This window comes from Mycobacterium montefiorense (genome assembly GCF_025823255.1).
GTDB lineage: Bacteria > Actinomycetota > Actinomycetes > Mycobacteriales > Mycobacteriaceae > Mycobacterium > Mycobacterium montefiorense.
The window spans coordinates 282,926-513,611 of the sequence record NZ_JACKVL010000017.1 but is presented as its reverse complement, the minus strand read 5'-3'; the positions used below and the strand labels follow the sequence as shown (position 1 = coordinate 513,611).

200 protein-coding genes, 1 tRNA gene, 11 pseudogenes and 1 riboswitch (2 of these 213 cut by a window edge) are annotated in these 230,686 nt (G+C 65.9%); of the genes and pseudogenes, 122 read left to right on the top strand and 90 right to left on the bottom strand.

What is annotated here, in order from left to right; translation table 11 throughout:
• On the top strand, window positions 1-868 hold the 3' portion of the coding sequence (locus tag H7K34_RS22370) for a LysR family transcriptional regulator (RefSeq protein ID WP_264064193.1). It extends 41 nt beyond the left edge of the window; 868 of the gene's 909 nt are visible here — the last part of the coding sequence; the start codon falls outside the window, past its left edge; its stop codon occupies window positions 866-868.
• Window positions 869-980: 112 nt separating this feature from the next.
• On the top strand, window positions 981-2,135 hold the full coding sequence (locus tag H7K34_RS22365) for an NAD-dependent formate dehydrogenase (RefSeq protein ID WP_264064839.1): 1,155 nt from the start codon (window positions 981-983) through the stop codon (window positions 2,133-2,135).
• A 10-nt stretch (window positions 2,136-2,145) separates the two neighbouring features.
• Here the strand turns inward: H7K34_RS22365 and H7K34_RS22360 are convergent, their stop codons facing one another.
• Window positions 2,146-3,087, bottom strand: coding sequence for a R2-like ligand-binding oxidase (locus H7K34_RS22360; RefSeq protein WP_264064192.1), 942 nt, complete (start codon window positions 3,085-3,087; stop codon window positions 2,146-2,148).
• Between the two features lie 251 nt (window positions 3,088-3,338).
• Between H7K34_RS22360 and H7K34_RS22355 the strand changes: the two genes are divergently transcribed.
• From H7K34_RS22355 to H7K34_RS22345, 3 genes are all read left to right on the top strand, one after another.
• Entirely contained in the window at window positions 3,339-6,650 is a 3,312-nt protein-coding gene (locus H7K34_RS22355; protein WP_276059909.1) for a LuxR family transcriptional regulator, read from the top strand.
• 85 nt (window positions 6,651-6,735) lie between these two features.
• Window positions 6,736-7,953 carry a cytochrome P450 gene (locus H7K34_RS22350; protein ID WP_264064190.1) on the top strand — a complete coding sequence of 406 codons (1,218 nt, stop codon included), beginning with the start codon at window positions 6,736-6,738 and terminating at the stop codon, window positions 7,951-7,953.
• On the top strand, window positions 7,950-8,426 hold the full coding sequence (locus H7K34_RS22345) for a PaaI family thioesterase (RefSeq protein WP_264064189.1): 477 nt from the start codon (window positions 7,950-7,952) through the stop codon (window positions 8,424-8,426). Before H7K34_RS22350 ends, H7K34_RS22345 begins: the two co-directional genes overlap by 4 nt.
• Here the strand turns inward: H7K34_RS22345 and H7K34_RS22340 are convergent.
• From H7K34_RS22340 to H7K34_RS22320, 5 genes are all read right to left on the bottom strand, one after another.
• Window positions 8,419-9,843 carry a lipase maturation factor family protein gene (locus H7K34_RS22340; protein WP_264064188.1) on the bottom strand — a complete coding sequence of 475 codons (1,425 nt, stop codon included), beginning with the start codon at window positions 9,841-9,843 and terminating at the stop codon, window positions 8,419-8,421. The two genes, H7K34_RS22345 and H7K34_RS22340, sit on opposite strands and share 8 nt — an antisense overlap.
• A gap of 85 nt (window positions 9,844-9,928) precedes the next feature.
• On the bottom strand, window positions 9,929-14,137 hold the full coding sequence (locus H7K34_RS22335; RefSeq protein WP_264064838.1) for an alpha-(1->3)-arabinofuranosyltransferase: 4,209 nt from the start codon (window positions 14,135-14,137) through the stop codon (window positions 9,929-9,931).
• A gap of 79 nt (window positions 14,138-14,216) precedes the next feature.
• Window positions 14,217-14,390, bottom strand: coding sequence for a DUF2613 domain-containing protein (locus tag H7K34_RS22330; protein ID WP_007769006.1), 174 nt, complete (start codon window positions 14,388-14,390; stop codon window positions 14,217-14,219).
• 88 nt (window positions 14,391-14,478) lie between these two features.
• Window positions 14,479-14,685 carry a DUF2613 family protein gene (locus H7K34_RS22325; RefSeq protein WP_108922140.1) on the bottom strand — a complete coding sequence of 69 codons (207 nt, stop codon included), beginning with the start codon at window positions 14,683-14,685 and terminating at the stop codon, window positions 14,479-14,481.
• Window positions 14,686-14,775: 90 nt separating this feature from the next.
• Complete coding sequence (locus tag H7K34_RS22320) at window positions 14,776-15,036, bottom strand: DUF2613 family protein (protein ID WP_264064186.1); 261 nt, start codon at window positions 15,034-15,036, stop codon at window positions 14,776-14,778.
• Window positions 15,037-15,193: 157 nt separating this feature from the next.
• Between H7K34_RS22320 and H7K34_RS22315 the strand changes: the two genes are divergently transcribed.
• From H7K34_RS22315 to H7K34_RS22305, 3 genes are read left to right on the top strand one after another with little or no spacing between them, the layout of a single operon-like run.
• On the top strand, window positions 15,194-16,348 hold the full coding sequence (locus H7K34_RS22315) for a glycoside hydrolase family 3 N-terminal domain-containing protein (protein ID WP_264064185.1): 1,155 nt from the start codon (window positions 15,194-15,196) through the stop codon (window positions 16,346-16,348).
• Between the two features lie 51 nt (window positions 16,349-16,399).
• On the top strand, window positions 16,400-17,029 hold the full coding sequence (locus tag H7K34_RS22310) for a TetR/AcrR family transcriptional regulator (RefSeq protein WP_108922143.1): 630 nt from the start codon (window positions 16,400-16,402) through the stop codon (window positions 17,027-17,029).
• Between the two features lie 44 nt (window positions 17,030-17,073).
• Window positions 17,074-18,333, top strand: coding sequence for a chloride channel protein (locus tag H7K34_RS22305; protein WP_264064837.1), 1,260 nt, complete (start codon window positions 17,074-17,076; stop codon window positions 18,331-18,333).
• Between the two features lie 8 nt (window positions 18,334-18,341).
• Here H7K34_RS22305 and H7K34_RS22300 read toward each other — a convergent pair whose 3' ends face one another.
• Together H7K34_RS22300 and H7K34_RS22295 are read right to left on the bottom strand one after the other, a co-directional pair.
• Window positions 18,342-19,187: a MaoC/PaaZ C-terminal domain-containing protein gene (locus H7K34_RS22300; RefSeq protein WP_264064184.1), complete on the bottom strand. Its 846-nt coding sequence runs from the start codon at window positions 19,185-19,187 to the stop codon at window positions 18,342-18,344.
• Window positions 19,188-19,203: 16 nt separating this feature from the next.
• Complete coding sequence (locus H7K34_RS22295) at window positions 19,204-20,568, bottom strand: 3-oxoacyl-ACP reductase (protein WP_264064183.1); 1,365 nt, start codon at window positions 20,566-20,568, stop codon at window positions 19,204-19,206.
• Window positions 20,569-20,691: 123 nt separating this feature from the next.
• Here H7K34_RS22295 and H7K34_RS22290 point away from each other — a divergent pair, with 123 nt between their 5' ends.
• Window positions 20,692-22,044 (top strand): acetyl-CoA C-acetyltransferase, encoded by a 1,353-nt coding sequence (locus H7K34_RS22290; protein ID WP_276059907.1) that lies wholly within the window; start codon window positions 20,692-20,694, stop codon window positions 22,042-22,044.
• Window positions 22,045-22,345: 301 nt separating this feature from the next.
• Here the strand turns inward: H7K34_RS22290 and H7K34_RS22285 are convergent, their stop codons facing one another.
• Entirely contained in the window at window positions 22,346-24,181 is a 1,836-nt protein-coding gene (locus H7K34_RS22285) for an acyl-CoA dehydrogenase (protein WP_264064182.1), read from the bottom strand.
• Window positions 24,182-24,392: 211 nt separating this feature from the next.
• Between H7K34_RS22285 and H7K34_RS22280 the strand changes: the two genes are divergently transcribed.
• Complete coding sequence (locus H7K34_RS22280; RefSeq protein ID WP_264064835.1) at window positions 24,393-25,448, top strand: isopenicillin N synthase family dioxygenase; 1,056 nt, start codon at window positions 24,393-24,395, stop codon at window positions 25,446-25,448.
• Window positions 25,445-25,933, top strand: coding sequence for a flavin reductase family protein (locus H7K34_RS22275; RefSeq protein ID WP_264064181.1), 489 nt, complete (start codon window positions 25,445-25,447; stop codon window positions 25,931-25,933). The genes H7K34_RS22280 and H7K34_RS22275 overlap by 4 nt, the downstream gene beginning before the upstream one ends.
• Window positions 25,934-25,956: 23 nt before the next feature.
• Here the strand turns inward: H7K34_RS22275 and H7K34_RS22270 are convergent, their stop codons facing one another.
• From H7K34_RS22270 to H7K34_RS22255, 4 genes are all read right to left on the bottom strand, one after another.
• The gene (locus H7K34_RS22270) at window positions 25,957-26,703 is read right to left on the bottom strand and encodes a succinate dehydrogenase/fumarate reductase iron-sulfur subunit (RefSeq protein ID WP_108922150.1); all 747 of its coding nucleotides are present in this window, start codon (window positions 26,701-26,703) and stop codon (window positions 25,957-25,959) included.
• Complete coding sequence (locus tag H7K34_RS22265; protein WP_264064180.1) at window positions 26,703-28,619, bottom strand: fumarate reductase/succinate dehydrogenase flavoprotein subunit; 1,917 nt, start codon at window positions 28,617-28,619, stop codon at window positions 26,703-26,705. Before H7K34_RS22265 ends, H7K34_RS22270 begins: the two co-directional genes overlap by 1 nt.
• A gap of 43 nt (window positions 28,620-28,662) precedes the next feature.
• Window positions 28,663-29,490, bottom strand: a complete 828-nt coding sequence (locus H7K34_RS22260; RefSeq protein ID WP_108922152.1) for a hypothetical protein — start codon at window positions 29,488-29,490, stop codon at window positions 28,663-28,665.
• Between the two features lie 89 nt (window positions 29,491-29,579).
• Entirely contained in the window at window positions 29,580-29,876 is a 297-nt protein-coding gene (locus H7K34_RS22255; protein ID WP_264064179.1) for a hypothetical protein, read from the bottom strand.
• A 113-nt stretch (window positions 29,877-29,989) separates the two neighbouring features.
• On the opposite strand from H7K34_RS22255, the gene H7K34_RS22250 reads away from it, so the two are divergent.
• Complete coding sequence (locus H7K34_RS22250) at window positions 29,990-30,751, top strand: isocitrate lyase/PEP mutase family protein (protein WP_264064178.1); 762 nt, start codon at window positions 29,990-29,992, stop codon at window positions 30,749-30,751.
• A gap of 4 nt (window positions 30,752-30,755) precedes the next feature.
• Here H7K34_RS22250 and H7K34_RS22245 read toward each other — a convergent pair whose 3' ends face one another.
• Window positions 30,756-31,253, bottom strand: a complete 498-nt coding sequence (locus tag H7K34_RS22245) for a winged helix-turn-helix transcriptional regulator (protein WP_264064177.1) — start codon at window positions 31,251-31,253, stop codon at window positions 30,756-30,758.
• A gap of 119 nt (window positions 31,254-31,372) precedes the next feature.
• Between H7K34_RS22245 and H7K34_RS22240 the strand changes: the two genes are divergently transcribed.
• Entirely contained in the window at window positions 31,373-31,909 is a 537-nt protein-coding gene (locus H7K34_RS22240) for a DUF302 domain-containing protein (RefSeq protein ID WP_264064176.1), read from the top strand.
• 58 nt (window positions 31,910-31,967) lie between these two features.
• Here H7K34_RS22240 and H7K34_RS22235 read toward each other — a convergent pair whose 3' ends face one another.
• Entirely contained in the window at window positions 31,968-32,408 is a 441-nt protein-coding gene (locus tag H7K34_RS22235) for an Hsp20/alpha crystallin family protein (protein ID WP_264064175.1), read from the bottom strand.
• A gap of 225 nt (window positions 32,409-32,633) precedes the next feature.
• On the opposite strand from H7K34_RS22235, the gene nirB reads away from it, so the two are divergent.
• Window positions 32,634-35,201, top strand: a complete 2,568-nt coding sequence (nirB, locus tag H7K34_RS22230; protein WP_264064174.1) for a nitrite reductase large subunit NirB — start codon at window positions 32,634-32,636, stop codon at window positions 35,199-35,201.
• A gap of 14 nt (window positions 35,202-35,215) precedes the next feature.
• Window positions 35,216-35,572, top strand: coding sequence for a nitrite reductase small subunit NirD (nirD, locus tag H7K34_RS22225; protein ID WP_108922288.1), 357 nt, complete (start codon window positions 35,216-35,218; stop codon window positions 35,570-35,572).
• Here nirD and H7K34_RS22220 read toward each other — a convergent pair.
• The 10 genes and pseudogenes from H7K34_RS22220 to H7K34_RS22175 form a co-directional block, all read right to left on the bottom strand.
• Window positions 35,569-36,018: a TetR/AcrR family transcriptional regulator gene (locus tag H7K34_RS22220; RefSeq protein WP_264064173.1), complete on the bottom strand. Its 450-nt coding sequence runs from the start codon at window positions 36,016-36,018 to the stop codon at window positions 35,569-35,571. The genes nirD and H7K34_RS22220 overlap by 4 nt on opposite strands.
• 24 nt (window positions 36,019-36,042) lie before the next feature.
• Window positions 36,043-36,775: pseudogene (locus H7K34_RS22215) on the bottom strand (sirohydrochlorin chelatase).
• Window positions 36,772-37,917: a uroporphyrinogen-III synthase gene (locus H7K34_RS22210; RefSeq protein ID WP_264064172.1), complete on the bottom strand. Its 1,146-nt coding sequence runs from the start codon at window positions 37,915-37,917 to the stop codon at window positions 36,772-36,774. Before H7K34_RS22210 ends, H7K34_RS22215 begins: the two are co-directional and overlap by 4 nt.
• A 77-nt stretch (window positions 37,918-37,994) precedes the next feature.
• Window positions 37,995-39,398: a nitrate/nitrite transporter gene (locus tag H7K34_RS22205; RefSeq protein ID WP_264064171.1), complete on the bottom strand. Its 1,404-nt coding sequence runs from the start codon at window positions 39,396-39,398 to the stop codon at window positions 37,995-37,997.
• A 439-nt stretch (window positions 39,399-39,837) separates the two neighbouring features.
• Complete coding sequence (locus tag H7K34_RS22200; RefSeq protein WP_264064834.1) at window positions 39,838-41,247, bottom strand: nitrate/nitrite transporter; 1,410 nt, start codon at window positions 41,245-41,247, stop codon at window positions 39,838-39,840.
• Between the two features lie 248 nt (window positions 41,248-41,495).
• Window positions 41,496-42,059, bottom strand: a complete 564-nt coding sequence (locus tag H7K34_RS22195; protein WP_264064170.1) for a GNAT family N-acetyltransferase — start codon at window positions 42,057-42,059, stop codon at window positions 41,496-41,498.
• Window positions 42,060-42,120: 61 nt separating this feature from the next.
• Window positions 42,121-43,002: a 5-oxoprolinase/urea amidolyase family protein gene (locus tag H7K34_RS22190; protein WP_264064169.1), complete on the bottom strand. Its 882-nt coding sequence runs from the start codon at window positions 43,000-43,002 to the stop codon at window positions 42,121-42,123.
• A gap of 14 nt (window positions 43,003-43,016) precedes the next feature.
• The gene (locus H7K34_RS22185; protein WP_264064168.1) at window positions 43,017-43,679 is read right to left on the bottom strand and encodes a 5-oxoprolinase subunit B family protein; all 663 of its coding nucleotides are present in this window, start codon (window positions 43,677-43,679) and stop codon (window positions 43,017-43,019) included.
• 102 nt (window positions 43,680-43,781) lie between these two features.
• Entirely contained in the window at window positions 43,782-44,771 is a 990-nt protein-coding gene (locus tag H7K34_RS22180) for an ABC transporter substrate-binding protein (RefSeq protein WP_264064167.1), read from the bottom strand.
• A gap of 270 nt (window positions 44,772-45,041) precedes the next feature.
• Window positions 45,042-46,323: pseudogene (locus tag H7K34_RS22175) on the bottom strand (DNA polymerase domain-containing protein).
• A 59-nt stretch (window positions 46,324-46,382) separates the two neighbouring features.
• Between H7K34_RS22175 and fadD2 the strand changes: the two are divergent.
• Entirely contained in the window at window positions 46,383-48,062 is a 1,680-nt protein-coding gene (gene fadD2, locus H7K34_RS22170; RefSeq protein ID WP_264064166.1) for a long-chain-fatty-acid--CoA ligase FadD2, read from the top strand.
• A gap of 23 nt (window positions 48,063-48,085) precedes the next feature.
• Here the strand turns inward: fadD2 and H7K34_RS22165 are convergent, their stop codons facing one another.
• Both H7K34_RS22165 and H7K34_RS22160 read right to left on the bottom strand, forming a co-directional pair.
• Complete coding sequence (locus tag H7K34_RS22165; protein ID WP_264064165.1) at window positions 48,086-49,426, bottom strand: FAD-dependent oxidoreductase; 1,341 nt, start codon at window positions 49,424-49,426, stop codon at window positions 48,086-48,088.
• Between the two features lie 363 nt (window positions 49,427-49,789).
• A complete protein-coding gene (locus H7K34_RS22160; RefSeq protein ID WP_264064164.1) occupies window positions 49,790-50,176 on the bottom strand; it encodes an ATPase in 387 nt (128 codons plus the stop codon).
• 611 nt (window positions 50,177-50,787) lie between these two features.
• On the opposite strand from H7K34_RS22160, the gene H7K34_RS22155 reads away from it, so the two are divergent.
• Window positions 50,788-51,147: a hypothetical protein gene (locus H7K34_RS22155; RefSeq protein WP_264064163.1), complete on the top strand. Its 360-nt coding sequence runs from the start codon at window positions 50,788-50,790 to the stop codon at window positions 51,145-51,147.
• 171 nt (window positions 51,148-51,318) lie between these two features.
• On the opposite strand, the gene H7K34_RS22150 is transcribed toward H7K34_RS22155, so the two are convergent.
• Genes H7K34_RS22150 through H7K34_RS22135 form a run of 4 tightly spaced genes read right to left on the bottom strand, consistent with a single transcriptional unit; the run spans window position 51,319 to window position 56,265 of the window.
• Window positions 51,319-53,493 (bottom strand): acyl-CoA dehydrogenase, encoded by a 2,175-nt coding sequence (locus H7K34_RS22150; RefSeq protein ID WP_264064162.1) that lies wholly within the window; start codon window positions 53,491-53,493, stop codon window positions 51,319-51,321.
• A gap of 51 nt (window positions 53,494-53,544) precedes the next feature.
• Complete coding sequence (locus H7K34_RS22145; RefSeq protein WP_264064161.1) at window positions 53,545-54,516, bottom strand: 2-hydroxyacid dehydrogenase; 972 nt, start codon at window positions 54,514-54,516, stop codon at window positions 53,545-53,547.
• Window positions 54,492-55,625: an alpha/beta hydrolase gene (locus tag H7K34_RS22140; RefSeq protein WP_264064160.1), complete on the bottom strand. Its 1,134-nt coding sequence runs from the start codon at window positions 55,623-55,625 to the stop codon at window positions 54,492-54,494. Before H7K34_RS22140 ends, H7K34_RS22145 begins: the two co-directional genes overlap by 25 nt.
• Before the next feature lies 1 nt (window position 55,626).
• A complete protein-coding gene (locus H7K34_RS22135) occupies window positions 55,627-56,265 on the bottom strand; it encodes a TetR/AcrR family transcriptional regulator (RefSeq protein WP_264064159.1) in 639 nt (212 codons plus the stop codon).
• A gap of 93 nt (window positions 56,266-56,358) precedes the next feature.
• On the opposite strand from H7K34_RS22135, the gene H7K34_RS22130 reads away from it, so the two are divergent.
• Window positions 56,359-56,940, top strand: coding sequence for a VOC family protein (locus H7K34_RS22130; protein ID WP_264064833.1), 582 nt, complete (start codon window positions 56,359-56,361; stop codon window positions 56,938-56,940).
• Between the two features lie 35 nt (window positions 56,941-56,975).
• A complete protein-coding gene (locus H7K34_RS22125; RefSeq protein WP_264064158.1) occupies window positions 56,976-57,524 on the top strand; it encodes a hypothetical protein in 549 nt (182 codons plus the stop codon).
• On the opposite strand, the gene H7K34_RS22120 is transcribed toward H7K34_RS22125, so the two are convergent.
• Window positions 57,457-58,161, bottom strand: a complete 705-nt coding sequence (locus tag H7K34_RS22120; RefSeq protein WP_264064157.1) for a TetR/AcrR family transcriptional regulator — start codon at window positions 58,159-58,161, stop codon at window positions 57,457-57,459. The two genes, H7K34_RS22125 and H7K34_RS22120, sit on opposite strands and share 68 nt — an antisense overlap.
• Window positions 58,162-58,243: 82 nt before the next feature.
• Here H7K34_RS22120 and H7K34_RS22115 point away from each other — a divergent pair, with 82 nt between their 5' ends.
• From H7K34_RS22115 to eccE, 14 genes are all read left to right on the top strand, one after another.
• On the top strand, window positions 58,244-59,152 hold the full coding sequence (locus H7K34_RS22115) for an oxygenase MpaB family protein (protein WP_264064156.1): 909 nt from the start codon (window positions 58,244-58,246) through the stop codon (window positions 59,150-59,152).
• A gap of 98 nt (window positions 59,153-59,250) precedes the next feature.
• On the top strand, window positions 59,251-61,083 hold the full coding sequence (locus H7K34_RS22110) for a PPE family protein (RefSeq protein ID WP_264064155.1): 1,833 nt from the start codon (window positions 59,251-59,253) through the stop codon (window positions 61,081-61,083).
• A 24-nt stretch (window positions 61,084-61,107) separates the two neighbouring features.
• Window positions 61,108-62,013, top strand: coding sequence for a class I SAM-dependent methyltransferase (locus H7K34_RS22105; protein WP_264064154.1), 906 nt, complete (start codon window positions 61,108-61,110; stop codon window positions 62,011-62,013).
• Between the two features lie 675 nt (window positions 62,014-62,688).
• Window positions 62,689-64,542 carry a type VII secretion AAA-ATPase EccA gene (gene eccA / locus H7K34_RS22100; protein WP_264064153.1) on the top strand — a complete coding sequence of 618 codons (1,854 nt, stop codon included), beginning with the start codon at window positions 62,689-62,691 and terminating at the stop codon, window positions 64,540-64,542.
• The gene (gene eccB, locus H7K34_RS22095) at window positions 64,539-66,146 is read left to right on the top strand and encodes a type VII secretion protein EccB (RefSeq protein ID WP_264064152.1); all 1,608 of its coding nucleotides are present in this window, start codon (window positions 64,539-64,541) and stop codon (window positions 66,144-66,146) included. The genes eccA and eccB overlap by 4 nt, the downstream gene beginning before the upstream one ends.
• Window positions 66,143-70,135, top strand: a complete 3,993-nt coding sequence (eccCa, locus tag H7K34_RS22090) for a type VII secretion protein EccCa (RefSeq protein ID WP_264064151.1) — start codon at window positions 66,143-66,145, stop codon at window positions 70,133-70,135. Before eccB ends, eccCa begins: the two co-directional genes overlap by 4 nt.
• Window positions 70,136-70,181: 46 nt before the next feature.
• Entirely contained in the window at window positions 70,182-70,490 is a 309-nt protein-coding gene (locus tag H7K34_RS22085) for a PE family protein (protein WP_108922180.1), read from the top strand.
• A 2-nt stretch (window positions 70,491-70,492) separates the two neighbouring features.
• A complete protein-coding gene (locus H7K34_RS22080) occupies window positions 70,493-71,986 on the top strand; it encodes a PPE family protein (RefSeq protein WP_264064150.1) in 1,494 nt (497 codons plus the stop codon).
• A gap of 66 nt (window positions 71,987-72,052) precedes the next feature.
• Window positions 72,053-72,346: a WXG100 family type VII secretion target gene (locus tag H7K34_RS22075; RefSeq protein WP_108922181.1), complete on the top strand. Its 294-nt coding sequence runs from the start codon at window positions 72,053-72,055 to the stop codon at window positions 72,344-72,346.
• Between the two features lie 32 nt (window positions 72,347-72,378).
• Entirely contained in the window at window positions 72,379-72,669 is a 291-nt protein-coding gene (locus H7K34_RS22070; protein WP_264064149.1) for a WXG100 family type VII secretion target, read from the top strand.
• A gap of 10 nt (window positions 72,670-72,679) precedes the next feature.
• Window positions 72,680-73,558 carry an ESX secretion-associated protein EspG gene (locus H7K34_RS22065; protein WP_264064148.1) on the top strand — a complete coding sequence of 293 codons (879 nt, stop codon included), beginning with the start codon at window positions 72,680-72,682 and terminating at the stop codon, window positions 73,556-73,558.
• 82 nt (window positions 73,559-73,640) lie between these two features.
• Window positions 73,641-75,056: a type VII secretion integral membrane protein EccD gene (gene eccD / locus H7K34_RS22060; protein WP_264064147.1), complete on the top strand. Its 1,416-nt coding sequence runs from the start codon at window positions 73,641-73,643 to the stop codon at window positions 75,054-75,056.
• Window positions 75,053-76,462 (top strand): type VII secretion-associated serine protease mycosin, encoded by a 1,410-nt coding sequence (gene mycP / locus H7K34_RS22055; RefSeq protein WP_264064146.1) that lies wholly within the window; start codon window positions 75,053-75,055, stop codon window positions 76,460-76,462. Before eccD ends, mycP begins: the two co-directional genes overlap by 4 nt.
• The gene (eccE, locus tag H7K34_RS22050; protein ID WP_264064145.1) at window positions 76,459-77,469 is read left to right on the top strand and encodes a type VII secretion protein EccE; all 1,011 of its coding nucleotides are present in this window, start codon (window positions 76,459-76,461) and stop codon (window positions 77,467-77,469) included. The genes mycP and eccE overlap by 4 nt, the downstream gene beginning before the upstream one ends.
• Here eccE and H7K34_RS22045 read toward each other — a convergent pair.
• On the bottom strand, window positions 77,456-78,658 hold the full coding sequence (locus H7K34_RS22045) for an alpha/beta hydrolase family protein (protein ID WP_264064144.1): 1,203 nt from the start codon (window positions 78,656-78,658) through the stop codon (window positions 77,456-77,458). The two genes, eccE and H7K34_RS22045, sit on opposite strands and share 14 nt — an antisense overlap.
• A 157-nt stretch (window positions 78,659-78,815) precedes the next feature.
• Here H7K34_RS22045 and H7K34_RS22040 point away from each other — a divergent pair, with 157 nt between their 5' ends.
• On the top strand, window positions 78,816-79,601 hold the full coding sequence (locus H7K34_RS22040) for a trans-aconitate 2-methyltransferase (RefSeq protein WP_264064143.1): 786 nt from the start codon (window positions 78,816-78,818) through the stop codon (window positions 79,599-79,601).
• Between the two features lie 5 nt (window positions 79,602-79,606).
• Here the strand turns inward: H7K34_RS22040 and H7K34_RS22035 are convergent, their stop codons facing one another.
• Together H7K34_RS22035 and bluB are read right to left on the bottom strand one after the other, a co-directional pair.
• Window positions 79,607-80,968, bottom strand: coding sequence for a sulfatase family protein (locus H7K34_RS22035; protein ID WP_264064142.1), 1,362 nt, complete (start codon window positions 80,966-80,968; stop codon window positions 79,607-79,609).
• 150 nt (window positions 80,969-81,118) lie between these two features.
• Window positions 81,119-81,823, bottom strand: a complete 705-nt coding sequence (gene bluB / locus H7K34_RS22030; RefSeq protein ID WP_276059904.1) for a 5,6-dimethylbenzimidazole synthase — start codon at window positions 81,821-81,823, stop codon at window positions 81,119-81,121.
• A 40-nt stretch (window positions 81,824-81,863) separates the two neighbouring features.
• Here bluB and H7K34_RS22025 point away from each other — a divergent pair, with 40 nt between their 5' ends.
• The gene (locus tag H7K34_RS22025; protein WP_108922189.1) at window positions 81,864-82,148 is read left to right on the top strand and encodes a hypothetical protein; all 285 of its coding nucleotides are present in this window, start codon (window positions 81,864-81,866) and stop codon (window positions 82,146-82,148) included.
• Here the strand turns inward: H7K34_RS22025 and H7K34_RS22020 are convergent.
• Window positions 82,132-82,614, bottom strand: coding sequence for a hypothetical protein (locus H7K34_RS22020; protein ID WP_264064140.1), 483 nt, complete (start codon window positions 82,612-82,614; stop codon window positions 82,132-82,134). The two genes, H7K34_RS22025 and H7K34_RS22020, sit on opposite strands and share 17 nt — an antisense overlap.
• Before the next feature lie 68 nt (window positions 82,615-82,682).
• On the opposite strand from H7K34_RS22020, the gene H7K34_RS22015 reads away from it, so the two are divergent.
• Both H7K34_RS22015 and H7K34_RS22010 read left to right on the top strand, forming a co-directional pair.
• Window positions 82,683-83,366, top strand: coding sequence for a phosphatase PAP2 family protein (locus H7K34_RS22015; protein ID WP_264064139.1), 684 nt, complete (start codon window positions 82,683-82,685; stop codon window positions 83,364-83,366).
• 38 nt (window positions 83,367-83,404) lie between these two features.
• Window positions 83,405-84,085 carry a L,D-transpeptidase family protein gene (locus H7K34_RS22010; protein ID WP_264064137.1) on the top strand — a complete coding sequence of 227 codons (681 nt, stop codon included), beginning with the start codon at window positions 83,405-83,407 and terminating at the stop codon, window positions 84,083-84,085.
• 3 nt (window positions 84,086-84,088) lie between these two features.
• Here H7K34_RS22010 and H7K34_RS22005 read toward each other — a convergent pair whose 3' ends face one another.
• Window positions 84,089-84,568 carry a nuclear transport factor 2 family protein gene (locus H7K34_RS22005; RefSeq protein ID WP_264064136.1) on the bottom strand — a complete coding sequence of 160 codons (480 nt, stop codon included), beginning with the start codon at window positions 84,566-84,568 and terminating at the stop codon, window positions 84,089-84,091.
• Between the two features lie 4 nt (window positions 84,569-84,572).
• Window positions 84,573-85,193: a TetR/AcrR family transcriptional regulator gene (locus H7K34_RS22000; RefSeq protein WP_264064135.1), complete on the bottom strand. Its 621-nt coding sequence runs from the start codon at window positions 85,191-85,193 to the stop codon at window positions 84,573-84,575.
• A gap of 38 nt (window positions 85,194-85,231) precedes the next feature.
• Between H7K34_RS22000 and H7K34_RS21995 the strand changes: the two genes are divergently transcribed.
• From H7K34_RS21995 to H7K34_RS21975, 5 genes and pseudogenes are all read left to right on the top strand, one after another.
• Window positions 85,232-86,461: a hypothetical protein gene (locus H7K34_RS21995; protein ID WP_264064134.1), complete on the top strand. Its 1,230-nt coding sequence runs from the start codon at window positions 85,232-85,234 to the stop codon at window positions 86,459-86,461.
• 154 nt (window positions 86,462-86,615) lie between these two features.
• A complete protein-coding gene (locus tag H7K34_RS21990) occupies window positions 86,616-88,559 on the top strand; it encodes an Hsp70 family protein (RefSeq protein ID WP_264064133.1) in 1,944 nt (647 codons plus the stop codon).
• Between the two features lie 91 nt (window positions 88,560-88,650).
• Window positions 88,651-89,037: a hypothetical protein gene (locus tag H7K34_RS21985; protein WP_264064132.1), complete on the top strand. Its 387-nt coding sequence runs from the start codon at window positions 88,651-88,653 to the stop codon at window positions 89,035-89,037.
• 51 nt (window positions 89,038-89,088) lie between these two features.
• Complete coding sequence (locus H7K34_RS21980; RefSeq protein ID WP_308203145.1) at window positions 89,089-91,542, top strand: ATP-binding protein; 2,454 nt, start codon at window positions 89,089-89,091, stop codon at window positions 91,540-91,542.
• Window positions 91,512-91,802: pseudogene (locus H7K34_RS21975) on the top strand (NADP-dependent oxidoreductase); the annotation flags it as partial. The gene H7K34_RS21980 and the pseudogene H7K34_RS21975, both read left to right, overlap by 31 nt.
• Before the next feature lie 19 nt (window positions 91,803-91,821).
• Here the strand turns inward: H7K34_RS21975 and H7K34_RS21970 are convergent.
• Window positions 91,822-92,457 carry a hypothetical protein gene (locus H7K34_RS21970; protein ID WP_264064131.1) on the bottom strand — a complete coding sequence of 212 codons (636 nt, stop codon included), beginning with the start codon at window positions 92,455-92,457 and terminating at the stop codon, window positions 91,822-91,824.
• Between the two features lie 117 nt (window positions 92,458-92,574).
• Between H7K34_RS21970 and H7K34_RS21965 the strand changes: the two genes are divergently transcribed.
• From H7K34_RS21965 to H7K34_RS21955, 3 genes are all read left to right on the top strand, one after another.
• The gene (locus H7K34_RS21965) at window positions 92,575-92,994 is read left to right on the top strand and encodes a MarR family winged helix-turn-helix transcriptional regulator (protein ID WP_264064130.1); all 420 of its coding nucleotides are present in this window, start codon (window positions 92,575-92,577) and stop codon (window positions 92,992-92,994) included.
• Between the two features lie 12 nt (window positions 92,995-93,006).
• Window positions 93,007-93,834, top strand: a complete 828-nt coding sequence (locus tag H7K34_RS21960) for a glycoside hydrolase family 16 protein (RefSeq protein WP_264064129.1) — start codon at window positions 93,007-93,009, stop codon at window positions 93,832-93,834.
• 124 nt (window positions 93,835-93,958) lie between these two features.
• Window positions 93,959-94,789: a glycoside hydrolase family 16 protein gene (locus tag H7K34_RS21955; protein ID WP_264064128.1), complete on the top strand. Its 831-nt coding sequence runs from the start codon at window positions 93,959-93,961 to the stop codon at window positions 94,787-94,789.
• On the opposite strand, the gene H7K34_RS21950 is transcribed toward H7K34_RS21955, so the two are convergent.
• The gene (locus H7K34_RS21950) at window positions 94,790-96,292 is read right to left on the bottom strand and encodes a glycosyltransferase family 39 protein (RefSeq protein WP_264064127.1); all 1,503 of its coding nucleotides are present in this window, start codon (window positions 96,290-96,292) and stop codon (window positions 94,790-94,792) included. It abuts the gene before it with no gap.
• Window positions 96,293-96,339: 47 nt separating this feature from the next.
• On the bottom strand, window positions 96,340-96,567 hold the full coding sequence (locus tag H7K34_RS21945) for a hypothetical protein (protein WP_264064126.1): 228 nt from the start codon (window positions 96,565-96,567) through the stop codon (window positions 96,340-96,342).
• A gap of 119 nt (window positions 96,568-96,686) precedes the next feature.
• On the opposite strand from H7K34_RS21945, the gene H7K34_RS21940 reads away from it, so the two are divergent.
• A complete protein-coding gene (locus H7K34_RS21940) occupies window positions 96,687-96,992 on the top strand; it encodes a hypothetical protein (protein ID WP_264064125.1) in 306 nt (101 codons plus the stop codon).
• 4 nt (window positions 96,993-96,996) lie between these two features.
• On the opposite strand, the gene H7K34_RS21935 is transcribed toward H7K34_RS21940, so the two are convergent.
• On the bottom strand, window positions 96,997-98,568 hold the full coding sequence (locus tag H7K34_RS21935; protein ID WP_264064124.1) for an amidohydrolase family protein: 1,572 nt from the start codon (window positions 98,566-98,568) through the stop codon (window positions 96,997-96,999).
• On the opposite strand from H7K34_RS21935, the gene H7K34_RS21930 reads away from it, so the two are divergent.
• A complete protein-coding gene (locus H7K34_RS21930) occupies window positions 98,513-99,202 on the top strand; it encodes a GAP family protein (protein WP_264064123.1) in 690 nt (229 codons plus the stop codon). The genes H7K34_RS21935 and H7K34_RS21930 overlap by 56 nt on opposite strands.
• Here H7K34_RS21930 and H7K34_RS21925 read toward each other — a convergent pair.
• Window positions 99,197-99,979, bottom strand: coding sequence for a hypothetical protein (locus tag H7K34_RS21925; protein WP_264064122.1), 783 nt, complete (start codon window positions 99,977-99,979; stop codon window positions 99,197-99,199). The two genes, H7K34_RS21930 and H7K34_RS21925, sit on opposite strands and share 6 nt — an antisense overlap.
• A gap of 60 nt (window positions 99,980-100,039) precedes the next feature.
• Here H7K34_RS21925 and H7K34_RS21920 point away from each other — a divergent pair, with 60 nt between their 5' ends.
• The gene (locus H7K34_RS21920; RefSeq protein WP_264064121.1) at window positions 100,040-101,530 is read left to right on the top strand and encodes a bifunctional phosphatase PAP2/diacylglycerol kinase family protein; all 1,491 of its coding nucleotides are present in this window, start codon (window positions 100,040-100,042) and stop codon (window positions 101,528-101,530) included.
• A gap of 3 nt (window positions 101,531-101,533) precedes the next feature.
• Here H7K34_RS21920 and H7K34_RS21915 read toward each other — a convergent pair whose 3' ends face one another.
• Window positions 101,534-102,259, bottom strand: coding sequence for a TetR/AcrR family transcriptional regulator (locus H7K34_RS21915; protein ID WP_264064120.1), 726 nt, complete (start codon window positions 102,257-102,259; stop codon window positions 101,534-101,536).
• A gap of 99 nt (window positions 102,260-102,358) precedes the next feature.
• On the opposite strand from H7K34_RS21915, the gene H7K34_RS21910 reads away from it, so the two are divergent.
• Window positions 102,359-103,882, top strand: a complete 1,524-nt coding sequence (locus H7K34_RS21910; protein ID WP_264064119.1) for a GMC family oxidoreductase — start codon at window positions 102,359-102,361, stop codon at window positions 103,880-103,882.
• Between the two features lie 15 nt (window positions 103,883-103,897).
• Here H7K34_RS21910 and H7K34_RS21905 read toward each other — a convergent pair whose 3' ends face one another.
• Complete coding sequence (locus H7K34_RS21905; RefSeq protein WP_264064118.1) at window positions 103,898-104,662, bottom strand: alpha/beta hydrolase family protein; 765 nt, start codon at window positions 104,660-104,662, stop codon at window positions 103,898-103,900.
• A 95-nt stretch (window positions 104,663-104,757) separates the two neighbouring features.
• Here H7K34_RS21905 and H7K34_RS21900 point away from each other — a divergent pair.
• The 3 genes and pseudogenes from H7K34_RS21900 to H7K34_RS21890 all read left to right on the top strand — a co-directional run.
• Window positions 104,758-104,949 (top strand): annotated as a pseudogene (locus tag H7K34_RS21900) (serine/threonine protein kinase); the annotation flags it as partial.
• Between the two features lie 30 nt (window positions 104,950-104,979).
• On the top strand, window positions 104,980-105,810 hold the full coding sequence (locus H7K34_RS21895; RefSeq protein ID WP_264064117.1) for a carotenoid biosynthesis protein: 831 nt from the start codon (window positions 104,980-104,982) through the stop codon (window positions 105,808-105,810).
• A gap of 189 nt (window positions 105,811-105,999) precedes the next feature.
• The gene (locus H7K34_RS21890; protein ID WP_264064116.1) at window positions 106,000-106,509 is read left to right on the top strand and encodes a hypothetical protein; all 510 of its coding nucleotides are present in this window, start codon (window positions 106,000-106,002) and stop codon (window positions 106,507-106,509) included.
• A gap of 193 nt (window positions 106,510-106,702) precedes the next feature.
• Here the strand turns inward: H7K34_RS21890 and H7K34_RS21885 are convergent, their stop codons facing one another.
• Complete coding sequence (locus H7K34_RS21885; RefSeq protein WP_264064115.1) at window positions 106,703-107,557, bottom strand: L,D-transpeptidase; 855 nt, start codon at window positions 107,555-107,557, stop codon at window positions 106,703-106,705.
• Between the two features lie 165 nt (window positions 107,558-107,722).
• On the opposite strand from H7K34_RS21885, the gene H7K34_RS21880 reads away from it, so the two are divergent.
• Window positions 107,723-108,364, top strand: coding sequence for a S1 family peptidase (locus H7K34_RS21880; protein ID WP_264064114.1), 642 nt, complete (start codon window positions 107,723-107,725; stop codon window positions 108,362-108,364).
• A 111-nt stretch (window positions 108,365-108,475) separates the two neighbouring features.
• On the opposite strand, the pseudogene H7K34_RS21875 reads toward H7K34_RS21880, so the two are convergent.
• Window positions 108,476-109,243, bottom strand: a pseudogene (locus H7K34_RS21875) (class I SAM-dependent methyltransferase); the annotation flags it as partial.
• Window positions 109,244-109,350: 107 nt separating this feature from the next.
• Entirely contained in the window at window positions 109,351-109,950 is a 600-nt protein-coding gene (gene lysE, locus H7K34_RS21870; protein ID WP_264064113.1) for an L-lysine exporter, read from the bottom strand.
• 71 nt (window positions 109,951-110,021) lie between these two features.
• Here lysE and H7K34_RS21865 point away from each other — a divergent pair, with 71 nt between their 5' ends.
• Complete coding sequence (locus H7K34_RS21865) at window positions 110,022-110,972, top strand: LysR family transcriptional regulator ArgP (RefSeq protein WP_264064112.1); 951 nt, start codon at window positions 110,022-110,024, stop codon at window positions 110,970-110,972.
• On the opposite strand, the gene H7K34_RS21860 is transcribed toward H7K34_RS21865, so the two are convergent.
• The 3 genes from H7K34_RS21860 to H7K34_RS21850 form a co-directional block, all read right to left on the bottom strand.
• Window positions 110,934-111,737, bottom strand: a complete 804-nt coding sequence (locus H7K34_RS21860; RefSeq protein WP_264064111.1) for a mycofactocin-coupled SDR family oxidoreductase — start codon at window positions 111,735-111,737, stop codon at window positions 110,934-110,936. The genes H7K34_RS21865 and H7K34_RS21860 overlap by 39 nt on opposite strands.
• Before the next feature lie 90 nt (window positions 111,738-111,827).
• Entirely contained in the window at window positions 111,828-113,801 is a 1,974-nt protein-coding gene (locus H7K34_RS21855) for a DUF7159 family protein (protein ID WP_264064110.1), read from the bottom strand.
• Between the two features lie 107 nt (window positions 113,802-113,908).
• Window positions 113,909-113,982: transfer RNA gene (locus H7K34_RS21850), tRNA-Gly, on the bottom strand.
• Between the two features lie 137 nt (window positions 113,983-114,119).
• Here H7K34_RS21850 and H7K34_RS21845 point away from each other — a divergent pair.
• From H7K34_RS21845 to rfbA, 8 genes are all read left to right on the top strand, one after another.
• On the top strand, window positions 114,120-114,767 hold the full coding sequence (locus H7K34_RS21845; RefSeq protein ID WP_264064109.1) for a hypothetical protein: 648 nt from the start codon (window positions 114,120-114,122) through the stop codon (window positions 114,765-114,767).
• Window positions 114,768-114,808: 41 nt separating this feature from the next.
• Entirely contained in the window at window positions 114,809-115,381 is a 573-nt protein-coding gene (gene dcd, locus H7K34_RS21840) for a dCTP deaminase (RefSeq protein ID WP_264064108.1), read from the top strand.
• A 152-nt stretch (window positions 115,382-115,533) separates the two neighbouring features.
• On the top strand, window positions 115,534-117,453 hold the full coding sequence (locus H7K34_RS21835; RefSeq protein ID WP_264064830.1) for a DUF7159 family protein: 1,920 nt from the start codon (window positions 115,534-115,536) through the stop codon (window positions 117,451-117,453).
• A gap of 151 nt (window positions 117,454-117,604) precedes the next feature.
• Window positions 117,605-119,071, top strand: a complete 1,467-nt coding sequence (locus H7K34_RS21830) for a DUF7159 family protein (protein ID WP_443677719.1) — start codon at window positions 117,605-117,607, stop codon at window positions 119,069-119,071.
• A gap of 89 nt (window positions 119,072-119,160) precedes the next feature.
• Window positions 119,161-120,486, top strand: coding sequence for a UDP-glucose dehydrogenase family protein (locus H7K34_RS21825; protein WP_264064107.1), 1,326 nt, complete (start codon window positions 119,161-119,163; stop codon window positions 120,484-120,486).
• 29 nt (window positions 120,487-120,515) lie between these two features.
• The gene (locus H7K34_RS21820) at window positions 120,516-121,271 is read left to right on the top strand and encodes a maleylpyruvate isomerase family mycothiol-dependent enzyme (protein ID WP_264064106.1); all 756 of its coding nucleotides are present in this window, start codon (window positions 120,516-120,518) and stop codon (window positions 121,269-121,271) included.
• 52 nt (window positions 121,272-121,323) lie between these two features.
• The gene (locus H7K34_RS21815; RefSeq protein WP_264064105.1) at window positions 121,324-121,674 is read left to right on the top strand and encodes a nuclear transport factor 2 family protein; all 351 of its coding nucleotides are present in this window, start codon (window positions 121,324-121,326) and stop codon (window positions 121,672-121,674) included.
• 17 nt (window positions 121,675-121,691) lie between these two features.
• The gene (gene rfbA, locus H7K34_RS21810; protein ID WP_264064104.1) at window positions 121,692-122,558 is read left to right on the top strand and encodes a glucose-1-phosphate thymidylyltransferase RfbA; all 867 of its coding nucleotides are present in this window, start codon (window positions 121,692-121,694) and stop codon (window positions 122,556-122,558) included.
• Here the strand turns inward: rfbA and H7K34_RS21805 are convergent.
• The 4 genes and pseudogenes from H7K34_RS21805 to iniR form a co-directional block, all read right to left on the bottom strand.
• Window positions 122,509-123,795, bottom strand: a complete 1,287-nt coding sequence (locus tag H7K34_RS21805) for a YibE/F family protein (protein WP_264064103.1) — start codon at window positions 123,793-123,795, stop codon at window positions 122,509-122,511. The two genes, rfbA and H7K34_RS21805, sit on opposite strands and share 50 nt — an antisense overlap.
• Window positions 123,796-123,817: 22 nt before the next feature.
• Window positions 123,818-125,107 (bottom strand): pyridoxal phosphate-dependent aminotransferase, encoded by a 1,290-nt coding sequence (locus tag H7K34_RS21800; RefSeq protein WP_108925929.1) that lies wholly within the window; start codon window positions 125,105-125,107, stop codon window positions 123,818-123,820.
• A gap of 30 nt (window positions 125,108-125,137) precedes the next feature.
• Window positions 125,138-128,101, bottom strand: coding sequence for a (Fe-S)-binding protein (locus H7K34_RS21795; RefSeq protein ID WP_264064102.1), 2,964 nt, complete (start codon window positions 128,099-128,101; stop codon window positions 125,138-125,140).
• A gap of 136 nt (window positions 128,102-128,237) precedes the next feature.
• Window positions 128,238-130,640 (bottom strand): annotated as a pseudogene (gene iniR / locus H7K34_RS21790) (isoniazid response ATPase/transcriptional regulator IniR).
• Between the two features lie 262 nt (window positions 130,641-130,902).
• Between iniR and H7K34_RS21785 the strand changes: the two are divergent.
• The 4 genes from H7K34_RS21785 (at window position 130,903) to iniC (ending at window position 137,385) form a co-directional block, all read left to right on the top strand.
• Window positions 130,903-131,442, top strand: a complete 540-nt coding sequence (locus H7K34_RS21785) for an Rv0340 family IniB-related protein (protein WP_264064101.1) — start codon at window positions 130,903-130,905, stop codon at window positions 131,440-131,442.
• Between the two features lie 247 nt (window positions 131,443-131,689).
• Window positions 131,690-133,948 carry an IniB N-terminal domain-containing protein gene (locus H7K34_RS21780; protein ID WP_264064100.1) on the top strand — a complete coding sequence of 753 codons (2,259 nt, stop codon included), beginning with the start codon at window positions 131,690-131,692 and terminating at the stop codon, window positions 133,946-133,948.
• A 93-nt stretch (window positions 133,949-134,041) separates the two neighbouring features.
• On the top strand, window positions 134,042-135,883 hold the full coding sequence (locus H7K34_RS21775) for a dynamin-like GTPase family protein (protein WP_264064099.1): 1,842 nt from the start codon (window positions 134,042-134,044) through the stop codon (window positions 135,881-135,883).
• Entirely contained in the window at window positions 135,880-137,385 is a 1,506-nt protein-coding gene (gene iniC / locus H7K34_RS21770) for an isoniazid-induced dynamin-like GTPase IniC (RefSeq protein ID WP_264064098.1), read from the top strand. The genes H7K34_RS21775 and iniC overlap by 4 nt, the downstream gene beginning before the upstream one ends.
• Here iniC and H7K34_RS21765 read toward each other — a convergent pair.
• From H7K34_RS21765 to H7K34_RS21750, 4 genes are all read right to left on the bottom strand, one after another.
• Window positions 137,379-138,989 carry an Hsp70 family protein gene (locus H7K34_RS21765; RefSeq protein ID WP_264064097.1) on the bottom strand — a complete coding sequence of 537 codons (1,611 nt, stop codon included), beginning with the start codon at window positions 138,987-138,989 and terminating at the stop codon, window positions 137,379-137,381. The two genes, iniC and H7K34_RS21765, sit on opposite strands and share 7 nt — an antisense overlap.
• Before the next feature lie 68 nt (window positions 138,990-139,057).
• Window positions 139,058-139,546: an oligopeptide transporter substrate-binding protein gene (locus tag H7K34_RS21760; protein ID WP_264064096.1), complete on the bottom strand. Its 489-nt coding sequence runs from the start codon at window positions 139,544-139,546 to the stop codon at window positions 139,058-139,060.
• 97 nt (window positions 139,547-139,643) lie between these two features.
• Complete coding sequence (locus H7K34_RS21755) at window positions 139,644-140,147, bottom strand: hypothetical protein (protein ID WP_372510867.1); 504 nt, start codon at window positions 140,145-140,147, stop codon at window positions 139,644-139,646.
• A gap of 15 nt (window positions 140,148-140,162) precedes the next feature.
• A complete protein-coding gene (locus tag H7K34_RS21750; protein ID WP_108925939.1) occupies window positions 140,163-140,750 on the bottom strand; it encodes a hypothetical protein in 588 nt (195 codons plus the stop codon).
• 246 nt (window positions 140,751-140,996) lie between these two features.
• On the opposite strand from H7K34_RS21750, the gene H7K34_RS21745 reads away from it, so the two are divergent.
• Complete coding sequence (locus H7K34_RS21745) at window positions 140,997-141,560, top strand: nucleotidyltransferase family protein (protein WP_264064094.1); 564 nt, start codon at window positions 140,997-140,999, stop codon at window positions 141,558-141,560.
• Between the two features lies 1 nt (window position 141,561).
• On the opposite strand, the gene H7K34_RS21740 is transcribed toward H7K34_RS21745, so the two are convergent.
• Both H7K34_RS21740 and H7K34_RS21735 read right to left on the bottom strand, forming a co-directional pair.
• A complete protein-coding gene (locus H7K34_RS21740) occupies window positions 141,562-142,512 on the bottom strand; it encodes an amidohydrolase family protein (RefSeq protein WP_264064093.1) in 951 nt (316 codons plus the stop codon).
• Window positions 142,513-142,522: 10 nt separating this feature from the next.
• A complete protein-coding gene (locus tag H7K34_RS21735) occupies window positions 142,523-144,013 on the bottom strand; it encodes an aldehyde dehydrogenase family protein (RefSeq protein ID WP_264064092.1) in 1,491 nt (496 codons plus the stop codon).
• A 141-nt stretch (window positions 144,014-144,154) separates the two neighbouring features.
• Between H7K34_RS21735 and H7K34_RS21730 the strand changes: the two genes are divergently transcribed.
• Entirely contained in the window at window positions 144,155-145,048 is an 894-nt protein-coding gene (locus H7K34_RS21730) for a LysR family transcriptional regulator (RefSeq protein ID WP_108925943.1), read from the top strand.
• A 1-nt stretch (window position 145,049) separates the two neighbouring features.
• Here H7K34_RS21730 and H7K34_RS21725 read toward each other — a convergent pair whose 3' ends face one another.
• Entirely contained in the window at window positions 145,050-146,222 is a 1,173-nt protein-coding gene (locus tag H7K34_RS21725; RefSeq protein WP_264064090.1) for a sulfotransferase family protein, read from the bottom strand.
• Window positions 146,223-146,631: 409 nt separating this feature from the next.
• Between H7K34_RS21725 and dnaK the strand changes: the two genes are divergently transcribed.
• From dnaK to H7K34_RS21680, 8 genes are all read left to right on the top strand, one after another.
• Window positions 146,632-148,494, top strand: coding sequence for a molecular chaperone DnaK (dnaK, locus tag H7K34_RS21720; protein ID WP_264064089.1), 1,863 nt, complete (start codon window positions 146,632-146,634; stop codon window positions 148,492-148,494).
• Window positions 148,491-149,126 (top strand): nucleotide exchange factor GrpE, encoded by a 636-nt coding sequence (gene grpE / locus H7K34_RS21715; protein ID WP_264064088.1) that lies wholly within the window; start codon window positions 148,491-148,493, stop codon window positions 149,124-149,126. The genes dnaK and grpE overlap by 4 nt, the downstream gene beginning before the upstream one ends.
• A 53-nt stretch (window positions 149,127-149,179) precedes the next feature.
• Window positions 149,180-150,358, top strand: a complete 1,179-nt coding sequence (gene dnaJ / locus H7K34_RS21710; protein WP_264064087.1) for a molecular chaperone DnaJ — start codon at window positions 149,180-149,182, stop codon at window positions 150,356-150,358.
• A complete protein-coding gene (locus H7K34_RS21705) occupies window positions 150,358-150,744 on the top strand; it encodes a heat shock protein transcriptional repressor HspR (protein WP_264064086.1) in 387 nt (128 codons plus the stop codon). The genes dnaJ and H7K34_RS21705 overlap by 1 nt, the downstream gene beginning before the upstream one ends.
• Window positions 150,745-151,162: 418 nt before the next feature.
• Complete coding sequence (locus tag H7K34_RS21700) at window positions 151,163-154,438, top strand: LuxR C-terminal-related transcriptional regulator (RefSeq protein WP_264064085.1); 3,276 nt, start codon at window positions 151,163-151,165, stop codon at window positions 154,436-154,438.
• Between the two features lie 427 nt (window positions 154,439-154,865).
• Window positions 154,866-156,065: a PPE family protein gene (locus H7K34_RS26685; RefSeq protein WP_308203143.1), complete on the top strand. Its 1,200-nt coding sequence runs from the start codon at window positions 154,866-154,868 to the stop codon at window positions 156,063-156,065.
• 119 nt (window positions 156,066-156,184) lie between these two features.
• Window positions 156,185-156,484, top strand: a complete 300-nt coding sequence (locus H7K34_RS21685) for a PE family protein (RefSeq protein WP_264064084.1) — start codon at window positions 156,185-156,187, stop codon at window positions 156,482-156,484.
• A gap of 20 nt (window positions 156,485-156,504) precedes the next feature.
• Window positions 156,505-157,680, top strand: coding sequence for a PPE family protein (locus H7K34_RS21680; RefSeq protein ID WP_264064827.1), 1,176 nt, complete (start codon window positions 156,505-156,507; stop codon window positions 157,678-157,680).
• 67 nt (window positions 157,681-157,747) lie between these two features.
• Here the strand turns inward: H7K34_RS21680 and H7K34_RS21675 are convergent, their stop codons facing one another.
• The 3 genes from H7K34_RS21675 to H7K34_RS26820 are packed head-to-tail and all read right to left on the bottom strand — an operon-like array spanning window position 157,748 to window position 160,804.
• Window positions 157,748-158,638 (bottom strand): aldose 1-epimerase, encoded by an 891-nt coding sequence (locus H7K34_RS21675; RefSeq protein ID WP_264064083.1) that lies wholly within the window; start codon window positions 158,636-158,638, stop codon window positions 157,748-157,750.
• Window positions 158,639-158,654: 16 nt separating this feature from the next.
• A complete protein-coding gene (locus tag H7K34_RS21670; protein ID WP_264064082.1) occupies window positions 158,655-159,827 on the bottom strand; it encodes an FAD-binding oxidoreductase in 1,173 nt (390 codons plus the stop codon).
• 41 nt (window positions 159,828-159,868) lie between these two features.
• Window positions 159,869-160,804, bottom strand: coding sequence for a DUF3060 domain-containing protein (locus H7K34_RS26820; protein ID WP_264064081.1), 936 nt, complete (start codon window positions 160,802-160,804; stop codon window positions 159,869-159,871).
• Window positions 160,805-160,908: 104 nt separating this feature from the next.
• Between H7K34_RS26820 and clpB the strand changes: the two genes are divergently transcribed.
• Entirely contained in the window at window positions 160,909-163,455 is a 2,547-nt protein-coding gene (gene clpB / locus H7K34_RS21660) for an ATP-dependent chaperone ClpB (protein ID WP_264064080.1), read from the top strand.
• 3 nt (window positions 163,456-163,458) lie between these two features.
• Here clpB and H7K34_RS21655 read toward each other — a convergent pair whose 3' ends face one another.
• Window positions 163,459-164,274: an enoyl-CoA hydratase/isomerase family protein gene (locus H7K34_RS21655; RefSeq protein ID WP_264064079.1), complete on the bottom strand. Its 816-nt coding sequence runs from the start codon at window positions 164,272-164,274 to the stop codon at window positions 163,459-163,461.
• A 92-nt stretch (window positions 164,275-164,366) separates the two neighbouring features.
• Between H7K34_RS21655 and ttfA the strand changes: the two genes are divergently transcribed.
• The 4 genes and pseudogenes from ttfA (at window position 164,367) to H7K34_RS21635 (ending at window position 167,363) form a co-directional block, all read left to right on the top strand.
• Window positions 164,367-165,224 carry a trehalose monomycolate transport factor TtfA gene (gene ttfA, locus H7K34_RS21650; protein ID WP_264064078.1) on the top strand — a complete coding sequence of 286 codons (858 nt, stop codon included), beginning with the start codon at window positions 164,367-164,369 and terminating at the stop codon, window positions 165,222-165,224.
• Window positions 165,225-165,270: 46 nt separating this feature from the next.
• A complete protein-coding gene (gene pyrE, locus H7K34_RS21645) occupies window positions 165,271-165,810 on the top strand; it encodes an orotate phosphoribosyltransferase (protein ID WP_108926269.1) in 540 nt (179 codons plus the stop codon).
• Window positions 165,811-165,823: 13 nt separating this feature from the next.
• Window positions 165,824-166,722 (top strand): annotated as a pseudogene (locus tag H7K34_RS21640) (hypothetical protein).
• Window positions 166,719-167,363, top strand: a complete 645-nt coding sequence (locus tag H7K34_RS21635; RefSeq protein WP_264064077.1) for a TrmH family RNA methyltransferase — start codon at window positions 166,719-166,721, stop codon at window positions 167,361-167,363. Before H7K34_RS21640 ends, H7K34_RS21635 begins: the two are co-directional and overlap by 4 nt.
• Window positions 167,364-167,459: 96 nt before the next feature.
• Here H7K34_RS21635 and H7K34_RS21630 read toward each other — a convergent pair whose 3' ends face one another.
• The gene (locus H7K34_RS21630) at window positions 167,460-168,425 is read right to left on the bottom strand and encodes a LysR family transcriptional regulator (protein WP_264064076.1); all 966 of its coding nucleotides are present in this window, start codon (window positions 168,423-168,425) and stop codon (window positions 167,460-167,462) included.
• 23 nt (window positions 168,426-168,448) lie between these two features.
• Here H7K34_RS21630 and H7K34_RS21625 point away from each other — a divergent pair, with 23 nt between their 5' ends.
• The 8 genes and pseudogenes from H7K34_RS21625 to H7K34_RS21590 all read left to right on the top strand — a co-directional run bounded on the left by H7K34_RS21625 (window position 168,449) and on the right by H7K34_RS21590 (window position 177,097).
• The gene (locus H7K34_RS21625) at window positions 168,449-169,618 is read left to right on the top strand and encodes an XdhC family protein (protein WP_264064075.1); all 1,170 of its coding nucleotides are present in this window, start codon (window positions 168,449-168,451) and stop codon (window positions 169,616-169,618) included.
• A 66-nt stretch (window positions 169,619-169,684) separates the two neighbouring features.
• Window positions 169,685-170,563, top strand: a complete 879-nt coding sequence (locus H7K34_RS21620; RefSeq protein WP_264064074.1) for an FAD binding domain-containing protein — start codon at window positions 169,685-169,687, stop codon at window positions 170,561-170,563.
• Between the two features lie 2 nt (window positions 170,564-170,565).
• Window positions 170,566-171,045, top strand: a complete 480-nt coding sequence (locus H7K34_RS21615) for a (2Fe-2S)-binding protein (RefSeq protein WP_264064073.1) — start codon at window positions 170,566-170,568, stop codon at window positions 171,043-171,045.
• Window positions 171,042-173,441, top strand: coding sequence for an aerobic carbon-monoxide dehydrogenase large subunit (locus tag H7K34_RS21610; protein WP_264064072.1), 2,400 nt, complete (start codon window positions 171,042-171,044; stop codon window positions 173,439-173,441). Before H7K34_RS21615 ends, H7K34_RS21610 begins: the two co-directional genes overlap by 4 nt.
• A gap of 11 nt (window positions 173,442-173,452) precedes the next feature.
• Window positions 173,453-174,151: pseudogene (locus tag H7K34_RS21605) on the top strand (XdhC family protein); the annotation flags it as partial.
• A 176-nt stretch (window positions 174,152-174,327) separates the two neighbouring features.
• Window positions 174,328-175,206 (top strand): AAA family ATPase, encoded by an 879-nt coding sequence (locus tag H7K34_RS21600; RefSeq protein ID WP_264064071.1) that lies wholly within the window; start codon window positions 174,328-174,330, stop codon window positions 175,204-175,206.
• A 13-nt stretch (window positions 175,207-175,219) separates the two neighbouring features.
• The gene (locus tag H7K34_RS21595; protein ID WP_264064070.1) at window positions 175,220-175,885 is read left to right on the top strand and encodes an SRPBCC family protein; all 666 of its coding nucleotides are present in this window, start codon (window positions 175,220-175,222) and stop codon (window positions 175,883-175,885) included.
• Between the two features lie 6 nt (window positions 175,886-175,891).
• Entirely contained in the window at window positions 175,892-177,097 is a 1,206-nt protein-coding gene (locus H7K34_RS21590; RefSeq protein WP_264064069.1) for a vWA domain-containing protein, read from the top strand.
• Between the two features lie 51 nt (window positions 177,098-177,148).
• On the opposite strand, the gene eutC is transcribed toward H7K34_RS21590, so the two are convergent.
• The gene (eutC, locus tag H7K34_RS21585) at window positions 177,149-177,910 is read right to left on the bottom strand and encodes an ethanolamine ammonia-lyase subunit EutC (RefSeq protein WP_264064068.1); all 762 of its coding nucleotides are present in this window, start codon (window positions 177,908-177,910) and stop codon (window positions 177,149-177,151) included.
• Window positions 177,910-179,316: an ethanolamine ammonia-lyase subunit EutB gene (locus H7K34_RS21580; protein ID WP_264064067.1), complete on the bottom strand. Its 1,407-nt coding sequence runs from the start codon at window positions 179,314-179,316 to the stop codon at window positions 177,910-177,912. Before H7K34_RS21580 ends, eutC begins: the two co-directional genes overlap by 1 nt.
• A gap of 186 nt (window positions 179,317-179,502) precedes the next feature.
• On the opposite strand from H7K34_RS21580, the gene H7K34_RS21575 reads away from it, so the two are divergent.
• Both H7K34_RS21575 and H7K34_RS26675 read left to right on the top strand, forming a co-directional pair.
• Window positions 179,503-180,621, top strand: a complete 1,119-nt coding sequence (locus H7K34_RS21575; protein ID WP_264064066.1) for a glycoside hydrolase family 76 protein — start codon at window positions 179,503-179,505, stop codon at window positions 180,619-180,621.
• 13 nt (window positions 180,622-180,634) lie between these two features.
• Window positions 180,635-181,993, top strand: coding sequence for a 3-oxoacid CoA-transferase (locus tag H7K34_RS26675; RefSeq protein WP_272896327.1), 1,359 nt, complete (start codon window positions 180,635-180,637; stop codon window positions 181,991-181,993).
• Here the strand turns inward: H7K34_RS26675 and H7K34_RS21560 are convergent.
• Window positions 181,928-182,653 (bottom strand): DedA family protein, encoded by a 726-nt coding sequence (locus tag H7K34_RS21560; RefSeq protein ID WP_264064065.1) that lies wholly within the window; start codon window positions 182,651-182,653, stop codon window positions 181,928-181,930. The two genes, H7K34_RS26675 and H7K34_RS21560, sit on opposite strands and share 66 nt — an antisense overlap.
• An 89-nt stretch (window positions 182,654-182,742) precedes the next feature.
• Between H7K34_RS21560 and fbaA the strand changes: the two genes are divergently transcribed.
• Complete coding sequence (fbaA, locus tag H7K34_RS21555) at window positions 182,743-183,777, top strand: class II fructose-bisphosphate aldolase (RefSeq protein ID WP_264064064.1); 1,035 nt, start codon at window positions 182,743-182,745, stop codon at window positions 183,775-183,777.
• Here the strand turns inward: fbaA and H7K34_RS21550 are convergent.
• On the bottom strand, window positions 183,774-184,619 hold the full coding sequence (locus tag H7K34_RS21550) for an Rv0361 family membrane protein (RefSeq protein WP_264064063.1): 846 nt from the start codon (window positions 184,617-184,619) through the stop codon (window positions 183,774-183,776). The two genes, fbaA and H7K34_RS21550, sit on opposite strands and share 4 nt — an antisense overlap.
• A gap of 44 nt (window positions 184,620-184,663) precedes the next feature.
• Between H7K34_RS21550 and H7K34_RS21545 the strand changes: the two are divergent.
• A pseudogene (locus H7K34_RS21545) lies at window positions 184,664-185,076 on the top strand (DUF3151 domain-containing protein).
• Here the strand turns inward: H7K34_RS21545 and H7K34_RS21540 are convergent.
• From H7K34_RS21540 to H7K34_RS21530, 3 genes are read right to left on the bottom strand one after another with little or no spacing between them, the layout of a single operon-like run.
• Window positions 185,073-185,954: a cation diffusion facilitator family transporter gene (locus tag H7K34_RS21540; protein WP_264064062.1), complete on the bottom strand. Its 882-nt coding sequence runs from the start codon at window positions 185,952-185,954 to the stop codon at window positions 185,073-185,075. The pseudogene H7K34_RS21545 and the gene H7K34_RS21540 sit on opposite strands and share 4 nt — an antisense overlap.
• A 40-nt stretch (window positions 185,955-185,994) precedes the next feature.
• Window positions 185,995-186,771: a site-2 protease family protein gene (locus tag H7K34_RS21535; protein WP_264064061.1), complete on the bottom strand. Its 777-nt coding sequence runs from the start codon at window positions 186,769-186,771 to the stop codon at window positions 185,995-185,997.
• A gap of 9 nt (window positions 186,772-186,780) precedes the next feature.
• Window positions 186,781-187,443 (bottom strand): peptidase M50, encoded by a 663-nt coding sequence (locus tag H7K34_RS21530; protein WP_264064060.1) that lies wholly within the window; start codon window positions 187,441-187,443, stop codon window positions 186,781-186,783.
• A gap of 80 nt (window positions 187,444-187,523) precedes the next feature.
• Here H7K34_RS21530 and H7K34_RS21525 point away from each other — a divergent pair, with 80 nt between their 5' ends.
• The 5 genes from H7K34_RS21525 to H7K34_RS21505 all read left to right on the top strand — a co-directional run bounded on the left by H7K34_RS21525 (window position 187,524) and on the right by H7K34_RS21505 (window position 192,297).
• Window positions 187,524-188,822, top strand: a complete 1,299-nt coding sequence (locus H7K34_RS21525; RefSeq protein WP_264064059.1) for an adenylosuccinate synthase — start codon at window positions 187,524-187,526, stop codon at window positions 188,820-188,822.
• Window positions 188,819-189,457 carry a PaaI family thioesterase gene (locus tag H7K34_RS21520; RefSeq protein WP_264064058.1) on the top strand — a complete coding sequence of 213 codons (639 nt, stop codon included), beginning with the start codon at window positions 188,819-188,821 and terminating at the stop codon, window positions 189,455-189,457. Before H7K34_RS21525 ends, H7K34_RS21520 begins: the two co-directional genes overlap by 4 nt.
• 95 nt (window positions 189,458-189,552) lie before the next feature.
• Window positions 189,553-190,629, top strand: a complete 1,077-nt coding sequence (locus H7K34_RS21515) for an ATP-grasp domain-containing protein (RefSeq protein WP_264064825.1) — start codon at window positions 189,553-189,555, stop codon at window positions 190,627-190,629.
• Window positions 190,630-190,669: 40 nt separating this feature from the next.
• Window positions 190,670-191,080, top strand: coding sequence for a rhodanese-like domain-containing protein (locus H7K34_RS21510; RefSeq protein WP_264064057.1), 411 nt, complete (start codon window positions 190,670-190,672; stop codon window positions 191,078-191,080).
• Complete coding sequence (locus H7K34_RS21505) at window positions 191,077-192,297, top strand: O-succinylhomoserine sulfhydrylase (protein ID WP_264064055.1); 1,221 nt, start codon at window positions 191,077-191,079, stop codon at window positions 192,295-192,297. Before H7K34_RS21510 ends, H7K34_RS21505 begins: the two co-directional genes overlap by 4 nt.
• Here the strand turns inward: H7K34_RS21505 and H7K34_RS21500 are convergent.
• Window positions 192,294-193,670 carry an NAD(P)/FAD-dependent oxidoreductase gene (locus H7K34_RS21500; protein WP_264064054.1) on the bottom strand — a complete coding sequence of 459 codons (1,377 nt, stop codon included), beginning with the start codon at window positions 193,668-193,670 and terminating at the stop codon, window positions 192,294-192,296. The genes H7K34_RS21505 and H7K34_RS21500 overlap by 4 nt on opposite strands.
• Before the next feature lie 1,017 nt (window positions 193,671-194,687).
• Between H7K34_RS21500 and H7K34_RS21495 the strand changes: the two genes are divergently transcribed.
• Window positions 194,688-194,978: a CDGP domain-containing protein gene (locus tag H7K34_RS21495; RefSeq protein WP_108925979.1), complete on the top strand. Its 291-nt coding sequence runs from the start codon at window positions 194,688-194,690 to the stop codon at window positions 194,976-194,978.
• 23 nt (window positions 194,979-195,001) lie between these two features.
• On the opposite strand, the gene H7K34_RS21490 is transcribed toward H7K34_RS21495, so the two are convergent.
• From H7K34_RS21490 to H7K34_RS21480, 3 genes and pseudogenes are all read right to left on the bottom strand, one after another.
• A complete protein-coding gene (locus tag H7K34_RS21490) occupies window positions 195,002-195,604 on the bottom strand; it encodes a hypothetical protein (protein ID WP_264064053.1) in 603 nt (200 codons plus the stop codon).
• A 17-nt stretch (window positions 195,605-195,621) separates the two neighbouring features.
• Window positions 195,622-196,851, bottom strand: a complete 1,230-nt coding sequence (locus H7K34_RS21485; protein ID WP_264064052.1) for a serine hydrolase domain-containing protein — start codon at window positions 196,849-196,851, stop codon at window positions 195,622-195,624.
• A gap of 103 nt (window positions 196,852-196,954) precedes the next feature.
• A pseudogene (locus H7K34_RS21480) lies at window positions 196,955-198,138 on the bottom strand (acyl-CoA dehydrogenase).
• A gap of 36 nt (window positions 198,139-198,174) precedes the next feature.
• Here H7K34_RS21480 and H7K34_RS21475 point away from each other — a divergent pair.
• From H7K34_RS21475 to H7K34_RS21450, 6 genes and pseudogenes are all read left to right on the top strand, one after another.
• Window positions 198,175-198,537 (top strand): DUF3054 domain-containing protein, encoded by a 363-nt coding sequence (locus H7K34_RS21475; protein ID WP_264064051.1) that lies wholly within the window; start codon window positions 198,175-198,177, stop codon window positions 198,535-198,537.
• A gap of 7 nt (window positions 198,538-198,544) precedes the next feature.
• Window positions 198,545-199,489, top strand: coding sequence for an SAM-dependent methyltransferase (locus H7K34_RS21470; RefSeq protein ID WP_264064049.1), 945 nt, complete (start codon window positions 198,545-198,547; stop codon window positions 199,487-199,489).
• 17 nt (window positions 199,490-199,506) lie between these two features.
• The gene (locus tag H7K34_RS21465; protein WP_372510834.1) at window positions 199,507-199,995 is read left to right on the top strand and encodes a GNAT family N-acetyltransferase; all 489 of its coding nucleotides are present in this window, start codon (window positions 199,507-199,509) and stop codon (window positions 199,993-199,995) included.
• Window positions 199,992-201,092, top strand: a complete 1,101-nt coding sequence (locus tag H7K34_RS21460; RefSeq protein ID WP_264064047.1) for an LLM class flavin-dependent oxidoreductase — start codon at window positions 199,992-199,994, stop codon at window positions 201,090-201,092. Before H7K34_RS21465 ends, H7K34_RS21460 begins: the two co-directional genes overlap by 4 nt.
• Window positions 201,089-202,204, top strand: coding sequence for an LLM class flavin-dependent oxidoreductase (locus H7K34_RS21455; RefSeq protein WP_264064045.1), 1,116 nt, complete (start codon window positions 201,089-201,091; stop codon window positions 202,202-202,204). Before H7K34_RS21460 ends, H7K34_RS21455 begins: the two co-directional genes overlap by 4 nt.
• A pseudogene (locus H7K34_RS21450) lies at window positions 202,201-203,556 on the top strand (NtaA/DmoA family FMN-dependent monooxygenase). The gene H7K34_RS21455 and the pseudogene H7K34_RS21450 overlap by 4 nt, the downstream one beginning before the upstream one ends.
• Here H7K34_RS21450 and H7K34_RS21445 read toward each other — a convergent pair.
• Together H7K34_RS21445 and H7K34_RS21440 are read right to left on the bottom strand one after the other, a co-directional pair.
• On the bottom strand, window positions 203,531-203,866 hold the full coding sequence (locus tag H7K34_RS21445) for a YnfA family protein (protein WP_264064044.1): 336 nt from the start codon (window positions 203,864-203,866) through the stop codon (window positions 203,531-203,533). The pseudogene H7K34_RS21450 and the gene H7K34_RS21445 sit on opposite strands and share 26 nt — an antisense overlap.
• Window positions 203,863-204,615 carry an MBL fold metallo-hydrolase gene (locus tag H7K34_RS21440; RefSeq protein ID WP_108925990.1) on the bottom strand — a complete coding sequence of 251 codons (753 nt, stop codon included), beginning with the start codon at window positions 204,613-204,615 and terminating at the stop codon, window positions 203,863-203,865. Before H7K34_RS21440 ends, H7K34_RS21445 begins: the two co-directional genes overlap by 4 nt.
• A gap of 29 nt (window positions 204,616-204,644) precedes the next feature.
• Between H7K34_RS21440 and fgd the strand changes: the two genes are divergently transcribed.
• The 4 genes from fgd (at window position 204,645) to H7K34_RS21420 (ending at window position 209,773) form a co-directional block, all read left to right on the top strand.
• The gene (fgd, locus tag H7K34_RS21435; protein ID WP_264064043.1) at window positions 204,645-205,655 is read left to right on the top strand and encodes a glucose-6-phosphate dehydrogenase (coenzyme-F420); all 1,011 of its coding nucleotides are present in this window, start codon (window positions 204,645-204,647) and stop codon (window positions 205,653-205,655) included.
• A complete protein-coding gene (gene pta / locus H7K34_RS21430; protein WP_264064042.1) occupies window positions 205,648-207,735 on the top strand; it encodes a phosphate acetyltransferase in 2,088 nt (695 codons plus the stop codon). The genes fgd and pta overlap by 8 nt, the downstream gene beginning before the upstream one ends.
• A complete protein-coding gene (locus tag H7K34_RS21425; RefSeq protein WP_264064041.1) occupies window positions 207,728-208,876 on the top strand; it encodes an acetate kinase in 1,149 nt (382 codons plus the stop codon). The genes pta and H7K34_RS21425 overlap by 8 nt, the downstream gene beginning before the upstream one ends.
• Window positions 208,877-208,972: 96 nt before the next feature.
• On the top strand, window positions 208,973-209,773 hold the full coding sequence (locus H7K34_RS21420) for an endonuclease domain-containing protein (protein WP_264064040.1): 801 nt from the start codon (window positions 208,973-208,975) through the stop codon (window positions 209,771-209,773).
• Between the two features lie 40 nt (window positions 209,774-209,813).
• Here the strand turns inward: H7K34_RS21420 and H7K34_RS21415 are convergent, their stop codons facing one another.
• From H7K34_RS21415 to glnX, 3 genes are read right to left on the bottom strand one after another with little or no spacing between them, the layout of a single operon-like run.
• A complete protein-coding gene (locus H7K34_RS21415; RefSeq protein WP_264064039.1) occupies window positions 209,814-212,087 on the bottom strand; it encodes a serine/threonine-protein kinase PknG in 2,274 nt (757 codons plus the stop codon).
• Window positions 212,087-213,064: a glutamate ABC transporter substrate-binding protein gene (locus tag H7K34_RS21410; RefSeq protein WP_264064038.1), complete on the bottom strand. Its 978-nt coding sequence runs from the start codon at window positions 213,062-213,064 to the stop codon at window positions 212,087-212,089. The genes H7K34_RS21415 and H7K34_RS21410 overlap by 1 nt, the downstream gene beginning before the upstream one ends.
• Entirely contained in the window at window positions 213,064-214,383 is a 1,320-nt protein-coding gene (gene glnX / locus H7K34_RS21405) for a protein kinase G-activating protein GlnX (protein ID WP_264064037.1), read from the bottom strand. Before glnX ends, H7K34_RS21410 begins: the two co-directional genes overlap by 1 nt.
• A gap of 132 nt (window positions 214,384-214,515) precedes the next feature.
• Here glnX and H7K34_RS21400 point away from each other — a divergent pair, with 132 nt between their 5' ends.
• Window positions 214,516-215,148, top strand: coding sequence for an NUDIX hydrolase (locus tag H7K34_RS21400; RefSeq protein WP_264064036.1), 633 nt, complete (start codon window positions 214,516-214,518; stop codon window positions 215,146-215,148).
• Here the strand turns inward: H7K34_RS21400 and thiE are convergent.
• Window positions 215,120-215,791, bottom strand: a complete 672-nt coding sequence (thiE, locus tag H7K34_RS21395) for a thiamine phosphate synthase (RefSeq protein ID WP_264064035.1) — start codon at window positions 215,789-215,791, stop codon at window positions 215,120-215,122. The two genes, H7K34_RS21400 and thiE, sit on opposite strands and share 29 nt — an antisense overlap.
• 154 nt (window positions 215,792-215,945) lie before the next feature.
• Here thiE and thiO point away from each other — a divergent pair, with 154 nt between their 5' ends.
• The 4 genes from thiO to H7K34_RS21375 are packed head-to-tail and all read left to right on the top strand — an operon-like array spanning window position 215,946 to window position 218,686.
• Window positions 215,946-216,974: a glycine oxidase ThiO gene (gene thiO, locus H7K34_RS21390; protein WP_264064034.1), complete on the top strand. Its 1,029-nt coding sequence runs from the start codon at window positions 215,946-215,948 to the stop codon at window positions 216,972-216,974.
• The gene (gene thiS, locus H7K34_RS21385; RefSeq protein ID WP_264064033.1) at window positions 216,974-217,171 is read left to right on the top strand and encodes a sulfur carrier protein ThiS; all 198 of its coding nucleotides are present in this window, start codon (window positions 216,974-216,976) and stop codon (window positions 217,169-217,171) included. The genes thiO and thiS overlap by 1 nt, the downstream gene beginning before the upstream one ends.
• A complete protein-coding gene (gene thiG / locus H7K34_RS21380) occupies window positions 217,164-217,922 on the top strand; it encodes a thiazole synthase (RefSeq protein ID WP_264064032.1) in 759 nt (252 codons plus the stop codon). The genes thiS and thiG overlap by 8 nt, the downstream gene beginning before the upstream one ends.
• Window positions 217,919-218,686 (top strand): SGNH/GDSL hydrolase family protein, encoded by a 768-nt coding sequence (locus H7K34_RS21375; RefSeq protein WP_264064031.1) that lies wholly within the window; start codon window positions 217,919-217,921, stop codon window positions 218,684-218,686. The genes thiG and H7K34_RS21375 overlap by 4 nt, the downstream gene beginning before the upstream one ends.
• Before the next feature lie 3 nt (window positions 218,687-218,689).
• On the opposite strand, the gene H7K34_RS21370 is transcribed toward H7K34_RS21375, so the two are convergent.
• Window positions 218,690-219,208, bottom strand: a complete 519-nt coding sequence (locus H7K34_RS21370; protein ID WP_108926004.1) for a serine/threonine protein kinase — start codon at window positions 219,206-219,208, stop codon at window positions 218,690-218,692.
• 180 nt (window positions 219,209-219,388) lie between these two features.
• Window positions 219,389-219,910 (bottom strand): serine/threonine protein kinase, encoded by a 522-nt coding sequence (locus tag H7K34_RS21365; protein ID WP_264064030.1) that lies wholly within the window; start codon window positions 219,908-219,910, stop codon window positions 219,389-219,391.
• 337 nt (window positions 219,911-220,247) lie between these two features.
• On the opposite strand from H7K34_RS21365, the gene H7K34_RS21360 reads away from it, so the two are divergent.
• From H7K34_RS21360 to H7K34_RS26815, 6 genes are all read left to right on the top strand, one after another.
• On the top strand, window positions 220,248-220,580 hold the full coding sequence (locus H7K34_RS21360; protein WP_108926006.1) for a CD225/dispanin family protein: 333 nt from the start codon (window positions 220,248-220,250) through the stop codon (window positions 220,578-220,580).
• A 21-nt stretch (window positions 220,581-220,601) separates the two neighbouring features.
• Complete coding sequence (locus H7K34_RS21355) at window positions 220,602-221,021, top strand: DUF2752 domain-containing protein (RefSeq protein ID WP_264064028.1); 420 nt, start codon at window positions 220,602-220,604, stop codon at window positions 221,019-221,021.
• Window positions 221,022-221,080: 59 nt separating this feature from the next.
• The gene (locus tag H7K34_RS21350) at window positions 221,081-222,577 is read left to right on the top strand and encodes a M28 family metallopeptidase (protein WP_264064027.1); all 1,497 of its coding nucleotides are present in this window, start codon (window positions 221,081-221,083) and stop codon (window positions 222,575-222,577) included.
• An 8-nt stretch (window positions 222,578-222,585) separates the two neighbouring features.
• On the top strand, window positions 222,586-224,055 hold the full coding sequence (locus H7K34_RS21345) for a M28 family peptidase (protein WP_264064824.1): 1,470 nt from the start codon (window positions 222,586-222,588) through the stop codon (window positions 224,053-224,055).
• Window positions 224,056-224,159: 104 nt separating this feature from the next.
• Window positions 224,160-225,656 (top strand): neutral zinc metallopeptidase, encoded by a 1,497-nt coding sequence (locus tag H7K34_RS21340; protein ID WP_372510832.1) that lies wholly within the window; start codon window positions 224,160-224,162, stop codon window positions 225,654-225,656.
• Between the two features lie 73 nt (window positions 225,657-225,729).
• Window positions 225,730-226,221, top strand: coding sequence for a DUF4190 domain-containing protein (locus tag H7K34_RS26815; RefSeq protein ID WP_264064026.1), 492 nt, complete (start codon window positions 225,730-225,732; stop codon window positions 226,219-226,221).
• A 37-nt stretch (window positions 226,222-226,258) separates the two neighbouring features.
• Here the strand turns inward: H7K34_RS26815 and H7K34_RS21330 are convergent, their stop codons facing one another.
• Entirely contained in the window at window positions 226,259-226,447 is a 189-nt protein-coding gene (locus H7K34_RS21330; protein ID WP_372510866.1) for a hypothetical protein, read from the bottom strand.
• Between the two features lie 77 nt (window positions 226,448-226,524).
• Here H7K34_RS21330 and H7K34_RS21325 point away from each other — a divergent pair, with 77 nt between their 5' ends.
• Window positions 226,525-226,803, top strand: a complete 279-nt coding sequence (locus H7K34_RS21325; protein ID WP_264064025.1) for a hypothetical protein — start codon at window positions 226,525-226,527, stop codon at window positions 226,801-226,803.
• A gap of 4 nt (window positions 226,804-226,807) precedes the next feature.
• On the opposite strand, the gene H7K34_RS21320 is transcribed toward H7K34_RS21325, so the two are convergent.
• The 3 genes from H7K34_RS21320 to thiC all read right to left on the bottom strand — a co-directional run bounded on the left by H7K34_RS21320 (window position 226,808) and on the right by thiC (window position 229,966).
• A complete protein-coding gene (locus H7K34_RS21320; protein ID WP_264064024.1) occupies window positions 226,808-227,428 on the bottom strand; it encodes an alpha/beta hydrolase family protein in 621 nt (206 codons plus the stop codon).
• A 73-nt stretch (window positions 227,429-227,501) separates the two neighbouring features.
• Complete coding sequence (gene thiD / locus H7K34_RS21315; RefSeq protein WP_264064023.1) at window positions 227,502-228,329, bottom strand: bifunctional hydroxymethylpyrimidine kinase/phosphomethylpyrimidine kinase; 828 nt, start codon at window positions 228,327-228,329, stop codon at window positions 227,502-227,504.
• Window positions 228,326-229,966 carry a phosphomethylpyrimidine synthase ThiC gene (gene thiC, locus H7K34_RS21310; protein ID WP_264064022.1) on the bottom strand — a complete coding sequence of 547 codons (1,641 nt, stop codon included), beginning with the start codon at window positions 229,964-229,966 and terminating at the stop codon, window positions 228,326-228,328. The genes thiD and thiC overlap by 4 nt, the downstream gene beginning before the upstream one ends.
• A riboswitch (TPP riboswitch) is annotated at window positions 229,957-230,067 on the bottom strand. Its footprint overlaps the gene before it by 10 nt.
• 237 nt (window positions 230,068-230,304) lie before the next feature.
• On the opposite strand from thiC, the gene H7K34_RS21305 reads away from it, so the two are divergent.
• Window positions 230,305-230,686, top strand: partial view of a PAS and ANTAR domain-containing protein gene (locus H7K34_RS21305; protein ID WP_264064822.1) — the 5' portion only. It continues 275 nt past the right edge of the window; the window shows 382 of its 657 coding nt (coding positions 1-382); it begins with the start codon at window positions 230,305-230,307; its stop codon lies off the right edge, out of view.

Here is a 230,686-nt window from a genome sequence, read left to right as displayed (position 1 = left end):
GGAGCGGCATTTCGCGCACGCGGCGGATGCCTGTCATGTATCCCAGCCGGCGTTGTCGGAAGCAATCCGCAAGCTCGAACACGAGCTGAAGGTCCCGTTGGTCCGGCGCGGCCAGAAATTCGAAGGTCTGACGCCCGAGGGCGAACGGCTGGTGCACTGGGCGCGGCGGATCCTGGCCGACTGCGACGCCCTCAAGCTGGAAGTCACGGCATTGCAGACCGGCCTCGTCGGCGAGCTGCGCTTGGGGGTGGTCCCCAACGCCGCCACTACCGTTGCGCTGCTGACAGATTCGTTTTGCGCTGCGCACCCGCTGGTGCGGGTACAGCTGGAGACCAATCTGCGCTCGGCCGGGATCATCGAACGAATCCAGCGGTTCGAATTGGACGCGGGGATTCTGTACCCGGACCGTCACGACACCGGCGAACTGTTGGTCACCCCGCTGTATCAGGAGCATCAGGTGCTGATCGTGGGCGGCGACCTGTTGCCCGGCAAGACCGATTCCATCAGTTGGTCGGATGCTCTGGCGCTGCCGCTGTGTCTGCTCACCGTCGGGATGCGCGGCCGCCGGGTGATCGACGACGCGCTGGCCACTCAGGGACTTGCGGTGGCTCCGCAACTCGAAACAGATTCCGTTGCCACTCTATTCGCGCATGTCGGTACCGGGCGTTGGGCGAGCATTGTGCCGCACACCTGGATCCGCGCCCTTGGTGTCCCGGCGGGGGCTTGTGTGCTGCGGCTGCACGATCCGGTGGTCACCGCCCCGATGGTGCTTGTCACCAGCGCCGCAGAACCCGGCTCGGTGGTGACCCGCGCGCTGATAGAGATCGCACGCGACGCGGCCATCGGTGAGGTGTTCGGCCGGCTTTGAGTTTGATAGGCCAGACCTATCGGCCGGTCGGAACCACGTCTTGGACACCTTCGGTGACATCGGCGAAAGCTGGGACACATCAACCACCGAAGTGCTCAGCGAGGAGAAACCGATGGCCAAGTGTGTGATGGTGCTCTACCCGGACCCCGTCAACAAGTACCCGCCCTCGTATGCCCGCGACAGCATCCCGACGATCCGCAGTTACCCCGATGGCAGCACCGTGCCGACTCCGTCGAACGTCGACTTCACCCCCGGTGAGCTACTCGGATGTGTCTCGGGTGCGCTCGGGTTGCGTAAGTTCTTCGAAGACGCAGGTCACGAGTTGGTGGTGACGTCGGACAAGGAAGGGCCGGACTCGGAGTTCGAACGCGAGCTGCCCGACGCCGACATCGTTATCTCCCAGCCATTTTGGCCGGCATACCTGACCAAGGAGCGTATTGCGAAGGCGCCTAAACTCAAGCTGGCACTCACTGCGGGCATCGGGTCGGACCATGTGGATCTGGACGCGGCGAAAGAACGCGACATCACCGTCGCCGAGGTGACCTACAGCAACAGCATCAGTGTCGCCGAGCACGCGGTGATGCAGATCCTGACGCTGGTGCGCAACTTCGTGCCGTCGCATCGGTGGGCGGCCGAAGGCGGCTGGAACATCGCCGACTGTGTCGAGCGTGCCTACGACCTGGAGGGCATGGATGTCGGTGTGATCGCCGCAGGCCGGATCGGGCGCGCGGTGCTGAGCCGGCTGGCGCCGTTCGACGTCAACCTGCATTACACCGACACGCGACGGCTCGCGCCCGAGGTCGAGAAGACCCTCAATGTCACCTACCACGCGGGAGTCGAGTCGCTGGTGCGCTCGGTCGATGTGGTGTCGGTGCACTCGCCGCTGTATGACGCGACGCGTCAGATGTTCAACGAGCGGTTGCTGGGCACGATGCGACGCGGCTCCTACATCGTCAATACCGCCCGCGGCGAAGAAACCGTTCCCGAGGCCATCGCGGCCGCGCTGCGCAGTGGCCAGCTCGCCGGCTATGCCGGCGACGTCTGGTTCCCGCAACCGCCGCCAGTCGACCACCCGTGGCGGACCATGCCGAACAACGCGATGACACCCCATGTTTCGGGGACCACCCTGTCCGCCCAGGCCCGTTACGCCGCCGGCACCAGGGAGATCCTGGAGAGGTGGTTTGCCGACCAGCCGATCCGCCAGGAATACCTGATTGTCGAGGGTGGCAAGCTCGCCGGAACGGGAGCCCTGTCCTACCAGAAGTAAGGCTCAGCGGTTATCCCGTGGCCGCCAGGGCTCTCTCGTCCTCCGCGGCGAAGGTGTCCTCGAGCTGTACCGGCGAGTAGTCGACGTCGATCTCGCCGAGCGGTCGTCCGCGGGCGCTGGAGATGGTGCCGAACCGTCGCATCCCCTTGTCGGAGGCATACTGTCGTGACTCGTCCATGCTCAGGCCGAACGGGATCGGGTCGGTATACATCGAATAGCTTTGCTCGGTGGCTTGCAGCACCAGCGGGATGAGCTCGTTCATCCGCGTTTCGAAGACGTCCCAATTGGCGTCATCGGCGGCGACCTGGCGCCGGCAGGTGAAGGTGCCCCACGCCATGTGTCGCCGCTCGTCGTCGCCGATGCGCCCGACCAACTCCCGCATGCCGGGCAGAATGTTGCGGCCACTACAGATTTTGTGCCAGGAGTGGTAGCCAGTCAGCGCCATCATGCCCTCGACCACGTGGTTGTAGGTCACGGATACCCGGACCTGGGCTGCCGGTGAGGGATCGGTCATCAACGCGCCCAAGCAGTTTGGCAGCTCGTCGTAAAATATCTGCCGGTATGCCGACAGGGGTTCGAGGTAGCCGTGCAGATCGTCGGTCATGCCGACGGCGTCGAGCCACATGCGAAACACCGCGGTGTGCTTGGCTTCTTCGAAAGCGAACTGCGTCAAATACATCTCGTCGCCCAGCCGGCCTTCAGCCCGCATGGCCGCGATGAACGGCTGAATATCTTCAGTCACCGCCTCTTCCCCCGCGATGAACTGAGCGCACAATCGGGTCGCCAGGTCGCGTTCGCCGTCGGTAAGCTGCTCCCAGTCCGCGCGGTCACGGGAAAAGTCGATGTCGGCAGGATCCCAGAACTTGGCATTTCCCCCGGCAAATAGCCGCAGCGGCAAGCTATCCCAATTGAGTCCGCCTGCACTCAGCGATCCGGCACCTGTGTTTTGCATCTGAAAGACCTCCTCGATTGGCGGGACGTGACCGCAATGATTCGATGGTGACGTTAACTCGGGAATGTGGCCCAACGCATGGACAGAATGCGCACGAGTTGGTCCGCAAAACGCAAGCGCGACGTCGTCCCTGGTGTCAAGGTCGCGGGGGCCAGACCTTGTCCTACTACATCTAGGTCCTAGCCCCGGGCCTGGGAATATAGGCGATTTGGCTGATGTTCCCTTTGCGACTGGCGATGAGCATGTCGAGTATGAGAGGTGCCGATGGGCGAGTGTGCGACTCGCTATCAGAATGCTTCAATCTTGAGGTGGGGGAGTTGGTCCCGACCGGAACAGTAACGCTGCTGCTGGCAGACGTGGAGGCGTCGACCCGGCTGTGGGATTTGACCCGAGGCGAAATGGCAGCTGCGATAGGCGCCCTCGACCGAGCACTGTCCGAAGCGGTTGCGGCGCATCGTGGTGTTCGCCCGGTCGAACAGGGCGAGGGCGACAGCTTCGTGGTGGCGTTCGCCAGGGCCAGTGACGCTGTCGCGTGTGCGTTAACACTGCAGATTGCGCCACTGGCGCCTATCCGGCTGCGCATCGGCGTTCATACCGGCGAGGCGCAACTGCGCGGTGACGCCAACTACGTCGGACCCACCATCAACCGGGCGGCACGCGTGCGTGATCTGGCGCATGGCGGTCAGACTGTGCTCTCCGGCACCACGGCAGACCTGGTTGTCGACCATCTTCCCGCTGATGCGTGGCTGACCGATCTCGGCAGACACCATTTGCGCGATCTGCCTCGGCCCGAACGGGTGGTGCAACTGTGCCATCCCGACCTGCCCAACGAGTTCCCGCCGCTGCGCACAACGAATGCCGATGTGGTCCATGGTCTTCCAGTGCAGCAGACAAGTTTTGTGGGACGTTCCCAGGAACTCAGCGATGTCCGGCAGCTGCTGGCGAGCAGCCGGATCATCACGCTTACCGGAGCTGGAGGGATCGGTAAAACACGTCTGGCGCAAAAGCTTTCGGCTGAGCTGGCGGCTGAGTTCTGTGACGGGGTGTGGTATGTCGATTTCGCTCCTATCAGCGCCGCCGACATTGTCGCCGCGACCGTAGTCCGGGTGCTTGGTCTAGCCGACCAGCCCGGCCGCGCCGGGATTGACCACCTAGCTGGTTCGGTGGGCAGTCGGCACATGTTGATCGTGCTGGACAATTGTGAACATCTGCTCGATGCGTGTGCGGCGCTCGTCGACGCCCTGCTGCCCGCCTGTCCCAGACTGACATTGCTTGCCACCAGTCGTGAACCCCTCGGCGTCACCGGTGAGGTCATCTCCCGGGTGCCGTCGCTGCAGATCGCTGACGAGGCCCAAGAGTTGTGCGCCGACCGTGCGGCGCTGGCCAGACCGGACTTTCGCATCAATGACGACAACGTCGCGGACGTGGTTGAGATCTGCCGGCGCCTCGATGGAATTGCCTTGGCGATCGAGCTGGCCGCGGCCCGGGTGCGAGCGATGTCGCTGGCCGAAATCCTCGACGGTCTGCATGACCGCTTCCGTCTCTTGACGGGCGGGGCACGCACCGCCGTGCGGCGCCAGCAGACCTTGCGCGCCTCTGTGGATTGGTCGCACGCACTGCTGACCCAGCCGGAGCAAGTGCTGTTTCGGCGGCTGGCAGTGTTCATGGGCGGATTCAATCTCGATGCCGCCCAACTGGTCGCGGGCGCCGGCGAACTCGAGCGTCATCAGGTTCTGGATCAGCTGAGCCTGTTGGTGGACAAGTCGCTGGTGGTCGCCGAGGATCATCGGCGCCGTACCCGATACCGACTGCTGGAGACGGTGCGGCAGTACGCCCAGGAAAGGCTAGCCGACTCGGGCGAAGCCGATTCCATTGGCTCGCGTCACCGCGATTACTACAGCTCGCTTGCGGCCGAGTTCGATATCGCAGCGCCCACTGAACTTGAGAGGAACGCCGACCAAGCCGAGCTCGAAATCGACAATATGCGAGCAGCTTTCGGCTGGACCCTCGATCACCACGACCCGGAGGCCGCGCTGGCCCTTGCGTCGTTTTTGCAGCCGCTCTGGCGTCGGCGAGGCCGGATTCAGGAGGGGCTCACCTGGATCGATGTCGCGCTGGCCGGTGCCGAATCGCAAGGCATCGATATCGCCCCCGCCACCCGGATCCGCGCGCTCACCGATCGGATCATGCTCACCGTGTCGGTGGTGGATCCCGGGAGCAAAGATGTGCCCGCGGAGGCGCTCGCGCTCGCCCGTGAGATGGGTGAGCCGGCCTTACTACTGAAGGCACTGACCGCATGGTGCTGTGTCTCGGCCTACAGCGGGCAGGCTGCCACGGAGTCCTTCACCGAGGCTGTCGACCTCGCCCGGTCGCTGGGAGACCTGCCGTCCTTGAGTCAGATCTTGCCATTCCGTGCTTTTGCGGCCCTCTTCGCGGGTGACGCTGGTGCAGAGCGGGCGGCCGCGCAGGAGGGCCTCGAGATCGCCGAGGCGATCGGTGACGAGTTCCTTGCGCGTCACTGTCGCTGGAACCTCGGAATGGCACTGCTGCATGCCGGTGATCTTGACGGTGCCGCTTGGCAATTCGGTGAAGTGATCGCCGGCGCCGACGCGTGCCAGGATCCGGTTTTCGGCTTCGCCGGGCGATATGGCCGCAGTATGGCGTTGGCATTTCGAGGCGAAAGTGCCGCGGCCCGTGATACCGCCGCAGCCGTCGTCGAGCTAGCAACCGAACTCGGTGGCTTTATGGAAGGCTTCAGCAATGCCGCGCTGGCGGTGGCCGCCCTCGCCGCCGGCGATCTCACAGTGGCGATCGAAGCCAATGATATTGCGCGACAGCAGCTCAGCCAACGACAGGAATTTCTGTCGCTATACGCCAACCCCAGCGCGGAGGTGGCGCTTGCTCATGGTGATTTGGCGGCGGCCCGCCGCCACGCCGACGAAGCTGTTCGCGCGACCAGCGGTTGGAATGCCGCCATGGCGCTGACCGTCCGAGCCCGCATCGCGGCCGCCCAAGGCGACTTTGTCCGGGCCGAGCATGACGCCCACGATGCACTGGCCTGCGTGTCCGGGACCGACGCGGAGTTGGGTGTCGCAGGCACCTTGGAGTGCCTTGGCGCCGTGCTGGGTGAAAACGGCAGCGGTCGGGAAGCTACCCGACTGCTGGGCTCGGCTGCCGCGCTAAGAGACCGGACCGGTGAAGTGCGCTTCACGGTGTACGAGTCCTCCTATCAAGCATCGGTAGCGGTGCTGCGTGACATGTTGGGAGACAACGATTTTACGGACGCTTGGGCCGAAGGTGCGGCGCTGACCACCGTGGAAGCGATCGCGTATGCACAACGAGGTCGTGGTGGACGAAAGCGTCCGTCCAGCGGCTGGGCCGCCGTGACGCCCACGGAGCGAGAAGTTGTGAAACTTGTCAGCGACGGACTAGCCAATAAGGACATCGCGAAGAAGCTGTTCATCTCGCCCCGCACCGTACAAGTCCACCTCAACCATGTGTACCGGAAGCTGGGGCTGTCTTCGCGTGTGCAACTCGCCAAAGAAGCCGCACGACAACTCTAATCACGCAAAGCCAGCGCAAGCCCGGCCATCGCTTTGGCCTGTGTGTTCGGTGTATCCGCATCGGTAAAGAATGGAAATTGAGGCCATGGACATGCTGCCAACCGTAGATCTGACCGGAAGTCTGGCCGGCGACTTGCATGGTGTGCTGCGAGAGGCCGCGCGCCGCGGCCCGCTGGCCAGAGACGAGATGACGGGGGCTTACGTCGCGCTGCGACAGCGCGACGTCGAACGGCTGGTGCACGATCAGCGGCTGAACGGGATCGGATTGACACTGTTCGACATGATGGGTATTACCACCGGCCCATTGCGTGATTGGTACGGTCGGTTGATGTTCACCACTGAGGGCGATTATCACCGGCGAATGCGAGCGCTTGTCTCGCGTGCCTTCACGCCGCGTGCTGTTGCCGCGCTGCAGAAATCCGCCACCGGGATGGCGGTTGCTGCGATCACGTCGGCCGGGCAGCGCGGGGATCTGGCTCCCGCCGGCGCGACAGTGGCCGCGCGGTTGACTTGCCGTCTTCTCGGAGTTCCGGATAGCGATGTTGCGGTGTTCGCGCAATGGGCTGATGCCTTGAGCCCCGTCTTCTACGTAATGACCCCGGATCAAATCGACAATGCAACGCGCGCCGTCACGGAATTGCAGAGCTACGTTGACGACCTCACCCGGCGACGCAGTGCCGACCCCGGATCGGACCTGATCACCAGCCTGCTCGCCGTCGAGGCCGGCGAAGACCGCCTAACCCACGACGAGACCGTCACTATGATCTCCAACCTCCTTGTCGCAGGCCACGATACGACCGGAAGTCAAATTCCCTGCAGTATTCTCACTGTCCTGCGGCACCGCGACCACCTGGATGGAAGTCGACAGGATAGGGCCTACCTTTCTCGAGTCGCCGCCGAGACGATGCGGCTGGAACCCAGCGTCCCACTGATCCCTCGAACCGCCATCGCACCGATCGAGCTGTACGACACGACGATTCCCGCCGGCTCAATGGTGTTTCCCTGTATCGCCGCGGCTTGCCGTGACGGGTTGGTGTGGCAGGATCCCGATCGGTTTGATCCCGATCGGTTCATCCGCGAAGACTCGCCGAGACTGCTGAATTTTGGTGCAGGAAACCACTATTGCGTGGGGACCGCGCTGGCCAAGCTGGCCGTGGAAGAGTGCATAGGCGCGGTACTGGCCGAAGTTCCACCGCTGGATCTGACCGAGGATCCGGCTGATATACCGTGGCTGCAGGTTCTCGGCCGCAGGCCGGCGCGACTGGTGGTGAGTTCCGGCCGGCAGCCCAACGGGAAGGAGTGAGCACCGTGGATATCAGCGGCTATCTCGGCCTGTTCGGCGAACCCGGCGCGGCGCTCACCGATGCGCAGTGGGTCGCGCACGCGAACAAGCACCTGACACCGAACCTCGCGACACTGAGTGCGAAGTATCTCGAGGGGAACCGCCGGGAGCGGTGGCTACGCATGTCCTATGAACCTGGCTCCGGCGCTTTCAATTTCGCACAGCTCAGTGGTGGATCCATGGCCGAGATGCTGGATCAGACTGCCACGCATTGTGGATCGTTGGTGACGGGTTGGCCCTGCCCGACACTGAGCATGACGGTGACGATCCTGCGGGCCGGAACCGCGAAAAGCTATGTGGCGACGGGGCGGGTTCTCAAGTTGACGAAGACGAACGCGGTGCTGGGTGCGGACCTCGACGATGACACGGGCCGCCGAATCGCAACGGTCACGGTGGTGTCCCAGCTGATTACGGATGTCAGCAGGCTCACCTGAGTGTCATCGGCGAAACATACTGGCCCACCAGCGCGCGATGCCACCACACCCGGTCGCGTCGCAATTCCGCCGGCGTGGTGAAGCGGTACTCGTACAGCTGCGCACGCACATAGCGTGGCGGCGAGACCGGGAATGGGTTGTGCCGCAACAACCGCAGCGTGGCCCGGTCGCTAGCCAGCAGCCGCTGCAAGAACGAGTTCAGCCATGGCTGGGCATAGCCCGGCGAGATCGCGGCGAACCACATCAGCCAGTCCAGCCGCAGATGGTAGGGGGCCCATTGGCGTGGCAACCGGCGCAGCATGCCGGGTTTGCCCTTGAATTCGTATTCCTTCCATACCGTCTGCGCGGTAATCCGGCGTTCGTCGGTGCCCTCGATCACCACCTCCCGGCGGGTACGCCCGACGCTGCCGAATGCACCGTAGCTATTGACTAGGTGAAATGAGTTGAACGACGTGTTCATTCGCTGATGTGAGGACAGCATGTTGCGCACCGGCCAGTACGTCAGGAATAGCACCCCGCCGGCGACCGCGACCACCAGGCCGACAAACCACAGCGGCGGCGCCGACAGGGCTGAATGCCCGGGTATCGGTAGCAGCAGCCCCGCGGCGTCGTCGTCGATAGCGCTGAACGCCAGAACGATCGTCAGCCAATTGAGCCAGGCGAAGTTTCCCGACAGCACCAGCCACAGCTGGGTGGCCACGATGATCGCCGCGGCCACGCTAGCCACCGGCTGGGGTGCGAACAACCCGAATGGCACCACAAGTTGCGCGAAATGGTTGCCTGCCACCTCAATTCGATGCAGTGGTTTGGGCAGGTGATGGAAGAACCAGCTCAGCGGCCCCGGCATCGGCTGGGTCTCATGGTGGTAGTACAGGCAGGTCAGGTCGCGCCAGCACGGGTCGCCACGCATCTTGATAAGGCCGGCGCCGAACTCGACCCGCAACAGCAGCAGTCGCGTCATCCACAATGTCAGCAGCGGGGGCGCCGCCCGATCGTTGCCGAGGAAGATCATCAGGAATCCAGTTTCCAGCAGCAAGGATTCCCAGCCGAACGAATACCACGCCTGCCCAACATTGACGATCGAAAGGTATAGCACCCAGATCGTCAGCCACATCGGCATTGCGGCCCACAGTGGTACCAGATCGGCTGCGCCGACGACGACCGCCGCCGACAACGCCGCGCCGAACCAGGACACAACCGCGAACAGCCGATCGGAGTAGCGCAGGTGAAAAATGCTCGGCGCCCGCCACACTGTCTGCCGCGCCAAAAATCGTGGCACCGGTAGGATTCCGTGCTCACCGATGAGTGCGCGGAACTGCAGAGCGGCGGCCACGAACGCGATCAGGTAGATGGCGGCCACGCCGCGCTCGAGCACGAATCTGCCCAACCAGTAGTCGGGCGCAGAAAACCATCCCATGGCCATAACTCCTCGGACGGTGGCGGTCACACCATTGCGCGTATCCAGTCAACCAGCCGATAAACGGCTAGCCAACGCCGAATAGCTATTCGTCGTGCGCCGCGGGCCCGCGATCGGGCATCACGACCACCGATGCGGCCACCGCGGCAAGCGAAATCAGTGCCAGCAGTTGCACATTCGCGGAATGCCCGGCGTAACCGTCGACGGACCGCCAGGGATGCCGCGATAGCGCCGCTCCGGCCAGGATCAGTCCGCCTGCGCTGGTTGCGATGGTGGCACGGTCGCACAACTGCTCGCGATGACGCAGTGCGTATCGCATGCCGAGGGCGCCGCCGATCAGCACGACACCGGCCACCCCGGCGATCACCGCCCCGGCGGCCAGCACCGGGACGGCCGCCCAGGGCCCGGGCGTCCACGGCGGCGCGGCAGCGTCGTCGCAACGCCCGCGCCGACGCCATAACGCGAGCATCGCCAACAGCGGTAGCAGGGCCAAGCCCACCACCAGGCCAACCCGGTACAGCGAATTGGACGCGAACCGCAGCGTGATCGTCCCCGGATCTCCCGCGGGCACCAGCCAGCCCTGCTGCCACCCGTTGACGGCCACCGGTGTCAGCCGGGCCCCGGTGCTGGTGCGCGCCACCCAGCCCGGGTTGATGCTTTCGGGAATGACGAGTACCCGGGGGGCGGCCGAGGCCGGGGCCCGCACCTCGCGACGGTCGGGACCCCATCCGCCGGTCACGGCGGGAACCGGCGAAATGCCTGTGGCACTGGGTAACTCGGGGGAGTTCGCGGTTGACAGCTGTGCTCCGTCCACGACGAACTGGGTGCCGGGGCTGATCAACAGTTCCTGTTGCCCCCTCGGCAGCGCGACCGGCGTGCGATCGCATGCGCTGACGGGAACGGGCTCGCCGGCCAGCAGCGCGCCCGCCGTGGTCCGGATTGAGGTGTGCACGAACCGTCCCGCGACCGCGATGACTGGTCCGTGGTCGCAATCGACGACGATCTCGCGCCCGCGGTTGCGGGCGGCGTCGGCGGGGGCGATCGGGTTGCCGTCGGTGCCCAGTGCCGCGACTTCGGCCAGCCCCGGCGCCTTGAGCTGGTCGAAGCCCAACGCGTTGCGGTCGATGATGTCTTGCCAGTCCAGCAAGCTGATGGTGACGGTGTCGGTCACTCGGGGCCGCAGCGACAGGGTTTGTGGCTGTGCGGCTCCCGCGTCGCTTGGCTTGACCTTTCGTACCTGCGGTCCGTCGCCGAGGTTGACGGCCACCATCGTCGGCTGGGCGGGCAACACCGAGCGGCTCGGCATCAGGCGCAGGCCGGCGACCTCGGTGGGCCGCGGCAGCACCAGCGTCAGCGTTGGCGCGGTCTTGTGTTGCACCACCCGCTGCGGCGCCGTCCAGGCGGTCGCCGGGTCGCCGTCGGTGGCGGCGTAGGCCGAGCCAAGGATATCAACCGTGTCGGAATCACCCTGGGCCCGAGTGGTATTCGGCTCGGCGACCAGATCGGCCAGCTGGGGTCCCTGCCGTGGCCGCACCCACACCCGCGGGGTCACCGACACCGGCGCCGCAACGGTCAGGGTGCGGCTGAAGTTCACCGGTTCCTCGGGAGCCAACGCCATCGCCGGCGCGCAGTGCATGCCGTCGGTCGCCGTGGCGCACCCGGGCCGGCCCAGCAATTCCGAGCCCAGGTCCCAGCCCGCGATCGCCGAGCCCGGCGGCGGCCCGGGCACTCGCACGGTGTGGCGTAGGTCGACCGGGTGCGCGAAGCCGGAGGCGTCGTACTGGGTGATCGACAGGTCGGTGATGCCGAACTGCACCCCGCTGGATCCGTCGTCGGTGCCGGCGGCGGTGATGCGCACCCACGGCGTTTCTCCGTAGGGCAGTGCCGCGGTCAACGGCTTACCGGGCTGATCGAACCGCAGCGTGGTGCTGCCGGTGGCGGTATCGATGGCGACGCGGCGGACCTGGGAACCGACGGCGGTCGCGCTGGGTGTCAGGGTGATCGTCGCGTTGGTCACCGGGTGATCGAAATTGACCTGCAGCCATTGCCCGACGGCGGCCTGCAGGGCGTTGGTCACCCACGCCGTTGCCGGGTCGCCGTCGATGGCGGCGGCGGGCGAGGTCGCTGGAGCGACGTCGGGCATGGCGGTGGAATCCGACGACGAACTCGACACGGTGATCCGCCCGCCGTTCCAGGCGCCGTACACCGGGTCGGCACCGGGCACCGGGTAGTCGGGCACTCGGTTGAACGTGTGCCTGGTGTCGCCGTCGGCCCGGATCGCCGACGAATGCTCGTCGACCCGGCCGTAGTCGGTCTCCCGGGCTACCGGGGTGTCGGTCACGGTCACGACGGCTGCCGGCAGGCCGGCAGCTCGGGCGTCGGCGGTCATCAGCACCGGGCCCAGTGGCGGCTGGCCCAGTAGCCGGCGCCGCTCGTCGAGACGCAGCAGCACTTCGGGCCCGCCGTCGACGCGTGCCAACGGCTCGACGTCGGCGAAGTAGGGCGCGCCGGGATTGCCACCACCGGGGGAGCCCACCCGGTAGATTTCGACGGCCGGATAGCGCGGGCGCAGCCCGCTGTCGGAGACGAACCCCGGCAACGCGCCGGGCCCCGCCGGATCGCCGAACTGCGCCGCCTTCTCCAGTCGCGGTGACCCTTCGATCGCGCGGTGTACCAGGATCGGGCGCGCCGAACGCGACGACTCGGGATCCAGGTCGTTGCGCACCACCACATACGAAATGCCTTGGCGGGCAAGGGTATCAGCCAGACCGGCCGAAGGAATGCCGGCGGCGAACAGGCGCTGCACGGAATCCAGCGCCCGGATGGTCTGAGGTGGGGTCAACGGGATGGAGTCGCGCACGCCCCACGGGCTGCTGCCGAGCACTTGGAGCGGCTCGTCGTGGGTGGTCCCCCACATCTGCGTCGCGAACGGAGCTCCGGGAGCCACCAGCACTCGTCCCGGGGTGGGCGTCCCGGTGTTGTGCGCGCCCAGCCAGTCGGCGGCGTCGTGCCAGTATCGGGGGATCGCGCTGAACGTGCCCGGCGGGGTGAGTCGGGCGCTCCACGCCAGCGAGGTGCTGACGGTCAGCGCGGTCAGCAGCACCACCGTCGCGGCGACCCGCTTGTCGCGCTCGGGGTGGGCGAATGCGTGCAGCCACTGCGCCCTGGGCACGCTGCCCGGTAGCGGGACCCGGCCCAGCAGCTGCGCGATCCCCAGCACGATTGGAATCCGGATGACCGACTCCAGCTTGTGCACGTTGCGCAGCGGTGCGCCCGCGGCGTCCATGAACAGCTGCACCTGATGCGCCAGCGGCGAGCCCAGCCCGCCGCTGGCGCCGGCCGCCATCAACACCACGCCGGTCAGCAGCATCGTCACCAGCCGTCCGCGGGCCGGCATACCGCGGCTGGCCAGCCCGGCCAGCCCGGCCGCGGCGACCAGACAGGTCGCCAGGATGGCCGCCGATCCGGTCACCAGCGGCGCCCCCGCGGTCGCGGTCGGAGCCACGAACGGAGTCCAGCTGTCGGTGCCGCGCAGCATCTCGACCAGCGATGCCCACTGTGTTGTCACACCCGAGGATTCGATGAAGTCCAGGAATGGCGGACTGACGTTGCGCAGCAGCACCAGCGCCACGACCCACCACAGCATCGCCAGCACGAGGCTGAGCAGCCACCACGCGGTGTAGCGCCGCCACAACCGATTCGGCCGATGACATGCCCACCAGATCACCGCCGGCAGGCAACCCGCCAGCGTGGCAATGGCGTTGACCGCGCCCATCAGCGCGACCGCCAGCCCGGCCTGGCCGGCCAGTGCGCGCACCGATCTGTCGGTCGTGCCACGCAAAGCCAGGATCGTCGGCAGCAGCACCCACGGCGCCAGCATGATCGGCAAGGTCTCCGACGAGATCGATCCGAGCGTGGTCAGCACCCGCGGTGACAGTGCGAACGCAGTCGCGGCGAGCAGTCGCGACGACGGGCTGCCGATCCCCAGCGTCTCGGCGATCCGCAGCAATCCCCAGAAGCCGACCGTGACCAGCAACGCCCACCACAGCCGCTGCGTGACCCAGCCGGGCATACCGAGCAGGTGGCCGATCAAGAAGAAGGTGCCGTGCGGAAACAGGTAGCCGTAGGCCTGGTTCTGCGTCTGGCCGAACGGCAGCTCGCTGTTCCACAGGCTGGTCGCGCGGGCCAGGAAGCGCAACGGGTTGGCGGTGAGGTCGAGCTTGGTGTCGGGGGAGACCTGCCCCGGGGATTGCGCGAACGTCAGCGCCAGGGCGATCGCGCCAACCAAGACCAGCCAGCGCCGAGAGAGTGGATCAGCCGAGCAGCCCGAGGCCGAATCCGCAGGCGCTGCCGACGGAGTCGTCGCCGCCGAGCTAGCTACGGTTGCCGTATTCGACCCGGTTGAGCACTGACGACTGAGGATCGCCCCCGGGAAGTGGCGGCTTCGTGTCCTGTTGCACCATCAGGGTGATTCCGAAGATCGCGGCCGCGCCCAGCAACAAACCAACCACCACGCTCGCGGCGGCGGGCGCAACGATCCGGTTCATCGGTGACTCCTTGGGGTTTCGCGGTCGTCACTGAGGACAACCCAGGGCCAACTTAGCAGAACGATTCCCAGCTGCCGGTGACCGTGAGTCATGGCCACGGGATGCAGTGACCGCGCCAACACCGGTCGCCGTACTGCACCGGGTACGGCACGGAAAGGCTCCGCGCGGCCGGCTGGGTCTGCACTGGCGCGCGGCTGTGGTCTTCGACGGTGAGTGTGACGCCGACGGTCGCCGCGGCACCGATCGCCAGCCCCGCCGCGACGCCGGCGATGGCAGCCAGCGCGAACCCTGTCATCGCCGGCTCCTCCCTTGCCAGTCAATTGGGTCTACGGCCAACCTAACCGGATCGGCGGCGCGCCGCCGCCGGGCGTTTGTGTGGGTCGAGTCAGGGCTGCAGGTCCGGCGGCAGGTCCGGCACTGGCGGCAACTGGTTCAAGCAGTCGTCGGGACTATCGCACGGTAGGCAATAGCCGCCGATGCACCGGTCGCCGTACTGCACCAGGTAGGGCGAGGACGGGCTGGACGGGGCCCGGGCCGGGACCACGGTGTGGGCTTCGGCGGCGAGCGTGACGCCGACGGTCGCGACCGCACCGATGGCCAGACCCGCCGCGATCCCCGCCGCGGCGGCCAGAGTGAAGGCAGTCATCGCTGGCTCCTCCCTTGCCCGAGGTACTGGGCGTACGGATAAGTTAACCGCCTGCGCGATGGCCGTGCGTGGTTAATCGTCGTTCGCCTCTAATTTGCTGGGCGGATCGCCCGGTGCGGCCGCGCCGAGGTGACCGCCCTCGTGACACCATGTCCCGATGCCTTTTCCGCGCACCCTGGCCGTGCTGGCCGCCGCCACGGCGCTCGTCGTGGCGTGTGGCCACGACGCCGCCCGGCCCCCCGCGTCGACCTCGACCAGCAAGGCGGTTGCCGCACCTGCGGCGCCGCCGGTTTGCGCCGACCCGACAACCCTGCCGGCCAAGTTGTCGACCCGCGACAAGCTGGCCCAGCTGCTGATGGTGGGTGTGAAAAACGCCGACGACGCCCGCGCAGTGGTCAACGGCATCCACGTCGGTGGCATCTTTATCGGCAGCTGGACGGACCTGGAGATCTTCAAGGGCCCGCTTGCCGACATCGCGGGCAATGCTGGGCCATTGCCGCTCGCGGTCAGCGTCGACGAAGAGGGCGGCCGGGTTTCCCGGTTGAAGTCGCTGATCGGCACCTCACCTTCGCCCCGGGAACTGGCCAAGAGTCAGACCGTCGAGCAGGTGCACGACCTCGCGGCGCAGCGCGGCAAGAAGATGCGCGATCTGGGCATCACCGTCGACTTCGCGCCGGTGGTTGACGTCTCCGACGAGCCCGATGACAGCGTGATCGGCGACCGCTCGTTCGGCAACGACCCTGCCACGGTGACCGCGTACGCCGGGGCCTATGCACAGGGTTTGCGGGAGGCCGGGGTGCTGCCGGTGCTCAAGCATTTCCCGGGCCACGGGCACGGGTCCGGTGATTCGCACAAAGGCGGGGTCGTCACGCCGCCCTTGAGCGAGTTGCAGAACGTCGACCTGGTGCCGTACCGGACGCTGGTCACCGCGACCCCGGTCGCCGTCATGGTGGGTCACCTGCAGGTCCCCGGGCTGACCGGTGACGACCCGGCCAGCTTGAGCCGCCCGGCGGTGCAGTTGCTGCGCGACGGCATCGGCTACGGGGCCCCGCCGTTCAACGGCCCGGTGTTCAGCGACGACCTGTCCAGCATGGCGGCGATCTCCGATCGGTTCGGCGTGGCCGAAGCGGCGCTGCGGGCCTTGCAGGCGGGTAGCGACGTCGCGCTGTGGGTCACCACCGATGAGGTTCCCGCGGTGCTGGATCGGCTCGAAAAGGCCTTAGCCGCAGGTGAATTGGCGCTAACGGCGGTGGATCAATCGTTGGTGCGGGTGGCGACGATGAAGGGCCCCAGCAGGGCTTGCGGACACTAATCGGCCCGTCGATCGTTACCCTGGAGTCAGATGGCTTGAAAGGGCGCGGCGATGGCAGGTGGTACCAAGCGGCTACCGCGCGCTGTCCGCGAACAGCAGATGCTCGACGCCGCGGTGCAGATGTTCTCGGTCAACGGCTACCACGAGACCTCGATGGACACCATCGCCGCCGCGGCGGAGATCTCCAAGCCGATGCTGTACCTGTACTACGGCTCCAAAGAGGACTTGTTCGGCGCCTGCCTGAACCGTGAGCTGAGCAGGTTCATCGACGCGGTGCGCGCCGACATCGACTTCACCCAAAGCCCCCGGGACCTGCTGCAGAACACCATCGGGGCATTCCTGCGCTACATCGACGCCAACCGGGCGTCCTGGATCGTGATGTACGCCCAGGCGATCAGCTCGCAGGCCTTCGCCCACACCGTGCGGGAAGGACGTGAACAGATCATCGAGCTGGTTGCCGGCCTGGTGCGGGAGAACAGTCGCAGACCGCGCACCGACGCCGAGCACCAGATGATGGCGGTGGCGTTGGTGGGTGCCGGTGAGGCGATGGCCAATCAGCTGTCCACCGGAGACATCGACGTCGACGAGGCGGCCGAGCTGATGATCGATCTGTTCTGGCACGGTCTGCGCGGCGTGCCCGTGGAACAAGACGCCGGCCCCGCCCAGCGGCCCGCGTCCTAGGCGCCCCAGCCTCGGGTGCGGGCTAGATTCGTGCGGTGCCCCGCTTGCGTGCTTGGACCTCGGGCCGCAATTTCGAGTTCTTCTGTGCGGTCGTCATTGTGGGACTGCTGGCCGGCATCGCCGGGCTGTCGACCACCTTCGTGCTGCGCTTCGTACAGCATCTGACCTACAACTACAGTTTCGGCACGCTGCTGGCCGGGGTCACCGGCAGCAGCCCGGTGCGCCGGGTGCTGGGGCCAATGGTCGGCGCCGCGCTGGCCGCGCTGGGCTGGTGGATCCTGCGGCGCCGGGCCGAGGTGCCACCGCTGGCCGGCACCATCGCCCGCCATGAGCCGATACCGCGGCTGTCCTGGAGCATCGACGCCATGCTGCAGGTGTTGCTGGTTGGCTCGGGGGCATCGCTTGGCCGGGAGGGCGCCCCAGGCCAATTCGCCGCTGCGCTAGGCGATTTGGCGACCGGATGGCTCAAACGGCTGTCGAGCCGCGACCGCGAGATCCTGCTGGCCTGCGCGGCCGGGGCCGGGTTGGGTGCGGTGTACGCCGTGCCGTTGGCCGGCGCGTTGTTCTCCGTGCGGATCATGCTCAACACCTGGCATCCGAGGGCGCTGGGCGCGGCGTTTCTCACCTCTAGCCTGGCCGTCGCGATCGGCTCGGCCATCACGCGCGATCAGCCCAACCTGGATTGGCCGATCGGGGAGTCCACGTATCTGCTCACCGCGCACGGGCTGCTGATGGCCCCGGTTGCGCTCGCGGTGGGCCTGGCGTTCAACCGGTTGATGGCGGCGGCACGTCCCGCGCGCCAGATCCGGAGCTGGGTGCTGATCCCGGCGCTCGCCGGCGCCGGGTTGGTGATGGGGATCTGCTCGCATTGGTGGCCCGAGTTACCCGGCAACGGTCGCAGCGTCCTGACCGTCAGCTTGGCCAGCGGGCTGACGCTGTCGGCGGCGGCCGCGATCCTGTTGTTGAAGCCGCTGCTGACTGCGTTGTTCCTGCGCGCCGGCGGTGCCGGCGGGATGCTCACGCCGTCGCTGGCCACCGGTGCGGCGGCGGGCGCGCTGCTGGTGCTGACGATCAATTGGATTGCCGGGATACACCTGCACGTGCCGACTGTCTCGCTAACCGGTGCCGCCGGGGTGCTCGCGGTCACCCAGGGGTCGCCGATCTGGGCTGCGATCTTCGTCTGGGAACTCGCCCGCCCGCCGCTGTGGCTGTTCGGAGTTTTTCTGCTGACCGCGACCGGCGCCCACGGACTGAAAAGGCTGCTGAGCGTTCGGGCGCAGAGGCACGACGAACGGGCCGGCTGAGCCGGCAGCTATAGCGGGCGGACGCTGCCGGTCAGATGCGGATAGCCCTTGGCGATATTGCGTAACGAAAGATCCCAGCTGCCCCGGTCATTTTCGTCGATATACAGGCCCGTGGTCGCGGGCAGGATCACCGGCTTACCGAACCGCACCGAGTACCGCACCTGGTCGGGAAGGCGGGCTTCGATATTAGCTAATACCGCTGCGGCGCTGAACATTCCGTGCGCGATCACGGTCGGGAATCCGAACAGCTTGGCGGCGATCGGGTTGGTGTGGATCGGGTTGTGGTCGCCGCCGACGACGGCGTAGCGCCGGATCTGGGCGGGCGTCACGCGCAACACCGTGCTGGGCGGCGGGAGCTTGGGCTGCTTTTGCGGTGGCGGTTTGGGTTCGTCGGACAAGCTGGTGCGCTGCTGATGCAGGAAGGTCGTCACTTGGTGCCACGCGGTCTCGGTGCCGACGCTGACGTCGGTCACCAGATCGACCAGCAGACCCTTGCGGTGCTCACGGAGATTTTCGGCATGCACCTGCACCCCGACGGTGTCGGTGACCGCGATCGGGCGGTATTGCGTAATGCGGTTCTCGGTATGCACCGAACCCATTGCGGCGAAAGGAAAGTCAAACCCCGTCACCAACGACATCAGCGCCGGAAAAGTCAGGGCGAACGGGTAGGTGAGCGGCACGTTGTTGCCGTAGCGCAGACCGGTGATCGCGGCGTACTCCGCCACGTTCGTCTGGCCGATCGGCAGTTCCTCGACGGTCACCGTGCGGCTGGGCAGCTGGTCGGTTCGGGACACCAGGGGCAGCGCCCCGGCCGCCGCTCGCAGCATGTTCCGCAGGCCGCTTGGTTGATTCATCGCGCTCTCCTTGGACCTAGGCGCCCAGCATGGCCTGGCCGCAGACGCGAATGACGTTGCCGGTCACCGCATTTGACGCTGGGCTGGCGAAGTAGGCGATAGCTTCGGCGACATCGACCGGCTGCCCGCCCTGCAACAGCGAGTTCATCCGGCGGCCCACCTCGCGAGTGGCTAGCGGAATCGCCGCCGTCATCTGGGTTTCGATGAATCCCGGTGCCACGGCGTTGATCGTGATGCCCTTCTCGTGTAGCTCGGGGGCCAGCGCCTGGGTGAGGCCGATCATCCCCGCCTTCGTGGTGGCGTAGTTCGTCTGCCCGCGATTGCCCGCGATGCCGGCCATCGAGGACAAGCCGATCACGCGGCCGCCTTGGCCGATGCTGCCGTTTGCGATCAGTCCCTCGGTAAGTCGTTGCGGAGCAAGAAGATTGACACCCAGTACGGCATCCCAGCGGGCATCGTCCATGTTGGCCAGCAGCTTGTCACGCGTGATGCCGGCGTTGTTGACCAGGACGTCGGCGTGCCCGGCGTAGTGTTCGCGCAGGTGCTCGGTGATCAAGGCGACAGCATCCTCGGCGGTCACGTCGAGCCACAGTGCAGTACCCCCCACCCGGCTGGCGGTCTCGGCCAGCGTCTCGGCGGCCGACTCCATGTCGATCGCGACAACGCGGGCGCCGTCACGGGCGAACACTTCGGCGATCGTCGCGCCGATGCCGCGGGCGGCGCCGGTCACGATGGCGACCTTGCCATCCAGCGGCCGGTCCCAGTCCGCCGGTGGGGTGGCGTCGTCGGCGCCGAGGTAGAAGACCTGGCCGTCGACGTACGCCGATTTGGCCGAAAGGATAAATCGCAGAGTCGATTCCAGGCCAGTCGCGGCCGGTTTGGCGTCCGGCGACAGGTAGACCAGCGACGCGGTCGTGCCGTTGCGCAGCTCCTTGCCCAGCGACCGGGTGAAGCCCTCCAGCGCGCGCTGTGCGATCCGCTCGTCGCTGCTGGCGGCGGCGTCGGGTGTGGTGCCGACCACCACAACGCGCGCGCAGTGGCCCAGGTTGCGCAGCAGCGGCGTGAAGAAGTCATGCAGTGCCTTCAGTCCCGCGGGCGCGGTGATGCCGGTGGCATCGAACACCAGACCGCCGAATCGGTCGGCCCAACGACCACCCAGGTTGTTGCCGACCACGTCGTAGTCGCTGTCCAGCGCCGCCCGCAGCGGCTCGACGATCCGGCCTTCGCCGCCGATCAGCACGGACCCGGACAGCGGCGCGGCACCGGCGGAGTAGCGGCGCAGGTTCTCGGGTTGCGGAACACCAAGTTGCCTGGCCACAAAGGATCCGGGGCCGGAATTGACAACCTGCGAGAACAGATCGGACGAACGATTGGGAGCCACTGAGCTGCCTTCCGTTTCTTGAGTGCCGTACAAGCCAACCGTATCGGGGACGAACTTACTGCAGAGTAAGAACCGTGGGTAGTATGGGTCCCAACGGCCAATCCCCCAAACTGAAAACTGGAGATGAACGTGGCCCCTGCAAGTTCTGAGGCAATTGATCAGGCTGCTCAGACGAGTTTGAAGTCCCGTCGACGCGTCGCCGTGCTGGGCGGCAATCGCCTTCCCTTCGCACGGTCGGACGGTGCCTATGCCGAGGCGTCCAATCAGGACATGTTTACCGCGGCCCTGGGCGGGCTGGTGGACCGATTCGGTCTGAGCGGCGAGCGGCTGGGCGTGGTCGTCGGCGGTGCCGTGCTCAAACACAGCCGAGACTTCAACCTGATGCGTGAGTGTGTGCTTGGCTCTGAATTGTCTTCGTATACACCGGCATTCGATATTCAGCAGGCCTGCGGCACCGGACTGCAAGCGGCCATCGCCGCGGCCGACGGCATCGCGTCGGGTCGCTATGACGTCGCCGCCGCCGGCGGGGTGGACACCACGTCCGACCCGCCGATCGGCCTGGGGGACAACCTGCGCCGCACCCTGCTGAAGTTGCGCCGGGCCAAATCCAACCTGCAACGGCTGAAGCTGGTGGGCACGCTGCCCGCCACCCTGGGTGTCGAAATCCCGGCCAACAGCGAGCCGCGCACCGGGCTGTCGATGGGCGAGCATGCCGCCATTACTGCCAAGCAGCTGGGGATCAAGCGCGTCGACCAGGACGAGTTGGCCGTCGCCAGCCACCGCAACATGGCCGCCGCCTACGACCGAGGCTTTTTCGATGACCTCGTCACACCTTTCCTAGGGCTGTACCGCGACGACAATTTGCGGGCCGAGTCCAGCGTGGAGAAGCTCGCTACGCTGCGCCCGGTATTCGGCGTGAAGGCCGGTGACGCGACGATGACGGCAGGCAACTCGACGCCGTTGACCGACGGCGCCTCGGTCGCCCTGCTGGCAACCGAACAATGGGCGGCCGATCACTCGTTGCCCGCGCTGGCATTCCTGGTGGATGCGGAGACCGCCGCGGTCGACTACGTCAACGGGCGTGACGGGCTGCTGATGGCGCCGACCTATGCGGTGCCCAGGCTGCTGGCCCGCAACGGGCTCAACCTGCAGGATTTTGACTTCTACGAGATCCACGAGGCCTTTGCTTCGGTGGTGCTGGCGCATCTGCAGGCGTGGGAGTCCGAGGAGTACTGCAAGGAGCGGCTGGGTCTGGACGCCGCTCTCGGCTCGATTGACCGCTCCAAGCTCAACGTCAACGGCTCGTCCTTGGCCGCCGGCCATCCGTTCGCGGCTACCGGCGGCCGGATTCTCGCCCAGGCCGCTAAGCAGCTTGCCGAGAAGAAGGCGGAGCGCAACGGCGAGGGACCGGTCCGCGCGCTGATCTCGATCTGTGCGGCCGGCGGCCAGGGCGTGGCCGCCATCTTAGAGGCTTGACCTGCGCATCCGCCGCGGCGGTCTAGCCCACACAGCGACGAATGAAGTTCGTCACAGCGGATTAGTAACACCGGGGGATGGGTAACCGATGTCCGGATTGCCTTGTGTTGTGGTCTGACCCCCGACTCCGACTGCAGCACGAGCTATCCCCGATGCCGCGCCTGGATGAAAAGACGGGCGTACGAAAAGGGCCGCCGCTGGAGTGAGGGGATCCAGCGGCGGCCTTTTTGGTATCGCGCCCCAAGACCCAAAATCCCCCGCTTCAGCGTGGAAGCGGGGGATTTTGCGTAGTCCAGCCGGCTTAGAAGGCGGCCTCGTCGAGCTCCATGATGTCGTTGTCCAGTGTCTCGATCACCTCGCGGGTGCTGGCCAACAGCGGCAGGAAGTTCTTCGCGAAGAACGACGCCACCGCGACCTTGCCCTCGTAGAAGGACCGCTCGGTGCCGCTGGCGCCGGCGTCGAGTGCGGCGACAGCCACCGCGGCCTGACGCTGCAGCAGCCAGCCGATGACCAGGTCGCCAACGCTCATCAGGAAGCGCACCGAACCCAGGCCCACCTTGTAGAGGCTGGTGACGTCCTGCTGTGCCTCCATCAGGTAGCCGGTCAGCGTGGCCGCCATCGATTGGACGTCAGCCAAGGCCTTGGCCAGGTGTTCCCGTTCGGTCTTCAGCCGCCCGTTACCGGCCTCGCTGTCGACGAACTCCTGAATCTGCTCGGATACGTGCGCCAGGGCCTGACCCTTGTCGCGCACGATCTTGCGGAAGAAGAAGTCCTGCGCCTGGATGGCCGTGGTGCCCTCATAGAGCGAGTCGATCTTCGCGTCGCGGATGTACTGCTCGATCGGGTAGTCCTGCAGGAAGCCGGACCCGCCGAACGTCTGCAGGCTCTCGGTCAGCTTCGCGTAGGCCTGCTCGGAGCCCACACCCTTGACCACCGGCAGCATCAGGTCGTTGACCCGGACAGCCAGGTTGGCGTCCACACCGTGCAGCGCCTCGGCGACCACGGCGTCCTGGTAGGTCGCGGTGAACAGATACAGCGCACGCAGACCCTCGGCGTAGGCCTTCTGAGTCATCAGCGAACGGCGCACGTCCGGGTGGTGCGTGATGGTCACGCGCGGCGCGGCCTTGTCGGTCATCTGGGTCATGTCGGCGCCCTGCACCCGCTCCTTGGCGTAGTCCAGCGCGTTCAGGTACCCGGTCGACAGGGTGGCGATCGCCTTGGTACCGACCATCATGCGGGCCTGCTCGATGACCTCGAACATCTGCGCGATGCCGTGGTGCACCTCGCCGACCAACCAGCCCTTGGCGGGCACGCCGTGCTGACCGAAGGTCAATTCGCAGGTCGCGGAGACCTTGAGGCCCATCTTGTGCTCGACGTTGGTGACAAAAGCGCCGTTGCGCTCGCCGATGTCACCGGTCTCGAAGTCGAACAGGAACTTGGGCACCAAGAACAGCGACAGACCCTTGGTACCGGGACCAGCGCCCTCCGGACGGGCCAGCACCAGGTGGAAGATGTTCTCGAACAGGTCGCCGGAGTCGGCCGAGGTGATGAACCTCTTGACCCCGTCGATGTGCCAGGAACCGTCTTCCTGCTGCACCGCTTTGGTCCGGCCGGCACCGACGTCCGAGCCGGCGTCCGGCTCGGTAAGCACCATGGTCGAACCCCAGCCGCGCTCAGCGCACAGCACGGCCCATTTCTTCTGCTCCTCGGTGCCGAGGTGGTACAGGATGTTGGCGAAACCGGCGCCGCCGGCATACATCCACACCGCCGGGTTGGCGCCGAGGATGTGCTCGTGCAGGGCCCACAGCAGTGACTTGGGCGCGGGCACGCCGCCGAGGGCCTCATCGAGGCCGACCTTGTCCCAGCCGCCATCTTGGACCGCACGAACCGACTTCTTGAATGACTCAGGCAGGCTCACCGAGTGAGCCTCGGGGTCGAAGACCGGCGGGTTGCGGTCGCCCTCGACGAACGAGTCCGCGATCGGCCCTTCGGCCAGTCGGCTGACCTCGTTCAACATTTCCCGGGCGGTGTCGGCGTCCAGGTCGGTGTATTCACCTTCACCTAGCACCTTGTCGACTCCCAGCACCTCAAAGAGGTTGAATACCTGGTCGCGGACGTTGCTCTTGTAGTGGCTCACTACTCTCCTCCTCGTTGAGAATGCCACGCTGTGGTTGGGTACTTGGCTAAGTTACCCACCAGTAACTCCGCTAAAAATATATCGGGCTGTGACATCAGCGCAAGTGACTGTGATCTAGATTTCACTGCCTAATTAACCAACCGGTTGGGATAGCCCAGTTCACGCCTTCGACAGGCGGTCTACCTGCGGCGATAATTGAAGCGTGACTGGTGTGAAGAGCGTCACCGCCTTACCCGTCGTCGATCTGGCAGCCCCTACCGGCGTGTTGCGCGAGGGTCTGCGCGAGGCTGCCCACGAGGTGGGCTTCTTCTATCTGACCGGCCACGACGTACCGCAGACGCTGGTGGCCCTGGTGTTCGAGGTGGCCCGCAAGTTGTTCGCGCTGCCGCAGGCCGACAAGGACGCCGTGGCGATGGTGCGCAGCCCGCATTTCCGTGGTTACACGCGGCTTGGTGGCGAGCGGACCCTGGGCGAGGTGGATTGGCGCGAGCAGATTGATATTGGACCCGAACGCTCGCCGATCGGCGGTCCGGGCGAGCCCGACTACCTGTGGCTGCAGGGCCCCAATCAGTGGCCGGCGTCGCTGCCCGAGCTCCCGGCGATCATCGCGGAGTGGGATGCCGCCCTATCGCGGGTGGCCCGCACCCTGCTGCGGCACTGGGCGGCATCGCTGGGCAGTCGGCCTGACGTGTTCGACGACGCCTTCGCCGAGACCCCGGCCACCCTGATCAAGGTCATCCGCTATCCCGCCCGCGCGGCCAGCCCACAGGGTGTGGGTGCGCACCGGGACTCCGGGGTGCTCACGCTGTTGCTGGCCGAGCCGGAAAGCAAGGGCCTGCAGGTGCGACGGGGCAGCGATCTGGCGCAGGACGGCTGGGTTGATGTGGCGCCGCTGGACGGGGCGTTCATCGTCAATATCGGCGAACTGCTCGAGGTCGCGACCGGCGGCTACTTGCGCGCCACCGAGCACCGGGTCAACCTGCGGGAACCGGCGGCCGAGCGGATTTCGGTGCCGTTCTTCTTCAATCCCCGGCTGGACGCGCAGATACCGGTGCTGTCGCTGCCCGGCGAACTCGCGGCGCGCACCGATAAATACTGGACGCCGACCGAGAATCCGTGCGACCCGATCTTCTCGGTCTACGGTCGAAATGCCTGGAAGAGCAGGCTGCGAGCACACCCTGATGTGGCCGAGGCGCACGGATACTCGGCAGGTAGGGTCAGACAGGCGAAACCGTCGTCGGCTCAAGGGGCGAATGAAGTCCAGTGAATGCACCGAACAACCTGACTCCATCCACACTGCGTGATGCCTTCGGCCACTTCCCATCCGGTGTGGTGGCGATCGCGGCGGAGGTTTCGGGAACCCGGGTGGGACTGGCCGCCAGTACCTTCGTCCCCGTCTCGCTGGACCCGCCGTTGGTGTCATTCTGCGTGCAGAACACGTCGACCACCTGGCCCAAGCTCAAAGACGTGCCGATGCTGGGCATCAGCGTGCTCGGCGAGTCCCACGACGAGGCCGCGCGCACCCTGGCCGCCAAGACCGGCGACAGGTTCGCCGGTATGGACACGGTGTCGTATGACTCCGGCGCGGTCTTCATCAAGGGCACCGGACTATGGCTGGAGAGTGCGATCGAGCAACTGATTCCGGCCGGGGACCACACGATCGTAGTGCTACGGGTCAGCGAGGTGACCGTGGATGCTGGCGTGGCACCAATTGTCTTCCACCGCAGCACGTTTCGTCGCCTCGGTATCTGATCACCCGCCAACACCGCCCTCGGTCAGCGGCGGAACAGCTTGTTGCCCAGCCAGACGATCGGGTCGTATTTGCGGTCGGCAACCCGCTCTTTCATCGGGATCAGTGCGTTGTCGGTGATCTTGATGTGTTCCGGGCACACCTCGGTGCAGCACTTGGTGATGTTGCAGAAGCCCAGGCCGTGTTCTTCCTGCGCGTCGTTGCGGCGGTCCCGGGTATCCAACGGGTGCATCTCGAGTTCGGCGATGCGCATCAAGAAGCGGGGCCCGGCGAACGACTCCTTGTTTTCCTCGTGGTCGCGGACCACGTGGCAGACGTTTTGGCACAGGAAGCACTCGATGCACTTGCGGAATTCCTGCGAGCGCGCGACGTCGACCTGCGCCATCCGGTATTCCCCGGGCTGCAGGTCCTTGGGCGGCGTGAAAGATGGGATCTCACGGGCCTTTTCGTAGTTGAACGAGACGTCGGTGACCAGATCGCGAATCACCGGGAAGGTCCGCAGCGGCGTCACCGTCACGACCTCGTCCTCCTCGAAGGTGGACATCCGGGTCATGCACATCAGCTTCGGCTTGCCATTGATCTCGGCCGAGCACGATCCGCACTTGCCGGCCTTGCAGTTCCACCGCACCGCGAGGTCGGGCGTCTGGGTCGCCTGCAGGCGATGGATGATGTCGAGCACCACCTCGCCCTCGTTGACCTCGACCGTGAAGTTCTCCAGCGAGCCGCCGGCTTCGTCGCCGCGCCAGACCCGCATCGTCGCGTCGTAGCTCATTAGCCTCTCCGTCCTGGGTGGTCGGCCAGCTCTTCGTCGGTGAAGTACTTCTCCAGCTCGGAGACCTCAAAGAGCTCCATCAGATCGGACCGCATCGGCACCTGGTCCTCGCGGGTGACGGTGACGTCGGGAATCACGTCGTCGCCGCCGGCGGCGCGGCACACCAGCAACACCTTGCGCCAGGTCGAGTCCATTCCCGGATGGTCGTCGCGGGTGTGGCCGCCGCGGCTCTCGGTGCGTTGCAGTGCGGCCTTAGCCACGCATTCGCTGATCAACAGCATGTTGCGCAAGTCGATGGCCAGGTTCCAGCCGGGGTTGTACCGCCGATTGCCCTCGACGTGGATGTGCTTGAACCGCTCGCGCAGTGTGGTGAGTCGTTGCAGGGCCTCGGAGATCTCCTCCGATTTACGGATGATGCCGACCAGGTCGTTCATCGACTGCTGCAGTTCCTGTTGCAGCGTGTACGGGTTCTCGGCGGCGTCACCGTTCGTCGGTCCCGCGAAGGGCGCCAGCGCCCGCTTCGCGGCTTCCTCGACGGCATCCTCGTGCACGGTCGGGCGGCTGGCCAGAGCGCGGGCGTAGTCGGCGGCGCCCAGCCCGGCGCGCCGGCCGAAAACCAGCAGGTCTGACAGCGAGTTGCCGCCCAGCCGGTTGGAGCCGTGCATGCCGCCGGAACACTCGCCCGCGGCGAATAGGCCGGCAACGGTGGCCGCACCGGTGTCCGGGTCGACCTCGACACCGCCCATCACGTAGTGACAGGTGGGCCCGACTTCCATTGGCTCCTTGGTGATGTCGACGCCGGCCAGCTCCATGAACTGGTGGTACATCGACGGCAGCCGCCGCTTGATCTCCTCGGGCGTCAACCGCGAGGCGATGTCGAGGTACACGCCGCCGTGCGGGGTACCGCGGCCGGCCTTGACCTCCGAGTTGATCGCGCGGGCGACCTCATCGCGGGGCAGCAGGTCCGGAGTGCGGCGGGCCGAGTCGTTGTCTTTGAGCCACTGGTCGGCCTCTTGCTCGGATTCCGCGTACTGGCCCTTGAACACCGGGGGGATGTAGTCGAACATGAAGCGCTTGCTGTCGGAGTTCTTCAACACTCCGCCATCGCCGCGCACACCCTCGGTGACCAGGATCCCCTTCACACTCGGCGGCCACACCATGCCCGTCGGGTGGAACTGAATGAACTCCATGTTGATCAGCGTCGCGCCGGCCCGCAGCGCCAGTGCGTGGCCGTCGCCGGTGTACTCCCAGGAGTTCGACGTGACCTTGAAGGACTTGCCGATCCCGCCGGTGGCCAGTACCACCGCGGGCGCCTCGAAGACGACGAACTTGCCACTCTCCCGCCAGTAGCCGAACGCCCCGGCGATCGCGTCGCCGTCCTTGAGCAACTCGGTGATCGTGCATTCGGCGAATACCTTGATCCGCGCCTCGTAGTCACCGAGCTCGGCGAAATCCTCCTGCTGCAGCGAGACGATCTTCTGCTGCATGGTGCGGATCAGCTCCAGGCCGGTGCGGTCACCGACGTGCGCCAGCCGCGGGTAGGTGTGCCCACCGAAGTTGCGCTGGCTGATCTTGCCGTCCTTGAGGCGGTCGAAGAGTGCGCCGTAGGTTTCCAGCTCCCAGACCCGGTCCGGTGCCTCCTTGGCGTGCAGTTCGGCCATCCGCCAGTTGTTCAGAAACTTGCCACCGCGCATCGTGTCGCCGAAGTGGGTCGACCAGTTGTCCTTGGGGTTGGTGTTGCCCATGGAAGCCGCGCAGCCGCCCTCGGCCATCACCGTGTGGGCTTTACCGAACAACGACTTGGACACCACCGCGACCTTGAGACCGCGTTCCCGCGCTTCGATGACCGCGCGCAAACCCGCGCCGCCGGCACCGATCACGACCACGTCGTAGGAGTGCCGTTCGACCTCAGCCATAAATCCCTCGCTAGCTAAATTTTGGTTTTTTCCAAATGGCGATTCAGCCAACAAATCTCAGGTCAGAAATTGCGCCGCTGGCCACCAGCGCGACGTAAAAGTCGGTAAGCATCAGCGTGCCCAGCGTGATCCAGGCGAACATCTTGTGTCGGGTGTTAATAACGCTGACCTGGGTCCAGATCCAATAACGCACCGGGTGCTTGGAGAAGTGCTTGAGCCGCCCGCCGGTGACATGCCGGCACGAATGGCACGACAGCGTGTAGATCCACAGCATGATGACGTTGCCGAGCAGGATCACGTTGCCCAAACCGAAGCCGAATCCGCCCGGTCCCTTGTCGGAGTGGAACGCAACGATCGCGTCGTAGGTGTTGATCACCGAGATGACGCCGGCGATGTAGAAGAAGTACCGGTGGGTGTTCTGGATGATCAGCGGGAGCTTGGTCTCGCCGGTGTAGTGGACGCGGGGTTCGGCCACACCGCACGCGGTGGGCGATTGCCACACCGTTCGGTAGTAGGCGCCGCGGTAGTAGTAGCAGGTGAGCCGGAACAGCAGCAGGAACGGCAGCGTCAGCGCCGCATACGGCACAAACCACCAGTTCGGCAGGATCTGCGGCCAGAATTCGCTGGCCTCACCGCATGCCTTCGCCATGCACGGCGAGTAGAACGGCGTCAGGTAGTGGTACTGCGGGACGTAGAAGTAGTCCTTCTGCAACCCGCGCGCCGTCGCGTAGATAAGGAATGCGGCGAATCCCAGGTCGATCCGTAACGGCGACATCCACCACCGGTCGGTGCGTAGGGTCCGTTGCTGGATGCGGGCGCGGGTAGGTGAAAAGACACCGGACGCAGGACGGTTCGCAGTGGGAGCGCTCATCAAGTGTTCCTCTTCGAACGGGCTGTTGAACGAAGCTTTGGTCGAAGGGTACACAGAGAGGGCCCCCGAATTTTCGGGGGGCTTGGCTGTCAGGACCTGTTGTGACCTCCGACACCCTCGTCGTCGACATCGCGCCAGAAATCGGTGTCGTATTGGGTGTCGGGAATGGTGATCTTTTCGCCGGAGTGCTGCACAGTTGCGCGTGCCAAGTCCAATTCCGAAACATCGGTGTCGAGTAATTCGACATCGCTGATGATCCGGTCGGCGTCGATAACGATGCGGCGCATGGCCGGGCTGTCGCCGTAGCGCGACTTCAAGGAGCTCACGCACCGCCGCAAGCCGCCGATGAGGTCGTGTAGTTCGGCGAGTTCAGTGGTGGTGGACAAGAGATCTCCTTGGGCCGAGGGTGGCACGAATCACAGTATGACTTTCGATACTATCCACCGGACCCGACTGATATCGGGGTAAATGATTCGGCCAGATCGCGGAGCAAACAGCCATGACAGGTCAGAACACCGCCGCGCTGCGCGCGTCGGCACTGCTCGAATTGCACCAGCCAGGCAATCCCGTAGTGCTGCCGACCGTATGGGATGCCTGGTCGGCACGCCTTGCCACGGATGCCGGATTCGTCGCCCTGACCGTGGGCAGCCATCCGATGGCCGGCTCGATCGGCAAACCTGACAACGAGGGTATGTCGTTCGACGATGTACTCACCCGGGTTGCCCAGATCACCGCGGCAGTCGACGTCCCGGTGTCGGTGGACGTCGAGTCCGGCTACGCTCAGCCGCCCCGGCGCCTGATCGAAGGCCTGCTGAGTGTGGGCGCCGTCGGGCTGAACATCGAGGACACCGTGCACTCCGAGAACAGGCGCCTGCGGTCCGCCGGTGAGCACGCCGAATTAGTAGGTGCGTTGCGGTCGGCGGCCGACGCCGCCGGGGTGCACGTCGTGATCAACGCCCGTACCGATCTTTTCGTGCGCAAGGACGGGGATGACTCCGACCGCGTCGAGCGGGCGGTGGCGCGATTGACGGAGGCGGCCGACGCCGGCGCCGATGTGCTCTACCCGGTGGGCCGCCACAGCCCGGAGACCCTGCGGCGGTTGGCCACGGAGCTGCCGCTGCCTGTCAACGCGATCGCGCTGCCCGACCAGGACGACCCGGCGTCGTTCGGTCCGCTCGGTGTCGCCCGGATCAGTTTCGGACCGTACCTGCAGGCCGCGCTGTCCCCGCGGGTCAAGGAGCTGCTGGCGCGCTGGGCCTAAGCGGCTAGATCGGCTCCAGCATCCGGTGCGGTCGCCGAAGTGCCACGGTGACCGAGTCGTCGCGATTCGGATTACGCGGGCCCCGCGGCGGGTGCACAATCAGGTCGGCGACGTCAGGGATCTGATCGCAACGCCCGCAGCGGCGATCCTGCCCGATCACACCGCCACACTCCGCGTGCAAATAGGTTCGCCTGCTCGGCTTTTCGAGATAGTTCTCGTTGCCCCAACTGATCATTGACCAGATCATCGGCCACAACTGAGCGCCCTTGGCGGTCAATTCGTACTCGCTGTCCGCCTTGGCCAGCACTTCCTCCTTGACGAGCAAGGCGAGTCGGTCGGCCAGGACGGCTTTCGGGATGCCGAGATGGTTACGAAAGTCGCTGAAGCGCCGAACCCCGAAGAAGGCGTCGCGCATGATCAACAGGGTCCAGCGCTCGCCGACGATCTCCAGAGACCGGGCGATGGGGCAGCTTTCGCTGGGGTATTCGCGGGGGAGAGCCACGGCCTCGATGATACGCCTTGATAGTTCATTCACCGAACCGTATAGTCCAGTTATTGAGTTCATTCACCGAACCATTAGGGTGAGTGCGCAATGAAGGTCGATCGATCTTGAGGAGTGCCATGACAAGCAGCGTCAAAACAGCGGAATTCACCGTGGCCTCGCACACCGTGAACCGAATCGACATCGCCACCGGCATCGAATTCGACCAATTCATAGCGGCTTTCGAGAAAGCCGCGCCGCCGGTCGACCGGGCCGTGGTGGCCGAGATCGCCGAGCGCGGCGGCAGCTGGGACGACGTCCTTGCGGCCGCGGCGACCAACGCGCCGAACGGTCTGATGGTCTACGGCAAGATCGACGGACTGGCCTTTTTCAGGCTGGCCGGTCATGCCACCAAGTCGGTGGAATATCTGCTCGGCAATCACACGACCGCCGAGACGATGTTCCGCTATGACCCGAAAGCCTTGCTGTATGCGCCATTACGTCTTCTGATCCACGCCGACGCCGATCGCAACGCGATCTTTTCGATGGACCAGCCCAGCGCTGCGTTCGGCAGCCTCGGCATCGGCGAGGTGACGAAGGTCGGCGAAAGTCTGGATCGCAAGGTGGCAAACCTGTTGCGAGTCATCGGAATTGACGCCGCTCAAGCGTTCCGCTGATAGGTACGGCAAGAGCCGGCGAGGCTGGTGGCTCCGCCGGCTTCGGCCGTCTGCGAAATCACTTGGTGATGTCGATGCGCTGCGCCTGGGTTCCGGCGTAAGCGCCGGTGACCCGCACGCTTAACACACCGGCATCGTAGGAAGCCTTGATGGCTTCACCGGTGACGTGCGCGGGCAGCTGGAACGAGCGACGGAACGATCCGTAGCGGATTTCCCGCAGGGTACGGCCATCCGTCTCCTGGTCGAACTGGTCGCGGTGTTCGCCGTGGACTACCAGGCGGCCCTTGTCGACCTCGACGTTGACGTCTTTCTCGACATCAACACCAGGCAGTTCCAGGCGTACCACCGCGTCGTCGCCGTCCTTCACGATCTCGGCTGCAGGGTTGAAACCGCTGGTCACTGGCTTGTACCAGTCCGCCGTCGCGGCCGGGCCGAAAAAGTCGCGCAACCACCGGTCGGTGTCCCAGGCCGGACGCGACCACAACGCGAGTTTGCTCATGTCGTCTCCTCTTTGCTTCCTTGAACTTCATTGTGAGTTTGCTGTGACCGGCGCATTGTCGGCCGGCTACAGATAAAAACTTGAGTTGACCCCGCTTAAGTTCCACCTGCTCGTTCGCCCGCAGCGAACACACATCACACAGGAACTTGTGAGGTGTGAGACCCACGTCATACGGGCGATACATTGGGCGATTTTTCCTTAATTTCTGACCCCTAATCTCGTGGCATGACCCCGACCCCCGACTCGCGTGCGCAGTGTGCTGCCCGTCACTTGGTTGTGGTCGGGCACGGCATGGTCGGCCACCGTTTGGTCGAGGCGCTCCGTGCCCGCGACGCCGACGGATCTTGGCAGATCACCGTTTTGGCCGAAGAGTCCGATGCCGCCTACGACCGCGTTGGCCTGACCTCGTACACCGAAAGCTGGGACCGGGGCCTGCTGGCACTGCCCGGTAACGACTACGCCGGTGACCAGCGGGTGCGGCTGCTGCTCAACGCCCGGGTCGCCGAAATCGACCGCGCGACAAAGTCAGTGGTGACCGCCGACGGCGAACGGCACCGCTACGACGCTCTGGTCTTAGCCACCGGCTCTTACGCGTTTGTGCCGCCAGTGCCCGGGCACGACCTGCCCGCGTGCCACGTGTATCGGACACTGGACGACCTCGACGCCATCCGCGCCGCGGCCGAGAGTGCCCGTGACGGCGGTCACAATCCGGCCGGCGTTGTGATCGGTGGCGGTCTGCTCGGACTCGAAGCCGCCAATGCGTTGCGGCGATTCGGGTTGGAAACACACGTCATTGAGATGATGCCGAGGTTGATGGCCCAGCAGATCGACGAGGCCGGCGGCGCGCTGCTGGCCCGGATGATCGGCGAACTCGGGATCGCGGTGCATGTCGGCACGGGTACCCAATCCATTGAATCCGCCTCGCGCGCAGACGGTTCGACGTCGACGACGGTACGGCTGACCGACGGCCAGGAGATTGACGCCGGCCCGGTGATCTTCGCGGCCGGCATCCGGCCTCGCGACGAGCTCGCTGCAGCGGCTGGGCTGACGCTCGCTGAGCGCGGCGGCGTGCTTACCGACTTATCTTGCCGGACAAGCGATCCCGACATATATGCGATCGGCGAGGTCGCCGCGATCGACGGACGGTGCTACGGCCTGGTCGCACCTGGCTACACCTCCGCCGAAGTCGTGGTGGACAGGCTGCTGGATGGCGCCGCGGAGTTCCCCGAGGCGGACCTGTCCACCAAGCTCAAGTTGCTCGGCGTCGACGTCGCCAGCTTCGGCGACGCAATGGGAACGACCGAGAACTGCCTCGAGGTGGCCATCAACGACGCGGTGAACCGGACCTACGCCAAGCTGGTGCTGTCCGACGACGCCAAGACCCTGCTCGGTGGGGTGCTCGTCGGCGACGCCTCGACCTACGGCGTGCTGCGGCCGATGGTCGGCAGCGAGCTGCCGGGCGACCCGCTCGCGCTGATCGCGCCGGAGGGAGCCGGCGGAGGCGCTTCGGCATTGGGCGTCGGCGCGCTGCCGGATTCGGCACAGATCTGCTCCTGCAACAACGTCACCAAGGGTGAGCTGAAGTGCGCGATCGCCGATGGCTGCGGTGACGTCGCATCGCTGAAATCGTGCACCGCGGCCGGTACATCGTGTGGGTCGTGCGTGCCGCTGCTCAAGCAGCTGCTGGAAGCCGAGGGCGTGGAACAGTCCAAGGCGTTGTGCGAGCACTTCGGCCAGTCGCGCGCGGAGCTTTTCGAAATCATCTCGGCCACCGAGATCCGTACCTTCTCCGGTTTGCTGGAGCGGTTTGGTCGCGGAAGGGGTTGCGACATCTGCAAACCCGTGGTTGCCTCCATCCTTGCCTCGACCGGCTCCGATCACATCCTCGAAGGTGAGCAGGCCTCCCTGCAGGATTCCAACGACCACTTCCTGGCCAACATTCAGAAGAACGGCAGCTACTCGGTGGTGCCGCGGGTTCCCGGCGGCGACATCAAGCCCGAGCACCTGATTCTGATCGGCCAGATCGCCCAGGACTTCGGGCTTTACACGAAGATCACCGGCGGCCAGCGGATCGACCTGTTCGGCGCGCGGGTGGATCAGTTGCCGCAGATCTGGCAACGGCTGGTGGACGGCGGCATGGAATCCGGCCACGCCTACGGCAAGTCATTGCGCACCGTGAAGAGCTGCGTGGGCACCGACTGGTGTCGCTACGGCCAGCAGGATTCGGTGCAACTTGCCATCGACCTGGAGCTGCGCTATCGCGGCTTGCGGGCGCCGCACAAGATCAAGATGGGCGTCTCGGGTTGCGCGCGGGAGTGCGCCGAGGCACGCGGCAAGGACGTCGGCGTCATCGCCACGGAAAAGGGCTGGAACCTCTACGTCGGCGGCAACGGCGGCATGACTCCCAAGCATGCCCAACTGCTGGCGAGTGACCTCGACACCGAAACGCTGGTTCGCTACGTCGACCGGTTCCTCATGTACTACATCCGCACCGCCGACCGGCTGCAGCGCACCGCGCCGTGGGTCGACTCCCTAGACGGCGGTCTCGATCACCTGCGCGACGTCGTGTGCGAGGACTCCCTGGGTCTGGCCGAGGAATTCGAGGCCGCGATGGAGCGGCACGTGGACAACTACCAGTGCGAGTGGAAGGGCGTACTCGAAGATCCGGACAAGCTCTCGCGGTTTGTCTCCTTCGTCAACGCGCCGGAAGAAATCGATTCGACAGTCACATTCACCGAGAACGCCGGACGCAAAATCCCTGTGTCCATTGGCATGCCAAAAGTCCGTTCGTGAATTCAGGAGGCAGCGTGACAATTCTCAACGACATCGAGGTGTGGACCACCGCGTGCACCTATGACCACCTCATCCCGGGTCGTGGAGTCGGCGTGCTGCTCGACGACGGTTCCCAAGCGGCGCTGTTCCGTCTGGACGACGGCTCGCTGCACGCGCTCGGCAATGTCGACCCGTTCTCCGGTGCGGCCGTGATATCCCGCGGGATCGTCGGCGACCGCGGTGGTCGTGCAACCGTCCAATCACCCATCCTCAAGCAGGCTTTCGCGTTCGACGACGGTTGCTGCCTGGACGACCCCCGGGTGTCGGTGCCGGTGTACCAGGTGCGCGTGAACGATGACGGAGAAATCCAGATCGCGCGATTGGCTGCTTAGCCGATATCGCCGACCAGGTATCGCTGCATCGTCGGCCCGATCGCATCGACGAGCGCGTCGACCGACATGGAGTGCAGCGGCTCGGAGCGCACCCCGTAGCGCATGATGCCGAGGCCGACCAGCTGTGAGGCGCACAACGAGGCCCGCACCGCGGCTTTGTCGGCACCCAGCATTTTCAGCATCGGGCCGAAAACCGGTCCGATGAACATGCTTTGCACCACTTCGGCCGTCTTCGCCATGCCCGTGGAGGCGACCGCGCTGGCCGCAAACGGTCCACCGCCGGCGGCGTCCCACGTGGTAATCAGCATGTGGAGGGTTTGCCGTCCTACCTGGTTGACCCCACCGGTGATGATCCGATCGATGAATTCCGGTGTGCCGAATGGCAACCGCAGCATCTTCGCGACTGGATCAAGGAGCCCACGCGATGGCTCTTCGCGACGGGGCATGCTGCCAGGATCACTCCTGCGTGATCAAAGATCAAGCATTGCCGGCGTCGGCGCGCCCGACCGGTAATGGCGCACCGGGTGCCGGGCCGCCACCGGTACCGCCCTGCGGAATCGGCTCGCGATCAACCGGGCCAGCTGCGGGTGAGTCCCCAGCGGCCGGGTGACCAGGTCGGCGCCGCACCCGCGCAGCCTTTCTTGAAACAGGCCGTCGGCGAGCAGGTAGGAGGCGACCGCGACGCGCACCGTCGGCCCTGGCCATTCGAACGGCCTCGTCGATATGCGGATCGCCAATGGCCGCAAACCCCAAGCTGACTCGTGACCCGGTGAGCGCGGACAGCAGTGTCGCGGTGGTGTGCAGGTCGGCGCGGGCAATGGGGTCCGATGTTCCGGCGGCTCCGAGGATCACCGAATCACCGGGGCGCCAACCGGAATTCATCAGCTGGTCGGCGACGATCCGGGCGATCTCCCCACCCGGACCCAAAGCCGGAGTGACGATGACGTTGGGATGTCCGCTCGCCGCGACATGGGCGGTGACATCCGTGCGGACGTGGTAGCCGCGGGACAAGAACGCGGGTACCACGATGGCTTGGTGGCGACCGGCCGCGGAAAGTACTTCGCTCGGTGTGGGTCCCAGGACGTCGACGAAGGCAACTCGCACCGGGCGGCCGAGATGCCGGCTCACCTGTGCGGCCAGGTCGCCGATCATCGCGACACCGCCCGGCCGGCGGGTACCGTGCGCGGCAAGGATCAGGCTCACGACGATACCGCCGGTTCGTCGATCGCGAGCCGGTAGCCACGCTTGACCACGGTCGCGACAATGTTCTTGTCGCCCAAGGCTGTTCGTAGTCGTAGCACGGCGGTGTCGACGGCGTGCGGGTCGTTGCTGTTGCCGGGCAGTACCCGCAGCAGATCACCGCGGGCGACGACGTCGCCGGGCCGGAGTGCCAGCGCGCGCAGCACCGACATCCCGGATCCGGACAGCGATTGGACCGAACCATCGACCAGCACGCAGTTTCCGCGGATCTCGATCGCGTGGCCCGCGGCCGTCACGCTGCTCGATCCGAGCAGCGGAAGTTTCTGGGCGATATGGCGAGCCAGGGCCCCCAGCCGCATTCGTTCGGGCGCTGTCGTCGGAATGCCCTTACGGTGCAACGGTTGTGCTGTCACCGGGCCGACACACATCGCGTGCACACCGGTGCGCAGCGCCTCGATCACCTGGTCTTCGATATTCAGGTCGCGGCTGCGTTCCAGCACCGCGGCCGCAGCGGGTGCAGAGGTGAAGCTGACCGCATCGAATTGGCGTCGCGCGATTCCGGTGACCAGCTGGTCGAAGTTGCCGCCCATCGCGGTGGACTTCCATCGGTACACCCGGATGGGCACCACGTCGGCACCGGCGGCACTTAACCCGCCGACGAATTCGGGGAACGGATCCCAGGCGTCGGCGGCGCCATGCAATTGCACGGCGATGCGCGTGCCGGAGACCCCCGATTCGAGCAGGTACTTGAGGAGCTCTTGGGAGGACTCGGATTTCGGCGACCACTCTTCGTGCAGACCGGCGGCGCGCAGCGCGCCGGTCGCTTTCGGTCCGCGGGCCAGGACCCGCGCCTTGGACAGTGATGTGAGGAGTTGGTTGGACAGGCCCCAACCCTCGGCCGCGGCCACCCAGCCGCGGAAGCCGATGCCGGTGTGGGCGACCAGGATGTCGGGCGGGTCGGCGATCACGGCTTCGGTATTGCTCTGCAGTTCGTCGTCTTCGGGCAGCGCGATCATGTTGATCGCGGCGGCGCTGGAGACCTCCGCGCCTTGACGGCTCAGCAACGCGCACAGCTCCTCGGAACGGCGCGCCGACGTGACCGCTATCCGGTATCCGGTAAGCGGTGGCGAGTCGGGCTGGTCCATACGACCTGTGTATTCCTGTGACATTTCGGCGGCGTTACCTGACGATTGCTGACGCATTGCCCGTATTGCGGCGGTCGTCACACACTGGCGGGTTCGGTTTCGGTTTCGAGCACCGGGCTCGGCGCGTGGCGTGCCGACGCCGGGCGGCGCACGTACATCGCCCACGTCAGGATCGCCGCGACGACGTAGGAGGCCAGGAACAGCCAGTACGCACCCGTCTCGGTACCGCTGCGCAGGTAAGACTCACGCAGCGCCAGATTGATGCCGACGCCGCCGAACGCGCCGACCGCGGAGCAGATACCGATCAGTGATCCCGACTTCACGCGCGACCACTGCCGGCGCTCTGCCTCGCCGGTCTCCAACGCGCGACTGCGCGCCTCGAAGACCGACGGGATGAGCTTGAACACCGAGCCGTTACCCATCCCCGACAGCACGAACAGAACTATGAACCCGATGACGTACCCGAGGACCGCGGTGGACGACGTCGTGCCGCTGCGGTCCTCGACCGTGCTGATGCCCACCAGCAATCCGGCGCCCACAATCATGCCCACAAACACGCCCAGGGTGACACGGCCACCGCTGCGGCGGTCCGCCAGCCTGCCGCTGTAGATCCGTGCCAGCGAGCCCAATAGCGGCCCGACGAAGGCGATTTCGGCCGCGTGCAGCGACGCGTGCCTGACGCTTTCCCCGTTGGCCGCGAAATTGACCTCCAGCACCTGGGCGAAGGCGAAGGAAAATCCGATCCAGGAGCCGAAAGTGCAGATGTAGAGCAGCGAGATCACCCAGGCGTCGCGGTCGAACAGGATCGACCGCATGTGGTTGAGCTCGAGGCCGTGGTCGAGATTGTCCATGAACAGCGCAGCGGCGATCCCGACCGCCGTGAGCAGCACTAGGTAGACCGCGCACACCCAGTACGGCGCCTGGTGGCCCGCGGTGGCCAGCGCCAGCAGCCCGGTCAATTGGATCCCCGCGACACCGAGGTTGCCGACACCGGCGTTGATCGCCAGTGCGGTGCCTTTGAGCCGCTGCGGATAAAACGCGTTGACGTTGGCCAGCGATGCCGCGTAGTTGCCGCCGCCCAGTCCGGTCAGCCCCGCGCACGCCACGTAGGGCCATAACGGCAGCCCGGGGTTGGCCAGCAACACGATGGTGCCGACGGTCGGGATCAGCAGCACGAACGCGCAGAACGTGGTCCAGTTGCGGCCGCCGAACTTCGCGATGCCCAGGGTGTAGGGGATTCGCGCACAGCCGCCGGTCAGCGCCGCAACGGCGCCCAGTAGCAACTTGTCGCTGGCATTGAAGCCGTAGACCGACATCGGCATGAACAGCGCCATCACCGACCAGAGGGTCCAGATCGAAAAGGCGACGTGATCACCCGCCACAGTGCACAGCAGATTGCGGCGGGCGATCTTGTTGTTGCCGGCCTCCCAAGCCGCGGTGTCTTCCGGGTTCCACTCCGTGATGCGGTGGTTGCGGCCCATGCGATCTGCACCTTTCAACGAAATCCCGCGGGCGCGTGTGGAAGCCGCCCGTCTGAACCGCGCACCGACCTCGTGTCGGGCGCCAATCGGCCCGACCCGCAAGCGAGCGGGACGAGCTGTTGTGAGTCTGGACTTCAATGCCCCTGTGGGCGCCTCGAATTGAGAGGCATGCCCTGCCGCAGTTCTGATGCTCACATTCAGAACAGAACTGCGTCAACTCAATCCGACCCATATCGCCTGTAAGTTGAATCCCAATTATCTGGTAGGTCGCTGAGGGGTTATCCGAGTCGGCATAACCACAGCTCAACCCGGACGTTACGCCCAATCGTCACAGCCAAAGATCATAAATACTCGACGGTTCCAGCGCGCCTGGGGAATTCGGTGTGAGGTGGAATACATTTCGTGCTACGCGGCTATCGGTACGGCACGCATATCGGGCCTATACGTGAGCCAGTCGGGCGGGCGATGCGTCCTGTGCAGCCGGCGGGGCGGTGACCTCGAGTGGGCGGCGTATGTACACCGCCCAGGTCAGCACCGAGGCAGCCAGGTAGCACACCGTGAAGGCCCAGAACGCCGACGTCGCCGTGCCGCTGTGTATATACGACTGGCGCAGCGCCAGATTGACGCCCACGCCACCGAGGGCGCCGACCGCACCGGCGAGTCCGATCAGTGCTCCAGACATGGAACGTGACCACTGACGGCGCTCCATCTCGCCGACCTGCAGCGAGTAACTGCGCGCCTCGAAGATCGACGGAATCATCTTGTACACCGACCCGTTGCCGATGCCGGACAGGACGAACAGGGCAACAAACCCGATCACATAGCCGACCATCGTCGCGGTGGAAATGTGACCTGTGCCGCGGCCACCGAAAGTGCTTGCGCTGATCAAGATTCCGGCAGCCAGGATCATCGAGCAAAAGACGGCGAGGGTGACTCGGCCGCCGCCGATGCGGTCGGCAAGCCTGCCGCCGTATACCCGCGACATCGATCCCAATAGCGGCCCCAGGAAAGCGATCTGGGCGGCATGCAGCGATGCCTGCGCGGTGTTCTCGCCGCTGGCAGAAAAGTTCATCTGCAGCACCTGGCCAAACGCGAACGAGAATCCGATGAACGAGCCGAAGGTGCCGATGTACAGCAGCGCGATCACCCAGCTGTGCGGTTCGCGCAGCACCGCGCGCATGGTGTCCATCTCGATGCGGTACTGCGGCAGGTTGTCCAAGTACACCGCGGCGCCGATACCGGCGATCGCCAGCAGGACAAGGTAAATCGCGCAGATCCAGTACGGCTGCCGGTTGCCTGCGGCCGCGATCACCAGCAGGCCGACCAGCTGGATCACCGGCACGCCGAGGTTGCCGCCGCCGGCGTTGACCGCTAACGCCCAGCCCTTCAGGCGTTGCGGGTAAAACGCGTTGATGTTCGTCATCGACGACGCGAAGTTGCCCCCGCCCAGGCCGGCCAGGGCCGCGCACACCAGGTAGGGCCACAGCGGCAGGCCGGGGTGGGCCAGTAGCAGGATGGTGGCGACGGTCGGGATCAGCAGCACCAGTGCGGAGAACACCGTCCAGTTGCGCCCGCCGAACTTGGCGGTGGCAAACGTGTAGGGGAATCGCAGGCAAGCCCCGACCAGTGTGGCGGTGGCGCCGAGCAAGAATTTGTCCCCGGCGGAAAAGCCGTACACCGACGCAGGCATGAACAGCACCATCACCGACCAAATCGACCAGATCGAGAAGCCGATGTGTTCGGCGGCCACCGACCAGATCAGGTTGCGGCGGGCGATCTTTTTGTTGCCGGCTTCCCACGCCTGGATGTCTTCGGGGTCCCAGTCCGAAAGGACATGTGAACGGCCCAGCGGTAATTTCATGGGACTCCAATCGCCATCACTCTTGGCGATAACGCTAGGAATTCATTGTTGCCCGGGCGCTGCCCGCAATGACCCGGGCGTGAATTTCCGCTCACCTTTGCACGGCCGGCAGTGTGAGGGCTGTCAATCAGTGTGGCGTGCACCACAATTACGGGATTGAGCGCCGCGTCAGCTCACATCGTAGCCGACGGGGCTGTGATGAATCACGCTGATATGGAAGAGATTTCGCAGCACGCCTACCACGCGTCGCCGGCGCGCCAATCGCATATCAGCTCCGCGGACGTGTCCAAGCCGACTACGACCGGGAAGACGAAGATCGATCCGTCGTCGTCGGGCGTGCGAATGGGGCCGGTCGGGGCCAGCACCGACGTCGAGCCAAGCCAGGGCACCCAGCCGCGCGCCGAATAGACGCCGCGGGCGCGGACCGAGGAACTCAGCGCCCCCATCTGATATGCGCCACGCATCACCTGCTCGACTCCATCCAGCAGCGCGTGCACCAGCCCCTGGCCGCGGTGGTCCTCGCGTACCGCGACGCCTTCGACGTATCCGCAGCGCAGCGCATTGCCTTGATAGAACAAACGCCGCTGCACCACGGCGGCATGCGCGATGATCGCGCCGTGATGCCAGATCAGGGCGTGCATGCCGCCCAGGGCATGCTCCCAGTCGTTCTCGGTGAAATCACCCGCGAAGGCGTCGGTGACCATCTCGTGGACACGTTGCCGGGTATCGCTGTCGAGATCGGCAGTGTGGACCAAGCGGGCGGTGTGGACCTGGCGTGTGGTGTGGACCTGAGTGGACACACGTCCTGTCTACAACTTTGTGGCCGGAATCGCATCTGGACAACGCCCGATATCAGTTTGACTAAGCGCCTGTCGGGGATCGTGGCCGCGCCCAGTGCAGCCGTACCTGCTGACCCGCCCGCACCTGAGCGACCTTGTCGATGTCCTCGTCGATCACCACGCCGACGACCGGGTAACCGCCGGTGATCGGATGGTCGGGGCCCAGGATCACCGGTAATCCGTTGGGCGGCACCTGAATCGCTCCGCGGGTGGCGCCCTCACTGGGCAGCTGCCGGTCGGGGAAGCGGTACTGCAGCGGGCGGCCGACCAATCGCATCCCGACTCGGTCGCTACGGTCGGATGCCACCCAGTCGGTGTGCACCAGGACATCGGGGTCGACGAACCAGTCGTCGCGTGGTCCGGGCACCACCAACAGCTCGACCGCCTCGAGGCTGATGGCGGCCACCGGCGCCTGGTCGAGCTCGGGGTACTCGTCGGTGTGCGCGCCGACCGGCAGCTGGTCCCCGGGGGCCAGCGGCGACGGCCCGATCGCCGACATCACGTCGTAGCTTCGCGAACCCAGCACCGGTTCCACGGAAATGCCGCCGCGCACCGCCAGGTAGGTCCTCAAACCCGCCCGCGGGGTGCCCAGCGAAATCACCTGGCCATCGCGGACATGATGAATGCTGTTGGTGCCGAACTTGATTCCGTTGACCGACGGATCGGTATCGGCGCCAGTCACCGCGATGTCGACATCGCCGCCGTGCACCCGGGCCGCGAAGCCACCGAAGGCCACTTCGACGGTGGCACGGTCGTCGGGATTGGCGACCAGCCGGTTGGCGAGCTTGTGCGAGCGGCGGTCGGCGGCGCCGGACCGGCCGACGCCGAGGCGGGCCTGCCCGACCCGCCCGAGGTCCTGGACAATGGCGAGTGGTCCGGTGCGCAGGATTTCCAGGGTTGTCACTACATGCTCCTTGGTTACGCGGCCCGGAATTGAACCCACATGCCCTGCGTCAGCAACGCCGGTTCGGATCGCACCAGGTCCCACAGGACTGCGTCGGTGTGACCGATGAGTTGCCAGCCGCCGGGGGATCGGCGTGGATATATCGCGCTGAATTCACCCGCGAGCGCTACTGAGCCGGCCGGTACCGCGGTCCGTGGTTCGGATCGGCGCGGCACCCGCAGGCGCGGGTCGCCGTCGACCAGGTATGCGAAACCCGGTGCGAATCCGCTGAATCCGACTCGCCACATCGTGGACGTGTGTGCGTTGATGACCTGTGCGGTCGTCAGCCCGGTGTGGCTGGCGACCTCGGCGAGGTCTGGGCCGTCGTACACGACGTCGATCACCACGTCGGCGGTGCGCTCGGCGTAGCCGGCCGCATCGGCGGTGACCCGAAGATTCCGCAGCCGCTGACGGATGACGCCCTGATATCGAGGGCCGTCGAGCTTGACCAGCACCGTGCGGGCGGCGGGAACGATGTCAAGCACACCGGGCAGCGCCGCCGCATGCAGCGCATCAGCCCATGCCAGTACCTCGGCGGTGCTCCCACATTGCACCAACAGGGCCTGGTCGCCGTAATCCAGAACGACATTGCCGACCAGTTCGGTCGACACGTCCGCGGGGAGATCCGTCACGCTCATTACTGAACGGTAACCTCGGAATCGGGCCAGGCGGGAGGGGGCGGCGCGAGATTTTCGAGCACTGCCAGAGGTGCCTTAGCGAACGCTCAAAGAGACTGGGATCTAACCGAGGATTTTTCCGATCAGCTGGGGCAGCTGATCGGCGACCATGGGGTAGCTCAGCACCGACCCGAAGGCGATCGCACCCGCCTGGTCCTTGGTGGTGAACACGTGGCGGTTCTGCACGGTCGCCTGCGATCCCGCTATCTCGGGGTCGGCCAGCAGCGACTTCTGCTGGTCCGGATTCTCGGTCGTCCAGATCACCACGTCGGCGGCATCGAGCACCGTTTTGATCTGATCGCGGGGGATGACGGCGCGGTGATCGGTGACGAAAGGCTTGATGCTGTCGGCGATCACCAGACCCATCTGGTTCAGGAAGTCGGTTCGCCAGCCCGCCGCGGTAGCGACCACAGTGCCCCCAGAAAGGGTGCCCTGCATCAGCAACGCCTTTTTGGTCCTCCACTGCGGATGATTCTGGGCGACGGCGACGAACTGCTTGTCGACGGCGTCGATCAGCGCGTTCATCTGGTCGGCCTGAAATACCGCCTGTCCGATCGTGGTGGCCTGGTCCTTCCACGGCTCGAAGAAGGCGTCACCACCGGACTGCGCGACGGTCGGCGCGATCGCGGACAGCTTCTGGTAGGTGTCGGCGTCTACGCCGGCGTTGATCGCCACGATCAAATCGGGTTTCAGGCCGGCGATCTGGTCGACGGGAATTCCGCTGTCCAGGTTCAACACCACGGGTTGGGCGCCGCCGAGCTTGGGCTGGGCCCACGGCCACACAGCGAACGGCTGGTCACCGAACCAGTTGGTTACCGCGATCGGCACGATGCCGACCGCGAGCAGATCGTCTTGCTCGGTGTAGCCCGCGCTGACCACGCGTTTGGGCGGCGCCTTGATGACGGTCTGACCGAAAAGATGGGTGATCGTCACGCCTTCGGCGGCAGGGGCGTTCGACGTCGGTTTGGGCGACGAGCACCCCGATGAGGCCCCGGCGGCCGCGGCGGCACCGGCGAGCTGCAGGAACCCGCGCCGATTCCATCCGTGTCGCATCGCGTGAGAGTATCGCGTCGCCGACTCTGACCTGCATCGCCGCGCGGTTTCACCGCTCAGCCCAGCGGCATGCCGGCATCCACCAAGTCCACCGGGCGATAGGTCGTCTCGGCCGTTCGCGGCGCGCTTCCGAGCACCGCGATCATGGCGCCGGTCAGCGCACCGATTAACACTCGGGCTTCGAAATCGTCTGTGGGACAGTCGATTCAGCGCCCAATCAACTCGGCGACGGCGTTGACGGTGCGGCCGCACTCGTCGTACCTGGCCGCTTTAAGTTCCGGCGGCGCCCGGCCGGGAAGCGGGCGGTGTGTATCCCTGCCCCCCTTGTTTCCAAGGGCTGTAATCGGCGATCAACTCCTCCTGCGGCGGGCGCTGGTCGACCGCGACGTGCTGCAGGTTGATCCGGATCCGGTACCAGATCGAGCTCGGCCCGCGCATGCCGTCGACCAGCACGTCGGCCGGCTGCAACCGCTCGGCGACGGCAGGGTGGCGGTCACGCCAGGTGTCCAGCGCGGCCATCGCCTCGTCCTTGGTCTTGGTCCGGGCGATCTCGATGAGCGGCATCGACGACAGGCGCCGGCCCTCGGCACGCTTCCCTGAGCCGCGCGGCGCCCGCTCCGGCGGGCCCAGTTCCTCGGCCAGCATCAGCAGCCGGTCCAGCCCGCCGACCGCGTCGTCCATGCCCGCCCACGGGTCGCCGATATCGGCGAACCGCCCGGGGACGGTGGCAATCGTGAACGACTCCGGCCGGCAGCCGGCGACCTCGTCCCAATGCAGCGGCGTCGACACCCGGGCATTCGCAGTGGCTCGCACCGAGTAGGCCGACGCGACCGTGCGGTCCTTGGCGTTCTGATTGAAGTCGACGAACACGCCCTCGCGCTCTTCCTTCCACCAGCGGCTGGTCGCCGCCTCGGGCACCCGTCGCTCGACCTCGCGCGCAACGGTCTGGGCGGCCAGCCGGACCTGGCGGAACTCCCAGTGCGGAGCGATCCGGGCGTAGATATGAAAGCCCCGCGACCCGGATGTCTTCGGCCACCCGGTCAGCCCGTAGTCCTCGAGCACTTCGCGGGCCACCAATGCCACGTCGACGATCCGCTGCCAGGAGACCCCGGGCATCGGGTCCAGATCGACGCGCAGCTCGTCGGGATGGTCGAGGTCGTCGGCGAGCACCGGGTGCGGGTTGAGGTCCACGCTACCCCAGGTTGATGGCCCACGCCAGGCCGGCGGCGTCGTGGATGACGGCCTCCGCCGCAGACGTGCCGCGTGCGTAGTGGAGTTCAGCAACGTCGACCCAGTCCGGCCGCTTGGTCGGTGCCCGCTTCTGGAAGACGGCCTCTTGCGCTATCCCCTTGACAAAGCGCTTCAAGATCATCGGCCGGCCTGCTACCCCCCGCAACGCTCCGTCGGCGACCGAAAGGTAATAGCGGACCAGGTCGAGCTTGGTGTAAGGCCCTGTGTCACCGCGGGCTTCGAAGACGACCTTGTCGGGGTGGGTGATGGCGACCTGGTGCCCGGCAACCTCCAATGACGCCGGGCCGGTCATGGGATTCATCGTAATTCCGCGATAATTTTCTGGCCGCGTTGCGACCCTCGTCACATAGGGTGAGGTTTATGCCTAATCTTCCTGGCCTGCCCGGGCAAGCCGTTTCCAAGATCCAGCAGTACGTCGAACGCGGCTCGGCCGAGTTGCACTACGTCCGGAAGATCTTCGAGGCGGGCGCGTTTCGGCTGGAGCCGCCGCAGAACTACACCGGGCTGGCCGCCGACATCGTCAAATGGGGCGAGTTCGGCATGCTGCCCTCACACAACGCGAGACGCACCCCCGACCGCGCGGCGCTGATCGACGAAGACGGCGAGTTGAGCTATCGGGAACTCGACGAAGCCGCCCACGCAGTGGCCAACGGCCTGATCGAGAAGGGTGTCAAGGGCGGCGACGGTGTCGCGATCCTGGCCCGCAACCACCGCTGGTTCATGATCGCCAACTACGGCGCGGCCCGGGTCGGCGCCCGCATCATCCTGCTCAACAGCGAATTCTCCGGCCCGCAGATCAAAGAGGTCTCCGAGCGCGAGGGCGCCAAGATCATCATCTACGACGACGAGTACACCAAGGCCGTCAGCCAAGCCGAGCCGGAGCTGGGCAAGTTGCGGGCGTTAGGCGTCAACCCGGACAGCGACGAGCCGTCGGGCAGCACCGACGAGACGCTGGCCGAGCTGATCGAGCGCAGCAGCTCCGAGCCCGCACCCAAGGCGACCAAACACGCCTCGATCATTATCCTGACCAGCGGGACCACCGGAACGCCCAAGGGTGCGAACCGCAGCACCCCGCCCACTTTGGCGCCCGTCGGCGGCATCCTGTCGCACGTTCCGTTCAAGGCGAACGAGATCACGTCGCTGCCGGCGCCGATGTTCCACGCACTGGGTTATCTGCACGCCACCATCGCGATGTTCCTGGGTTCGACCCTGGTGCTGCGTCGCAAGTTCAAGCCGCCGCTGGTGCTGGAAGACATCGAGAAGCACAAGGTGACGGCCATGGTCGTGGTGCCGGTGATGTTGTCCCGGATCCTGGACGCGCTGGAAAAGATGGACTCCAAGCCCGACCTGTCCAGCCTGAAGATCATTTTCGTGTCCGGTTCGCAATTAGGCGCCGAGCTGGCCAACCGCGCGCTCAAGGACGTCGGTCCGGTGATCTACAACATGTACGGATCGACGGAGATCGCGTTCGCGACCATCGCCCGGCCCCAGGACCTGGAGAAGAACGCCTCGACGGTCGGGCCGGTCGTCAAGGGTGTGAAAGTCAAGATCCTCGACGACAACGGCAACGAGCTGCCGCAGGGCGACGTCGGACGCATCTTCGTCGGAAATGCCTTCCCGTTCGAGGGCTACACCGGTGGCGGGCACAAGCAGATCATCGATGGCCTGATGTCGTCCGGCGACGTCGGCTACTTCGACGAGGACGGTCTGCTGTCCGTCAGCGGCCGCGACGACGAGATGATCGTCTCCGGCGGCGAGAATGTCTTCCCGGCCGAGGTCGAGGATCTGATCAGCGGACACGAAGCCGTGGTGGAGGCCACCGCGATCGGTGTCGAAGACAAGGAGTGGGGCCACCGCCTGCGTGCCTTCGTGGTCAAGAAGGAAGGCGCCGACGTCGACGAGGACACCATCAAGCACTACGTGCGCGACCACCTGGCCCGCTATAAGGTGCCGCGCGAAGTGGTCTTCCTTGAAGAACTGCCGCGCAACCCGACGGGCAAGGTCCTCAAGCGTGAGCTGCGCGAAATGGAGATCGACTAGCGGGCCGGCGGCTTTCGCGAGTCTCAGGTCCGCCCAGCGCTGATCATTTCTCGGCGAGGCACGACCTTGATGCGCTCGCGACCTCGCGCTTTACCCAACGCCATCTCGTGCAGGTCAAGGCGCTCCCATTCCTCCCAGGTTGTGTAGTCGATGCCGTTCTGCGAGAGACGCGCCAGGATCGCGTCGCGGTCGGATACGACGGGTGGGCGCAGACCCGGGAGGTCGGCCAGCAGGCTCGCGATTGTTTCGGCGGCATCGGATTTGGTGTGACCGATGAGCCCCACCGGGCCGCGCTTGATCCACCCTGTTACGTACACGGAGTCGATCATGGCGCCGTCCATGTCGAGCACTCGACCGGCATCATGCGGCACGATACCGGCGTGGTGGTCAAAGGGGAGATCAGCCAAGTGCGACGAAAGGTAGCCGACCGCGCGGTATACAGCCTGCACTGGCCAGTCGGTGAAATCGCCTGTCCCCCCGACCGTTCCGTTACCCAATAGTTCAGTTCTCTCGGTACGCAACCCCTCAACGCGTTCGGTTCCGAGGATCGCCACAGGTGCCTGGCATAAGTGGATATGGATTCGGCGCGAAGCGTCGGTCGGATCCATCTCCATGTACCGGAATAAGGTGTCGACCACGAGTCGCGTCGACTTGTTCGAGTTGATCGCTCGTTGACTGGCGTCGTCGATCTCGAAGCCGTCTGGATGCACGACCACATCGACGTTTGGCGAGTGCGACAACTCGCGAAACTCCATTGGGGTGAACTTGATCTGAGCTGGGCCGCGGCGGGCGAAGACGTGCACGTCGGTGGCGTGGTTGCCGGCGAGTCCGCGATAGACGTTGTCCGGTATCTCCGTGGTGAGCTGTTCGTCAGCTGGTTTCGCCAGTACACGGGCAATATCGAGAGCGACATTGCCCGCGCCCAGCACCGCGACATTCTTCGCATTGAGGGGCCACTCACGCGGGACATCGGGATGGCCGTCGTACCAGGAAACGAACTCGGCGGCCCCATAACTGCCTGGCAAATCGATGCCCGGGATATCGAGATTTCGATCGGCCCGTGCGCCGGTGGCGAAGATGATCGCGTCGTAATGGTGCCGGAGATCGGAGAGCTTGATGTCAGTTCCATAATGGACATTGCCGATGAAGCGAAGCTCCGTCCGGGTAAGGACTCGCCGCAGCGCCTTGATGATCTCTTTAATGCGTGGATGATCTGGTGCAACGCCGTACCGTACAAGTCCGAAAGGCGTAGGGAGGCGGTCGAATACGTCCACCTGAGCATGTCTGTATTCGTTCGCGAGAATATCGGCGGCATAAATGCCCGCTGGACCCGCACCGACAACCGCAACCCTGATCTGCCGCATTTCCACCTTCCCTAGTTAGGTTAGGCAACCCTAAAATACTGTGAGAATGCGTCCAAGCTCAGCGGACGAGATTCCTGTCACATCGCCCGCCAAGCAACGGCCTTGGCGTCGCGGCCACAGCGAACGGGTTCTCTATCTTGAGGGCCGTTGACATCGGTTCGCGGGCTCAATCAGCTTCAACCCGAACAGGTTCCAGTGACTCACGGCTGCTGAACCAGCACCTCGCCGGTCAGTAGGTTTCGGTTCGGGGCGGATGCAGGCCGTCACACAATCTGGTGTCGTCGAACCGCCGGGACGGCGCTACGCGCGGGTGCGGGTTTGATCCGGTCAATGCGTGCACGCCGCACCGGACACACCGCTGCGCTAGCGCCGGTCCTGGATAGACCCGATGATCTGGGTTGCGAGTTTGGGATCGGCCAGAAGTTGGTCGATCAGCGCGGTCAACACCTCTTGCCCGGTCACCCGGGCGACACCCAGGCGGTCGGCGGCTTCGCGCTGCCAGATGTCGAGGGCCCGGTGGGTGGCTGCCGGCAGGTCGACGGTGCGACGGGTCCGTTGGATGCGCGGCGCCTGCACGCCTCCGGATCGTGATCGGGAATCTGCCGGCTTGGCGACTACTCGTTGAGGACGCGGCTGCCGAAAACCGGTGAGACGCTCGGTTGGTGTGGCGTCTCCGGAGGGTGACGTGGCGGACATCTGCGCGCGAAACGCGCTGGCACCGGGCCCGGCGTGGTCGGGGTTGAAGCTCACTGAGGCGACCTCCCTCCCGCGGGTGCAAATCAGTAAATCAGTACTTACGTTCGCACGTTATCTACTGATTGTCTCACTGAGACCAGCGTAAGTCGCGTCGCACAACGTCGGGTGTCACCGCCCGGCCGCACTCGGCGTGGGTGTGCCTGGCGCTGACCAGGCGCTCTACCAGGAGAAATTTACTGAATTTGCTATAGAAAAATAGATGCATGCAAATCGAGCCACGGTAGTTCTAGCATTAACTCGCAATTATTAGTCATAAAAATGGACATAAATCATCAATATAATGATTTTGACGACATATAAATACGGATCTACTGAAACGCAATGATGCGTATCTCAGTACTTCGGTACAGACGGTCTGTACAGCATGGATGCTGGCTTCAACGGATACTGATTTCAGTATTGGCAGATATTCTGAATGTCACAAATAAGTACTTCTTGATATGCGATCTGGAGATACGCGAATATGACAATTAGTTTCGACGTACCTACGCCGCTTGACATCAAATTCACAGCACGAATTAGCCTCACTTCTATTGTTTGCCTAGTTATTTATGCGTAGCGTTCGAGATGTCGGGGAAATGAGGTCTCGGAAGGAGCTCACCAAGATGAATTCACTGCGATCGGTCCGCGGCGCGGCCGCTGGTGCAATCGGGGCCGGCGCGGTGGCCGGCGCACTGCTGTTCGGCGGCGCCCCTGCGGCGCAGGCCGCACCGGCGCCCGCTCTTACTACAGGTTTCGCAACTGCCGGACCGCACGGCGACGTGCCGCTCGGTCCTGGCGTACTTCCGGATCGGCCCGGTTGGGGCCACGGAGGCTGGGGTCACGGTGGCCGGGGCCACGGCGGCGGCTGGGGCCACGGCGGCGGCTGGGGCCGCGGCTGGGGTCACCACGGTTGGGGTCACCACGGTTGGGGTCGCGGTGGCTGGGGCTGGGGCCACGGAGGCTTCTGGCGCCCGTGGTTCTGAGCCGCCATAGGCGCGGGATCGGCCAGCCTCGTCCTGCCAGAGTTACTGGCTGGCCGGCCCGCTGTTAAGGGGGGTGAACCACGCCGGTCTGACAATCTCAGGCCGGCGTGGCCCCCACTCCACAAACATCCATGCCGACCCGGGACCGGCCCCGGGTCGGCATGGATTTGTTTACGGGTCGCGGGGCAGGCCCAGCAATCGCTCGGCGATGATGTTGAGCTGCACTTCCGAGGTGCCGCCATAGATGGTGGTGGCCCGGCTGGCCAGCAGGTACTCGCCCCACTTGCCGGCCAACTGATCGGGGTCGCCGATCGCGGCGTCGGTGCCGAACGACGACACCGCGAATTCCGCGTAGCCCTGGCCGGTGCGCATCGACAACAGCTTCGAGATCGCCGCCGACGGCATGGCGTCGCCGCCGGCCAGCGTCAACAGCGTCGAGCGCAGGTTCAGCACCTTGGCGGCATGCCCCTCGGCGATCAACTGCCCGGCCCGGTGTTGGGAGACCTGATCGAACTGGCCGTCGCGAACGAACTCGACGAATTGGGGAAGAGTGGCCAGGAAATTCGCGTCGCTGCTGCCGATCGACACCCGCTCGGCGGTCAGCGTGTTGCGGCTGACCTCCCAGCCGCGGTCGACCTCGCCCAGCACGCACTCGTCGGGCACAAACACGTCGTCGATGTAGACGGTGTTGAACATCGCGTTCCCGGTGAGCTCACGCAGCGGCTTGACCGTCACACCTTCGCTGCGCATGTCGAGCAGGAAGTAGGTGATGCCGTTGTGCTTGGGAGCCGACGGGTCCGTCCGGGCCAGCAGCGCACCCCACTGCGAGTACTGCGCGGCGGTGGTCCAAATCTTCTGGCCGGTAATGCGCCAGCCGCCGTCGGCCCGGGTTGCCTTCGTGCTCAGCCCGGCCAGATCCGAGCCGGCGCCGGGCTCGGAGAACAGCTGGCACCAGATCATCTCGCCGCGCAAGGTCGGCGGCAGGAAACGTTGCTTTTGCTCCTCTGTTCCGAACGCGACGATGGACGGGATGATCCAGGCGGCGATGCCGACCTGCGGCCGCTTGACCCGGCCGGTGGCGAACTCCTGGGCGATAATGATCTGCTCGATCGGGTTCGCCGCCCGGCCCCACGGTTTGGGTAGATATGGCAGCCCCCACCCGGCTTCGGCGATCGCGATCGTGCGCTGCTGGCGTTCCATGGCCTTGAGGGCCGCGACCTCGGCCCGGATCTCGGCCCGCAGCTCTTCGGTTTCGGGATCCAGGTCGATGTCCACCGCCCGCATCCCGGTGGTGGTCGCGGTGTTGACCACCTTCTGCGGGTAGTCGGCGCCGCGACCGAAGCAGGCGGCCAGCATCAGCGCCCGGCGGTAGTAGACGCCTGTGTCGTGCTCCCAGGTGTAACCGATGCCGCCGTGCACCTGGATGCAGTCCTGTGTGCATCGCTGGGCGGCGGCCGGTGCCAGCGTCGCGGCCACTGCGGCGGCGAACTCCACGTCCGGCGACGCCTCGTCGATCGCACGCGCCGCGTCCCACACCGCCGCGGTTGCCCGCTCGGTATCGGCGATCATCTCCGCGCACTTGTGCTTGATGGCCTGGAACTGACCGATCGGCCTGCCGAACTGTTCCCTGATCTTGGCGTACTCCGACGCCGTATCGGTCGCCCAGCGGGCCACACCGATCGCCTCGGCGGACAGCAGCGTCGACATCAACGCGTAGGCGGTGGTCACCGTCAGGCTGCTCAGCAGGGCATCGTCGCCGACCTCGACGGCGTCGGCCCGCACGTGCGCGATGGGCCGCAGCGGGTCCAGGCTTTTCACCGGCTCGATCTCGAGCTGGTCGGCGCGCAGCACCACCCACTCGTCGCCGCTGTCGATCGCCACCGGGAGCACCAACACCGAGGCCTGCGCCGCGGCGGGGACCGCACGAACCTCGCCACGGATCACCAGCGCGTCGCCCTTGCGGGTGGCGGTCAACCCGGAGTCCAGGGCATAGGCGGCTATGGCCCCGCCCGACGCCAGCTCGGCGAGCACCTTAGCCTGCGGGTCATGCGAGGCGATCAGCGCACTGGCGATCGCCGACGGCACGAACGGCCCGGGTACGGCGCCGTAGCCGAACTCGGCCAGCACGATGGACAGCTCAAGGAGGCCGAAGCCCTGCCCGCCGACGGATTCGGACAGGTGAACGCCCTGCAGACCCTGTTCGGCGGCCGCCTGCCAGTATGGCGGCGGGTTCTCGATCGGGGTCTCCATGGCCGCGTGTAGCACCTCTGACGGCGAGACACGCGCCACCAGGGACCGCACTGAGTCCGCTAGGTCTTGATGCTCAGGATTTATTGCGATCGGCATTGGTCGCCTTCCCATGCGTTCGGGGCTTGTTTCGGCCAAGCACTCATCAATCTAATAACCGGTGGGTTGGTTGACCATATTGGCCAGGGGCTCGCCGTCGTGCAGGCGCCGGCAGTTACCGATGGCCTCGACCAGATAGCGCCGCATCGTGTCGGCCGTGTACCAGGTGACGTGCGGTGTCAGCACCACGTTGTCCAGATCGAACAGCGGATTGTCCGGCGCCACCGGCTCGACCTCGAATACGTCGAGCCCCGCGGCCGCCAGCCTCCCGTCGCGCAGCGCGACGAACAGTGCGCTTTCATCCACGACGGGTCCACGTGACGTATTGACCAGCACTGCGCTGGGCTTCATCAAGGCGATCGCATCCCGATTGAGCAGATGATGGGTGTTGGCTGTCAACGGTAGGTGCAGCGAGACTATGTCGCTAACGGCCAGCAGTTCGGGCAGCGGCAGCCAGCCGGGAAGCCCGTCGTCGCGGGTACTGTTGTGCACCACGGTGGCTCCCATCGCGCCGACGAAGGCGGCGACCCGCTTGGCGATATTCCCGTAGCCCACCAGGCCGACGGTGCAGCCGCCGATGTCGCGGACCGTCTCACCAAGTCCGGGATCCGACGGCCAGCCGCGCCCCTGCCGGGTGGCGCGATCCAGCGCCGGCAGCCTGCGCAGCGCGGCGAGCATCAACAGCACCGTTCCCTCGGCCACCGACGGCGCATTGGCGCCCGGCATGTTGGCGACAGCGATGCCGCGCTCCGTCGCCGCCTCGATGTCGACGGTGTTCACCCCGGCCCCGAGTTTGTGCACCAGCCGCAGCCGTTTGCCACGGCGAAGGTCCGCGCCTGACAACGGTCGTAGTACGTGCCAAATCACGTCGGCTTCGGGCAATTCTCGGTAGAAGTCGGTGTCGTCATCGGCGGCACACCATCGAATGTCAAGCCAATCTGCTTCGGCAGCAAGGAAATCGAGGACTTTGTCGCTGGGGACGAAGTGGGCGAGAACTCTCAGTGCCACCGCTTGCTGATCCACCTGGCGATGGTATCCGCCTGCTCGCTGCGCGCGCCCGGGGTGGTGAAGTAGTGGTCGCTGTCGATCGATACCTGTGCCTTGTCGGTGCCGGCGAGTGCGTCGTGGATGCGTTGGGCGTCAGATGGAAAAACTCCGGTGTCGGCCTCGGCGTTGATCACCAGGGCCGGGCAGCTGATCCGGCTCAGGTGTGGTTCGGCCCGGGTTTGCGCCGTCCGCAAACTCCACATACCCAGCCAGCTCCGCAGGGTGCAGGATGCGGCGATGCCCTGCGCGGAGCGGTTGGCCTTCGCCGGCACGCCCGCGTAGCACTGGTTGGCTGCGCGCTTGGTGGGCTCGATGCTGGGATCGACCATGCGGGGGTCGGCCCAGGTTCGCATGACCGAGAACGGGCGATCGGAAAACCCAGCAGCGCGAACACGTTTGAGCTCCGTCTCGGCCCAGTCGGTAATGGCGTGGTTGCGCGCGGTCTGCGCCGCGCGGTAGCGCGCGACGAAGTCCGGCGAATACGGCGGACCATTGACCTCGTCGAACAGATCGAGGTCGGGATCGGTAGCGACGGGATCGTTTTCGTCGACGACGGACGCGTCCATCCAAGCCGTCAGCACCTCCGGGCGCCCGGGATGAGCCGCGGTGGCGACATAGCCGTCGGCAGGGAGCAGCTCCGTCAGCCCGGCCGCCGGGCGCATGCCCTGCAGCGGGATCACATTCGGGTCGACGGCCTGCGAGTGATAGGCGGCCATCAACGAACCTCCCCCTGAATTACCCAGCAGCACAACGGTATCGACACCCTGAACTTCGCGCAGCCAGCGCACCCCGACGCCGATGTCGACCAGCGCGTGGTCGAGCAGGAAGTTGGATTCGAAGCCGCGGAACCTGGTGTTCCAGCCGAGATATCCGATGCCCCGGATGGCCATGTAGTCGGCGAGATAGTGCTCGGAGAAGTCGATTTGATAGTGCGCGGCGATCATCGCCACCTTCGGCTTGCGTCCCACGCCGCGGTGGTACAGCCCCTGGCACGGATGCCCGCCGGCGCCGGCCCGCTCGGCAGTGCGCGACGGCAAGCCGACGAACTCGCGGACAACGCCCGTACTGCCGCTATTCGGTGTCAATTCAGCGACCTTCCTTCGTGTAGATCGCCCGATAGTAGATCTTGGCGAGGGTTTGGATGCAGGCCTGGTCGTCGAGCTCGTCTGTCCCGGCCCGGCTGACTTGGATGTAGCAGAACTGGTTGAACATCGCCACGATCGCCTCGGCGATCAGCTGCGGGTCGTCGCCGGAGCAAAACCCTTTGGTTTGGGCGCGCCGGACCGTCTCTGCAATGAAAGAGATTGGGATTTCGCAGATTTCGGCCCAATACTGCGCGAAGTCGTCGTTGACCATCGCCAGCTGAGAAACGCTGGTCACCTCGGCGAGCCGGTTGCGGTAGGTGTGCCAGTGCGCGGTCGCCGCCTCATGGGCGCGTTGCCGGTTGGACAAACCGTGGCCGGTGACTGAGCGTGCACGCTCATTGGCCTCGTCGCGGAAGTGCAGTGCCCACTGGCGGACCATCGCCTCTTTGGAGTCGTAATAGTTGTAGAAGGATGCCGGCGAGCGGCCCGCTTCCGCGGCGATGTCGGCGATGGTCGTCGCCAGGATTCCCTTGCGCGCGACGACCGTTCGCGCCGCTGCGTCGATCGCTGCCTGCGTGCGCCTGCCGCGATGGGTCGGGAACTCGGCCGGTCGGCCGTTGGATTCCGCCGCGATCGACATCTGTGCATTCCTCACCCTGGAGCAAAACTGAATCTGATGTTAGATTCAGTTTTGCATCTTGGCCAGGCCCAAACGGTCGATCGGAGCTGCAACGTGATCAAGCCGAACAACACCAACACCGAGTTCGAACTGGGCGGCATCAACCATGTTGCGCTGGTGTGTTCCGACATGGCCCGCACCGTGGACTTCTACAGCAACATCCTCGGCATGCCGTTGATCAAATCGCTTGATATGCCGGGCGGTGCGGGGCAGCACTTCTTCTTCGATGCCGGCAACGGCGACTGTGTCGCGTTCTTCTGGTTCGCCGACGCGCCCGACCGGGTGCCCGGTGTCTCGTCGCCGGCGGCGATCCCGGGCATCGGGGACATCACCAGTGCGGTCAGCACGATGAACCATCTCGCCTTTCACGTGCCGGCCGAGAAGTTCGACGCCTACCGACAGCGCCTCAAGGACAAGGGTGTGCGCGTCGGCCCGATCCTCAATCACGACGAGAGCGAGATGCAGGTTTCCGCGACGGTGCACCCCGGTGTGTACGTGCGCTCATTCTATTTCCTGGACCCGGACGGCGTCACACTCGAGTTTGCCTGCTGGGTAAAGGAATTCGGTGCGAGTGATGCCCAGGCTGTGCCCAGGACCGCGGCCGATCGGCGACCGAAGGCGCACGCCGTAACCTAATCGGCACAAGGGTGGCCGAGCCGGGGGAGTCCGTGATGACCGACGGCATTTTGACAGATGAGCAGATCGCGGCGTTGACGCCCGCGCAGCGGCGAGACCTGATCACGCGACTAGAGGCACCGCTGCACGAGGTGATCGATCCGATGCTGCTGGCGCGGATGCGGCGCATCCGATTGGGCTTGATGGTCGGGGGCTCGATCGCGATGGTCCCCTGGCTGGTCTATCTCTCGCTGACGCTGCCGGACAATTACGTCGCGCGCAATTGGGGTCTGACCTGGGTGGGCTTCGACATCTTGCTGGCCGGATTTATGGTGGCGACAGCGATTTTCGGTTATCTGCGGCGCCAAATACTGCTGTTCGCGGCGTTCACCTCCGGCGTGCTGCTGATCTGCGACGCGTGGTTCGACCTGATGACCGCGGGGCCCGACGACATCTGGCTGTCGGTCATCACGGCGCTGGGGATCGAAGTGCCACTCGCGATTCTCATGATCCGCGGCGCGCAGCGGATCATGCGTCTCACGATGTTGCGTCTGTGGCTCCTGGATCCCGGTATGCGGTTGTGGCAGCTGCCGTTGTTTCCGTGAGGCCGTACAGCCTCGGATGAGCGAGTTCGTCGAGCAGTACCGCGAGCTGATCGACGAGCTGTTCGGGCTCTAGCCCTACGTCGCCGGCCAGCCAGGCGCTGATCATCTGCCCGACGCCGCCCACCGCGAAATGCGCGCCCGCTTTCATGCTGTTGTTTGCCGGCATCCGCAGCATGTCGGCGCCATGCTGGCCCAGCAACATGGCGAACAACGCGGTCGATTCGGCGCGTTTGCGCACGATAACGGCATCGGCAAGCGCAGTGCTGAACAGCAGCCGCCCGACCCGGGGGTCACCGGCGATGGTCCGCACGATGTTGGCCATACCCGCGCGGGCTTGTTCGTCTATCGGCACCACCGCGACCGCGGCCTGGGTGGTGGCGGCCAGCTCGGCTATCACCCAGTCGAAGACCACACCGACGAATCCGTCTCTGTCGCTGAAGCTTTCGTAGAAATAGCGAGGGGTCAGGCCGGCCCGCCCGCAGACGGCGCGAACCGTCAGCGCGGAGGCATCCTGCTCGCCCGCGCCCAGCAGGTCCAGCCCGGCAGTCAGCAGCCGCCCGCGTCGTTCGGCCTGTCGCCGGGCGGCCTCGACGCCGCGGTAGGGGCGCATGCTTGGGGTCTGGGCCATGACCACCATCTTGACACCGACGCGCTGCGGCGACAATATCAGGAAACGAACGTTGTCACATTTTTGGCGCGAACGGCGGAGAGGTGTTCGGATGGCGATCCACGAGGCGGTTCACCGGCTCATTCCACATGTCGAGCGCCCGATGGCCGACCCGCCGCGCCCTCAGGCGAGCCGCCGGCGACGCCGGGCTGCCGGCGACTATGGGCTGATGGGCGTGGCGCTATTGGCCGGCCCGGCCAACGTGATCATGGAGCTGTCGCGTCCCGGCGTCGGCCACGGTGTGGCGGAGAGCCGCGTCGAGAGCGGCCGCATCGACCGCCATCCGATCAAGCGGGCGCGCACTACCTTTACCTACATCGCGGTCGCCAATGCCGGGACCGACGAGCAGAAGGCCGCCTACCGCCGCGCGGTCAACCGGTCGCACGCGCAGGTCTACTCGAGGCCCGACGACCCGGTGCAATACAACGCGTTTGATCCCGAGTTGCAGCTGTGGGTGGCGGCCTGTATCTACAAGGGCGGCATCGACATCTACCGCACATTTGTCGGCGAGATGGACGAGGCGGACGCCGATCGCTTGTATCGCGAGGGCATGACCCTGGGCACCACGTTGCAGGTGCCGGCTCAGATGTGGCCACCGGACCGCGCTGCTTTCGACGAGTACTGGCAGGAGTCGCTGGCCAAGGTGCACATCGACGACTCGGTTCGCGAATTCTTGTACCCGATCGCCGCGGGCCGCTCACGGTTAGTGGTGCTGCCGGCGCGACTGCAGCGCATGTCCGACAACTTCGGCCTGTTGATCACCACCGGCTTTCTGCCGCAACGGTTTCGCGACGAGATGCGGTTGCCCTGGGATGGCGCCAAGCAACGGCGCTTTGACCGGTTGATGGCGGTATTGGGCGCGGTGAACCGGATGCTGCCGCGGGTTATCCGGCAGTTCCCGTTCAACCTGATGCTGTGGGATCTCGACCGCCGGATCAGGACCGGGCGCCCGTTGGTCTAGCGCGCCGCACCCGGGGCTCGGCCCCACATTGATAACGATAATCATTTTCGATAAGCTCCTGGCGGTCTGGCAAAAACGCTGCAGCCCGAGGGGTACAAATGACCGCACCGATGTGGATGGCTTCTCCGCCGGAGGTGCATTCGGCGTTGCTGGGCAGCGGTCCCGGGCCGGCGTCGCTGTTTGCCGCGGCGGCCGCGTGGAGCGCGATGAGCGCCGAATACGCCGCGGCGGCAGCAGAACTCAGCAGCGTGCTGGCGTCGACGCAGGCCNTGCTGGGCAGCGGTCCCGGGCCGGCGTCGCTGTTTGCCGCGGCGGCCGCGTGGAGCGCGATGAGCGCCGAATACGCCGCGGCGGCAGCAGAACTCAGCAGCGTGCTGGCGTCGACGCAGGCCGGGGCATGGCAGGGCCCCAGCGCCGAGTCCTACGTGGCCGCACACGCCCCCTACCTGGCGTGGTTGACGCAGGCCAGCGCGCACAGCGCCGCGGCGGCCGCCCAGCACGAAACGGCCGCAACCGCCTACACCGCGGCGCTGGCNGCGATGCCGACGCTGCCCGAGCTGGCCGCCAACCACGCCGTACACGGCGTGCTGTTGGCGACGAATTTCTTTGGCGTCAATACGATTCCGATTGCGGTCAACGAGGCCGACTATGCGCGGATGTGGGTCCAGGCCGCCGGCANGCTGGCCGCCAACCACGCCGTACACGGCGTGCTGTTGGCGACGAATTTCTTTGGCGTCAATACGATTCCGATTGCGGTCAACGAGGCCGACTATGCGCGGATGTGGGTCCAGGCCGCCGGCATCATGACGACTTACCAAGCCGTTTCCACCGCGGCCCTGGCGGCCAACCCACAAACCGACCCGGCGCCGCAGATCCTGAAATCCGATACCGCCGTCCAGCAACAGGCCGCCGATGACGGCGACGACGACGAGTTCCCCGACCCCACCGTGGACAACTGGTTCAACCAACTTATTGCGAAGATTCTGCGACTGTTCGGGATTGACTGGAATCCCGTAAAGGGCACTGTCAACGGGTTGCCCTACGACTCCTATGCGAATCCGGGTCAGCTGATCTTTTGGGTGGTTCGCGCCCTGGAACTTCTCGAGGATTTCGAGCAGTTCGCGGTGTACATGAAGACAAATCCGGCGTTGGCGTGGCAGTACATCGCCTTCCTCGCGGCGGTGGATTGGCCCACTCACATCGCCGAGATCGCTAGCTGGTTGTCGAGTTCTCCTACATTGCTGCTGGTCCCGATCATCGCGGCGACGGCCCCTCTCGGGGCGCTCGGCGGCTTCGCCGGGCTGGCCGGGCTGGCGCACGCCCCGGCGCCGGTGGCGGCGGTGCCCCCGCCCGCCGCGCCCGCGCCCGGCCTGCCGGCCGCCCTCGGGACGGCCCCCATCGCCGCGCCGGCTGCGGCCCCCGCGACCGCACCGGCACCCGCGTCCACTCCCACCGCGAGCGCCGCGGTCAGTTCGGCTCCGCCCGCACCACCGGCCGCGGCCGGGCCCGGCTTCGTGCCGCCGTACGTCGTTGCGCCGCCCGGGATCGGGTTTGGCTCGGCAATGAGCGCCAGCGCGGCGGCGGGGGCGAAAAAAAAGGCACCAGAGCCGGATTCGGCTGCTGCGGCGGCAGCGGCCGGTGCGCGAGAACAGGCTCGGGTTCGGCGCCGGCAACGGGCTCGGCGGCGCGGGTATGGCGACGAGTACATGGACATGGACATGGACATGAACGTCGACGTCGACCCGGACTGGGCTGAGCCGGCGACGATGGCGTCAGATCGAGGTGCCGGGGATCTCGGATTCGCCGGCACGGCACGCACCCGGGCCGCCGTCGCGGCGGGCCTGACCACGCTGACCGGCGACGAGTTCGGCAATGGGCCCAGCATGCCGATGATCCCAGGCACCTGGCACCCGGACGCCAGCGACGGCTAAGGCTGTTGCCGTATTGTCGGCCCGATGCGGAGCGAAGGTGATACCTGGGACATCACAACAAGTGTCGGTTCGACCGCGTTGTTCGTAGCGACCGCGCGGGCGCTGGAGGCGCAGAAGCCCAACCCGCTGGTCGTCGATCAGTACGCGGAGGTCTTCTGTCGTGCCGTCGGTGGGTCGGCGGCCGATGTTCTCGACGGCAAGGATTGCGACCACCATCTCAAGAGCGCCGACTTCGGCGACCACTTCGTCAACTTCCAGGCTGCGCGCACGAAGTACTTCGACGAGTACTTCCTGCGGGCCGCCCAAGCCGGCGTGCGGCAGGTCGTCATTCTTGCGGCCGGACTCGACTCGCGCGCCTACCGTCTGGACTGGCCCGCCGCGACGACGATCTTCGAGCTGGATCGCCCGCAGGTCCTCGATTTCAAGCGTGAGGTGCTCGCCGGCCACGGCGACCAGCCGCGCGCTGAGCGCCGCGAGGTCGCCGTCGATCTGCGTGACGATTGGCCACAGGCGTTGCGGGACAGCGGGTTCGATCCCGCGATGCCCTCGGCGTGGATCGCCGAGGGTTTGCTGGTCTATCTGCCGGCCGCCGCGCAGGAGCAGTTGTTCACCGGCATCGACGGCCTGGCCGGACATGGCAGCCATGTCGCCGTCGAGGACGGTGCGCCGCTGCAGGCCGACGAATTCCAAGCCGCCGTCGAGGAAGAACGTGCGGCCGCCAGGCAGGGCGACGGACGGCTGTTCTTCCAGTTGGTCTACAACGAGCAACATGCCCCGGCCGCCGACTGGTTCGGCCAGCACGGCTGGAACGCGGTCGGCACTCCTTTGGCGGACTACCTGCGCGAGGTTGGCCGTCCGGTCCCGGGGCTGGAGATCGAGGCCGGGCCGATGATTGCCCGCAATACCTTGGTCAGCGCCGTCCGGGTCTGAGCTTCACCGCCACGTTGTGGACCGGACCCTGAAACCCCTATGCATTCCGACCCGATCCCTGGGATTGAGAGCAATTCGGTCGTAACGTCTGAACGCGGGGCGGGGGCCCCTCGGCTTCGCAGTGCCCGAGATGTGGCACTGCGACTCGTCAGGAGCTCGGTGACGGGAGTCAGAAGTGAGGACTTTGTCCGGACCCTCATGGGTGCCGCGCAAAGCGGGTAAGCCGTTGGCCGTACCGGCGTGCCTGGGAACTTTTCCGGCTCGACGGCCGACTAATACTTGCGTGCTCGCTGAGCCGTCCGTGTTCACGGCGGTCGTTAAGCCACCCGATTGGTAAGGAGTTGCTGCTATGGCCGCGCGGCTGCGGATACCACGCCGCGAGGCGGGTACCCGATTGCGCGCCGAGCCGTCAGCTTCCGCTGGATGCCCACAACCAGACACGTGCACGTTTGCTAATGAAAATCATTTTCACTAAGCTTTGCCGCCAAGGGAGTGAGGCCAACGCCACAACTGGAGAGGTGAACCGGTGATAACGCAGAATGCCGAGCTCAGAGGCCCTGCGGAAGCCGGCGGACGACGAGTTGGACGGGTCCGGGAACCTCGACAATTAGCTTATGCAATGCTAACTTCAGCAAATTAAGTTAGGGGAGACTATCTTCATGGAAAATTGCGGCCGTGGAACGCGGTGAGAGTGGTGTACTCGCAGTCCAGCCAGGCACTTCTCGGTTGGACAGCAGGGTCGATGGCGACGTCGTCAGCCGGTTTGCTACGTGCTGCCGGGCGTTAGGTGTCGCGGTCTATCAACGCCAGCGTCCGGCCGATTTGGCCGCCGCCCGCTCGGGTTTCACCGCGCTGACCCGCGTCGCCCATGACCAGTGCGACGCCTGGACCGGATTAGCCGCCGCCGGCGATGCGTCATTCCGCGTTCTCGAGGCGGTTTCGCGCACCGCGGCCACCTCGGGCGTGTTGCAGCGGCAGGTTGACCTGGCGCCCGCCGCCCTGGGCTTCCGCTACGACAGCGGACTGTATCTACAGTTTCGCGCCAGCAACCCCGACGACTTCCATCTCGCCTATGCGGCGGCGTTGGCAACGGCCGGCCGGTTTGCCGAGGCGGATGAAATCGTCACCGGGCTCAGCGCGCGCCGCCCGAGTTGGCGCGAGGCGCGGTGGATCTCCGTCGTCATCAATTTCCGCGCCGAGCGGTGGTCCGACGTCGTGAAGCTGCTGACCCCGATCGTCAACGACTCCGACCTCGATGAGGCCTACGCGCACGCGGCCAAGATCGCCCTGGGCACCGCGCTGGCCCGGCTGGGCATGTTCGCCCCCGCGCTGTCCTATCTCGAGGAGCCCGAAGGTCCGGTCACGGTGGCCGCCGTCGATGGGGCGATGGCCAAGGCGCTCGTCCTGCGCGTGCACGTCGACGAGGAGTCGGCGAGCGAGGTGTTGCAGGACTTGTACGCCGCGCACCCGGAGAACGAGCAGGTCGAACAGGCCTTGTCCGACACCAGTTTTGGGCTTGTTACCACCAACGCGGCCCGCATCGAGGCTCGTAAAGATCCGTGGGATCCGGACACCGAGCCCAGCGCGGAGGATTTTGTCGACCCCGCCGCCCATGAACGCAAGGCCGTACTGCTGCACGAGGCCGAACGCCAGCTGACCGAATTCATCGGACTGGAAGAGGTGAAGAATCAGGTATCGCGCCTGAAGAGTTCGGTGGCCATGGAGCTGGTCCGCAAGCAGCGCGGGCTTCAGGTTGCGCAGCGCGCGCACCACTTGGTGTTCGCCGGGCCGCCCGGAACGGGTAAGACCACCATCGCGCGTGTGGTCGCCAAAATCTATTGCGGCCTGGGCCTGTTGAAGCGCGAGAACATCCGCGAGGTGCACCGCGCCGACCTGATCGGTCAGCACATCGGTGAGACCGAGGCCAAGACCAACGCGATCATCGACAGCGCGCTGGACGGCGTGCTGTTCCTCGACGAGGCCTACGCCCTGGTGGCCACCGGCGCCAAGAACGACTTCGGGCTGGTCGCCATCGACACGCTGCTGGCCCGCATGGAAAACGACCGCGACCGGCTGGTGGTGATCATCGCCGGTTACCGGGCGGACCTGGACAAGTTCCTGGACACCAACGAGGGTCTACGGTCGCGGTTCACTCGCAATATCACCTTCCCGTCGTACAACTCTCACGAGTTGGTGGAGATCGCGCACAAGATGGCCGAACAGCGCGACAGCATCTTCGAGCAATCCGCGCTCGACCACATGGATGCCCTGTTCGCGAGTTTGGCGACGTCCTCGACACCAGACTCCAATGGAGTCGAACGGCGCAGCCTCGACATTGCGGGTAACGGCCGTTTCGTCCGAAACATCGTCGAGCGTTCCGAAGAAGAGCGCGAATTCCGGTTGGACCATTCAGAACAGGCGGGTACCGGTGCGTTCACCGATGAGGAGCTGATGACGATCACCGACCGAGATGTCAGTAATTCAGTAGAGCCGCTGCTGCGCGGCCTGGGCCTCTCGGTGCCGTCATGACCAACCCGGAGCCCCAGGACGAACGACGCTCGTTTTCCTCACGGACCCCCGTCAACGACAATCCTGACCAGGTGGTCTACCGGCGCGGATTCGTCACCCGGCATCAGGTGACCGGCTGGCGCTTCGTGATGCGCCGCATCGCCTCCGGAATTGCGTTGCACGACGCCAGAATGCTGGTCGACCCGCTGCGTACCCAGTCGCGTGCGGTGCTGATGGGCGCCCTGATTCTGATCACCGGCCTAGCGGGTTGCTTCGTGTTCTCGATGATCCGGCCCAACGGTCAGGCGGGCAGCAACGCGGTGCTCGCCGATCGGGAGTCCGCCGCACTGTATGTGCGGATCGGTGACGACTTGCACCCGGTGTTGAACCTGACCTCGGCGCGGCTGATCGTCGGCAAGCCGGTCAACCCTGCCACGGTGAAGAGCAGTGAGCTGGACCGGTTTCCGCTCGGAAACCTGATCGGCATACCTGGTGCACCAGAACGTATGGTGCAGAACGCATCTCATGACGCACGCTGGACGGTGTGCGATGCCGTCAATGAGGCTGCCGAGGGTTCGCATGCTGTGCATAGCACCGGTGTCACCGTGATCGCGGGTACGCCCGACGGCAGCGGCGCGTGTGCCGCCACGATCGCGCCCGGCCAGGCGATCCTGGTCGAGTTCAACGGCGACAAGGGCTCCAGCACCTGGCTGCTGTGGGATGGCAAGCGCAGCCAGATCGACCTGACCAATCACGCGGTCACCAACGCGTTGGGTCTGGGTGTCGACCTGCCCGCGCCGCGACCCATCGCGGAGGGGCTGTTCAATGCGATTCCAGAAGCGCCCGCGCTGACCGCGCCGGGCATCCCGAACGCCGGTACCCCGGCGAACTACGCAGTCCCGGCACCGATCGGGGGCGTCGTGACGTCCTATGCCGTCGACCCGGGCAGCTTGCGACACTACGCGGTGCTGCCGGATGGCCTGCAACCGATCTCGCCGGTGCTCGCCGCGATCCTGCGTAACACCAATTCCTATGGCCTGGAACAACCTCCGCGGCTCGGCGCCGACGAGGTAGCCAAGCTGCCGGTGTCACGGATGCTGGACACCACGCGCTTTCCCGACCACCAGGTCGCCCTGGTCGACGCGGCCAAGGACCCCGTCGCCTGCGCATACTGGAGCAAGCCGGCCGGGGCTGCAAGCAGCTCGCTGAGCCTGCTGGCCGGTTCGGCGCTGCCGGTTCCCGACGCGGTTCGCACCGTGAACCTGATCGGTGGCGGCTCCCAAGGAATCGCCACCCGTGTCGCCCTGGCGCCGGGCACCGGATACTTCGCTCAGTCCATCGGTGGCGGCGCGACTTCACCCGGCAGCGGGTCGCTGTTCTGGGTGTCCGACACCGGAGTCCGCTACGGCATCGACAACGAAGCTGACAACGGCGCTGCCGGGCACGGCAAAACCGTTGAGGCTCTTGGCTTAACCCCACCCCCCGTTCCTATTCCCTGGTCGATACTGTCGCTGTTCGCGACGGGCCCGACGCTATCTCGCGCCGACGCGTTGCTCGCACACGACGGCTTGGCGCCCGATAGCAAGCCCGGACGTCCGGTGTCGGCCGAAGGAGGACCCCGGTGAGCCGTCTGATCTTCGAAGCACGCCGGCGCCTGGCGCCGCCGAGCACCCGCCAGGGCACCATCACGATCGAGGCGCCCCCCGAGCTGCCCCGGGTGATTCCGCCGTCGTTCCTGCGTCGTGCGATGCCCTACGTGCTGGTGATCCTGATCGTCGGCATGATCGTCGCGCTGGTCGCCACCGGGATGAAGGTGATTTCGCCGCAGACGCTGTTCTTCCCGTTCGTGTTGCTGCTGGCGGCAACCGCGCTCTATCGGGGCAACGACAACAAGATGCGCACCGAGGAGGTCGACGCCGAGCGCGCCGACTACCTGCGCTACCTGTCGGTGGTTCGGGACAACATCCGCACCCAGGCCGCCCAGCAGCGCGCCGCCGCGCAGTGGTCGCATCCCGAGCCGTCGGCGCTGGCGACGGTGCCCGGATCTCGCCGTCAGTGGGAACGTGACCCGCACGACCCCGACTTCCTGGTGTTGCGGGCCGGGCGTCACCAGGTTCCGCTGGCGACCGCGGTGCGGGTGCAAGACACCGCCGACGAAATCGACCTGGAACCGGTGTCACACAGCGCATTACGTAGCCTGCTCGACACTCAGCGCACGGTTCGCGATGTGCCCACCGGAATCGATTTGGCCAAAGTCTCCCGGATCACCGTCTTCGGTGAGCCAGACGACGTGCAAGGCGCAGTGCGTGCCTGGATCGCTCAGGCAGTGACCTGGCACGACCCGACGGTGTTGGGGGTGGCACTGGCTACCCGCGATCTGGAGAACCACGACTGGTCCTGGCTGAAGTGGTTGCCCCACATCGACATTCCCGGCGAGGTGGACGGTGTCGGGCCAGCCCGCTTCCTGTCCACCAACCCCGACGAGCTGATCGCCCTGCTGGGGCCCGCGCTGGCTGACCGCCCGTCATTCACCGGCGATCCGGCCGATGCGCTGCGGCATCTGCTGATCATCATCGACGATCCCGACTACGACGTGAACGCGTCGGCGCTGGCGATCGGCCGGGCCGGAGTCACCGTCGTGCACCGCACCACCACACCGCCCAACCGCGAACAGTATTCGGATCCGGAAAAGCCGATTCTGCGTGTCATCGGGCGGGACGGCGGGGGCAGCCGGGACGGGGCCATCGAACGCTGGCAGACCGGCGGCTGGCAGCGCTACATCGACAATGCCGATCAACTCGGCGTCGACGAGGTCGCCCACCTGGCCCGTCAGCTGTCGCGCTGGGATTCCAACCCGACCCACACCGGGCTGCGCTCGGCGGCAACGCGTGGCGCCACGTTCACGACGCTGCTGGGTGTTCCGGACGCGTCGCGGCTAGACGTGCCGACACTGTGGGGACCGCGGCGCCGCGACGACGAGTTGCGGGTGCCGATCGGTGTCACCGCGACCGGCGAGCCGCTGTTCTTCGACCTCAAGGACGAAGCCGAGGGCGGGATGGGCCCGCACGGCCTGATGATCGGTATGACCGGTTCTGGCAAGTCGCAGACCCTGATGTCGATTCTGTTGTCGCTGTTGACAACTCATTCGGCTGACCGGCTCATCGTGATCTATGCCGACTTCAAGGGTGAGGCCGGCGCCGACAGCTTCCGGGACTTCCCGCAGGTCGTCGCGGTGATCTCGAACATGGCCGAGAAGAAGTCGCTGGCCGACCGGTTCGCCGACACGCTGCGTGGTGAGGTCGCACGTCGCGAGACGCTGCTCCGCGAGGCCGGCCGCCAGGTTCAGGGCAGTGCGTTCAACTCGGTGGTCGAGTACGAGAACGCCATCGCCGCCGGGCACGAGCTGCCGCCGATCCCGACGCTGTTCGTGGTCGCCGACGAGTTCACGCTGATGCTGGCCGACTACCCGGAGTACGCGGAACTGTTCGACTACGTGGCTCGCAAGGGTCGCTCGTTCCGCATCCACATTCTGTTCGCGTCCCAGACGCTGGATGTCGGCAAGATCAAGGACATCGACAAGAACACCTCGTACCGCATCGGGTTGAAGGTGGCCAGTCCCAGCGTTTCTCGCCAGATCATCGGCGTGGACGACGCGTACCACATCGAGTCGGGCAAAGAGCACAAGGGCGTGGGCTTCCTGGTGCCCGCCCCGGGTGCCGCGCCGATCAAGTTCCGCAGCACCTACGTCGACGGCATCTACGAGCCGCCGCAGCCTGCTAAAACCCTTGTGGTGCAGTCTGTCCCGCAGCCAAAGCTGTTCACGGCGGGCAGGGTGGAGCCGGATCAGGGCACGGTGATCATCGGAGCGGACCAAGACGAGTTTGTCGGACCGCCGCGCAAGCTGATCGCGACCATTGGCGAGCAACTCGCGAGCTACGGGCCGCGGGCACCGCAGCTGTGGCTGCCGCCGCTGGACGAGCCGATCCCGCTGACGTCGGTGCTGGCTCGTGCCGGGCTGCCGGAACGGCAGTGGCGCTGGCCGCTCGGCGAGATCGACAAGCCATTCGAGATGCGCCGCGATCCGCTGTTGTTCGACGCCACTTCGGCTGCTGGCAACGTGGTGATCCACGGGGGCGCCAAGTCCGGCAAATCGTCTGCGCTGCAAACATTTATGTTGTCCGCGGCCAGCCTGCATTCGCCGCGCGATGTCACGTTCTACTGCTTGGACTACGGCGGTGGGCAGCTGCGGGCGCTGGAAGATCTTGCGCACATCGGCAGCATCGCGTCGCCGCTGGAACCCGAGCGCATCCGCCGCACCTTCGGCGAGCTGGAGCAGCTGCTGATTTCCCGGCAACAGCAAGAGGCCTTCCGGGACAAGAACGGTTCGACTCACGACGACGGCTTCGGCGAGGTTTTCCTGGTCATCGACAACCTCTACGCCTTCGCCCGGGACAACACCGACCAGTTCAACACACGTAATCCGTTGCTGGCCAAGGTGACTGAACTCGTCAACGTCGGTCTTGCGTACGGCATCCACGTGATCATCACCACGCCGAGCTGGCTGGAGGTACCGCTGGCGATGCGCGACGGTTTGGGGCTGCGTCTCGAGCTCAAGCTGCACGACGCGCGGGACAGCAACGTGCGAGTGGTTGGGGCGCTGCGCCGCCCGGCCGACGCCGTGCCGGCCGACCAGCCGGGTCGCGGGTTGACGATGGCCGCCGAGCACTTCTTGTTCGCGGCTCCGGAATTGGACCAGGTGGCCGCGATCAACGCCCGCTACCCGGGTGTGGCCGCACCGCCGGTTCGACTGTTGCCGAGCAACCTGGCACCCGATGCCCTCGGGCCGCTGTATCGGGGATCCGAACAAGTCGTCATCGGTCAGCGCGAAGAGGACCTGGCGCCGGTCGTGCTCGACTTCAGCGAGAACCCGTTGCTGATGGTGTTCGGTGACAGCAAGGCGGGCAAGACCACGCTGTTGCGCCACATCATCCGTACCGTCCGGGAGCATTCCACCGCGGACCAGGTGGCTTTCACGGTGCTGGATCGGCGGCTGCACCTGGTCGAAGAGCCGCTTTTCCCAGACAACGAATACAGCGCCAACATCGACCGGGTCCTCCCGGCGATGCTCGGGCTGTCCAACATCATCGCGTCGCGGCGCCCGCCGGCCGGCTTGTCGGCAGCGGAGTTGGCCCGGTGGAGCTACCAGGGCCACACCCACTATCTGATCATCGACGACGTTGACCAGATTCCGGATACACCGGCGATGAGTGGGCCGTACATTGGACAGCGGCCATGGACCAGCCTGATCTCCGAACTCAGCCAGGCCGCCGATCTGGGACTGCGGGTGATCGTCACGGCGCGGGCCACCGGCTCGGGGCATGCGCTGATGACCAGTCCGTTGCTGCGGCGCTTCAACGATTTGCAGGCAACCACGTTGATGCTGGCGGGCAACCCGCAGGACAGCGGCAAGATCCGCGGCCAGCGATTTGGCCGGTTGCCTGCCGGACGGGCTATTCTGTTGGGAGACAGCGAAAGCCCGACGTATGTGCAGTTGGTCAACCCGTTGGTTGGCGAGTCTGTGGTAAGGGGAGCCGACGAAGGTTTCGCCCGATGATGGTGGTTAGCGAAAGCGCAACAGCAGGACCTGAAAAGGAGCAGTTATGACGTTGCGAGTAGTTCCCGAAGGCTTGGCGGCGACGAGCGCGGCGGTGGAGGCGCTGACGGCGCGGCTGGCGAGCGCGCACGCGGCGGCCGCTCCGGCGATCACCGCCGTGGTGCCGCCCGCGGCGGATCCGGTGTCGTTGACGACGGCCGCCGGGTTCAGTGCCCAGGGGCAGATGCACTCCGTGGTGGCCGCCGAGGGTGTGGAGGAGCTGGGCCGCGCCGGTGTGGGCGTGGGCGAAGGTGGGACAAGCTATCTCGTGGGTGACACCGCGGCGGCCGCTACCTACGGAGTGGGCGGCGTCTGACAATGACGGCGCCTATCTGGATGGCTGCTCCGCCGGAGGTGCATTCGGCGTTGCTGACCGCGGGTCCGGGACCGGGGCCGCTGTTGGCGGCCGCCGGTGCGTGGACCGCGCTCAGCACCGAATATGCCGACGCGGCAGCCGAACTCAGTGGGCTACTGGGGGAAGTGCAAGCCGGCGCCTGGGAAGGGCCCAGCGCCGAACAGTATGCGGCCGCACATGTGCCGTATCTGGCGTGGCTGATCCAGTCCAGCGTCAACAGTGCGGGTGTGGCCGCCCAGCATGAGGTCGCGGCGGCGGCCTACACCGGCGCCCTGGCGGCAATGCCGACGCTAGGGGAGCTGGCCGCCAACCACACCGTGCACGGGGTGCTGGTAGGGACGAATTTCTTTGGGATCAATACGATTCCGATTGCGGTCAACGAGGCCGACTATGCGCGGATGTGGGTCCAGGCCGCCACCACGATGAGCACTTACCAGGTCGTCTCCGGTGCCGCGCTGGCGTCGGCGCCACAACCGGACCCGGCGCCTGACGTGCTGCGTCCCGGTGCCGAGGCCAACAACTTCTCGACGCTGGCCCAGCAGAGCGACTCGAACTTGGGAAATTGGATCGACGACCTGTTCCGGCAGCTGCAGCAGTTCTTCCAGGATCTCTTCCAGAATCTGCAGCAATTCCTCTCCGACCTCATGAGGAATTTGGGGCCGTTCCTGGTGGCCTATGGGCCAATATTGTTCTTCCTTGCCTACCAGGTAGTCACCAACTTACTTGGCTGGCCCACCTGGGGCGCGATTTTGACCGCGCCCTTCCTCATCCCGCTGGTCATCGGGATTGGCGCCTACTTGTACCTGCAATCTCCCGAGGATCTACCGGATGAGCTGCCCGCGGTGGTCCCACCGGTGCAGGCGTCTCAAGCTTCGATGCCGCCCGTGGCCGCGATGGCCCCACCCGCCCCGGCGCCCGCATCGGCTCCGGCGCCCGCGCCCGCCTCGGCTGCCACTGCGGCGACCGCGCCGGCACCGGCCCCGGCCGCCGGAACTTTCGGCTACTTGGTCTACGGCGGCGGCGATCCGGAAACCGGCTTCGGCCCGACGTTGGGTGGCCGCGGTGGAGTAAAGGCACCGGCCGCGACCATCCCGGCTGCCGCGGCGGCGGTGCCGGGCCGGGCGGCCGCGGCACGGCGTCGTAGGCGAGCCGCCATGCGCGATCACGGCGACGAGTTTCTGGATATGAACGTCGACGTCGACCCGGACTGGGGCGGCGCGCCCAATGAAGAAGAGCTATTGACCGCCGCGATCGCTTCGGGAATTGGGGCCGGACGGCTGGGGTTCGCCGGCACCGCGCGAAAAGACGCGGATCTGCGAGCTTCCGGATTGACCGAGCTGGCCGGTGATGAATTCGGCAGCGGCCCGCGGATGCCGATGGTGCCGGGCACCTGGGATCACAACGGCGAAGGCCCGGGTGATCCCGATGAAGCGGGGGGAGAGGGCTCCGAAAGTTAGCAAGACAGTTAGCCACTCGTCAGCCAATAATCGAAATCGTAAGGGACGGAAGAGAAAGGAATCGTTATGAGTCTTCTAGATGCTCACATCCCGCAGTTGGTGGCCTCGCAATCGGTGTTCAGCGGCAAGGCGGCCCTGATGCGCAGCACGATCAGCCAGGCCGAGCAGGAGGCGATGTCTGCCCAGGCGTTCAACCAGGGTGAGGCCTCGGCGGCATTCCAGGCCGCGCATGCCCGGTTCGTGGAGATGGCCGCGCGGGTCAACACCCTGCTGGATATCGCCCAGGCCAACCTCGGTGATGCGGCGAGCACCTACGTAGCCGCCGACGCCGCTGCCGCTTCCGGCTACACCTCGTTCTGAGCCGACCACCAATAACCGCGAAAGGACTTGTGATGTCGCAGATTATGTACAACTACCCGGCGATGTTGAGCCACGCCGCCGATATGTCGGGCTACGCCGGCACGATGCAGGCGTTGGGTGTCGATATCTCCACCGAGCAGGCCGCACTGCAGAACGCCTGGCAGGGTGACACCGGTATGACCTACCAGCTTTGGCAGGTCCAGTGGAACCAGGCCATGGAGGCGTTGGTGCAGTCTTACCGGGCGATGGCCGGCACGCACGAAAACAACACCTTGGCCATGTTTGCCCGCGATACGGCCGAGGCCGCCAAGTGGGGCGGCTAGCCCTACCTCGATGAGTGTCGAGCCCAACGCCGTCGAGCTGACGGTCGAAAACGCGTGGTTCATCGCGGAAACCATTGGAGCAGGTAGCTTCCCGTGGGTTCTGGCGATCACGACGCCATATCGCGACGCCGCGCAACGAGCTGCGTTCTTCGAAGTTCAGAAGGACGAGCTGACCCGGATGGGTCTGATGTCGCCGGAGGGTGTCGTGAATCCGGCGGTCGCCGACTGGATCAAAGTGGTGTGTTTTCCCGACCAATGGCTCGATCTGCGCTACGTGGGTTCCGGCGCGGCCAGCGGTGCCGGCGAGCTATTGCGCGGCGTTGTCGCGCGGCGCGCCGGTACCACCGGCAGGTCGTCGGTGACCGTCGTCGCGCTGCGCAGCGCGCAGTTGGTCACGTTTACCGCTATGAATATCGACGACGTACGGGCGCTGATTCCGGTCCTCGGTGTCGGCTTGGGTCAGCGGCCGCCGGCGCAGTTCGCGGAGTTCAGCATGCCGGCGCGGGTCGGAGCCCGCGCCGACGAGCGGCTGCGCTCCGGGGCGGCGCTGGTGGAAGTCCTTGACTACCTGGGCATTCCAGAATCGGCACGAACGGTGGTGGCATCCGTCTTCACGGGTCCGCGTACCTACGTCGAAATCGTCGCCGGCTGCCATCGCGACGGGCAGCATGCCACCACCGAAGTTGGAATGAGCATTGTCGACACCACCGCGGGCCGGATCCTGGTCAGTCCGTCCCGCGCGTTCGACGGCGAATGGGTCTCGACCTTCGCGCCCGGAACGCCGTTTGCAATCGCTATCGCGATTGAACACTTGACCGCGTGTCTGCCCGATGGCCACTGGTTCCCCAATCAGCGGCTGTCCCGAGATTTGTCCACCCAATACGCGTAATCACAACGAGATAGAGAGAGAGCATGATGTCCCAGGAACGGCCCCAGTCTAATTCGAGGGTCCGGTGACCTCCGGCGCCGTCATGCCGATCGTTCGCGTGGCGATCCTCGCGCACAGCCGGCTGACAGAAATTGCCCTGCCCGCCGAACTGCCGCTGCGCGAAATCCTGCCCGCGGTACAGCGATTGGTGGTCCCGGCGGCCCAGAACGGCGATGGTGGCGGCCCTGACGATGCAACGCGCGCCGGCGCGGTTTCCGATCTGAGCCTGGCGCCCATCGGGGGAGCGCCGTTCAGTCTGGACGCCAGCCTGGACACCGTCGGAGTCGTCGACGGGGATCTGCTTGCGCTGCAGCCGGTTCCGACCGGCCCGGCCGCGCCCGGCATCGTCGAGGACATCGCCGACGCCGCGATGATCTTCTCGACATCCCGGCTCAAGCCCTGGGGCACAGCTCAGATCCAGCGCGGGGCGCTGGCCGCGGCGATCTTGGTTGCCTTCCTGGCCACCGGACTGGGAGTCGGTTACCGCGTGGCAACCGGCGGGCTCGCCGGACTTGTCGCGGTCAGCGTGATCGCCGCGGTGACGGCGATCGCCGGTCTGTTCGTCACGCTGCGTTCCGAACGCACCGGGATGGCACTGTCGATGGCAGCGCTGGTTCCCATCGGCGCCGCGTGCGAGTTGGCAGTACCCGGGAGGTTCGGGGCGGCACAGCTGGTGCTGGCCGCTGCCGGCGTCACCGCGTGGTCGTTGATCGTCCTGATGGTGCCGAGTACCGAGCGTGAACGGATCGTCGGCTTTTTCACCGCGACTGCGGTGGTCGGGGCCGGGGTGTTGTTGGCCGCCGGTGCTGAATTGCTCTGGCAAATACCGATACTGACCATCGGTGCCGGCCTGGTTGTGGTGGCTCTGCTGGTGACCATCGAGGCGCCGCAGCTTTCCGCGCTGTGGGCGCGCTTCCCGCTGCCGGTCATTCCAGCACCCGGTGACCCGACTCCGTCGGCGCCGGTGCTTCGGGTGCTCGAGGATCTGCCCCGGCGGGTGCGCATCGGCGACGCTCACCAGAGTGGTTTCATCGCCGGCGCCGTGCTGCTCGGTGTGCTGGGATCGGTGACGATCGCGTTGCGCCCCGAGTCGTTGAGCGGTTGGGGTTGGTATGTGGTGGCGGCAATCGCGGCCACCTCCGTCCTGCGTGCCCGCGTGTGGGATTCGGCCGCGTGCAAGGCGTGGCTGCTGGCTCAACCGTTTCTGGTTGCCGGTGCCCTGCTGGTGTTCTACGCGTCGACCGGACGTTTCCTCGCCGCGCTGATCGCGGCAGTGGTGCTCGTCGTGTTGGCGCTGGCGTGGGCCGTGGTGGCACTGAACCCGAGTATCGGCTCGCCGGAAACGTACTCGCTGCCGCTGCGCCGGCTGTTGGGCTTTGTCGCGACCGGTCTGGATGCTTCGCTGATTCCCGTCATCGCCTACCTGGTCGGTCTGTTCGCCTGGGTGCTCAATCGATGAATCGTGACGGATTCGCCTGCCTGAGCGCGGTGCTGGTCTTTTCACAAGCCGTTATGCCGTGGGCCTGTCCGCCGGCGTCCGCGATCAGCCAGCCGGTGGTCGACCCGGGCGTGCAACCGCCCAGCGGAGCGGCCGGCCCGGTGCAGTCGATGGAGCAGCGCGGGCCCTGCAGCGTCACCGGCGTGATCGCCGGCAGCGATCCGGCGGCGGTGACACCCAGTCAGGCAATGCTGAATCTTCCTGAGGCATGGCAGTTTTCCCGCGGTGAGGGTCAGCTGGTGGCGGTGCTCGACACCGGAGTGCGGCCGGGGCCCCGGCTGCCCAATGTCGATGCCGGCGGCGATTTCGTCGAGACGACCGACGGCCTGACCGACTGCGACGGGCACGGCACGCTGGTGGCCGGCATCGTCGCCGGGCAGCCATCCGCCGAGGACGGCTTCTCCGGCGTCGCACCCGCGGCACGTGTGTTGTCTATTCGGACCGGGTCCGGCAAGTTCTCGGCTCGAACGCCGGGCGGCGATCCGGCAGTGGCGCGGGTCTCCCTCGCGGTCACGACGCTGGGCCGGGCGATCGTGCACGCTGCCGATCTCGGGGCCCGGGTGATCGACATCTCGGAGGTCACCTGCATGGCTGTCAATCGGCCTGTCGACCAGGCTGCACTCGGTGCGGCAATCCGCTACGCGGCGGTGGACAAGGACGCGGTGATCGTGGCGGCCGCGGGTAACACCGGGTCGACCGGATCGGTCGGCGGCGGAATGTCCTGTGAGTCAAACCCGCTCACCGATCTGAGCCGGCCGGATGATGCGCGCAACTGGGCCGGTGTCACAACGGTCTCCATTCCGTCGTGGTGGCAGCCGTACGTGCTGTCGGCAGCTTCCCTAGCACAGGATGGACAGCCGTCGAAATTCACCATGTCCGGTCCGTGGGTGGGAATCGCGGCCCCGGGCGAACACATTGTGTCGGTGAGCAATCGCGACGGCGGCGGACTGGCCAACGGCCTGCCCGACGATCATCAGCAACTCAGCGCGCTCAGCGGCACCAGCTACGCGGCCGGCTACGTGTCGGGTGTCGCAGCGCTGGTGCGCAGCAAGTACCCCAAGCTGTCCGCCGCCGAGGTGGTGCGCCGGATCACCGCGACCGCACACAACGGCGCCCGGGTGCAGTCCAACATCGTGGGCTCCGGCAGCGTCGACGCACTGGCAGCCCTGACTTGGGAACTGCCCGCTAGCACCGGGCCGGCCGGGACGCCGGCCAAACCGGTTGCCGTGCCTGCTGCACCGGCACCCAAAGACAACACCGGCCGGACCGTTGCGTTCGCCGGGACGGCCGCGCTGGCGTTGATCGTCGCGGCTGTTGGTGCCGCGGCAGCGATCGCCGCGCGTAGACGGAAGGAGACCACCTCGTGAGCTCGATCCCGATCCCGGGGAGCGCCCGAATCACCCTGGCCGCGTTGGCAATAGTGCCCGCAGCATTGGCCTACCCCTGGCACTCGAGTCGTGACTACTGGCTGCTCGGCATCGCCGGCGTCGCGGTGATCGTGTTGTTCGGCTGGTGGCGTGGATTGCATTTCACCACGATCCTGGGGCGCCGGCTTTCCATCATGAGCCGCCGTTCCAACCCAACCAGCGAGCCGGACACTCAATCACCGGTTGCCGCAAAGACAACCGCGTTGGTGCGGATCGGCCCGCCCACGGCCGACGGCGCGGTGTTCCCCCTGGAGCTGATCGCCGGCTACCTGGACCGCTACGGCATCCGCGCCGACAAGGTCCGTATCACTAGCCGCGACAACGCATCCGACGCTTCGCGACGCGAGACGTGGATAGGTATCACAGTGTCGGCGGCCGACAATCTGCCTGCTTTGCAGGCACGTTCGTCGCGCATCCCGCTGTATGAGACCGCCGAGGTCGCCGCGCGGCGGCTTGCCGACCACCTTCGGGAGATTGGATGGGAAGCCAACACGGTCGCAGCCGACGACGTGCCCCGCTGGCTGACGGCCAAAGTCCGCGAGACGTGGCGCGCGGTACAGCGCGGCACCTCGGATTATGTTGCGGCATACCAGATCACCGTCGACTCGGCGCTGCCCGAGACGCTGGAGGCCATCCGGTCGCAGTCCGCCCGCGAGACGTGCATAGCTCTCGAGATCGGCGGTCCGCGATCGGCAGACCAGAACACGGTCGCGGCCGCGTGTGCCTTCCTCACCGACGGGCCGCCCGAAGGTGCGCCGCCGGTGGCCGGACTCATTCCGCAGCGCGGCAACCAAGGGCCGGCGCTGGCGGCACTGGATCTGTTGTCCACGCAACGCCTTGACGGACACACCGACGTACCCGCCGACTTGCTGGCGACGCTGGACTGGCCGACGCCGATCGCCGGAGCCCATCGGGCGGCGCGAACAGAGGCGGCTAGTCCAGCATAAGACCCTGCAAGAAGCCGGTCATCCTGCGCAGATAGTCAAGCTGACTGATATGCAACACATGACTGCCGGGAAACCAGTGCAGCGCACAGTGATCCCAGTGCTCCCAGAGCATGACGGCTTGTCCCGGAGGCGCCATCCGGTCGGCGAGGCCGGTGATGATCATCCGCCGGTCCTTGGAAAGCAGCGGCTGGTAGTTCAGCGGGCAGTGGTAGGCCAGCCCGGCGTTCAGCTCGTCGCGGTTGATGCTGGACAACGCAAGTCCCAGGCCGACCAGCTTGTTGGCCGGGAACCACTGGTCGAACATCGTCGCCGGTGTGACGACCGGGCAGTTGGCGATGACGGCATCCAGCCGGTCGTCGACCGAGGCCACCAGCGCGGAGGTGTAGCCGCCCAGCGAAATACCAGTAAGTGCAATGCGGTCAACGCCGGTGTGGCGCAGATAGTCGATGATGGACCGGAAGTCGTGCACGGCCTGGGCCATCGATTCGGCGAAGCCGCTGAGCCCGCCGGAAAAGTAGCCGAAACCACTGAAAGGCGAAAGCTTTTCGGCGCGCTGGCCGTGAAACGGCAACGTGTACAACAGGACGTCGTAGCCGGACCGGTAGTACCACGGCAACGAGAAGAAGCGGCCGTTGGCCAGATACGACGACCCCATGAAGCCGTGGATGACGCACAGCGTGGGCCGCGGTCCGTCGTTGTGGCGCCAATCCTGAGCGCGCACGATGTTATTGGATCCCCAGGCATTCCAGCGCTGGCGCAGCGCTGGATTGATCGCCGTGAAGCTGCTGGGGAACGAGATGTTCTCGACGGTGCCGCGCGCGGTCCAGTTCGCGAGCGGACCCGCCGGCCGCGACGATACCCGTGGCAGCTCGGTGGCAGCTGGAAACGACTTCGCCGGGTCACGGTCGGCCGCCAGCTCGGCGTAGAAGTTCAGGTTGCTGCGCTCGCTACCGGATTTGGTGTGGCGCAACGAGGTGGCGACAACGACCGGTGCCGCCGTCGCGGCCAGCAGCGACGACACCCAGGTGCGCAATGCGACGTCGCCGAGGGCAGAAGCCACGACCACCCTGCGTTCGCGCGGCGACAGCTCCGAGAGCGGGGGCAATCCGTCGGCGCTGGGCGGCACATCGGCGCCTGGAACGTCAGGAACTGGAATGGGCGGATCGATGGGATCTGTGTCGGGCGCCACGAACGCCGATGCTATCCCGCCACGGTGGCAAATCCTGGGCGTTTTATGAGTTCCGATGCAGAATTCCGGGCCCACTCGGGGCGCGCGGGGGCACCATACGGTAATACGGTTTGGTCTAGATGGCCGAATGGCTGCGGTGTTGATCAGGAGGACCGACATGTGGGATCCAGACGTCTACCTGGCATTTGCAGACCATCGCAGCCGCCCGTTCTACGACTTGCTTTCGAGAGTGGGGGCCGAGCGGGCGCGCCGGGTCGTCGACCTGGGCTGCGGACCCGGCAACCTGACGAAGTACCTGGAGAAGCGCTGGCCGGGCTCGGCCATCGAGGCGATGGACACCTCGCCGGAGATGGTGGCAGCGGCCCGGGAACGTGGCATCGATGCCTCGGTCAGCGACTTGCGCGAGTGGAAGCCGAAACCCGACACCGACGTAGTGGTCAGCAATGCGGCCCTGCATTGGGTACCCGAGCACGCCGACCTGCTGGTCCGGTGGGCCGGCCAACTGCCGGATCGATCATGGATCGCGGTCCAGATTCCGGGTAACTTCGAAACTCCGTCGCATGCCGCGGTGCGGGCGGTCGCGCGCCGCGAACATTACGCAAAGACGCTGAAAGACATACCTTTCCGGGTGGGTGCGGTGGTCCAGCCGCCGGCGCATTACGCCAATTTGCTGATGGATGCGGGCTGCCGGGTCGATGCTTGGGAGACTACGTATCTGCACCAGCTGACCGGGGAACACCCAGTGCTGGAATGGATTACCGGTACCGCGCTGGTTCCGGTGCGTGATCGGCTTGACGACGCGGGCTGGGAGAAGTTCCGTGAGGAGCTGATCCCGCTGCTGGACGACGCCTACCCGGCCCGCGCCGACGGCACGACGATCTTCCCGTTCCGGCGGGTGTTCATCGTCGCCGAGGTCGGCGGTGCCCGCCGCACCGACGGATAGGGTGCTTACTCCTCGACGCCGCGGTCGGCGGCGATCGCGGATCGGCTGGTCGGCGTCGTGTGATGGATTTGTAGATACGTTTCGGTATAACGCATCGCGATGCGGCTGCCGGCGAAGTCCGACGGAATCACGTCTCCGGTGCGCTGGCGCCAATCATTAAGGCGAACAGCCAGATCGGCGGCGATTGCGTCCATGCCCGAATCGCCCTCGGTCAGCAGATTGGTGGTCTCGGTGGGATCGGTTCGCAGATCGTAGAGTTCGCGTTCCGGCCGCGGCGACTTGACGAACGGCGCGACCGCCAAACCGGATGGACTCTCTTCGATGTCCCAGGGCAGGTCCAGTAGCGGGCGTGGCACGTAGTTCTCGATGTAGCTGTATTCCTTTGTGCGGATTGCCCGAATCGGATCGAACGAGTCGTGATAGGTCTTCATCGTGTACACCTGCTCACGCACCGGATCGGCCGCGGTATCGGCCGCGATCAGGGCGTGGGCGTGCGAGATGCCCTCGATATCGGCCGGCACGTCGAGGCCCAGCAATTCCAGCAACGTCGGGACTAGATCGACACCGCTGAACAGCTCGTCGTAGACCCGGGGTGGGATCGCCCGGCCGGTCGGCGGGCGGATCAACAGGGCGACGCCGGTTCCGGCGTCGTACAGCGTGGATTTCGCGCGCGGCAAGGCCGGGCCGTGATCGGTGAAGAACACCACCCAGGTGTTGGCATCCAGGCCGGTTTCGGTCAGCGTGTCGATAATCCGGCCAACCGCGGCGTCGGCCGTGGTGATGGCGCCGTAGAAGTCGGCGAGATCGCCGCGTACCTCCGGGGTGTCGGGCAGGTAATCGGGCAGCTCGACGGTCGCGCTGTCGGCCGGCTGGTAGCGGTCCCGTGGGTAGGGGCGGTGGGTTTCGAAAAATCCCGCGGTCAGCAAGAACGGTTGCTCACCGCGCTGCGGGGCGTCGTTGTGCAGCCAATCCTGGACTTTGTCCACCACGTAGTCGCAGTAGGAGTTTGACACGTCGAACTCGTCGAAGCCCAGGCGTTTCGGATAGGACGTCTCGTGTTGCATACCGAAAAGTGCTGAGTACCAGCCTGATTCAGAGAGTATCTGGGGCAGCGTTTGGACTCCGGCGCGGTATTCCCAGCCGTGATGGGCGAGGCCGACCAGCCCGTTGCTTTGCGGGTAGCGGCCGGTGAAGAACGACCCCCGCGACGGCGTGCACAGCGGCGCGGTGGCGTGGGCGCGGGTGAACAGGATGGAATCGGTGGCGAGCTGGTCCAATCGCGGGCTGTCGACGTCCGGGTGACCGTAGGCGCCGAGGTAGCGCCCGAGGTCGTGCCAGTGCACGATCAGTACATTGTCGCCCGTCACGGACACCTCCCTACCATGCCTTGCCGACCGGCGACGATACCGCAGCCACTTTGACCCCCTTCGCCGAACGTGCTCTGAGGGCGGGTTTTCGGCGATTTCCCAGCCCGGAGCGCACGTTCGATGCCGGGTAGTGCCAGCTACGCGCGTGCGTCACACGGGCCGGGTGTCCGGCGGCTGAGACCATCGGTTTTCGGAGACGAACTCCGACAGGGGTCGTGCGTGGGTCCACCCGTCGAGCTCCAGCGCCGGCCGATCGGGAAACTCGGGCACCGGGCCCACGCACAGGATGGCCACCGGCTCGGCATCCGACGGCATGCCCAGCAGCTCGGCCAGCGGTTGCGGGTCGAACAGCGAGACCCAACCGACGCCAAGCCCTTCGGCCCGGGCGGCCAGCCACAGGTTCTGGATCGCGCAGGAGACCGACGCGAGATCCATCTGCGGTAGCGTGCGCCGGCCGAAGATGTGGACGTCGCGTTTGTCGGCCAGCGCCACCACGAGGAGCTCGGAGCACTCGAGTATGCCCTCGACCTTCAGTCGCAGGAATTCCCCGCCCCGCGGTCCCAGCGCTTGCGCGGTGCGTGGGCGTTCTTCGTCGACGAGGGCATGGATGTCGCGGCGCACCGCGTCGTCGGTGATCCGGATGAAACGCCACGGCTGCATCAGCCCGACGCTGGGCGCGGCGTGCGCGGCCTGCAGCAAGCGGGCCAGCACCTCTTCGGACACCGCGCTGCCGGGCACGAACCGGCGCATGTCCCGCCGTTCGGCGATCACCCGATAGACGACGCGGCGGTCTTGTGGGCTGAACGCGTGTTCGCTCACAGCGCCATCGGGGGACTCGCCGGGGGAGAATGGCATTAGCGTCAAATCTATCAACGGCAAGCCAAGGGAGCGTGCAGTGAAGTATTCCGACGTGCTCAACCAGCTGCCCATCGACCGCGGCGCCCGGCGCGTCTACGGCGAGCCCTACGAGACGGCCGACGGCGTCACTGTGATCCTGGCGGAAAGGCCACTCGGCGTCTTCGTCATCCACCAGGGCAAGGCGACCTGGGTGCCCGCCGTCGACGCGAATCGCGTCGCACTGATCGGAGTGCTCACCGGCCTGCTCGCGGCGGTCATCGGCAGCCTGGCCGTGCTCCGGCAGCCGCCGTGGCCGCGGATGACAATCACGGAGAATAGGTAACGCCGACCGCCCGGACGACGCAGTCCGGCGTCATGTCAAAAGTCAACGATCGCAGCGGCAGTCCGCTCAGCACGTCTGCCGGGATAGCGGCCTTGTACTGCAGCGAGAGCTCGCCGCTGAACCTCTCGTCAACCTGCGCGACGTCGACGTTGACCTCCAGCCCCTCCGACGAGATCTCGGCTGTGGCCGCGCCGGCCTGTGCCGCGTCCCAGGGCACGTCGACGGTGACGCCGGCCAGCTTCGGCAGCATCGACAGCGTGGCGAGCACCCGTTGCCGGGTGAGCACCAGCGAGCCGGTGTAGTAGGCGACGCTGTGCGGCAACCGCACACCCGGGATGACGCCGCCGAACCGCCTGGTCACCGCGACAAAATCGGCAAGATAGAGCAGGCCCTCCGCCTCGACCTGAGCATGCAGATCGTCGGGTAGCTTGCCGATGCCGAGCAACCTGCGGACAAAGACCGCCATGACGCCAGTATGACGCGGAACCGGGAGGGGGTCACCAACCCGTCTGGTGCTCCTGGTATCGCTTAGGGATGACCCGCAGCCGGACCGCCATGGCCGTTTACCTCGCTGTGCTGGCCGTGGTGGTCTACGTGTCGATGTGGGTGGGCTACTCCCGAAATTGGGGCTGGCTGCATTGGATCGATTGGTCGTCGCTGAACGCCTCGCACGACGTCGCGGTCAAGCATCCGGCGTGGGTGCGGTTCTGGGATGCGGTGTCGTTCTGGCTGGGGCCGGACCCACTGCGGCTGCTGGACACAGTGGCGGCGGTGGTGGCGTTGCTGCGACGCAACGTCCGCGCGGCGCTGCTGTTGGTGGCTTGCGGCATGCTGAACGGGTTTGTGTCGCTGGCGGCCAAGGGGCTGGCGAATCGTCCGCGACCGTCGACCATGCTGGTGCCCGTGCCCCAGACGTCGTTTCCGTCGGGGCACGCGTTCGAGACGATGGCCGGCTGGCTCGCGCTGCTGGCATTCGTGGTGCCAATGATGGGCTGGGCGATGCGTCGCGCCGCAATCGCGGTGGGCGCGCTCTGCGTGGTGTTGGTCGGGATCTCGCGGGTCACGTTGAACGTGCATTACCCGTCCGACGTGGTGGCCGGCTGGGCGCTGGGATATCTGTATGTGTTGGTGTGCTTGGCGGTGCTTCGGCCTAAGCCCGTGGCGCGCTGGGTCTTTCATTGGTCACAGCGCCGTGACCCAACTGGGGCTAAAGCTTGACTTGACCCTGAGGTTGGCGTCACCTGACGATGGAGTGTATGCGCCGATTGCTAGCTCCGCTGTGCGCTATAGCGTGCTTCGTTTGGGTATCGCTTGTGCTCGCACCAATGGGAAGTGCCGCCCCGGCAGTCACCTCGGCCGGGACTCCGTGGTTTGCGAACGCGGTTGGCAATGCCACACAGGTGGTTTCGGTCGTCAGCACCGGCGGCTCGAACGCGACAATGGACATCTACCAACGCTCCGCCGCCGGTTGGCAGGCGCTGCGCACCGGCGTTCCGACGCATGTCGGCTCGGCGGGCATGGCGCCGCAGGCGCGCAGTGGTGTTCCCGCCACGCCGATGGGCGTTTACAGCCTCGACTCCGCATTCGGCACAGCGCCGAATCCCGGTACCGGGCTGCAATACACCCAAGTCTCCGGATCCAACTACTGGTGGAGCGGCGACGACCACAGCCCCACCTTCAACTCGATGCAGGTGTGCCAGAAGGCGCAGTGCCCGTTCAACACGGCTGACAGCGAGAACCTGCAGATCCCGCAGTACAAGCACGCGGTCGTGATGGGCGTCAACAAGAACAAGACCCCGGGCGGCGGTGCCGCGTTCTTCTTCCACACCACCGACGGCCAGCCCACCGAGGGTTGCGTTGCGGTCGACGATGCTCAGCTGGTGTCGATCATGAAATGGCTGCGGCCCGGCGCAGTCATCGCGATCACCAACAAATAGCTTTCAGTCGGCGCTCTTGATGGCGCGACCGGGTTTGAGCGTGAAGTTCATGCCCTCCAACGACATTGTGGCGTCATAGGTTCGGTCGTAGCCGGTGCCGCTGATCTTCCAGCCGCCGTCGGTGCGCCGATAGGTGTCGCGGTAGAAGGCCGCACCGATCAGCATGAAGTTGAGCTCGGCGACCATCACCCGGTCCTGCAGATACCAACTGCCCGTAGCGGTGTCGCCGTCGACGATGATCTCCGGATGGGTCACGCGGTGCTCGGTGACGACGTTGCCGGGCAGCGACGTACGCATGCACTCGACCAAGTCGGCGCGGTTGGTGAAGTGCAGCTCGTTACCGATCGACGGCCCGTAGTCGGCCTTGATGTCCTCGGTCAGTGTGTCGCTGAAGTCGTCCCAGTGCTTGGTGTCCAGCGCGCGCAAATAGCGGTATTTCACTTGCTTGATGGCTTCGATGTCGGCAAGATCGTCGAGGGTCATCCCGTCATTGCAGCACACGGGTGACCATGTCGATCAGGGCCCGTCGTTCCAGGCTCCAATCGATGGCGGTTCCGGTGACCATCTGGGCCAGCACCACACCCCGCAGCGTAGCCCAAATCACCTCGGCCACACCGATATTCGCCGGATCAGTAGTGATCAGCCGGCCGAGCTGGGCGATCGCCGAGTTCATTTCGAGCAGGTGCCGTCGCGAGGACTGACCCAGGCTGCCGCGGGTGGCTCGCAGGATTTCGAAGGCGGCCATCGACGTCGGGCTGCTGTAGCAACTCCATGCGGTGTCGATGACGACCTCGATGCGCTGTTGCGGCGGTAGCGCGCTGACGTCTGCCGACGACAGGCTCTCGATCAGTCTGTCCACTCCATCGTCGACAACGGCCATCAGCAGGCCGTTGCGATCCCCGAAGTGGTATTGGATGACGCCCCAGGTGACGCCGGCGCGTTCGGCCACGTGCTTGGCAGTGGCGGCGGCGAACCCCTCCTCCTGGATGCAGCGGACCGTCTCGTCGATGATCTTCACCCGGGTGTCGTCGCCACGCTTGCGCGGCGCACTGGTACGCCGGGTCGGACTGACGGAACGCCCGGGTGTCTGGCCTGCAGCAATAGACATTGTTGACTTTATAACATAGATACATCTATTTTTGTAGCGTGAGCAGCCCCTCGCGCTATGCGCAGTTGTCCCGTGCAGAGCTGGCCGTCCTTGTACCCGAGTTACTGCTGATCGGCCAGCTGATCGACCGATCTGGGATGGCCTGGTGTATTTCCTCGTTCGGTCGCGAGGAGATGGTGCAGATCGCCATCGAGGAATGGGCGGGCGCCAGCCCCATTTACACCAGGCGCATGCAGCAAGCGCTCAACTACGTGGGCAACGATGTGCCCACCATCTTCAAGGGCCTGCAGCTCGACATCGGCGCCCCACCGCAATTCATGGATTTCCGCTACACCGTGCACGACCGATGGAATGGCGAATTCCACCTCGACCACTGCGGCGCCCTGCTCGACGTGGAGCCGATGGGCGAGCAGTACGTGTTCGGGATGTGCCACACCATCGAGGATCCGACTTTCGACGCCACCGCGATAGCGACCAACGCGCGCGCCCAGGTGCGACCGCTGCACCGGCCGCCGCGGACCCCGGCGGACCGGAAGCCGCACTGCGCGTGGACCGTCATCATCGACGAGTCCTATCCCGAAGCCCAAAGCATCCCGGCCCTGCACATCGTTAGCCAAACCCGGGCTGCGACATGGGAACTCGATGCCATCGACCGCTCGGACGAGGGGCAGGCGGATTACTCGGGTCCGTTGCTCTCCGATTTCGACTTTGCCGCCTTCTCGCATTCGGCCCTGGTCCGGATGGCCGACGAGGTCTGCCTGCAGATGCACCTGCTCTATCTGTCGTTCGCGATCGCGGTGCGAGCGCGTGCCGCCGACGAGGCCGAAGCCCTCGGGGTCTGCACCCGCGGCCTGATCGGCATCGCGGGCCTGGCCGCCGAACGCATTCACCACGCCCTGAAACTTCCCGGCGGGATCCAAGGAGTGTGCCGCGTCCTCGAGCTGCATCCGCTGCTGAATCCCGTGGGCTACGTTGCCGCAGAGGTGGAGTCGAACCGCCTGCACGTCGCGCCGTCGCCGGCGCACGACGACGCTTCGTGGATCTCGTTGTGCTCACCCCGAACCGTTGCGCCGCTACAAGCGATCGCCACTGCGGTGGAACCCCACATCGAAGTCCGAGTTAGCGGAACGGCCACCGACTGGACTGCGGAGCTGATCGAAACTGACACGCGCGCCGAGGAACTGCCAGAGGTTTCGGTGGTCAGAGTCAGCGGCGGTGCGACATTCCAGTTTGAACCGAGGCGTTCGCTGCCGCTCACCGTGGTCTGATACGCGGCTTTTTGTCAAGGGGTCTGCGGTACCACTTCGATGACGCAACCGCATCGAGCGGATACCAATGGCATTGCGAAGCATCGGCTTTGCGCGTGTCCGCGGCTATCGTTAACGCTGGCCACCGACCCCTATAGACGGAAGTATTCGCTCTATGTACGACCCACTTGGGTTGTCGATCGGAACCACGAACCTGGTCGCAGCGCGTAGCGAAAGCCCGCCGGTTTCACGTCGTGCGGTACTGACGCTGTACCCGCACTGCGCACCGAAAGTTGGTCTCCCCGACGAGAATCCGAACCTTACTGAGCCCGGCATGTTGATGAGCGGGTTCGTCGACCGCGTCGGCGACTCGGTAGCGCTGGTGTCCGGCGACGGCTCCGCGCACGACCCCGACCTGTTGATGGTCGAGGCACTGGACGCGATGGTGTTGGCAGCAGGTGCGGACGCGGGTTCCTCGGAGATCTCGATCGCCGTCCCGTCGTACTGGAAACCCGCTACTACACAGGCATTACGCAACGGATTGCGGACACATCTGGGCTTCGTCCGAAGCGGTATGGCACCGCGCCTTGTGTCGGATGCGATCGCATCGTTGACCGCGGCGAACGCCGAGCTGTGCCTTGCCGCAACCGGTGTCGTCGGATTGCTTGATTTCGGCGGCTCGGGCACGTCAGTGACGCTGGTTGACCTCGCGGGTGATTTTAAACCGATCAGCGCCACAATGCGTTACACCGACTTCTCCGGTGACGAGATCGACCAGGCGTTGTTGCTCTGCGTATTCGAGGAGCTGGGGCACGGTAGCGGTATCGACCCGGCCAGCACCGCCGCGGTCGGGCAGCTCGCCAGGCTGCGCGAGCAGTGCCGTTCCGCCAAAGAGCAGTTATCCACCGAGCGAACAACGGAATTCGCGGCAGAGCTCGGCGGTCGCCGGGCCACCATGAAGTTCAGCCGTGACGAGCTGGGTGACCTGATCCAGGACCGGCTTACCGGACTCATCTACGCGTTCGACGATATGTTGTGCCGGCACCGCAAGGGCTGGCCCGATCTTTCCGCGGTAATCACTGTCGGCGGTGGAGCCAGCATTCCTCTTGTCAACGAACGACTTTCGGTGCACTGCCGCCGACCGGTCATGTCGCCGTCGCTACCCGCATCCGCGGCCGCTGCCGGCGCGCTGTTGCTGGCCGCGCGCGGTGAAGAAGTCGACTTGCGCACCCGCACGTCCGTCGGCTTGCTTGCCGCGTCTTCGGGCAGCGACGTCATCGAACTGCCCGCCGGTGATCTGTTGGTGATCGACCAGGAAGCCCTCACCGATCGCGAGTTGGCTTGGTCGCAAACCGAATACCCCGGAGATATCCGGGTGCCTTACACACCGGAGGCGTTCGACGAAGAAAGTAATCCCGGTGGCTGGTCGATGCGCCTGAACGTGATCGACGCACCCCGGGGACGGGCATGGCGGCGAGTGCGGCTGTCGCAGTTGGTCGTCGGGATGTTCGCCCTGGTCGCCATGACCGCGGTCGGCGGTGTCGCATACACGTTGACGGGGATTGAAAACCGCCAGGCTCCTCCGGCGCCCTCCGTCGCGCCGATGCCGCTGCCACCGGTCAGCTCGCTGGTGCCCAGTCCGGCTCCGCCGCCTCCGACGGCGGTGCCGCCGCCGCCGACTGCCGCGCCGATTCCCAGCTCGGTGCCGCCACCGCCGCCTCCGTCGCCACCGCCACCGCCCCCGCCGGTCGTAGTGACCACGCAGCCGCCGCCGGTCTACACCACACACCGTCCGCCGCCGCCACCACCTCAGACGACGACTCCTCCGCCGCCGCCCACGACGGCAATGACGACTCCGACCACCGAGCCGCCTCCGCCGCCGCCCCCGACGACACCGACCACCACGACGACGGTGCCGATGACCACACAGTGGATCCACGTTCCGCTGCTGCCGGTGCCGATCCCGATCCAGGTGCCGGCGACTCAGGCGCCCGCGAACCCGGCTCCGCAGTATCCGGCCCAGCAATATCCCGGGGAGTACCCGGGTGGCGGATATCCGGGTGGCGGATATCCCGGCGGAGGGTACTCGCAGAACCCGTTCTTGGGGCCCGGCTACTAGCGGGTGCGGTTCGGCCGCGAGTAAACTTCGTGGCGGATCGCCGCGCGCGGGCGCACACTGGGCTTAACGCTACGAGCTGCAAGGAGGCCACGTGGGCGAGCATGGAGCGTTCGGATTTGATCCCGAGGAGTTCGATCGGGTGATCAGGGAGGGCGGCGAGGGGCTGCGCGACGTGTTCCAGCGGATCAGCAGGTTCGCGGTCGCTCCAGGCGCCGGGACGGGCTGGTCGGCGTTTTTCGACGACTTGGCACGGCGGCCCCGCTCCGGACCGGAAACCGCCGGTGAGGCCGGCGACGGCGTCTGGGCGATCTACACCGTGGACGCCACGGGTGGTGCCCACGTCGAACAGGTATACGCGAGCGAGCTCGACGCGTTGCGGGCTAACAAGAACAATGTCGATCCGAAGCGCAAGGTGCGTTTCCTGCCGTACGGCATCGCGGTCGGCGTGCTCGACGACGATTCGGACGAGCAAACTTAGTGGCCTTTTCGGGCGTTCCCACCAGCAGGGATAACGCCTAGGGTTTCAAACGTGACGCCAGCATCGCCGGTGTGCCAGGTGTGCGGCTCAGTGCCGCGTCAAGGCGCGCGCTTCTGCGATTCCTGCGGCGCCCCGCTGGCACCCAACGTCGAGACGGCCGAATACAAGCAGGTGACCGTTCTCTTCGCGGACGTGGTGCGGTCGATGGACATCGCCGCGTCGTTGGGCCCCGAGCGGCTGCGCGAGGTGATGACCGAGCTGGTCAATCAGTCGGCATCGGTGGTCCAGCGCTACGGCGGCACCGTCGACAAGTTCACCGGTGACGGCATCATGGCGCTTTTCGGTGCACCAATCACCTTGGAGGATCACGCTTTTCGTGCGTGCCTGGCGGCCCTCGACATTCAGGAGGTGGTCCGCCAGCTGGCAGTCGAGGTGGGCCGCCGCGACGGGATCGACCTCCGCTTGCGGGTCGGGCTGAATTCGGGCCAGGTGATCGCCGGCGAGGTCGCGACCCACCTCGGGTACACCGCAGTCGGGGAACAGGTGGGCATGGCCCAGCGGATGGAATCGATGGCACCGCCCGGCGGTGTCATGCTCAGCGAGTCGACAGCACGGCTCGTCGAGGACCGAACCGTGCTGGGCGAGCCTGAGACCGTGCACATCAAGGGTTTCGCCACTACCGTGCCGGCCCGGCGCCTGCTGGCGGCCGACGGTGAACACCGCAAGCCGCGCCGTCAGTCCCGTCTCGTCGGGCGGCAGCGGGAGAAGGACGCCGTCGCGCAACTGCTGGAACAGGCCAGCCGCGGTGCGGGAACCGTGATCACGGTGACCGGCCGCCCGGGCGTGGGCAAGACCAGGCTGGTCCGCGAGTCGTTAGCCGCAGCGCGCAATGCCGGATTCGAGGTGTCCTTCACCTATTGCGAATCCCACACCCGCGAGATTCCGTTCCACGTGATCTCCCGGCTGCTGCGCGCGGTCTTCGGTCTCGGCGGACTCACCCTCGAAGTGGCGCGGGCGCGGGTGCGCACCGAAATCCCCGGGGCGGGTGTCGAGGATCTGGTGCTGCTCGACGACTTGCTCGGCATCCGGGACCCCGATATGCCGTGCCCGGATATCACCCCGGATGCCCGCCGTCGCCGGCTGGTCGACCTGATCAACACCATTTCGCTGGCCCGGCCCGAGTCCGCGATCTATGTCATCGACGATGCCCAGTGGATCGACAGCGTGAGCGAATCGCTGCTCGCCGAATTCGCGGCGGCGATATCCGGGATGCAGGCGACGCTGCTGGTCGCCTATCGGCCCGAATACTCGGGGCCGCTGTCCCGGATCCCGGGCGCTCATTCGTTCGCCCTTGAGCCACTGGGTAATTCGTACATCACCGAACTGATCAACGAGCTGCTGGGGGCCGACCCTTCGGTGGCAGGATTGTCGACGGTGATCGCCGACCGGGCTGGCGGGCTGCCGTTCGCCGCCGAGGAGATCGTGCGTGATCTCGCCGAGCGGGGCGAGCTCGAGGGCGCGCCGGGCGCCTACGTGTGTGTGCGCGAAGTGCGCAGAATCCATGTTCCGGCCAGCCTGCAAGGCATCATCGGGGCACGCATCGATCGGCTCAACGCCACGGCGAAGCGCACCCTGAACGCCGCCGCCGTCATCGGTGCGCAGTTCGACACCGAATTGCTGAAATGTCTGCTCGGAGCCGTCGACGTGGCCCCACTGGTCCAGGCGGCACTGGTCGAACAGGTCGGCTTCACACCACACGCGACGTACGCCTTCTGCCATCCGCTCATTCAGGCGGTGGCCTATGAATCGCAATTGAAGGCCGGCAGAGCGGAACTGCATCGCCGGGTGGCTGCGGTGTTGCAGCGCACCTACGGCGAATTCACCGGCCAGGAGGCCTCGATCGTCGCCACGCAGTACGCGGCGGCCGGGGATTTGCGTCAAGCCTATGAGTGGTACATGCAGGCCGGGACCTGGTATGGCGGACGTGATATCCGCGCGGCCCGGGCCAGTTGGCAACAGGCCGAGCGGTTCGCGGACCGGCTCCCCGACGATCACCCCGACCGGCCGGCTATGCGCATCGCGCCGCGAGCCCTGCTGTGCGGCAGCGTGTTTCAGGTTGGCGGCACGCCCGACGAGACTGGTTTCGACGAATTGCGTGCGCTAACCACGCAGGCCGGCGACAAGAGGTCATTGGCCGTCGGCATGGCGGGCCATCTCACCACGCTGACGTTTAACTCCCAGCACCGGGAGGCGGCTGCCATGGCGATGGAGTTCGCCACGCTCGTCGAGTCGATCGGTGACCCGGCGATGACAGCCGGGCTGTTCTATGCCGCCGCCCAGGCCAAGTGGGAGGTCGGTGAGGCGACCGAATGCCTGCAGCTGGCGCAACGGATCATCGATGTCGCACACGGCGATCCCACCATGGGCAACTTCGTGATCGGCTCCCCGCTGGCCTGGGCGATCACGTTAAAGGGTTGCTCTGCGGCGTCATCTCCAGCTACCTGACCGGTGAGCACCCCGGGCCCACCAACTACGTGAACCTGCTGTCGAAGACGGCGCTGATGCAGGGATTCAACTCGCTCGACCAATGGGGCCGTTTCGACGAAGCCTTTGCCGCACTGCGTCGATGGGAAGCCGAAGGCCGGCTCAAGCACCGCCAGACCATCTTTGATGGCATCGAGTCGTGCGTGGACGCCCTCAACGGACTGTTCACCGGCGCCAATATCGGCAAGACATTGGTGAAGGTCAGCGCGCCCACCAGGTAAAGAGCCGACGGCGCCCTAGTCAGTCCTGCCCGAGAACGCGGTGTAGCGCCTTCTTGGCCTCGCGCAGCGCTTCGAGAACCTTGGTCCGCGCCTCGGCGAGCTGTTGCTTCTGCTCGTCGGTGCCCGTCCAGGTGATCGTGCGTGCCAGGCCCGCGATCTCGAACAGCTCCCGGCGGATCTTGAAGACATCGCCGAACTGACCCGCCCGCTTCAGAAACGCATGCGCGGTCTCGCTGCTGATGCCGCGCCAGGCCAGCAGGTTGTTGCCGAGCTCGGTCAAAGTAGCCACGCCGTTGTCGACCGTCACCACGCCGCGGCCGGCAAGCAGACCGATGGCCAGCTCGGCGATGTCCTGCGGAGGAGTCAGCGCGCCGTCAGTCGCGTCAGACACCCGCTGAACAACTTGCGCGGCGTCGGCCGGCCCGTCGAGCAGCAGCGCCGCGGTCACAAAGGCCGCGCGCTTGAGCGCCGGTCGACCACCGGGACCGAATCCGCCACCGAAACCGGGGCCGCCCGGCCCGCCATGACCCCAACCGTGTTTGCCCCAGCCGCCGGGGCCGCCTGGGCCGCCTCCGAAACCGGGCTCACCGAAGCCGCCGAACCCGAAGCCTCCCCCGAAACCACCGGGGCCGCCGAACAATCCGTCACCAGACATCCTTCATTCCTTTCCGCATCAGACCATCAATCTCCTTGATACTACCGACTCCGGCAATGTCAATAAAGTTGATGGTCCTGCCGTGCTGACCGACGGGCGCATGCCAGCATGTGGGGCATGAGTTCTTCTCACGATGAGCCGTTGGGGTTCCTGTTGTACCGAGTGATGGCGTCGTTGCGGCCCCAGGTTGCCGCGGAGCTCAAACCGCTGGGGCTCGGGCTGCCGGAATTCGTGTGCATGCGAATCTTGGCCAAACACCCCGGACTTAGCAGTGCCGAGTTGGCCCGCGGTACCAACGTTTCGGCACAGGCGGCCAACCAAGTGCTGCGCGCGCTCGAGGACCGCGGCGCGCTAAGGCGGCCGGCCTCGGCGCCGAGCGGTCGGGCGATGCCGGCCCGGCTGACGCGGCGTGGCAACGCCCTACTGAAGCGCGCGGACACCGCTGTCGAGGTGGCCGAACAGCGAATTCTGACGCGGCTCACCGCGGAACAGCAAAGTCAGCTCAAAGAATTGCTCTATGCTGCGGGCACCTCTTGAACCGAAAGCGGTGTGCTGATGCTCGATCGTCGCCGCGCGATGATGCTGGCGGGATTCGGCGCGCTGGCCGCCGTCATCCCCACGCCGTCGTCCGGAGCCGCGCCGGCGCGGTCAGGCTCATACCTGTTTCACGATGAGTTCGACGGCCCGGCCGGCTCGGCTCCCGATCCGTCGAAATGGGTTGTGGCGAACCACCGTACCCCGATCAAGAACCCGACGGGGTTCGACCGTCCCGAGTTTTTCGGGCAGTATCGCGACAGCCGCCAAAACGTGTTCGTCGACGGCAAATCCAACCTTGTCCTGCGTGCCACCCGAGATGGCGGCAACTATTTCGGCGGCCTGGTGAGCGGCACCTGGCGCGGGGCCATCGGGGCGACCTGGGAAGCCCGCATCAAACTCAACTGCCTCACTGGCGGCTGCTGGCCGGCTTGGTGGTTGTCCAATGACGACCCGGGCCGTAGTAGGGAAGTCGACTTGATGGAGTGGTACGGCAACGGGCAGTGGCCCTCGGGGACCACCGTGCACGCAAACCCGGACGGCACGGCGTTCGAGACCCGCCCGATCGCGGTCGACGGCGGGTGGCATACCTGGCGAGTGACGTGGAATTCCGGCGGCATGTACTTCTGGGAGGACTATGCCGACGGCATGGAGCCCTACTTCAGCGTTCCGGCGACCGGCATCGAGGATCTCAACGACCCGGTCCGCATGTGGCCGTTCAACGACGTCGGCTACACGATGTTTCCGGTGCTCAACCTCGCGGTCGGTGGTTCAGGTGGCGGCGACCCCGCGGCGGGCGCCTACCCGGCGGAAATGCTGGTCGACTGGGTGCGCGCCTTTTAATGCGCCAGGGGCAGGATGCGTACCATCGGCGCGCGTGGTTGTATAACACCGTTTGCGGGAGTTAGCCGCGGGGGAACCGTGCCGAGTCGGAGGCCCCGGCTTTAGCGATTGGTGGTAGGTGGATATGGATCGTCGCCGCATGATGTTGACGACGGGGCTCGGCATGCTGGCGGCCGCGGCATCGATGCCTCTCCCGGAGGCCTTGGCGTCCCCGTCAGCGCCGCAGGCGCCGCCGTCGGCTGGTGGTGGTGGGCCCTACATCTTCGCCGACGAGTTCGACGGACCCGCGGGCTCTCCGCCCGATCCGGGCAAGTGGACGATCCAGACCTGGCAGGACGACGTCTACCCGCCGGTCGCGGGGATTTATCGCGACGACCGCCGCAACGTGTTCCAGGACGGCAACTCCAACCTCGTCCTGTGTGCCACCAACGAATTCGGGACCTACTACACCGGCAAGCTGCGCGGCAATTTCCGCAGCATGATCAACCAGACGTGGGAGGCGCGGATCAAACTGGATTGTCTGACGCCTGGCCTGTGGCCCTCGTTCTGGGGCGTCAACGAGGACCCGCTGCCCGACGGCGAGGTGGACATTTTCGAGTGGTACGGCAACGGCCAATGGGCGCCGGGTACCACGGTCCACGCTGCATCCAACGGCAAGACCTGGGAAGGTAAATCGATCCCCGGCCTGGTCGATGGCGCCTGGCACACCTGGCGAATGCATTGGGGTGAGAAGGGTTTCGAATTCTCGCGGGACGGCTCCGAGTACTTCAAGGTCCCCAACAAACCCATTCACGTCGCCGGCGGCGCTCCCGACGATTTCCGTTGGCCGTTCAACATTCCCGGCTATTGGATGACGCCGATGTTCACGCTTGCTGTCGGCGGCGTTGGTGCCGGTGACCCCGCCGCGGGGGTGTTCCCGGCGTCCATGCTCGTCGACTACCTCCGCGTCTGGTGATCACCGCGTCGCTTTGAATACCTGAACAAGGTTGAACTGCCAGCGCTCGACAAGCCGGAAGCCCAGGTCGTGTGGCACCGCGAAAGCCGGTGTCGCCCCGTAGCGCGGGCCGGGTGGCAACGCCGAACCCTGCTCGTGGGCGGGCAGCGACTCGTCGCCCTGGGTGATTATCCATACGACGTGGCAACCGCTGAGCGGTTTGGCGACAACTTCCGGAATGAGGTTGGTGTCGAAGACGTCCCTGCGTTCCGTTGCTCGTTGCCACAGGGTGAGGTCGATCAGCTTCCGGTAGGCGTCGGGGCGCGCGGCCAGCAACGGCCGCATCGGTGCGGGCATAAACGTCACGGTGTCGTTAATCAGTAGACAATCGCCGGGCGCTGCCTCGGCGGTGATCAGATCGGCCACCTGGCTGTAGTCCATTCCGTACTTGGCGTACGGGCTACGTTGCACCCGAAGGTAATTCGGCGCCGCAGCAACGGCGAAAGCGGTGACGAGTGCTGGCGCTACCCACGGTTTGGCCGCTAATGCGCCAATGCAGACGCCCAGCACCAATGCCATCGCCGGCGCGGTGAAGCACAAGTAGCGCGGCGTGTAGATCGGATGGACCAACGCCGACCACACCACGATCAGCGCGGTCGGTATCAGCAGCCACGCAATCGCCAAGGTCAGCAATTGCCGATCTGCCGCAACCAGTTTCACCGACATCCAGCGCCACACGACGATGGCTGCGGCGATCACCACTGCCGACAACACCGCGAACGGTGGGCTCCGTTCGAAGTACTGCTGAACCATCACGTCTTCGATCGTTCGGTGCCCGATCGGTGCGACCCAACTGATCTGATGCACCTGCCCCGCGGCGGTGACCAAAAGCGGCGTCACCGCGCAACTCGCCAGAACAGACGTGACGACGAAGGAGACGACGACCGGTCGGGTGCGCAGGAAAGCGCAGATGAACGCGAAGTGCACCAGCAACAGCAGCGCCAGGTATACATCGAACACGATCGAAACCGCTTGGGCGACACCGTAAGCCACCCAGACCCAAGTGTTGTGTCGACGCGTGGCTGAAACGAACAACATGGTCAGCCATACCGCGGCCATCATCGAGATCGCGTACGGGCGGGCTTCGATACCTGCCCACGTCGACCGCGGCAGCACCGCGCAGCTAAGCCCGGCGGCCAACGCGACGGTACGAGAGGAGAACTGGTTGCCCAGCACCACCACGCCGGCCGCCGCACCCCCGACAGCCAGACCGCTTGGCGCCCGAGACCAGAATTCGGTGGGTTCGACGATGTGGAACCAGCCGTGCATCAGCAGGTAGTACAGGCCGTGGACGGCATCGACGTTGCTGAGCATCTGCCACAGCTGGCCGAGCGAACGACTGTAGGCGGCGGAGATGGTTGCGGCCTCGTCGTACCAAAAAGAGGGACGACCCGCGCCGGCCAGGCTTACCGCGGCGGCCAGTACTCCGACGATCAGCGGGTCCAGCACGCGACGCCCTGACACACCGTCATGGTGCCAGAAGCGATCCCGGACTCGGCCGGGCGCGCCTGCTAGTTGGTCAGGTACAGGAAATACAGGCCGTCGCCATGCTGGCGACAGTCCCAATGCGTGTATAGGTGGTTGTCCTGGGTGATCTCGACATGCGGGCCGTCGGTTTCGCAGGCCGCCAGCGTCGAGTAGGAACCCTCGACCTGAACTTCGTCGGCGTTGGCCACGCCCACCGCAGTGGTCATCAGGCCGCCCAAGGCGAGTAAACCGGCAGCGATAACCCTGTTCATGCGGATCTCCCCTGTCGTTTCGGTCGTGCGAGGCGAACTATATCGATTTGCCGGGGCCGCTGAGGGGCAAATGGAACGAGTCCACTAGAGACTCCGCTATTCGAACGTATGATCGAACAATGGGGCTGCTGGCGTCGATCGGATACAACGGGCAGCCGGTCCGCAACCCGTTTCGGGTGGTGCGTCCGCCGATCGCGGTGCTGATCGATCTGACGGTGCTCTTCCCGCGCGAGCCGCACCGCTCGGGCAGCTACCAGCCCGACGGCCTGCAGCTGCACAAGGTCGTCGAGGGGTGGCTGAGCTGCTGGGGCCTTTGTGAGCAGGGCGACTGGTGGGGGTTGGTGACCTATCCAATCGTGTACGGCTCCAAGCGGAAAACCGTGACGCACTGGGTACCGGCCTGGACGCTGCGCAGGAGAAGCTAGGCCGCTACAGCCGGCGGCCCTGCACGTAGGTGCTGGCGATCGATGTCTCGCGGGTACGCATCAGCAACCCGAACAGCGTCTGATCCCGGGCCATCGCCGGGTCGTCGGAGCGCACGCCCTCGGTGATCACCGCGCGCAGCGCCGGCGTGCGGTTCGGGTCGATGACGACGAAGTCGGCCTCCTTGCCGACGTCGAAGTTGCCGAAGCGATCCTCCATGTCCAGCGCGCGGGCGCCGCCGAGCGTACCGATGAACAGCATCTCGGCCGGATGCATGGACACGCCCGCATCGCCCGGCTCACCGATGTGCACCTTGAAGGCCGTGGCGAGCACCTGGGGAATCGGCCACTCGTCCCCGCCGCCGAAATCCGTTCCGGCAGCGATGTTTACCCCGGAGGCGACCGTGCGTCGCCACGGCATGGTGCCCGAGCCGAGGAATTGCTGCGAGACCGGACAGTGCGCGATGGACGTGCCTGTCTCCGACATCCGTTGCAGCTCGGCGTCCTGGCAGTGCACCGCGTGCGCCATGATGCTGCGCCGCCCGAGCATGCTCGGGCCGCCGGCCGTCGAGCCGGGCAGGAACTTGCCGTCATAGGTGTCCAGGTACGAGTCGACCTGATAGAGCTGCTTGGTCGTATCGACTTCACCGGTGCCCGGGCGGTTGTTCTCGTTGAGGTGAGTGTGGAAGTACACGCCGCGGTCTCTCACCGAATCATATAATTCGCCAAGCCTTTTCAGTGTCTGCGTGGTTACCGCGATCGCGAATCGCGGTACCAGCGCCACGTGCAGCCGGGCGGTCTTTACATTGCCGGTGTCGGCCCCATGCCACTTGTTGATCTCTTCGCGGGCCAGCCGGATCGCATCGTCTTCCGACGTCATCAACGGCTTGGCCGCCGGTGGTCCGACGGTCTGGATGCCGCGGCCGCTGACGATCCGCAGACCGCGGCGTGCGGTTTCGGTGAACAATGCATCCTGGGCGTGCGGAAACGGGGATCCGAAGACCATGGCGGCCGTGGTTCCGCTCCCGATCCGCCGATCGCAGAACTCGACCGCCGCCCGCTGCGCGAAGTCCCGGTCGGCGAAGCGAGCTTCCGCGGGATAGATGCAGTGGTTCAGCCATTCCAGCAGCTGTCCACCGTTGTACGAATCGCCCGCATAGGTCTGCGGGAAATGAACGTGAGTATCGACGAACCCCGGCAGCACGAACCCCGGCCGGTGATCTGTCGCGGGTGTTGATCGGTACTTGAGAGGCACGCCGGCGCGGTCTCCGCAGAAGGCGATCTTGCCGTCGTCCTCGACCACCAACGCGCCTTCTGGGATGGACACCAAGGCGTCGACGGCTTCGGACACCAGCGGAGAGCCGGCGAGGTGGAAAATGTGCCCAAGGTGAATCCGAGCCACGCGTTCTTCCCCTAATGTTTTCCTCGAAGGTTGCGCTGCAATCACATACAACCACCCAGGCGTGTTTAGCGACTGCCCGGACAGCGAGCACACCGCGCTCGGTGGCACGGCGGCGGTCTCGATGAGAGGATTGCTGCCCGTGGCAGGAAGCTGGAGCTCGCTGTTACCCACGCTCATTCCGCTGGCGCTCGTCACCGCCGTCTCTCCGCTGTCGATCATCCCGGCTGTCCTGGTGCTGCACGCGCCGCAGCCACGGCCGGCCGGGCTGGCCTTCCTGGGCGGGTGGTTGTTCGGGCTGGCGGCCCAGACCGTGCTGTTCGTCGCCGGCTCCGGTGGTCTCGGCGATATGCACAAGTCGACACCGACGTGGGCGTCCTGGTTGCGGGTGGTGCTCGGGTCCGCGCTGATCCTGTTCGGCATCTACCGATGGGTGACTCGGCATAGGCACACCGAGTCGCCCGGCTGGATGCGTTCCTTTTCCACCATGCGCCCCAGGCGCGCGGCCATCACCGGGCTGGTGTTGACGGTGGTCCGGCTGGAGGTGCTTCTGATGAACTTGGCGGCCGGCTTGGCCATCGGTACCAGCCACCTGGGCCATGTCGACAAACTGTCGGCCGGCATCGTCTTCGTCGCCGTATCCGCGTCAACGGTCGCGATCCCGATCCTGGCCTACGTGGCCGCGGGCCATCGCCTCGACGATTTCCTGGAACGCGTCAGAGACTGGATGGAGAAGAACAACGCCGCACTGATGGCGGCAATCCTGGTCTTGATCGGCCTAATGGTGCTCCACAACGGAATTCGCGCGCTATAGCGTCGGCAGGTAGCCCCCGTCGGCCAGGCCGGCCTGCGCTTCGAGCCGGTTGGTCTTGCCAAACAGCCTGTCGCGGACCACTTCCCAGATGTAGGCAGTGATCATGCGCGTGTGGCCCTTGGCGGCCCACTGCTGGGAATGCAGCTCCTCGTGGTGCAGCACCCGGTCCAGCGCGAGAATGCTTTCCGACGGCCGGCCATTGCGGTCGGTGTACCACGCGTGCCCGGACTCGACGATTTGGCGGAGCCGTCGGGCGGGCCCGGTGGGGTCTTCGACGTCAACCGAGACATTGACCATGAAGATGTCACCCCACGCCGTGCCGCCCTGCTGGCTGAACAGCTGCTGGATCCGGTTGCCGCCGACGCCCATCAGCATGCCGTTCGGGGTGGTGACGAGGCGGCCGCCGTTGCGGTACACCAGCCCGACGTCCTGGTCGTAGCTCCAGCTGTTCGCCTGCTGGCGAGCGATAATCCGCCGGACCTCGTCGACGCCGTACGGCGTCTCGGGGAAATCCGTGGGCGGCCTCGTCGGGCCGCCATAACCGGTGCCCGCGTTGAGAATGTAGGTCAGCAGCGTCGCGTCGCGCGCCTCGTCGCCGGTGCTGCCCGGCGGGATCAGAAAGAACGACTTGCCGTCCGGATCGTTGATCTCCGCCATCTTTTCGAGGACCCGAAAGCGGTCACGGGCGATGCCATGCTGACCGGCGATCGCGGCGGTGACGGTGCCCGCTACACCCAGACGTTCGGCGTTGGCCAGCCACCTCCGGTGATAGTCCACTGCCGCCCGCCTGGTCATAGTGCGTCAATTCTTATCAGTCACAACGTTAAGGTGTAGCGAATGAGCAGGGGGCCCTGGCAATGCGCGCGCGGAATCAAGCAGATCACCCGGGGTCTGGGCACCCTCGATCGCGAGTTGTTCGTCGCGGTGGCCGAAACCCCCACTCCGCTGCTCGACACGGTGATGCCTCCGCTGACCCGGGCGGCCGACCATTCCAAACTGTGGTTTGTCATCGCCGGCGGACTGCTCGCGACACGCAAGCCCGCCGCGCAGCGCGGCGCGAGCCGTGGGCTCGTGACGCTCGGTGTCACGAGCCTGTTCACCAACCAGATCGCCAAACGAATCCGCCGGCGCCCGCGCCCGCTTTATGACTCGGTGCCGGTGGTCAGACGAGCCCACCGCCGCCCGACGTCCAACTCGTTCCCGTCGGGGCACTCGGCCAGCGCCGCCGCGTTCGCTGTCGGAGTGGGCTTGGAGAATCCACCGTTGGGCTTCGGGCTGGCGCTACTGGCCGGGCTGGTCGGATTGTCGCGAGTGGCAACCGGCGCGCACTATCCCGGTGATGTCGTCGTGGGATTCGGCATCGGTGCCGGGGTTGCCGTTCTCGGCGGCCGGCTGGTCCCGCCGGTCGTCGAAACCGCTCTGCCGCAATCGGAACCGCTGCGCGTCGAGACGCCGGAACGGCCCGATGGCTCCGGCGTGGTCCTGGTGGTCAATCCGGCGTCGGGCAGCGGCACCGGCGCTCGCGTCGTAGACGAGGTTCGTGCCGAGCTGCCAGCGGCCGAGATCATGGAACTGGGTCCAGACGATGACCCCGAGCAGGTAATGCGCAGCGCCGCCTCGCGGGCCGAGGTGCTCGCGGTGGGCGGCGGTGACGGAACCGTATCGACCGCCGCGGCCGTCGCCGTCGATGCGGGGCTCCCGCTGGCGGTCTTTCCGGCCGGCACGCTCAACCACTTCGCGAAGGACATCGGCTGCGACACGGTGGGCAAGACCGTGGCGGCGATCCGTCGCGGCAGCGTGGCCCGCGTTGATCTGTTGTGCCTCAACGAAAGTCGGCTGGTGATCAACACCGCCAGTATCGGCGCGTATCCGGCGTTCGTGCAGCAGCGTGAAAAGCTGGAGAAGCGCATCGGCAAGCCGCTGGCCGGCTTCTACGCGATGCTGCACACGCTGCGCAGCGATCAACCCGTCCGTATCCGCTACGACAACAAGACGTTGCTAACTTCGCTGTTCTTCCTTGGTAACTCGTTGTACCTGCCGACCGGGTTCGCCCCGTCTCGCCGCAGTCGGATGGACGACGGCCTGATCGACGTGCGCATCCTGGAAACCGGCCGCCGGTTTGCCACAACCCGGATCCTGACCGCCCTGGCCTTCGGACGGCTACTGCGCAGCCCGCTCTACCACGAGCTGCAGGTGCCCGAATTCAGCTTCTCGGCCGTGGATGAGCCGACGGTTGTCGCCCATGACGGTGAGGTCGGCGACGAATATCGCGAGGCCACCTTCAGCGCGAAATACCGGATCCTGCCGGTGTTTCGTCCGCCTCGCTGAGGCCTACCCGCCGGTTTGATCGGCCAGGCGGTCGAGCCACTCCGCCATCATCGCGTTCTCGCCCGCAGTCAAGGCGCTATTAGTGTTGCCGCGCAACGACTCTCGCAATGCGCCAGCACGTCCGGGGAGATCGGATGGGGCCGGTTCCCGCGAGCCGTCGGTCGCTATCGCCGCGATGGCGTTCTCCCGCGTGATGACAGACAATTCGGGGTCGCGTTCCTGTGGTGGTACGCGAATCTGCGCCAAAATGTGGCCCATTGCCGCGCCGTGCATGAACTCCACGGCGCGCTTGACGCTCATCCTGAGCAGGCCGTGATCGCCGATGCGCGCGATCAGTTGGTGCAGGATGTCCATCGATTCGGCGACCAGCGCCGGCGACCTACCGGGGCGCGGCCGGACGTAGGCGAGGACGTAGCTGTCGGGGTGGGCGAGGCCGAAATCGACATGCAGGTCCCACGAGTCGCGGAAGTCCTGCATCGGGTCGTCGGTGATCACCGCCTGTCGCTTGTCCTGTAGATAGCTCTGCAACACATACCCCGTGACCGCGTCCAGCAGGCCCTGTTTGTCGCCGAACTGCCGGTAGATGGTCGGCGGTTGGACACCCGCGGCCGCCGCGACGGCCCTGGTCGAGACCGCGTCGACGCCGCCGGACTCAAGTAGTCCGGCGGCGGCCTCCAGCACCTTCTCCGCCGATTCGGCGCCGGGAGTTCTGGTTCGCAGACCATCCATGTTTTCAACGATAACAAATTCTAGGTTACATCGTAACGAACCAATGATATACTTGTTTAGATATCAGCGTTAACAACAGGGCCGCGAAAGGAACGTCCCATGTCAGAAGCATCGAACTCGTACGACTTCGTGGTCGTCGGCGCCGGTGTCGCCGGCTGCGTGATCGCCAGCCGACTCACCGAGCAGGCCGGCACCCGTGTGCTGCTCCTCGAAGCCGGGCGCGCGACGCCGCCTCCCGCCAGTGCCACCCCGCGGCTGTGGCCCACCCTGATCGGCGGCCCGGCCGACTGGGGCGACACGACGACGGTCCAGTCGGCCACCGGATCATCGATACGGCTGGCTCGCGGCCGGGGCATCGGCGGATCGTCGTCTATCAACGGCATGATGTTTGTTCGCGGACACCGGAGCAGCTACGCCGCCTGGGAGAACGTCGGCGCCAAAAGTTGGGGATACGACGACCTGCTGCCGTACTTCAAGCGCAGCGAAACGGCCGGCGGCGGCGATCCCGCGCTGCGTGGCGACAATGGCCCGTTGCGGATCAGCGAAATCGATCCGCTGCACCCGGTTGCGGTCGCCGGCCTGGACGCCGCGGAGCGCTGCGGTTACCCCCGGGCCACCGACATCGGCGCGGGAGCCGAGGTCGGCTTCGGGCCGGCATTCAACAACGTCGTAGCCGGAAAGCGGCTCAGCGCCGCCGATGCCTACCTGTTGCCGGCGTTGGGCCGGCCCAACCTCGACTTTGTCGCAGACGCCACGGTGCGTCGGTTGCGGATCGAGAACGGCCGCTGTATCGGCGTCGAATACAGCACGAACGACGCGGCGTCGATCTCGGTGGCGAGCTCGAGTGAAGTGGTGCTGACCGCCGGGTCGATCGGCTCGGCCCAGTTGCTGATGTTGTCCGGAGTCGGCCCCGCGCAACATCTTCGGGACGTGGGCATCGGGGTCACGCACGACCTGCCCGGTGTGGGTTCCAATTTTCACGACCACGTGATGGCGCCGGTGGTATACAGCAGCGCGCGGCCGTTGCCGACGAGCGCTAGCGGCCATGGCGAGGCGATCGGTCTGATCCAGACTGAGCACGCCGTCGAAGGCCCGGACGCGCAAATTCTCTTCGTCAATTCCACCGGCATCGGTCTGCCCGGCGATGACGGCAGCGTGGTCGGCTACGTGATCGCAGCCTCGCTGATGCTGCCGTACAGTCGCGGCAGCGTGCGACTCGCCGGGTCGGCCCCCGGGCTGCTGCCGCTTGTCGACCCCAACTACTTGGGCGATGATCGCGATCTGCGCACCCTGGTCGCTGCGCTGCGGGTAGCCCGAAACATCGGTGCAGCAAACGCTTTCGACGCGCTGCGCGGCGCAGAAGTCGCGCCCGGACCCGATGCGGACGACGACGAGGCGCTGGGTAACTTCGCGAAGGCCGCATGCCAGTCGTACTTCCATCCGGTGGGAACGTGCGCGATAGGCGACACGGATATGTCGGTCGTCGACAGCGAATTGCGGGTGTACGGTGTCGCCGGCCTGCGGGTCGCCGACGGATCCGTGATGCCGTCGATCCCGTCGGCCAACACCGCCGCGACCGTCTATGCGATCGCCGAGCGGGCCGCGGAGCTGATCAGCGCCTGAATTATGTTCTGCCGGCTAGCTTTCGGCGTCAAGGTATGCATCGGCCCAGGCGCCGATGATACGGCCTGCCCGATGAGTTTGGCCGCGAGCGGTGAGCAGGTGATCGGAGCCTTCGAGTGAGACGAAGCTGCGCGGGTGGCGGGCCATGCGGAAGATCTCGCTGGCATTCTCGATGCCGACAGTGTTGTCGGTGGGCGAGTGCAGGATCAGCAGCGGTAGCCGCAGGCTTTTGATTTTATCCTGCAGGTCAGCCGCGCGGACGTCCTCGACGAAGGCCCGCTTGAGGATCAGTTTGCGGCCACCGACCAGCCATTCGACGCTGCCCTCGGATAGGCAGCGCTCGACCACCGCGTCGTAGTGCTTTTCGACGTGGCTGGGGTCAACCGGTGCCGCCACCGTGACGACCGACCGCACGCCCGGCGACCGCATCGCCGCGGCGATCACCGCGGCGCCACCCCACGAATGTCCGACCAGGATGTCGGCCGGTGTCCCGCGGTTGAGCATGAACTCGCAGGCCGCGACGATGTCTTCGGTCTTGACGGTGAACGACCCGTCGCCCCAGTTTCCCTCTGACCCGCCGAGACCCAGCGCGTCGAAGCGCAGCATGCCGATGCCGTCCGAGGCCAGCTGCTTGCAGATCCTCGCCGCGGCCGGACAGTCCTTCCCGAGGGTGAAGCCGTGCGCGAACACCCCCCACCCGCGGACCGCGGACTCCGGGATCTCGATGACCCCGGCCAGGCTCGCACCCGTGGAGCTTTGGAACGTGACACGTTCGCCCATAGTGGAGATCTAACTATGCGGTGCTGCCGGTGCGCCGGAGTCGGCCGTTGTCCAAACGACAGGAATTTGCTGCGACGTCGGCCTAGGATTTGCCCATGCCGCTGGCGGTCGGCGAAGAATTCGCGGGATACACGATCCTGCGGGTGCTGGGCGCCGATGCGATGGGCACGGTATACCTGCAGCATCCACGGTTGCCACACCAGGACGCGTTGAAGGTGCTCTCGGTAGACCTGACCGCCGATCCGCACTACCGGACCAGGTTCCTGCGCGAAGCCGACATCGCGGCCAATCGCATCGGAAACTAGCAAGGGCTTTTTATGAAACTGCTCAAGACATTGTGTTGGGTTCTGCTCGCGTTCACGCTGCTTGCTGCCATCGTCATGGCGGTGTGGCCGTCGCTGGCGGCTCAAGCCGCAGCCGTCCAATCCGGCTTGCTTGTCCTGTTTGTCGTCGTCCATGCGTGGTTGGGCTATGGGCCCCGGGGGATGGCCGCATTCGTCGTCATCGCCGGCGTTGTCGGTTTCGCCGTGGAAGCAATCGGCGTCGCGACCGGCTTCCCGTTCGGCTCCTACACTCATCACCTGCCCGGTCCCAAACCCCTGGGCGTCCCGCTCGCGGCGATCGCGGCCTGGATCATTGTCAGCTGGCTGGCCTGGGCGCTGGCCCGGGTGATCATGCGGTCCGTTCCCGCCGTGGCTGCCGGTGGCGCCGAACGCTTTACCACCCCGCTGGTGGCCACGTTCATTCTTGGGGGTTACGACCTGGTGTACGACCCGGTCGGGGCGACGGCGCACAACTGGTACTCCTACGACCACCCGACCGGTGCGCTGGGTGTGCCGCTGACCAACTTCCTCGGTTGGCTTCTCACCAGCTGGTTGATCTTTGCGCTCGTCGCGCTTGTCGAGTCCAGATTCCCCGCACAACCGGTCACCGCGAGCCGCGGCTACTGGCTGCTGGCGTGCCTGTTCTGGCTTTCCACCACCGCCCAGGTCTTCATCAGCCTGATCCGTTCGACCGGCGGCGTCGCGGTCCGGGGCGGCAAGACCATAGCGATCGCCGACGTATACGAATCCTGTGCGTCAGCAGCGTTATTCACTATTCTTCTCACGGGGATCATGGCGCTGGTACGGCTCTACAGCCGTCGCTGATCCGCACGGTTCTCTACGTTGGCGGGCGGCAGCGTTCGCGGTACCGACTTGTGACTCCGTCGTGACGTCACCATTTGGAAACGGCGCGGTGTGCCGCCTGTCGTGTCGCGTGTCACCCACCAACAATGGGGGCGGTCGTCGAGGAGCGACCTGAATACGGCTACGCGCGAATAAAAGGAGTTGACGTTGATGACGATCTTCGATCGATTCAACATCGGTGTTGTTGCTGGCGTTGGGTTGTGCGGAGCCGCTATAGCGTTGAGCCCGGACGCGGCAGCCGTCCCGTACATGACGGGTGGCGGTGCGTGCATGTACGGGCAGGCTGGCGAGGCTCCGGCCGCCGGGGGAGCAGCAGCGGCCGCACCCTGTGCCGCTCCACTGACTGATATGGCCGGTATTCCGATGGTGGTGCCCGGCCCGGGAATCGTGCCGGTTCCGGCGGGTGCTCCGCTAATTGCGCTCGGGCCACCAGTGCCGGTGGTTCCCCCGTTGCCCTTGGCGCCTCCGGTGCCGATCGGTGCTCCGCTGCCGTTGGGGGCTCCGCTGGTGGCTCTCGGTGGGGTCGCGGATGGCGTACCGCTTGCCCCACTGGTTGATATGTCTGGGGTGAAGGACGCGCCGATTGGTCCGCCGCCTACTGGCGGGCCGGTGTCCGGTAAGCCGGTGTCGCCCGGTCCCTCGCCGGTGCACGGAGGCTGACCGCTTCCGACTCGAAAAGGCCCGCTGGTTATCACCAGCGGGCCTTTTCGTTGTGTCGCTATGCGCTTGCCTCACCGAGTATGCGCTTGCCTCAACGAGTGTGAAGCCACGGCGGGAAATCAGCCGAAATTGCGTCCTGAGTGCACACTCGACGCCGCGGGTGCACCGTCAGAAGCGATGCACGACAACGGTATTACGAGGAAGGCAGTTCGTTTGTGCTCTCGCGCACGACTACCGGGTCGCCGACGTTGACCGTGTTGTAGTACCACTCGGCGTCTTCGGGACTCAGGCTGATGCAGCCGTGGCTCATGTTCTCCAGCCCGAGCGAATTGACCGCCCACGGAGCTGAGTGCACGAAAAGACCATGATTGGTGATACGAACGGCGTAGTTGACCATGAGCAGGTAGCCGTCGGGAGCATCGACGGGAATGCCGACGCTGCTGGAGTCCATCTGTATCGAGCGTTCCTTGGAAAGAACGGTGTAGGAGCCAATCGGGGTCGGGTACTGGGGCCTACCCATTGAAGCCGGCAGCACGCCTGGTTCACCGAAGTGCGGGCGGTGGTGCGGCGCCGGCAGTGACGACGGCGGTGCTGACTCGACTCCGTCGATGGTCACGGTGAAAGTGTGCTCGGAGATGCTGGCAATACCGATGACCCTCGCGCCCGTCTTGATCTCGGTGGGCTGGCCTTCGACCGTCAGCGCAATCGTGCTGTGCGCCGGCCAGTATTGGTCGGGAACCCACTGAACCACTTTGTTGTCGAGCCATTGGTACTTGCCGGTCATCGCGGGTGTCGACGTGATCTTCAGCGCCTGCTCGGCCGCCTGCCGGTTGCTGACGGGCGCGCGGAAGGTCACCACCACGGGGTGCGCCACACCGACGGTCTGGCCGCGCGCCGGCAGCATCGACGCAATCGGGAAGGTATACGACCGGGTCGCCGTCGTCAGGTTCACGTCGGCCGGTACCGGCAGACTCGCGACGGCGGATCCCGCGACCAAACTCGCGCCGATTCCGATGACAGCAACGGCACACCGAATATCCGCGCGCATGACCCCAATTCCCTTTAAATGACCGAGTTGCAATAGGAATCGTAAAGCTGCGCTGAGCTGCGGAAGCGTAAGGGCACGTAAGCAATCGATCAAGAGTCGGTCACGATTTGGCCACGACGGGCCGATCTGTCAACCTGATGACTGCAGCGAACAAAGGAGGCCGGTGTGGCCGCGCGTTGGGTTCGAAGGGTTGGGCTGGCCGGTACCGCGGCGCTGAGCGCCATCGTATTGCCGGGCACGGCCCAGGCGGCGCTACCTCCCGCGCCCGGGATCCAGGTCAGTGATGGAATAACCAAGTGCACAACGGGTTTCGCGGCTCAAGGCAACGACGGTAGCTTCTACCTATTTACCAGTGGGCATTGCAACCACGGTGCGCCGTTCACCTACGACGAGAACGTCCCGCTGGGAAGCATCACCGCCAGCGAGGTGCTGGGTGATCTAAAAGATGCCGCGATCATCCGTGTTGACCCGGGCGTCGGCGCGCCGGTAGGCGATGTCGGTGGCCAGCCCGTCCGGGGCGTACTGGGCGCATCCCAGATCAAGGCCGGCATGCCGTTCTGCAAGCTCGGTGCGCTTACCGGTGAAACCTGTGGAACCGTCAAGAGCACTGACGGCGAAGTCATCGAGGCCAACGTGTTCGCTCAGCCCGGCGACAGCGGCGGTCCCGGTTACGTGAAGAACGCTGACGGCAGCGTGACCGCAGCCGGCATTGTGATGTCCACGTCGCTCGCGGGGGACCCCAACACCACGTACTTCGTCATGGTGCAACCGCTGCTCGGCAGATGGGGCGTGCACATCGTCGGCTAACGATTTCCCGTCCCGGCGCAACCACTGCGAACCCTGGAATTCAGCGAGAACTACTTCACGCCAATGGATTTCGACGTTGATCGATATCCTGGCGTCACCGAGGGGTGGCGCCTATATGGGCTCCACGGCGATCACGTAGTCGTTGCCGTGGCTCAGACCGTTCTCGCGCAGTTCGAGTTCCAATGCCCGCGCCCGAAGCTCCTCGAGGTAGTCGCGCATGGCGATGCCGAGGTCCTTTGACGGGAAGCGTTCGAGCCGCGCCAGACACATGTTGAGCTGACCATTGACGTAACGAGCCCGGTAGCGGATGGGAAACCTTCGCGCTTCGAGCACGCGGAAGCCGGCCAGTCCGAGCCGTCGCTGCATCCAGTCGAGAGGAAATTCGCGGTACGGCCGCTCGCCGGCAAGCAGCAGGCAGGCGTCGCGGACGCGACCGATTTCGCAAATGACCCTGCCGCTTTCGGTCGTCGGCTGGAACTGGACGTAGGGCTCCAAGCCGATGATGTAGAGCCGGCCGCCTTCGGCGACGAGCGGTCGCAACCTTTCGAATACCCGGCCCTGCCAGTAGGGGGCGAATCCCTCAATCGCGCCCACAAGGTAGTCGACCAGGACGGTGTCGAAAGTCTCGCCGGTAAGCAGGCTTTCATCGACCCAAGTGCCTACGAGTAGCCGATCCTGCGGACGCATCTGAGAACCCAGCGCGTCGCGGGTCTTGCCCGCCATGCTGTGTGCGGCGGTCACGGCCGTCCAGCGCTCGGTAGGTAGTGTCAGGATCCACTCGAGAGACTTCACCCCGGTACCGGCGTCGAGCAGGCTTCCCCACGGTCGATCACCGTGCAGAGTTTCGGCGTAGCGAAAAAGCGTCGAAATCCCGGTTTTCTCCTCCATGCCGATCACTTCTACCATCGGCGCAGCAGGAGGCTCCAGCCACTTGGCCCGCACACTCATGGTCGAATCCGGGGCCCGGCGAAGCCCAGGGTCGTTGACTAGATCGCGATCACCGCGATGCCGAGCCCGATCATCATCACCGCGATCAGCCCGTCGAGGATGCGCCACGTCATCGGGGTCGCGAACAGTCCCGTCAGTCGCCTCGCACCAAAGCCGAGGCTGACGAACCAAACCGTGCTGGCGGTCACGGCGCCGACGCCGAACAGCCAACGGCCGTCCTGGTGTTCGTTGGCCAGCGTGCCTAAAAGCACGACCGTGTCGAGATAGACGTGTGGGTTGAGAAAGGTGAACGCCGCGGCCGTGACCAGGACCTCGGCCAGGCGGGCAGGCGCGGCATCCGACGGTTGCAGGGCCGACGGCCGCCAGGAGCGCCTCGCGGCAAGCACTCCGTAGCAGAACAGAAATAGCGCGCCACCGAACTTGGCGACGTTGATTGCGGCGGGGTGCGCGTTGATCAGTGCGCCGACGCCGGCGATACCCGCGGCAATCAACGCGATGTCGGAGACCGCGCACAACGCCACGACGGGTAGCACGTGCTCGCGACGAATGCCCTGCCGCAGCACGAACGCGTTCTGCGCCCCGATGGCGGCGATCAGGGTGAACGACGCGAGGAAGCCGACGATCAGGGGCGAGTGCATGGCATCGACGTTAGGCACTCAGGATGGATCAGTACAGCTAAGGTTTCTTCATATACATTAGAATCATTAATGTGAACATCGATGGTCAGCAGCTGGCCGCCTTCGCCGCAGTGGTTGAGCACGGCAGCTTCGATGCGGCGGCAGGCCGGATGCACATCACGCCGTCGGCGGTGAGCCAGCGGATCAAGGCGCTCGAGCAGCGCGTCGGTCAGGTCCTGATCCGTCGCGAGAAGCCCTGTGTGGCAACACCTGCGGGAGTGCCGCTGCTGCGGCTCGCTGCGCAGACTGCGCTGCTGGAAGCAGAAGCGCTGGCCGAGATGAGTGGAGGGTCCTCGGAACGCAACCGCGTCGCGATCGCGGTGAACGCCGATTCGATGGCAACCTGGTTCACCGCCGTGCTTTCCCGACTGTCCGAGGTCCTTTTCGATATCCGGATCGAGGACCAGGATCACTCGGCTCGGTTGCTACGGGAGGGCGCGGTGATGGGCGCGGTCACCACAGAGCGAACAGCCGTGCCCGGATGTCGCGTGCTGCCGCTGGGAGTGATGCGCTACGTCCCGATGGCAGCACCGAGCTATGTCGAGCGCTATCTCCGCGATGGCTTCACAGCTGATGCCGTGGCTTCCGCCCCGTCGCTGGCGTGGAGCCGTGACGACGCTCTCCAGGACTCGTTGCTGCGCAGAGCTTTTCGCCGAGATATCAAGCGTCAGGTACATTACGTACCCACTGCGGAGGGCTTCGGATCCGCTGTGCGCGCCGGGTTGGGCTGGGGCATGTTCCCCGAGATCCTCGCCGATATCCATCAGGCGGACGGATCGTTCGTCCGGATACCCGATGTGCACCTCGACGTGCCGTTGTTCTGGCAGTGTTGGAAGCTCGAAAGTTTTCTGGGGGACACCCTCACCGAAGCGGTGCGGTCGGCGGCGAAGCCCAAGTTGGGTCGAATGGGTCGGACCCGCGTGTTCAGCTTGGGGGGCCGATTATCAATGGATGCGCGCGCTGCCGCCGAGGCCGATCTCTAGCACGCTTCCGGTGATGACGCCGGGGTCGGTGACCAGATACAGCACGCCGCGACTGACGTCCTCGGGTTGCAACCAGGGTTGTGGTATTGGGTTGGCTCTCATCATCCGGCGCACCAGATCGTCCGGAATGTCATCGCTTCCAGCGGGTTGCACCATCGGCGTTTGGACGGTGGTCGGGCAGATGACGTTGACCGTGATGCCGTCCTTGGCGACCTCTAGGGCGGCCGACTTCGCCAGGCCGATGACACCCCACTTGGTGGCGTTGTATGCGGCCAGCTCGGGGATGCCCATTCGGCCGCCCATCGAGGAGGTCACGACGATCCTTCCGAACCCCTGCTGTCGCATCACCGGTATGGCCGCCCGCAGGGTATGAAACGCACCCGTCAGATTCGTATCGATCAGCTGCTGCCAAACCACGTCGCTGACGTCTTCCAGTAGCCCGGTGCTGACGATTCCGGCGTTGGCCACCACGATGTCGAGGCTGCCCATGTCGGCGACGGTCTGCTTGATCGCGGCGCCGACTGCGGCCGAACCGCGCACGTCCAGGGTCAGCGGTAGGCAACGCCGGCCCAGCGCTTCAACCAGTTTCGCCGTTTCCCGTAAGTCGTCCTCGGTGCCCAGGGGGTAGGTCAGCTCCGTCATGGCATCAGGGGCATCGGCGGCCACGATGTCGGCCCCTTCGGTCGCCAACGCCAGCGCGTGCGCGCGCCCCTGCCCTCGAGCCCCACCGGTGATCAAGGCCACGCGTCCATCCAAAGCGCCCATAAGGGTAGAAGCTACCGGCAGATAGTGGACCGGACGCTTGCGGGCCCGCCGCGTGTCATGAAATCGATTGCTGTGGACTATATTCCGGTGCTAGCTACGGCTGCCGCTGCTCACGCTGCCAGAGCTGCTGCTGCTGGATTCGCTGCCACTGCTAGAGCTGCTTGAGCTGCTTGAGCCGCCACCACTACTCTCGCTGCCAGAGCTGCCGCTACTGCTGGAGCTGCTGCTGCTGGATTCGCTGCCACTGCTAGAGCTGCTTGAGCTCCCGCCACTGCTCTCGCTGCCGCTACTGCTGAGGCTGCTTCCGCCGCTTGCTTCACCGCTACCGCCGGCGCTGCTTCCGCCGGCGATTTCGGAGCCTCCACTGCTAGAGTTGCCACCGACAGGCCCACTGCCGCTGGGGGTTTCGCCGCTGCCAGTCGGCGCGCCGCCGCTTGGGCTTTCAGCGCCCCCGGTTGACCCGCCGCCCGAGGGCGCACTAGCACCGGGCGACGCAGCGCCGGCAGGCGGGCCACTGCTCGGGCTTTCGCCCCCGCCGACCGTCCCACTGCCACTAGGGGTTTGGCCGCCGACAGTCCCACTGCCGCTGGGGGTTTGGCCGCCGCCGACCGGCCCGCTGCTACCGGGATTGCCGCCGACCGGCCCGCTGCTACCGGGATTGCCGCGGACTGGGCCCGGGTCGTTAACCGGCCCACTGCCGGGATTGGACGGTGGCTCTTGCCCCGGAGGAGGTCGGTGTGGCGGCGACTTCGGTGGGGGAACGTAGATCGGCGGCGACGAGTGCGTCGGCGCCTCGAGCACCGGCGGACTCGCCGGCGGGTCGGGTAGCTGAACCGGCGGCACCGGGGCCGGCGCAATCGGCGGGACGAACACCGGAACGGGGATGACCGGCGCCGCAGGGACCAAGGGAGCCGGGGCTGCCGGAACCACAACGGGCGGTGCCGCGGGGGCCGGAGCCATCGGCGGCGGTGCGGCCGGCGGTGGACTCAATGGCTTGGGCACCGCCATCTTCATTGCGGCCACTCCGGGCGCTGGCGCGAATATCTGCTGGACTGGGGCGATGATGCCCCGGACCGGCGCGGGCAACGAACCGACCGTCGTACGGATGCCGACTGACAGGGCGATCTCTAGTGCCAGCGCCGCGCTAAAGCCGGCTATTGCCACCGCGGTTCCGACCAGCAGGGCCGGCCTAGGACGGGGCTCGCGGTCACCCGAAGTGTCCATGACCATCGTCGGGGCACTGGCTTCGTCGTCGTCCACCGCGCTGTAGGCGAGGTCGTCTTCGCCCAGCTCGGCGAGGCTCAAATATTCGGGCAGGGCGGATACGTCGACTGCACCTGTGCCGGGATCCTGTGCGTAGGCCAGCGCAGCGGTGGACGACGTGAGCGCATTCGCGGATGCCAGGGCCGCGCCTCGGGCCAGTGCTGTCTCCGGTTCTTCCGGCACGTTCACGACGAGCGACGTCGCATCTTCTAAACGCCGCCTGATCGGGGTGATGTCGACACCGGAGCCGACCACAAACAGGCCGCCCGGCGGCGTAGGAAGTTCGTCAAGCCCAGCGACCAACTCCAGCAGCGCTGCGGTGACAATCTGTCCGGACTCGGAATTCAACTGTTCGTTGTGGACGTCATCGATGGAACCGTCGGAGGTTTCGACAACAGCCAACGTCGCGGTGTCGGGCTCAACGAAGAGCATTGCGGTGCGCTCGTAACCCATTGCCCCGCCAACAGATTGGGTCAATGCCGTCGCGGCCAGAAACGCCGACACCAGCAACACGTTTTCAATCTTGTGGTTGGCCAGCGCGTCGCGTAGGGCCGCCGCTTCGAGCTGGTCGGTGCACGCCACACCGATACAGTCCAGTTCAAGTCCGGCGCCGGCCGCATCCTCGCGGGTGCACATGATCGCGGCGATCACTCGATCCGACGCGCTGACGGTGGGCGAGTCGTCGGCAGCGGTGATCGTGAACTCGTTCTCGTCGATCGTGGGGCCGTCGGCGTTTTCGCCTTGCAGCATGACCATTTGAACCGAGGCCGGTGCGATCGAAACTCCGAGCACGATGTCCATTGCCCGTGCCTCCTGCCACGCGATATCAGTGAGCTCATCGTCGCTGGAGAAGCTGTGCCCAGATGCTGCGGACGCTATGCGGGCGCTGTGCGTTCCGCTGGTAAACGTGGAGCCGATGACGGGAATCGAACCCGCGTATTCAGCTTGGGAAGCTGATGTTCTGCCATTGAACTACATCGGCGCAGTCGCCACAGAAGGCTAGCACCCAGGCGCCCAACCAGCCGGAACAGTTCAACCACGTCGCCGGAATGCGCTTATGCCGTCAAATTTAAAATGCTCATATTTATTCTATTGTGATCATGCCGTAATGTGCCCTGGGTGGGTCGGCACAGATTAGCCAGCAAACGGCGTAAGTCACCGCTTGTCCTGGCTGCGCTGCTGACCCCCGCGGCGGTCTGCTTCGCGGTGGGCGGCGACGTCGGCCCATTTGCGGCCCAAGCGGAAGCCAAGGCCGTTATTGGCGACCTCGCGCCGAGCCGTTTGGAAATCGTCGCGGCGGAATCGAATTTGCCGCATAGCGCGGCAGGTCTGGGTGTCCTCGATAGCCAGCCTGCGGCATCGCGCTACCACGTTCGATCCCGGTTCCTGCCCGTCGGACTCGCGTCGGAGCAGGGCTTGCAGGTGCGAACGATCCTGGCGTCCCGCGCGATCACTGCGACGTTCCCCGAGATTCACGAAATCGGCGGTGTCCGACCGGATCCGCTGCCCTGGCATCCCCTCGGCCTGGGACTGGATGTGATGATCCCCAATCCCGCGAGCCCGCAGGGGATCGCGCTGGGCAACGAGATCGTCGCGTACGTACTGAAGAACACGAACCGGTTCGGCGTACAGGACGCCATTTGGCGCGGCGTCTACTACACGCCCAATGGAGCCCAAGCCAGCAGGCTTGGCCACTATGACCACGTCCACGTCACGACGACCGGAGGCGGCTATCCCAAGGGTGGCGAAACGTATCTGGCGGACTGAAGCCAGGGCAACGAGCACGGGGCAACAGTTAGGCTCGTCGCGTGCTGCTCTCCGATCGTGACCTCAGGGCTGAAATCACTTCCGGCCGGTTGGGCATCGACCCGTTCGACGACACCTTGGTGCAGCCGTCCAGCATCGACGTCCGCCTCGACTCCATGTTCCGGGTTTTCAATAACACCCGGTACACCCACATCGACCCCGCCAAGCGGCAGGACGAGCTGACGACGCGGGTGGAACCAACCGCCGGGGAACCGTTCGTGTTGCACCCGGGCGAGTTCGTCCTCGGCTCCACCCTGGAACTCTTCGCGTTACCCGAGGATCTCGCCGGACGTCTGGAGGGCAAGTCGTCGCTGGGCCGGCTGGGCCTGCTGACGCACTCGACTGCCGGCTTCATCGATCCCGGCTTCACCGGTCACATCACCCTCGAGCTGTCCAACGTCGCCAACCTGCCGATCACGCTGTGGCCCGGTATGAAGATCGGCCAGCTGTGCATCCTGCGATTGACCAGTCCGGCCGAGCACCCGTATGGCAGTTCACGGGTCGGCTCCAAGTACCAGGGCCAGCGGGGACCGACTCCTTCTCGCTCCTACGAGAACTTCATAAGAATTACATAGCTCCGGCAAGCAGCCCGCACAGCCTTTCTGCGGGAGTATGGAATGGTCCGTGGTTGCGTATTCACCCGGGCATAGCTTGTCTTGCAACGCTTTTGGAGTGGTTGGTTTTGGATATCGTGCTCGGGGTGTCGATCGCACCGGCTTCGGTCCAGATGGTTCTGGTTGAAGGCGAAAATGCCGACGGCGCGTTGGTTGAAGAGGACGAGTTCCAGCTCACCGAGACCGATGACACCGAACCCACCGCCGTTCCCGATCGGGTGATCTCCGCGATCCTGGGTACCCGCGAGGGCGCCGCCGATGCCGGGCTGGAGCTGTCCTCGGTCGGGGTGACGTGGACCGACCAGCTGCATGCGGCGGTGCTGCGCGACGCGCTGGCCTCCTACAAGCTCGAGAACGTGATGCTGGTCTCGGCGTTCCTGGCTGTCGCCGCGCTGGGTCAATCCGTCGGTGGGGCAATGGGTTACGACACCACCGCGGTGCTGTTCGTGGAGCCCGAGACCGCGACGCTGGCGCTCGTCGAGACCTCCGACGGGTCCATCACCGCCGTCTATAAGGAAGAGATTGTTGCCGAGTCCTACGACGAGGCCACCGCACAACTCACCGGGATGATCGCCGGGCTCGACGAGCTGGACTTACCTCCGGGCGGCCTGTTCGTGGTCGGCTCGGGCGTCGACGTCGCGCCGATCAAGCCGGCACTGGAGTCGGCAACGTCTCTTACCGTCAGCGCACCCGAAGAGGCCGAGACGGCGCTGGCCCGCGGCGCCGCGCTGGCGTCGGCGAACGCGCCGCTGTTCGCGTCGTCGACCGCGGCACTGGCCTACGCGCAGGACCCGGGCACCGGGGCCGTCGACCCGTCCGCGATGCCCGAATACTTCGGCGTTTCCTACTTTGCCGGCGGCGCCGAACACGGCGACGGCGAGCTCGCATACAGCCTGGTGCCGGACGACGACGCCGACGCTCCCACCGTCGTCATCAACCCGTCCGACCTCATCGGGCCGGCCGAAGGCCAACCGCGGCGCCGGCCGGTGCTGCTGCTCGGCAGCGGGATGGCAGTCGTCGCGATCAGCGCGGTGGTGGCGCTCGAGATCGCACTGGCGATTGGAATCCGCACCACGAACGTGGCCGTGCAGCCCAGCCCTAACCAAAACCTCATCGTCCCAACCCAACCGGCTCCCGCTCCGCCGGTTGAGGCGTCCGTCGCGAAGCCGAAGATCGTCCTGCCCGCGCCAGCCGCGGCACCCAAACCCGTGATACCAGCGGCAGTGGCACCGCTGCCTGCGGCTCCGCCGCCGCTGCCCGCCCCTCCCATTGCTGCGCCGGTGCCAGTTCCGGTTGTGGTGCCGATTCCCGTGCCCCCGTTGCACGTGCCTGCTCCGGATTGGATCATGAGCCCGCCGGTGATCCAGGTCCCACCGCGCGTGCTGCCGCGGCCACCCGTGGTGCAGCAACCGCCGCCGGTCCATCTGCCCGAGCCACCGGACTCGGGCACGATTCCGCAAGCGCCGCCGCATCCGACTCTTCCCGAATCCGGCCCCAACCCCCGTGACCCACAGAGTGGTCCCGGCGGTCCCGGCGGCGGGCATGTTTCGCCCCCCGGCACGGGTTCGGGTGGCGCCAACGGCGGCGGCCCTGGTCACTTTCCCGGTTCGGGCCCCGGCGGTCCCGGCGGCGCGCATACTTCGCCCCCCGGTGGTGCGGGCGGCGGTGCTGCCATTCATGTTCCGGGTACAGGTCCTGGCGGCGGCAGTCCCACTGGCGGTGGCGGACACTCTCCGGGCGGCCCGATCGGCGGCGGCGGCCATGCCCCCAGCGGTCCCATTGGCGGAGGTGGACCCATTGGCGGCGGGCATGCTCCGAGTGGGCCCATCGGTGGCGGGCACAGCGGTGGCGGCATTGGCGGAGGCGGACCCTCGGGTGGGTCGATCGGTGGCGGCCACAGTGGTGGCGGCATTGGCGGTGGCGGCTTCGGCGGTGGCGGCCACAGCGGTGGCAGCTTTGGCGGTGGTGGCGGAAGCCACACCAGCGGCGGCGGTGGGGGGCACAGCGGCGGCGGTGGCGGCGGCCACCACTAGCCATCTCACCCCGGGCGGGGTCAGCGGAACGCGCGTAAAGTCGGGTCGCTAGGGGAATACAGGGTGGGGACTCGTGACGTCTCGAGGTGGCCGGAGCCTGCGATGACGACGATCCCCACGACACTGTCTAGCAAATGACAATGGAGGGGCATTGGACACCGTACTTGGGGTGTCGATGGCGCCGACGGCAGTCCGGATGGTTCTGGTCGAAGGCGAAAATGGCGATGGCGCCACCGTCGACGAAGACAATTTCGACGTCGCTACCGACGATGACACAGCAACGACCAGCGCCGCGAATCAGGTGGTCTCGGCGATCCTGGGCACCCAGGAGGGTGCAGCCCAGGGCGGCTACCAGCTGACGTCGACGGGAGTCACCTGGACCGATCCCATCGAGGCCGCCGCGCTGCGTGACGCGCTGGCCGCACACAAGGTCGAGAACGTGATGTTGGTCTCGGCCTTCCTGGCCGCGGCCGCTCTGGCGCAGTCCGTCGGCAATGAAACCAACTACGCGCAGACCGCGCTGCTGTTCATCGAACCCGACACCGCGACCTTGGCGCTCGTCGATACCTCCGACGGGTCGATCGCCGACGTGCACCGCCAGCCGCTGCCCGAAGACGATGACGCGGCAGTGGCGCAGCTGGCCACCATGGTCTCGGAGGCTGAGGCGCTAGAGACGCGTCCGGGCGCCGTGTTCGTCGTGGGCTCCGGCGTCGACGTGCCGCTGATCAAGTCGGCACTGGAGTCCGCGACCACACTTCCGGTGGCGATGCCCGAGGAACCGGAGACCGCGCTGGCTCGCGGAGCGGCCCTGGCGTCGGCGCACGCGCCGCTGTTCGCGTCCTCCACCGCCGCGCAGGCATACGCGCAGGATCCTGGCACCGGTGCGCTCGACCCGTTCGCGGTTGCCCCCGGATACTTCGACATCCCGGATTCCGACGAGGGCGCGCTCGCCTACAGCGCCGTCCCCGACGACTACGCCGAGGCCTATACCGGCGCGCACACCGCTGTCACCGTGCTTGCCGACTACGACGACCGCAGGTCCTTCGGGCTGGTGGGCAGCGCGGTCGCGGCGATCTTCATCGTCGGCGTGGCGGCGCTGGTCGTTTCCCTGGCCATCGCGATCCGACCGACATCTGGCGTGAAACCCGCGCCAAGCCAAAACATCGTGGCACCGGCCACGCCGGCGCCCGCAGCTCCGGCTCCTGCGCCAGCGGCACCTGCCCCGGCTCCTGCTCCTGAGGCGGCTCCGGTCCCGGCTCCGGCGCCTGTTCCTCAGGCACCCGCGCCGGTTCCTCAGGCTCCCGCCCCGGTCGCAATCCCGGTGCCGGCCGCGCCCGCTCCGATACCCGAGGCTCCTGCACCCATCCCGGTGCCCGCGGCCCCGGCTCCCGTACCGGTGGCGCCGATTCCCATCCCGATCCCACTGCCCATTCCGCCGATCATCGGCGGGCCGATAGGTCCCGGTGGTGGCGGGTTCCCAGGTAACGGGGGTCCCGGCGGCGGCTTCCCGGGCGGTGGCCACGGTGGGGGTGGGTTCCCCGGTGGCGGTGGCTTCCCAGGTGGTGGCGGCGGTCACGGTGGATTCGGTGGCGGCCACGGCGGGTTTGGTCGCCGGTAGTTCTTCGAGAGTCACCTGTCACCTCCCGTTTGCCTCCCGCTTAGCGGAGCGATGCAGTTAGCTCATCGCGGCCACCTACACACAGTGGTATGCGATGCACCGTCTTTGGCACCGGATACCTGGGTGCCACGCACGCCGTGGGGATGGCTGAACTGGGACACGAGGTCGTCGGTGTTGATATCGACCCGGGGAAAGTCGCGAAGCTGGCCGCGGGTGACATCCCCTTTTACGAACCAGGTCTGCGAGAGTTGTTGGCCGACAACTTAGCTGCCGGACGACTGCGGTTCACCACCGATTACGACTTGGCAGCCGATTTCGCCGACGTGCATTTCCTTGGAGTCGGCACGCCGCAGAAGAAGGGCGAATACGGCGCCGACCTGAGCCACGTCCACGCCGTCATCGACAATCTCGTGCCGCGGTTGACCAGGTCGGCCGTGCTCGTCGGCAAATCGACTGTCCCAGTGGGCACTGCCGCAGAATTGGGCGATCGGGCCGCCGCGCTGGCACCCGCGGGGGTCGACGTCGAAATCGCCTGGAACCCCGAGTTCCTGCGCGAGGGGCACGCCGTGCACGACACCTTGGAGCCGGACCGCATTGTGCTTGGCATCCAGCAGGACTCGGTGCGCTCAGAGATCGTCATCCGCGAGTTGTACGCGCCGATTCTCGACGCCGGCGTGCCGTTCCTGGTAACCGATTTGCAGACAGCGGAATTGGTCAAGGTCTCAGCCAATGCCTTTCTGGCGACCAAGATTTCGTTCATCAACGCGGTCTCCGAGGTGTGCGAAGCGGCGGGCGCCGACGTCACGCTGCTAGCTGATGCGCTCGGGTACGACTCTCGGATCGGGCGCAAATTCCTCAACGCGGGCTTGGGCTTTGGCGGTGGCTGCCTGCCCAAGGACATTCGGGCGTTCATGGCGCGCGCGGGCGAGCTGGGTGCCAACCAGGCGCTGACGTTCCTGCGCGAGGTGGACAGCATCAACATGCGGCGGCGTACCAAAACGGTCGAGTTGGCCACCGCGGCGTGCGGCGGTTCGCTGCTGGGTGCCAACGTCGCCGTGCTCGGCGCGGCGTTTAAGCCCGAGTCCGACGATGTCCGCGACTCGCCGGCGCTCAACGTCGCGGGGCAGCTGCAGCTCAACGGGGCCGCGGTCAACGTTTACGACCCGAAAGCCCTCGAGAACGCCCGTCGCCTGTTCCCGACGCTGAACTACGCGGTTTCGGTGACCGAGGCATGCGAGGGCGCGGACGCGGTCTTGGTGCTGACCGAGTGGCAGGAGTTCACCAACCTTGACCCGAACGACCTAGCCGACGGGGTGCGAGCCCGCGTCGTCGTCGACGGTCGCAACTGCCTGGACGCCGAGCGCTGGATGCAGGCGGGCTGGCGGGTGTTCCGGCTCGGAGCGCGACGCCCCTAAAGCGCACCCTTGCCAGGTAGCCTGATTGCGTGGATTACGCGGCGGCCTTTGTCGACGAAAACCGCGCTTTTTCGGAGTTTTTCCGCGATGTCGACGACTCACACCCGGTGCCGACCTGCCCGGGCTGGAGCCTCCAGCAGCTGTTCCGCCACGTCGGGCGGGGCGATCGCTGGGCCGCGCAGATCGTGCGAGATCGACTTGACCAGCCGCTCGAGATGCGCAGCGTCGAAGCCGGGAAACCACCGCCAGACCCAGCCGACGCGATCTCCTGGTTGCACGGCGGGGCGCAGCGGCTGATCGACGCCGTCGAGCTGTCGGGCGTCGAGCCGCCGGTGTGGACCTTCCTCGGCGAGCGCCCGGCGAACTGGTGGATCCGGCGCCGGCTGCACGAAACGTCGGTGCATCGCGCCGACGCGGCCATCGCGCACGGGCGCGAATTCATCCTCGAACCCGATGTCGCGGCGGACGGAATCACCGAGTTCCTCGAGCGGATCGAGATCCAGGCCGGCGCCAACGGCGCCCCGCTGCCGCTCGATGACGGTAAAACCCTGCACCTGCACGCGACCGACCCGGGGTTGGGTGAAGCCGGCGAATGGACGGTCAGCGTCCGCGACACCGGCCTCGCCTGGTCGCACGAGCACGGCAAGGGCAGTGTGGCGTTGCGGGGCGGCGCCACCGAGCTGTTGCTGGCGATGTCGCGACGAACTCCGCTCGCCGACACCGGCATCGAGATGTTCGGCGACGAGGCGGTGTGGCAACACTGGCTGGAGCGCACCCCTCTCTAGCAACGTCGGGGAAACGACGTGCTGCAAGGGGGCACACGGTAATTTTTAGATCATGACCACTTCGGAGATCGCCACCGTGCTGGCGTGGCACGACGCTCTCAACACCGCCGACATCGAGACCTTGGCGGCCCTATCCAGCGACGACATCGACATGGCCGACGCGAACGGTGCCCAACAAGGCCACGAGGCGCTGCGCACGTGGGCCGCTTCCAGCCGGGCGGCCACCGAACTCGGCAAGATGTATGTGCACAACGGCGTTGTGGTCGTCGAACAAAATGGCGGCACCAACGCCGCGTTAGCCTTCCGGGTAGTCCACGACCATGTCACCTCGGTATTCCGTCATCAGGACTTGGCGTCGGCGCTGGCGGCCACCGAACTCACCGAGGCAGACCTCGTTACCTAGGGCATAGGAGCCACTACATGCGCGGAATCATCTTGGCCGGCGGTTCGGGCACTCGACTGCACCCGATCACGATGGGCATCAGCAAGCAGCTGCTGCCCGTATACGACAAGCCGATGATCTACTACCCGTTGTCCACGTTGATGATGGCCGGAATCTGCGACGTTCTGGTGATCACCACCCCGCATGACGCGCCCGGATTTCAGCGACTCCTGGGCGATGGCTCGCATTTCGGTATCAACATCAGCTACCTCGAGCAGGAAAAACCCGATGGTCTGGCACAAGCTTTCGTCTTGGGTGCCAAGCATATTGGCAATGATTCGGTAGCTTTGGTGTTGGGGGACAACATCTTTTACGGACCGGGTTTGGGCACCAAGCTCAGCCGATTCCAATCCGTGAGCGGCGGAGCGATTTTCGCGTATTGGGTGGCGAACCCTTCGGCCTACGGTGTCGTCGAATTCGGCGCGGACGGGATGGCGTTGTCGTTGCAGGAGAAACCCGAAACGCCGAAGTCCAAGTACGCGGTGCCGGGCCTGTACTTCTACGACAACGACGTGATCGAAATTGCCAAGGACCTGAAGAAATCCGATCGCGGCGAATACGAGATCACCGAGGTCAACCAGATCTATCTCAACCGCGGCCGGCTCTCGGTCGAGGTGCTCGCTCGCGGCACCGCGTGGCTGGACACCGGCACCTTCGACTCACTGCTGGACGCCAGCGACTTCGTTCGCACCCTGGAACGCCGGCAGGGCCTGAAGGTCGGCGTGCCCGAGGAAATCGCGTGGCGGCAGGGCTGGATCAGCGACGAGCAGCTGGCCAGACATGCGCGCAGCATGGTCAAGTCCGGGTACGGCGACTACTTGCTGGAGCTGATGGAACGGGGCTGACCTCGCCGGGTGTGGCCAGCACCGCCGCGATCGCCGTCGTCAACGGCACTGACAGCGCCAGTGCGATTCCGCCGACGGCGGAGCGCACGAGTTCGATGGCCACGCTCTCGCTGATCAGCACGTCGCTCAAAGATCGATTCGCGACACTGAACAACAACAGCAGCGGTAGCGAACTGCCGGCGTAAGCCAGCACCAGCGTGTACACCGTGCTGGCGATGTGATCGCGTCCCACCCGAATCGCGCTCAGGAAAATTGCCCGTCGGGAGGTATTGCCGCCGATGTGGGCAAGCTCGAACACGGTCGAAGCCTGCGTCACGGTCACGTCGTTCAGCACCCCCAGCGATCCGATGATGAATCCGGCGAGCAGCAGGCCGCTGATCGACACGCTGCCAAGGTACGCGCTTACCGCAGAGTTCTGTTCATCCGATAGGCCGGTCAAGTGTGCGAGTTCGATTGCTGCCCAAGATAATCCGGCGGCCAGCAGTAAGGCCGACAGAGTGCCCAGTAAGGCGGCGCTGGTGCGCAGGTCGACCCCGTGGGCCAGGTAGATAACGGCGTACAGGATCGCGGCCGACGCCACCAGGGCCACCGGGACCGCGGGCGCTCCGTCGCGCAACGCCGGCAGCAAGAACATCACCAGCACCGAAAACGCAACCACGATTCCCACCAGTGCCAGCAGCCCACGCCAGCGGGCCACGGCGACAATGACCACCGCGAACGCCAGGGCCAGCGCGATCAGCGACCAGCCGCGCTCGAAGTCGTAGAACGCGTACGTGGTGGCGCCTTGGGCGTCAACCTGCCGCACCACCCGGATGTGGTCGTCCGCTTTGAATTGCGGCTGGCCGGGACCGGGGGAGAATTCCAGCAGGGTTTTCGCGCCGGCATTCGGTCCCGAATCGATTGCGACCAACGTCTGCACGCATCGTCCCCCGCCCGGAGCTCCCGGTTGCGGAGCCGTGGTGAGCACCTGACTGGCCGACGGGCTGCCGCAATCGCCGAGGCCGCTGGACAGCACGTGCGCACGCTGGGTGCTCACCGCGCCACCCGTCGCGGTCTGGAACGTCATCGGGATGTCGACATGCTGGCGGCTCGGCCACAGCAACACGGCGCCGGCGATCACGGCTATCCCGATCGCAATCAGCAATCCCACCACGATTTTGGCGGGCAGCGGCCCCAGTGGGGACGGACCTGACGACAGGTTGTGCGAGTGCGCGTGGGAGTGGGTCACGCGCTCCACCGTAGAGGCGGTGCCTGCCTACTTACTGTCGATAGGCGGTCAGGAAGTTGCCCAGCCGTTCGATTGCGGACGACAGATCGCGCGCCCACGGCAGGGTCACAATGCGCAGGTGATCCGGTGCCGGCCAGTTGAACCCAGTGCCCTGGCCTACCAGGATCTTTTCCTGCAGCAGCAAGTCAAGGACCAGTTGCTCGTCGTCGGCGATGTCGTAGACCTCGGGGTCCAGCCGCGGGAACGCGTACAGCGCGCCATCCGGCTTGACGCAGGACACCCCCGGAATCTGGTTGAGCTTGGTCCACGCGACATCGCGCTGCTCGAGCAGCCGGCCGCCGGGCAGCACAAGGTCATCGATGCTCTGGTAGCCGCCGAGGGCGACCTGGATCGCATGCTGGGCAGGGACGTTCGGACACAGCCGCATGTTGGCCAGCAGGCTGATTCCCTCGATGAAGCTGCCGGCGTGGTCCTTGGGCCCGGTGATCGCCAGCCAGCCGGAGCGGTAGCCGGCGACCCGGTAGGCCTTCGACAGCCCGTTGTAGGTCAGGCACAACACGTCCGGGGCGAGCGTGGCCAGGCTGATGTGCTTCGCGTCGCCGTAGAGAATCTTGTCGTAGATCTCGTCGGCGAGCAGCAGCAGTTGGTGCTTTCGCGCAAGCTCGACGATCTGGGTGAGAATTTCGCGGCTGTAGACGGCGCCGGTGGGATTGTTTGGGTTGATCACGACCAGCGCCTTGGTGCGCTCGGTGATCTTCGACTCCATGTCGGCGATGTCGGGCTGCCAGCCCTGCGTCTCGTCGCACAGGTAGTGCACCGGCGTGCCGCCGGCCAGCGACGTCGACGCCGTCCACAACGGGTAGTCGGGGGAGGGAATCAGCACCTGATCGCCGTTGTCCAGCAGGGCCTGCAGCGTCATCGTGATCAGCTCGGATACGCCGTTGCCGAGGAAGACGTCATCGACGTCGAATCGTGGGAAGCCGTCGACCAGTTCGTAGCGGGTGACCACCGCGCGCCGGGCGGGCAGGATGCCCTGCGAGTCGGAGTAGCCCTGGGCGTAGGGCAGCGCCTGGATCATGTCGCGCATGATCACGTCGGGTGCGTCGAAACCGAACGGCGCCGGGTTGCCGATGTTGAGCTTGAGAATGCGGTGGCCCTCGGCCTCTAGCCGCGCAGCATGCTGGTGCACCGGGCCGCGGATTTCGTACAGAACGTCCTGAAGTTTGGACGATTGCGCGAAGGTCCGCTGCCGGTGGTGGCCGGGGATGTGCACGGGCACCTGGTGAGTGGTCACGTCACCTATGGTGCCATCGTTGTCCACCGAAATTTGCTGGTCGACGCCAATCTGTGATCAGCGCTTGCCCGGTGGACGGGCGCCGCGAGCCATGCCGAGCCCCTTAACAGAGGCTGCCGGTGGTGCCGCGTCGCCGTTGGATTCCTCCGGCTTCGGCTCGGGCTTGGCCTCGGCCTTGGGCTCGTCGGCCGCGGGAGCCTCGGCCTTGGCTGGGGTTGCCGGGGCTGCGGGTGCCGTTTTCTTGGCGCCTGGCTTCCGCGCGCCGGCGGCGATACCCAGACCCTTGACGGGTGCGGCCGGTGCGGCCGGTGCTTTGGGCTCCGCAGCCTCCGCCTTGGTCTCGGTGGTTTGCTCGGCTGCCGGGGCTGCGGGCGCCGTTTTCTTGGCGCCCGGCTTCCTCGCGCCAGCGGCCATGCCCAAGCCCTTGGCGGGCGCGGCTGGTGCCTTGGCCTCTGCGGCCTCGGTGCTCTGCTCGGCTGCCGGCGTCTCGGCGGCCGGGGCTGCTGCTTTCTTGGCGCCCGGCCTCTTCGCGCCGGTTGCCATACCCAATCCCTTGGCAGGTGCGGCCTTGACCTCTGCGGCCTCGGCTGCTGGTGCCTCGGCCGCCGGCGCCGCGGCTTTCTTGGCTCCGGGTCGCTTAGCGCCACCGGCGATACCCAGCCCCTTCGCGGGAGCGGCGGCCTTGGCGGGCTGCTCCGGCTCGGCGGCCGCGGGTTCGTCGGTCTTGGCGGGCGCTTGCGCCGGGGCGGCCGGTGCAGCGGCCTTGGGCTCCGCTTTCGCGGCCAGCTCTTCTGCTTCCTTTGCGGCCGTCCCCTTCTCAGGCAGCGTCGCCTTGTCGTACTCGAGCGAACTGAGCAGGATCTGCGCGACGTCGAGCACCTCGACGCCACTGCGGCCGGCCTCTTCCTGCCGGTCGTTGACACCGTCGGTCACCATCACCCGGCAGAACGGGCACCCGGTCGCGATTGTCGAGGCGTTGGTGGCCAGCGCTTCGTCGACGCGCTCGTGGTTGATGCGCTTGCCGATGTGCTCTTCCATCCACATGCGTGCACCGCCGGCACCGCAGCAGAAGCTGCGGTCGGAGTTGCGCGGCATTTCGGTGAGGTTCGCTCCGGCGAAACCGATCAGCTCGCGCGGCGCCTCGTAGACCTTGTTGTGCCGGCCCAGGTAGCAGGGGTCGTGATACGTAATGTCCTGCGAGACAGGCTTTACCGGAACCAGCTTCTTGTCGCGCACCAACCGGTTGAGCAGCTGGGTGTGGTGCAGCACGCTGTAGTTGGCGCCCAGCTGGCGGTATTCCTTACCGATCGTGTTGAAGCAGTGCGGGCAGGTGACGACGATCTTGCGGTCGACGTTCTCCACACCCTCGAACACCCCGTCCAGGGTCTCCACGGCTTGGGCGGCCAGCTGCTGGAACAGGAATTCGTTGCCGGACCGGCGTGCCGAGTCACCGTTGCAGCTCTCCCCGGTGCCGAGCACCATGTACTTCACGCCGGCGATGGCCAGCAGCTCGGCGACGGCCTTGGTGGTCTTCTTGGCCTTGTCGTCGTAGGCGCCGGCGCAGCCTACCCAGAACAGGTACTCATAGCCGTCGAAGCTCTCGACATCCTGGCCGTAGACCGGGACATCGAAGTCGACCTCGTCGATCCAGTTGGTCCGGTCGCCGGCGTTCTGGCCCCACGGGTTGCCCTTGGTCTCCAGGTTCTTGAACAGCACCGACAGCTCGGAGGGGAACTCCGACTCCATCATCACCTGGTAGCGGCGCATATCGATGATGTGATCGATGTGCTCGATGTCCACCGGGCACTGTTCGACGCAGGCGCCGCAAGACACGCACGACCACAGCACATCGGGATCGATCACACCGCCCTGCTCGGCGGTGCCGACCAGCGGCCTGGCTGCCTGCTCGGGCCCGTGCCCGGGAATCCGGCCGAAGCCGGACTCCGGAACGTGGTGGCCCTCTTCCTTTGCCGTTTCGAGGTCCAGACCCTCGAGCGGTTCGGCGGTCTTCTCACCCAGGATGTAGGGCGCCTTGGCCATCCAGTGGTCGCGCAGGTCCATGATGACGAGCTTGGGCGACAAAGGCTTTCCGGTATTCCAGGCCGGACACTGCGACTGGCAGCGCCCACACTCGGTACAGGTGGCGAAGTCGAGGTTCGCCTTCCAGGTGAAGTCCTCGATCTTGCCGCGCCCGAAAACGTCGTCCTCGCCGGGATCTTCGAAGTTGATCGGCTTGCCACCGGACTCCATCGGCAGCAGCGGGCCCAGGCCGTCGGGCAGTCGCTTGAAGGTGACGTTGATCGGCGCCAGGAAGATATGCAGGTGCTTGGAGTGCAGCACGATCAGCAGGAAGAACAGTGCCACCGCGATATGGGAGAGCAGCGCGATGGTCTCGATCCACTCGTTGGCAGTTACGCCCAGCGGATGCAGGAGCGCCCCCATCGCGTGCGAGAAGAACGCCGCCCTGCCGTAGGGAGAGTTTCCGGTGTTCACCGCGGCACCGCGGACGAAGGCGTAGCTGAAGATGACCAAAAAGATCATGAACAGGATCAGCCAGGCGCCGCCGGTGTGTGAGCCGTAGAACCGCGACGAGCGGCCGTGTTCCTTTGGCTCGCTGCGCAACCGGATGATGGTGAACGTGACGATGCCGGCCACCACGGAAAGGGCAATGAAGTCCTGCAAGAAGCCCAGCACGCCCCACCGACCGACAATTGGGATGTGGAAGTTGGGCTGGAACAGCGTGCCGTATGCCTCGATGTAGACCGTGATGAGGATGAAGAATCCCCACATGGTGAAGAAGTGGGCAAGGCCTGGGATCGACCATTTCAGCAGTTTGCGCTGACCGAACACCTCGGAGACCTGCGCCCAGATTCGGGAGCCGATGTCGTCGGTGCGTCCACTGACCGGCTGGCCGGACATGACGAGCCGGTAGAGCCACCAAACGCGTTTGAGCGCGAACAAGGCCACGACCGCGGTCAGGCCCAGCCCCAGCACCAACCTGATGAGCGTCTGCGTGGTCACAGCAGGTCTCTCCCCAATGCCTCGTCATTCAACGAAAATTCGTTCGATCTTTGCCAGCTAATAGTGACATCTGCGCCGTGATCGACGCGAGAAAGGTTCCCCTAACTGACGTCCGTCAAAGTCGTTGACCAGCGGCTTAGCTCTCCGATACCAGCATGGCGCGCAACATAGAGAGCATCTCCGAGCGCGAACCGGCACCGAGCCGCCGACGGATCCGGGCGACGTGATGCTCGACCGTCTTCGCCGAGATGAAGAGTTGCGCACCGATGTCGCGATACGGCATTCCCAGGAGTAGGAGTTCAGCGACTTCGCGTTCCCGATGAGACAGCGGCGATCCCGACGTCGGCTGGTGCTGGGGCGATAGGGTCGCGCCCGCCGGTTCGTCGCCCGCCGGTGCGCTGGGCAGGTCGCCCGGCGCCGCCCCCAACTTGAGGTCGCGGGCCAATTGCAGCATCGCTCCTGACACCCTGCCGTCGGGGGTTTGCAGCGCGGCCTGGCCGGCCAGCCGGGTCGCGTCCGAGGTCAGCCCCACCTGCGATAGCGCGCGCGCCGACGCGGTGACCTCGTCGGCGTCGACCTGGTTGGCCAGCACGTGTAACCAGGTGCGCCCGGCGCCCGATAGGACCTGCGCAAGGGTGCTGGCCTCGGTCGCCGCACCGAGGGCTTGCCCATGTGGGGCCACCAACGCCGGCGCATTGGCGAGGATTCCCGCATGCACGCCGGCCCAATGTAGTGGGATTGACCACAAAATCGGATTGCCCAGCGATTCCAGCAGGGTGAGTGCCTGATCTAAGGCATGTCGCAGCTGCTCGACCTGACGCATCCGGGCGGCCGCGACCCACAACTCGCCCAACGGCAGCAGTGCGAACAGGTCGACGAAGTATTCGGCCAGCACTTCCATGCCTGCGTACCAATGCTTTTGCAGGGCGCCGGTGTCGCCGCTGCGCCGCGCGATCGCCGTCTGCAGCGCCGCCGCCCACAATGCGTCGCGCCGGTGTAGCGCGGCAGATCCGGCCGCGGCGGCGTCCGCGCTGGCGGACGCCAGCTGACCGTCCAGCATTTTGATCCAGCCGGACAGCAACATGTGCCGGGGCGCAAATAGCGTTTGATTGTCGGCGCGCACCGCGCGCCCGATCACGCTGCGGGCGCGGACCGGATCGCCGCCGTGGATCGCGGCCAAGGTAACCAGTGCCGCCGGGCTGTCCGGTGTGACTTCGCTCATCGGTTGTTCGGTCGCGATGGCCTGGCCTAGTTGCGTCATCGCTGCCGTATACGGCTGGTCCATGGTCAACAGCAGCCCCTCGGCCAGGCTGCGCGAGGTGCGGGCGGCCATCGTCGGGGGACCGGAGTCCTTGAGCCGCAGCGCTGTTCGCGCCGTCGTCAGATCGCCGGTGGCGGCAAGCACGATCGCCGCGGCCGCGCCGACCACCGCGTCCGGGTGCGGGCCCAGCCAGCTGAACAATTCTGCTGCCTGATTCGCGTTGCCCTGATGGGCCGCGACGCTGGCCGCGATCCGAACCGCCGCGGCGCGTTCGGCGGAATCGGGCGAGCTGAGCAGGCCGTCGGCCAGTGCTGCCGCGGTGGCGCAGTCTCCCGTGAGGGCCAGCGCGTCGGCGACGCGAGATGTCAGGCCTTCGGCGCCAGCGTTGACGGCCGCCTGGTAAAGCTTTGCGGCCCTGAGTGATTCGCCGTGCACGGCGGCGGCTTGTCGAGCGAGTATGCCGGCCAGCCGATCGTCTTTGAGCCCGTGCTCGGCGAGCCGCAACGCGAGCTGCGGTGTAACCGTCGAAATGTCGAGTTGTGAACGCAGTAGCGCGGTTTCGACCTCCCGGTGGTGGGCATTGCCGACGGTCTAGGCAATCGCGCCATGCAGCAGCTGTTGGAACTCCGGGGTATGTGATGGCTCGATCAGCCCGCTGGCGCGCGCGCGATCGACCAGTCGACGCGCTTCCGCTGTTGAAATGCTCAGTGCTGCAGCCACATCAGCTGCTCCTAGCTCCTGAGTCAGCGACATGATGAGAAGCGCGTCCAGGTCGGGTTCGTCGAGCCGGCGCAACCGCGCGATTAACGCGAACGTCGCCGCCTGAGCCGGCGATTGCGCCCCCTGGGTCGTTGCATGCACTAGAAGGGGCAGCCCCGCGGTACAGGCCAGCAGGTCTTCGGCGACGGGAAGGCGACCCAGCACTATGCGGGGTCGCTCCCGTTCCATCGCCGCAGTCAGGTCCCGCAGCTGCTCCTGTGGTTCGCCGGCCACCACGACAGTGGTGCGCGGGTCGGTGACGCACTCGGTGAGGCTGAGCAGTTCGGGTTCGCGGAGTAGATGCGCGTCGTCGATCACCAGCGCCGCGTCGGGCGAATCGCCGGGTCGAAGAGGGCGTGCAAGCACGGTCAACCCGGCACTGCGCAGTGCGTCTCGGGCGGCGGCCAGTGCCGTGGACTTGCCGGAGCCGACGCCGCTGCAGATCAAGAGCTTCACCGGAACTGTCGACGCGTTGGCAAGGGCCTCGACGGCTTCTTGCGCGATCGGGGAGTCGCTCATGGTGCGCGTACCCCCTGGATTCGGTGCTTCGTGGTGGTCGGGAGCGGTTTTCACACCATAACCGCAGCAACCCCCGTATCCCGGTAGCCATCCCCGTAGTCCCGGTATTCCCCTAAAGCAGTACCCCCTAATGTATTGGAACGGCAGGGTGGGTTGCGCACCGATCACAGCGCCCGGCTGAGCCGATAACATTGTGGTAATTGACTGGGCTTTCCCTGTGGAGGCGACCGCAGAGGCAGCGTGCGGCAAGGAGGTGTACTCGATGGCAAACTCATTGCTGGACTTCGTGATCTCGCTTGTGCGCGATCCCGCTGCCGCGGCGCGGTATGCGTCCAACCCCGCGCAGTCCATCGCGGATGCTCACCTTACCGATGTGACCAGCGCCGATGTGAACAATTTGATTCCCATGGTGACGGACTCGCTGTCGATGGCAGCTCCTGCCGGCCCCGCCTCGGGGGTGCCCGCCGCTGATCACGGAAACGTCTGGGCAAGCGGCGCGGCCGCGGCCGCTCTCGATGCCTTCACGCCGCACACCCCCGTCGGGATGGTGGATTCCCATGGTCCGACGGGCGGCGTGATCCATCAGCCGTCCGTGCCGGTACCCATCCAGCCGGTGGCCGCGCCGCATCCGCTAGGGATCGACTCTCCGGGGCCATCGGTGCAGTTCACTGGTGCTGAAATACCCGACAGCACGGTCGACCACGGGGGATTCCCGGCGCATGATGTGTCCCTGTGGGACCACCCGGTCGCCCACCCGCATCCCGCCGAGCCGGAGCACCACGACTTCGGCCTGCACGGCTAAGTCATCCCTCTTCCAGGTCTCCCCTTGCGGTCCTGAACTGCTTAAATGCCGTTGACTAGGGGCATCTGCTGCCCTGCGTGGGGGTCGCCCGCAAATCCCCTAATCCCCTAATGGGGCGGACCGGCGGATCCCGATGGGGTGCCGGTCAGCTGGGGGATCCGTCCCCGATTCCGAGCACATCCGGAATCCATAGCGTGTATTGCAGAACGCCGGTTGTCGGCGCAGGGGATTTGAAGGGGAAACGATCATGGACTCGCTGATTCAATACATCCTGGATCTGTTCAGCAATCAGGACGCGGCTCGCGCTTTCGTCTCAGGACCCGGGCAGGCGATGACCGATGCCGGTCTGGTCAACGTGGCTCCGGACCAGTTCTCTTCCGCGCTGGCTAGTGCCCTACCCGGGGTGGCTCTTGGTCCGGGCGACCCGATCGGTGGGTTGCAGCAGGTGCTGACCGACCAGTACGGCTTTGACCCGGGCTACGGAGGCTACGACCAGGGCTACGGCGGCTATGACCCCGGCTATGGCGGATACGACCAGGGTTACGGTTACGGACCCGGCCTTGTTGGTGCGGTTGCCCAGGACGCGGGCGCCCTGGTGGGTGACGCGGTTGCCCCTGTTGTCGACGGCGCCGGCGCTGCCCTGGGTCTAGGCGGTGCGCTCGTCGGAGACGTGGGCGGCAGCCTGCTAGGCGGAGTCGACGCCGGACTGTACGGCGGGATGGGCCTGCAGCCCGGCTGGGGTGGGTTCGGACCGGGCACCGGCGAGTGGGGTCACGGCTTCCGTCCGGGCTGGGGCGAGCCTCGCCCCGGTTGGGGACACGGGTGGGGTGATGGACGGCCTGGGTTCGGCCACGGCGGTGGCCCTGATTGGGGCACTGGTTGTGGCCCCGACTGGGACGGGTTCCGGCCTGGGGTAGGCGAATTCGGCGCCGGCGCCGGCGCTGGCTTCGGCGGACACGTTGGTCTGGGCGTAGAACTCAATGCAGGCTTGGGCCTTGGTGGTGGCGTCGACGGACACACCGGCTTCGGTTTGGCCAACGAGGCCGGCTTTAATGGCCGCGCTGGTTTTGGTGAGGGTGTTGGTCTGCGGGCTGGTGGTGGGCTTGAAGGTGGCGGCGGTGCGGCCCTGGGCGGCCGCGCCGGTGCCGGCCTAGGCATCGGCGGCCAGACGGGCGGCGGATTTGGCGGCGACCTCGGAGGCCACGCCGGCATTGGTCTGAGGGGTCAAGCCGGTGGTGGTCTCGGCGCTGGCGGCCAGGCTGGTGGCGGAGTGGGCGCTGGCGGCCAGGTCGGTGTTGGTGCTGGTGGTCAGGCCGGAGGGGGATTTGGCGGTCAGGTTGGCGTTGGCGTTGGTAGTCAGGTCGGTGGTGGCTTTGGTGCCGGTGGTCAAGCTGGCGGCGGGTTCGGCGTTGGTGGTCAGGTCGGTGGTGGCTTTGGTGCCGGTGGTCAAGCTGGTTTGGGGGGCCAGGCTGGCGGCGTGTTCGGTGCCGGCGGTGGACTGGCCGGTGGCAGCAACCTGGGCGGCCAAGCCGGCTTCGGAGGCCAGGCCGCTCTGGCAAGCCAGACAAGTTTCGGCGCCAGCGGTCAGTTGGCGGGTGCCGCCAACGTCGGTGCTGGTGGCAACGCAGCGCTGGGTGCCGGGGGCAATGCGATGCTGGGCGCTAGCGGTCAGGCGGGGTTGATCGCTAGCGAGGGCGCAGCGCTGAACGGTGCCGCCACTCCTCACGTGGCCGGCCCGCTCGGGGGTGTCGGTGTCGGCGGTCAAGGCGGTGTCGCCGCGGCCGGCGGTGCTGGCCTTGGCATCGGCGGCGCACGCACCGGGGCCTCATTGAGCGGCGAGGGCGGGCTGGGAGGTCACGCGCAATCCGCAACCCCGGCCCTGGCCGGTGGCGCGGGCATGGGCAGCCACGCCGGAGCCGGTGGTGCCGCGGGGGCTGGCGTCGGCGTCGGCGTCCCGGCCGGTGGAGCTGGCGGCGGGCTGAACGCGGGGGCCGGCGGTGAAGTTGGCGGCGGGCTGAACGCTGGTGCCGGCGGTGGAGCGGGCGGCGGCGTCAATGCGGGCGCCGGCGCGGGAGCTCACGGCGGCATCCTTAACCAGGAAGGCGCGGCGCTCGGTGGCGGCGGCAGTGTCGCCGGCAACGGGGGTATCGCGGCTCCGCATGGCCCGACCAGTCCGGCTGGACAGGGCCCGGTTATTCAGGGCGGCGGCGGTGCCGCGGGCGGGGCAGGCGGTCACGCGACGCCGCCGTCGAACCCGGGCTCCGTCATCCAGGGTGGGGGCTCCGGCGGCGCTGCGGGCCACGGCGGCGTGGGCGGACCGGTGATCCACGAGCCGGCGCAACAGGCCCCGGTGCAGCATTCGCCGGCTCCGGTCGAGCATTCGCCTGCCCCGGCACCGCACAGCCCGTCGGTGTTCGAAGGCACTCCGCACGCACCGGCCCCGGTGCACGAACCTGCACCGGCGCCGCATCCTGCGCCGTCGCACTTCGGCGGCCCACATGGATAACGGCTGACAAGAGCGAAATTGGCGGGGATCCTTTGATCCCCGCCAATTCGCGCGCATACCGTAATCGCAGATGCGAGAAAGTGGGGAAGCGCGGTGACTCAACCCAATGACCCTCGACGGGTCAGCGTGATCGTCGAGCTGATCGACCACACCATTGCCATCGCCGAACTGAACGAGCGCAATGATCTCGCGCAGCGACTGGCGCGGGCGCGCGAACGCATCACCGACCCGCAGATCCGGGTGGTCATCGCCGGGCAACTCAAACAGGGCAAGAGTCAGCTGCTCAACTCGCTGCTCAACCTGCCGGTGGCGCGAGTTGGCGACGACGAGGCCACCGTGGTCATCACGGTCGTCAGCCACGGCGACCCGCCGTCGGCACGGCTGATCGTGGCGGCAGGACCCAACGGCGAGCCTGCGCCCGTCGACATCGCGATCGACGACATCAACAAGGACCTGCGCCGAGCGCCGCAAGCCGGCAGTCGCGAGGTGCTGCGCGTCGAAATCGGTGCGCCCAGCCCGCTGCTGCAAGGCGGGCTGGCGTTCATCGACACTCCCGGTGTGGGGGGCCACGGGCAGCCGCACCTGTCGGCGACGCTTGGACTGCTGCCCAACGCGGACGCGCTGATCATGGTCAGCGACACCAGCCAGGAGTTGACCGAACCGGAGATGTGGTTCATCCGGCAGGCACACCGGATCTGCCCCGTTGGGGTGTTGGCAGCCACCAAAACTGATCTCTATCCGCACTGGCGCGACATCGTCGGCGCCAACACCGCGCACCTGCAGCGCGCCGGCGTACCGATGCCGATCCTGCCCGTGTCGTCGCTGCTGCGCAGCCACGCCGTCTCGCAGAACGACGGCGAACTCAACGAGGAATCCAACTTCCCAGCGATCGTCAAATTCCTCAGCGAGAAGGTGCTGTCCCGGGAGAGCGATCGGGTGCGCGACGAGGTGTTACGCGATATCCGTTCGGCTGCAGAACAATTGGCGATGTCTGCGGGATCTGAACTCGCGGTCGTCAACGATCCGGGACTGCGTGACCGACTTGCCGAGGACCTGGAGCGGCGCAAGCGCGATGCGCTCGACGCGCTGGAACAAACCGCCCTGTGGCAGCAGGTGCTCAACGACGGATTCACCGACCTGAGCACCGACGTCGACCACGACATGCGGGCTCGATTCCGCTCGCTCACCGAGGACATCGAGCGCCAGATCGATTCGTGTGACCCGACGAGGCATTGGGCCGAGATCGGCGCCGACGTCGAGGACGCGGTCGCCACCGCCGTCGGGGACAACTTCGTGTGGGCCTACCAACGCGCCGAGGAGCTGGCCGACGACGTCGGCCGTTCGTTCGCCGCGGCGGGACTGGATTCGGTGATGACTCCCGAGCTGAGCCAACGTGCGATGGGTGAGGATTTCGGCCGGCTCAAGTCGGTTTCCGAGCTGGACTCCAAACCGGCCGGCAAGGGCCAGAAAATGGTGAGCGGTCTGCGTGGTTCGTACGGTGGCGTGGTGATGATCGGCATGTTGTCCTCGGTAGCGGGACTGGGGCTGTTCAACCCGCTGTCCGTGGGCGCCGGGCTGATCCTGGGCCGCATGGCGTACAAGGAGGATAAGGAGAATCGGCTGTTGCGGGCGCGCGCCGAGGCCAAAACCAATGTGCGGCGCTTCGTCGACGACATCTCGTTCGTGGTCGGCAAGGAATCTCGAGACAGGCTCAAAATCATCCACCGCGCGCTGCGCGACCACTACCGCGACATCGCCAACGAGATCACCCGCTCGCTCAACGAATCGCTGCAGTCCACCGTCGCCTCGGCGCACGTCGAAGAAGCCGAACGCGACACCAAAGTCCGTGAACTCGAGCGGCAGTTGAATATCTTGAACCAAGTCACCGACAATGTGGACAAACTAACGCCACAGGTGACCGTAGGACGGGTGTGAGCACTAGCGATCGAGTTCGTGCGATTCTGGGCGGGACCATCCAGGCCTACCGTAGTGAGCCGGCATTCCGGCAACGGCCCGAGGTCTTCTACGAACTAGAGCGCATCGGTGCGCGGCTGAACGAACCGATCCGCATCGCGCTGGCCGGCACGCTGAAAGCCGGAAAGTCCACTCTGCTCAACGCTTTGGTCGGTCAAGACATCGCACCGACCGACGCCACCGAGGCTACCCGCATCGTGACGTGGTTCCGGCACGGTTCCACCCCGAAGGTCACCGCCAACCATTGGGGCGGAAGGCATTCTAACGTGCCGATTAGCCACAGCGGTGGGCTGACGTTCGATTTTCGGGCGCTCAACCCCGCCGACGTGGCCGACCTGGACGTCGAATGGCCCGCCGAAGAACTGGTCGATACCACCATTATCGACACCCCCGGAACGTCGTCGTTGACGCGTGAGGCCTCCGAGCGCACGCTGCGGCTACTGGTACCGCCCGACGGGGTGCCGCGGGTGGACGCCGTGGTGTTCCTGTTGCGCACCCTCAACGCCGCAGATATCGCCCTGCTCAAGCAGATTGGGCAACTCGTTGGCGGGTCGGCCGGTGCGCTGGGCATCATCGGGGTGGCGTCACGTGCCGACGAGATCGGCGCCGGCCGCATCGATGCGATGCTCTCGGCAACCGACGTAGCGCGGCGATTCACCCGAGAGATGAATGAGACCGGCATCTGCCAGGCCGTGGTGCCGGTGTCGGGGCTGCTGGCGCTGACCGCGCGCACGCTGCGCCAAAGTGAGTTCATCGCACTGCAGAAGCTCGCCGCGGCCGACAAGGCCATGCTCGGCAAGGCCATGCTCAGCGTGGACCGCTTCGTCCGCGTCGACAGTCCGCTGCCCGTCGACGCGGCGACCCGCGCCCAGCTGCTGGAGCGGTTCGGCATGTTCGGCCTGCGGATTTCGCTCGCCGTGCTGGCCGCCGGAGTCGCCGATGCGGCGGGGCTCGCCGACGAATTGCTGGAGCGCAGTGGGCTGGTGGCGTTGCGTGAGGTCATCGATCAGCAATTCGCGCAGCGTTCCGACATGCTCAAGGCGCACACCGCGCTGGTGTCATTACGTCGATTTGTCGAGGTCTTCCCGATCGTCGCGACGCCGTACGTCATCGCCGATATCGACCCGCTGCTGGCGGACACGCATGGTTTCGAAGAGCTTCGGATGCTTAGTCAATTGGCTTCTCGCCCAACATCATTGAATGAAGAAGAGGCGGCGTCACTGCGCCGCATCATCGGCGGATCGGGCACTCGGCCGGCCAGCAGGCTGGGCCTGAACTCCGAGAATGCTGACCCCCAGGAGGGCCCGCGGGCGGCATTCGCCGCGGCACAACGCTGGCGCCGCCGAGCCGAACATCCGCTCAACGACCCGTTCACCACCAAGGCGTGCCGTGCCGCGGTGCGCAGCGCTGAGGCGATAGTGGCCGACTTCGCCGCGCACGGTTCCCGCATCCAGCCTCAGTAGCGCCGCCACGGCCAGCGTCGCTCCCGTTCCGTCGGCAGCGGTGGCGGCGGAACCGTCGTGGTGACCGGTGGAGCCGTCGTGGTGGGCGGTGGTTGATAAGTCGTTGTGGGCGCCTCGGTGGTTGTCGTCGACGGTGGCGGCGGTGCGGTCACCGTCTCGGTTGATTCGGTCACGGTCACGGTCTGCTCGGGTGGCGGTGCCGTTGGCTGGGTCGGCGGGGTCCGGACCGGGGTGGTGTTATCTTCGCCCAGGGTCAACGCCAGCACCGTGGCCACCAGGATGGCAATGCCCGCACCGGCCAGGCTCAAGACCACGGCGGTGCGCTTGTACCACGGGTCGGCTTCGGCCGCGTAAGGATCGTCGTCCGTGTAGTCCAATCCCATTGCGTCCCTGACATATTGGCCGCTGTGCTCAGGGCCGCTATAGGGGACCGGATCGTCCTCGTCTTGGTCCTCCGACCAAGCCAGCGGGCGCTCTTCCTCGATCCGGGCGCCGGGGAGGGCTTGGGTCATGTCGGCCGGTGCAGCGCTCGCCAGTTGCGTCGGGTTCTCGACGGCGGGACTGGCCGCCGCCGCGCCGGCCGCGGGGTGCTGCTGACCGAAGGCGGCCGCGCCGATCGCGGCGCTCAACCCCGGCTGCGGCGCGGTGCGGATCGGCGCTTCGAGACGTTGGGAAAGGCGGGTGCCGAGCAGCGGGATTACGGCACCGCCACCCACGGTGGCCACAGCGGCCAGCTTTGTCTTCGGAATCTCGTTGCGCTGCAACACGTCTTCGACGCCTGCGACAAATTCGTCCAGCGGTCCGGAGATCAGGTCCTCGAATTCGTTGCGGGACAGCTCGATATCCTCGCCGGTGACCGCCGGGACGGTGGTGATCGTCTCCGTCGACAGACTTTCCTTGGCGGTCCGGCATTGGTCGAGCAGGCGGGCCAACGACCCCATCCGGGTCGTGCTGGCCTGGCCGCCGGAGCTGTCGCTCGGCGCGCTGTCGCGCACCCGGTCGAGGATGAGCTGGTCGATCGCGTCGCCGGAGAAATCCCGGTAACGAACCGACGGGCCGATCTGTGCAAAGTCCGACCCGGCGTCGCAGAGCGTCACGGTGGTGCCGCTGGCGCCGAAGTCGCACAACGCGACGACACCCTGTGTCGGGAAATCCGGCTCGGTCCGCAGCGCCGTGAGCGCGGCGGTGGCATCAGAGATCAGGGCGGGCGGCACGCCGCCCGGCGCCAGTCCCGGCTGGGCGAAGAATTCCTCACGCAGGGCCGAGGACTGCTCCAGTGACCAGTACGCGGGGACCGCGATGGTGACCGGCGTGCCGTAGTCGACAGCGCGCGCCATCGCCTCGAGCGCCTCGACCGTCAGCGCGTCCCCGAGGTACTTCGTCCCGTCCGCTGCCACCAACGGAGTTCGGTCACCGACCCGTTCGACGAATCCGCGCATCACCAGGCCGGCTTGAGCCGGGTCCGGATTTTCCTCCGGCAGACCGGCTTCGGATGCCTGCTGGTCGAACAACGTCAGCACGGATCGGCGAGTCACCGCGTCGCGATCAGCGCGGGCCGCGACCAGGTTGGCCACCCCGATCGACAACCCGAGCGACTCGCTCATCTGGCCTGCCCCTGTGTTTTGTCGTACATGTGACTGTGGGTTCCCGCGAGTCTAAGTGGAAGCCCTTTTCACAGGCCGGGCGGCAACGTGATCTCGGTCGGTAGCCCGGGCAGTGCCGGCAGCGTGATCACCGACGGCAGTTGCGGCAGCGGGTACGCCTCGCTCGACGAGGTGGTCGGCGTGGTCATCGGGGTCGATTCCTCGGTGGACGCCGTCGGAGCTTCAGGTGTGCTGGTCGTGGTCGCCGGCTCGCTCGATTGCGGGGGAGCCACGCTCGCGCTGCTCGACGGCCGGGTGGTCGTCGTGGTGGGCACGGGTGTGGTGCGGGTGATCGGCTCCTGTGGCGGGGGCCCCTGCGCGAGCTGGACGATGCCCCAGACGATCAGCGCGATCAGAACCGCGATGAGGATGCCCCACCCGGTCAACGCAAATGGTTTGCGCCAACCGGGAATCGGGTCGTCGGTCACGGGCTGCGCGGGGCCGTACACGTCGTCGCCGTAATGGATGTAGACGGTCGGCTCATCGACGCCATAGTCCGCCGGCGCGTGCCTTGCCATGGTCGCCGACACTACTGGCGGTGGTTGGGGGGACGCGGCTCCCACACGCTCGGGTTCCGATCGGCCGTCAAACGTTGACCTAATTGCAACCAACTCATTAGGGCAAGGCCGGGATGGTCGTGGGCAGCCAGGACGGCCAGTGATGCCGACGCGTTGGCTCTTGGCGGGTCGGTTGTTGCGACGGCGGGGCGACCGCAGTGCTGGTCGTCTGCGGCGCGGTGGTGGTGGGTGTGGTGGTCGACGGCGGCATGGTGGTGGTGGTCGTGGTCGTCGTTGTGGTGGTGGTGTGCGACGGCGTCGTGGTGGTGCTCGGCGTGCTGCCGGTGCCCTGGTCCCCGATGAGCTCGATGATGCCGTAGACGATCAGTGCGATCAGGATCAGGACCATCAAGCCCCAGCCGATCAGCACCACAGGCCGGCGATGCCAGGCGGTGGGCTCGGTCCCCTCGTCGTCGAAAGGATCCAGCGATGCTCCACCCTCGAACCGGTCGGGACCTCGCGGCGGCGGTTCATCGCCCTGCGGGCGATCGCCACTACCGACACCTCTGTACCGCGTCGGCTCATTGTTGAAGTTGTCCGGCGGGCCTGCCACGGCACCGATCGTACTGACCCGCGCTTAGAACGTGCTGACCTTCTCGACACTGACGAACATGCCGTGGCCTGTGTGGCTGTTGGTGAACCTGGTGCCCGCTTCCGACGCGTCGATCGTCCAGCCCTGAGCGTCGTAGGTCTTGTAGTCGATTGTGACGGTGGGAATGGCGCCCAGGTTGCCCAAAATCCACTGCACAGAGCCCCCGGAGGTGATGTTGACGCCGTTGGTGTGCTCACCATCCTGCAGGGGTGAATCGGTGAACGCAGCCTCACACCCGACGCTGTCCTTATTGATCTGGCAGCGCGTCACGCCGGACTTGGTCTCGATGAAGACATAGCCGTTCTGATCGGGCGGCAGCGGGATGGCGCCGGCCGGTGCGGTCGGGTTGGCCGGCGTGGTCGGTGGGGCTGCGATGGGGTTCGACGGTGCCGCCGCGCTGCTCGACCTCGGCGTGGGGAACGAGGGTTCGGTGGGCCCGGTACCCGGCGCGGCGACCGGCCGGCCCTCGATGACGGAGCTGCAGCCCGAAGTCAGCAGGGGACTAGCCAGCAGGGCCGCGAGCACCAGCGAACCACCCGCCAGGCCTCGCCTTGCGTTCTGCGAAAACCGCACGCGTCACTCCCGAAGTTCGGAGATATCAGTCGTAGATTACGCACGAGGTGGGGCAAGGTGCCGGGGTGACGCGCTTTTGAAATGTCGCTGATAGCAAAGTGTTATCGCCGAGTGGCAGGAAATGTCCGCGGCCGCTGACCAACGGTGTCATCAGCCTCAGCGATGGAACCGCTTGGCGGACTTGGGCATCGGCGCCCGCGTCGTTGGGCGCTCGCCGAGCGAGCAAGTGAATGCCATCATAGAAGGGTGGGGTTGTCGCAGTTCACGGATCCGCCACGGCACGTCGGAGTCCTGCTGGCCGCGGGTGCCGGCCGACGGTACGGCAAGCCGAAAATCCTGGTTCAGGGCTGGCTGGAGATCGCGGTCGGCGCGCTGCGCGACGGGGGCTGCACCGACGTCGTTGTGGTCATGGGCGCCGCCGAGGTCCCGGCCCCGCCCGGGGTCACGGCGATCACCGCGCCGCTTTGGCACGAGGGGCTCAGCGTCTCGGTGCGCGACGGCTTGGCTCACGCCGACCGCATGAACGCCGACTACGCGGTGCTGCATGTGATCGACACCCCCGACGTGGGCCCCGCCGTGGTGGCGCGGGTGCTGGGCCGCGCGACCGCCTCGCCAAGCGGCCTGGCACGCGCACACTTCGGCGAGCGGCCCGGGCACCCGGTCGTCATCGCGCGGCGGCACTGGCCCGAGGTAATGGCCCAAATATCGGGAGACCAAGGCGCCGGGGCGTATCTGCGCAGCAGGCGCGACGTCGAGATCGTCGACTGCACCGACCTCGCCGGCGGTCAGGACGTCGACGAGCCCGGCTAGCTCACAGACCCAGCAGCTTTTCGGCGTTGCGGTGGCTGATGCGTGCCCGCTCGTCGTCGGTCAGGGGGAGGTTGTCCAGAAAGGCGCGGGCCGCCTTCATCGATCCGAACGGATAGTCGGCGGAGAACGCCACCCGGTCGATGCCGACTTGTGCGACCAGGTTCGCGTACATCGCCTCGTCGTTGAAGTTGGCGAAGGTGTAGGTCAGGTTCTGTCGTAGGTAGGTGCTGACGGGGTGTTTGAGCCCGGTCAGCTCCGGCTTCAACGTGGCGTCGAATCGCGGCAGCATGAACGACGTCGCCTCGCCCATGTGCCCGATCACCACCTGCAACTCCGGATAGCGGTCGAACACGCCACCAAGGATCAGCCGCAGCACGTGGGTGGCGGTGTTGATGTGCCAGCCCCACCCCACCGTTGCCAGCGCGAACGTGACTTCAGGCGCGAACCCCGCGTAGCTGGACTCGATGACGGCCGTCGGCGGGATCGTCGGGTGCAGGTAGATCGGAGCATTCAGCGCCGCGGCGCGATCGAGAACCGGCTCGAAGTAGGGGTCGTCCAGGTAGCGGCCTTGGCTGTGCCCGTTGATCACCGCGCCAAGGAAACCGAGCTTGAGCATCGCTCGCTCCAGCTCGTCGGCCGCCGCATCGGGCGCGCTGATCGGCATGGTCGCGAAGCCCGCCAGCCGACCGGGATACCGGCCGACCGCTGCCGCGAGTTCGTCGTTGCATTCGCGGGCCAGCGGGGCGGCCTTGGGGCCGTCGAGTTGTTCGACGCCGGGCGCGGCCAGCGAGAGCACCGCCAGATCGACACCCGCCTCGTCCATCGCCGCGATGCGGCCGTCGCCGAGATCGGCGATGGGTTCGATCACGCCCGCGCGCGACGCGAGCCAGCTGCCCGGTCCGCGCAGGAACCCCGCTGTGGCGTAATGCTCTTCGAGTGCGATGGTTCGCACTTAGTTGTCCTTAGGTCGCCAGCACCCGGCTGGCCGCGGTCCAGTAGGGCAGCTCTTCGCGTTTGGCGGCCCACCGGATCGTCTTGGTGTACCCGTATTCGCTCAGCGTCTCCTCGGCGTGCTCGCGTCCGAATCCGCTGTGGCCGACCCCGCCGAATCCGGTGCCGATCGCAATCCGGACGTAGTTGTTGACGAACACAGCGCCGGCCCGGATCTGCCGACTCACCCGCAACGCGCGGTCGCTGTCCTGGGTGAACACCGCCGCCACCAATCCGAACGGTGTGCTGTTGGCGATCCGCACCGCCTCAGCTTCTTCGGAGAACGGGATCAACGTGACCACGGGACCGAAGATCTCTTCCCGGGCGATCCGCATCCGCGGAGTCACGTCGGTCAGCACGGTTGGTGATACGTAGAAGCCGTCGGCCAGGCGGGGATCTTCGGGCAGCGGCGCCTGGGCCGCGATGCGCGCGCCCTCGGCCACGCCGAGCTTGAGGTAGTCCAGCACCTGCTTTTGCTGCGCGCGGGTGACCAACGGCCCGACATCGGTCATGGCGTCGGCGCCGTCGCCCACCCGCAACCGAGTCACCGCTTTGCACAACTTCGCGGCGAACTGCTCATAGACCGTGTCCTGCACCAGGATTCGCGACGACGCGGTGCACGCTTCGCCCTGGTTGAAGAAACCACCGTCAATGGCGGCCAACAGCGCCTCGTGCACGTTGGCGTCATCGAACACGACCAACGGGTTCTTTCCGCCCAGCTCCATCAGCGTCGGGGTGAGGTTGCAGGCGGCATTGCGCATGACTGCCGAACCCGTCCTCGGCGATCCGGTGAAGGAGACCTTGCCCACCAGCCGGTGTCCGGCCAGGGCGGCACCCACCTCCCCCCTGCCGGGCACGGCGTGCACTACGCGGTCCGGAAGCACCGACTGGATCAGTTCCACCATGCGCAGCACCACCGAGGGCGCCTGCTCCGGTGGCTTCACCACGACGGCATTGCCGACAGCCAGTGCCGGAGCGATCTTTCCGGCGGTGTGGATGGGTGGCCAGTTGAACGGCACGATGGCGGCGATCACCCCGTACGGCTCCAGGGTGGTGACGTCCAGGACGGTGTCGTGGTCGCGCGCCCGGTTCGGCAGGGCCTCCACGATGCTGCTGAAGTATTCGAAGATGGAGATCGCCGCTTCGAGGTCGAACTGGCGCGCTTGGGCGATCGGCTTGCCCATTTCCCGTGACTCGAGCATCGCGAGTTCATCCGCGTGCGCGCGGATGACTTTGGCGATCTCACGCAGGTAGGCACCGCGCTCCCGGGCCGGCCGCTGCTTCCAGCGCAGGTGTGCGGCATGGGCTTTGCGCACCGCCTGGTCCACCTCGTTGGGCCCCGCTCCCTGGACCACGGTGATGGTCCGGCCGGTGGCGGGGTTCTCGACGACGAATTGGTCGTCGGTGGAGGGAGACGACCAACGCGTTCGGGTTCTGGTCAGGGGGGGAGCTTGCAGAGTCATTGGCACGTCCAGCAAGGTCGGGGGTGGGATGGTCGACGGGCGATACGGCACGCTCGACGAAAACGACGCTACGTTTGCCCGCCACATCAGGGCCAACGAAAAGTTTTGATGGCTCTCAGCACAGTCGGTGATAATGGCTGTATGGAGCTTCGCCATCTTGAGTACTTTCTGGCGGTCGCGGACAACAGGAGCTTCACTGAGGCCGCGAAGAAACTGCACGTCGTCCAATCGGGTGTGTCGGCGACGATCAAGGCCCTGGAACGCGAACTCGGCGCCGAGCTATTCGTCCGGGGCTCTGCGGGAGTCGAGCTGACTCCCGCAGGAGAGGAGCTGCGACCCCGCGCCCGCGAAACCCTGGACGCCGCCCGCGCGGCCAAGGACGCTGTCAACGCCACCCGCGGCTCTGTCCGCGGCACTGTCGCGGTGGGGATCTTAACGTCGATCAGCGTGATCGACATGCCCGCGGTGCTGGCCGAACTGCATAGCAGGCATCCCGGGGTGACGGTGCACTTGCGTGCCGCCAGCGCCGGCTCGGCCGGGCTCGCCGGCCAGCTTCGCGACGGTGATCTCGACGTTGCCTTTCTCGTCTTCACCGGGCCGCCGCCGGCCGACCTGAATGCCCGGCTCGTTGCGGCCGTCCCGCTGCTTCTAGTGGTGCCGGCCGATCATCCACTCGCCCAACGGGATTCGGTGCCATTGGCCGAGTTGGCGGGAATGTCGTTCGTCGACAGCCCACCGGGATACGGCACCAGAACCGTGATCGACAATGCGTTCACCGCCGCCGGCGTCGAGCGGACCGTCGCGGTGGAGGTCGCCGACCTCGGCACGGCCGCCACCTACATCCGCAACGGTCTGGGGATCGGCTTCCTGAGCTGGACCATCCTCGACGAGATCGATGATTTCGGCTTGGCCACGCTGCGGGTGAGCGACTACGACCTGGAATGGCGTTTGTTCGTCACCACGTCCGCGGCCCGATCGACCAGCGCGGCCACCCGCGCCGTACTCGCACTGATCGAGGAAATCGCTTCCCGATGAATTACCCTGCGACGGATGCCTTTTCGCACGTTAACGCCGCGCCCTTGGCCGCCACCCCGTAGCCGTAGCGATCGATGACCTCGGCCCAGCGCTCCGTGACGATCGCACGCTGTTCGATCGTCATTTCGTAGGTGTTCGTCCGGTAGGCCGCCTTGTCAGCAAGGTATTGCCGAAGGCGCGGCGCGTACCGGTCGAAGTCGCCCAGGTCCAGGTGCTCGTACATTTTGCGCAAGTGCGCCTCAGGATCACCGACCAGATCCTCGTAGCGCAATTCGTAAAACCTTGATGGGTCAACGAGTTCGTGGCCTTCGTCCAGCTTCCGGTACAGGTCGAGGTAGGTGGACAGCACGTTTTCGTTCAACCCCTCAAACGTCGGCCGTTGCAGGCCGTGGACAAGCGAGAACGCCTTGAAAAGATTGACGGTCGACGGATATACGACGTAGGGATCGCGCACGATGTGGATGAACTTCGCCTGCGGAAATATGTCCAGCAGCACCCTGATCCGGAAACTGTGCGTCGGGCTCTTGAGGACGATTGCCTTGCGGCGACGGAAGTACACCTGCTGAACGAATCGGAAGAGGGTCTGTTTCCACGTTTCCAGCTCGCGTGCGGTCAGCTTGTCCATATCCAGATACTGCTCGTCCTGGGTCGGCCGATTCGGGAACGCGATGGTCAGGTACGGCGAGGGCAGGCCCAGCATGCACCATGCGAACTCGTCTTCCTGCGGATGGGCCATGCTCAAATCCATGCTGTCCATGGCGCGATGCTTCGACGTCAGGAACTCCGCGAATCGGGCGAACCGCTGGGTCAGCAGAAAGTGATGCGGCGCAATGCATTCGTAAGTCGTCGGACCGGTGTGGCGATCGTCGAGGACCAGCATCTCGTGCAACATGGTGGTGCCGGTACGCCAGTGCCCGACGATGAAGATCGGCGCATCGCCGATCGCCGTGCTGGCGACTCGCTTGCCGAACACGATCCTCTGCCACATCCCCAGGAAAGATTTGACGACGCTGAGAACCGTGTAGAGCACCGCGAAATGCCAGCGGCTCCAGTGCACGGCGAAGCGGTTACGGATCAACAGGCGAGTCCAGGCAGTGAAGTTGCAACCGATCCACAGCGGCGCGGCCCACTCGTGCCACCACGCGAATCGCGCTGCCGAACGACCGGCCTTCATCGCAGTCGGGGACAACACTCATGCGTTGCGCGCTGCGCAACGACGACCCGCGGAGCAGCCATGACGCTTTCGCCCTTCTCGTGGAGGACTGGGACAGATGCACAACAGTGCAGACGCTACTGCCTAGTTGTCCTACACATGGCAAATTAACGAGAACGTCATTTCCATGACGCGGCGAGTTTGGTTCGACGCCGTCTGGCCTGGTGGAAAGGGGCGGCGATGACTACCGGAAGAATTTTCAGACCCCCGGGAACAAAGCTGCCGATGCCAGCCGTTAGCATGATCGACAAGTTGAGTGACCCAGACTCAATACTGGGTTGACAGGCCGACGCCCCCAAAGGCAGGCTTGAGCGGGGTTCACTCAGCATAGTGGCACCAAGCAAGCTCTACACAATCAGGAGGAATCACTATGGCTCGTGCGGTCGGTATCGACCTCGGGACCACCAACTCCGTCGTAGCAGTCCTGGAAGGTGGCGACCCCGTCGTCGTCGCCAACTCCGAGGGCTCACGCACCACCCCGTCCGTCGTCGCCTTTGCGCGCAACGGTGAGGTGCTCGTCGGTCAGCCCGCCAAGAACCAGGCGGTCACTAACGTCGACCGCACCATCCGTTCGGTGAAGCGGCACATGGGCACCGACTGGTCCATCGAGATTGACGACAAGAAATACACCGCTCAGGAGATCAGTGCCCGCGTGCTGATGAAGCTGAAGCGTGACGCCGAGGCGTACCTGGGCGAGGACGTGGCCGACGCGGTCGTCACCGTGCCCGCCTACTTCAACGACGCCCAGCGTCAGGCGACCAAGGAAGCCGGCCAGATCGCCGGCCTGAATGTGCTGCGCATCGTCAACGAGCCGACCGCGGCGGCACTGGCCTACGGTTTGGACAAGGGCGAGAAGGAGCAGACCATCCTGGTCTTCGACCTCGGCGGTGGCACCTTCGACGTCTCGCTGCTCGAGATCGGCGAGGGCGTGGTCGAGGTCCGCGCCACCAGTGGTGACAACCACCTTGGTGGGGACGACTGGGATGACCGCGTGGTCGAATGGCTGGTCGATAAGTTCAAGGGCACCAGCGGAATTGACCTGACCAAGGACAAGATGGCGATGCAGCGGCTGCGTGAGGCCGCCGAGAAGGCCAAGATCGAGCTCTCGAGTTCGCAGAGCACTTCGATCAACCTGCCCTACATCACCGTCGACGCGGACAAGAACCCGTTGTTCCTCGACGAGCAGTTGACCCGCGCCGAATTCCAGCGCATCACACAGGATCTGCTGGACCGCACCCGTCAGCCCTTCCAGTCCGTGATCAAGGACGCCGGCATCTCGGTGTCCGAGATCGACCACGTGGTGTTGGTGGGTGGTTCCACCCGCATGCCCGCGGTGTCGGAACTGGTCAAGGAGATGACCGGTGGTAAGGAGCCCAACAAGGGCGTCAACCCCGACGAGGTCGTGGCCGTTGGTGCCGCGCTGCAGGCGGGTGTCCTCAAGGGTGAGGTGAAAGACGTTCTGCTGCTTGATGTGACGCCGCTGAGCCTCGGTATCGAGACCAAGGGTGGCGTGATGACCAAGCTCATCGAACGCAACACCACGATCCCGACCAAACGCTCGGAGACCTTCACCACGGCCGATGACAACCAGCCGTCGGTGCAGATCCAGGTGTACCAGGGCGAGCGCGAAATCGCTTCGCACAACAAGCTGCTCGGCTCCTTCGAGTTGACCGGTATCCCGCCGGCTCCGCGAGGCGTCCCGCAGATCGAGGTCACCTTCGACATCGACGCCAACGGCATCGTGCACGTCACGGCCAAGGACAAGGGCACCGGCAAGGAGAACACGATCAAAATCCAGGAGGGCTCCGGCCTGTCCAAGGAGGAGATCGACCGGATGATCAAGGACGCCGAGGCGCACGCCGAGGAGGACCGCAATCGTCGCGAAGAGGCGGACGTCCGCAATCAGGCGGAATCGCTGGTCTACCAGACGGAGAAGTTCGTCAAGGAGCAGCGTGAAGCCGAGGGCGGGTCGCAGGTCCCCGAGGACACGCTGACCAAGGTCGACGCCGCGATTGCCGATGCCAAGTCGGCACTGGGCGGCACCGATATCTCGGCGATCAAGTCGGCAATGGAGAAGCTGGGCCAGGAGTCTCAGGCGCTGGGTCAGGCGATCTACGAAGCCACTCAGGCGGCCGGGCCGCAGCCCGGTAGCCCCGAGTCCGGCGGCTCATCCGGCTCCGCTGATGATGTCGTGGACGCGGAGGTGGTCGACGACGACCGGGAGTCCAAGTGACCGAAGGCAATCCGCAGGAACAGGTAACTGTGACCGACAAGCGGCGGATTGATCCCGAGACCGGAGAAGTACGGAACGTCCCTCCCGGCCCCCAGCAAGGGGAGCCGGGAGGGACCGTCCCGGCGGGTTCCGCGACGGAGCAAGACGCCGGCAAGGTCGCCGAGCTGACCGCCGATTTGCAGCGGGTGCAGGCCGACTTTGCGAACTACCGCAAGCGGGCGCTTCGCGATCAGCAGGCCGCGGCGGATCGGGCTAAAGCCGGCGTTGTCAGCCAATTGCTTGGTGTACTCGACGATCTCGATCGTGCGCGCAAGCACGGTGACCTGGAGTCGGGCCCGCTGAAGTCGGTAGCCGACAAGCTGGACAGCGCACTGACCGGGCTCGGGCTGGTGGCGTTCGGCGCCGAAGGCGAAGATTTCGACCCGGTGCTGCACGAGGCGGTTCAGCACGAGGGCGATGGCTCTCGACCGGTGATCGGCACCGTGCTGCGACAGGGTTACAAGCTGGGCGAAAGCGTGCTGCGCCACGCGCTGGTCGGCGTCGTCGACACGGTGGGTGACGAGATCAGCGCGGTGAACGAGACAGCCGCTGACAACGACACCGGCGAAAATAACGACACCTCCGGTGAATAAGGCACAGAATCAGGACTACGGAAACAGCGAAAGGTGCGAGGGGGTGACGCGACATGGCTCAGCGTGAATGGGTCGAAAAGGACTTCTATAAGGAGCTTGGCGTCTCCCCCGACGCCAGCCCCGAAGAGATAAAGCGCGCCTATCGCAAGTTGGCGCGTGATCTGCATCCGGACGCGAATCCCGACAACCCCGCCGCCGGTGAACGGTTCAAAGCGGTGTCGGAAGCACACAACGTGCTCTCGGATACCGCCAAGCGCAAAGAGTACGACGAAACCCGTCGACTCTTCGCCGGCGGTGGTCTTGGTGGTCGAAGGTTCGACACCGGCGGCTTCGGCGGTTTCAACGTGGGTGGCGACGGCGCCGAGTTCAATCTCAACGATTTGTTCGACGCCGCGGGCCGTAGCGGCGGGACCAACATCGGTGACTTGTTCGGCGGTCTGTTCGGACGGGGTGCGAGCGCTCGTCCCAGCCGGCCCCGGCGCGGCAACGATCTGGAAACCGAGACCGAGCTGGATTTCGTCGAGGCCGCCAATGGCGTCGCGATGCCGCTTCGACTCACCAGCCCGGCGCCGTGCACGAATTGTCATGGCAGCGGGGCACGCCCGGGCACCAGCCCGAAGGTGTGTCCCACCTGTAACGGCGCCGGTGTGGTCAGCAGCAACCAGGGGGCGTTCGGATTCTCCGAGCCCTGCACCGACTGCCGGGGCAGCGGCTCGATCATCGAGCACCCCTGCGATGAGTGCAAAGGTACCGGTGTCACCACCCGCACCCGCACCATCAATGTGCGGATCCCACCCGGAGTCGAAGACGGACAACGTATCCGGTTACCCGGGCAGGGTGAGGCGGGCTTACGCGGTGCACCGTCGGGCGATCTGTACGTGACGGTGCATGTGCGGCCGGACAAGGTCTTCGCCCGCGACGGCGACGACCTTACCGTCACCGTGCCGGTCAGCTTCAGCGAATTAGCTTTGGGTTCAACACTTTCAGTGCCCACACTGGACGGAAAGGTCGGCGTTCGGGTGCCCAAAGGCACCGCCGACGGCCGCATCCTGCGGGTGCGTGGACGCGGTGTGCCCAAGCGCAGCGGTGGCAGCGGGGACTTGCTTGTCACCGTGAAAGTCGCTGTGCCGCCGAACTTGGAAGGCGCTGCGGAGGAGGCGCTTAAGGCGTATGCGGAGGCCGAGCAGTCCAGTGGTTTCAACCCGCGGGCCGGATGGGCAGGTAATCGCTGATGGCGAAAAACCCTAAGCGAGAGGATGCCCGGACGTTTTTGATCTCGGTGGCGGCCGAACTGGCCGGCATGCATGCGCAGACGTTGCGTACCTACGATCGCCTCGGACTGGTCATCCCGCGCCGCACTTCCGGTGGCGGGCGGCGCTATTCGCAGCACGACGTGGATCTGCTGCGCGAGGTGCAGCGGCTCTCGCAGGACGAAGGCGTCAACCTCGCCGGCATCAAGCGCATCATCGAGCTGACCAACCAGGTCGAGGCGCTGCAGTCGCGGCTCAAGGAAATGGCCGAGGAGGTAGCCGTGTTGCGAGGTAACCAGCGCCGCGATATCGCGGTGGTGCCCAAGAGCACGGCGCTGGTGGTGTGGCAGCCACGTAGAGGTCGTTAGTCGACCGCCATCAGCGGCACCCTTTGTCTCGTCGGCTTGGGCAGCAAGGGTTTTCGGTGTATTCGAGGAGCGTCGCATCCCGCCTTGAGAGGCCGGGTACCGGCAGTCAACGCAATTCATATCGCCTTACTTATTTCGGCAGGGCAAACTCAAATGTGAAACAGAGGAACCGTGCAGTAGTCGGTCGAATTCAGCCTCCCTCAATGGCTTGCCGGCTGACAGCAGACAGCACGACTTAATGCCCGACTCTTTCAGCTTCATTCGACCCGCACCGACGAGGAGCCTGTACCTTAGTATCGGATGTCAGCCCCGTACATCCGCTGGTGGATTGTCAAGAACCCGAATAGGGATGACAGCATCTTTTGATACCGACAGTTCCGCCTTCAGGACCGCTCGTAGAAGTGATCAGAATGTCAATATGGTTCTCGCAACTGGCACGGTGACACTATTGCTTGCCGAGGTAGCGGGATGGACGCAACTATGGCAGTCGCATCCTCGGGACATGAAGGCAGCAGTAACCCAACTCGATGCGGCCGTGCCGAGCATCGTCGGGAACCACCAGGGCGTCAAACTAGCCGAGCAAGGCATTGGCAACAGTTTCATGGCGGCATTCACCTGCGCCACCGATGCCGTCGCATGTGCGTTGGAGCTACAGCGCGCGCCGCTGGCTCCACTTGCGCTGCGTATCGGTTTGCACACCGGCGAGGTGCAGCTGCGCAATGAAACCAGTTATGTCGGTGCTGCCCTCAACCGCGCGGTTCGGTTGCGCGACTTGGCTCATGGTGGTCAGACCGTCCTATCAGGGACAGTGCATGACCTTGTCGTTGACTGCCTACCCGCTGATGTCTGGTTGATGGACCTGGGCACGCACCGTCTGCGGGATCTACCTCGTCCGGAGCGAGTCTTTCAGCTGTGCCGTCCGGGGATACGCATCCAGTTCCCGGCCCTGCGCTCATCTGACAGCTCATTGGCGCGCCAACTTCCTTTGCAGCTAGTCAGTTTCGTATGCCGTGGTACACGCCTGAGCGAAGTGCGGGAACTGATTCACCGCAGCCGGCTGGTGACGCTGATCGGTGTGGGCGGCGCCGGGAAGACCCGCCTGGCCATACAGGCGGCGGCAGCAGCAGCGGCGAACTTTGCCGATGGCGTCTGGTTTGTCGATCTGGGGCCTGTCACCGAACCACACGGTGTGGAGACGGCGATCGCACGCACGATCACCTCACCCGACCAGCCCAGGAGTTCGACGATCGCTACCCTGACGAACTTCCTCTGGGGCAGGCAGACCCTGATCGTGCTCGACAACTGTGAGCATCTGCTTGACGCTTGCCGAGCCGTTGTCATGAGACTGCTCGCGCAATGTCCGAGATTGACCATTGTGGCCACCAGCCGTGAACCGATTGGTGTCGCGGGGGAGATTCGTTGGCGGGTGCCACGGATGTCACTGGATGATGAGGCCGTCGAGCTATTCGCCGATCGCGCCCGAGATGTCCAGCCGGACTTCGATCTTTCCGACGGTCACCGCGAGATAGTGAAGGACATATGCCGTCGTCTCGACGGACTGCCACTGGCGATCGAGTTGGCTGCAGCACAAGTTCGCTATATGTCCTTGCGTGAGATCGTGGACGGCTTGGACGAGACCTTCATTCGTCTGGACGGGGGCGTGCGAGCCACCACTAGCCGCCAACGGACTTTGTGGGCTTCGATCGACTGGTCTCATCGTTTGCTGACTGGACCCGAACGTGTTCTGTTTCGTCGGCTAGCGGTATTCAGGGGCGGGTTTACCGTGAGCGCCGCGAAGGTCGTGGGCAGGGCTGATCACGAGGAGCGCGCCGATGTCACCCGTAGGCTCAGCCGGCTGGTCGACAAGTCGGTTGTCGTGGCGGAAACCATTGATGGCCGAACCCGGTACCGGTTGCTTGAGACAATGCGCCAATACGCGCTCGACGTGCTTCGTGATTCTGGTGAGTACGAACTCGTAGCGCGTCGTCACAGCGACTACTACATGAACATGGCGGGTGCTTTTGAGACGCCCGCACGATGTGGAGATGAGCAGCACGTCCAGCAACTCGACCGTGACTTCGACAATCTGAAGGCCGCGTTTACCTGGTACTGCGATAGCGCTGAAATTGTTTCGGCACTGCGACTGACATCGTTGTTGCAACCAATGTGGCTCGCGCGCGGCCGAATCCAAGAGGGGTTACGTTGGTTCGACGCCATTTTGGCCGCGAACCTCGGGTGCAATCAGGCAGTTCCGCAGGTTGTGCGAGCGCGCGCGCTAGCCGACAAAGCGGGGTTGGACGCGTGGGTTGGTGCTGTCGACAGTACTGCGCTGGCGCATGAGGCGTTGGAGACTGCGCGAAGGCTCAACGATCCCGATCTGCTGGTACGTGCACTCACCGCCTGCGGGGCAACGAGCGGTTACGACCTAGACGCCGCACGCTCCTACTTCGCTGAGGCGTTAGGCGCAGCGAGATCAATCAACGCGCGGTGGAGACTGACCCACATCCTCGGATGGCAGGCTTACAGTGCGCTGGTGGCGGGTGACCCGGTCACCATGCTTGCAGCGGCCGAGGAAGGCAGAGACCTTGCGCATTCGGGCGGTGACCGCCTCTCGGCCCGGTACTGCCGCTGGAGTGTCGCCGTGGCAACGATGCTCAAAGGCGAACTCGAACCGTCAATTGCCACGCTGCGCGACATGGCAGACGAGGCCGAAGCAGCGCGTGACCCGTTGTGGTACACGATCGTCCTGGTAAATCTGTCACGCGGACTGGCATATAGCGGAGAGGCGAACGGCGCAATCACCGCAGCACGCGATGCCCTCGGAACAGCTGCCGTCATGGGGCCCTGGTACGAAGGCTTTGCGCAGGGCGCCTTGGCGGCTGCCGCGTTGTCAGCAGGTGATATCCCGATGGCTGGCAAAGCAATTGCCGCGGCGCCTCAGCTGGTGGGAACCCACCCCAGCATGATGGCCAGAATCAACGCGTATACGGCCCAAATAGAACTTGCACGCGGCAATCTTTCTGCGGCCAAATGTAAAGCCGACGAGGCGATATCATCATCTTCGGGCTGGCACCTCGCACAGACATTGACGACGCGCGCGCGGATCTGGTCAGCGCAAGGTGAGTGGTCCCGCGCTGAAAGCGATGTGCGCGCGGCGCTCACGAAAGCCGTTGAAGTCGAGGCATTTCTCGGGATCTCCGACATAATCGAGTGCCTTGGCGCGGTTGCCGCCCACGAAGAGAATTACCGCTGCGCAGCTCGACTGCTCGGAGCGGCCAATGCTATCCGTGAACGGAGCTACGAAGAGCGATTCACGATATATCAAGCCGAGTATGACGCTGCGCTTGCGGTGACGCGTAGTGCCCTGGGCGATGCTGATCTCGCTGCAGCCTTAGCTGAAGGCGATGTGTTGGGCGTGCAGGAAGCCATCGCCTACGCACAGCGGGGTCGCGGCCAGAAGAAGCGGGCGGCTAGCGGCTGGGCATCGCTCACTCCCACTGAATTCGAGGTTGCAGAACACGTCGCAGAAGGTTTGTCCACCAAGGAGATTGCCGCGCTGATGTTCGTCTCGATCCGGACGATACACTCGCATCTCACCCACATCTATACCAAACTTGGGATCAACTCACGCGTGCAGTTGGCGAACCTTGCCAACCACCACATCTTCAAGACCGAATCCGCACCATCGCTGTGACGGGCGATCACGCCGCAATTTAGCAGTCACCGAAAGCGAACCCGAGCCGCACGCCGTATGCATGCGTAGGAATTTCCTTGTTCACCACGCATCGGTAGGTATACGTAGGCGGGCGTGGTGCGGCTTTAGTCAAATTGACGACGACTCATAGTGCGCCCTCCGTATTTTGACCGATGGTTTGTTCTCGCCGGTCCTGCACCCTGGTACTGCATCGATGAGCTAACACCAACCGTGTTACCCACCGGCTCATCCGTATCGGAACAAAGTGAGGCCTCGATAATGCAGCCGTTTTTGACTACCTCGCTACCATCCCTCGGCGGACAGCGCCGTCCCGAGAACCATCGACCTCGATTGCGAACCAATCTGCGCCGACCAACCAAACCCTGGCTCCGGCTACCCGGATGGACGTGGTAGCGGAGCTGTCCAAGTGGACTTTGGGGTGCTGCCTCCGGAGATCAATTCAGGGCTGATGTATACCGGCCCCGGGTCGGGCTCGATGATGTCAGGGGCTTTGTCCTGGGATGCGTTAGCTACCGAATTGAGTTCGGCAGCTTGTGGTTACACGTCGTTGGTGTCAGAGATGACTAGCTCGGCGTGGTTAGGGCCGGCATCGCGTACCATGCTTGCCGCAGCGACACCCTACCCGTTGTGGCTCAGTGCTGCCGCCATCGTGGCCGGTGAGGCAGGCACACAGTTGAGAGCGGCAGCCGCAGCTTATGAAGCGGCGTTTGCGATGACGGTGCCCCCGCCGGTAGTTGCAGCCAACCGGGATCTCCTCGTCGCGCTGACTGCGACAAACTTCTTCGGCCAATACAATCCGGCGATCGCGGCGACCGAGGCCCAGTACGCCGAAATGTGGGCTCAAGATGCCACTGCGATGTATGACTATGCGGCCGCTTCGGCGAGCGCCACGCGGTTGGCAACGTTCGCCGACCCGAAACCAAAACAAGAGCAAGCCGAGTCGCTCGCCCACGCTACCGCGGTCGGACGAGCTGTCGGGAGTGCGAGCGCGGTGATAGAGCTGACCGTGACCGAGAGCAACGGAATGGGGACGTGGTTAACCATAGGCTCGGCGATCACCCAGAAACTTCAGCCACTTGCGAGATCGACCTCGTCGCTACGATCCATGTCCACCAATCGCATTCAGGTGAGGCCCGGGCCCATGCGGGACGAAGAAAAAGGCTGGATCGGTACCGATGAGCGGCATGCACTGTTTCGCACCATACCGGGTTTGGTCGAGCTCGCAACGAGTCTTTCAAATGCATGGTCCTCGCTGGCTCAGCAGTTCCTACCTATTGCGGGTGCAGCAGGAGCCACTAGTCCAGCGCCGCAATCCGTGCTCCCGCCGGCGATCGGTGGAGAAGGGTTGGTTTCAGTTAATAGGCTGGCCGCAAACAGGATTGGGAATCTCTCGGTGCCGTCCGCCTGGACCAGTGCACCCGGCATGGCGCAAGGGCCGGCCTTTCGGGTGGCAGCCGTCAGTCATGTAGGCGGCCCGGGAAGCGCGACGGATGGACTTCTTCGCGCAATGCCAATGGGCAGACACGGTCGGCGTGCAGCAGCTGTCATTGCGCACAAATACGGATACCGCCAACGGGTAGTCGTCCGCCCACCGCCCGGGGGATGACGCCGTGGTTTCAGGAAGGGAAAAGACGACCAGGTAGTGACGATAAACGCTAGCGCGGGGTTGAGCTGCGCCCACAACTCAAACCCCTTGCGCCTGAAGGGCTGAGAGAAGGAGATGACATGTCGTATGTGACTGCGCAGCCAGAAGAGTTGGCGGCGGCGGCCGCTGCGTTGCAAGCCATTGGCGCGGGCTTGAGCGCCGAGAATACTGCTGCGGCAATGCCGACCACGGGGGTGATTCCCGCGGCCGCCGACCCGGTATCGGCCCTGACCGCCGCGCAGTTCGTCGTGCATGCCCAGATGTATCAGGCAGTGAGCGCCCAAGCTATGGCGATCCACGAAATGTTCGTGCATACCTTGATGGCGAGCTCGGCGTCCTATGCCGCCACCGAGGCCGCTAACGTGATCGAGACCAGGTGAGTACGGATCGAACCATGGCAATCGATTTTGGGGCGCTGCCACCAGAGGTCACTTCGGCACTCGTATATTCCGGTCCGGGGTCAACGTCGTTGATGAATGCCGCGTCGTCCTGGAATTCGCTGGCAGCCGAGCTTAATTCGGCGGCAGCAGGTTGCGGCCACTTGGTCCAGCGGGTTGAGGAGCAGTGGATGGGTGCGGCGTCGGAGTCGATGATGTCGGCGGTGCGGCCGTATCTGGAGTGGATGAATGCCATGTCGATTGCGGCTGAGCGGGCGGCAGTCCAGGCGCAAGCAGCCGCGGCGGCCTTCGAGACTGCGTTCGCGGCGGTGGTGCCGCCGCCGTTGATTGCGGCCAACCGTGGGGACCTGGCGAAAGCGACGGCTACCAACGCGTTCCGTCAAAACGACGGCACAATCGCGGCACTGGAAGCCCAATACTTCGAAATGTGGGCTCACAACGTCTCGACGATGTACAGCTACGCCGCCAACTCCTCAGCAGCTTCGATTCTCGAGCCATTCGTAGCAGCACCAAAGGTCGCCCGCCCGGATGGTCTGGCCGCCCAGGCCGCCGCGGTCACCTCTGCCGCTGGTAATTCGGACGGTTCAATCCAGGACCGCCTCGAGATTGTGAACAGCGAGATCACCGCACTGCTAGAAGGCCTGGCGGAGCATCGGAACGGAATGTTCGAAGAAATTCGTCCCGTATCCAGAAGAGGCCCTCTGTGGTGGCTATGGCAGTTCCTGTTCGGGAAAGATACTTTCCCGAAGGGTCTTCAAGAGTTTCTAACCCAATTCGGGCCTTACTCGAGCTTCATCTATAACACCTTTGGTATGCACAACTTTGGCGTAGCCGCGGCCAGAGATTTTTTACAGATCTCAAAATCCTTTGTGCCAAGCGCAGCCATACCGGCCGCAGCCGCCATCAGCGGCGCGCCCGCGATGTTGGGGCGAGCCATGGGCGCCGCGGCTTCAGTAGGAAGGTTGTCGGTTCCGCCGGCGTGGAACGTGTCCTCGGCCGTCGTATACCCGGGCACGGCTCCGCTACCGGTCAGCACTATTACTGCAGCGGAGAGCGAAGGAGCCGGAAACCTGCTGGGCGGCATGCCAATTCCCGGATCCGGCATCGGCATGACCAGCAGCGGACCGAAATACGGATTCCGGCCGACCGTCATGGCCCGTCCGCCATTCGCCGGATGAGTTGCCCAAACAGCCAACGGTCAGTGCCGAGCACAGCGCTGGTGGAGTGGTAGCAGCGAAGCGGTCGTTAGGCGCGGACCGAAAACACCGCGACCGCCGGCTCGCCGGGGCACGCACTGCGGTAACCGCCGCGGCTCAGCGCATCGGTCGGAGCGGTCATCGGCTCGAAGCACACCACGTCCTCGCCGGGCGGTGCGAAGATCTGGGTCGCGGAATACCCTTGCTCGAAGTGCACTTCCAGGCGGCGTCCGCCGCCGGACAGCGCGAACACCGCGCCATCGGCCACCTGGTCGTAAGCATCGTCAAAAGTGTTTTCGCCCAATGGTTCCTTCTTGGCCGGCTGCTCAGAAAACTCGCCGGTGGGCAGACCCCGCTCGTCGAGACTCAAATGCCGTAGCGGTGGTGTCTCGATGATCCAGTCGCTGCGCTCCGCGTCGGGCACGCGCAGATACGGATGAAAGCCGAAACACAGCGGGACCGCGGTCTCGCCGCTCGCGGCGACCGTTGTGGTTACCGTCAGCGTCCGCTCGGCCAGTCGCACCGACACCGTCAGCAGGTGCGGATACGGAAAGCTGGCCAGCAGCCGCTGCTCGGCGCCGAAGTCAACTTCGGCGGTCAGCTCATTGGACGACTCGGCCGTTACCCGCCAGCCCGGGTATGCGGCCAGGGTGCCGTGGATGGGCAGCCCGTTGGGGTCCGCGCGCACCCCGTTTTCACCCGGTGTCAATTCGACAGTCACGTTCTCGGCGGTATATGTGTTGGCGCCCAGCCGATTTGCCCAGAGATACAGAATCGGTATGCCCATTGTCTTACCGGCTTCGAGGTAGGCGCCCAGTCCGCGCCGCTGACCGAGTAGCTCGACTCCCGAGTCGGTGAGTGAGGCGCCGATCATGCCGCCGTCCGGTACGAACTGTGCGGCTAATGACGACGACGGATCGCGCAGGGTCACCACGTGCACGCGGTCAGCCTAGCTCTTAACTGCTCAAGGGGTCGTGCTGAATACGGTCCGGCGAGGCACCTTTGGCGATCAGCGCCGCCTTGGTAGCGCCGACCATGGCGGGCCCGCCACAGACCAGGATCTGCCGGTCGCCCCAGCCGCCGTATTTCGTCACCACCTCGGGGAGCTGGCCGATCTGATGTACGTGCAGACCACGTGGCGGCGTGACGTCCGGGTAATCGGCAGCCCAGGCCGGGTCGCTGTGGTACTCCGACACCGGCGAGACCGACAGCCACGGACTGTGCGAGGCGACCTGCCACAGCGTCGGCAGGTCGTAGAGCTCGCAGCGATAGCGGGCGCCGAAGAACAGGTGCACCCGCGGGTTCTCTCCGTAGCGGGACAGGTCCATGATCAGCGCCCGCAGCGGTGCCAAACCGGTGCTGCCGGCCACCATCAGGATGTCGGCGCCGTTGCGGTCGATTTGCAGGCCGCCGTGCGGGCTGGATAGCCGCCAGCGATCGTCGGGCCGGGTTTCGTTGACGATCGCGGTGCTCACCAGACCGCCGGGAACCTGGCGGACGTGAAACTCGATGCCGCCGTCAGCGTCGGCTGGAATGGCGGGGCTGAGAAATCGCCACCGTCGTGGGCATTGCGGTACTTGCACGTTGACGTACTGACCGGGGTGGTAGTGCATCGCGCGGTCCAGTCGCAGCCGCACAACGGCAAGGTCCCGCGAGACCCGCTGATGTTCGATCACGGTGCCATCCCACCAGGCGGGTCCCTCTTCGGCATCGGCGGCGCCGCTCATCACCCCGGTGATCAAGTTCAGCGACTGGCCGGCTGCCGAGTCGACGGCGCCCGTCCAGGCGTCCCCCAAGTGGGCGCGCAGCGTCGTCTGCAACGCACGTCGCAACGACTCGTAATGTGTTGGCAGCACACCGTATTTGCGATGATCCCGGCCGAGCTGAGCAAGAAAAGCCACCGGCTCGGCGGCGCGCTGCTCCACCAGCTCGCCGTAGACCCAGTGCAGTGCGTGGCCGAAAGCGGCTCGCTGAGCGTCCATTTCGGGAGGGAATAGGTCGCGCACCCTGACGTCGAGTGCGAACCATTGGGTGTAGAAACGGTGGACGAGTTCGCCGCCGGCGCCCGAGCTGTCCGGGGCGAGGGCGTCGCGCAGCACCCGCAGCGCGTCTGAATCCTCTAAGCCCACAGGGCCCGATTCTAAGCTCGCTGCGGCAGAGCGCGTCCTCGTCAGCCCTGCCCGACGGTGTTCGATGTTCCGGTGTTGGCGACTTTCGGCGAGCCCCAGTGATAGATGACGACGTTGCCCGTGCCCGAAATGCTGATCGCATCCGTGCTGTCGACGGTCACCCCATTGCCCTTGCCGGCGACGCTGACGCTGGTGCAGTGGCCCGTGACGGTGATCGTGTTGTTCACCCCACTCACCGAGAGATAGCCGCCGTGGCAGGGGATGGTTTTCGTCGTGCCAGTGCCGCTGACCTGTAACGTACCGGCATTGGGGACGTTCTCGGCCGGGATGTCGCCGGCCAGGCCGGTGCGGAATCCGGTGGCCGCCAAGCAGGCCAGGGCCAGCCAGCCGATCACGATGATCGACCAGCAGGCCATCCCCACCCGCAGTTTCGGCCGCAGCGCGCCGACCCAGTTGCCGGTCTGGTCGCGGTCCAGGTCGTAGGCAAAAGCGGTGACGCAGCGGGCCCGCGCCGGATTGCGCTCGTCGGCCAGGATCACGCCGTTGACGTACTCCCGCCCGCGCACCACGATCTCGGCCCGCTGCCCGTCGAGCGTGTAGGACACCTTGGTCTTGGTGCTGGGTCCGCTGTAGCGCCGGCGTGTGACCGTCCATCCGTGCGCTACCGGCAGGTTGACGTTGTAACGAGTTGCGCGCGAAATCGGCTCGGCTGCAATGACTTCAGCGACACGCCCATACTGGAGCAGTCCCAAGCGGACCCGCGCACCCCGCAGTTGCATGGTGTAGATCGACGCCAGCGCGAGCACCGCGACCGCGGCGAACGCCATGGGCTGCTGTATCCACAGCGCGATCGGCGCGATGCCGACCATGAACAGCGTCCAGACGTACCGCCAGCGAAACGGCAGCACCTCGGCCAACCGGAAAGCAACCGGAATCCTGCGCGGCGGCGGCGCGAGGCCGGGGTCGACGGCTTCCACGTGCAAAATTCCTCCGAAAAATCTAAACTTGAGCGGAACAGACTCAACCTTGACGACGTTGGACAAGGCGACAAGCATTTTCCCTATACCCGAACGGAGGTGTCGTGGACTCTTTTAACCCGACTACCAAGACGCAAGCGGCCCTGACGTCAGCATTACAGGCGGCCAGTGCCGCCGGTAACCCTGAGATCAGGCCCGCTCATCTGCTGTTGGCGCTGCTAACGCAGAACGACGGGATTGCCGCGCCGCTACTGGAGGCGGTCGGTGTCGAGCCCGCGACCATTCGCGCGGAAGCCGAGCAGCTGCTCGAAAAGCTGCCCCAGGCCAGCGGCTCCAGCTCGCAGCCGCAGCTGTCCCGCGAATCGCTGGCCGCGATCACCACCGCCCAGCAGCTGGCCACCGAGATGGACGACGAATACGTGTCCACCGAACACCTGATGGTGGGCCTGGCCACCGGCGACTCCGACATCGCCAAACTGCTCACCGGACACGGCGCATCCCCGCAAGCCTTAAGGGAGGCATTCGTCAAGGTCCGCGGCAGCGCCCGGGTCACCAGTGCCGACCCGGAGTCCACCTATCAGGCACTGGAGAAGTACTCCACCGACCTGACCGAGCTGGCCCGCGAAGGCAAACTCGATCCGGTTATCGGCCGGGACAACGAGATTCGGCGCGTCGTGCAAGTGCTCTCCCGTCGCACCAAGAACAATCCGGTGCTGATCGGCGAGCCCGGCGTCGGCAAGACCGCGATCGTCGAGGGACTGGCCCAGCGCATCGTGGCCGGCGATGTGCCGGACAGCCTGCGCGACAAGACCGTCGTCAGCCTGGACCTCGGATCGATGGTGGCCGGCGCGAAGTATCGCGGCGAGTTCGAAGAGCGGCTCAAGGCCGTGCTCGACGACATCAAGAACTCGGCCGGGCAGATCATCACGTTCATCGACGAGTTGCACACCATCGTCGGCGCCGGTGCGTCCGGCGAGGGCGCGATGGACGCCGGCAACATGATCAAGCCGATGCTGGCCCGTGGCGAGCTGCGGCTGGTCGGCGCCACCACGCTCGACGAGTACCGCAAGTACATCGAGAAGGACGCCGCGCTGGAGCGCCGCTTCCAGCAGGTCCTGGTCGGCGAACCGTCAGTGGAGGACACCGTCGGCATTCTGCGTGGCCTGAAGGATCGCTACGAGGTGCACCACGGGGTTCGCATCACCGACTCCGCACTGGTGGCCGCGGCCACGCTGTCCGACCGCTACATCACCGCCCGCTTCCTGCCGGACAAGGCCATCGACCTGGTCGACGAGGCCGCTAGCCGGCTGAAAATGGAGATCGACTCCCGGCCCGTCGAGATCGACGAGGTCGAGCGGCTGGTGCGCCGGCTCGAGATCGAAGAGATGGCGCTGTCCAAAGAAGAGGACGAGGCATCCAAGGAACGGCTGGAAAAGCTGCGCTCCGAACTGGCGGACCAGAAGGAGAAGCTGGCCGAGCTGACCACCAGGTGGCAGAACGAGAAGAACGCCATCGACGCGGTCCGTGAACTCAAAGAACAGCTGGACACGCTGCGCGGAGAGTCCGAGCGCGCCGAGCGCGACGGCGACCTGGCCAAGGCGGCCGAGCTGCGCTACGGGCGGATACCCGAAGTGGAGAAGAAGCTCGACGGCGCGCTTCCGCACGCCGAGGCCCGCGAGAACGTGATGCTCAAGGAGGAAGTCGGTCCCGACGACATCGCCGATGTGGTGTCGGCGTGGACGGGCATCCCGGCCGGACGGATGCTGGAAGGCGAGACCGCCAAGCTGCTACGGATGGAAGACGAGCTGGGCAAGCGCGTGGTCGGGCAGAAGAAAGCGGTGCAGGCCGTGTCCGACGCCGTGCGCCGCAGCCGCGCCGGGGTCGCCGATCCCAACCGGCCCACCGGGTCGTTCATGTTCCTGGGCCCCACCGGCGTCGGCAAGACGGAGCTGGCCAAGGCGCTGGCCGACTTCTTGTTCGACGACGACCGGGCGATGGTCCGCATCGACATGAGCGAGTACGGCGAGAAGCACTCGGTGGCCCGCCTGGTCGGCGCGCCTCCCGGCTACATCGGCTACGACCAGGGCGGCCAGCTGACCGAGGCGGTGCGGCGGCGGCCCTACACCGTCGTGCTGTTCGACGAGGTCGAAAAGGCCCACCCCGATGTTTTCGACGTGCTGCTGCAGGTGCTCGACGAAGGCCGCCTGACCGACGGCCAGGGCCGCACGGTCGACTTCCGCAACACGATCCTGATCCTGACGTCCAACCTCGGTTCGGGCGGCAACTCCGAGCAGGTGATGGCGGCGGTGCGCGCGGCATTCAAGCCGGAGTTCATCAACCGGCTCGATGACGTGCTGATCTTCGATGCCCTCAATCCCGAAGAGCTGGTGCAGATCGTCGACATCCAGCTCACTCAGTTGGCCAAGCGCCTGGCGCAGCGGCGGCTGCAGCTCGAGGTGTCGCTGCCGGCCAAGGAATGGCTGGCAGCGCGCGGGTTCGACCCGGTGTACGGCGCCCGGCCGTTGCGGCGGTTGGTCCAGCAGGCCATCGGTGACCAGTTGGCCAAGCTGTTGCTGGCCGGCGACGTGCACGACGGCGACACCGTTCCGGTCAACGTCAACCCGGACGGCGACGGCCTGATCCTCGGTTGAGTACTAGCGGCGCCGGTCGCCCAGCTCGTAGTCACGGGTCTGGGCGCCGGCGTCGATCACTGCCCGCAGCAGTTCCCGGGCGGCCGGCTGCGCGACGGTTTCGCGAAAGAGCTGATCCTCGATGCGCAGGCCGGTCGCCACATCGGCTGACGCGGCGGCGTCGACCGCGCGCTTGGCGTTGGCGATGGCCACCGCGTGCGACGACGCGATGCGGGCGGCGAGCTTGTCGACAAACCGCCGCAGCTTGTCGGCCGGCAACGCGCGATTCACATATCCCCACGCTTCGGCCGTTGCGGCGTCGACGTCGATGCAGCCAAGGATGACTTCCAGGGCCCGCGCCCGGCCGATCAGTCTGGGCAGCCGCTGCGTGCCGCCGCCGCCGGGGATGATGCCGACCGCCAACTCCGGATGTCCCAGCACCGTGGTGCCGAGTGCGGCGAACCGCATGTCGAAAGCCATCGCGAATTCGCAGCCACCGCCGCGGCAGACGCCCTCGATGACGGCGATGGTGGCCTTCGGCAGGGTCCGGAGCTGCTCGGTCACGGCATGAAAGAGCGACAGCTCGTCGTGCAGCCCGATGTCGTCGGCCGGCAGGTCCAGAATCAGGCCCACGTCGGCATGGGCGATGAAGATCTCCGGGTCGGCCGAGTCGACGATCAGCACCCGGACCTCGTCGTCGGCCGCGACCTCACGCGTCAGCCGGTCGATCTCGTTCAGCAGCGGCACGTCCAGCAGGTTGATCGGGGGGTTGTCGATTGTCGCGCGGCAAACACCATTGGCCGCGGCGATGCGAATTAGCTGGTAGCCCTCGTAGACCATGGTGGAACCCTACGCGGCCCTAGCAAACCTTAATTGGGTTGTGACCAGGTCGCATTCTCGCTTCGGGTGGGGTAGCAGATACGCTACTTAGGATGGTCCCGTTATGGTTCACCCTCTCCGCGCTGTGCTTCGTCGGCGCGGTGGTGTTGCTGTATGTCGACATAGATCGACGGCGGGGGCGCAGCAGACGGCGCAAATCCTGGGCACGTTCGCACGGGTTCGACTTCGAGCGCGAATCGACCGACATCCTCAAGCGCTGGAAGCGCGGCGTGATGTCGACGGTGGGAGACGTGCCCGCCCACAACGTGGTGCTGGGCCAGATTCGCGGCGAGGCCGTGTACATCTTCGATCTCGAGGAAGTCGCCACGGTGATCGCGCTGCACCGCAAGGTGGGCACCAACGTGGTGGTCGACCTGCGACTCAAAGGGCTCAAAGAGCCGCGCGAGAGCGACATCTGGCTGCTGGGTGCGATCGGCCCGCGGATGGTCTACTCGACCAACCTGGACGCGGCCCGTCGAGCCTGCGATCGCCGGATGGTTACCTTCGCGCACACCGCGCCGGACAGCGCCGAGATCATGTGGAACGAGCAGAACTGGACGCTGGTCGCCATGCCGGTCTCCAGTACGCGCACCCAATGGGACGAGGGGCTGCGCACGGTGCGCCAGTTCAACGACCTGTTGCGGGTGTTGCCGCCGACGCCCGCCGATAGCGACGAGCCGGCTGGACTTCGAAATGCGGCGCCGAGCCGTCCGTTGGCGCGGGCCGGCCGGGCGGAGTTGCCGACCCGGCGCTCGGCTCAGGACGTGTCCGGGATGATGGGCTCAGATGTCCAGGCCAGCCGCCGTGCCCCGGAGTCGGCCAACCGCGACGACGGCCGTACCGAAGCCATCCGGCGTCCCCCGTCGTCGACGGGGCGCAATGGCCAGCAGGCCAGCAATTTCCATCACTGAAACCTGTTGTGCTGCAACGGTAGACGAATAAAGGGTGCACAAGGCCGTGGCCGAAACTGACCGTGCGGAACTGGCCGAACTGGTGCGCCGGCTATCGGTGGTACACGGCCGCGTGACGCTGTCATCGGGCAAGGAAGCCGACTACTACGTCGACCTGCGCCGGGCCACCCTGCACCACCGCGCCGCGGCACTGATCGGCATGCTGATGCGCGAACTCACCGCAGACTGGGATTACGCGGTCGTCGGCGGTTTGACCCTGGGCGCCGATCCGGTGGCGACTGCGGTCATGCACGCGCCCGGGCGCCCAATCGACGCCTTTGTGGTGCGCAAGTCCACCAAAACCCATGGCCTGCAACGTCTTATCGAGGGATCCGAGGTAACTGGTCAACGGGTGCTGGTGGTCGAGGACACCAGCACCACCGGCGGTTCGGCGCTGACGGCGGTGCACGCCGTTCAGGACGCGGGTGCCGAAGTCGTCGGCGTGGCCACCGTGGTGGACCGCGCCACCGGCGCCGCGGAGGCTATCCAGGCCGAGGGGCTGCCGTACCGCAGCGTCCTGGGGCTGGCCGATCTGGGGCTGGGCTAGGGCCGTTACCGCTGTGCGCACTTTCCTTGCGATAGCAGCCTGCTTGGCCGTCTGCCTGGTGGGTTGCTCGGGGTCCAGTCATGCTGTTGCTCCTTACGGTGCCCAGGGCGCGCGGCTGGGTGAATCGCTGGCGCTGCTGGGCTGGAACATGTCGGTGTCGAACCTGCGCTGGGACGACGACTACGTGTTGATCAACGTCGACGCCTCACCGGCGGATCCCAAGGCGCCGCATGCCAAACCCGAGGACATTCGCTTCGGGCTCTACGGCGCGCTCGCCCACCCGATGGAAGCCGTCGGGTGGGCAGCTGCGACGCCGCGATGGCCACGGTGCGCGATATCCCGGCGCCGCTATCGTCGCCGCCCGACCGGCTGACCGGCACCGTGTGCCTGGGCCCGCTGAAGGACCGCAGTCAGGTCCGCGGCGTGTACAGCTACTCGACGCGGGACCGGATTGCCGACACCTCCGCGGCCTACCCGGCGGCGTTTCCGGTGGGGCTGATGCCGACGAACGTCAACGACACCGGACTGGTGGTCAAGACCACCAACCTGTCGGCGTGGCGAGCGGACGGAACCCCGATAACCCAGGCGCAGCTGGGTGATCCGGCGGCCTTCACCGGCAACGGCTACATGCTGCTCGGCCTCGATGCCGAAGCCATCGCCGCCCGGTATCGCGACGACTCCGCCCGGCGCGGCGGCCCGATGATGCTGCTCGCAGCGCCGACGCTGCCCGGCAGCGGCCTGAACCCGGCATGCGCGGCGTACGGGTCGGCGGTGCTGATCTTGCCCGACGCCTCGTTGGACGCGGTGCACGTCTCCGCATCCTTGTGCACCCAAGGCGAAATCAACCAGGCGCTGCTCTATGCGACGGTGGCGATCGTCGGCACGCATGCCGGTGTGTGGACGCCGCGATGAGCGGACCCGGGCCCACCGAATGGGGAGACGCGGCCACCGGCGTCGGGCCGTGGCAGGGCGAGCTGCCCGAGGACCCGCGGTATGACCCAATTCTGTTGCGCGACGGTGACACTCGCAATGTCGTAGATGCCTATCGGTATTGGACCCGGGAAGCGATTGTCGCCGATATCGACCATCGCCGGCACCCGCTGCACATCGCGATCGAGAACTTCGGCCACGACGCGAATATCGGTTCGGTGGTGCGCACCGCCAACGCCTTCGCAGTGGACACCGTGCACATCGTCGGGCGTCGGCGCTGGAATCGCCGCGGCGCCATGGTGACCGATCGCTATCAGCGGTTATGCCATCACGACAACACTGCCGAGCTGCTGGATTTCGCGACGGCAGCCGGATTGAACGTGGTCGCGGTGGACAACGTGCCGGGAGCGGCACGCCTGGAGGAAACCGTGCTGCCGCGCGAGTGCCTGTTGGTGTTCGGTCAAGAGGGGCCTGGCATCACCGACGGCATCCGGGTGGGTGCGGCGATCACGGTATCGATCGCTCAGTTCGGCTCGACCCGCAGCATCAATGCCGGCGTCGCTGCCGGGATCGCGATGCATGCCTGGATCCGTCAGCACGCGGACTTGCACCGCGCCTGGTAGGCCTAACGCCGCTTCACGACGTCGAGTGTGCGTCCTTGGCGTTGAGTGTGCGGTCAGGGCGCCGCCAAGGCGCACTCAATGGCCAGGGCCCGCTGCCTAGCTCCACAGCGTGACGTGAACCTTCGGGCGAAACCGCGTCACCCCGACGCCAGACCCCCGGATCATCGCCTGGATACATCGCGGGGTGGTGATGATGCGGACCAGCTCGGACACCGCCGGCTGACGCGCCGACGGCGCCAGTGTCGTGGCGCACCACTCACCCGACCGGTCCAGGCCCGGACCGTTCACGTGCACCAGCCTCGCGGCAGCGAGATCTTTGGCGACCGCGAAACCGATTGTCAGCGCGACACCGCCGACCCGCTGCACCTCCTCGAGCGCGGCCGCATCGCTCTGAAAGATTCGCTGCTGGGATTCCGGAATTGCCAAGCCGCGCAGCATGGTTGCGATCTCGCCGTCTACGCTGCCCGCCGACGGCCCGAGCATCCATTGTTGCTGGCGCAACAATCCCGGCGTCGGAATACCGTTTACCAGTGGGCTATTCGGCGCGACCACCGTAATGATCTGATATTTCAGGAAGGGCCGCATAAAGATCGACTCGTCGGCAGCCGCCGAGCTCTCACTTGCCGGGCCGATCGCGATGTCGACTGCGCGCGAGGCGATCAGCTCCCGGAATCGGCTCGTCGGATGCACGCTCAACTCCACCGAAAGGTCGTCGGCCCGCGACGAGAACAACTCGATCAGACCGGGCGCGGCGTGTTCGGCGAACGCCGTGGACGCCGCGATCCGCAGCAGCCGCCGCCCATGCGCCGCCTCGGTGACCTCGATCGCGGTTTGTTGCTGCAGACCCAGAATTTCAACCGCGCGGCTGGCCAGCCGCAGCCCGCCGGGTGTGAACGCCAGCCCCGCACCGGTTCTGGTGAACAACGGGTCGTCGAGTTCCTTGCGCAGCGCCGCGACATGCATCGAGACCCCGGCGTCGGAAACGCCAAGTTCGGCGGCGGCGGCTCGCACCGAGCCCAACCGAACCACCGCGGAATAGGCCCGAAGTTGAGCCGGAGTCATGTTATGAGCCTACTTTGGGAAGTGTGCGTGACGTGCTTGCCGAGTTGATGTCGATTTGGCGTGCTGGCGGTACCGCCGGACTGGGGACGGTAGTGCGAACCTTCCAGTCGGCGCCGAGACTGCCCGGAGCCTCGATGGTGGTCGCGCCGGACGGGTCCGTCAGCGGGTCGGTGTCGGGTGGCTGCGTGGAAGGCGCTGTCTACCAAGCTGCCACCGAGGTGACGCAGACCGGAACACCGCGGCTGGAACGCTATGGAGTCAGCGACGGCGACGCGTTCGCGGTCGGCCTGACATGCGGCGGTGTCATCGACATCTTCGTCGAGGCGATGTCGCAGACAACCTTTCCCGAACTCGGCGCGATCGCCGACGACATCGACGCGCAACGTCCCGTTGCGGTCGCGACCATCGTCGCCCACCCCGACGCGCAGTGGATCGGCCGGCGCCTCGTCGTTCGTCGTGATGCGACGGCGGGATCGCTGGGATCGGAGCGGGCCGACGCTGCCGTCGCCGACGATGCCCGCGGTCTACTCGCGGTGGGGCGCAGCGAGGTGCTCAAATACGGGCCCGACGGGCAACGGCTGGGTGAAGGCATGGAGGTCTTCGTATCCTGCTACGCCCCGCAGCCGCGGATGCTGGTGTTCGGCGCCATCGACTTTGCCACCGCCCTCGCGGAGCAGGGCGCCTTCCTCGGCTACCGCGTCACGGTCTGCGACGCACGCTCCGTGTTCGCTACGCGGGCCCGATTTCCGGCGGCCGAGCACGTCGTCGTCGATTGGCCGCACCGCTACCTCGCCGCCCAGGCGGAGACGGGTGCCATCGACGACAGCACCGTGATCTGCGTGCTCACCCACGATCCGAAGTTCGATGTGCCGGTGCTCGAAGTAGCGCTGCGGCTGCCGCAGGTCGGGTATGTGGGGGCGATGGGCTCGCGTCGCACGCACGACGACCGGACGGCGCGGCTGCGGGCGGCCGGGCTGACCGAGGCCGAACTGAGCCGGCTCGCCAGCCCGATCGGGCTGGACCTCGGGGCCCGGACACCGCAGGAGACCGCGGTCTCGATCGCGGCCGACATCATCGCCAGACGGTGGGGCGGCGGAGGTTTGCCGCTGGCCCAGCTGCTTGGCCGGATCCACCATGACGCGGCAGATCAGGTGGTCACAGGCGACTTCGAGGCGACTTCAACGATCACTTAACTCGCTATTGACGCCCCTGTCAGCGCGGCCGACACTGAGGTTCCCTTTGCGAGTGAGGTGCGCCACATGCAGGTACCCGGGCCCTTTGAATATGAACGTGCAACCAGTGTCGACCATGCGATCGGATTGCTGGATCGGCTGGGGGAGGGGGCGCGAGTAGTCGCCGGCGGCCACAGCCTGCTGCCGATGATGAAGCTGCGCATCGCGAACCCCGAATACCTCGTCGACATCAACGACCTGGCCCTCGAACTCGGGTACGTGATCACCGACCCGACCCTGGTCCGGATCGGCGCCATGACCCGTCACCGCGAGCTGCTGGAGTCCGACACCTTGGCCGCGGTGTGCCCGATCTTCCGTGACGCCGAACGGGTGATCGCCGACCCCGTGGTCCGCAACCGCGGCACCCTGGGCGGCTCGCTGTGTCAAGCGGACCCGGCCGAGGATCTGTCGACCGTGTGTGAGGCGCTGGACGCGGTGTGCCTGGCCCGCGGACCCTCGGGTGAACGCGAAATACCGATCGACGACTTCATCGTCGGGCCGTACGAAACCGCGCTCGCCTTCAACGAGATGCTCGTCGAGGTGCGGATACCTTTGCGGCACAACACGTCCAGTGCCTACGCGAAAGTGGAGCGGCGGGTTGGTGACTGGGCTGTAGCGGCGGCGGGGTCCGCGCTCACGCTCGACGGTACAGCGATCGTCGCGGCGCGCCTCGGCCTGACCGCCGTCAACGTCGACCAGGCAGCACTGGCTGAAGTCGCCGCAGGACTGGCCGGGCAGGCCGCCACCGAGGAGGTCTTCGCCGACGCGGGTCAACGGGCCTCGCAAGCCTGCGACCCGGTGACCGATGTTCGCGGCACCGCCGAGTACAAGCGGCATCTGGCCGCCGAACTGACTACCCGGACCTTGCGCACCGCCGCCGAACGAGTACGGGCAGAAGGGAATTAGCCATGCAGGTGAATATGACCGTCAACGGCGACCAGGTCAGTGCCGACGTCGAGCCCCGGATGCTGCTCGTGCACTTTCTGCGTGATCATCTGCGGCTTACCGGAACCCACTGGGGTTGCGATACCAGCAACTGTGGAACCTGTGTGGTCGACGTCGACGGCGTGCCGGTGAAATCCTGCACGATGCTGGCCGTGATGGCGTCGGGCCACAGTGTGCGGACCGTCGAGGGGCTCGCGGTGAACGGCGAGCTGGACCCCGTGCAGGAGGGCTTCATGCGTTGCCACGGGCTGCAATGCGGCTTCTGCACACCGGGAATGATGATCACCGCCCGCGCCCTGCTGGACAGCGACCCGAACCCCGACGAGGACACCATCCGGGAAGCGATCTCGGGGCAGATCTGCCGATGCACCGGATACACCACGATCGTGCGCTCCATTCAGTGGGCCGCATCGCACACAGCTCCAGTGCAGGCCGGGTCATGACCACCATCGAATCTCGCCCGCCGTCACCGGAAGACCTGGCCGACAACGACCAAAAGCCGTGCGGCTATGGCCGGATGATGCGCAAGGAAGATCCCCGGTTCATCCGCGGCCGGGGCCGCTACGTTGACGACATCGCGCTGCCGGGCATGCTGCACCTGGCGATCCTGCGTTCGCCGTACGCACACGCCACCATCGTCAGCATCGATGTGACTGCCGCGCAAGCACATCCGAAGGTTAAGGCGGTGGTGACCGGCGCCGACCTGGCCGCCAAGGGCCTGGCCTGGATGCCGACGCTGTCCAACGACGTGCAGGCCGTACTGGCCACCGACAAGGTTCGCTTCCAAGGTCAGGAGGTGGCATTCGTCGTCGCCGAGGACCGGTATTCGGCCCGTGACGCGTTGGAGCTGATCGACGTCGACTACGACCCGCTGGACCCGGTCGTGGATGTGCGCACGGCGCTCGATCCGTCCGCGGCCGTGATCCGCACCGACTTGGAGGGCAAGACCGACAACCACTGCTTCGACTGGGAGACCGGCGATGCGGCCGCCACTGATGCCGCCTTCGCGAAGGCCGACGTGGTGGTCACGCAGGAGATCGTCTATCCCCGGGTACACCCGGCGCCGATGGAAACCTGTGGTGCGGTAGCGGATCTGGATCCGGTGACAGGCAAGTTGACGCTGTGGTCCACGAGCCAGGCACCGCACGCACATCGCACGCCCTACGCGTTGGTCGCCGGTCTGCCCGAGCACAAGATCCAGGTGATCTCGCCCGACATCGGCGGGGGATTCGGCAACAAGGTGCCGATCTACCCCGGTTACGTCTGCGCGATCGTCGGCTCGCTGCTACTGGGCAAGCCGGTGAAGTGGATGGAGGACCGCAGCGAGAACCTGACCTCCACCGGCTTCGCGCGTGACTACATCATGGTCGGCGAGATCGCGGCCCGCAACGACGGCAAGATCCTGGCGATCCGGTCTACCGTGCTGGCCGACCACGGCGCATTCAACGGCACGGCGGCGCCGGTGAAGTATCCGGCGGGCTTTTTCGGGGTGTTCACCGGCAGCTACGACATCGAAGCCGCCTATTGCCACATGACGGCGGTGTACACCAACAAGGCGCCCGGCGGGGTGGCTTACGCGTGTTCGTTCCGGATTACCGAGGCGGTGTATTTCGTTGAGCGGCTGGTCGATTGCCTGGCATTCGACCTGAAGATGGATCCGGCTGAGCTGCGGCTGCGAAACTTGCTGCGGCCCGATCAGTTCCCGTATCGCAGTAAGACCGGCTGGGTGTATGACTCGGGTGACTACGAGACCACCATGCGCAAGGCCATGGACATGATCGGCTATGACGTGCTGCGCGCCGAGCAGACCGAGAAGCGCGAGCGCGGCGAGCTGATGGGCATTGGCATGTCGTTCTTCACCGAGGCCGTCGGCGCCGGCCCTCGCAAGGACATGGACATCCTCGGCCTCGGCATGGCCGACGGCTGCGAGCTGCGGGTGCACCCGACCGGCAAAGCCGTGGTGCGGCTTTCGGTGCAGACCCAAGGCCAGGGCCATGAGACGACGTTCGCCCAGATCGTCGCCGAGGAGTTGGGCATTCCGCCCGACGACATCGATGTGGTGCACGGCGACACCGACCAGACGCCGTTCGGGCTGGGTACTTACGGAAGCCGGTCCACGCCGGTGTCCGGGGCGGCGGCGGCACTGGTGGCCCGCAAGGTCCGCGACAAGGCGAAGATCATCGCGTCGGGCATGCTCGAAGTCTCGGTGGCCGACTTGGATTGGGAGAAAGGCAGATTCCATGTCAAGGGCGATCCGTCCGCAGCGGTCACCATTGCCGACATCGCGATGCGCGCGCACGGCGCCGGTGATCTGCCCGACGGCATCGAGGGTGGTCTGGACGCCCAGATCTGCTACAACCCGGAGAACCTGACCTACCCGTACGGCGCGTACTTCTGTGTGGTGGACATCGATCCGGGCACCGCAGTGGTCAAGGTGCGGCGCTTCCTCGCGGTGGACGACTGCGGTACTCAGATCAACCCGATGATCATCGAGGGCCAGGTGCACGGCGGGATCGTCGACGGTATCGGAATGGCGTTGATGGAGATGATCGCCTTCGACGAGGAAGGCAACTGCCTCGGCGGATCGTTGATGGACTACCTGATTCCGACCGCGGTCGAGGTGCCGCATCTGGAAACCGGACACACCGTGACGCCGTCGCCACATCACCCGATCGGCGCCAAGGGCATCGGCGAATCGGCAACGGTCGGCTCGCCACCCGCGGTGGTCAATGCGGTGGTGGATGCGTTGGCGCCGTTCGGGGTTCGGCACGCTGACATGCCGCTGACGCCCTCGCGGGTCTGGGAGGCCATGCAGGGCCGCGCGAGACCGCCGATCTAGGGGCCTTGCCGATGTCGACGATCAGCGAGCGGGCTCAGCAACTGTTGGCGGCGCGCACACCCTTTGTGCATGCCACGGTGGTGCGTGCCCAGCCGCCCACGTCGGCGTTTCCGGGTGATGAGGCAATCTTATTGCCGGACGGAACAATTGAGGGGTTCGTCGGCGGGCAGTGCGCGCAGAACTCGGTTCGCAAGGCGGCGCTGGGTGTGCTGCAGGCGGGCGAGAGTGTGCTGCTGCGCGTGCTGCCCGACGGCGACGTGCATTTCCCGGAGGCCTCCGGAGCCAGCGTGGTGGTCAACCCGTGCTTGTCCGGCGGGTCGCTGGAGATCTTCCTGACACCGCAGCTGCCGGCGCCGCTGATCCGGATCTACGGCGCGACGCCGATCGCCGACGCGCTGATCGAGGTGTGCCGGGTGCTCGGCTACGACGCCCGGCGTGACACCGACTTGTCCGACACCTCCGCCGTGGTGATCGCCAGCCACGGTGGGCCGGAGGCCGAAATCATCCGCGCCGCGCTGGACAACGGCGTCGGGTATATCGGCCTGGTGGCCAGCAGAGTGCGCGGGGCCTCAATCCTGAACGACCTCGAACTCTCCGAGGACGAGCGAGCCTGCATCCACACGCCGGTCGGATTGCGCATCGGCGCGAAGACGCCCGCGGAGATCGCGGTGTCGATCGCGGCCGAGCTGATCGCCGCCGTGCGCGACGGCAGCCTGGCCCGGCTGTCCGTCCCGCTGAACGACGGCCCGGCCGAAGCCGTCGACCCGGTGTGTGGCATGACGGTGCCGATCGGGCTCACTACCGAGCATCTGGAACTGGCCGGCACCGATTACTGGTTCTGTTGCCCGGGATGCCGATCGGCATTCGCCGCCGAAAACGCCGGCACATGACACCGGAAGTGTTCGCCGGCCCCGACGAGGTAGTGCGCCAGTTCGACGCAAAGGACTACCTGCTCGACACCGGGACCGCGTCCGCGATTTATCTGGCCGTCACGCTCGGCAGGCCGCTGCTGCTCGAGGGGGAGCCGGGAGTGGGCAAGACCACGGCAGCGAAAACCCTTGCGGCCGTGTTGAAAACCAGCATGGTGCGGTTGCAGTGCTACGAGGGCCTGACCGCGAACGAGGCGCTCTACGACTGGAACTATCAACGCCAGCTGCTGTCCATCCGGCTGGCCGAGGCCCGTGGTACGGGCATCGAGGAAGCGGACCTCTACACCGAGGCCTATCTGGTCGACCGGCCCATCCTGCAGTGCGTTCGGCACCGCGGACCGGCGCCCCCGGTGCTGCTGATCGACGAAATCGACCGCGCTGATGACGAATTCGAAGCTCTGCTGCTGGAGTTCCTCGGCGAGTCCGCGGTGACCGTCCCGGAGCTGGGCACCTTCGTCGCCGAGCGGCCGCCGATCGCGGTGCTCACCTCCAACCGCAGCCGCGACCTGCACGATGCGCTGCGGCGGCGTTGCCTGTACCACTGGATCGACTATCCTGAGCCATCCCGTGCCGCGGCTATCGTTCGGCGAACGGTGCCCGGTGCGGCCGCCCCGCTGATCGAGCAGGCCACCCAGTTCGTCGGCAGCGCACGCGATCTCGACCTTGACAAGCCGCCCGGTGTGGCCGAGACCATCGACTGGGTCGCCGCCCTGGTGTCGCTCGGCGTCGCGAACCTCGTCGACGATTCCGCCGTCATGAGCCTGGGGGCGCTGGCCAAGACGCCCGACGACCGTACGCAGATTCGCGACGCGTTCACCGAGTACAGCCGCACCTGAGAGGACCCGCAGCATGAAAATCGCCAACCAGTTCACCGTAAGCGCGCCCATCCAACAAGCCTGGGACGTGCTGTGCGACCTGGAGCAGGTGATCCCGTTGATGCCGGGAGCCCAGCTGATCGGCCATGAAGGCGAGGAGTATCTCGGCAAGGTCAAGGTCAAGGTTGGCCCGGTGACAAGCGAATTCAGCGGCAAGGTGCGTTTCGTCGAACAGGACAGCGATGAGTATCGCGCGGTCATCGATGGCAAGGGCAAGGAAGCGCGTGGCACCGGCAATGCGGCCGCCACGGTCACCGCGCAGCTGCAGGCAAACGGGGAGCAGACCACCGTCAGCGTCGACACCGATCTCAAGATCGTCGGCAAACTGGCCCAGTTCGGCAGCGGCATGTTGCAGCAGGTCTCGGAGAAATTGTTGGGGCAGTTCGTCGAATCGCTGGAGGCCAAGTTGGCCGCTGAGAAGAACGGCGACCGAGCCCCTGCCGAAGCGGCAGCGGAGGAGCCCATTCCCGCGTGGCCGGTGAATCCGGTCCCGGGAACCCGGCAAGCACCCGTTTCCGAACCCGAACCCATCGATCTGCTGCAGCTCGCCGGCGGCGACCAACTCAAGAAATACGCCGCCCCGGCGCTGGCAGCGCTGGCCGCGCTGGTGCTGATCTGGGTGCTGCTGCGACGGCGTTAGCGGCTTGTGGCCACCCCATTGCTGTTGCGGGGCGTCGATCGGGCGGCGCTGGCGACAGCGCTGGTCGCTCGTCTGCGCAGCGTTGGGGTATTGGTGTCCGCCAGTGGCCCGGCCAGCTTCGTGGAAGCGCTGCGAAAGCTGATGCCGGACAACATATCTGCGCTGTACTGGGCGGCCCGGCTGACGTTGGTCAATCGGATGGAGGATCTGGGCGCCTTCGATGCGGTATTCGCGACGGTGTTCGGTGCCGCCGAACCCGACGGCACCACGGCGCCCGAGACGGCGCTGCCGTTGCCGGGACCCAAAACGCCGGCTGCCGGCACGCTGCGCTCGGGCGGTAGCGGATCCGGTTCCACCCAAAAGCTGCCCTGGGTGACGCGGAGCATCGCCGCGGCGGAGCAGACGGCAGGCTCGAGTCTGCTAGTGCCGGACGTGCTGCCCAGCCGCATCGCGGCGCTGGCGGACGAATCGTTCGACCGATTCGATCCCGAAGACCTCCGCCTGCTCGGCATCTGGCTGGAAGCGACCGTCGCGCGCTGGCCGCGGCGCCGCAGCCTGCGATTCGAGCCGAGCCCTGGCGGCAAGCGAATCGACCTGCGGGCCACCATGAACGCGTCGCGCTCGACCGGCTGGGAATCGATGGTGCTGGCGCGAACCCGGCCGCGCCGCCGGCCGCGGCGGATCGTGCTTGTCTGCGATGTCAGCCGCTCGATGCAGCCCTACGCCGCGGTCTATCTGCATCTGATGCGGGCGGTGTTGCGCCAGGGCGGAACTCGTCCCGAGGTGTTCGCGTTCTCGACGTCGCTGACCCGGCTCACCTCGGTGCTCTCGCACCGATCGGCCGAGGTGGCGCTGCAGCGGGCCAACGCCAAGGTCACCGACCGCTACGGCGGCACCTTCATCGGCCGCAGCCTGGGCGCGCTGCTCGCCCCGCCGCATGGCAACGCGCTGCGCGGCGCCGTGGTGATCATCGCCTCGGACGGCTGGGACAGCGATCCGCCCGACGCGCTGGAGCACGCGATGGTCCGGCTGCGTCGCCGTGCCGATCGGCTAGTGTGGCTCAATCCCCGAGCGGCACACGGTGAATTCCAACCGCTGGCGGGGTCGATGGCCGCGGCCCTGCCGTACTGCGATCTGTTTCTGCCGGCACACTCGCTGACCGGGCTGCGCGAACTGCTGCAGGCATTGGCCAGTGTGCATCCTTGGCATTGAGTGTGCACCCAGGGCGGCGACACGCTGGCCGAGGCCGCCGACGGCGCACACTCAAATCTGTTGGCGCACAGCCAATCCTCGGGAGGCGTCTTTGAGGGCGACGCCGGAACGACCGAGCTCGCGGGCTCCGGCGACGAGCGCGGCGGCGACGCCCGCGGCCGTGGGGTAGTCCAGGCCGTCGGGCGGATGGATGTTGGAGATGCAGTTGCGGTCGGCGTCGGTGAGCCCCGGCACCGGACGATGCGTGAGATAGATACCCAGGCTGTCGGCGACCGAGAGTCCCGGGCGTTCGCCGATAAGCACTAGAACTGTTGTGACGCCAAGTGATTGACCGATATGATCCCCGAGCGCCACGCGCGCCTGGGTGGCGATGACCAGCGGTGCCATTCGGTAGCGGCCGCCGAATTCGCGGACCAGCGCGTCGACCAAGCCCACGCCATGGTCGGTCAGCGCGCGGGGTGACAATCCGTCGGCGAGGACAAAGCCGATGTCCGCCTTAGTTTTTGGTAAGTCCGACAGGTCAGCGGGGCTGCGACCGAGGTCAGGCCGCCGCAGGTACTCGCTGCGCGAGGTCGCCCGGCTGTGTACCCGCAGCGGCTGGTCGATGCCGATGTGATGCAGCTGCTCGATGAGGTCGTCGACGTCGAGTGGGTCATGGACGGCATCGCGCGCCGCGGCGTGGGCTGCCTGGAATTCCAGAATCCGATTGGTGGGCAACGAGTTTCCCGCACGTCCGAGCCCGATGCGTGCCTGCGTGGTCGCTCGTAGCGGCGCCCAAATATCGCAGTCTGACGGCAGATTCGCAGTGCTCATCAGCCGGCCGCCAATGCTCGCAGCGGCGACGTCGCGAGGTCGACGGGAAGGATCCGGCCGTCGGCATCGGCCATACCCAGGCTGGCCAGCCACGTCGCGAATTCAGGTGCTGGTCGCAGCCCCAACGCTTTTCGCACGTACAGCGCGTCGTGCAAGGACAGGCTTTGATAGCCGAGCATGATGTCGTCGGCGCCGGGAACGGCGATCACGAACGCGGTACCCGCCACGCCCAGCAGCGTCAGCAGCGTGTCCATATCGTCCTGGTCGGCTTCGGCGTGGTTGGTGTAGCACACGTCGACACCCATCGGCAGGCCGAGCAGTTTCCCGCAGAAGTTGTCTTCGAGCCCGGCGCGGATGATCTGCTTGCCGTCGTAGAGGTACTCGGGCCCGATGAATCCGACCACGGTGTTGATCAACAGCGGTTGTAGTGCCCGGGCTACCGCGTAGCAGCGCGCCTCGAGCGTCTGCTGATCGACCGGCTTGTTACCCATGCCGAGGTGGGCACCGGCCGACAGCGCCGAACCCTGTCCGGTCTCCAGATACATGACGTTGTCGCCGACCGTGCCGCGGTGCAGCGATCGGGCCGCCTCGTTGGCCTCGGTCAACATCGTGATCGAGGTGCCGAAGCCGGTATTGGCGCCCTCGGTGCCCGCGATGGACTGGAAAACCAGGTCGACGGGCGCGCCCCGCTCGATCAGCTCCATCGTCGTCGTGACGTGGCACAGCACGCACGACTGCACGGGGATGGCGAACCGTTGGCGAATGTCGTCGAGCAGGTGCAGCAGATCCGACGCCGCGTGCGGCGAGTCGGTCGCCGGGTTGATGCCGATCACCGCGTCACCGCAGCCCATCAGCAGGCCGTCGAGCATCGCCGCGGCTATGCCGCGCGGGTCATCGGTGGGGTGGTTGGGTTGCAGCCGGGTGGCAAGCGTGCCGGGCAATCCGATCGTGGTTCGGAAGGCCGCGGTAGTCGTCGCGGCGGCGGCAACCAGGATCAAGTCCTGGTTGCGCATGATCTTTGACACCGCGGCGACCATCTCCGGGGTGAGTCCCGGGGAGACGGCGGTGATCCACGCCGCGCTGTCGTCGAGCGATGCCGTATCCAGGAGCCAGTCGCGAAAGCCACCGACGGTCAAGTGCGCGATCGGGCCGAACGCCTCGCGGTCGTGGCTGTCGATGATCAGCCGGGTGACCTCATCTGTCTCATACGGCACGACCACGTCGTTGAGAAATGTCGTCAGCGGTATGTCGGCCAGTACCCACGCCGCCGCGGCCCGTTCGGCGTCGGAATCGGCGGCGCAACCGGCCAGCTGGTCACCGGAGCGCAGCGGCGTTGCCTTCGCCATCACGTCGACCAGGCCGTCAAAGGCGTAGGTCGTCCCCGAAATGGAGTGCCGGTAGCGCATATTTCACAGTAGGACACCTTTGGGTCACCAGCAGGTCAACGTGGCCGGTGCCGGGTCCGTTACGTCGAGTGTGCGGTCCCGGCGACGACACGCCGATCCGGGCCGCCGTGAGTGCACACTCAAGTCCCTAAGTACACACCCGACGCCCACAGCACCGCCAATGCGCATGAGGCAGGATCGGCAGGTATGGATCAGCTATGGGCCAACCGGGCAGCCAGCTCCGAAGCCGCTGTCGCGCAACGACACCTGAAGCGGCTGTGGGCCTTGCCGGGAACCCAGCTGGGAGTGGTGGCCTGGCCGGCGACGCGGCGGGACAGGTTGTTCGGCACTTGGCACTACTGGTGGCAGGCGCATCTGCTGGATTGCCTGGTCGACGCGCAGCTGCGCGACCCACAGCCGCACCGGCACACCGAGATCAACCGCCAGGTCCGCTCACACCGGCTGCGCAACAACTTCCGCTGGACCAACAGCTATTACGACGACATGGCATGGCTGGCGATCGCCCTGGAACGCGCCGCCCGGATCGCCGGCGTTGAGCGCAGCCGAGCTCTGCCCAAGCTGGCCGATCAGTTCGTCAAGGCATGGGTGCCCGAAGACGGCGGCGGTATCCCGTGGCGTAAGCAAGACCAGTTCTTCAACGCCCCGGGGAACGGTCCGGCGGGGATTTTCCTGGCCCGTTATGGCGACCACCTGAAGCGAGCAGGACAAATGGGGGACTGGATCGATCGCACCCTGATCGACCCCGAGACGCACCTGGTATTCGACGGCATCAAGGCTGGCTCGCTGGTCCGCGCGCAGTACACCTACTGCCAGGGCGTGGTGCTCGGGCTGGAAACCGAGCTGGCCGCCCGCACCGGCGCCGAAGCCCGGGCAACACACGCCCGGCGCGTGTATCGCCTGGTCGCTGCCGTCAACGAACATATGGCGCCGGCCGGTGTGCTGAAGGGTTCCGGTGGCGGCGACGGCGGGTTGTTCGCCGGCATCACCGCCCGCTACCTCGCGCTGGTCGCCACCTCACTACCCGGTGACTCCGCCGACGACGCGGTGGCCCGTGACACCGCGCGCACGATCGTGCTGTCCAGCGCGAAATCGGCGTGGGATTACCGGCAGACGGTGGACGGGCCGCCGTTGTTCGGCGCGTTCTGGGACCGCGACGCGGAGCTGCCGACGACGGGCGGTGCGCAGGCGCAGTTCGTCGAGGGCGCGGTGAACGCTTCGGAGACTCCCGAACGGGATCTGTCGGTGCAGCTGTCGGGGTGGATGCTGATGGAGGCCGCCTGTAACGTCACCGCCGTCCAGTATTGATAAGGAGCGCTCGATGACCCCTTCCAGCACCAAGGTCCGTCCTGACGCCGAGTCGGCTCTGCGTGACCTGCTGAAGGACGGAATCACCATTGCCGCAGGCGGATTCGGCCTGTGCGGCATTCCGGAGAACCTGATTCAGGCGCTGGTCGACAGTGGCGTCAAAGACCTGACGATCGTCGGAAACAACGCCGGTGTCGACGATTTCGGCATGGGGCTGTTGCTCAAGGGTCGGCAGGTCAAGAAAGTCATTGCCTCCTACGTAGGAGAAAACAAGGAATTCGAACGCCAGGTGCTGGCCGGCGAACTGGACCTAGTGCTTACCCCGCAAGGCACGCTGGCCGAGAAGTTACGCGCCGGCGGCGCGGGGATTCCGGGCTTCTACACGCGCACCGCCTTTGGCACCCAACTCGCCGAAGGCAAGGACATGCGAGTTTTCGACGGCATCGAATATGTGCTGGAGGAAGGCATCCACGCCGATGTCGCGATCGTCAAGGCGTGGAAGGGCGACAAGGCAGGCAACCTGGTCTACCGGCGGACGGCGCGCAACTTCAACCCGATGATCGCCACCTGCGGCAAGGTGACCGTTGCCGAAGTAGAGCAGCTGGTCGAGGTTGGCGAGTTGGATCCCGACGACATCCACACCCCCGGCATCTATGTGGACCGCATCATCCAGGGACCCAGCTACGAGAAGCGGATCGAATTCCGCACTACGGCCGGCGGCGCCGCGACCAAGAACGACAGCCCGATCCGCGAGATCATGGCCAAGCGCGCTGCCCGAGAACTGCGCGACGGCTACTACGTGAACCTGGGAATCGGCATTCCGACGCTGGTGGCCAATTACATCCCCGACGACATCAACGTGACGCTGCAATCAGAGAACGGCCTGCTGGGAATCGGGGCATACCCGGCTGAGGATCACGTGGACCCCGACCTCGTCAACGCCGGTAAACAGACCATCACCACGATCAGCGGTTCCAGCTTCTTCAGCAGCGCTGATTCCTTCGCGATGATCCGCGGCGGCCACATTGACCTGTCCATCCTCGGCGGCCTGGAGGTGGCCGAGAACGGTGACCTGGCCAACTGGATGGTGCCGGGCAAGATGGTCAAGGGCCCGGGCGGTGCGATGGACCTGGTGTCGGGTGTCAAGCGGGTGATCGTCGTAATGGATCACACCGCCAAGGACGGCAGCCCGAAAATTCTCAAGCAATGCACGCTGCCGCTGACCGGAAAAGGTGTGGTGGACATGATCATCACCGACCTGTGCGTGTTCGACGTCGACCCGCAACGCGGCCTCACCCTGACGGAGCTACATCCCGGGGTGACGGTCGCCGACGTCCGTGCCAAGACCGGTTGCGATTTCGTCGTGGCCTGAACCGCCTGAACCCTCCTTGTTGGCGCGCCGTCGCGCCAGGTAGCCCCGCGTGGCGGCGATAAGTGCCGGCAGTAGCGAGACGAACAGGATGACCAGGATGATCTTTTCCAGATTCTGGTGCACGAACGGCACGTTGCCCAGGAAGTAGCCGGCAACCGTCACGCCGCCGCCCCACAGCACGCCGCCGACGATGTCGAAGCCCAGGAACACCGGATAGCGCATGTAGGACACCCCGGCGACGACCGGCGTAAACGTCCGGATGAACGGCATGAAGCGGGCCAGGATGATCGCCGCGGGTCCGTACTTCTCGAAGAAGGCGTGCGAATCGGTCACGTAATGCTGCTTGAAGAACCGGGAATCTTCCTTCTTGAACAGCGCCGGCCCGATCCGGCGGCCGATGAAATACCCGGTTTGGTCGCCCAGCACCGCGACTACCGCGACGGCAGGCGCCAGTACCCAGATGTTCAGCGTTCCGTGGGCGGCCAGCAGGCCCCCGGTGAAAAGCAGCGATTCGCCGGGCAGCAGCGGAAACAGCAGACCGGTCTCGACGAAGACGATGACCAGGATGGTCGGCAACACCGCGGAGGCGAACAAGCCCTGGGGGCCAATCCAGAACATCGGGTCGATGATGTCGGGCAAGGCCGTCACGGCGGTGCTCATGGTGCCTCAACATACCGGCCCCGAGGTGGCTGCCCGCCGCCAACGTCGGGTTGCGATACTGAGGCAACTGAAGTCTTCAGGAGGAATTCATGCCCATCGCAACCCCCGAGGTCTATGCCGAGATGCTGGCGCGCGCGAAAGAGAACGCGTACGCCTTCCCGGCCATCAACTGCACCTCGTCGGAGACCGTCAACGCCGCCATCAAGGGTTTCGCCGACGCCGGCAGCGACGGCATCATCCAGTTCTCCACCGGTGGCGCCGAGTTTGCCTCCGGCCTCGGGGTCAAGGACATGGTCACCGGCGCGGTCGCGCTGGCCAAGTTCACTCGCCACATCGCGGCCGAGTACCCGATCAACGTCGCGCTGCACACCGACCACTGCCCCAAGGACAAGCTGGACACCTACGTACGCCCGCTGCTGGACATCTCGGCCAAGCGCGTAGCGGCGGGTAAGGACCCGCTGTTCCAGTCGCACATGTGGGACGGGTCGGCCGTGCCGATCGATGAGAACCTCGTGATCGCCCAAGAGCTGCTCAAGCAGGCCGCTGCCGCCAAGATCATCCTGGAGATCGAGATCGGCGTGGTCGGCGGCGAGGAGGACGGCGTCGCCCACGAGATCAACGACAAGCTGTACACCACGCCGGAGGACTTCGAGAAGACCGTCGAGGCGCTGGGTCACGGTGAGCACGGTCAGTACCTGCTCGCCGCGACGTTCGGCAACGTGCACGGCGTCTACAAGCCCGGCAACGTCAAGCTGCGCCCAGACATCCTCGACGAGGGCCAGAAGGCGGCGTCGGCCAAGCTCGGCCTGCCCGACGGGTCCAAGCCGTTCGACTTCGTTTTCCACGGCGGATCGGGTTCGCTGAAATCCGAGATCGAGGAAGCGCTGCGCTACGGCGTAGTGAAGATGAACGTCGACACCGACACCCAGTACGCGTTCACCCGACCGCTGGCCGGCCACATGTTCGCCAACTACGACGGCGTGCTCAAGATCGACGGCGAGGTGGGCAGCAAGAAGGTCTACGACCCGCGCAGCTACCTCAAGAAGGCCGAGGCGTCGATGACCGAGCGCGTGATCGAGGCCTGCAACGACCTGCACTGCGCCGGAAAGTCAGTGAGCAGCTAGCCGCTGGGGGACTGGCAGATCTTCCACTGATCGTCGCGGTACTGCAGGTCGAGGCTGCGTGTGGAGCGGACTTGCGGGTCGAAGGCCATGAAAGTCGTGATGTTGGCCTCGGCGTGCTGCCCGTTGACGACGATCTGGTCGATGCTGGCGATCACGGGATACTGCTTGGCCGCCGAAACCCGTTGGTAGGTCTCGGTCCACGCGTGCTCGTCGTAATCGACGTAACCGTCGCGGGTGGCGCCGCAGGTGATACCGCGCAGCAGAGTCAGGTCACCGCGCTGCACCGCGTTGTCGAAGGAGTTGATGGTCTGGCGGACCATGTCTTCCTGCGAGACGTGTGAGTGCTTTCCGCGGGTCAGCAACACGGTGCCCAGGATGGCGATCGCGGCGAGCGCCAACACGATCACGGTGATCGCCAGCACCCAGCCCCAGTTGAAGCTCCTGGCTCCGGATCGCGGCTTGCTGCCGTCCCGTCCCGGGATCGATTGTGGCACAGCAGGTTTCGTAGGAAATGCCGGCTGCCCCGGCTGCCCCGGCTGTCCCGTCGGCCCTGGCTGCCCGGGCGGCGTCGAAAAGACTTCCGTCGCGGGCTCCGCAGTGGTGTGGATGATCGCCGTTTCTTTCGCGTCGAAGCCGGGCGCGGTGAAGCGGCGCTCGTGCTGCTGCCCTGCCGGGTCGCCCTCGAGCTGGTTGTCCGGATCGGGGTTGATGACCACGGTCTCAGTTTCAGGATCCGACGGCAGCAGTGGATAGGCCTCGGTTGCCTCGTCGACCTGCTCGGATTCCGCGTCGCCAGCAGGGTCGACCCCGTGTTCGCGGCCGGGCTCTGGTGGGTTAGGCATGAGTTGGAGCTTAGCGACCCGCGGCGGGACGGCAGAATGGAACTATGACACCGATGGGTGATCTCCTGGGACCTGATCCAATCCTGCTGCCCGGCGACATCGAAGCCGAAGCCGAACTGCTGGCCAACGAGAATCCGGGCATCGTCGCCGCGGCACATCCGTCGGCGTCGGTGGCCTGGGCGGCCCTCGCCGAGGAGGCGCTGGCCGACGACCGGGCCATCACGGCCTACGCGTACGCCCGGACCGGCTACCACCGCGGGCTGGACCAGTTGCGCCGCAATGGCTGGAAGGGCTTCGGGCCGGTGCCCTTGCGCACGAGCCCAATCGTGGCTTCCTGCGCTGTGTGGCGGTACTGGCCAAGGCCGCCGACACGATCGGCGAGACCGACGAGCTGAACCGCTGCTTGGACCTGCTCGACGACTGCGACCCTGCGGCACGCAAAGAGCTCGGTCTCTAGCAGTCGCTGTTGCGGTCCTCGACCTGCACGGTGGCGTGCTCGAGCCCGCGGACGTGCAGCACTTCACGGGCGTCACTGAGCACGCGGGTCGAGTCGCTGGAGCTGATCAGGTGCACGGTGCACATGTCCTTGCCCGGCGACAGCGTCCACACGTGCAGGTCGTGCACTTCGGCCACGCCGTTGACGGCGCCCAGGGCCGACCGCAGCTCCTCGACGTCGATGTGGGCCGGCGAGGTCTCGGACAGGATCCGCAGCGCCGCGCGAGCCAGTGAGAACGCGCGGGGCAGCACCCAGAGCGCTACCAGTACGGCGACCACTATGTCGGCGTAGGGCCAGTGCGTCGTGACCGTCACGATTCCGGCGATCAGTACGCCCAGGCTGCCAACGGTGTCGGCGACGACTTCCATGTACGCGCCCTTGACGGCCAGGCTGCCCTCGGAGTCTGCCCGCAGCAGCATCGCCACGGCGAAGTTGGCGACCAGCCCGGCCAGCGCCACCACGATCATCGGCGTACCGGGGACCGACGCTCCCGTGCCGAGCCGCTCGATTGCCTCGTAGAGGATGAACGCTGCCACCCCGACCAGCAACACCGCGTTGGCGACCGCGGTGAAGACCTCGGCGCGGTGCCAGCCGTAGGTGCGATCCGGGGAGGTGCTGCCGCGCTTGGCCAGCATCACGGCCGCCAGCCCCATGAACACCGCGACCACGTCGGTCAGCATGTGCCCGGCATCGGCCAGCAGCGCAAGGGAATTGATCAATAGCGAGGTGGTCAGTTCGATGACGAAGAACGTCGCCAAGATCCCGGCGGCCATGATCATGCGGGGGATCATCCGAGACGCGTCGGCCTCGGCGGGGGTGTGACTGTGTCCGGCGCCCATGCCGATCAATATATGCGCGTAACCGCATATATAGCAAGGATTAGAACCAGCGGCTCCAGAAGCGGGTCAGCGAGTTGCCGGCGGTGGCCAGCAGATGCGGCACCCCGGAGAAGTCGAAGAACCAGTCCACGACCGCGAACAGCCACTGATTGATCGCCGGCGCCAAAAGCAGGAACAGCAGAATGAACACGCCGTACTGCTTGGCCGGCGCCACCGCACGCTGCGTCTCGGGGCTCAGATGCGGCTCCAGGGCGTCATAGCCGTCCAGGCCGGGGATGGGCAGCAGGTTCAGCACCACCGCCATGATCTGCAGGAAACCCAGAAACGCCACGCCGGCCCAGAGCACCCAGTGCTCCGGGTCGAAGAACAGCCGGGCCAGGGCCAGCAACAGCACCGCTAGCAGCAGGTTGGCCGCCGGACCGGCCAGACTGACCAGGGTTCGTCGCATCGGCGTCATGAACCAGGTGCGCACATAGACCGCGGCGCCGGGCAAGCCGATGCCGCCCAGCGCGATAAACACCATCGGCAGCAGCAGCGAGAGCCCGGGATGGGCGTAGCGCCGCGGGTCCAGGGTCAGGTAGCCGCGCACTGCCTCGTCGTGGTCGCCGAAGCGCCAGGCGGTCGCCGCGTGGCCGAATTCGTGCAGGCACAACGAAACCAGCCAGCCGGAGATCACGAAGATGAAGACCCCGGCATACGCCATCGGTCGCACGGTCGCGCCGGCCAGCCAGGCCACCACGCCGCCAACGGCCGTCAATGCGACCAATGCCAAGAAGATTGGGCTGGGTCGCACCGATGCGTGCCCGTGTGAGTCCACCGGTCGAAGCTACCGGACCAGCAGCCAACCTTCGACGTGACGGTAGAAGGTCGATCGCCGGGCGGGGCGCGCCGCGGCGACGCCGTCCCGGATCACCACGACGCCGGTGCTGCCCAGCTGCACGGCGCGACCGGCCATCCACCGGCGCCAGCGGGTGCGCAGCGAGGCCCGCAGGCCCGGCACGGCCAGGGTGGGCTCGATGTAGGCGCCGGTGACGTCGCCGTCGAAGAGCTGCGCGTCGTCGACGACGGCCTCGCCGTGCATGCGTTGTTGGCCCGCCGGCGGCAGCCAGCCGGCCCGCCCGACAATCACCGCGCCGGTCTCGTCGCGCACCAGGGTGACTCGCTGGGGTGTGCCGCGCCGCGCACGCCGCGCCGCCCGCCGTCCCGCCGGTAAGCGATAGATCCGCGTCGCCCGGGTGCGGCGGTCCGGCACGTAGGCCACTTCGACGTCGAGTCGCTCGGCGCGCAGCAGCCTGCTCAGCACGGCCGCCAGCTCGGCGTCGTCGCCGAGGACGACCAGCCGTCGGTAGGGCCCGATCGCGGCGTCGATGGCGGCAGCGTCGGCCGCACCTTCGGCTTTATGCGTCGGCAGGCCGTCCAGCGGACCAGGCAGTCGGCGCGCGCCGAACCACAACACCGCCACGCTGGCCGTGTCCGCGGCGATATTCATGAGCTCCTCGCGACCTGCTGGGTTATCGTTGGTCCCCGGCTGGACCACAATAAGCAGGCGAGACCAGGCGGGAGCATGTCATGCCGGCAATCGTCCTTATCGGCGCCCAATGGGGCGACGAGGGCAAAGGTAAGGCCACTGACCTGCTCGGTGGGCGTGTGCAGTGGGTGGTGCGTTATCAGGGCGGCAACAACGCCGGGCACACCGTCGTCTTGCCGACCGGGGAGAATTTCGCACTTCACCTGATCCCTTCGGGAGTGCTGACGCCCGGCGTCACCAACGTCATCGGCAACGGCGTGGTGATCGATCCCGGCGTGCTGCTCGACGAGCTGAAGGGCCTGGAAGTCCGCGGAGTCGACACCTCCAAGCTGCTGATCTCCGCGGACGCGCATCTGTTGTTGCCCTACCACGTGGCCATCGACAAGGTGACCGAGCGCTACATGGGCAACAAGAAGATCGGCACCACCGGCCGTGGCATCGGGCCCTGCTACCAGGACAAGATCGCCCGCCAGGGAATCCGGGTTGCCGACGTGCTCGACCCGGAGCTGCTGACGCACAAGGTCGAGGGCGCCCTGGAACTCAAAAACCAGATCCTGGTCAAGATTTACAACCGCAAGGCGCTGGATCCGCACCAGGTGGTCGAGGCCCTGCTGGAACAGGCCGAAGGTTTCCGGCATCGCATCGCCGACACTCGGCTGCTGCTCAACACCGCACTGGAGTCCGGCGAGACCGTGCTGCTGGAGGGCTCGCAGGGCACGCTGCTCGACGTCGACCACGGCACGTATCCCTATGTGACGTCCTCGAATCCGACCGCGGGCGGGGCGGCCGTCGGGTCCGGCATCGGCCCGACCCGGATCACCACCGTGCTCGGAATTCTCAAGGCCTACACCACCCGAGTGGGCTCGGGCCCGTTCCCGACCGAGTTGTTCGACGAGAGCGGCGAGTACCTGTCCAAGACCGGCGGCGAATTCGGTGTCACCACCGGGCGGCGGCGTCGCTGCGGCTGGTTCGATGCCGTGATCGCACGGTATGCCACCCGCGTCAACGGCATCACCGACTATTTCCTGACCAAGCTCGACGTGCTGTCCAGCCTGGAGACCGTGCCGGTGTGCGTCGGCTACCGGGTCGGCGGCGCGCAGACCAACGAGATGCCGATGACGCAGAGCGATCTGCACCGGGCCGAACCGATTTACGAAGAGCTGCCCGGCTGGTGGGAGGACATCTCGGACGCGCGGGAGTTCGACGACTTGCCGGCCAAGGCGCGCGATTACGTGTTGCGTCTGGAAGAGCTTGCCGGAGCACATGTTTCATGCATCGGCGTGGGGCCGGGACGGGATCAGACCATCGTGCGCCGCGACGTCCTGGCGGCTCGCCGGTGACCGATCCTGATCCCAAAGAGCTCGACCCCGAATACGAACACCACGGCGGCTTCCCGGAATACGGCCCGGCCACCCCGGGCCCGGGATTCGGCCGGTTCGTGGCGGCCATGCGCCGGCTGCAGGATCTCGCCGTGTCGGCCGACCCCGCCGACGACGTCTGGGACGACGCGGCCGAGCGGGCCGCGTCGCTGGTGGAGCTGCTGGGGCCGTTCCAGGCCGATGAAGGCGTCGCGCCCGCGGGCCGCACGCCCGATCTGCCCGGCATGGGCAGCCTGCTGCTGCCGCCATGGGTGTTGACGCGGTATCAGCCCGACGGTGTCGAAATGACGGGCCATTTCACCCGCTTTCATGTCGGCGGCAATCACGCGGTGCACGGCGGTGTGCTGCCGCTGCTGTTTGACCACATGTTCGGGATGATCTCCCATGCCGCGAATCGGCCCATCAGCCGTACTGCCTTCCTGCATGTCGACTACCGCAAGGTCACCCCGATCGACGTTCCGTTGCTGGTGCGTGGACGGGTCACCAGCACCGAGGGCCGCAAAGCGTTCGTCTCCGCCGAATTGGTCGACGGCGACGACGTGGTTCTGGCCGAAGGCACCGGCCTTATGGTGCGGTTATTGCCCGGTCAGCCGTAATCGGCGCTCGGCCGCGCTCGCGACGCACCTATCCTTAGCTGGTGACTGACGGCGTGACCGAACGACAGCGCGAGACCTCTCACGGGGCCCGGGTGATGTTGCTGGGTTCCGGCGAGTTCAGCCGGGAGCTGGCGATTGCGCTGCGGCGCCTCGGCGCGAAGGTCGAGGAGCACGCCGACGCGACGGCCGGCGATTTGGCAGGGGCGATCGACCGGCTGCAACCCGACTTCGTGGTGACCGCCACCCGCGCGGTCTCCGTTGCCGCCCTCGAGGCGCTGGCTGCCCGATCCGAGAGCGACGGAGCCGTTGAACTGGTGCCCAACGCCCGCACCGTCCGGCTGACCAACGACCGGGAGGGCCTGCGCCGGCTGGCCGCCGACCAGCTGGGCCTGCCCACCGCGCCGTTCTGGTTCGTCGGATCGGTCGGCGAACTCAAGGCGGTGGCCGCACACGGCGGATATCCGCTGCTGGTGGAGTCGCTGGGCGAGACGCCCGGGCGTTCGGTGGTTTCCGGGCCCGACGACGTCGAGCCCGCGTGGCGGCGCGCGGTCGGGCAAGCCGAGCAGCAGCGAGTGTTGGCCGAAACGGAGGTCGAGGTCGAGTTTTACGTCACCCTGCTCGCAATCCGCAGCGAGGGCGCAGGCGGGCCGGTGATCGAGTTCTGCTCACCGATCGGGCATCGTCGCGCCGAGCCCGAGGTGCTGGAATCCTGGCAGCCCCAGAAAATGAGCCCGGCCGCACTCGACGCCGCCAAGTCGATCGCCGCCCGCATCCTCAAAGCGCTCGGCGGCCGCGGCGTTTTCGCCGTCGAATTGATGATCAATGGCGACGAGGTGTACTTCGCCGATGTCAGCGCCGTGCTGCCGCAGAGCGCCTGGGTAACCCTACGTAGCCAGCGGCTTTCGGCGGTCGAACTACAGGCCCGGGCAATTCTGGGTTTGCCGGTGGACGCCCTGATGATTTCACCGGCCGCCGCCCGCACGATTCACCCGGCGCCCACTGCCGAGGCGTTGACGGCGGCGTTGGCCGTCGGCGAAAGCGACCTTCGCGTGTTCGAGCCGGGGCCCGGCCCGCGCCGGGGAATCGCCCTGGCGACCGCACCCGACGTGGCTGCCGCACGAGACCGTGCCCGCGAGGTGGCCACCGCGGTGTCACGGGGCCGCCAGCTGTGAGGTTCGCAGGGGAGGAACTGAATGTGCGAGACTCACGCGGATGAGCTACGCAGGAGATATCACGCCGCTTGAGGCATGGAAGTTGCTGAGCGACAACCCCCAAGCTGTCCTGGTCGACGTGCGCACCGACGCCGAATGGCGATTCGTCGGGGTGCCCGATTTGTCGAGTCTTGGACGCAATGCGGTGTTCATCGAATCGAACACGTCGGACGGGCAGCACAACGCGAACTTTTTGGCTGAGTTGAAGGACCGGATCCCCACGGAGTCGGGCCCGGTGGTCTTTCTCTGTCGCTCGGGAAACCGCTCCATCGGTGCCGCCGAGATCGCGACCGACGCGGGCATCGCGCCGTCCTACAACATCCTGGACGGTTTCGAAGGGCAACTCGACGCACTCGGCCACCGGGGTGAAACCGGTTGGCGGGCAGTCGGATTGCCCTGGAAGCAGCAATGACCGATAAGCCGTCGGTCCGCACTCCGAAGGCACTCCCTGACGGCGTCGGCCAAGCCACCATTGGTGTGCGCGGCGGACTCCTGAGGTCCGAGTTCGAAGAGACTGCCGAGGGCATGTTCTTGACCTCCGGCTACGTCTACCCGTCGGCTGCCGAAGCCGAGCGGTCGTTCACCGGCGATCTGGACCGGTTCGTCTACTCGCGCTACGGCAATCCCACCGTGTCAATGTTCGAGGAACGACTGCGGCTGATCGAGGGCGCGCCGGCGGCGTTCGCCACGGCCAGCGGCATGGCCGCGGTCTTCACCTCGCTGGGCGCGCTGCTGGGCGCGGGCGATCGGTTGGTGGCGGCGCGCAGCCTGTTCGGCTCGTGCTTCGTGGTGTGCAACGAGATCCTGCCACGCTGGGGCGTCGAGACAGTGTTCGTCGACGGCGACGACCTCGCCCAGTGGGAGCAGGCGCTGTCGGTGCCCACGCAGGCGGTGTTCTTCGAGACGCCGTCGAATCCGATGCAATCGTTGGTGGATATTGCCGCGGTGACCGAGCTGTCTCATGCGGCGGGTGCAAAAGTGGTGCTGGACAATGTCTTTGCCACACCTCTGCTGCAGCAAGGCTTTCCGCTCGGCGTCGACGTGGTGGTCTACTCCGGCACTAAGCACATCGACGGCCAGGGCCGGGTGCTGGGCGGTGCCATCCTTGGCAACCAGGAGTACATCGACGGGCCGGTGCAGAAACTGATGCGGCACACCGGCCCAGCGATGAGCGCATTCAACGCCTGGGTGTTATTGAAAGGCCTTGAGACGATGGCGGTTCGGGTGGAGTACAGCAACTCCTCGGCGAGCCGGATCGCGGAGTTCCTGGAAGGCCACCCGGCCGTGAGTTGGGTGCGCTACCCGTGGTTGTCGTCGCACCCGCAGTACGACCTGGCCAAGCGTCAGATGTCCGGCGGCGGGACGGTGCTCACCTTCGAGCTCAACGCGCCGGCCGGTGCCGCGAAGGACCGGGCTTTCGAGGTGCTGGACAAGCTGCAGCTGATCGACATCTCGAACAACCTCGGCGACGCCAAATCGCTTGTCACACACCCGGCTACGACGACGCACCGGGCCATGGGGCCCGAGGGTCGCGCCGCGATCGGGCTTGGTGACGGCGTGGTGCGTATCTCGGTCGGCCTGGAAAACACCAACGATCTGCTCGCCGATATCGACCAAGCCCTGAGCTAGCCGGCTCTCTGCTCGGCCGCTTGCTTTTCGGTTTGGTCCGTCGCTTCTTGCGTCGTCGCTTCCATCCAGTTCTGTGCGACCACCCGGGCGTACATCATCTGGCTGGTGATGGCCATCTGGCCTCTTCCGTCGCCCAAGAAGGTGATGAACCATGCGATCACTGTGGTGAACCGGTTCTTGAATCCGACAAGGTAAAGGAGGTGCAACCCCAGCCAAGCCAGCCAGGCGATGAGGCCGCCGAACTCCAGCTTGCCGACCTGTGCGACGGCGCTGAATCGGGAGATCGTGGCCATGCTGCCCTTGTCGAAGTAGCTGAAGGGTTTGCGGGCTGCCGGATCGTCGGTGCCCTTGACCATGTGCTTGATCAACGTCGCGGCGTAGTGCGCGCCTTGAATCGCGCCCTGTGCCATGCCGGGTACGCCGGGCACAGACATCAGGTCACCGACGACGAAGACGTTCGGGTGACCCTTGACGGTCAGGTCGGGTTCTACGACCACCCGTCCGGCACGGTCGACCTCGGTGCCGTCGGACTGGTCGGCGATGATCTTGCCCAGCGAGCTGGCCTGGACACCGGCAGCCCAGACCTTGCAGGCGCATTCGATGCGGCGCTTTGTGCCGTCCTTCTCCTTGATCGTCAGGCCCATGTAGTCCACGTCATCGACCATCGCGTCCAGCTGGACTTCGACGCCCATCTTTTCCAGCCGGTGTTGCGCCTTGAGTCCCAGCTTCTCGCCCATCGGGGGCAATACCGCGGGCGCGGCGTCAAGCAGGATCACCCGGCAATCGCGCGGCTCGATGGTCCGAAACGCGTCCTTCAGGGTGCGGTGGGCGAGTTCCTTGATCTGCCCCGCGACCTCTACGCCGGTGGGGCCCGCGCCGACGACGACAAACGTCAGGCGTCGCTGGCGCTCTACCGGATCGTCGGTGAATTCGGCGGCATCGAACGCACCGAGGATTCGCCCGCGCAATTCCAGCGCATCGTCGATCGTTTTCATGCCGGGCGCGTAGGTCGCGAACTCGTCGTTACCGAAGTAGGACTGCTGGGCGCCGGAGGCCACGATCAGGCTGTCGAACGGGGTCACGGTCTCCATGCCCATCAACTTCGACGTCACCGTGTTGGCCCGCAGGTCGATACCGTCGACGTCACCCAGCAGCACCTGGACGTTCTTCTGTTTGCGCAGGATCAGTCGGGTGGCGGGCGCGATCTCGCCTTCGGACAAGATGCCGGTGGCCACCTGATACAGCAGTGGCTGGAACAGGTAAGTGGTCGTCTTCGAGATGAGGGTGACGCTGACGTCGGCACGCTTGAGCGCTTTGGCCGCGTTCAGCCCCCCGAACCCGCTTCCGATGATGACGACGCGATGGCGCGACATGATTCTCCTTCAGGTCGTTAGATCCTTCTGGCCTCTACAGTCTTCGCAGCGCATACCCACCCTATGACTTTGCCTCGCCTGACGTCGCGCGTTCGCCGGGTCGGCCCCCGGGCTCACGCAGGCAGCGGTCGCGGAACGTCGCCGCGACCGCTGCCTGCGTTGACGTTCGGATTAGCGAGCGCCGCCGGTGCTGCCGCCTCCGCCTCCGGTGCTTCCGCCTCCGCCGCCGCCTCCGCCGCCGCCACCGCCGGTGCTGCCGCCTCCGGTGCTGCCGCCACCGCCAGGGGTGCTGCCGCCTGGTCCGCCTGGTCCGCCGGGATGGTCAGGTCCGCCGGGTCCGCCTGGTCCGCCTGGTCCGCCTGGTCTGCCGGGGTGGTCAGGGTATCCAGGTCCGCCGGGGTGAGCGTGGTGGTATCCCGGCGGGTAGGGCACAACGCCGGGGTCGGGCGTCACCAGGGTGTTCCAGTCGTCTCGGCAGTTGATCGGAGCCGGACCCCATCCGGGGTCCCAGGCATCCCCGGGACACCAATGCGGGGGTGGTCCCGGGTCGGCCCGAGCTGGGCTTGCAGAACCTAATCCAGCCAACCCGAAACCCGCGGCCACCATGGCTGTTGCTGCAACGCTTGCGAAGTTCTTCATACCAATAATCTTACTTAGGCTAACTGTGTACAAGATATGACAACTTCCGTTTTCAATTGTCTACCAACATCTTTCGCGTTCATTTTCTCGAAAAGATTTCGTGTGCGGGTCATTTCGTAGCGACGACCGACGTAGCCGGCATGACCCACGGGTCGTCGTGGTTACCCCGCTTACCCTGGCCCGCGTCGATCAACTGGCGGCAATCGGAGCGCGGTTGGCGACCGAAATTAGTTGCCGAGCTTGCCGTAACGTGCCCGCGTGAGGCGATCGGGCTGTGGGAGCGTGGCTCGCCCACGGGGGGTTTCGTCCACGGAGAAATCCGTGTTATCGCCATTGATGAGGCTTGCGGCCTCCAACGAGCGGTAGTCTCAATTGAGCATGAAGCAATTCATCGTTCCAGGACTGGCTGCCACGCTGATCGCCGGCGCGCTGATCGCCTCCGCGCCCCCGGCCAATGCCGCTTGCCAGTTGGGCGGAGTTGCTATCAGCAAGTGCGATGGCCCCGTCCAGCCCGACGGCACCTGGCAGCGTTGCGTGGTTTTCCCGCCCACTGGCGGACGTGACGGTTCCCCCGTTTCCGTCACCAACACGGACTGTCAGACGCTGGGTCCCGACCAGCACCCGTGGGGCCTTGCCTTCAACGACCCACCGACGCACATCGACGACTAGCTGCTAACGGCTGCTGAGCCCGCTCACGGCCACACGGATGCGGTGCCCTTGTAGTTCCCGTTCAACGCCGTGCAGAAGTCCGAGTTGGTTCCGGCGAGCAACACGCTGAAGTCGCCCCCCTTGTTGTCGAATGTCTGTGGGGGATAAGCCCATCCGCTGTTGCACATTTGCGTGGGGCTGCCCATCGACGGCCTGCGCCAATTGGACATCTCGCAAGCCTTCATCGCGACGACGTCCGGGTAAGCGCTCTTGGCGATCACCAGCATGGCGCCTCCCCATTTACCGTCATTGCGGCGGTAGGCGCGCGCCCCGAATCCGGCGTTGTCCTTCTGGCACGCCAGCGCACGCTGCAGCGCCATGAAAGGTAAGGCGAGGTCGCGATCGCTGATACCAGCTGCGGCAGCGATGAATTGAGCCGCATCCGGTCCGTCGACTTCCTGGACGTTGGGATCGTTGAGGCTCTTGAGTTGCTGCGACATCTGCGACGCGGCGCCTCCGCCGCCGATGATGGGCCCGCCGTTGGTGGCCGTCATCGGTGGCAGCGTGCCGGTGGGATCGGCGACGGCGGTAGGCACGGCCAACGCGCCCAGTGCCAGCGTGCACGCAGCGATGATTCGAATCCGCATACTCAGATCTCCTTCGCTCATCTCCCCGGCGGCATCGGTGGGGCAGCGTTTGGAGCCACCACCGCACCGATCTTGCGGAACAGTATGTCGGCCTGGTTACTGTAGTTGCCCTGGTCGTCGAACGCCTCCGGAGCGTAGGTAACCGCGACGGCGATCGCGATCTTCTGGGCCGGCAGGTAGGCCTCGACACCCGCGCACCCGGAGAACAACGGATTCTGCAGCAGCCAATCGCCCGAGGTGATGATTCCCAGACCGTAGGTGTAGCCCTCGTTTTGGTCGAAGCAAGTCGGGCAGCCCGGTTGGGTGTGCGTCTTGCCGCGCAGCGCGGTCGACACCATCTTCTTGTACGAGTCCGCCGAGAGCAGCTTGCCCGAGCCGACCCCGACAGCGGTGGCTTCCATGTCGAAGATGTTGGTGGTCTGAATGGCGCCATGGGTGATGGTCCAGGACGGGTTCCAGTACGTGGACTCTTCGTAGAACGGTGTCCCGGCAGGGATTTTGAGAGCCTTGCGCCGCTCGGAGCTGAAGGTATGCAGGACGGGCCAGGGTATTTCGGGTGTATCGGAGTTCGTGGTGGATTTCAGGCCCAGCGGGCCCAGTACCTCGTTGCCCAGCAGCGTGGGCATGTCCTGACCGGTGGCCTTCTCCAGCGCCAGCCCCAGCAGCACGTAGTCGGTGTGCGCGTAATTCCAGTTCGTTCCCGGGTCGTAGAGCAGCGGGCGCCCGGAGATCTGGGTGAGAATATCTTGAGTTGTCGTCTGCTGGAACGGATTTGCGTATATCTGATTGTCGAACTGATCATTTCCGATGACGTAGTCGGGGTAACCGGCCGTCATCTGTGCCAGCTGCCCCAGCGTCACGCGCCCGGCGTTGGGGAAGTCGGGCAGCCAATTCGACAACCAGTCGTCGAGGCTCAGCTTTTTTTCGTCGACCAGCTTGAGCAGCAGCGTCGACACGTAGGAGATCGCGACCGCGCCGTTGCGGAAGTGCATGTCGGTGGTGGCCGGCACTCCGGTCATCGAGTCGCCGATGGCCTGGGTGACGACTTCCTTGCCGTCCACCGTGACGCGAATGATCGCGGCCTTCAGGTGCGCCTGCGTCATGAAGGTCTGCACCACCCGCATCACGGCGTCGGACCTTGACTTGTCGGCGGAGTTCGCTTGCGAGGCCGTCGGTGGCGACTGATGCCCGCAGCCAAGCATCACCGAAGCAATGACCAGACACGCGACCCAGCGCAACAACCGCATGCCTGAGTCTTGCAGCCAGGTGTGCTACCCGTCGACCAACGAGTGCAGGATGTGGCGGGTCTGCGGCCGGAGGTATCAGCCGTCCCGCCGTCGGGTGCTGCTGTCAGCGGAAGGCGTCGCTACCGGTGAAAGCCTGGCCGAGCACCAGCTGATGCATCTCCGGGGTGCCTTCGTAGGTCAGCACCGACTCCAGGTTGACCATGTGCCGGATGACCGGGTATTCCAGCGATATCCCGTTGCCGCCCAATATGGTTCGAGCGGTCCGACAGATCTTGATCGCCTCGCGGGTGTTGTTGAGCTTGCCGAAGCTGACCTGTTCGGGGCGCAGCCCGACGGTGTCCTTGAGACGCCCGAGGTGCAGCGACAGCAGCTGCCCCTTGTGCAATTCGACGGCCATGTCGACGAGTTTCGCCTGGGTCAACTGGAATCCCGCGATCGGCCGGCCGAACTGAGTGCGCTGCGTCGCATACTCGAGCGCGGCCTGCCACGCCGTGCGTGCCGCTCCCATCGAACCCCAGGCGATGCCGTAGCGCGCCTCGGACAGGCACGACAACGGCCCACGCAGACCCTTGGCTTCGGGCAGCATCGCGTCGGCGGGTAGCCGCACGTCGTCGAGCACCAGCTCGCTGGTGATCGAGGCGCGCAGCGACAGCTTGTGGTGAATCGTGTTGGCGGTGAAACCCGCGGTGCGGGTGGGCACGATGAATCCGCGAATCCCGTCGTCGGTGTTGGCCCACACGATCGCGACGTCGGCGACCGACCCGTTGGTGATCCACATTTTGCGCCCGTTGAGCACCCAGTCCGAACCATCTTGTCGCGCATGGGTTTTCATCGTGGCGGGGTCGGACCCGGCGTCGGGTTCGGTGAGCCCGAAACAGCCGAGCAGTTCGCCGGCGGCCATGCCGGGAAGCCACTGCTGCTTTTGCTCCTCGGAGCCGAAGTTCCAGATCGCGAACATCGCCAGCGATCCCTGCACCGAGACCATCGACCGCACCCCGGAGTCGGCGGCTTCGAGCTCGATACAGGCCAGCCCGTAGTGCACCGACGAAGCACCGCCGCATCCATACCCGTCCAGATGCATGCCGAGCAGCCCGAGCTGGCCGAACTCCTTGCCGAGTTGGCGCACCGGCAGGTCGCCGACCTCGAACCATTCCGCGATGTGCGGGTTGATGTGCTCGGCGCAGAACTTTCTGACCGTGTCGCGCACCGCGATCTCATCGCTGGACAGCGAGGCATCCAGGCCAAGGGGTCGTCTCGGTTGAACGCGGGAGGTTTGTGAATGCTCATGGACGTCAGCTTGCCACCTTTGGGTACTCTCGCTGCATGCAGCGGTTGGGGTGGCTCAGTGCAGACGTGGTGAGCGTCCTGGTGTTCTGCGCGATCGGACGGAGCAGCCACGCCGAAGGCATCACGATTGTCGGCCTCGCTACGACAGTCTGGCCGTTTCTCACCGGAACCGTCGTCGGATGGTTACTCTCCCGAGCTTGGCAACGGCCCACCGCGGTGGTTCCCACCGGTCTGATCGTCTGGGTGTGCACGGTAGCGATCGGCATGTTGTTGCGCAGGGTCACCTCCGCAGCTGTAACACCGGGTTTCCTGCTGGTGGCGTCGGTGTTCACTGCGCTGCTCTTGGTTGGCTGGCGAGTCGCCGTCGGGCTGACCCTGCGGCGCCGCTCCAACGTCTGACCCGCCGATGGCGCGGACCGACGACGACACGTGGGGCCCCGACAGCGGCGTCGGCATGACCGCGACATTCGGGGCGGTCGCGAGGGCGCTGGCCACCAGCAGGGGGCTGATCAACGACCCGCTCGCCGAGCAGTTGGTGCGCGCCGCGGGGGTGCAGTACTTCGCCCGGATGCTGGACGACCAGCGGTATGCGGACGACGGCGGCGATAACGCCATCATCAGCGGGCTCATCACCTTGCTGGGGGTGCACACCCGGTTTCTGGACGAATTCCTGGCCGCCGCCGGTCGCGGGGGCATTCGCCAAGTGGTGATCCTGGCCTCCGGTCTGGATACCCGGCCATATCGGATGTGGTGGCCGTCCGGTACGACGGTGTATGAGATCGATCAGCCGGACGTGATCGATTTCAAGACCGCCGTGTTGCGCCGGCTGGGCGCCGAGCTGACCGCGAACCGCCGTGCGGTCGGCGTCGATCTGCGGCGAGATTGGCTGACGGCTCTGCAGCGGGTGGGTTTCGACGCCGCCGAGCCCACGGTGTGGATTGCGGAGACGTTATTGATCGGGTTCTTGCCCCCCGACGAACAGAACCGGTTGCTGCACGACGTCTCGGCGGCCAGTGCGCCGGGCAGTCGCTTCGCCGGCGATCACCTGCCCACCCGGAGCCCATTTCAGCTCGAAGCTGCGCAGTCGTTCGTCGATACCTGGCGGCAATTCGGTCTCGACGTCGATCTGGCCGGACTGACGTACCCAGGCGAATACCGCGCTGTCCCGCGGTCTCTGGCGGATCACGGTTGGCAGGCCGTCGAAAGAAACGCTGCCGATTTGTTCACCGCGATTGGAATGGGCACCCGATGGCGGGGCACCCCCGATGACTACGCGATTACGCCCCGATATGTCACCGCAACGCGATCGGCCGGGCCCGGGGCGCGACGCGGCCGGAATGCATCCGCCTGATAGGCGTTAGAGGTGAGGTGGTGTCCAAGACCGCGCTCCGGTTCGTGAAGGTCGCGTTGGACGACGCGTTGGCGCAGCCGTTGCTGGTGGAGCTGGCCGAGGAGTACGCGCAGCGCTACGACAGCGCAGCACCAACGGTGTTGGCGTGGCTCAAGGACAACCCCTCCGACGAGTTCGCGCCACCGGACGGGGGCATGTTGATTGGTCTACTGGACGGCCGCCCGGTTACCGGCGGCGGCTTTCGGCGCGTTGACGCCGAGACGGCCGAGCTCAAGAGAATCTGGACCGACAGCGCGCATCGCCGCCGTGGATACGCAATGGCACTGCTGGCCGAGCTGGAAGCCGAGATCGCGGCGCGCGGCTACCGCAAGGTCTATCTGATGACCGGCAACCGCCAGCCCGAGGCCGAGGAGCTGTATCAGGCCACCGGATACACCCGGTTGGACGAGCCGCTGCCGTCTGAAGGCCCCGTTTTCCCGATCGCGTTCCAGAAGTGGCTCACATGACCGGGCAGCAACTGGGTCTGGGCGTCGCGCTGGACGGATACGGCTGGGACCCCCAGGCGTGGCGGGCCACACTGGCCTCCGATCCCCACACACCATCGGCACTCAGCGGAAGCTATTGGGCCGGGCTCGCGGCCACCGCCGAGCGCGGCCTGCTCGACTTCCTCACCATCGACGACAGCTTGATGCCGCAGCCCGGCCGCCGCGAGCGAATCGACCCGAGGCGGCTGGCCGGTCGCGGCGACGCCGCGCTGGTTGCCGCCCGTATCGCGCCGGTGACACGTCACATCGGTTTGATTCCGGTCGCGACGGTGACGCATACCGAGCCATTCCATATCTCCAAATCCATTGCCACGCTTGATTATGTCTCGCGCGGCCGGGCCGGATGGCAGCCTCGCGTCAGCTCGACCACGCATGAAGCGGCTTTATTCGGCCGCCGCGACGGTTCGCCGGAGGGCCTCTTCGAGGAGGCCGTCGACTATGTCGACGTGGTGCGCCGGCTCTGGGACAGCTGGGAGGACGACGCGATCATCCGCGACGTGACGACCGGCCGCTACGTCGACATCGACAAGCTGCATTACATCGACTTCACCGGAAAGTTCTTCTCGATCAAGGGCCCGTCGATCACGCCCCGTCCGCCGCAGGGCCAACCGGTGGTGGCGGCGCTGGCCCACCTGGGACCGGTGTATGAATTCGCGGCTGCCAGTGCTGATCTGGTGTTCATAACACCCCACGACGAAGCTGCGGTTCGCCGTATTCTGGACGAGGTCCGCGCGGCGGGCGGTGCTGGGCTGAAGGTCTATGCCGACGTGCTGGTGTCGTTCGGCGGTGTGGGCGATCCCCGCTCCGATGCCCTCAACTTCACCGGGGGGCCAACGGAATTGGTGGACCTGCTGCAAAAGTGGCGGCGCCTGGGCATCGACGGCGCACGGTTGCGACCGGCCATCAACGCCACCGATCTGCCGGTGATCGTCGACGAGGTGGTTCCGCTTTTGCAGCGGGCCGGGCATTTCCGCACCGGCTATCAAGATGGCGAAACGCTGCGCGCCCGGCTTGGATTGCCGTTGGTTCCCAACCGATACTCGGCGGTCACGCGATGACGCCGCTTTCGATCCTGGATCTGGCGCCGGTGAGTGCCGGCAGCGACCCGGCGACGGCGTTGCGCAACACCATCGACCTGGCCCAGCATGCCGAGCGGTGGGGCTATCGGCGGTACTGGATCGCCGAGCACCACTTCGTCGCTGTCGCCAGTGCCGCGCCGGCAGTGCTGATCGGGCAGATCGCGGCCGCTACCAACACGATTCGGGTGGGCGCCGCGGCGGTACAGCTGGGATACACCACCGCCATCGCGGTGGTCGAGAGTTTCGGCATGCTCGATGCGTTCTATCCCGGACGCATCGATCTCGGCGTCGGTCGGTCCGGGCAACGCCGCTCCGACGAGAGCAAACCGAAAAAGCCGAGAGAATCGCGGCCGCCGCGGGTGTGGCACGAGGTGGACGGCGTGGTGGTTCCGACGCCGTTCGACCTGCGCGGGCTGCTCGACCTCGAACAGTTGCAGTCGACCATGGGAATTCTGCAGCAGCCGGAGGCGGTATCGCCGAACTTCGCCGAGCAGCTCGCAGACATTCTGGCGCTCCTCGATGGCACGTATCACATCGGCAAGTTCGATCTGCATGCGGTTCCCGGCGAAGGAAGTGGGCTGCGGCCGTGGATCTTTGGTAGTACCAGGGGGCAAAGCGCGCGGGTTGCCGGTGCGTTGGGATTGCCGTTCGTGGCCAGTTATCACATCACGCCGGCGACCGCGCTGGAGGCGATTGAGGCCTACCGCGACACGTTCGTGCCATCGGCTGCGCTAGCGAAGCCGTATGTGGTGGTGTCCGCCGACATTGTGGTCGCAGACGATAGCGATACTGCACGACGGTTGGCCGCGGGCTACGGCCATTGGGTGTACTCGATCCGAACCGGTTTGGGTGCCATGCCCTATCCCGATCCAGATGACTTGCCGCCGCTGACCGAAGAGCAGCTGGCGGTGGTAAATGACCGATTAGCAACGCAATTCGTCGGAAATCCGGACGAGGTCGCGCAGCGATTGCGAGCCCTGCAGCGGGTCACCGGAGCCGACGAACTCGTCGTGACCTCGGTGACTCACCGCCACGAGGACCGGCTGCGGTCGCACGAGCTGATCGCGCAGAAGTGGGGGTTGAACGAGTGAGCACACGAGAGGGTAAGCACCGCAAGCCGATTCACCTGGCCGCTCACTTCCCTGGTGTCAACAACACCACGGTGTGGACCGATCCCACCTCGGGCAGCCAGATCGAATTCGACTCGTTCGTCCACCTCGCTCGCACTGCCGAGCGGGGGCTGTTCGACTTCTTCTTCCTGGCCGAAGGGTTGCGACTGCGTGAGCACCGCGGCCGGATCTACGACCTCGACGTGGTGGGGCGACCGGATACCTTCACCGTGCTGGCGGCCCTGGCGGGCGTCACCGACCGGATCGGCCTGACCGGTACGATCAACACGACATTCAACGAACCATTTGAAGTGGCAAGGCAATTCGCTACTCTTGATCACCTGTCCGGCGGCCGCGCCGGCTGGAACATCGTCACGTCGTCGGACGCCTTCACCGGAGCCAACTTCCGGCGCGGCGGCTTCCTGAACCATGCCGACCGCTACCGACGGGCCGAGGAGTTCCTCACCGTCGCACGCCGATTCTGGGACAGCTGGGCACCTGAAGCAGTGCTGGCCGATATCGAAAGCGATACGTACATAGACCCTTCCGGGATTCACGCGGTCGAGCACGAGGGACCGGACTTCAACGTGCGGGGGTTCGCGACGCTGCCAGTGGGGCCGCAGGGTCATCCGATCCTGCTGCAGGCCGGCGACTCCGCCGACGGCCGCTCCTTCGGCGCGTGATATGCCGACGCATTGTTCACCCTGCATGGCTCCCTGGAGGATGGCCAGCGCTACTACGCCGACGTCAAGGGCCGCGCACACGACGCCGGTCGAGACCCCAACCAGCTCAAGGTTTTTCCGGCTGCGACCTTCGTTCTCGGCGACACCGAGGGCGAGGCGCAGGATAGGGCGCGCCACATTCGCTATCAGCAGGTCAGCGGTGCCACAGCGATCGCGATGCTGGAGCAGGTGTGGGGTCGTGAGCTCTCCGACTACGACCCGGACGGCCCGCTGCCCGAATTCGATCCGGTCGTGGACAGCGATATCACCCAGGGCCGGGTCCGTCACGTCGACCCGGTCGCGGTGGCGGGCGGTTGGCGCGAACGTGCCAAGGCTGAGAAGTTGTCGATCCGTGAGCTGATCATCGCCGTCACCAGCCGGGAGCAGTTCATCGGCACAGCCACCCGGATCGCCGACGAGATCGACGAATATATCCAGGCCGATGCCTGCGACGGGTTCATCCTGGTGCCGCACCTGACGCCGCACGGTCTCGACGAGTTCGTCGACCGGGTGGTGCCGTTACTGCAGGAGCGTGGCGCGTTCCGCTCCGAGTACACCGGCGAGACATTGCGAGATCATTTGGGGCTCAGTGAGTTCGCGGCGCATACATGATGACGGCCACGCCCAGCAGACAGATCAGCGCACCGGTGACATCCCACCGGTCTGGGCGAAAGCCGTCGAAACCCATGCCCCACAACAGCGAGCCAGCCACGAAGATACCGCCGTACGCGGCCAGGATGCGACCGAAATGGGCGTCGGGTTGCAAGGTGGCGACAAAGCCGTAGGCGCCCAATGCGATGATGCCCCAGCCCACCCACATCCAGCCGCGATGTTCACGCATTCCCTGCCACACCAACCAGGCGCCGCCGATCTCGAACAGCGCCGCCAAGATGAACAACGCGATCGACTTGGCAACTGTCACAATGCGCCTGCTTTTTCCAGTGCGGCATTTGTCGCTTCGCGGATCGGGCCGCGCCACAGCGGGCCGTGACCCGGTGCCAGGACTTCTGTTTCCAGCAGGGCCAGCGCGGACAGGGTTCGGATGCAGTTCTCCTGGCTGTAGCTGAAGATCGCCGGCAGCAATTGTGGCCCGTCGTGGCGAATCAGCGGGTGCCCGGTGATCAGCGCATCGCCGCTGGCCAGCACGCCGTCAACCAGGTACGAGCAGTGACCTCCAGTGTGGCCGGGGCTGAAAACGGGCCTCGGGTGGCCCGGCAGTGTCGCGGCAACTTCGGGCGTCAGCGGCGTGGTGGTCGGGATTCCATCGCGGATCAACCCGCCGCTGCGCACCACGTGGGCGGTCCACACCGCCCACCGGGGCCGCCAAATTCGCAGCGCGAGATCGATGACCGAGACCTGTTCCAGGTACTCGCGCTTGGCGTGGCCGACCTCGTCGGCGTGGCAATAGACCGGCGTGCCGTGCTCGCTGGCGAACCAGATCGCTGAGCCCAGATGGTCGATGTGCGCGTGCGTCAGCAGGATGGCGCGCACGTCGCCGGCGCCGTAGCCGAGCTCCTTCAGCGAGGCCAGCACGGCCTCCCGGTCGCCGGGATAGCCGGCGTCGATCAGCATCACGCCAGTGTCGTCGGTGACCAGCGTCCAGTTGACCGCCTCACCCTGAGCGAGGTGCACGGTGTCGGTGACTTGAACAAGTGTTGGCGCTGCAGCCATGCCCAACACTGTAGGAGTAGAAAGAACGGGTGGCTGAACTGAAACTTGGATACAAAGCGTCTGCGGAACAATTTGCACCGCGCGAGCTGGTGGAACTGGCGGTTGCCGCCGAAGCGCACGGCATGGACAGCGCCACCGTCAGTGACCACTTCCAGCCGTGGCGGCACAAGGGCGGACATGCTCCCTTCTCGCTGGCCTGGATGACTGCGGTTGGCGAGCGCACCAAGCGGCTCGTGCTGGGCACGTCGGTGCTCACCCCGACCTTCCGGTACAACCCCGCCGTCATCGCCCAAGCCTTCGCCACGATGGGCTGCCTGTACCCGAACCGCATCTTCCTGGGCGTTGGCACCGGCGAAGCCCTCAACGAGATCGCCACCGGCTACGAGGGCGAGTGGCCGGACTTCAAAGAGCGCTACGCGCGGCTGCGCGAGTCGGTGCGGCTGATGCGCGAACTGTGGCTCGGCGACCGCGTCGACTTCGAGGGCGAGTACTACAAGACCAAGGGCGCCTCGATCTACGACGTTCCCGAGGGCGGTATCCCGATCTACATCGCCGCGGGCGGACCGCAGGTGGCCAAGTACGCCGGGCGCGCGGGCGATGGGTTCATCTGCACTTCCGGCAAGGGCGAGGAGCTCTATAAGGACAAGCTGATCCCCGCGATGCGCGAGGGTGCCGAAGCGGCGGGCAAGAACCCGCAAGACGTCGACAGGATGATCGAGATCAAAATCTCCTACGACACCGACCCCGAATTGGCCCGCGAGAACACCCGGTTCTGGGCGCCGCTATCGCTGACCGCCGAGCAGAAGCACTCCATCGACGATCCGATCGAGATGGAGAAGGCTGCCGACGCACTGCCAATCGAGCAGATCACCAAGCGCTGGATCGTGGCGTCGGATCCCGACGAGGCCGTCGCCAAGGTCAAGGACTATGTCGACTGGGGCCTGAACCACCTGGTGTTCCACGCGCCCGGTCACGACCAGCGCCGGTTCCTGGAGCTGTTCGAAAAGCATCTGGCGCCCAGGCTGCGGCGACTTGGCTGATACCGCTCGAGCTGCGTCGGGGATCTACATCGCGGCGCCCGAGCCAGAGACCGGCAAGTCGACGATCGCGCTCGGGCTGCTCAACCGATTGACGGCGACGGTCGCCAAAGTCGGTGTGTTCCGGCCGATTACCCGGCTCGGAGAGGATCGCGACTACATCCTGGAGTTGCTGCTGACCCGTACCACCGCGGGCCAGTCCTACGAGCAGTGCGTGGGCGTCACCTACCAAGAAATCCATGCCGATACCGATGCCGCGATCGCCAGCATCGTCGACGCGTATCACGCGATGGCACAGGCATGCGACGCGGTAGTGATCGTTGGCAGCGACTACACCGATGTCACGGGTCCCGCCGAACTGTCGGTGAATGCGCGCATCGCGGTCAATCTCGGCGCGCCGGTGCTGCTGGCGGTGCGGGCCAAGGGCCGCACGGCCGATCAGGTCGCCGGGGTCGTCGAGGTGTGTCTGGCCGAGCTCGCCGCGCAGCGCGCCCACGCCGCGGCGGTGGTCGCCAACCGGTGTGACCCGGCCGAAGTGGGCGCCGTTGCCGAAGCGCTGCACATGTTCACGACCCCCGGCTATGTGCTGCCCGACGAGCCGCTGCTGCTGGCACCGACGGTGGCCGAGTTGCAGGAGGCCGTGCACGGGACGCTAGTCAGCGGCGATGCCGAGCTGGTCGGACGCGAGGCGATGGGCGTGCTGGTGGCCGGGATGACCGCGGACCACGTGCTGGAGCGACTGCGCGACGGCATGGCGGTGATCACGCCTGGTGACCGCTCGGATGTGGTGCTGGCCGTCGCGAGTGCCCATGCGGCCGAAGGGTTTCCGTCGCTGTGCTGCCTGATCCTCAACGGCGGCTTCGACCTGCATCCGTCCATCTCGGCGCTGGTGTCCGGCCTGCGGCTGCGGCTGCCGATCATCGCCACCTCGCTGGGCACCTACGACACGGCCAGCGCGGTCGCCGCGGCCCGGGGCCGGGTCACCGCCAGCTCGCACCGCAAGATCGACACCGCCGTCGAGCTGGTGAACAGCCACATGGACGTCGCGGATCTGATTACACAGCTGGCTATTCCGATTCCAACCGTGACGACCCCGCAGATGTTCACCCACCGGCTCACGCAGCAGGCGCGGATGAATCGCAAGCACATCGTGCTTCCCGAAGGCAACGACGACCGGATCCTCAAGGCCGCCGGGCGGGTGTTGAAGCGCTGCATCGCCGACCTGACCGTTCTGGGCGAAGAGGCTCAAATTCGTTTGCGCTCTGCGGAACTCGGCGTCGATCTAGACGACGCGACAATAATCGACCCGCGCGACGAAGAACTGTGCAGCCAGTTCGCTGCGCAGTACGCCGAACTGCGCAAGACGAAGGGCATCACCGTCGAGCAGGCGCACGAGACCATGCACGACGTCTCGTATTTCGGGACCATGCTGGTGCACAACGGCATGGTCGACGGCATGGTGTCCGGCGCCGCCCACACCACCGCCCACACGGTCCGCCCGGCGTTCGAGATCATCCGGACCGTCCCGGACGTCTCGACAGTGTCCAGCATTTTCTTGATGTGCCTGCCGGATCGGGTGCTGGCCTACGGTGACTGCGCGATCGTCCCGGATCCCACGCCCGAACAGCTGGCCGACATCGCGATCAGCTCGGCGCGCACCGCCGCGCAGTTCGGCATCGAGCCAAAAGTAGCGATGCTGTCCTATTCCACCGGCGACTCCGGAACCGGAGCCGACGTCGACAAGGTAAGGAAAGCAACGGAATTGGTGCGTGCCCGGGATCCGCAGCTATTGGTCGAGGGGCCGATCCAGTACGACGCCGCGATAGAACCCTCGGTGGCCGCCACCAAGCTGCGCGACTCGGCGGTGGCGGGTCACGCCACGGTGCTGATCTTTCCCGACCTCAACACCGGCAATAACACCTATAAGGCGGTGCAGCGCAGCGCGGGGGCAATCGCGATCGGCCCGGTGCTGCAGGGCTTACGCAAACCGGTGAACGATCTGTCTCGCGGCGCGCTGGTCGAAGACATCGTCAACACCATCGCGATCACCGCCATCCAGGCGCAGGGGGTCGAGCGTGGCTGAGGGCACTGTGCTCGTCATCAACTCCGGCTCGTCATCACTGAAATTTCAGCTGGTGAAACCCGATTCGGGTGACGCGCTGGCGGGTGGCGTCATCGGGGAGATCAGCGAGCCGTCGGGGCGGGCCGCCGACCATGAGGAGGCGTTGCGTCTCGCGTTCCAGCAGTTGGCCGAGGACGGCATAGACCTGAGGTCGGGAGGGCTATTGGCGGTCGGACACCGAGTCGTACACGGGGGCGAGGCGTTTTACCGTCCGACGCTGCTCGACGACGAGCGAATTGCCGACCTCGAGAAGCTGTCAGCGCTTGCTCCGCTGCATAATCCGCCCGCGGTCCAAGGCATCAAGGTGGCACGAAAGCTGCTGCCCGACGTCGCGCACGTTGCCGTGTTCGATACGGCCTTCTTTCACAACCTGCCCGCGGCGGCCGCGACGTACGCGATGAATCGGGAGCTGGCGCAGCGATACCAGATACGCCGCTACGGATTTCACGGCACGTCGCATCGGTACGTCAGTGAGCAGGCCGCCGCATTCCTGGGCAGGTCGCTGGACAGCCTGAATCAAATCGTGCTGCACTTGGGCAATGGCGCTTCGGCATCGGCGATCGGCGCCGGCCGGCCGGTCGACACGTCGATGGGTCTGACTCCGCTGGAGGGCCTGGTGATGGGCACTCGCAGCGGCGACATCGACCCCGGCGTCATCAGCTACCTGTGGCGCACCGCCAACATGGACGTGGACGCGATCGAGTCCATGCTCAACAACCAGTCGGGGGTCTGGGGTCTGGCCGGAGAGCGCGACTTCCGCAGACTGCGCTCGATGATCGAATCGGGCGACAGTTCAGCACAATTGGCGTACGACGTGTTCATCCACCGGTTGCGCAAGTACATCGGTGCCTACCTGGCCGTGCTGAGGCACACCGACGTGATCAGCTTCACCGCCGGGGTGGGTGAGAATGATGCCGCGGTGCGCCGCGACGCGCTGGCGGGGCTGGAGCAGCTGGGGGTGGTTCTCGACGAAAGCCGCAATCTGGCTGGAGGCAAAGGCGCACAGCGGATTTCCGCCGATGATTCGACGATCACGGTGCTGGTGGTCCCGACCAATGAAGAACTCGCGATCGCCCGCGACTGCGCGTCGATTGTGCGCTGACGGCTTGGAATGCGCGCCTACGGCGCCCAGCACGCACACTCGGTGAGCTGTGGATAGATGAAATCACGTCCGGCCTGAACGTGCGAGTGTTCGCTAATGCCGTACCTGGGAAAACCGTTCATTGGGAGCGAGGCGCTAGTGCGCGGCGCGTTGAGCCGCCATCAACTACGCACGCACTACCGCGCGCTGCTTCCGAATGTCTACTTATCGCAGGACGCCGAGATATCGCTGGAACGGCGCATCATCGCGGCGTGGCTGTGGTCTAAACGCCGCGGAACCATCGCGGGAGCGGCCGCCGCGGCCTTGCATGGTTCGCGGCTGACGCGGCGCGAGACGTTGCTGGACAACGAAATACAGCTCATCGACGGGCTCAACGTCACCACTCCGGAGCGAACCGCGTTCGATATCGGCCGGCGTGGGGCTGTGCACTCGGCGGTCGCACGACTTGACGCGCTAGCTCGGGCAACGGGCGTCAAGGTAGACGACGTGTTGAGGATCGTCGCGTGCCACCCGCGTTCACCCGGAATTCGTCGCCTGGAGGCGGCGCTGGAACTGATGGACGGGGGTGCTCAGTCGCCGAGGGAGAGCTACCTGCGGCTGCTGCTCATCGATGCGGGCCTGCCTCGGCCGCAGACACAGCTACCCGTGCTCGGCCTGGACGGGATGCCGGTCGCCTACCTGGACCTGGGATGGGAGGACCGCTTGGTCGCCGTGGAGTACGACGGCGACCAACATCGCGCGAATCGCCGGCAATACGTCAAAGACATTCGGCGTCTCGAGATGCTCGAGCAGATGGGCTGGATCGTCGTCCGGGTTGTCGCGGAGGACCGGCCCGCTAATGTCCTGCGTCGGGTCCGTGCCGCGCTAGCCGCATCGACTGTGCGCCAGGGGTTTTAAGTGTGCGCTCAGGGCGCCGTGGACGCACACTCGGAGCAAGCTAGAACGTGCTGGTGGGCCGCACGTTGTTGGCCATGTCGACGAGCGTGTAACGATGCCGCTGGGTGGGCGCCACCCGGGCCAGGCTGCGCAGCGATGCCTCGACGCCGAGCCGCAGCCCGTGCTGGGTGAACGGGAAGCCGAGGATGTGGTTGGTACTGGCCTGATTGGCTTCCAGCCAGTCCATCGCACCGCCGAGCACAAGCGCGCGGATCTGCAAGACGCGCGGCTCGGTGGGCGGCAGTGCCTCGACCCGTCGGGCGGCGTCGCGGATCTGCTCCTCGCTGATTTCGTTGGTCGACCGGCCGGACAGCAGCGTCACCGCACTGGTCAGCCGCGCGGTGGTGAAATGCCGTGAAGTCGCCGGCACTTCGTCGAGGGTGCGCACCGCATTCCGTCGATCACCTTCGGCCGAAAGGGATCTCGCCAACCCGAAAGCCGCGGAGATCGCGCCGTCGTTGGTGCGCCACACCGTTTTGTAGAACTTGTCCACGTCGACGTGGCCCGCCAGTTCGCCGGTGGCGGCCAACGCCAATTTCGGGGCCGGCTCGCCGGGGAAGAAATCGAGCACCTCGGTGAAATGTTTGATGGCGGAGTCATAATCGCCAGTGAGCAACTCGGCAACGGCCCGGAACCACACCAGCCGCCAGCGCCAGCCCACCCGCTCGGCCAGGTCGTCGAGTTTGCGGGTGGCCTTGGCGACGTCGCCGAGGTCCAGCAGCGCGCGGACCTCCATCAGTGGCAGCTCGACGGACTCGGACACGTCGATGCCTTCGGCGGACAGTGAGCCGTGCCGGGCTGCACGCAACGAGTCAAGGGTCTGCACCGGCTGGGAGAGCACCGTCGCCTGCAGCACCGGGGCGGCGACGTCGGTCGGATCGACCAGCGGCACCGACAGCGCGGTCACGATCTCTCGGGCGGTCAGCTTCTCGGAGTGCACCTGCCCGTCCTGATACACGTCGGTGTGGGCGACCGACAGATCCACGCCGAAGGTGGAGCGGCTCGGACTGAACAGCGTCGACAGGCCGGGCCGGGGCACCCCGGAGTCCTGGGCGACCACCTCGCGCAGCACACCCATCAACTGCGCCGACATCTCTTCGGCGGAGCCGAAGCGGCGCCGCGGGTCGGGGTCGATGGCGCGGCGCAGCAGCCGGCCGAACGAGTCGTAGGTGGACAGCACCGGGTCGTCTTCGGGCAGCCCGTCCACGTAACGGCCATTGCGGGTGCGCAGATTCAACGTGAGCGCCGCCAGAGTGCGCCCCACCGTATAGACGTCGGTGGCGATCGTCGGGCCGGTGCGCACGATCTCCGGCGCTTGGTAGCCGGGTGTGCCGTAGAGATAGCCGAACGAGTTCACCCGCGACACCGCGCCCAGGTCGATCAGCTTCAGCTGCTCTTCGGTGAGCATGATGTTCTCCGGCTTGAGGTCGTTGTAGACCAGGCCGATGGAGTGCAGATAACTCAGCGCGGGAAGGATTTCCAGCAGGTAGGCGATGGCCTCGGCGACTTTGAGCCTGCTGTCCTTCTTGCCCCGCTTGAGCGACTGACCGCCGATGTACTCCATCACGATGTAGCCGACCGGAGCACCGTGCCGGTCGGTGTGCTCGACGAAGTTGAAGATCTGCACGATCTGCGGGTGCACCACCTCGGCGAGGAACTGCCGTTCGGCCATCGCGATCGCTTGAGCTTCGGCGTCACCGGAATGCACCAGGCCTTTGAGCACCACCGGGCGGTCGTTGACGTTGTGGTCGACGGCCAGGTACACCCAGCCCAGCCCGCCGTGTGCAATGCAACCCTTGACCTCGTACTGGTGTGCCACGGTATCGCCGGGACTCAGCTGGGGCAGGAACGAATACGGACTACCGCAGGACGGGCATTTGCCCTCCGAGGCGCCCTTGCCGTCGCCGCGGGACCTGCCCACGGGTTTTCCGCAGTTCCAGCAGAACCGCTTGGCCTCCGGCACCATCGGGTTGGTCATCAGGGCTTCGACCGGGTCGATGTCGCGCATCCGGCGGATTTCGACCAGCCCACCGCCGAGCTGCCGAGTGGGCGGCAGCACCCGGGTCCCCACGGTCTTGCGGTCTTGCGGTTCGGTGTCTAGGCCGCCGAGCGAGATGTGCGGCAGGTCGTCGTCATCGTCATCGTCGTCCCAGTCGGGACGGAAGAGTGCCTGGGTAGCAAACGCGCGTCCCGTCGTCGCACCGGTCTGTACGTCGGGCGCGTCGGTGCCGGGCTCCAAGTCCTCGGAGCCGGTGACGTCTTCGGCCTCTGCCATCAGTCCACATACCTTGGTACGGGCGGGGCGGGCGCCGGGCCGAGGACCGTTAACCACTTGCGGTACAACGTATTCCAGGTTCCGTCTCGGCGGATGCGGTCCAGCGTGCCGTTGACGAACCGGACCAGCCCGGTGTTGTCCAGGTTGGTCCCGATGCCGTAGGGCTGGGTGGCCATGTTCGGTCCGACGATGTGCAGATACGGGTCCTCTTCGACCAGCCCGGCCAGAATCGAATCGTCGGTGCTGACAGCGTCGATCTCGCGCTGTTGGATCGCCACCAGGCAGTCCGCCCAGTTCACCACCGAGACGATGACCGGGGGCGGGTCGATCTGCCGGATTCGGTGCAACGACGTGGTACCCCTGGCCACGCAGACGCGCTTGCCGGACAAGTCGGTTATTTTTGCGATCGGCGAGTCGCGCGGGGCCAGGATGCGCTGGTTGGCATCGAGGTAGACGGTGGAGAAGTTAACCTCCTTGCGGCGGTCGCAGGTGATGGTCATCGTCTTGACGACGATGTCGACATCGGAGTGCTGCAGCGCGGTGATGCGTTCGTCGGACGACAGGATCCGGTACTCGACATGTGACGGGGCGCCGAAGATGTCACGGGCGATCTCACCGGCGATGTCGACATCGAAACCGGTGATCTCACCGGTGATCGGGTCGCGGAAGCTGAACAGATTGCTGCCGATGTCGAGCCCGACGATCAGCCTGCCGCGGGCCCGGATGTCGGCCACCGCGGCGTCGGCCTCGGGCTTGGTGGCGAAGGGGCGCAGGCTGGCGGTCGCGTTGCAATCCTCACTCGTCGCGTCGGGCGGCAGTGCCGGTTCCGGCGGCAGTTGCTGCATGCCGACCGGGGTGGGCGGCGGCAACGTTGGCGCGGTCGCCACCGTCAGCGATTCGGTGCGCCCGCAACCCGCCAGCACGATCGCCGTGGCGAGCACGGTGCACGCCCTGCGGATCCTGGGCAGACGGCTCATCACCGATACTCTTTCAGCCGCGGCCACAGGCCCAGGGCGACCGCGATGGCGGCACCCAGACTGAGCACCACGCCGCCCACCTGAGCGCCGGACAGGCCGCTGCGCGCGTTGACCACGTCGTTGCGCAGGTGGGTACGGCTTTGGGTCATGGCCTTGCCCAACTGATCTTCCAGCTTGTCGAACGCCGGGGTCGAGTCGTCCTCGGCGCTACCCAGTGCGATCTGAGTCGCGGCGCGGTAGTTACCGACCGAAATGTAGGAGTTGATCCGGTCGTTGGCCTGCCGCCAGCGGACCAACAGCTGGTCGGCGCCTTGCAGATCGGCTTTGTCGACGGCATCGGTGCGGGCCATGTAGTGGTTGATCTGCTCATGCATGTAGTCGATGCGCTGGTAGAACGACTGCTTGCGGATCTGCTCATCGCCGCGCCGGATCAGCGACAGCGTCTCGTCGGCGCGGGCTTGCTGCGCGGTGATCGCCACGTTGGTGACGGTCTTGAGCGACGCGGCCGCCGTGTCTTTAGCGCTACGGCTGGCGGTCGTCGAGATTGTTAGCGCAGTTCCGACCCACACCACCATGACGAGAATACCGAGCGCGCCCACTACCAGGCCCGGATTGATTCGTCGCCTGGTGCGCCGGGCCAGCCAGCGATGCGAGAACAGACCGAACACCACCGTGGTGGCGACGACGAGGATCACCGGGGCCGGGAAGTGCGTGGACGCGGTGGTTTCCGAGTCCACCCGCGCTGATGTCGCCTGATAGAGCTGCGCCGCGTCGGGCAGGATCGTGGACTGCATCAGGCCCGACGCTTCCGACAGGTACGACGACCCGACCGGGTTGCCTTCCCGGTTGTTGGTCCGCGCTATCTCGATCAAGCCCGTATAGACCGCCAGCTCCGCATTGATCTTGCCGAGCAGCTGCACCAGCGCCTCGTCGGTCAGCCCGCTCGAAGCTCGGGTCACGGCGACCGCCGCGTCGGTGATGGCCTGTTCGTAGCGCATCCGCACCGGCCACGGCTCGGCTTGGGCGATGAACGCCGTGGCCGCCGCGGCATCCGCCACCGACAGCGTGGTGTAGAGCCGCCCGGCCGCGAACGACAGCGGCTCGGTGTGGTTGAGCACGGTGGACAGCACCTGCTGGCGGTGGTTGATGGTGGTCGAGGTGGCGAAGGCGCTGGAGACTCCGAGCGCGGCCAGGACGATGCCGATCGTCAGGATGCGGCCCGGGGTCGTCGAGATGAACCACCAACGGGGGTGGGCCGGTTCGCCCGGCGACCGCGACCCCAGCGGTTCGGTCGTCGGGTGCGCCAGCTCAACCGTCACAACTGTTACGACCTCATCTTTCGGTCACTGGAATGCGCTGCTCGAACGTGTATAAGCGAATTCTAAGAGAATGTCGGGGCAGATGGGGGGAGGCGGACCCAATTTCGGTGATCGCCTGCATATCCTGAACGCGTGCATGGCGACGGTGACGGATGGGTGATATCCGACGGCGGCGCCCATTACTGGGGTCGATTCGGCGCCGCCGGTTTGCTGCTGCGAGCCCCACGCCCCGACGGTACCCCCGCGGTGCTGCTGCAGCACCGTGCCGTGTGGAGTCATCAGGGCGGCACCTGGGGATTGCCGGGCGGTGCCCGGGATAGCCACGAAACCCCGGAGGAGACGGCCGTTCGCGAAGCGCACGAAGAGGCCGGTCTACTCGCCGAGCGCCTCGCGGTGCGGGCGACCGTGGTCACCGCCGAGGTTGCCGGGCTCGCCGGTACGCACTGGACCTACACCACCGTCGTCGCCGACGCCGGCGAGTTGCTGCACACGGTGCCCAACCGGGAAAGCGCCGAAATGCGCTGGGTCGCCGAGGACGAGGTGGTCGATTTGCCGCTGCATCCGGGTTTCGCCGCCAGCTGGGAGCGGCTGCGCACCGCCCCGGCGCTGGTTCCGCTGGGGCAGGGCGACGAACGGCGCCAGCACCTGCCGCGGACCCTGGAGATCGAGACCGGGGTATTCGTCTGGTGCATGCCGGGTGATGCGGACCAGGCGCCGTCGCAACTGAGTCCCCGCATCAGCTCGCTGCTACAAGCGCTGACCTGAGCCGGCCGGCCGCGGCCCGCGGGTCTTCGGCCGCGGTGATCGCGCGCACCACCACGATTCGCCGGGCGCCGGCCTCGAGCACTTCGGGCAGCCGTTGCGCGTCGATGCCGCCGATCGCGAACCACGGCTTGCCGGTCGCAAGGGAGGTGGCCGCGCGGACCAGGCTCAGGCCCGGGGCGGTGCGGCCAGGTTTGGTGGGTGTCGGCCAGCACGGGCCGACGCAGAAGTAGTCGGCTGTCCCGCTAGCCGCCGCGGCTGCCTGGTCGGAATCGTGGCTGGACAGGCCGATCAGCGTGTCCGGCCCGGTGATCTCGCGGGCCACGGCCGGCGGCAGGTCGCCCTGTCCCAGGTGCAGCACGTCGGCGCCGGCGACCCGGGCAATGTCGGCGCGGTCGTTGACCGCGAACAGCGCGCCGTGCCGACGGGCCGCGTCCGCGAGGATCTCGCAGGCGGCCAGCTCGTCGCGGGCCTCCAGCGGGCCGAAGCGCTGTTCACCGGCCGATCCCTTGTCGCGAAGCTGGATGATGTCCACCCCACCGGCCAGCGCGGCATCGGCAAACTGGGCCAAATCACCGCGCTCGCGGCGCGCATCGGTACACAGATAGAGCCTGGCGGTGCTAAGTCGGGTAACAGGATCGTGCACACCGCGACGCTAGCGCGCTAGCGTAGAACACGAACAACTAAGACACGGGAGTCCCGAGCGCTCTGCGGGGCTGAGAGTGGGCACAGCCGGACCAACCGGAGCTGTCCTTACCGTCACACCTGATCCGGATCATGCCGGCGAAGGGAGGCCAAGGATGCCTACGAACGCGTTGGGCCCACCGGCGGGGTGTTTGGCCGTCATCGGTGGGGGAGTGATCGGGCTGTCAGTGGCGCGCCGCGCCGCGCAGGCCGGATGGTCGGTGCGGGTGCACCGCACCGGCGAGCAGGGCGCGTCCTGGGTCGCCGGTGGCATGCTCGCCCCGCACAGCGAAGGCTGGCCCGGCGAAGAACGCCTACTGCGGCTGGGCCTGGAGTCGCTGCGACTATGGCACCAGGGCGGTTACCTGGATGGGCTGCCGCCCAAGGTGGTCACCGCCCGGGAGTCCCTGGTGGTGGCCGTCGACCGGGCCGACGTCGCCGACCTGCGCACGGTCGCGGATTGGCTGGCCGGCCAGGGGCATCCGGTGGTGTGGGAGCCGGCCGCGCGTGACGTCGAACCCCTTCTGGCGCAAGGCATCCGACATGGCTTCCGGGCGCCCACCGAACTCGCCGTGGACAACCGCGCGGTCCTCGACGCGCTGGCGGCCGAATGCGAACGGCTCGGAGTTCAGTGGGCACCACCGGCGCATGACCTGTCCAGGGTCTCCGGCGATGCGGTGGTGATCGCCAACGGCATTGACGCGCCGGCGCTGTGGCCGGGCCTGCCTCTGCGCCCGGTGAAGGGCGAAGTGCTGCGGCTGCGCTGGCGAAAGGGCTGTATGCCATTGCTGCAGCGTGTGATTCGCGCAAGGGTGCACGGGCGTCAGGTGTACGTGGTGCCGCGGACGGACGGGGTGGTGGTCGGAGCGACGCAGTACGAGCATGGCCGCGATACGGCCCCGGTGGTGTCCGGCGTACGTGACCTGCTCGACGACGCGTGTGCGGTGCTGCCGGCGCTGGGCGAGTACGAGCTCGCCGAGTGCGCCGCCGGGCTGCGGCCGATGACCCCGGACAACCTGCCCCTGGTGCAACGTCTGGACGAGCGAACTCTGGTCGCCGCGGGGCACGGTCGGTCGGGCTTTCTGCTGGCGCCGTGGACCGCCGAACAGATTGTGTCCGAACTTGTTCCGGTAGGAGTCCGCTGATGATGGTGGTAGTCAACGAAAGTGCGGTCGAGGTCGACGGGCAGACCACCGTCGCCGGGCTGCTGGAGTCGCTGGGCTTTCCCGAACGCGGCATCGCGGTGGCGATGGACGACGCCGTGCTGCCACGGTCCAGTTGGACCACAAAGCTTTTCGACGGTGCTCGGCTCGAGATAGTGACGGCGGTGCAAGGTGGTTGATTCCAAGTTAACGATCGCCGACCGCAGCTTCACCTCGCGGCTGATCATGGGAACCGGTGGAGCGACGAGTCTGGCGGTACTGCAGGAGGCGCTGACCGCCTCGGGCACCGAGCTGACCACCGTCGCGATGCGCCGGGTCGACGCCGAGGGCGGTACCGGGTTGCTGGACCTGCTCAACCGGCTGGGTATCACGCCGCTGCCCAACACCGCCGGGTGCCGCGGCGCGGCCGAAGCGGTACTCACCGCCCAGCTGGCCCGCGAGGCACTCAATACCAACTGGGTCAAACTCGAAGTGATCGCCGACGAACGCACACTGCTGCCCGATGCGGTCGAATTGGTCCGGGCAGCAGAACAACTGGTCGATGACGGATTCGTCGTGTTGCCCTATACCAACGACGACCCGGCGCTGGCGCGCCGACTGGAGGACGCCGGTTGCGCGGCGGTGATGCCGTTGGGCTCGCCGATTGGAACCGGCTTGGGCATCACCAACCCGCACAACATCGAGATGATCGTCGCTCGGGCCGGCGTTCCGGTGATTCTCGACGCCGGCATCGGCACCGCCAGTGACGCTGCGTTGGCGATGGAATTGGGTTGTGACGCGGTGCTTTTGGCCAGCGCGGTGACCCGGGCCACCGATCCGCCCGCGATGGCCGCAGCGATGGCTGCCGCGGTGACCGCCGGCTATCTTGCGCGACGTGCCGGGAGAATCCCGAAACGCTTCTGGGCGCAGGCATCCAGCCCCGACCGATGAAACGGTATGTAGCGCTCGGAAGTTCGATGGCTGCCGGCCCCGGGATCCAGCCGCACGCCCCCGACGCTCCCCGCTGGTCGGGCCGGTCGGCCCGCAACTACGCCCATCTGGTCGCCGAACGGATGAACTTCGAACTGGTCGACGTCACGTTTTCCGGTGCGACCACCGCCCATCTCCTGGCCGATCGCCAGCACAATGCGCCGCCCCAGATCACCGCGCTGGACGGCTCGGAGGACTTGGTCACCGTCACGATCGGCGGCAACGACGTGGGCTACGTTCCGCTGCTGATGGCTGCGGCATTGCCGCGGCCGGCCCGGCGGCTACCGTTGCTGGGCGCGCGAATAACCGAGCTGCTGGACCGCGACGCGCGCGAGCAGGCACTGGCCGAACTATCCGATTCCTTATGTGCGGTAGGAAAAGCGGTCCGCGAGCGCGCTCCACGCGCACGGGTCTTCTTGGTCGACTACCTGACGATACTGCCGCCCGCGGGCTCGCCCGCAGATCCGATTTCGGATGCGGATGCCGACCTGGGCCGCCACCTGGCGACCACCCTGGAGCGACTCACCGCCGACGCGGCAGTGGCAACCGGCTGCGAGGTCATCGGCGCTGGCGCGGCCAGCCGCGATCACCACGCGTGGTCGGCCGAGCCGTGGACGACTATTCCGGCCAAATATGTTGTGCCGCTGCCAGGTCGGCCAGCACCGCTACATCCCAACGGCGCGGGGATGCGTGCGGTCGCGGAGTTGGTGTCAGCTCAGCTCTGACGATCAGCCGTTGGACTGCCACCACTTGTACAGGGACGCCGTGTCGCCGTTGGACGCGCGGACGAAGGCCAGCACGTTCTTGGAATCGACCGTCCAGAGCACCTCGGCCTGGCCCGAATCCGTCCCGCACGCAACTTGTCCGGCCGAGTCGGAACTGCCCTGGTGCCATGTGGTGGGCGACTTGGCGTCTCCGCAGTTGGTAAGGGTGTCGCTGCTAATGAGCTTGGTGAACGAGCTTGCTGTGTCGGCGCTGTTGGCGAACAGGAAGTACTTGCCGCCCATCGGACCGGTGGAGTCGGCGCTTTGCCCACACTGCAGCACCGCGACCACGGTGGCGGTAAAGGAGCCTTGTACTTCGGACACCGCCTGCGACGAGCAATTGCTGGTGCTGTAGCCCTTCGAGAGTGCGCTTAAGAGTGTGGCGTTGTTGTCTGCCGTCGCGGTGCCAGTACCGACGCAGAAAAAACTGGCCGTGATCACTGCGGCCGCCGCGGCGCGCAGGGTTTTGGTCGGGTAAGACATCCTCGACTCCTGACATTCGGGTAACCGCCCAGAAGGCTGCGCAGACGTCATTTGTCTTTGCCAGGATTATCGTAGGGCTAAACCACGGCTATGCAACCCGTTCCGGCGCATACCATTTACACCGGCACTATTTCTCCCTCAACTTGAGCGTGGAACCCATTGGGGCCCAACTTCGAAACGTCAGCCGTTGTTTCGCCACCATTGGTAGAGCGACGGGACGTCGCTGCCGGAGGCGCGGATCAGGCCCAGCATGTTTTTGGCGTCATTGGTCCAGATGATTTCGGCATGGCTCTGAAAAGTCCCGCACGCCACCGATCCCGCGTTGGTGGTGGAACTGCCTTGGTGCCATGGAGTGGGTGAGGAAGCATCGCCGCAGTTGCTCAGGCTGTCACCCCCGATGACGGCCTTGAACGAGCTGACCAGATTGCCGCCATTGCCGAAAAGGAAATACTTGGCCAGTACCGGCCCGCTCGGATCGGGGCTCTGCCCGCATTGCAGGTAGGCCAACGCATCGCTGGGAACCGACTGGGCGGTGCAGTTGTTGAGGCCATATCCCTTCGACAGCGAGGCGGCCAAGGTGTTGATATCCGCGGCGCTGCCGGCGTTGGGGTCTGCCGTCGCCGTCGCGGCTCCCACAAACGCGAAGCCGCCCGCAAGCACCGCGGCCGTCGCGGTGTGCAGCGCATTGGTCAGAGGGAACATCCAACGACTCCTTACAGTTGTCGGAGCAGCCGTGTGCTACCCGAATCGTAGGGCTATGTCGTGGCTCTGTAATACATTCCGCCGGACATTGTCTTCCTGGGCATCAATCGTTGTTGACCGGGGAATCGCCTATTGGCAACGGAAGTGGAACCCACACAATGTATTTCGTCGGCATGTCCGCGTCCCGGATGAACCGGCGATGGGGAGCGCCGCTGCGGCGATGGCGATGTCGAGGATTTCGTCCAACTGATTTTTGCGTACTTAGTGCCGTCGCGACTCAGCTCGGGTAGGGTGAGCACCGCTTCACGCCAGCTAACTTCTCGTGACTGGAGAATCCATGACTGCACAACCGCCACCTCCGGGTTACCCGCCGCAGCAGCCTGCTGGGCAAGCACCGAATAACTATTTGGTGTGGGCCATCCTGGCGACGTTGTTCTGCTTCCCCATCACCGGGATCGTCGCGATCGTGAAGGCCGCCTCGGTCAATGGATTGTGGACGCAGGGCCTGCACGCGGAGGCTCAGGCGGCGTCCGCCAGCGCCCGGAAGTGGTCGATCTGGTCGGTCATTGCCTGGGTTGTCATCGTCATCATCTACGCGATCATCGCGATCGCCGCGGCCATGAGCACGCCGGACGTGAACGCGGCGGCAATGCTTGTGGGGATGCGCTAAACGCGGGTTACGCTCGCGGTCATGCGCCAGGGGCATATCGCGCTTGGGCTCGGCGCCCCACTGATGGTCGCCGCGTCCACAACGTTGGTCTGTGCCGCCACCCGGGTGGGTGACCCGACCACCCCGGGTGGCCCGCTGCCGATATGCCCCACCAAGGCGTTGCTGGGCATCGACTGTCCCGGATGCGGCAGCCTGCGCATGCTGTATTCGCTGCTGCACGGCAATCTGATGGCCGCCGCCAGGTTCAACGCATTGGGCCTGGTGGCGGTCGTGCTGTTGGTGTGGACGTACCTGGTCTGGACCTACGGCCGGGTGACCGGCCGGCGGATCAGAAGCTGGCAGCACCAGCGCTGGGCGGCCTTGGTGGCACTGTCGTTGGTGACGGTTTGGTTTGTGGTGCGCAACATTCCCGTTGCCCCATTCAGCGGGCTGCATGTCTGACGCGATGCCGCGGTGAGCCGAGTGCGCTGACGCGCCAAGGGCGTCTAACCTTGGGCGCGATGGTGAACAAATCACGAACGCCGGCGGCGATGCTCGCCGCGATCGCCCTCGCCGCCGGGTTGACCGGCTGTTCGGATCGGCCGGCTGACTCCCCGCAGCCGAGCAACCCCGCCGCGGCCGAATTCGCCACCACCTTGCACAACAGGGTCACCGCCGACGCGATGATGGCGCACCTGACAAAACTTCAGGACATCGCCAACGCTAACAATGGCACCCGGGCGGTAGGCACGACTGGCTATGAAGCCAGCGTCGACTATGTGGTGGACACGTTGCGCCACAGCGGTTTTGACGTGCAAACCCCCGAGTTCTCGGCGCGCGTCTTTCACGCTGACAAGCCGGTAGTGACGGTCGCCGGCGCGGCCGTCGAAGCGCATGCGCTCGAGTTCAGCCTCGGCACGGGACCCGACGGGGTAAGCGGTCCGCTGCTGACGGTGCCGGCGGGCAACGGCCTGGGCTGTGCGGCATCGGACTACGACAACATTCCGATCAAGGGCGCGGTGGCTTTGGTGGACCGCGGTACCTGCCCGTTCGCGCAGAAGGAGGACGCCGCGGCGCAGCGCGGTGCCGTGGCGATGATCGTTGCCGACAACGTCGACGAGGAGCAGATGGGCGGCACCCTCGGGCCCAACACCGAGGTGAAGATTCCGGCGGTCGGCGTCACCAAGTCCGTCGGAATGCTGCTGCGCGTCCAGCCGGGACCGGCGACCATCAAGCTGAACGCCAGCAGTCAGAGTTTCAAAGCCCGCAACATCATCGCGCAGACCAAGACGGGCTCGCCCACCGATGTGGTGATGGCGGGCGCGCACCTGGACAGCGTGCCGGAGGGGCCGGGTATCAATGACAATGGCTCTGGCGTCGCCGCGATCTTGGAAACCGCAGTGCAGCTGGGTAATTCACCACAGGTGCACAACGCGGTGCGCTTCGGTTTCTGGGGCGCCGAGGAACTCGGATTGATCGGATCGCGCAACTACGTCGAATCACTTAGCCTCGACGATCTCAAAAACATTGCGTTGTACCTCAACTTCGACATGCTCGCCTCGCCCAACCCCGGTTACTTCACCTATGACGGAGACCAATCCCTGTCGGCGGACACCCGTGGTCAGCCGGTGGTGCCGGAAGGCTCGGCCGGCATCGAGCGCACGCTGGTCGCCTACCTGAAGTCCGCTGGTAAGACCGCGCAGGACACTTCGTTCGACGGGCGCTCCGACTACAACGGCTTCACCCTGGCCGGCATCCCGGCGGGTGGCCTATTCTCCGGTGCGGAAGCCAAAAAGTCCGGCGACCAAGCCAAACTGTGGGGCGGAACCGCGGACGAACCGTTCGATCCCAACTACCACAAGAAGACCGACACCCTCGATCACATCGACCGCGTCTCGCTGGGCATCAACGGCGCCGGCGTCGCCTACGCGGTGGCTCTGTACGCCCAAGACATCACCGGACGAAACGGGGTTCCCGTCATCGGGGACCGCACCCGCCACGTGCTCGCAAAGCCATGAACCAGACCATGATCCGCCGGCTGTGCACGGGCTTGGTGGTGATCGGGCTGGCAGCGGCATGCTCGTCGTCGCGCCAGGGGCCGCCGGGTGCCGCGCCTGACCTCGGACGGGCGCTGGCTGGAAAGGTCACCGCCGACGGGATGTTCGTCCACCTGCGCGCGCTGCAGGATATCGCCGACGCCAACAAAGGAAACCGGGCAGAGGGGACGCCAGGCTACGACGCCAGCGTCGAATATGTCGCGAAGGCATTGCGCAGCAAAGGGTTTGAAGTAGCCACACCGCAGTTCGACCGGCTCTACGCGGTGTCGCCGGGTAAGCCGTCGCTGACGATTGCCGGCAGCAGCTATTCGGTGGAGCAGGCCTCGCTGCTGGTCCGGACACCGTCCGGTGGCCTCACCGGCCAACCGGTGCGGCCAACCCAACCGTCGGGCTGCGTGGTGAACGATTACCCGGCCATGCTGCCCGCGGGTGCGATCGCCGTCGTCGACGACGCGCACTGCTCAGTGGTCGACAAGCAGAACAACGCGAAGGCCAAGGGAGCGGCGGCGCTGGTCGTGGTCAGCGCGTCCAACGGCCAAGGCGCCCCGCCCACGTTGTTCAACCCCGGTTACTACAAGCAACTGAACACGCCGGTCGCAATCGTGGGCAGCTACGGCGGCAGCGTGCTCTCGCACGCCACCGCGCCGGTACGGCTGGTGCTGGACGCCGAGAATCTCAACATCACCTCCCGAAACGTGCTGGCGCAGACCAAGACCGGCTCGCCGCGAGACGTGATCATGGTCGGTGCTCATCTCGACGGCCCGCGCAGCGGCCCGGGCATCAACGACAACGGGTCCGGCGTGGCCGCGACACTGGAAACCGCACTGCAGCTGGGCCCGTTGGCGCCGGTGAACAACGCGGTGCGCTTCGTGTTCTGGGGAGCCGACGAGGACGGCCTCAACGGCGTCATGGATTACGTGTTCGGCCTGGACGACGAGCAGCTCAACGACATCGCGATGTACCTGAACTTCAACCTGCTCGGTTCGCCGAACGCCGGCTTCTTCACCGACGACGGCGATCAATCCGGCCCGCCCGGCCAGGGCGTTGCGTTCGGTGACGTGCCCGCGGGGTCGGCGGGTATCGAGCGCACGCTGTCCGGCTATCTCAATCTGGCGGGCAAGCGGCCCGCCGACATGCCGTTGGGCACCCGGACCGACTACCACCCCTTCATGGTCGCGGGCGTACCGATCGGTGGCATGAGCACCGGCGCATCCCAGCTGAAAACCCCTGTGCAAGCTCGCCTGTGGGGCGGTCAGACCGGTGCCGGGTTCGATCCCAACTTCCAGACCCCGCGGGACACGGTCGACAACATCAACCGGGAAGCATTGGCCGTCATGGGCTCTGGCGTGGCATTTGCCGTGGGCAGCTACGCCGAGTCGATATCAGGCGTCAACGGCGTCCCACCCCACGACAAACGGCATCGAACCCGGGTACCCTAGCGGCGTTTGCTGGGTCTCACATTTTCGCTCCGCGGAGTCATCCAGCGGATCTAGAATGAGAACCCTTTGATGCTGCCGTGCAGCCGGTCGGGATGAGGTAGGTCATGATGAACCGCGGGCAAACTCGACGTCGGTGCCACGGCTATCGCCGGCGCACCGTGACCGGTTCGCTTCAGGCGGTAATTGCCTGTGCAGCGGCGGTGCTCGTGGTAGCGGGGTGCACGACCGTCCTCGAAGGGCGGGCCCTGTCGATGCTCAACGACCCATTCCATGTCGGGGACCTTCCCGCTACCAACGGTCCCAGTGGGCCGCGCCCGAACGGTCCCGCGAACGACGGCACCGTGGTCAACACTGACAACGGGGCGATCGACAAGTTGGCGTTGCTGTCGGTCAACGACATTGAGGACTACTGGAAATCGACGTATAGCGCGTCGCTGAAAGGAACCTTCCTTCCCGTCGCCAAACTCGTCTCTTATGACTCCAACGATCCGAGCAGCCCCATCGTTTGCCACAACGAAACGTACAAGCTCGTCAACGCCTTTTTCACGTCGCGCTGCAACCTGATCGCCTGGGATCGCGGGGTGTTCATGCCTGTCGCGCAACGCTATTTCGGCGACATGTCCGTCCCCGGTGTGCTGGCGCACGAGTTCGGACACGCGTTGCAGCAGATGGCGAAACTGGTGACGAAAAAGGACCCCACTATCGTTCGTGAGCAGCAGGCCGACTGCTTCGCCGGCGTCTATCTGTATTGGGTTGCCGCCGGCAAGTCGCCGCGCTTCACGCTGAGTACCGCCGACGGGCTCGACCATGTGTTAGCCGGGATCATCACCACCCGTGACCCGATGATGGATGCCGACACCGAGAACGACGACGAGCACGGCTCCGCCCTGGATCGGGTCGGTGCCTTCCAGATGGGCTTCATCAGCGGCGCTTCGGCCTGCGCGGGGATCAACCAGCAGGAAATCGCCCAGCGCCGCGGCGACCTGCCCAAGGCGTTGCAGACCGATCCGAACGGCGAGCAGGAGACGGGTGAGGTTCCGATCAACGAAGACACCTTGTCGACGCTGATGGAGCTGTTGGGCAAGGTGTTCTCACCGAAGAACCCGCCGACGCTGTCGTTCAAGACGGACGGGTGCCCCGACGCGAAGCCCAGCCCGCCGGCGTCCTACTGCCCGGCCACCAACACCATCATGGTCGACCTGGCCGGGCTGGCGGCGTTGGCGAAAGTGTCCGACGAGAATCAACACACCTTGCCGCAAGGTGACGACACCGCACTGTCGATCGTGATGTCCAGATACGCGCTTGCGGCACAGCATGAACGCGGTCTGCCGATGCAGAGCCCGTGGACCGCGCTACGGACCGCGTGCCTGACCGGTTTGGTGCACCGGAAGATGGCTGAACCGATCGACACCCCCTCGCACAAGGAGTTGTTGTTGACCGCCGGTGATCTCGACGAGGCCGTCGCCGGCTTGCTCACCAATCGCATGGTCGCCAGCGATGCGGACGGGACCAGCGTGCCGGCCGGCTTCACACGGATAGCGGCGTTCCGTGGCGGCGTGGCCGGCAACATGGACGCGTGCTACTCGCGCTACCCCTTGTGAGCCCCGAAATTCCTTCGCGACAAGGCAGGACGCGCAGCGTAGAGTATGGTCCACTCGATTTGAGGAGGCGTCCGTGACGGAAGAACCGCCAAGCTATCCGCCGCCACCGGGCGACTCGGGGTATCCCCCGCCGGGGCAAGGGTATTCGCCTCCGCCGGGGCCGAGCTATCGGCCGCCACCGGGCCCGGGCTACCCACCCCCTGCGGGAGCGGGTTATCCGCCACCGCCGGGTCCCGGTTACCCGCCGGCCGTCGGCACCAATGGCATGGCCATCGCGTCGTTGGTCTGCTCGTTGTTGGGCTGGCTCTGCGGCATCGGGCCCATCCTGGGCATCATCTTCGGCATCGTCGCGCTGAACAAGATCAAGCAGACCGGTGAAGGCGGGCGCGGGTTGGCGATTGCCGGAATAGCTATCGGCGCGGTGCTGATCGTGTTCGGCATCATTGGCGGGATCTTCTCGGTTATCACCGGGAGCATGGAACACCACCGGTATTCCGGGGCTCCGGCCGTGGTCCTTGTCATCGACTCCGTTGCACCGCCGGCTATCCCAGGCATCGCCGCCTAAATACTCAGGCGCTCAGCCGATCTCAGGGCTATCGGCGTCAGGTCATGCAGACATTGGAAAACATCAGCACCGGCCAGGAGACGATCGAGCCGAGAAACGACACCACCAGGTCCGCGCCCTGCATACCACGAAGATGGTTGGTGTGTGTCGATGACCAGATCAGGCCGACGATCGAGTAGGGAATCCCGAGCAGCACCGCGAGTGCGATCCACTCGGCCACCGTCATCTCGTAGTTCAGCAGTTGGCGCAGCTTGGTGATCAACCACCCCACCCCTTCCCGGTGTCTCACCTATCGTTACGCATATGGCAGCGTTAGCGGCCGGAATGGCTCGCATTCGGCGTGGGCTGGCGCATCGGGTGTCGGTCCAAGTGCTGATCGAGTTGGCCGTCTGGCTCGCCCTGCCCTACCTGGTCATCGGCTTCTTCTGGGCCTTCTTCCACGCCGATCGGGTTCACGAACTCCAAGCCGAATGGGAAAAGGTGATTCCCACGGGTTCGGACGCCGCCGCATTCGGCGAAGCCGCTGTGCTGTGGCCGGCGATTCTGCTGCTGCCCACCACGTGCACACTGCCGGGGTCCTAACGCGTCAGTGCAACAGCCGCAACGCCGCGTCGACGGCGAGCGCGGGCACGTCGAGGGTCTTGGAGCGCAAGTCGTGTCGCGCACCGGCGATTTCGGCGATTTCCGTCGGTGCGGCGATCAACGCGGCGGCATCGCGCAGCTCGGCCGGCGTGCCGAACGGGTCCGACGTTCCGTGCGTGAACACGGTCGGCACTCGGATATTCGGCAGATGTTCGGTGCGGGGGCGTTCCGGCTTGCCCGGCGGATGGACCGGATAGGAGAACAGCGTCAAGACGTCGACCTGCGCCGGGTCGGTCTCGGCCACCACCATCGACGTCTGCCGGCCTCCATAGGAGTGTCCGCCCGCGACCAGAGGTCCACCGGAAAGGTTGCGGCACAATGTGATTTCCTCTTCGATTCCGGCGCGATCGGTTGCCGCTGAGCCCGAAGGCGGCCCTTTGGGCCGGCGGCGCCGGTAAGGCAGGTTATAGCGCACCGCCAGCCAGCCGCGCAGCGCCCACTCGTCGCAAATCCGTTGCAGCAGTTCGGATTCACGGTCTCCTCCGGCGCCGTGAGTGAGTATCACTATCCCTTTTGGGCTACCCGCGGGTTCATGCGCGATGCCCGCGATCTGGTCGAGATTCATGCGCCCGGCGACGATGCGGTCCGGGACGGAGCGAGGTGGAAGTACCACCCGCGTGCGGGGGAAAGGCGGGCAATCATGACAGCCGAAACAACGGGGAGACCGGGCCGTGGCCGTGGCCGAGCGGATAGGCGGCACGTAGGCACTCGGTGACCCAGTGCTTCCCGAACTCGACGGCCTGGGGCATGGTGAGGTCGTGGGCCAGCGCGCAGGCGATCGCGGCCGCCAGGGTGTCACCGCCGCCGTGGTCGTTGCCGGTCGTGATCCGCTGCGCATCGAACTCGTGGAAGTCCGTACCGTCATACAGCAAGTCGCAGCTGCGTTGCGACGACCGCAGGTGACCGCCCTTGACCAGGACCCACCGTGGGCCCAGCGCGTGGAGTGTCTTCGCCGCGGCGCGCTGCGATTCGGTGTCCACCACGTCGATGCCTACCAGCAGGCGCACCTCGTCGAGATTCGGTGTCACCAGCGTGGCCAACGGAAACAGTTTATTGCGAAGCGAATCCAGCGCCGCCGGCGCCATCAGCGCGTCGCCGTGCATGGACGCGGCTACCGGGTCGACGACCAGCGGCACGGTCAGCTCGAGCCGGCGCCAGGTGCTTGCCACCGTGTCGATGATGCGCGGCGACGCCAACATCCCGGTCTTGGCGGCCTGGATGCCGATGTCGGTGACCACCGCTTCGATCTGGCCGGCGACGACATCGTCGGGAACCTCGTGAAAGCTCTTGACTCCCAACGTGTTCTGTACGGTGACTGCCGTGACCGCGATGCACGCGTGCACGCCCAGCATCGCGATGGTGCGCATGTCGGCTTCGATGCCGGCGCCGCCCCCCGAGTCCGACCCGGCGATGGACAGCACGCAACGCGGCGTCGTGCCCGGCGGTGGCAGCGGCAGGAAGCTCACTGGGTGATCGGCAGATACACCCGATTGCCGTGGTCGGCGAATTCGGCCGACTTCTCCGCCATCCCGGTGGCGAACATGGCCTCGATGTCCTCTTCGGTTTCCAGTCCGTGTTTTGCGGCGTAGTCGCGCACGTCTTGCGTGATGCGCATCGAGCAGAACTTCGGGCCGCACATCGAGCAGAAGTGCGCCGTCTTGGCGGGCTCGGCCGGCAGCGTCTCGTCGTGGTATTCCCGCGCGGTGTCGGGATCCAACGACAGCGCGAACTGGTCGTTCCAGCGGAACTCGAAACGCGCCGTGCTCAAGGCGTTGTCGCGATCTTGGGCGTGCGCGTGTCCCTTCGCCAGGTCGCCGGCATGTGCGGCGATCTTGTAGGCGATTACCCCAACCTTGACGTCATTGCGGTCCGGCAGGCCCAGGTGCTCCTTGGGGGTCACATAGCACAGCATCGCGGTACCGGCCTGGGCGATGATGGCCGCCCCGATCGCCGAGGTGATGTGGTCGTAGGCCGGCGCGATGTCGGTGGCCAGCGGGCCCAGCGTGTAGAACGGGGCCTCCTCGCACCACTCCTCTTCCAGTCGCACGTTCTCGACGATCTTGTGCATCGGAACGTGTCCCGGGCCCTCGATCATCACCTGCACGCCATGGGATTTTGCGATCTTGGTCAGCTCGCCCAGGGTCCGCAGCTCGGCGAATTGCGCCGCGTCGTTGGCGTCGGCGATCGAGCCCGGTCGCAGTCCGTCGCCAAGGGAGTAGGTGACGTCGTAGCGGGCAAAAATCTCGCAGAGCTCGTCGAAGTTGGTGTACAGGAACGACTCCCGGTGGTGCGCCAGGCACCAGGCGGCCATGATGGAGCCGCCGCGGGACACGATGCCGGTGACGCGCTTGGCGGTCAGCGGGACGTAGCGCAGCAGCACACCGGCATGCACGGTCATGTAGTCCACACCCTGCTCGCATTGCTCGATCACGGTGTCGCGGTAGAGCTCCCAGCTCAGCTCGGTCGGGTCGCCCTTGGTCTTTTCCAGCGCCTGGTAGATCGGCACGGTGCCGACCGGGACCGGTGAGTTGCGCATGATCCACTCGCGGGTTTCGTGAATGTTCTTGCCGGTAGACAGGTCCATGATGGTGTCGGCGCCCCACCGGGTGGCCCACACCATCTTGTCGACTTCCTCGGCGATCGACGACGTCACCGCCGAGTTGCCGATGTTGGCGTTGACCTTGGTCGCGAAGGCCTTGCCGATGATCATCGGCTCGATCTCGGGGTGGTTGTGGTTGGCCGGGATGACCGCACGCCCGCGGGCAACCTCGTCGCGCACCAGCTCGGCGGGCATGCCTTCGCGGGCCGCGATGAACGCCATCTCCGCGGTGATCTCGCCGGCCCGGGCACGCTGCAGCTGAGTGCCGCGGTCACGGACCAGGCCCGGCCTCCCCGGTAGCCCGGCCGCCAGGTCGATCGTCGCGCCCGGATCGGTGTAGGGCCCCGAAGTGTCGTAGAGATCGAAGTCGTCTCCGGTGGACAGGTGCACCCGCCGCAGTGGCACCCGGAGTTTGGTCCCGTCCGGGCTTTCTATTTCGCGGTAAGCCTTGCTGCTGCCTGCGATCGGTCCGGTGGTGACGGATGGTTCGACGGTAACGGTCATTTTCATCTCCCTACGCCGGCATTACCCGGTCAGGTTCGTACGGTCGACGGCCCCAAGCCGTCCTCTCAGCACACTCGGCGTGCGCTCCCGCGGTTTTTATTTTTGGGTGGCTAAAAACGCCCGCACGCGACGTTACTCCCACGACGGCCCTGCTGCGCCGCACGGGCGCAGAAGCCGTCCAGATTGCGAAGACATCGCCCAGGTCGGGCCGCTGAAACGGTTCCCGATAAGCGGATCGCACTGGCGGAAACACGCTGGAGTGGAATGATGGACGAGTGCAGCATCCCAAGGAAGCGGGCGCCGCGACCTTCACCCGGACGCGGAATCAGCCGACCAGCGTGACCGGGGACGCCGCGCTGACGTACCTGAACGTCGGCAGTTTCCGGTTCTGGTTCGACGGTGAGCGCTGGGAGTGGTCCGACGAGGTTGCGCGGATGCACGGTTACGAGCCCGGCACGGTAGCGCCGACCACCGAATTGATGTTGTTGCACAAGCATCCCGAAGACCGCCAACACGTCCGGGATCTGCTCCACCACGCATTGCATTCCGGCGAGTCGTTCTCGAGCCGTCACCGGTTTGTCGACACGAGCGGGGGCGTGCACGAGGCGATCGTCGTGGCCGATCGGATTGTGGACTCGTCGGGTGCGGTGTCGGGGACGGCCGGCTATTACATCGACCTCACGGGCGTCGACGAAGCGCGTCAGGAGAGCCGCCAGGAAG

Bases quoted from the DNA above. Each gene is read 5' to 3' on its own strand.
- H7K34_RS21815 (WP_264064105.1), top strand. From the start codon at position 121,324: ATGACCACTTCGGAGATCGCCACCGTGCTGGCGTGGCACGACGCTCTC.
- H7K34_RS22205 (WP_264064171.1), bottom strand. From the start codon at position 39,398: ATGGGCCGCAACCACCGCATCACGGAGTGGAACCCGGAAGACACCGCG.
- H7K34_RS22350 (WP_264064190.1), top strand. From the start codon at position 6,736: ATGGACATGCTGCCAACCGTAGATCTGACCGGAAGTCTGGCCGGCGAC.
- H7K34_RS21655 (WP_264064079.1), bottom strand. From the start codon at position 164,274: ATGGTCTACGAGGGCTACCAGCTAATTCGCATCGCCGCGGCCAATGGT.
- H7K34_RS21460 (WP_264064047.1), top strand. From the start codon at position 199,992: ATGACCGGGCAGCAACTGGGTCTGGGCGTCGCGCTGGACGGATACGGC.
- H7K34_RS21550 (WP_264064063.1), bottom strand. From the start codon at position 184,619: ATGCCTAACCCACCAGAGCCCGGCCGCGAACACGGGGTCGACCCTGCT.
- nirB (WP_264064174.1), top strand. From the start codon at position 32,634: ATGACCCCGACCCCCGACTCGCGTGCGCAGTGTGCTGCCCGTCACTTG.
- H7K34_RS22125 (WP_264064158.1), top strand. From the start codon at position 56,976: ATGACCGACGGCATTTTGACAGATGAGCAGATCGCGGCGTTGACGCCC.
- H7K34_RS22115 (WP_264064156.1), top strand. From the start codon at position 58,244: ATGGCGATCCACGAGGCGGTTCACCGGCTCATTCCACATGTCGAGCGC.
- H7K34_RS21990 (WP_264064133.1), top strand. From the start codon at position 86,616: ATGTACGACCCACTTGGGTTGTCGATCGGAACCACGAACCTGGTCGCA.
- H7K34_RS21500 (WP_264064054.1), bottom strand. From the start codon at position 193,670: ATGTCGCGCCATCGCGTCGTCATCATCGGAAGCGGGTTCGGGGGGCTG.
- H7K34_RS21965 (WP_264064130.1), top strand. From the start codon at position 92,575: ATGAGTTCTTCTCACGATGAGCCGTTGGGGTTCCTGTTGTACCGAGTG.
- H7K34_RS22320 (WP_264064186.1), bottom strand. From the start codon at position 15,036: ATGACTGCCTTCACTCTGGCCGCCGCGGCGGGGATCGCGGCGGGTCTG.
- H7K34_RS21410 (WP_264064038.1), bottom strand. From the start codon at position 213,064: ATGAGCCGTCTGCCCAGGATCCGCAGGGCGTGCACCGTGCTCGCCACG.
- H7K34_RS22360 (WP_264064192.1), bottom strand. From the start codon at position 3,087: ATGCAAAACACAGGTGCCGGATCGCTGAGTGCAGGCGGACTCAATTGG.
- H7K34_RS21700 (WP_264064085.1), top strand. From the start codon at position 151,163: ATGGTTCTCGCAACTGGCACGGTGACACTATTGCTTGCCGAGGTAGCG.
- H7K34_RS21515 (WP_264064825.1), top strand. From the start codon at position 189,553: ATGTTGCTGGGTTCCGGCGAGTTCAGCCGGGAGCTGGCGATTGCGCTG.
- H7K34_RS22000 (WP_264064135.1), bottom strand. From the start codon at position 85,193: ATGTCTATTGCTGCAGGCCAGACACCCGGGCGTTCCGTCAGTCCGACC.
- thiC (WP_264064022.1), bottom strand. From the start codon at position 229,966: ATGACCGTTACCGTCGAACCATCCGTCACCACCGGACCGATCGCAGGC.
- H7K34_RS22155 (WP_264064163.1), top strand. From the start codon at position 50,788: ATGAATTCACTGCGATCGGTCCGCGGCGCGGCCGCTGGTGCAATCGGG.
- H7K34_RS22235 (WP_264064175.1), bottom strand. From the start codon at position 32,408: ATGAGCAAACTCGCGTTGTGGTCGCGTCCGGCCTGGGACACCGACCGG.
- thiO (WP_264064034.1), top strand. From the start codon at position 215,946: ATGCCTACGAACGCGTTGGGCCCACCGGCGGGGTGTTTGGCCGTCATC.
- H7K34_RS21725 (WP_264064090.1), bottom strand. From the start codon at position 146,222: ATGAAGGCCGGTCGTTCGGCAGCGCGATTCGCGTGGTGGCACGAGTGG.
- H7K34_RS21485 (WP_264064052.1), bottom strand. From the start codon at position 196,851: ATGCGGTTGTTGCGCTGGGTCGCGTGTCTGGTCATTGCTTCGGTGATG.
- H7K34_RS21930 (WP_264064123.1), top strand. From the start codon at position 98,513: ATGAGAGGATTGCTGCCCGTGGCAGGAAGCTGGAGCTCGCTGTTACCC.
- H7K34_RS22080 (WP_264064150.1), top strand. From the start codon at position 70,493: ATGACGGCGCCTATCTGGATGGCTGCTCCGCCGGAGGTGCATTCGGCG.
- H7K34_RS22005 (WP_264064136.1), bottom strand. From the start codon at position 84,568: ATGACCCTCGACGATCTTGCCGACATCGAAGCCATCAAGCAAGTGAAA.
- H7K34_RS22300 (WP_264064184.1), bottom strand. From the start codon at position 19,187: ATGAATCAACCAAGCGGCCTGCGGAACATGCTGCGAGCGGCGGCCGGG.
- H7K34_RS22135 (WP_264064159.1), bottom strand. From the start codon at position 56,265: ATGTCGATCGCGGCGGAATCCAACGGCCGACCGGCCGAGTTCCCGACC.
- H7K34_RS21765 (WP_264064097.1), bottom strand. From the start codon at position 138,989: ATGAGCGAGTCGCTCGGGTTGTCGATCGGGGTGGCCAACCTGGTCGCG.
- H7K34_RS22355 (WP_276059909.1), top strand. From the start codon at position 3,339: ATGAGAGGTGCCGATGGGCGAGTGTGCGACTCGCTATCAGAATGCTTC.
- H7K34_RS22330 (WP_007769006.1), bottom strand. From the start codon at position 14,390: ATGAACCGGATCGTTGCGCCCGCCGCCGCGAGCGTGGTGGTTGGTTTG.
- H7K34_RS21370 (WP_108926004.1), bottom strand. From the start codon at position 219,208: ATGTCTTACCCGACCAAAACCCTGCGCGCCGCGGCGGCCGCAGTGATC.
- H7K34_RS22180 (WP_264064167.1), bottom strand. From the start codon at position 44,771: ATGCGACACGGATGGAATCGGCGCGGGTTCCTGCAGCTCGCCGGTGCC.
- H7K34_RS22270 (WP_108922150.1), bottom strand. From the start codon at position 26,703: ATGAGCTACGACGCGACGATGCGGGTCTGGCGCGGCGACGAAGCCGGC.
- H7K34_RS21855 (WP_264064110.1), bottom strand. From the start codon at position 113,801: ATGGACATCGTGCTCGGAGTTTCGATCGCACCGGCCTCGGTTCAAATG.
- H7K34_RS22070 (WP_264064149.1), top strand. From the start codon at position 72,379: ATGTCGCAGATTATGTACAACTACCCGGCGATGTTGAGCCACGCCGCC.
- H7K34_RS21825 (WP_264064107.1), top strand. From the start codon at position 119,161: ATGCGATGCACCGTCTTTGGCACCGGATACCTGGGTGCCACGCACGCC.
- H7K34_RS21615 (WP_264064073.1), top strand. From the start codon at position 170,566: ATGCAGGTGAATATGACCGTCAACGGCGACCAGGTCAGTGCCGACGTC.
- dnaJ (WP_264064087.1), top strand. From the start codon at position 149,180: ATGGCTCAGCGTGAATGGGTCGAAAAGGACTTCTATAAGGAGCTTGGC.
- H7K34_RS21420 (WP_264064040.1), top strand. From the start codon at position 208,973: ATGCCGTACCTGGGAAAACCGTTCATTGGGAGCGAGGCGCTAGTGCGC.
- H7K34_RS21600 (WP_264064071.1), top strand. From the start codon at position 174,328: ATGACACCGGAAGTGTTCGCCGGCCCCGACGAGGTAGTGCGCCAGTTC.
- H7K34_RS21920 (WP_264064121.1), top strand. From the start codon at position 100,040: ATGAGCAGGGGGCCCTGGCAATGCGCGCGCGGAATCAAGCAGATCACC.
- mycP (WP_264064146.1), top strand. From the start codon at position 75,053: ATGAATCGTGACGGATTCGCCTGCCTGAGCGCGGTGCTGGTCTTTTCA.
- H7K34_RS21835 (WP_264064830.1), top strand. From the start codon at position 115,534: ATGGTTCTGGTTGAAGGCGAAAATGCCGACGGCGCGTTGGTTGAAGAG.
- H7K34_RS22105 (WP_264064154.1), top strand. From the start codon at position 61,108: ATGCGGAGCGAAGGTGATACCTGGGACATCACAACAAGTGTCGGTTCG.
- H7K34_RS21910 (WP_264064119.1), top strand. From the start codon at position 102,359: ATGTCAGAAGCATCGAACTCGTACGACTTCGTGGTCGTCGGCGCCGGT.
- eccD (WP_264064147.1), top strand. From the start codon at position 73,641: ATGCCGATCGTTCGCGTGGCGATCCTCGCGCACAGCCGGCTGACAGAA.
- H7K34_RS22240 (WP_264064176.1), top strand. From the start codon at position 31,373: ATGACAAGCAGCGTCAAAACAGCGGAATTCACCGTGGCCTCGCACACC.
- H7K34_RS21360 (WP_108926006.1), top strand. From the start codon at position 220,248: ATGACTGCACAACCGCCACCTCCGGGTTACCCGCCGCAGCAGCCTGCT.
- H7K34_RS22265 (WP_264064180.1), bottom strand. From the start codon at position 28,619: ATGGCTGAGGTCGAACGGCACTCCTACGACGTGGTCGTGATCGGTGCC.
- H7K34_RS21505 (WP_264064055.1), top strand. From the start codon at position 191,077: ATGACCGATAAGCCGTCGGTCCGCACTCCGAAGGCACTCCCTGACGGC.
- H7K34_RS21935 (WP_264064124.1), bottom strand. From the start codon at position 98,568: ATGAGCGTGGGTAACAGCGAGCTCCAGCTTCCTGCCACGGGCAGCAAT.
- H7K34_RS21785 (WP_264064101.1), top strand. From the start codon at position 130,903: ATGGCAAACTCATTGCTGGACTTCGTGATCTCGCTTGTGCGCGATCCC.
- H7K34_RS21610 (WP_264064072.1), top strand. From the start codon at position 171,042: ATGACCACCATCGAATCTCGCCCGCCGTCACCGGAAGACCTGGCCGAC.
- H7K34_RS21355 (WP_264064028.1), top strand. From the start codon at position 220,602: ATGCGCCAGGGGCATATCGCGCTTGGGCTCGGCGCCCCACTGATGGTC.
- eccB (WP_264064152.1), top strand. From the start codon at position 64,539: ATGACCAACCCGGAGCCCCAGGACGAACGACGCTCGTTTTCCTCACGG.
- H7K34_RS21415 (WP_264064039.1), bottom strand. From the start codon at position 212,087: ATGGCAGAGGCCGAAGACGTCACCGGCTCCGAGGACTTGGAGCCCGGC.
- H7K34_RS21705 (WP_264064086.1), top strand. From the start codon at position 150,358: ATGGCGAAAAACCCTAAGCGAGAGGATGCCCGGACGTTTTTGATCTCG.
- H7K34_RS22150 (WP_264064162.1), bottom strand. From the start codon at position 53,493: ATGCCGATCGCAATAAATCCTGAGCATCAAGACCTAGCGGACTCAGTG.
- H7K34_RS21375 (WP_264064031.1), top strand. From the start codon at position 217,919: ATGAAACGGTATGTAGCGCTCGGAAGTTCGATGGCTGCCGGCCCCGGG.
- H7K34_RS21860 (WP_264064111.1), bottom strand. From the start codon at position 111,737: ATGGGCGCTTTGGATGGACGCGTGGCCTTGATCACCGGTGGGGCTCGA.
- H7K34_RS21940 (WP_264064125.1), top strand. From the start codon at position 96,687: ATGGGGCTGCTGGCGTCGATCGGATACAACGGGCAGCCGGTCCGCAAC.
- H7K34_RS21915 (WP_264064120.1), bottom strand. From the start codon at position 102,259: ATGGATGGTCTGCGAACCAGAACTCCCGGCGCCGAATCGGCGGAGAAG.
- eutC (WP_264064068.1), bottom strand. From the start codon at position 177,910: ATGAGCACTGCGAATCTGCCGTCAGACTGCGATATTTGGGCGCCGCTA.
- lysE (WP_264064113.1), bottom strand. From the start codon at position 109,950: ATGCACTCGCCCCTGATCGTCGGCTTCCTCGCGTCGTTCACCCTGATC.
- H7K34_RS21475 (WP_264064051.1), top strand. From the start codon at position 198,175: ATGCAGCGGTTGGGGTGGCTCAGTGCAGACGTGGTGAGCGTCCTGGTG.
- H7K34_RS22315 (WP_264064185.1), top strand. From the start codon at position 15,194: ATGCCTTTTCCGCGCACCCTGGCCGTGCTGGCCGCCGCCACGGCGCTC.
- H7K34_RS22210 (WP_264064172.1), bottom strand. From the start codon at position 37,917: ATGGACCAGCCCGACTCGCCACCGCTTACCGGATACCGGATAGCGGTC.
- H7K34_RS22015 (WP_264064139.1), top strand. From the start codon at position 82,683: ATGACCCGCAGCCGGACCGCCATGGCCGTTTACCTCGCTGTGCTGGCC.
- H7K34_RS21320 (WP_264064024.1), bottom strand. From the start codon at position 227,428: ATGAATCTCGACCAGATCGCGGGCATCGCGCATGAACCCGCGGGTAGC.
- H7K34_RS21510 (WP_264064057.1), top strand. From the start codon at position 190,670: ATGAGCTACGCAGGAGATATCACGCCGCTTGAGGCATGGAAGTTGCTG.
- H7K34_RS21345 (WP_264064824.1), top strand. From the start codon at position 222,586: ATGATCCGCCGGCTGTGCACGGGCTTGGTGGTGATCGGGCTGGCAGCG.
- ttfA (WP_264064078.1), top strand. From the start codon at position 164,367: ATGGTCCCGTTATGGTTCACCCTCTCCGCGCTGTGCTTCGTCGGCGCG.
- H7K34_RS22310 (WP_108922143.1), top strand. From the start codon at position 16,400: ATGGCAGGTGGTACCAAGCGGCTACCGCGCGCTGTCCGCGAACAGCAG.
- H7K34_RS21325 (WP_264064025.1), top strand. From the start codon at position 226,525: ATGGCAGCGTTAGCGGCCGGAATGGCTCGCATTCGGCGTGGGCTGGCG.
- H7K34_RS21575 (WP_264064066.1), top strand. From the start codon at position 179,503: ATGGATCAGCTATGGGCCAACCGGGCAGCCAGCTCCGAAGCCGCTGTC.
- H7K34_RS21350 (WP_264064027.1), top strand. From the start codon at position 221,081: ATGGTGAACAAATCACGAACGCCGGCGGCGATGCTCGCCGCGATCGCC.
- H7K34_RS21955 (WP_264064128.1), top strand. From the start codon at position 93,959: ATGGATCGTCGCCGCATGATGTTGACGACGGGGCTCGGCATGCTGGCG.
- H7K34_RS22365 (WP_264064839.1), top strand. From the start codon at position 981: ATGGCCAAGTGTGTGATGGTGCTCTACCCGGACCCCGTCAACAAGTAC.
- H7K34_RS21470 (WP_264064049.1), top strand. From the start codon at position 198,545: ATGGCGCGGACCGACGACGACACGTGGGGCCCCGACAGCGGCGTCGGC.
- H7K34_RS22020 (WP_264064140.1), bottom strand. From the start codon at position 82,614: ATGGCGGTCTTTGTCCGCAGGTTGCTCGGCATCGGCAAGCTACCCGAC.
- H7K34_RS22250 (WP_264064178.1), top strand. From the start codon at position 29,990: ATGACAGGTCAGAACACCGCCGCGCTGCGCGCGTCGGCACTGCTCGAA.
- H7K34_RS21945 (WP_264064126.1), bottom strand. From the start codon at position 96,567: ATGAACAGGGTTATCGCTGCCGGTTTACTCGCCTTGGGCGGCCTGATG.
- H7K34_RS22065 (WP_264064148.1), top strand. From the start codon at position 72,680: ATGAGTGTCGAGCCCAACGCCGTCGAGCTGACGGTCGAAAACGCGTGG.
- H7K34_RS21780 (WP_264064100.1), top strand. From the start codon at position 131,690: ATGGACTCGCTGATTCAATACATCCTGGATCTGTTCAGCAATCAGGAC.
- H7K34_RS22040 (WP_264064143.1), top strand. From the start codon at position 78,816: ATGTGGGATCCAGACGTCTACCTGGCATTTGCAGACCATCGCAGCCGC.
- H7K34_RS21970 (WP_264064131.1), bottom strand. From the start codon at position 92,457: ATGTCTGGTGACGGATTGTTCGGCGGCCCCGGTGGTTTCGGGGGAGGC.
- H7K34_RS21530 (WP_264064060.1), bottom strand. From the start codon at position 187,443: ATGAATATCGCCGCGGACACGGCCAGCGTGGCGGTGTTGTGGTTCGGC.
- H7K34_RS21340 (WP_372510832.1), top strand. From the start codon at position 224,160: ATGATGAACCGCGGGCAAACTCGACGTCGGTGCCACGGCTATCGCCGG.
- H7K34_RS21495 (WP_108925979.1), top strand. From the start codon at position 194,688: ATGAAGCAATTCATCGTTCCAGGACTGGCTGCCACGCTGATCGCCGGC.
- H7K34_RS21885 (WP_264064115.1), bottom strand. From the start codon at position 107,557: ATGCGCGCGGATATTCGGTGTGCCGTTGCTGTCATCGGAATCGGCGCG.
- H7K34_RS22165 (WP_264064165.1), bottom strand. From the start codon at position 49,426: ATGCGGCAGATCAGGGTTGCGGTTGTCGGTGCGGGTCCAGCGGGCATT.
- H7K34_RS22075 (WP_108922181.1), top strand. From the start codon at position 72,053: ATGAGTCTTCTAGATGCTCACATCCCGCAGTTGGTGGCCTCGCAATCG.
- H7K34_RS22120 (WP_264064157.1), bottom strand. From the start codon at position 58,161: ATGGTGGTCATGGCCCAGACCCCAAGCATGCGCCCCTACCGCGGCGTC.
- H7K34_RS26675 (WP_272896327.1), top strand. From the start codon at position 180,635: ATGACCCCTTCCAGCACCAAGGTCCGTCCTGACGCCGAGTCGGCTCTG.
- H7K34_RS22010 (WP_264064137.1), top strand. From the start codon at position 83,405: ATGCGCCGATTGCTAGCTCCGCTGTGCGCTATAGCGTGCTTCGTTTGG.
- fbaA (WP_264064064.1), top strand. From the start codon at position 182,743: ATGCCCATCGCAACCCCCGAGGTCTATGCCGAGATGCTGGCGCGCGCG.
- H7K34_RS21490 (WP_264064053.1), bottom strand. From the start codon at position 195,604: ATGCGGATTCGAATCATCGCTGCGTGCACGCTGGCACTGGGCGCGTTG.
- H7K34_RS21730 (WP_108925943.1), top strand. From the start codon at position 144,155: ATGGAGCTTCGCCATCTTGAGTACTTTCTGGCGGTCGCGGACAACAGG.
- H7K34_RS21440 (WP_108925990.1), bottom strand. From the start codon at position 204,615: ATGGCTGCAGCGCCAACACTTGTTCAAGTCACCGACACCGTGCACCTC.
- H7K34_RS21630 (WP_264064076.1), bottom strand. From the start codon at position 168,425: ATGACTCCGGCTCAACTTCGGGCCTATTCCGCGGTGGTTCGGTTGGGC.
- H7K34_RS21685 (WP_264064084.1), top strand. From the start codon at position 156,185: ATGTCGTATGTGACTGCGCAGCCAGAAGAGTTGGCGGCGGCGGCCGCT.
- H7K34_RS21455 (WP_264064045.1), top strand. From the start codon at position 201,089: ATGACGCCGCTTTCGATCCTGGATCTGGCGCCGGTGAGTGCCGGCAGC.
- H7K34_RS21735 (WP_264064092.1), bottom strand. From the start codon at position 144,013: ATGACTCTGCAAGCTCCCCCCCTGACCAGAACCCGAACGCGTTGGTCG.
- H7K34_RS21525 (WP_264064059.1), top strand. From the start codon at position 187,524: ATGCCGGCAATCGTCCTTATCGGCGCCCAATGGGGCGACGAGGGCAAA.
- H7K34_RS21620 (WP_264064074.1), top strand. From the start codon at position 169,685: ATGCAGGTACCCGGGCCCTTTGAATATGAACGTGCAACCAGTGTCGAC.
- H7K34_RS21580 (WP_264064067.1), bottom strand. From the start codon at position 179,316: ATGCGCTACCGGCACTCCATTTCGGGGACGACCTACGCCTTTGACGGC.
- rfbA (WP_264064104.1), top strand. From the start codon at position 121,692: ATGCGCGGAATCATCTTGGCCGGCGGTTCGGGCACTCGACTGCACCCG.
- H7K34_RS22185 (WP_264064168.1), bottom strand. From the start codon at position 43,679: ATGAGCGTGACGGATCTCCCCGCGGACGTGTCGACCGAACTGGTCGGC.
- H7K34_RS21595 (WP_264064070.1), top strand. From the start codon at position 175,220: ATGAAAATCGCCAACCAGTTCACCGTAAGCGCGCCCATCCAACAAGCC.
- H7K34_RS21890 (WP_264064116.1), top strand. From the start codon at position 106,000: ATGACGATCTTCGATCGATTCAACATCGGTGTTGTTGCTGGCGTTGGG.
- bluB (WP_276059904.1), bottom strand. From the start codon at position 81,823: ATGCCATTCTCCCCCGGCGAGTCCCCCGATGGCGCTGTGAGCGAACAC.
- H7K34_RS21905 (WP_264064118.1), bottom strand. From the start codon at position 104,662: ATGGGCGAACGTGTCACGTTCCAAAGCTCCACGGGTGCGAGCCTGGCC.
- H7K34_RS21635 (WP_264064077.1), top strand. From the start codon at position 166,719: ATGAGCGGACCCGGGCCCACCGAATGGGGAGACGCGGCCACCGGCGTC.
- H7K34_RS22290 (WP_276059907.1), top strand. From the start codon at position 20,692: ATGAACGTGGCCCCTGCAAGTTCTGAGGCAATTGATCAGGCTGCTCAG.
- H7K34_RS21540 (WP_264064062.1), bottom strand. From the start codon at position 185,954: ATGGGCGCCGGACACAGTCACACCCCCGCCGAGGCCGACGCGTCTCGG.
- H7K34_RS22220 (WP_264064173.1), bottom strand. From the start codon at position 36,018: ATGCCCCGTCGCGAAGAGCCATCGCGTGGGCTCCTTGATCCAGTCGCG.
- fadD2 (WP_264064166.1), top strand. From the start codon at position 46,383: ATGCCTAATCTTCCTGGCCTGCCCGGGCAAGCCGTTTCCAAGATCCAG.
- H7K34_RS21560 (WP_264064065.1), bottom strand. From the start codon at position 182,653: ATGAGCACCGCCGTGACGGCCTTGCCCGACATCATCGACCCGATGTTC.
- H7K34_RS22260 (WP_108922152.1), bottom strand. From the start codon at position 29,490: ATGAGCGCTCCCACTGCGAACCGTCCTGCGTCCGGTGTCTTTTCACCT.
- H7K34_RS22085 (WP_108922180.1), top strand. From the start codon at position 70,182: ATGACGTTGCGAGTAGTTCCCGAAGGCTTGGCGGCGACGAGCGCGGCG.
- H7K34_RS22340 (WP_264064188.1), bottom strand. From the start codon at position 9,843: ATGGGATGGTTTTCTGCGCCCGACTACTGGTTGGGCAGATTCGTGCTC.
- H7K34_RS21330 (WP_372510866.1), bottom strand. From the start codon at position 226,447: ATGACGGTGGCCGAGTGGATCGCACTCGCGGTGCTGCTCGGGATTCCC.
- thiS (WP_264064033.1), top strand. From the start codon at position 216,974: ATGATGGTGGTAGTCAACGAAAGTGCGGTCGAGGTCGACGGGCAGACC.
- H7K34_RS21760 (WP_264064096.1), bottom strand. From the start codon at position 139,546: ATGGCAAGGCACGCGCCGGCGGACTATGGCGTCGATGAGCCGACCGTC.
- dnaK (WP_264064089.1), top strand. From the start codon at position 146,632: ATGGCTCGTGCGGTCGGTATCGACCTCGGGACCACCAACTCCGTCGTA.
- H7K34_RS21365 (WP_264064030.1), bottom strand. From the start codon at position 219,910: ATGTTCCCTCTGACCAATGCGCTGCACACCGCGACGGCCGCGGTGCTT.
- H7K34_RS22325 (WP_108922140.1), bottom strand. From the start codon at position 14,685: ATGACAGGGTTCGCGCTGGCTGCCATCGCCGGCGTCGCGGCGGGGCTG.
- H7K34_RS21895 (WP_264064117.1), top strand. From the start codon at position 104,980: ATGAAACTGCTCAAGACATTGTGTTGGGTTCTGCTCGCGTTCACGCTG.